The sequence below is a fragment of the Bradyrhizobium sp. USDA 326 genome (genome assembly GCF_049739485.1).
GTDB lineage: Bacteria > Pseudomonadota > Alphaproteobacteria > Rhizobiales > Xanthobacteraceae > Bradyrhizobium.
Map to the genome: position 1 here is coordinate 736,739 of NZ_JBMGQA010000001.1, position 228,410 is coordinate 965,148.

Sequence of the window (228,410 nt, forward strand, 5' to 3'; positions counted from 1 at the left end):
CGCTTCGCGTCGGCCCGGTGATGACGACAATGATGATGTTGCGCTGCCCGCTGCGAACGAAAAGTCCCACGTCAAAAACATCTGCTGCGTCGGCGACGACGACCAGTCGATCTATGGCTGGCGCGGCGCCGAGGTCGACAACATCCTGCGCTTCGAGCACGATTTCCCCGGCGCCAAGGTGATCCGCCTCGAGCGCAACTATCGCTCGACCGGCCACATCCTCGCCGCCGCCTCGCATCTGATCGCGCACAATGAAGGCCGGCTCGGCAAGACGCTTCGCACTGAGGATCAGGACGGCGAAAAGGTCACGGTGACGGGCTCCTGGGATTCGGAAGAGGAAGCCCGCGGCATCGGCGAGGAGATCGAGCAGCTGCAGCGCCAGGGCGAGAAGCTCAACGAGATCGCAATCCTGGTGCGCGCATCCTACCAGATGCGCGAGTTCGAAGACCGCTTCGTCACGCTCGGCCTGCCCTATCGCGTCATCGGCGGCCCGCGCTTCTACGAGCGCGCCGAAATCCGTGACGCGCTGGCGTATTTGCGCGTCATCAACTCGCCGGCCGACGATCTCGCCTTCGAACGCATCGTCAATACGCCCAAGCGCGGTCTGGGCGATGCCACCGTGCAGATGCTGCACGACCATGCCCGCAAGCGCCGCATTCCCCTGTTCGAGGCCGCGCGCGCGGTGGTCGAGACCGACGAGCTGAAGCCGAAGGCGCGCGGGTCTTTGCGCGACCTCGTCGCCCAATTCGACCGCTGGCGCGCGCAGCGCGAGGTCACCGCGCACACGGACCTCGCCCAAATCGTGCTCGACGAGAGCGGCTATACCGAGATGTGGCAGAAGGACCGTTCGGCGGACGCTGCGGGCCGGCTGGAGAACCTGAAAGAGCTCGTGCGCTCGATGGAGGAGTTCGAGAACCTGCAAGGATTCCTCGAGCACATCTCCCTGGTAATGGACCGTGAGGGCGGTGCCGAGGACGACGCGGTGTCGCTGATGACGCTGCATTCGGCCAAGGGCCTCGAATTCGACAATGTATTCCTGCCGGGCTGGGAGGAAGGCCTGTTCCCGAGCCAGCGCACGCTGGACGAACAGGGGCGCGCCGGCCTCGAGGAGGAGCGCAGGCTCGGCCATGTCGGCCTCACCCGCGCGCGCCGCCGCGCAAAGATCTATTTTGCGACCAACCGGCGGATCCACGGCACCTGGTCGACCACGATCCCGTCGCGCTTCCTCGACGAGTTGCCGGCGGCCAATGTCGAGATCACGGAATCCAAGGGCGGCTCGGGCTGGGGCGGCACCGGCGGCTACGGCGCCTCGCGCTTCGACGACATGGAGGCGTTCGGCTCCAGCTATTCGACGCCGGGCTGGCAGCGCGCCCAGGCCAATCGCAACCGCGGCAGCGGCCGCAATGGCGGCGGAAGCGGCTTCGAGGAGGAGGCCACCACGTTCTCCTCCGCGTCGTCCTCACCCGATTTCGGCAGCTTCTCCTCGCGCCGCCGCGGGCCTCTGACGATCGAGGGCGAGCTGGTCGCCAAGTCCACAGGCACGACCTCGGAGTTCTCGCTCGAAGACCGCGTCTTCCACCAGAAATTCGGCTACGGCCGCGTCACCAGGATCGACGGCAACAAGCTCACCATCACCTTCGACAAGGCCGGCGAAAAGAAGGTCGTGGACAGTTTCGTGCAGCGGGCGTGAACAATCCTGCCATGGCTCAGTACGTTGCCATCATCGAGGACGCCGATCCGGACTCTGTCAGCCTGTGGTTTCCCGACCTGCCCGGCTGCATTTCCGGGGGTGACGATCTCGAGGAGGCGCTGGAGAATGCGCCCGAAGCCCTCGCGTTCTTTGCCCAGGAGCTGACCGCGGACGGCCGCCAGCTTCCCCCGCCGCGGACGTTGGACGAGCTCAAGGCCGATCCTGATTTTGCCGACGATCTCGGGAAACACACGGCTGTCCTGATCGAATGGCCGCCCCTCGATGCCTCGGAGTGAGGACTGTTCGCCGCACTGGCCGGACTCTCGACAGTTCTGGCCCGAACAGCCCTTGACCATCGCGAACTTCCCCGTATCAGATAAACCCATGTTCCGGGGCTCCATCACATTGATCGTGCTTGCATTGGGGATGCCGTCGTTTGCGGCGGCGGAGACCATGAGCTTTGGCGATTCGATCGGAAAGCTGGCGGCAAGCTGCGGCGCGGAAATCGTCGCCAATTGCCGCGGCGTCAATCCGGATTCGAACCGGCTGAAGGAGTGCCTGTCGCGCAACCGCGACGTGCTGTCCCCGCAGTGCGCGAGCGACTATCTCGGCGTGTTCGACGCCATCCAGAAGCGCGTCGCCGCGCGCGTGACGGTGGCGAACGCCTGCCAGCGCGAGATCGTCAAGGTCTGCGGCGGCTCGACCAAGGAGACCAGCAAGTCGGTCCCGTGCCTGGTCTCGACGCCCAAGGGCATCAGCAACAACTGCCTCAAGGCCGTCGACGACGCGGGGTATCGCTGATGCGCGCGACGAGACCGTTCATTGCCGGAGCGATCGTTGCGCTGGGGCTCGCTTTGCTCGCGGGCACTGCCGGCGCGCAAACGGCAGCGCCGACCCGCGACGACATCGTCGGCAAGCTGAACCATTTCGAAGAAGCCGCCGAGGTCGATCTGCCCGCGCTGAAGCAGCAGGTGATGGAGCGCGCCAAGACCAGGATCAAGAACGATCCGGGGCCCGTGAACCGGCCGCTGATCGCGCCCGACCTCGCCAAGCTGCCGGCCTTCAATGCGCAGATCCAGTTCGACACCGACACGCCGATCGTCCAACCGGCCTCCTACCAGACCGTCGGCCGGATCGCGGATGCGCTGGTTCATTCCTCGCTGCTGCCCTACACTTTCCTGATCGTCGGCCACGTCGAATCCAATTCGAAGACGCGCGAGGCCAATGCGATCCTGAGCCAGCGGCGGGCAGATGCGATCCGCGACGTGCTGGTGAACACGTTCAAGATCTCGACCAAGCGGCTGCATCCGATCGGCCTCGGCGAGGAGCAGTTTCTCGACCGGGCGAAGCCGACCTCGGCCGTCAACGGGCAGCTGCAGATCCTGACCTATGCCAAGCTGCCGGAGGAGCCGCGTCCGGCTGCAGCCTCTGCGCCTGCGGCTAAAAAGCCCGCCAAAAAACGGTGAGCGAACGCGGTTCCACTGCCAACGGAACCCTTTGAAGTGCTGACGTTTTGCAGCCTGTCCGGGGCGCGCCAACACGGTTTGACGCGACAATAGTGCCGGTTTGTGCACCGTCCGGTCCAGTGCTATAGCCACTGTTCGCCCTTCCCGACCCCATGCTGCATGAGACCAAAATGGGTGGCTTTTTCCAGCGCCAACTTGCCGTTTATGTCGAGTACCATCGCGACCCCCGCAACACGGCGATGCATGTGGTCGGTATTCTCCTGCTGTTCACCGGCGCCGTGCTGCCGCTGACGCTGGTCAGGCTTCCGCTCTTCGGTTTCGACGTCAGCCTGGCGGTGATCCTGGCTTTGCCGGTATTGATCTATTGGCTGCTGCTCGACGCGGCGCTCGGGCTCGGCATTCTGGCCGTCTCCATCGTGCTGTTTTCGGTTGCGACAACCATTGCGGCGCAAGTCAGCACCGCGACGATGTGGGCGATTTTCGCCACGCTGGTGGTGCTCGGCCTCGCCGCGCAGACCATCGGCCACAAGGTTTTTGAGGGCCGCGAGGCCTCGTTGTTCACTTTTCCTTCGCATCTTTTGCTTGGACCGATGTTCGTGATGGCAAAATTGTTCATTGCCTTGGGCTTCCGTCGCGACCTTGCCGCGATTCTGGCGCCTCTTCCGACCAATTCCCTTTCGACCCGATAACTCCAAAAGCGAACAGCAACCTTCTGCATGGCTCTCGTCCTGGTTACCGGTGGCAGTGGCTTCATCGGACATCATCTCGTCGAAGCGCTCCGCGCCCGTGGGCAGCGGGTCCGGGTTCTCGATGTCCGCGTGCCGACCGCAGCGAACACGGACGCTGAACACGTCCACGGCTCGGTGCTGGACGGCGCCGTGGTCGATGCTGCGATGGCCGGTGTCGATCAGGTCTATCATCTCGCCGGCCTGCCCGGCATGTGGGTCGCCAACAAGCAGGACTTTCACGACGTCAATTGCCGCGGCACCGAAATCGTGCTCGCGGCGGCAATGAAGCGCGGCGTCTCGCGCTTCCTGCACTGCTCGACCGAATCGATCCTGTTTCCCTATTCCGACCTCAAGGGCGTTCCCGCCGAAGAGGCGCTGCAACCGGCCGACGCGATGCCCGGCGCCTATACGCGCTCGAAGTCGCTCGCCGAGCATCATGCCGCAGAGGCGGCGGCCACGGGCTTCCCTCTCGTGATCGGCACACCGACCATGCCGATCGGCGCTGCCGACCACAATCTGACGCCGCCGACCGCGATGCTCTGGTACTTCCTCCAGAAGAAGGTGCAGCCGCATCTCGACTTCCTGGTCAACCTGGTCGACGTCCGCGACGTCGCCATGGGCCTCGTGCTGACCATGGAACGCGGCCGCCTCGGCCAGCGCTACATCCTCGGCGGCGACTGCGTCCCACTCGGGCGCATCCTGCGCATGATGTCGGCGATGAGCGGCCGCCGGCAGTTTCCGGTCGTCGTGCCCGGAAAGATCGCCGAGCTCTCCGCGATCATGCTCGAATACATCGCCGATCACGTCACGCGCCGGCCGCCCAACGGCACCGCCGAGGGCGTGCGCATCGCGCTCGCCGCGAGCGACCTGTCGATCGGCAAGGCGCGCACCGAGCTCGGCTATTCGCCGCGTCCGATCGAACCGGTCTTGCGCGAAACCATCACCCATCTGCTCGCCCGCAACGGTCAGCAGCCCTCCGGCGCCATCAAGCATCACGCGCTCTCCTCGCGCGCGAGCTGATCGCTCCGCCCAACGCAAAGAACCTTCATGTCCTTCGATTTCAGCAAGCTTCTCTCTGTCGCCTGGGGTGGCTGGACCACGACCTGGCCGACCGAACTTCTGGCTCTGCTTTGGCTTGCCTTTCTCGCCAGCTGGGTCGGCGCCTCGTTCTGGCAGGGGCGGACCAAGAAGCAGGTCATGACGCTGGAGTCGCAGCGCTATCGGCTGCCGATCCTGGTCGGCGGCATCCTGTACACGCCGTGGGTTGCGGAGATCATGGGCTGGAAGCCGCTCTGGGTACTCGACAACACAGGCATCGCCGTCGCAGCGGTCCTCTCGGCCGCTGGCATTGCCTTCGCCTGGTGGGGCCGGCTGCATCTCGGGAAATTCTGGTCCAACACCATCACCCACAAGGAAGACCACCGCGTCATCGACACTGGTCCCTACGGCATCGTGCGCCACCCCATCTACACGGGGCTGATCTTCGGCATGCTGGTGACCGGAATTGCGATCGGCTTGGTGACGACGATCCTCGGCGCGATCCTGATCTCGCTCGGCATGTGGCAGAAGGGCCGGATGGAAGAGGTGTTCCTGTCCAAGGAGCTCGGCGAAGACGCCTACGGCGCCTATTGCCGCCGCGTTCCGATGATCATTCCGTTCCTGTCGCCGCGGTGAGGGCATAGCAGCTCGCCTCACTCTCATGTCCCGGACGCGCTGCGTCCGGGGCACGAGTGCGCGGCTCGATGCGTCAAGGAACCACCCCTTCATTCGCCCGTTACCCCTCGACCTGCAGCGACCGCAGAGTATCGAGCCATGTCGGACGCCTACGATTATTTCCGCGCGCATGCGATTGCCGCCGTCCGCAAGGCGCGGGCGTTGCCGCCCGGACGGACCAAGCAGAAACAGCGCGCGGTGGCGCGGGTGTATCATCTCCTGTCCAGGGAGGCCGCGCTGGCGCCGAACGTCCATCACCTGGATGATTTTCGCGCGACACGGCGGCTGGAGCGGCAGATCGGTCGCTGATCTCCGGCGCAAACGCCGCGTCCGTCCCATGCAAATTCGATCGGCTGCCATTCCATGGGAATAGGCCCGCGCGGCGCGCCGCACAGGTTGACGTCTGCCCCGTCAGCCAGTTGGATGCGCGCGCACAAAGGGGCTTCTCATGACGTTTTCCAGCATCTTCGCGCAGTTCGTCGCGTTCATCGGCGGCATCGCGCTGCAATGGCGAAAACTGTCGGGCACGGAGCCCGCACCTGCCTGGGGCGAGAAGCCGGCCATTCCCGAGGCGAAGCCGCAAGGCGCGATCCCGACCTTGAAGATGCCGACCGCGCGCGGCTGGCGCGAGGGCCAGAAGCCGACGGTCGCGCCCGGACTCAGGGTCAATACGTTCGCGACCGGCCTCGACCATCCGCGCTGGATCGAGGTGCTGCCCAATGGCGACGTGCTGATCGCGGAGGCAACGCAGATCGCAGGCCCCCCGCGCACCGTGTTTCACTATGCGATGCAGGCGACGATGCGGCGTGCCGCGGCGCTCGGCGTTTCCGCCAACCGCATCACGCTCTTGCGCGACAAGGACGGCGACGGCGTCGCCGAATATCGCGGCGCCTTCATGGAGAATCTCAGCCAGCCCTTCGGCATGGCGCTGGTCGGCGACACCTTCTATGTCGGCAACACCGACGGCGTGATGGCTTTTCCCTACGTCGCGAACGCCGACCGCATCACCGCCCCGGGCAAGCGGCTCACGACGTTCAAGCCGGGCGGACACTGGACGCGCAGTCTCCTGGCAAGCCCCGACGGCAAGAAGCTCTATGCCGGCGTCGGCTCGCTCAGCAACATCGCCGAGATGGGCATGGAGGTCGAGGAAGGCCGCGCCGCGGTCTACGAGCTCGATCTCGTCGCCGGCACGCATCGGATTTTTGGTGCCGGCCTGCGCAACCCGGTTGGATTGGCATGGGAGCCGAACACGAATGTGCTCTGGACCGTCGTCAACGAGCGCGACGGCCTCGGCGACGAAACGCCGCCGGATTATCTCACCTCGGTGCGCGACGGCGGCTTCTATGGCTGGCCCTATTGCTACTGGGGCAGGACGGTGGACGACCGCGTGCCGCAGGATCCGGCAATGGTCGCCAAGGCGATTCAACCGGACTACGCGCTCGGCGGCCACACCGCCTCGCTCGGCCTGTGCTGGATGCCCGCGGGCACCCTGCCCGGCTTCGGAGACGGCATGGTGATCGGCCAGCACGGCTCGTGGAATCGCAGCAAGCTGTCCGGCTACAAGCTGGTGTTCATCCCGTTCGAGAACGGCAGGCCCTCCGGCCCCGGTCGCGACATCCTGTCGGGCTTCCTGTCCCCGGACGAGAAGGAGTCCTATGGCCGCCCGGTCGGCGTCGCGATCGGGCCGGACAAGAAGTCGCTGCTGATGGCGGACGACGTCGGCAACGTGATCTGGCGCGTGACGGGCGCCTGATACTCACGTCCCGACGCAAAGCGTGGCGCGCTGCTTGCGTAAGAGCGCGATCACCGAGAGCGCCGTGATCAGCCCGGTCTTTGGATTTTCGGAAGGGATGTTCTCGATCGACATCGAAAACCGCGCCGAATCCGCCTCGACCTCGATCCGGTGAACGTTGCGCGTCACGGTCGGGTCGGCCCAGATCTGCACCATCGTGTGGTCGGGCCCGACGCCCGCAAGCGACAGCGCAACCGCGACGTTGAGATTGGCCGGAAAGCCCTTCGCGGCCTCTCGCGCCGTGCCTTCGAACAGCTTCAGCGGCTCGCGCAGATCGTCGATGTCGATATTGTTCTGCACGATGAACGGCGCGCCCTTCAGACCGTCGATCGGCTTGCGCGTCACCATTTTCACCGAATGGATGGTGCCTATCGCGGCGGCGTTGACGGCATCGAGCCCGATCAGCGCGCCGGTCGGCACGAGGATGCGGCCGCCATTGGCGCGGGCGAGATCGACGAGATCGAAATTGTCGAGCAATCCGCCGACGCTGACGACGACTGCGGCCCTGCCGCGCTTCACCGCGGGCTCGACGATCGCGCGCAGCTGACTGCTCGGCGCGCACTCGACCACGATATCGGCGGCATCGCCGAGCTGGTCGACCGGCAGGATTTGCGGCGCACGGCGCAGGCCGTTGATGAACGCCTGATGCTTTGCGGGATCGCGCACCGCGACCGCCGACAGCGCCAGGCCCTCGACGCCCTGGTCCAGCGCAGTCGCGATCTTGGTGCCGATCGAGCCCATCCCGGCAATGGCAACCTGCAATGCGCCCGACGCCTTCCGTTCAGTCATCGCATCCTGCTTTCTCGCTGGACTGATGTCATAGCGCATCGTTTTCTGTATAAGCCAGCCCGAATTGGTCAGGTCGGCCAGGTCGTGGAACGCGCCGCGGGCTGGACCTTGTCCTACCGACGCAATTTGCCGATTTCCTCCGACGGAGCCTCCCATGCGCACCCATTCGATCGCAGCCATCCCCGCCGACGGCATCGGCCCTGAGGTGATCTCGGCCGGTGTCCGTGTGCTGGAGGCGCTGGCCAAACGCAGCGGCGACCTTGCCTTCAACGTCAAGACGTTCGACTGGGGCTCCGACTATTACAAGAAGCACGGCGTGATGATGCCGACGGACGGTCTCAGCGAGCTGAAGAAGTTCGACGCGATCTATTTCGGCGCGGTCGGTGCCCCTGACGTGCCCGACCACATCACGCTCTGGGGCCTGCGGCTGCCGATCTGCCAGGGCTTTGACCAATACGCCAATGTGCGGCCGACAAAGATCCTGCCGGGCGTGGCCTCGCCGCTGCGCAATGTCGGCGTCGGTGATCTCGACTGGGTGATCGTGCGCGAGAACTCGGAAGGCGAATATGCCGGCATGGGCGGCCGCGCCCACAGGGGCCTGCCGGAGGAGGTCGGCACGGAAGTGGCGGTTTTCACCCGCGTCGGCGTGACGCGGATCATGCGCTACGCGTTCCAGCTTGCGCAGTCGCGTCCGCGCAAGCTGCTGACGGTCGTGACCAAGTCGAACGCGCAGCGCCATGGCATGGTGATGTGGGACGAGATCGCGGCGGAGGTTGCCGGTGAATTCCCCGACGTCAGCTGGGACAAGATGCTGGTCGACGCCATGACCGTGCGCATGACGCTGCATCCAAGGAGCCTCGACACCATCGTGGCGACCAATCTTCACGCCGACATCCTCTCCGATCTCGCCGGTGCGCTGGCTGGAAGCCTCGGCGTTGCGCCGACCGGCAACATCGATCCGCAACGCCGCTTCCCCTCGATGTTCGAGCCGATCCACGGCTCGGCCTTCGACATCACCGGCAAGGGCATCGCCAACCCGGTCGCGACGTTCTGGACAGGCGTTCAGATGCTCGAGCATCTCGGCGAGAAGGATGCCGCCTCGAGGCTGATGGCCGCCGTCGAGCGCGTCTGCGCGGCCGGCGTGCTGACGCCGGATGTCGGCGGCAAAGCCACCACCAAGGAAGTGACCGATGCCGTGATCGACGCGATCAACGGGTCGAATGTCTGATCACTGCTCTGCGTGTTATGGGCCGGGCTTGTTCCGGCCATCCACGATCTTTCGTGCGGGATGTTTTATTTTCGTCCACCCGCGGCCGGCGGTGGCACTGCCATCGCAGCCGTAGGCTCAGGCGGCGTCAGGTGACGCGGGACGATGATGGTCTGACCCGGCGTGAGCTGCGCGTTCTCCGGCAATGAATTGCTCTGCGCGAGCGTCCACAGCGGCACGCGATTGGCTGCGGCGATGCTCTCCATGGTGTCGCCCCGGCGCACCGGCACCCGCACGCCGCTGTCCCACAATTCGACCAGCGTGTCCGCCGGCACGAGATAGCGCAGCGGCACGGCATCAGCCTGGGTTTGCGGCGGGATGCGCGGGAGCTGCGTCACCATCTCGACGATCTGGCGGTGGATGTCGTCGGACTTCTCGATGTTGATGTGGCTGACGCGCGAGTTTTCCTTCAGGTCGTAGCTCGCATAATGGCCGCGAAAGCCGGGCACGGCCACGACGTCGCCGCCGCCGAGCACGCTGTCGGACAGGAAGATGTTGATGAAGCGCTCGACGTTGAGCGGCACGTCGCCGGTCGCATGCGCCGGGTCGATGGCGATGACGAGGCTGATCGGAATGTTCTCCTTGGCCGCCATCTCGGAGATGACGATCGAGCACAGGCCGCCCATGGAGTGGCCGATCAGCACGATCGGCGCCGGCGATTCCTTGTAGCTGGAGATGGCGCGATCGCCGATCCACCGGCAGATGGTGAATTCGTAGACGTTGGCCGAGAAGCCAGCCTTCGTTAGCTTCTCTTCGAGCCGATCCATGCCGGTCGAGAAAATGGGACCCATGGCGCCGCGGAACAGGTAGATTTTTGGCGGCGGCAATGGCTCGAACGGCGGCGGCGTGGCGGGCGCGGCCGCGTTGGTCTTGGACTTGGCTGGTGTGGCAGCGGCCGTGCCGGTGCCGAAGGCGAGCAGCGCAACCGCTGCCAGCACGAGGAGCCGCCTCAAATCAATCATCAGTCCAGCAGTCCCACCCGTGAGAGGCAAAGGCCTTCCTTACCCCGCTTAGTGACGCCCGATTTGGTGGATTTTGGGGCGCGGGAACTGGAACGCGACGCACCGCCGCTCGTAAGTCCCTGTGACCTGCCGGGTGGGCCGCTTCCGACCCATCACCGCCTGCTTTTGAGCCGGCTGCGATGCGCGGCCTGCTTGGCACGGTTGCCGCAGACCGCCATGACGCACCATCGACGCGCGCGCCTGTGGGTGTGGTCGGCGAACAGCATCGTGCAGTTATGGCCCTCGCACCCCTTCACGTGGGAGAAGTCCTCCTCGCAGAGGAATTTGGCCAGTGCTTCACCGACCGGCAGCAGCAGGGATTCCGGCGATCGCCAGCGCCGCATCGCTTGCAGGGAAAGACCTTCCTCACCGTGGCGAGGCACGATTTGCAGGAAGGCCTCATCGCGCGCCAGGAGGCTATTCAAGGGGCCAAGCTCGCGCAGCGCCTTCGCAGTCAGCGGCCGGCCCGCATGCTCCAGAACAAATCCCCTGAACCACTCGCGCAAGGCGCGCGCCTGATCTGCGACCTTGTCCATTTCGCCCGGCTTCGCGCCCGCCCGCAATGCGTGCAGCTCATCCGCCGGCACCAGCTTCGCCTGCTCCAGCCAGTCGATCAGGCCATCGCCATCGTCGATCCAGTCGACGGGGATATCGACCGGTGTCGCCACCGAGTTGAGGAAATCGAGGCCGAGCGAGTCGGCAATGAACATGGCGGGCGGGCGGTTCATGCGCGGGTCCTTGGCCTTCATAAAAAGCCACGCCTAGGTAACCTGTGAAATGGCAGTTGACAAGTTACGAAAGGGATGTAACCTGAAATTAGGCTTTTAACAGGTTACAAAAGATTGGAGACGGCGATGGCCCCGACCACCTACCGCACCGCAGACGTCGATGGCTTCAAGGTGTTCTATCGCGAGGCCGGCCCCCGAGGGGCGCCGAAGCTCCTGCTGCTGCACGGCTTCCCGAGCGCCGGTCACATGTTCCGCGACCTGATCCCGCTGCTTGCCGACAAATTCCACATCGTCGCGCCCGACCTTCCCGGCTTCGGCCAGTCCGACATGCCCCCGCGCGAAAGCTTCCGCTACACCTTCGACAATGTCGCGCAGGTGATCGAGCGCTTCACCGAGGTCATCGGCTTCGATCGCTTCGCCGTCTACGTCTTCGACTATGGCGCGCCGACCGGCTTCCGACTTGCGCTGCGTCACCCCGAACGGATCACCGCGATCATCTCGCAGAACGGCAACGCCTATGAGGACGGCCTCAGCGACGGCTGGACTCCCATCAAGGCCTATTGGCAGGATCCCTCGCCCGCCAACCGCGAAGCGTTGCGCGCCTTCCTCACGCCGGAAGCGACGCGCTGGCAGTACACGCATGGCGTCTCCGACCCAGCGACCGTGTCGCCGGATGGCCAGAACCTCGACAATTTCTATCTGGCGCGGCCGGGCTCGGACGACGTGCAGCTAGACCTGTTCGGCGACTACAAGAGCAACGTCGCGCTCTATCCCGCCTTTCAGGACTATTTTCGCACGCACAAGCCGCCGTTTCTGGCGGTCTGGGGCAAGAACGACCCGTTCTTCATCCCGCCCGGCGCCGAGGCGTTCAAGCGCGACAATCCCAATGCCGTGGTGCAGTTCTTCGACACCGGCCATTTCGCGCTGGAGACGCATGCGAAGGAGATCGCAGAGAGCATTCGCTCGTTCTTGAGGTAATGATGGGAGTGCGCAACGATGCGCTCCCGATCTCCGCACTCATCGGCCATGGCCGAAAGATGGACCCGCGACCTGTCGGTCGCGGGACGGAGCTCAGTTCCTCGCGGGAGCGGTTGCCGCCGCCGAGCGTGCCTGTCGCGGCGTGCGGGGTTCGGCGACGGGCGCTGCCGGTACGCGCGAGCGCATGATCGCAGCGTCGATCTCGGCAATGACGCGACGCTGGATTGCCTCGTTCTTGTCGATCGAGATGTGGCCGACGCCGGTGCCGCGGACGTCGACATTGTCAAGCTTGCCGCGAAAACCCGCTGCGGCCCGCACCGGCTCGCCGGGACCATCGCCGATATAGATGTTGATGTAACGCTCCGCGCCGGTCGAGAGCTTGGTCTTGAACACGGAATCGAGGCCGATCGCGAGCTTCACGGGCACGCCGAGCTGATTGAGCTTGGCGATCATGTCCGGCAGCGCGGTCGCGCCGGAGGAATGGCCGACCAGGATGATGGTCTTGAGCCGGCCGGCCCTGTAGGCGGCCGCCGCTTCATCGGCGAGCGAGGACCAGGACACGAAGTTGGCGACGGTCACCGGGATGCCCTGTGCCTGGAGCCGGGCGCCGATCGTATCGAGCCCGAGCGAGAAGATGTTGAGCACGCCACGAAGCAGGTAGACATGCGTGGTTGCCACAGCGGCTGTCTGGCTCGGCGCGGCCTTGGCGGTGGTCGGGCTGATGGCAACAGCTGACAGCAGGAGCAGGCCCATCGCCCACACACGCAGGGTGGACAATTGGCGGGCGCCGGCGGTGTGACGGCCGTTCGGTCTCATCGATTTTTTCCCTGGAGACAATACGCTTGGCGATTGGCCGGAATCGTAGCCACGGCCCGCTTGCAGACGCAACAAAGAGCCGCGTGAGCGACAATCTTCGCAGCAAGCCGTGGCCATCGCGCAACACTTGCCCGGAACATGCCATTGAACGGCCTGTTTTGAGACCAATTTTCTCCGGGGAATTGCGGGCCAACAACAGCGTTCCTATTTCAGGGCTCCGCCGACCCGCCTTTCCGAGTGGGTCCGGCGTTCCCCTTCCCTCCCCAGCCCGCCGGCCATCATGTCTTCCATCATTTCCGTCGCCAATCTGTCGAAGACCTATGGGTCCGGCTTCAAGGCGCTCAACAACGTCAATCTCGACATCAAGCGCGGCGAGATTTTTGCGCTGCTCGGCCCCAACGGGGCCGGCAAGACCACGCTGATCTCGATCATCTGCGGCATCGCCAACCCGAGCGAAGGTAAGGTTTTGGTCGGCGGCGAGAACATCCAGACCTCCTACCGCAAGGCGCGTTCGCTGATCGGCCTCGTGCCGCAGGAATTGCACACCGATGCCTTCGAGAGCGTGTGGGCGACCGTGAGCTTCTCCCGCGGCCTGTTCGGCAAGCCGAAGAACCCTGCCCATATCGAGAAGGTGCTGAAGGACCTCTCGCTGTGGGACAAGAAGGACAACAAGATCATCACGCTCTCCGGCGGCATGAAGCGTCGCGTGATGATCGCCAAGGCGCTGTCGCACGAGCCGCAGATCCTGTTCCTGGACGAGCCCACCGCCGGCGTCGATGTCGAGCTGCGCAAGGGCATGTGGGAGGTGGTGCGCGGACTTCAGCAGTCCGGCGTGACCATCATCCTCACCACGCACTACATCGAGGAGGCCGAGGAGATGGCCGACCGCATCGGCGTCATCAACAAGGGCGAGATCGTGCTGGTCGAGGACAAGACGACCTTGATGCAGAAGCTCGGCAAGAAGCGCCTGACGCTGCATCTGCAGGGCAAGGTCGCCTCATTGCCGGAGAGCCTTCGCCATTACGAACTCGAGCTCTGCGACAACGGCGCCACGCTGGTCTACGACTACGACACCCAGGGCGAGCGCACCGGCATCACCAGCCTGCTCGGCGACCTCCGCACCGCCGGCATCCGCTTCAACGACCTCGACACGACGCAATCGTCGCTCGAGGACATCTTCGTCGACCTCGTGAGGACGTCATGAATCATCGCGCCATTCGCGCCATTTATCTGTTCGAGATGGCGCGCACCTGGCGCACGTTGCTGCAAAGCATCGTTTCGCCCGTGGTCTCGACTTCGCTCTATTTCGTGGTGTTCGGCGCCGCGATCGGCTCACGCATCAGCCAGGTCGAGGGCGTCAGCTACGGCACTTTCATCGTGCCGGGCCTGATCATGCTCTCGGTGCTGACCCAGAGCATCGCCAACGCCTCCTTCGGCATCTACTTCCCGAAATTCACCGGCACGATCTACGAGATCCTGTCGGCGCCGATCTCCTATTTCGAGATCGTGCTCGGCTATGTCGGCGCCGCCGCGACCAAGTCGATCATTCTGGGCCTCATCATCCTGGCGACGGCCGGCCTGTTCGTGCCGCTGCACATCCAGCATCCGGTCTGGATGCTGGCCTTCCTGGTGTTGACGGCTGTGACGTTCAGCCTGTTCGGTTTCATCATCGGCATCTGGGCCGACGGCTTCGAAAAGCTGCAGATGATCCCGATGCTGGTGGTGACGCCGCTGACGTTCCTCGGCGGCAGCTTCTATTCCATCGACATGCTGCCGCCCACCTGGCGCACGGTCGCGCTGCTCAACCCGGTGGTCTACCTGATCTCCGGCTTCCGCTGGAGCTTCTACGAGATCGCAGACGTCAGCATGTCCGTCAGCATCGGCATGACGCTGGCGTTCCTGGTGATCTGCCTGGCCTTGATCTGGTGGATTTTCAGGACGGGGTACCGGCTGAAGAATTGAGCTGTCATCCGGGGCGAGCGCAGCGCCCCGGAACGACGGCGTTGCACTTACCGATAGCAATGGAAGCGGTGATAGCGGTCGTAATATCCGCGACAGCGGTGACGGTAATGGCGGTGGGGAATGCCGAGCACGCCTTCGACTGCACCGACGGCCCCACCAACGCCGGCGCCGACGACGCCGCCGACTGCGCCGCCCACGGGCCCGCCGATGCGGTTGCCTTCGTAGGAGCCCTCCTGCGCACCGCGCACGATGCCCTGGGCATGACTGGCCTGCGGCAGCGCCAACAACGCCAGCAGGATGGCGGCGGCGGCGAACAGCAGGCGGACGGGCAGACTGGCCGGCAATGGCGCGGCGGCGAGACGGGCTTTGTTCATTTTCGGACCCCAGGGGAAGGAAAGAGGTAAACGGCGCCGGACGCGCCGAATGTCGAGACAGCCCATCACCAACGCGCCGCGCGGCGGAATGGTTGCGCCTTTGTGACGAATTGTCGGCGTTGTGAACGCGCCTCCGCTCGCGAAAATGTCAGCGCTCCTGCGCGTGGCGCGGCGCAAAGTGGCCTTGCTTACATCAGGCATCGCGTTAACGATGGGCTGGCAGCTCGCTGGAACGAAAGCCGGATTGCAGGCATATTGCACGCCGGGGACGGAGAGCCGCGGCGCCTAGCGTGAACAGGCCGGAGGCCGAGATTGATATGCGTTTCCAGATGCGTTCGTTTTTCATCGCTTTCACCTCATCGCTGCTTTTGAGCGCGGGCGCCGCGCAGGCCAAGGTCGAAATCACCGTCGACAAGGACAATCAGCAGATGACCGTCGCCGTCGACGGCGTCGCGCGCTATCACTGGCCGGTGTCGACCGGCATCCCCTCGCGCGAGACGCCGAACGGCGCGTTCCGCGCCTTCCGCATGGAAGAGGATCACTACTCCAAGGAATTCGACGACGCGCCGATGCCGCACGCGATCTTCTTCACCAAGGTCGGGCACGCCATCCACGGCACGGACTCGGTCGGCCGGCTCGGCTCGCCCGCGTCACACGGCTGCGTGCGGCTGTCGCGCCAGAATGCCTCGACGCTCTATGCGCTGGTTCAGCAGCAGGGCGTGCTCAACACGACGGTGACGCTGACCGGCTCGGCGCAGGTGGCGCTGGCCCGCAATCCGCGTGGCCGCAACCCCAATGCGGTGGCCCGGGCAGCGCAGCCGGCCGAAGAGCAATACGCAACCGCGGGCGATCCCGTGAACCTGGCGCCGCCGGCGCAGCCCGCGCGCCGCTACATGCCGCAGGACGACAACTACATTTACCCGGCCGACGGCAGCGACACCGGCGCGCGCTATCCCGCGCCACGCTCGGCTACTCGCCCGCTCTATGACACGCAGGCCTATCAGCAGCAGCAGCGGCCCTATTACGACCAGGGCTACGGCCAGCAGGGCTACTACTATCAGCCGCAGCCGCGGCAGTATTACCAGCCGCGCGGCTATTACTATCAGAACTGACGCGGTCGCCATCAACCGCCCTCGCCGGCCGAGGCACCATGAAGACACGTGGCACGACCATTCCGATCGTGCTCTGCGTTCTGATGGCGGGACAGGCCATGGGGTCGGATTTGACCTTCGATCTCGAGGCGCATCGCGGCGGGCGGGCGCTGCTGCCGGAAAACACCCTTCCCGCCTTCGCCAATGCGCTGTCGATGGGCGTGGACACGCTGGAGCTCGACGTCGGTCTCACCTCCGACGGCGAAGTCATCCTGTCGCATGAGCGCGGGCTCAACCCCGATCTCGCCTGCGGCCCCGACGGGGCCTACATCAGTCCGCCCGGCACGGCTTTCGTAAGACTGCGGCTCGACGAGGTCAGGACCTATGACGTCGGCCAGATCCGGCCGGACAGTGCCTACGCAAAGCAATTCCCCGACCAGCGTCGACCGTGTACCTGACGCTCCAGCGCGGCTCGGGCCAGACGGTGGCCTGCGACAAAGCGACGAACTGGACGGCCGGTTTCAGCCCGGCCGATCACGGCGGCTCGCTGCCACGGACGATCAAGGCTGCGGGCGGCGCGATCTGGTCGCCTTATTTCGGCGATGTGACCGCGTCACTGGTCACCGAGGCTCATGAGCTCGGATTGCGCGTCGTAGTCTGGACGGTCAACAAGCGAGACGACATGACGCGCATGATCGAGCTCGGCGTCGACGGGATCATCTCGGACAGGCCGGACCTGCTGCGGCAGATCGCCGGCGGGAAGGGGATCGCGCTGCAGGCGGGCACGCCGGTAGCGCCGTAGGACTGGTCTCGTGTCCCGGACGCGGCGCGGCTTGAAATGACGCGACGCAGAGCCGGGACCAGAACGCCGCGCCATGGGCCCCGGCTTTGCAGCGCATCACCATAGCGCGTCGAAGACGCGCGTGAACGCGCTTATGGTGCTGCGCAGCGTCCGCGGCATGAGACCATTCGTGGCGCGAAGCCTACTCCCCGTCCCGCAAACGACGATAGAGCGCGCCAAGAATATTCGAATAGTCGTCGGTCCAGACCCGCAGCCCGTCATCGGCTTCGGTCTGTACCCATTGCTTGGAGGATGCGAGCCTGCCGATGTCGGCCTCCTCGCGCGCGGAGATGACGACGTCGGTCGAGAAGATGTAGTCGGAATCGCGCCCGGAATCCTCGTTGAAGACCCAGCTCGTGAGATCGTTGGCATCCGCAATGCCGACCACGACGGTCTCGAGATCCAGATGCCGGTTGGAGACGTGCATCACCACGGCACCGTGCGGCGCGAGCTTGTCCTTGTAGATCTTCATCGCCTCTTCGGTCGCAAGGTGGATCGGGATCGCATCGGACGAATACGCATCGACGATGATGAGATCGTAGGCGCCATCGGGCTCCTTCGCGAAGGTGAGGCGCGCATCGCCGATGACGGGCTTCATGTCCGGCATGCAGCTCGAGATGTAGCGGAAATTCCTGGGGTCACGCGCCGCGTCGACCATGGACTGGTCGATCTCGAAGAAGGTCCAGTTCTCCTCCGGCTCGGCGGCGCAGGCGAGCGTGCCGGAGCCGACGCCGATCGCGGCGACCTTGAGCGGCGCGCCCTTGCGCTCGCGGATGGCGCTGACGGCCTGGCCGATGCCGCCGTCCTTGTGATAGTAGGTGATCGGCTCGGGCCGGCCGATGACCGGCGTGCCGTCATTGTTGCGGAAGCGCTCGGCGCCATGAATCGTGGTGCCGTGCATCAGCACATGGAAATAGCCGCCCGGCGTCACCACGATCTTGTGCACGCCGAAGAAGCTGCGCACCGTCGTGACGCGGCCTTCGTCCGCAGGGTAAACGCGGATCAACGCCAGCGCGAGCACAACGGTGGCGCAGATCTTCCAGCGGCCGGCATTGAGGGTCAGCGCGAGCAGCGCGGCGAGGACGCCGACGGCGCCGGCGACCCAGACGCGGTGATCCTCGAACCAGGTCGAGAACTCGCCGGTCATATATGACGGCGCAATGAGCGCCACCGCGAGCGCGGCGAGCGCCAGCCAGTACCATTTGACGATGCCGGCGAGGCGTTCATTGGCGGAGGGGCGGCACAGCGCGGCAAGCGCGATCAGGATTGGATATTCGGCGATCCACGAGAAGGTGAATGGCGCAACGAGGCCGGCAAAGAGGCCGCCGACCATGCCGCCGAACGACAGCGCGACGTAGAAGCCGGTGAGATATCTGGCGGGCGGCCGCGTCCGCGCCAATTCGCCGTGGCAGGCCATGGCGATGACGAAGAAGCACAATTGATGACCGCCGAGCGTCAGCAGCAGATTCTGCTCGCCGCCGAAAGCCAGCAGCACGACGACGCCCGCAATGGCGGCCGGCTGGAGCATCAGCATCCATTTGTGCGGCAGCAGCGGCCGCGACTGGAACACCACGACCCAGGTCAGCAGATACAGCGACAGCGGCAGCACCCACAAAAGCGGCGCCGCCGCGACGTCGGTCGAGATGTGTGCGGTAACGGCGATGAGCAGGCCCGACGGCACCGCGGCGAGGAAGATCCAGCGCAGCCGCGTCAGAAGGCCGGGCGCGGGCGCATTCACGTCTTCGGCCCGCGCATCGACCTCCGCCAGCTTCGGCGAACGCAACAACAGCACGCCGCAGGCGCCGATGAGAAGGATCAACAGGCCATAGAGGCCGGTCCAAAACCGGTTCTGCATGTGCAGCGTGAACATCGGCTCGAGCAGGAACGGATAAGACAACAGTGCGAGGAAGCTGCCGATGTTGGAGGAGGCATAGAGGAAATAGGGATCGTGCCCGGCGGGATGGCCGGTGCGGACGAACCAGGCCTGCAGCAGCGGATTGTTGGCGGCGAGCGCAAAGAACGGCAGCCCGATCGACACCACGAACAGGCCGAGCAGCCAGAACGCATAGCCCGAAGCGGGCGGCTCGCCATAGGCGGAGGCGATGCCGAGCGGCAGCGTCGCGAAGGCCGCGATCAGCAGCGCCATATGCACCGCGACGGGAACGATGCGGCGCCGCGCCTGCATCAAGAGATGCGCGTAGGCGTAGCCGGCCAGCAGCAGCGACTGGAAGAACACCATCGCCACCGACCACACCGCCGGCGAGCCGCCGAGCCGCGGCAGCACCATCTTCGTGAACAGCGGCTGCACCGAGAACAGCAGCAGCGCGCTGACGAAGATCGCAGCAGTGTAGACCGTCAGCAGCAGCCGGTTGCGCGACGAGGAAGGCTGCTCCGTGGCGGCGGGTTGCACGATGGAATCCATGAAAACTCCGGCTCAAATCCGGCGGGCGCCGGACCGCGCGCAATGGAGCACACCGCGCCTGAACGGGCAATAAAGGGGGGCGTGATGTTGCATCGGGAATTGCCTGATATAAGGGAGTCGTTCCGGGGCGATGCAAAGCATCGAACCCGGAACCTCGAGATTCCGGGCTCTCGCTTCGCGAGCCCCGGACTGACAGTGGACTGGGCCTTGCATTCTTCATGACCGAAAGCGACGTCGTCATCATCGGCGCTGGCCACAACGGCCTCACTTGTGCGGCCTATCTCGCGATGGCGGGCCTGCGGGTGCGCGTGGTCGAGCGCCGCAAGGTGGTCGGCGGGGCCGCAGTCACGGAGGAGTTTCATCCGGGATACCGCAATTCGGTCGCGGCCTACACCGTGAGCCTGCTCAATCCGCAGGTGATCCGTGACCTCAAGCTCGCCGAGCACGGCCTGCGGATCGTCGAACGGCGCGCGCAGAATTTTCTGCCCGCGCCCGACGGCAGCTATCTCCTCACCGGCGAGGGGCGGACGAAAGCGTCGGTCGCCCGGCTCAGCGCGCATGATGCGGAGGCCCTCGACGGCTTCTCGCGCGAATTGGAGGACATCGCCGACGTGCTCAGGCAGTTCGTGCTGCGCGCGCCGCCGAACCTGCTCGACGGATTTGGCACGAGCGCGATCCGCGAGGCCGTGAATGCGCTCCAGAGCGCCAACATCCTGCGCGGCCTCACGCTGGAACAGAGCCGCAGCCTGCTCGATCTCTTCACCCGTTCGGCCGGCGAAATGCTGGATGAACGTTTCGAGCATGATCTGGTCAAGGCGCTGTTCGGTTTCGACACCATCGTCGGCAACTATGCCAGCCCCTATGCCCCCGGCTCGGCCTATGTGATGCTGCATCACGCCTTCGGCGAGGTGAACGGCAAGAAGGGCGTCTGGGGCCATGCCATCGGCGGCATGGGCGCGATCACGCAGGCGATGGGGCGCGCGGCCGGCGACCGCGGCGTTGTCATCGACACCGATGCCGGCGTCCGAGAGATCATCGTCGAGCGCGACCGCGCCGTCGGCGTGGTGCTGGAGAACGGCGAGACCGTCCGCGCGAAATACGTCGCGGCCAATGTCAATCCAAAGCTGCTCTACACGCGGCTGGTCGCGGCCGACGCTCTCCCTGCGGACTTCCTCGCCCGCATCCGGCACTGGAAGAACGGCTCCGGCACCTTCCGCATGAACGTGGCGCTGGACCACCTGCCCTCCTTCACGGCGCTGCCGGGCGAGGGCGATCATCTCTCTTCCGGCATCATCCTGGCGCCGAGCCTTGGCTACATGGACCGCGCCTTTCTCGATGCGCGGGCGCAGGGCTGGAGCCGCGCCCCCGTCGTCGAGATGCTGATCCCCTCGACGCTCGACGACACGCTGGCACCCGCAGGCAAGCATGTCGCGAGCCTGTTCTGCCAGCATGTCGCGCCGGAGCTTCCCGATGGAAGGTCGTGGGACGACCATCGCGAAGAGGTCGCCGATCTCATGATCGCGACGGTGGACAAATACGCGCCCGGCTTTGCGGCGAGCGTGCTCGGCCGCCAGATCCTGTCCCCGCTCGATCTCGAACGGCAGTTCGGCCTGTTGGGAGGCGATATCTTCCACGGCGCGCTGACACTGAACCAATTGTTCTCGGCACGGCCGATGCTGGGCCATGCCGATTACCGCGGGCCCCTGAAGGGCTTGTACCATTGCGGCTCCGGGGCCCATCCCGGCGGCGGCGTCACCGGCGCGCCCGGGCACAACGCGGCGCAGGCGATCCTGCGGGATCACCGGTCGCTGTTCAGAGGCCGTGGATAGGTCTGTGGATTGCTTGTGGACAGGCTGTCGAAAGGTCTGTGGTCGGGCGGAGGATGCCGGGCAAGTCCGTCGGGCCTGATCCTGGGGATAGCCGGTGGAAAATCGTAGGGACAATCGCGGGAAAAGCGGTGGACGGGGTCCCGGCAAGCCCGCGGACAACCTGTGAATATCCGCGGAAACAGACGCTGCAAAAACGATCTCGCCCGCCAGGGGAATTCCTGGCGGGCGGTGATCAGGAACAGCCTCTTGCCGAAAAAACAGCCCCCTGGAAAATGGAGGCGGAAATTACTTCAAGGAGGTGCTAATCGAAGTGAACTTCTCATTCATGGTGGTGCCCAGGCCGTTCACCACGGTGATGATCGCCAGCGCGATACCCGCGGCAATCAGACCGTACTCGATCGCGGTTGCACCCGACTCGTCCGACCAGAACTTCTGAACCATGTGCTTCAAGACTCGCCTCCGTTTCAACTCCAAGCTGTGCTAGCTGGATTCAGTACTAGAGATGTACAGGGTGGAACCTTAGGTCCAGTTAATCCGGGAACCGCAAATTGTCGGGAACATTGGCACCAAAAGCTTGATAAATTGAACTGAACGGAACCTTGAATGCAGCCTTCCCCCACCCATCGCGCCAGCTTTTCAATCGGCAGCGAGGCCGACGCCAGGCGCGTCGTCGACGTGCTCACCGAGGTATTTTTCGAGGGCGATGCGGCCGTCGCAGCCTTCGAGCAGCCGAACGGACAATGGGACGTCACGCTCCATTTCGCCGAGGCCCCGGATCAAGCCTGGCTGCGCGAACTCGTTGCAGTTTCAGCAGGAAATGAGATTGCCGAGACGCTCGCCTTCGACATCGTCGAGGCCAGGGACTGGGTCAAGGCCAGCCTGGAGGATCTCGTCCCCGTCCCGGCCGGGCGCTTCGTCGTGCACGGCAGCCATGACCGCGACCGTGTGGCGCCGAACAAGCAGGCCATCGAGATCGAGGCGGCGCTCGCCTTCGGCACCGGCCACCACGGCACGACGCGGGGCTGTTTACTTCTGCTTGACCATGTCCTGAAGAGTTCCCTGCCGCGCAACGTGCTCGACCTCGGCACCGGGACCGGCGTGCTGGCGATTGCAGCGGCGAAGGCGCTGCATCGCGCCGTGCTTGCCTCCGACATCGATCCGCCCTCGGTGCGGGTGGCGGCCGAGAACGCCGCGCTGAACGAAGTCGGCAACAATGTGCGGGTGATCCGCGCCATTGGGTTTGCTGCGCCGGACTTTGCGCGCGCGGGCCGGTTCGACCTGGTGCTCGCGAACATCCTTGCCAATCCGCTGCGGCAATTGGCGAGTCCTATGGTGCGGCACCTTGCGCCTGGCGCCCGCGTCATCCTTTCCGGCCTGCTGACGCACCAGGCCCCCGCCGTGATCGCCGCCTATCGCGCGCGGGGCCTCGTGCCGCTGAAGCATCTGCGGATCGAGGGGTGGAGCAGTTTGTTGCTGCGGAAGGTGGGGTGAGCGAGGGGCCGCGGGGTAGTTAGGCGAAGCAGGCCCAATCTAAAATCGCGGAATGATAGGGGATACGGCGCTTCGCGCCCTTCGCCCACCCGACGGAATCGCCGTTGCCGCCCTACTCCGCCGGCTTCTCGTCGCGGCGCATCACGGGCTGGTCCTGCAAGGCGCGCCTCGCGCGGCGCTCGGCGAAACGGTCGATCATCTGGCTGATGAGGCCACGCGGCTTCTTCGGTGGTGTTGCAGCCGGGCCGCGGCGCACCGGCGGCGAAATCTTCTCAAACGTGAACGCTGGCATCGTGTGTCCCCTCGCCGTTGAGATGAACCACTTGCTCGAATTTCCCTGTTATCCGGATGAAGCGCAGCTGCCGCATCCTTTACTCCACTCGATTCGACCGGAACTATTTCAAGCACGGTCCATGCCACATGCGACGCAAATGCGTCGAGATTGCGGACCGATCCCCATGATCCTAAAGTGATCCACCATGTTCGAAGCACACTTCCAGACATTCGAGGAGCCGGAAGCCGGCGTCGCATTGACGGCACGGCTGGCCGCACTTCGCGAAGAACTCGCCCGTCGCAAGCTGACCGGCTTCGTGATTCCACGCGCCGATCAGCAGCAGAACGAATATGTGCCGCCATCGGAAGAGCGGCTGGCCTGGCTGACCGGCTTTACGGGCTCGGCGGGGCTGGCAGTGGTGCTGCCCCAGGAGGCTGCGGTGTTCGTCGACGGCCGCTACACGCTTCAGGCCGCCAAGCAGGTCGACGCAAAGGCCTGGGCCGTGGAATCGCTGATCGACCCGCCGCCGGAGAGCTGGGTGGCGGCGCATCTGAAAGCCGGTGACCGCCTGGGATTCGATCCGTGGCTGCACACTTATGCGGCAGCCGAACGCCTGTCCGCAGCCTGCACCAAGGCCGGCGCCGAGCTGGTGGCCGTCGACAGCAATCCGATCGACGCGATCTGGCACGACCGGCCGCAGCCGCCGCTCGCTCCCGTCGCCGTGCACGGTCTTCAGAATGCCGGCGTCACTGAAGCCGAGAAGCTGAGGCAGATCAGGGACGAGATCGCCAAGCTCGGAACCGATGCGCTGGTGCTGTCTGACAGCCACGCGGTGGCCTGGACCTTCAACATCCGCGGCGCCGACGTCGCGCACACGCCGCTGCCGCTGTCCTACGCGCTGGTGCCGAAGGACGGCCGCCCCACCGTCTTCATCGATCACCGCAAGCTCTCCAATCTCACGCGCGACCATCTCGAGCAGTCCGCCGACGTGCGAGAACCGGACGCCATGGCGCCGACACTGATGGCGCTTGCCAAAAGCGGCGCGGCGATCGCGCTCGACAACGCCACCGCGGCCGACGCGCTGAGCCGGCTGATCGCGGGCGCCGGCGGCAAGCCAGTGCGCGGCAGCGATCCCGTGGCACTGCTCAAGGCGGTCAAGAACGCGACCGAGATCAAGGGCACCAAGACGGCCCATGTGCGCGACGCCGTGGCGCTGGCACGCTTTCTCGCATGGATCGATCGCGAGGCCCCAAGCGGCAAGCTCACCGAGATCGACGCGGTCGAGGCGCTGGAAACATTCCGCCGCGATACCGGTGCGCTCAGGGACGTGTCGTTTCCAACCATCTCCGGCACCGGCCCGAACGGCGCCATCGTGCACTACCGCGTGACGCGCAAGAGCAACCGGCGGATCGAGCCCGGCGACCTGCTGCTGATCGATTCCGGCGCGCAATATGAAGACGGCACCACCGACGTCACGCGGACCATGGCGGTCGGCGAGCCCACGGACGAGATGCGCGACCGCTTCACCCGCGTGCTGCGCGGCCATATCGCGATTGCGCGCGCGGTCTTCCCCGACGGCACCACGGGCGCGCAGCTCGACACGATGGCGCGGCAATATCTCTGGGCTGCCGGCCTTGATTTCGAGCACGGCACCGGCCACGGCGTCGGCAGCTATCTCTCCGTGCACGAAGGGCCGGCGCGGATCTCGAAGCTCGGCACCACGCCGCTGAAGCGCGGCATGATCCTCTCCAACGAGCCCGGCTACTACAAGGCGGACGGTTTCGGCATCCGCATCGAGAACCTCGAGCTGGTCGTCGCCTCCGACATCAAGGGCGCCGAGAAGCCGATGAACGCGTTCGAGACGCTGACCCTGGCGCCGATCGACCGCCGGCTGATCGATGCGGCGATGCTGAGCCGCGATGAACTCGACTGGCTCAATGCGTATCATGCGCGCGTGAGGGACCAGGTGCGGCCGGCGCTGGACGAGGCGACGAGGGCCTGGCTCGATCAGGCGACGGCGGAGCTGAAGGCGTAAGGTCGTCGTTCCGCCGCGCATGGCACTACGCGATTTGCGCAATGCTTTTTCCTCCACCACCGCCGTCATGCCCCGCGAAGGCGGGGAATGACACCTGCCTTTTGTGGCACAAACAACGCGCCCAATCGGTCGCCATCGTGCCGTCATCATAACCGTCCCGGAATCCGTATAGCCGCATTCCGAAACGCCGATATCCGTCTTGCGCGGGCGCGCTACAGTCGATTCGAATTCGAGAGACGGACACGTATGCACGGCATGATCAGCAAGCCGCCGGAAGCGGCCAGCAACATCGCGACATCGCGCGTGGTGTTGCTGCTGCTGGTCGTGATGACCGGGATCGCGCCGATCTCACTCTACATGCTGGTACCGGCGCTGCCGGTACTGGCGACGAATTTCGGCAGCGACATCTCGATCGCGCAGATGACGGTGTCGCTCTACATGGTCGGCATCGCGCTGTCGCAGCTGATCATGGGGCCGCTGTCGGACCGGTTCGGACGGCGCCCGGTGCTGCTCGGAGGACTGGCGCTGATGGTCGCGGCCAGCGTCGCCTGCATCTTCGCGCAAAACCTGCCGCAGCTGATCGCGGCACGCTTCTTCCAGGCGCTGGGCGGCGCCGCCGGCATGGTGGTGAGCCGCGCCATCATCCGCGACATCTACGAGCGGGATCGCGTCGCCTCGATGATCAGCCTCGTGATCGCGGCGCTGATGATCGGGCAGATGGTCTCGCCGCTCACCGGCGGCCTGATCGAGACTGCGTTCGGCTGGCGCGCGATCTTCTACGCCATCACCATCGCCGCGATCGTTGTCGCCGTCGGTATCGCGGTGGCGCTGCCCGAGACCCGCCGCAGCCGCGCCGCCGGCGGCGGCTTCCGCGGCGACGTCGGCATGCTGATCCGCAATCGCGCCTTCGTCGGCTATGTCATGTGCCAGGTGCTGGCCTCGCAGATCATCTTCACCTTCGCCGGTGGCGGCCCCTATATCGTCGTGACGCAGATGGGCCGCAGCAGCGCCGAGTACGGCGCGTGGTTCGCAACGACCGGCTTTGCGTATTTGATCGGCAATCTGCTCTGCGTGCGCTTCGCGCCGCGGCACTCGCTGGAGAAGCTGATCTGGTTCGGGCTCGGCCTGCAGCTCTGCGGCAGCCTGCTGAACCTGCTGTGGAGCTTCGCCGGCTGGAACGAAGCGCCCGCCTGGCTGTTCGGCACGCAGATGATCGTGATGGTCGGCAATGCCTTCGTGATGGCGAATTCCGCCGCCGGCGCGATCAGCATCCGCCCGGAGGCGGCCGGCACCGCCTCAGGTGCGATGGGCTTCCTCCAGCAGGGCATCGGCGCACTGATGTCGCAATTCGGCGCCTATCTCGGCGGCCACTCCGCCACGACGCTGCCGCTCACCGGCGCGGTCCTCGCGATCTCGCTGCTCTGTGCCTGCATGATGATCTTCGTCGTGCCTCGACGCGAGGTGGTGGTGAGCGAGACGCTGATCGAGCAGGCCGAGGAGGAAGAGACGGGGATGATGTGAGGGGGGCCGCCCTCTCCCCGTCATTGCGAGCGCGGCGAAGCAATCCAGACTGTCACCACGGATACAGTCTGGATTGCTTCGTCGCTACGCTTCTCGCAATGACGGAGAGAAACCTCACTCCCCGATCAGCTTCAGCCACTCGTCTTCGGTCAGCACCTTCACCCCGTGCTTGTTGGCTTCCGCGAGTTTCGAGCCCGCGCCGGGGCCGGCGACGACGAGATCGGTCTTCTTCGACACCGAGCCCGACACCTTTGCCCCTAGACGCTCCGCCGTCGCCTTGGCTTCATCCCGCGTCATCTTCTCCAGCGAGCCCGTGAACACCACGGTCTTGCCGGCGACGGCCGAGTTGCTCTTCGGCTTCTCGGCGTCGACGATCTCGACCTCCTCCGTCAGCCGCTCGACGATGCCGCGGTTGTGGCTCTCGCCGAAATAATCGGCGATGCTCTTGATCACGGTGTCGCCGATCTGGTCGAGCGCGTCCATCTCCGCGATCGCCTCCTCGTCGCCCTTGGCGACCTTGAGGCAGGCATCGTGGAAGGCGTCCCACGAGCCGTAGCCGCGCGCCAGGGCCAGCGCCGTGGTCTCGCCGACATGGCGCATGCCGAGCGCATAAATGAAGCGCTCCAGCGCGATTCTGCGCCGGCTCTCGATGGCACCGAACAGATTGCGGACCGAGGTCGTGCCATAGCCCTCGATCTCCTCGAGCTTGAGCCTCGCGTTGCGCTTCTCCAGCGTGAAGATGTCGGCAGGCTCCTTCACCCAGCCCTCGTCGAAGAAGTACTGGAGCTGCTTCTCGCCGAGGCCGTCGATGTCGAAGGCGCGCCGCGAGACGAACAGCTTGAGGTGCTCGATCTTCTGATAGGGACAGGCGAACTCGCCGGTGCAGCGGGCGCGCGAGCCCTCCTCGCCCGTCGCCGTCTCCTCGCGCACGACGTCAGTGTGCAGCGGACACGGGCACTTCTTCGGGAAGTGGAACTCCTTGGCACCGCGGGGACGCTTGTCGATGACGACATCGACTACCTGCGGGATGACGTCGCCGGCGCGCTGGATCACGACGGTGTCGCCGATGCGGATGTCGCGACCCTCGCGCAGCACCTCGCCCTTGTTGCCGATGCCCCTGATGTAGTCCTCATTGTGCAGCGTGACGTTCTGCACGATCACGCCGCCGACGCCGACCGGCTCGAGCTTGCCGACCGGCGTGAACGAACCGGTGCGGCCGACCTGGATCTCGATGTCGCGCAATACCGTCATGGCGCGCTCGGCCGGGAATTTGTGCGCGATGCCCCAGCGCGGCGTGCGCGACACGAAGCCAAGCCGCTCCTGCCAATCGATGCGGTCGACCTTGTAGACGACGCCGTCGATGTCGTAGTCGAGCCGCGCGCGCTGCTCCTCGATCGCATGATGAAAGGCGAGCAGCTCCTCGACGGAGTGACAGAGCTTGGTCAGCGGATTGGTCTTGAAGCCGCAGCGCTCGAACCAGTGGATCATGCCGCTCTGGGTCCCTTCCGGCATCGCGCTCATCTCGCCCCACGCATAGGCGAAGAAGCCGAGCGGGCGCGAGGCGGTGATGGTCGGGTCCTTCTGCCGGAGCGAGCCCGCGGCCGAGTTGCGCGGATTGGCGAAAACGGTACCGCCTTCGGCCTTCTGCCGCTCGTTGAGGGCAAGGAACGCCTTCTTGGTCATATAGACTTCGCCGCGCACCTCGCAGACATCTGGAACGTTGCGGCCCTTCAGCTTCTGCGGCACGTCTTCGAGCGTGCGGATGTTGGCGGTGACGTCCTCTCCGACCGCACCGTCGCCGCGCGTTGCGGCGGTGACGAGCTCGCCCCCCTCGTAGCGCAGCGACATCGAGAGCCCGTCGATCTTCGGCTCGGCGGAGAAATTGACCTTGTCGTCGTCGAGCTTCAGAAAGCGCACGATGCGGCCGACGAAGTCGCGCACGTCCTCCTCCGCAAAGGCGTTGTCGAGCGACAGCATGGGAACGGCATGCCGGACTTTCTTGAAACGGCCCGACGGCGCCGCGCCGACCTTCTGCGAGGGCGAGTCCGCGGTGACGAACTCGGGAAAGCGCTTCTCGATCGCGTTGAAGCGCTGGCGCAGCGCGTCGTACTCCGCGTCGGTGACGGTGGGCGCGTCCTCTTGATAGTAGCGCTCGTTGTGCCCCTCGATCTCGAGCGCGAGCCGCATGTGCTCGACCTTGGCCTGCGCCTTGGTGAGGTCGGCGACGTCGCGAAACGGTTTCGATTTTGCTGCTCTTGCCATGGTGCTTGGATACGACGGAGCGGGCCGAGGGGTAAAGGCTTGTGGAAATCTCGTGCCCCAGACGCAGCGCAGCGCCTCGGTGCGCTGCAGAGCCGGGGCCCATGCGACGGGAGCTCTGGGTCCCTGTGTCTGGGAAGTCTGGCATGATGATGGTGGGCGGGAAGCCGTTGGGTCCTTGGCGCTTGACGCCGTGAGCCGGCTCGGTCTCCCGCCCGTTCCATCTATCAACCTGAACAGTTGCACGAGGCTGCGTCAACAGACCTCGCATCACAGGGACAGGCACCGTGATCATATCCTCTCGTTGCGTCGGGATCGACATCTCCAAACATCACCTTGATATTTTCGATGAGGCCATCGGCGTAGCGGAACGCATCGCCAACGCGCCACAGGCCATCACACAGCTGGTGGCGCGTTGGCGATGTGATGCGCTGATCGTCTTCGAGGCTACGGGGGTCTATGACCTCGAGCTTCGGGAGGCCCTGCATCGGGCCGGCATCCGCTTTGCCCGGATCAATCCGGCCCGTGCCCGCGACTTTGCCCGCGCCAGCGGCCAGCTCGCCAAGACCGATCCGATCGATGCGCGGATGCTGGCGGCCTTTGCCCGCGCCATGAAGCCCGCCACCGAGCAGGCCGCGACGCCTGCTCGCAACACTTTGGCAAGGCTTGCAAAACGGCGGGACCAACTGGTTGCCATGAGGGCCCAGGAAAAGAACCGCCGCAGCGAAGCCGAGGACCGCGCCATGGTGGAACGCATCGCTCGCCTCATCGAGGTCCTCAATGATGAGATCGCCGAAATCGACACTGAGATTCATGCGCTCGTCAAAGCCGAACCGGAGCTTGCCAATGATGCACAGTTGATGCGCTCGGTGCCCGGCGTGGGACCCGTCGCTTGCATGCAACTCCTCACCCAGATGCCCGAACTTGGGCGTCTCGGGCCAAAGGAGGTGGCCGCTCTTGCCGGCCTGGCTCCCTTCAATGTCGATAGCGGGGCTTATCGTGGCAAGCGCAAGATCGGCGGCGGACGAAAGCGCGTCCGCGACGCCCTCTACATGGCTGCTCTCAACGCCGTTCGTCGCGCCGATCACTTCAAAATCTTCTATGACCGGCTCCGTCTGGCCGGCAAACCAGCAAAGCTCGCCCTCATTGCTGTCGCAAGGAAGCTGCTGACCATCCTCAACGCAATGCTGCGCGACCGAAAACCCTATAAAATCGCACCATCAACATAACAGTTGCCGGCTCTGCGGAGCAGCGCTACGCGCTGCACCGCGTCCGGGACACGAGAGTCAAGCCGTCGCCGCCTTGAGCAGCCTCTCTGCGGCCGCCCTCGCCTCGGCCGTGATCTCCGCGCCCGCGAGCATGCGCGCGATCTCCTCTCGGCGGTGGTCGGCGGCGAGCGTATTGACGCGGGTGGCGACGCGCTTGCCCTTGTCCAGGGCATCCTTGGAGATCAAGAGGTGCTGGTCGGCGCGGGCGGCGACCTGCGGGGCGTGCGTCACGGCCATGACCTGGACCTTGCCGGCAAGGCGCGCCAGGCGCCCGCCGATGGCGTCCGCGACCGCACCGCCGACACCGGTGTCGATCTCGTCGAACACCAGAGTCGGCGCCGAGCCGCGGTCGGACAGCACGACCTTGAGCGCAAGGAGGAAGCGCGACAGCTCGCCGCCGGAGGCGACTTTCATCAGCGGACCCGGCTTGGTGCCCGGATTGGTCTGGACCCAGAACTCGACACGGTCGAAGCCTTGCGGTCCCGGCGCGGCCTCGTCGGTCTCGACCTGGGTCATGAATTTGGCGCGTTCGAGCTTGAGCGGCGCGAGCTCGGCATTGACCGCCTTGTTGAGCTTCTCCGCCGATTTCTGCCGCGCCAGTGACAGCTTCTTGGCGGAGGCGGCATAGCGGCCGTCTGCCTCGATCGCGGCCTGCTCCAGCTTCTTGAGCCGCGAGGCGCCGGCATCGATCAGCACGACGTCCGCGGCATATTTGGCGGCAAGCGCGGCGAGGCCGTCGACCGGCGTCGAATATTTGCGCGAGGCGGCGCGAAGCGCGAACAGCCGTTCCTCAATGCGCTCGAGCTCGGCCGGATCGAAATCGGTCGCGGCCAGCGCCGCCTGGAGATGCTGATCGGCTTCCTCCAGCGCATTGATCGCAGCGTCGATCGCCTTCACCGCAGGCTCGACCAGTGCCGGCGAGTTGACGCCGCGGCGCTCCAGCCGGCGCACCGCTGCCGACAGCGAGGCGACCGGCGAATGATTGCCGCCGACCGCCTCCTGCGCCTCGCGCAGGTCGGAGGCGATCTTCTCGCCCTGCATCATGGTGGTGCGGCGCGAGGCCAGCGCGGTCTCCTCGCCATCCTTGGGAGCAAGCTGCTTCAGCTCGTCGGAGGCATGGCGGAGATAATCGGCCTCGCGCGCGGCGCTCTCCATGGCGGCGCGATGCTCCTCCAGCGCGGTGTTGGCGGTGCGGCGCGCGTGCCAGAGCGCTTCGACCGCCGCGACGTCCGTCTCCAGGCCGGCAAAAGCATCGAGCAGGCGGCGGTGGGTGGCGGCATCGACCAGCGCGCGCTCGTCGTGCTGGCCGTGGATCTCGACCAGGGCGGCACCGACCGCCTTCAGCGTCTGCACGCTGATCGACTGGTCATTGATGAAGGCGCGGGTGCGGCCGTCGGCGAGCTGCACCCGACGGAGAATCATCTCGCAAGACTCCTCGACACTTGTGCCGTCGAGGCCGTTCTCGGCGAGGATCTTCGCTGCGGGGTGATTCTTTGGGACATCGAATACGGCGGTGACCTGCCCCTGCTCCGCGCCGTGGCGCACGAGGCCTGCATCGCCCCGGCCGCCGAGCGCCAGTGCAAAGGCATCGAGCAGGATGGATTTGCCCGCACCGGTCTCGCCGGTCAAAACCGCGAGGCCCGAGGCGAATTCGATATCGAGCCGTTCGATCAGGACGATGTCACGGATCGACAGACGCGCCAGCATGGAACCAAATTTCCTAGCCGAGTCCCATCTTCTTGAAGGTCCGGCTGATCCAGGACCCCTGATTCTCGCTCGGCTCGAGACCGCCGGATTTTACAAGATTATAGGCGTCCTTGTACCAGCGGCTGTCAGGAAAATTGTGCCCAAGCACGGCCGCCGCGGTCTGCGCCTCGCCGACGATGCCGATCGCCATATAGGCCTCGGTGAGCCGGAACAGCGCCTCCTCGACATGGCGGGTGGTCTGGTACTGCGTGACGACGGTCTTGTAGCGGTTGATCGCGGCCGTGTAGTCGCGCTTCTGGGCGTAGTAGCGGCCGACGTTCATTTCCTTGCCGGCGAGCTGGTCGCGCGCACCCTCGATCTTGGCCTTGGCCGAAGTCGCATATTCGGACGTCGGATACTTGCGCACCACCTCTTCCAGAGCGGCGATCGCCTTCTCGGTGCGGGCCTGGTCGCGGCTGATGTCCGGAATCTGGTCGTAGTGGGAGGCGGCGATCAGATATTGCGCATAGGCCGCGTCCGGGCTGCCGGGATGCAGAGTGACGTAGCGGGTGGCGGCGCCGATGCAGCCGTCATAGTCGCCGCCCTGATAGGACGCATAGGCCGACATCAGCAGCGACTTGCGGGCCCAGTCGGAATAAGGATGCTGGCGGTCGACCTCTTCGAACTTCTTGGTCGCCGCCTTCATGTCCTTCTTCTCGTTCATGAGGTACAAGCCCTCATTGTAGATCTTGTCGGCGGGCTCCTCGATGAAGGTGTCGTCCTTGGCCGTGAACTTGTCCCAGAGCGAGCCGGTGCCGCAGCCGGCGAGCGGCAGCGCGAGCATGATGAAGGTGACGGCCTGCAGCAGCCCACGGGCTCGCGACGAGACCGAGAAATATCCGCGCGTCATACGCTGTGCCGACATGAGTTTAAGCCCTGACGCCCTGTGATGCGGTGCCCGCCAGCCCACGAACCCCGTCCTGGGCGCAAAATGTAACCGTGGTGCCTGCCATGCGACCACGTCGATGGATCCGAAAAACAATCGTTAACCCATCGGATAGGCAGGCATTTCGCCCGGATTAAGGCGAACGTGCCGCAATGCTAGCCGATCTTGGTTACCAGGAGTTTCCCGGGGGGCAAATCGTCGTCACACGCGCGCGCCGACAGGTCTCGTCAGGACACGTCCGGCCCGTAGGCCGCCGCGATCCGACCGCCGACGATACCGCGACCGGTTTCGCCCACGGGACGCGTGGTGCGGCGGACCGCCTCGCCCTCGACCACCCGCCAGGCGGTACGGTCGGCGAGCAGCGCGGTCAGGACAGCGTGGTTGAGCTTGTGGCCGCCGCGGACCGAGCGGTAGGCGCCAAGCAGCGGCAGGCCGGCCAGCGAGAGGTCGCCGATCACATCCAGCACCTTGTGGCGGGCGCATTCATCGGCGTAGCGCAGGCCCTCTGTATTGAGCAGCCGCTCTTCATCGAACACGACGGTGTTGTCGAAGGAGGCGCCGAGGGCATAGCCCGCGCTCCAGAGCCGCGCGACATCGCACATCAGACCGAAAGTCCGGGCACGGCCGATCTCGCGCCGGAAACCTTCAGGATTGAGGTCGAAGACGTAGCTCTGCTGGCCGATGACGGGATTGGTGAAGTCGATCTCGACCTCGACGCGGAAGCCGCTGGCATGCGGCCTGATCTCGCCGAAGGAGTCGCCGATCTTGACCGAGATCGGCTTCAAAACCTGAATGAGACGGCGCTGCGCCGGCTGGGTGACGATGCCGGCCTGGTCGATCGCCGCAATGAAGGCTGCGGCGCTGCCGTCCATGATCGGCACTTCGGGACCGTCGATCTCGATGGTGGCGTTGTCGACCCCCATACCCCGCAGTGCGGCAAGCACGTGCTCGGCGGTGGATACCAGCGGACCACTGCGATCGCCGAGAACGGTCGCGAAGTCGGTCGCCACCACATGCTCGGCAGTCGCCTGAACTTCACGGTCGCTTCCCTCGAGGCCCGTACGGACAAAAATAAAACCTGCGTCGACAGGCGCAGGCCCGAGGGTGAGAGTGACGGGAAGACCGGAATGAACGCCTACGCCTGCCACGGAGGCTTGCGCACGAAGCGTTGTTTGCCGGTTGAATTTCATCAGAAACCGCCCCACTACGATCATCGCGACTTATACAAACTCGCCTCGCCGGTCAGAGCCGACGCCCCGCGAATCCGTATCCCCAAGTCACGGCAAACCATAGTCACTGCCTCAAACAGCGCCAACTCACGCTTTTTTACCGATTGTTACCCCAAACCCGCCGTATTCGCGCCAAGGCTTAACCAAATTGAGCCCAGGCTTGAGACCGTTATCGGCAGTTTTACTGAACCAACAAATGCGTAATTAATGATTTAAAATCAGTCGCTTGGCAAAATAACCCGGGTCTGCACGGGATAAAAGGAAAGGTCCCGGCAAGCTTGCTGCCGAGACCTTTTTCCGTCTGCCTTATTGTAACATTCCTCAGGTCGCCTGCCGGCGCAGGAAGGCCGGGATATCAAGATGGTCGTCGCCCTGTGGCGCCGGCGCAACAGGGGCCGGGCGGCCATGCATGTCCAAGCCCTGCGGCGCAGGACGACGGGCATACTCCGATACCGGCTCGCTGGATGCGATCTGCTGCGCCACGGTCTTCTGCGGGCGGCGCTCAGGCAGCGGCGGCATGGCGGGACCGGCGGTACGGGCCGCGACCGGCGGCTCGCTCTCCTCGTCGCGACGGCCGAGGCCGACATTGGCGAGGCGCTGAAGCAGCGACAGGCGGGTCTTCTGGGGGGTCTCTTCCTCGACCTCGCCGCGGGCCTGACGGATCTCGGCCTGGGCCGGCATCGGCAGTTCCTCGATGCGCGGCATCCGCGGCGCACGGACCGGCGGACGTTCCGCCTGCGGCGGAATGAAGTTTTCGGGCGTCATCGGCTCCTGCATGGCGACCGGGGTCATGTCAGGCTCCGGAAACAGGGTCGGCTTCTGCGCGATCGGACGCACGGTGACGTCGCCATAGGTCTGCGGCGGCGCCGGCGGCTGCGGGGTTTCGGCAACGGCAGCGGCGATGGCGGCGAGCGCAGCACGCTCGACGTTGGGACGGGGCGCGGCGGCGGCCGGAGCCGCGGCCGGGGGCTGCGCTTCCAGCTTCTGGGCGCGTTCGGCCAGACGCTGGTTGTCGGCACGGAGCCGCGCGGTCAGGTCGGCGAGACGGCTCTCGGCAGCGGCGGCAGGTGCGGCCGCCTGCTGCGCCTGCGGTGCCGGGTTTGCGACGGGCGCGGAGGTCGCCTGGCTGTTGCGGGCGATCGCGGCCTGCTCGATGCCGGTGGCGACCACGGAGACGCGGATCAGGCCGTCGAGCGCTTCGTCGAAGGTCGCGCCGACGATGATGTTGGCGTCCTGGTCGACTTCCTCGCGGATGCGGGTCGCGGCCTCGTCAACCTCGAACAGGGTGAGGTCCTTGCCGCCGGTGATGGAGATGAGGAGGCCCTTGGCGCCCTTCATCGAGCTGTCGTCGATCAGCGGGTTGGCGATCGCGGCTTCAGCGGCCGTCAGCGCGCGCTTGTCGCCGGAGGCTTCGCCGGTGCCCATCATCGCCTTGCCCATCTCGCGCATGACGGCGCGGACGTCGGCGAAGTCGAGGTTGATCAGGCCTTCCTTGACCATCAGGTCGGTGATGCAGGCGACGCCCGAATAGAGCACCTGGTCGGCCATCGCGAACGCGTCGGCGAAGGTGGTCTTCTCGTTGGCGACCCGGAACAGGTTCTGGTTCGGGATGATCAGGAGCGTATCGACGACCTTGTGCAGTTCGTTGATGCCGGCTTCCGCGGTGCGCATGCGGCGGCCGCCCTCGAAGTGGAACGGCTTGGTCACGACGCCGACGGTGAGGATGCCCATGTCGCGCGCGGTCTTGGCGATCACGGGAGCGGCGCCGGTGCCGGTGCCGCCGCCCATGCCGGCGGTGACGAACACCATGTTGGCGCCCGAGAGATGGTCGCGCAGCTCGTCGATCACCTCTTCCGCCGCCGCGGCACCGACGTTCGGCTGCGAGCCGGCGCCAAGCCCTTGCGTGACCGCCGTGCCCATCTGCACAATGCGCTGCGCCTTCGACATCGTCAGCGCCTGCGCGTCGGTGTTGGCGACCACGAAGTCGACGCCCTGGAGGCCCGCCGTGATCATGTTGTTGACGGCGTTGCCACCGGCGCCGCCGACGCCGAACACGGTGATCCGGGGCTTCAGTTCGTGAATATCAGGAACATTGATGCTGATGGTCATGGTTGCCTCTCGATCACGCGCGCGTGGGTTCGCCCCGGCCGGCGGCCGCGGGAGTTGGTGAAAATCGAAGATTGCGGAAAGCGGTCATCAGAAGCCCTCGCGTAGCCATCGTCCGACCTTTCCGAAATATCCGCCGGTCCCTGTCCTGACCTGCTGCCGCGTATGCCGCGGTTCGACATGTTCGAGGTGAACATATTGCGGGTAGACGAGGAGTCCGGCCGGCACCGCGAACGCGGCGTTCTTCGCCTCGTTGGGCAGCCGGCCGAAACCGAGCGGACGGCCGACCCGCACGGGCCGGCCGAGAATCTGGGTGCCGAGCTCGACGAGGCCGGTGAGCTGCGAGGCACCGCCCGACAGCACGACGCGGCCGTTGGGCTCTGAGGCGAAGGGCGAATCCTTCAGCTTGTCCCGAACCATTTCGAAGACTTCCTCGGCACGGTGCTTGACGATGTTCGCGATGGTGGCGCGGGAGACGATCTGCGGCAGATCCTGCTCGTCACCGGCCGTCGGCACAGACATCAGCTCACGCGAGTCCGATCCGCCGGTGATGACGGTGCCGTATAACGTCTTGATTCGCTCGGCATCGGCAATGGTCGCGGAGAGTCCGCGCGCAAGATCCATCGTGATGTGTTGCCCGCCGACCGCAAAGCCGGCCGCATGCACGAAGCGCCCGCCGGAAAAGACCGCGATCGTGGTCGTGCCCGCACCCATCTCGACGACGGCAGCGCCGAGATCGGCCTCGTCGTCGGTCAGCACCGACAGGCCGGCCACATAGGGGCTCGCCGCCATGGCTTCGACATTGATGTGGCAGCGTTCCACCGCCAGCATCAGGTTCCGCGCCACGGTGGCGTCGCAGGTGACGACGTTCATGTCGACGCCGAACTGGTGCGCGACCATGCCGCGGGGATCGCGGATGCCCTTGACGCCGTCAAGCGTGTAGCCGACCGGCAGCGCGTGCAGCACGGTGCGGCCCTCGCCGGTGGCGTGGCGCATGCCGGTGGAGGTGACGCGGCTGACATCGGCGGGCGTCACGGCGCCGCCACGGATGTCTGCGGCGGCTTCGACGAGCTGGCCGGAGAGCCGGCCGCCGGAGACCGAGAGCAGCACCGACTCGACCCGCACTTTGGCCATTTTCTCCGCGAGCCCGACGGCCTGGCGCACCGCCTGCTCGCATTCGGTAAGATCGATCACCGCGCCGGCCTTCATCCCGCGCGACTGGATCTGGCTGTAGCCGATCAGTTCCACCGCATGAGTGCGGCCGCGCAGCGCATCGCTCGGGGGCGACGGCTTTAGCCGTGCGATCATGCAGGCGATCTTGCTGGTGCCGATGTCGAGGCAGGCGACGATGCCGCCGCGCTTGTGCGGCATCGGGCGCGTCTTCGGCGTCTGGGTGCGATCGAGACCGGTCATGCGGAATCCCCGGCCTTCTTTTTCTTCTTGTCCTTGAACTGATCCTCGCGCGCCTTGGCGGCGTCCTCGGACAGCTGCACCACCAGTCGATCGGGCAGGCGCATGTCGACGGCGACGATATCGCGGGAGAACAGCCTGTCGTCCTTGTCGAGCTTCGACAGCATCGCGAGCGCGTTGCCGACGTCCTGCTCGGGCAGGCGGATGTCGAGGCCGTCCTTGAGCCTCAGGTTCCAGCGCCGCTCGCCAACGAAGACCGCGGCTTTCGTCACCGAATTGACCTGCGGATAGCGCGCCAGCAGCGCTAGGAAATCGCGCGCCTGCGTGTCGGCCCCCTTGCCGACCACGAGCGGCAGCGACAGAAAGCGGCGCGAGACGTAGGGTTCGAGCACGGCGCCGTCATCGGCGATGACGGAAAGCCGGCCGGCCTCCTGCCACAGCGCGAACGCCTTGCGCTCGGTGAGCTCGATCATGAGCTGGCCCGGATAGAGCTTCAGCACGGTCGCATCCGCGATCCATGGATTGGCCTTGAGCTTGTCGCGCACCGCTTCGGCGTCGAGGAACAGCAGCGAGGAGCGGCCGCTGACGCCGCCGATGGCGAGGATCTCGTCCTGGGTGAGCTGCTTGCGGCCGTTGATCACGACCGAGGTGATGCGGAATCCGGCGGAATTGGCCAGCGCGTTGCGGGCGTCGCTGACCGCGGTGATGAAGTCCTGGAGATGGCCGCCCTTGACGATGCCGAAGCCGCAGCTTCCGATCAGCAGCAGCACGGTCATGCTGAGTCCGACCCGGTGCGGCAGATAGCGCTCGACCAGCGCAACCATTCGCGGCGGCGGCTCACGCTCGACGACGGCCTTGGCCCTGCTCTTGATCTTGTCCTTGGCGGCGGCGCGCGCGGCCTGGAGTCTTTCCTGTCGCTTGTCCTGCACCCACTCGCGCAGAAGCACGACCGCTCCGACAGCGGCCGCCTTCAGGTCAGCTTGGGGCCTCAGCGACCTGAAAACCGATCGGGTGAGGCTTCCTGCTCCATCCATTGCACGGGCTCGTCAACAGTTTCCCCGCGACATCGCGCGGATCCTGGCGAACATGACGTCTCGGACCTGCCGGGCCGGGTGCTGGTCTTCAGCAGAAGAAAACCTCTCCCCTTCAAAGCGTTCGCTGGAGGTGAGATCACCCGCGACAGCTCACGCGCCGGCAGCCAAAGCGCCATATGCGCCGCCAGCGTTAACCTTCGGACGTCCTGGTAAACAAAAGGTAAAATTCGTTAACGACATGCGCATTTTGCCCCGCGATATCCGGCATTTGTGGCGCGATGTCCGGCATTTTACCGGTTTTGGCCGCCAAACCGGGCGATTTCGCCCATCCGGCCGTTAACCAGTTCCGATTATTTCCGCACGCGCTGCCCGGCGAGCTCGACCAGGCCGCGCAGGAAGTCGACGAACTCGATTCCTGCGGCTTTCAGCGCCTTGGGGTAGAGCGAGGACTTGGTCAGCCCGGGGAGCGTGTTGGTTTCGAGATAGACGAGGCCCTTGTCCGAGACAATGAAGTCCGAGCGGGAATAGCCGGAGCAGGACATCGCACGATGCGCCAGCATCGCCTGTTCCTTGAGCGCTGCGGTGATCTCAGGTGCGAAACGGCCAGGGCAGATCTCCTGGGTCGACTTCAGGAGATATTTCGCCGCGTAGTCGAAACTGCCCTCGCCCGGAATGATCTCGATCGGCGGCAGCGAGACGATCGAGCCATCGGTGCGCTCCAGCACGCCGCAGGTCGCCTCGACGCCGGCGATATAGGGCTCGATCACGTACTCTTCGTGCCTGGCCGCATTGCGGACGGCGACGAGATCCTGCTTGGCGTTGACGAAGATCAGCCCGTAGCTCGAGCCGTCGCGTGCCGGCTTCGCGATCAGCCGTCCGTACTCGGCGAAGGCCTCGTCGATGTTATCAAGCGCAAGATTCGCCGGCGGCGTCACGCCGCCGAGGGCGGCGAACCGCTTGGCCGCGATCTTGTCGAAGGCGAGATGCGAGGAGGCCGAGCCCGAGCCGGTGAAGGGCACGCCGCGCGCCTCGCACATCACCTGCAATTCGCCGTTCTCGGCCCGCCCGCCATGCAGGCCGAGCACCAGCACCCGCCCTTCCGCCTTGGCCTGGTCGAGCGCCTGCTCCAGCGGAATGCCCGATGTGCCCGGCTTGAACTCGTCCTCGAATGGGCGGGCATGTTCGAGCAGCTGCCGCGACTGGACGACATGCACCTTGTCCTCGACGTCCCACCACCAGAGATCGGCCTCGGGCAGTGCCTGATGCAGGGCCTGAGCCGAGGCGACCGAAACCAGACGCTCCCGGTTGGAGCCGCCGAAAAGGATGGTGATGCGCATATTCTCCGTTACCTATCCAGTTGTCATTCCGGGACGATGCGCAGCATCGAACCCGGAATCTCGAGATTCTCAGGTGCGCAATTGCGCACCATAGTTGCGCTGCGCCTCCCCGGAATGACGGTGATCATGACACCCCGATCCGCTTAATTTCCCAGTGTAGCTCGATTCCGGAATTTGCCTTCACCCGTTCGCGCACGGTCTCGCCCAGCGTCTCGATATCGTGTGCGGTGGCATCGCCCGTGTTGATCAGGAAATTGCAGTGCATCTCGGAGACCTGCGCGCCGCCGACGCGCAAGCCGCGGCACCCGGCGGCATCAACCAGCTTCCAGGCGGAATGACCCGGTGGGTTCTTGAAGGTCGAGCCGCCGGTCTTCTCGCGGATCGGCTGCGCGGTCTCGCGGTGCGCTTGCACTTCCGCCATGCGTGCGCGGATTGCCTCCGCATCCCTGATCTCGCCGCGAAAGCGGGCGGAGGTGAAGATGATGGAGGGATCGACGCCGCTGTTGCGGTAGACGAACTTCATGTCCGCGTTGGAGAAGACGTGCTTGGTGCCGTCGCGCCCCACACCCCTCGCCTCGATCAGCACATTCTTGGTCTCGCCGCCATTGGCGCCCGCGTTCATGCGCAGCGCGCCGCCGATCGTGCCAGGAATGCCGAAGTAGAATTCGAGCCCGCCGATATTGGCGGACGCCGCCACCTCCGCCACACGCTTGTCGAGCGCGGCAGCGCCGGCGGTGACGAGGTCTCCGCTTGCGGTGGCCTCGCCGAAGCCGCGCGGCGAAAGGCGGATCACGACGCCCGCAATGCCGCCATCGCGCACGATCAGGTTGGAGCCGACGCCGACGACATAGACCGGAATGTCGCTGGCGAGACGCGCGAGGAAATAGGCGAGATCGTCTTCGTTCGCGGGCGTGAAAAGCACCTGCGCCGGACCGCCGACGCGAAACCAGGTGAGCTCGGCCAGCGACTGGTTCGCCAGCAGCCGGCCGCGAAGGTCGGGCATCGCGGCTTTGAGTGAAGGGGTGATGTCGGGGAAGCTCATGGTGCGCCGACCGACATGCGAGCTGCGTTGAGATTGCGTCGCGTAACGCTATCCGCCAGCGCCCGGGGCTTCCCCCTCTCCCCAACCCTCCCCCGCAAGCGGGGAGGGAGCCTGACCAGCGTGCTCGCCTCACCTGGCATCACAGCTGCAGTCTGAGCCTTTGCGAGAGTGAGGAAGGCACCGGCGGACGGGTTCCCTCCCCCCTTGCGGGGGAGGGTTAGGGAGAGGGGTGGCCACACGGGCGGTGATCGACGATGGCTCGACATCCGCTCGCTCACCCCAGCGCCTTCAACTGGTCCGGCAGTGTATACGCCCATTGCGTGATGTTGCCGGCCCCGAGGCACACGACGAGATCGCCAGGCTTCGCGATCCCTTTGACGATGCCCGCCAGCTCCGATGCCGCCGGCAGCGGGATCACCTCGCGATGACCGTGGGCACGCAGGCCGGCGACGAAGTGATCGCGGTCGACGCCCTCGATCGGCGCCTCGCCGGCGGCGTAGACGTCAGCGACGATCACCGCATCGGCGTCGTTGAAGCAGGTGCAGAACTCCTCGAACAGGGATTGTAGGCGGGTATAGCGGTGCGGCTGCACCACGGCGATCACTTTGCCGGTGTAGGAATCGCGCGCCGCTTTCAGCACGGCCGCGATCTCCACGGGGTGATGGCCGTAATCGTCGATGACGGTGACGCCGTTCCATTTGCCGGTCTTGGTGAAGCGGCGCTTGACGCCTCCGAAGCCTGCGATGGCACTGCGGATCTTGTCGTCGGACACACCGAGCGCGTGAGCGACCGCAATCGCCGCCGTCGCGTTGGAGGCGTTGTGCCGGCCCGGCATCGGGAGCGCGAGGTCGGCGATCTCGTGTGTGGTGCCTGCCTTGCGGTCGCGGATTACGACCTTGAACTTCGAGCCGCCGCCGCCCGCGGTGAGATCGACCAGGCGCGCATCGGCCTGCGGATTTTCCCCGTAGGTGATGATCCGGCGGTCCTCGATCCTGCCGACGAGGCTCTGCACCACGGGATGATCGATGCACATCACGGCAAAGCCGTAGAACGGGAGGTTCTCGACGAAGTGGCGGAAGGCGTCCTGCACGGCGTCGAAGGTCTTGAAGTGGTCGAGATGCTCGGGATCGACGTTGGTGACGATCGCGACATCGGTCGGAAGCTTCAGGAAGGTGCCGTCGCTCTCGTCGGCCTCCACCACCATCCAGTCGCCGGCTCCCAGCCGCGCGTTGGAGCCGTAGGCATTGATGATGCCGCCGTTGATCACGGTGGGATCGAGCCCGCCGGCGTCGAGCAGCGTTGCGACCATCGTGGTCGTCGTGGTCTTGCCGTGGGTGCCGGCGATGGCGACGCAGCTCTTCAAGCGCATCAGCTCGGCCAGCATCTCGGCGCGGCGCACCACGGGAATGCGCCTCTCGCGCGCCGCCATCAATTCCGGATTGTCGCGCTTGATCGCGGAGGACACGACCACGACCTCGGCACCGTCGACATTCTCGGCCTTGTGGCCGACCGAAACCTTCGCGCCCTTCTTGCGCAGGCGGTCGAGGTTGTAATTGTCGGCGGCGTCCGAGCCCTGCACGGCATAGCCGAGATTGACCAGCACCTCGGCGATTCCGCTCATGCCGATCCCGCCGATCCCGACGAAGTGGATGGGTCCGATCTCGCGCGGCAGTCTCATACTGTCTCCTCGACGTCGCAAAGCCTGAGATTCAAATCAGCCTGCGTCGACTATTGGATGCCCCGCTTTCGCGGGGCATGACAAGGGGCATTTTTGGTCACTCCGGGGCGCTCGCATCGCGAGCGAACCCGGAATCTCGAGGTTCCGGATCGGTCCGCGTCGCGGCCCGTCCGGAATGACGGGTGCTACACGCCCGCGACCTTGACCACGAGATCCGCCAGACGCTCGGCCGCATCGAGCCGCCCCACCCCCTTCGCGGCCGCGGCCATGGCGGTAAGGCGCGCCGGCTCAGCGGCCAGGCCGGAGATTTCGGCGGCAAGGCGGTCGGAGGTGAACTCGGTCTGCGGGATACGGATCGCGCCGTCGACCTTGACCAGCACGCCGGCATTGGCGAACTGGTCCTGGTCGATCGAGCCGGGCAGCGGCACCAGGATGGAGGGCCGGCCGATCGCCGCGAGCTCGGCGACGGTGCCCGCGCCGGAGCGCGACACCACGAGATGGTTGGAGGCGAGCCGCGCCGGCAGATCGGTGAAGAACGGCGCGAGCTCCACCTTGATCTTGAGCCTGTCGTAGACTGTGCGCACGCGGCTCATGTCCTCTTCGCGCACCTGCTGGGTGAGGACGAGGCGGCTCCATAACGCGGGCTCGAGCCGCTCGATCGCGCCCGGCACGATATCGGCCATGATGCGCGCGCCCTGGCTGCCGCCGACGACGAGCAGGCGCAGCGGACCATTCACCTCGGGGGGGCTATATTTCACCGCAGCGGCGGCGAGAACCGCCGGCCGCATCGGCGTGCCGACGGTCGTGGTCTTGGCCGACAGCGCCGGATCGCGATCGAGGACGCCGGGCAAGGACGTTGCGATGGCGCGGACGCGGCCCGACAGAAACCGGTTGGCACGGCCGAGCACCGCATTGGCGTCGTGGATGATGCCGGGCACGCCGGCGAATTTCGCAGCGACCAGCGGCGGCAGCGTCGGATAGCCGCCGAAGCCGACGACGGCGACCGGCTTGAGCCGCTTGATCAGGAGGTAGGCGGAGAGCGTGCCCGCGGCGAGCGTGAGGCCGGCATAGGCGAGTTGCAACGGATTGCGGCCGCGCGCCGTCTCGCTTCTGACGATGTCGATCATGTCCTTGCTGAACAGCCCGCTGTAGCGCAGCGCGCGCTCGTCCGTGACGAGGCGGACGCGAAAGCCGCGCCGGATCAATTCGACGCCGAGCGCCTCGGCCGGAAACAGATGGCCGCCGGTGCCGCCCGCGGCGAGAAGAATCAGGGGGGACGTGTCCATGGTGGGAGTTTTACAGGGTCTCAGTCGTCATTGCGAGCGAAGCGAAGCAATCCCTCCGCAGGGACAGCCTGGATTGCTTCGTCGCTTCGCTCCTCGCAATGACGGGTTACGCGTAGCTGCGCATCGCCTCGGCATGGCCGCTCGCTTCGACCTCGGTGCGCGGGCGCAGCCGCGTCAGCGCCAGCATCATGCCGACACCATAGGCCAGCGACACGATCGAGGAGCCGCCATAGGAGATGAACGGCAGCGTCATGCCCTTGGCGGGAATGAGCTGGAGGTTGACCGACATGTTGATCGCGGCCTGCACGCCGAACAGGATCGCGAGGCCCGAGGCCGCGAAGCGCGAGAACATGTCCTCATTGGCGTAGGCCCGCGACAGCGTGCGGATGACGACGAAAGCGAACAGCGCCAGCATCGCAAGGCACAGGATGATGCCGAACTCCTCGGCGGCGACTGCGAACACGAAATCGGTGTGGCTGTCCGGCAGGCTGCGCTTGGCGATGCCCTCGCCCGGTCCGAGCCCGAACCAGCCGCCATTATAGAAGGCCTCCATCGCGGTATCGACCTGGAAGGTGTCGCCCGAGGCCGGATTCATGAAGCGCCTGATGCGGCCGGCAACGTGCGGGACGAACAGATAGGCGCTGAACAGGCCGGCGGCACCGAGACCTGCGAGACCGAACACCCAGATCATCCGCATGCCCGCGATGAAGAACAGCGAGCCCCACACCATCAGGATCAGCATGGTCTGGCCGAAATCCGGCTCCATCACCAGCAGCGCGACCAGCATCAGGAGCAGCACCACAGCCATCGAGGTCGCCGGCATCTCCGGCCGTCTGGTCGACTCCGCGAACAGCCAGGCGGCGATGACGACGAACGACGGCTTTGCGATTTCGGAGGCCTGGATGTTGACGCCGAGCAGCGTGATCCAGCGCCGCGAGCCCTTCACCTCAGGACCGATCGCGAGCGTGAGCACGATCAGGATGATGCTGATCGCGAAGATGGTGAGCGCGCTCCGCCGGATGGCACGCGGCGACAGGAAGGACACGCCGATGAGCACGATGCAGGACGGCACCAGGAACAACACGTGGCGGCTGAAGAAATGGAAGGGATCGAGCCCAATGCGGGTCGCCACCGGCGGGCTCGCCGCCAGCGACAGGATCACCCCGGTCAGCATCAAGGCCAGGATGGCGCCCATCAGCGGCTTGTCGACGGTCCACCACCACTCGGAAAAGGGGGTGCGTTCTTCACGGGAGAGCATGGGCGGCCGCTTTCGGACAGAGGTCCGTCCATTGGTCGCCGAGGTTGGTTACCGGGGGGTTAAGAAGATTGATCAAGTTGTGGAGAGGCCCGTGCCCCGGACGCAGCGCAGCGTGCCCCTGGCGATGCGAAACATCGTCCAGTGCGGCATGGTGCGCTGCAAAGCCGGAGCCCATATCGCGGCAGTGTATCGTGTAGCGGTCTGGGTCCCTGTGTCTGGGAAGTCTGGCATGATGATGGTGGGCGGGAAGCCGTTGGGTCCTTGGCGCTTGACGCCGTGAGCCGGCTCGGTCTCCCGCCCGTTCCATCTATCAACCTGAACAGTTGCACGAGGCTGCGTCAACAGACCTCGCATCACAGGGACAGGCACCGTGATCATATCCTCTCGTTGCGTCGGGATCGACATCTCCAAACATCACCTTGATATTTTCGATGAGGCCATCGGCGTAGCGGAACGCATCGCCAACGCGCCACAGGCCATCACACAGCTGGTGGCGCGTTGGCGATGTGATGCGCTGATCGTCTTCGAGGCTACGGGGGTCTATGACCTCGAGCTTCGGGAGGCCCTGCATCGGGCCGGCATCCGCTTTGCCCGGATCAATCCGGCCCGTGCCCGCGACTTTGCCCGCGCCAGCGGCCAGCTCGCCAAGACCGATCCGATCGATGCGCGGATGCTGGCGGCCTTTGCCCGCGCCATGAAGCCCGCCACCGAGCAGGCCGCGACGCCTGCTCGCAACACTTTGGCAAGGCTTGCAAAACGGCGGGACCAACTGGTTGCCATGAGGGCCCAGGAAAAGAACCGCCGCAGCGAAGCCGAGGACCGCGCCATGGTGGAACGCATCGCTCGCCTCATCGAGGTCCTCAATGATGAGATCGCCGAAATCGACACTGAGATTCATGCGCTCGTCAAAGCCGAACCGGAGCTTGCCAATGATGCACAGTTGATGCGCTCGGTGCCCGGCGTGGGACCCGTCGCTTGCATGCAACTCCTCACCCAGATGCCCGAACTTGGGCGTCTCGGGCCAAAGGAGGTGGCCGCTCTTGCCGGCCTGGCTCCCTTCAATGTCGATAGCGGGGCTTATCGTGGCAAGCGCAAGATCGGCGGCGGACGAAAGCGCGTCCGCGACGCCCTCTACATGGCTGCTCTCAACGCCGTTCGTCGCGCCGATCACTTCAAAATCTTCTATGACCGGCTCCGTCTGGCCGGCAAACCAGCAAAGCTCGCCCTCATTGCTGTCGCAAGGAAGCTGCTGACCATCCTCAACGCAATGCTGCGCGACCGAAAACCCTATAAAATCGCACCATCAACATAACAGTTGCCGGCTCTGCGGAGCGTCACTTCGTGCCGCACCGCGTCCGGGACACGAGCGCCCTATTCGTAGTTGATCGCAACGTCCCCCGCGCGCTGATCGCGCTTGTAGATCTGATCTGGCCCGGGGATGAACCCGATCCTGACCGCGCGCTCACTGCTCCACGCGACGACAACATCAAGGTGCCCGCGCAGGCTGACGAAAGTCGGCGTGCTCTCCGGCGAGAACGTCCGGCCGCGCGCCAGGATGCTGGCTTGCGTGCTGTCGGGCACCGTCGCGCCGCACGACTTCCAGACCACGACAACCAACTGGCTACCGCTTGGCGAGGCGAATGCGCGCTGGCGAACGACGCGGCATGCGCCGAATCCAGTCATGACACTGTCGACGATGACAACGAAGATAAAACCCGCGACGACCGGGACAGCAAGCGCAGCGACGACAAGTCCGATCCAGCGTCGCCGCGACATTCTCACACCACCGGCTTCACGCCCGGCAGCGCCTGCACCAGTTCGCGGAACCTGGTGCCGCGGATTTCGAAATTGCGGTACTGGTCGAAGGAGGCGCAGGCCGGTGACAGCAGTACGACCGCATCGCTAAGACCTGATGCCTCCGCATCGCGCGCGGCATGCTCGACGGCGACGTCGAGGGTCTGGCTGATCTCATGCGCGACCGCGCCCAGCGTTCCCGAAAATTCCTGCGCGGCCTCGCCGATCAGATAGGCTTTTCGGATGCGCGGGAAGAAACCCGTCAAACCCGTGATGCCGCCGGCCTTCGGCTTGCCGCCGGCGATCCAGAAGATGTCGGCAAACGACGACAGCGCATGCGCGGTCGCGTCGGCATTGGTGCCCTTGGAGTCATTGACGAACAGCACGTTGCCGCGGCGGCCGACCTGCTCCATGCGGTGGGCAAGGCCGGGAAAGCTGCGCAGGCCGTTCTGTAACACATCGAGGCTGATGCCCATGGCGAGCGCGGCGGCGGCGGCGCACGCCGCGTTCTGCGCGTTGTGCAGGCCGCGCAGCGAGCCGATGCCGCCGAGCGCGGCGACCTCGCTGCGGGCGCCGCCCGAGGCGCGCACGATGTTGCCATGCTCGACATAGATGCCGGAGGCGAGCGGGTTTTTGACGGAAATGCGCATCACGTTCTTGCCGGCGCGGTCGAGCCGGTCGGCGACATCACGGCTATAGCCGTCGTCGACACCGACGATCGAGGTGCCGCCCGCCTGCACACCAGCGACGAGGCGCTCCTTTACCGCTGCGTAGTGCTCGATCGTACCATGCCGGTCGATATGGTCCTCGCTGACATTGAGCAGGATGCCGACGGAGGGATCGAGCGAGGGCGTGAGGTCGATCTGGTAGGACGACATCTCGATGACGTGGACACGGCCCATGCGCGGCGGCTCCAGCGACAGGATCGCGGTGCCGATATTACCGCCCATCTGGGTGTCGTAGCCGGCGACTTTCGTCAGGTGCGCGATCAGCGCCGTCGTGGTCGACTTGCCGTTGGTGCCGGTGATGGCGACGAACGGCGCGTCGGGTGCGTGGCGGCGCCGCTCGCGGCAGAACAGCTCGATGTCGCCGATCACCTCGACGCCCGCTTCGCGCGCCTTCAGCGCGCTCCAATGCGGCACCGGATGCGTCAGCGGCACGCCGGGCGCGAGCACGAGCGCGGCGAAATTCGCCCAGGAGACGTTGCGCAGATCGGCGGTGATGAAGCCGGCCTGCGCGGCTTTGGCGACGTTCTCGGCATTGTCGTCGGCGGCGATCACCTCGGCGCCGCCCGCCTTCAGCGCGTGGCAGGAGGCGAGCCCCGAGCCGCCGAGGCCGAACACCGCGACGCTCTTGCCGGCGAAGGATGTAATCGGGATCATCGCGAGACCATCACCGCAGCTTCAGCGTCGAGAGGCCGGCCAGCGCCAGCATCACCGAGATGATCCAGAAACGGATCACGATCTGCGGCTCGGTCCAGCCGAGCTGCTCGAAATGATGATGGATCGGCGCCATCCGGAAGATGCGTTTGCCGGTGAGCTTGAACGACACCACCTGGACGATGACCGAGACCGCCTCCAGCACGAACAGGCCGCCGATCACCGCGAGCACGATCTCGTGCTTCACCGCGACCGCGATCGCACCGAGCATGCCGCCGAGGGCGAGCGAGCCGGTGTCGCCCATGAAGATCGAGGCCGGCGGGGCGTTGAACCAGAGGAAGCCGAGGCCGGCGCCCAGCAGCGCGCCGCAGAGCACCGCGAGCTCGCCGGTGCCGGCGACATATTTGATCTGGAGATAGTCGGCGAACACGGCGTTGCCGGCGAGGTAGGCGATCATCGCAAAGCTCGCGGTCGCGATCATCACCGGTACGATTGCCAAGCCATCGAGGCCATCGGTGAGGTTCACGGCATTGCCGGCGCCGACGATGACGAAGGCGCCGAACACCACAAAGAACCAGCCGAAATGCAGCACGGTGTCCTTGAGGAACGGGATCGTCAGCGCGGTCGAGGCGGGATCGCGGTTCAGCCGCACCAGCGCGTAGCAGGCAACCAGCGCGATAACCGCCTCGATCAGAAGGCGAAGCTTGCTGCCGAACCCGGTCGTGGTCTGCTTGGTCACCTTGAGGTAATCGTCATAGAAGCCGACGAAGCCGAAGCCGAGCGTCACCGCCAGCACGATCCAGACATAGGGGTTGAGCGGATTGGCCCACAGCACCGTGCCGACGGTGAGGCCGGACAGGATCATCAGCCCGCCCATGGTGGGCGTGCCCTTCTTGGCGAGATGCGATTGCGGGCCGTCGAGGCGGATCGGCTGGCCCTTGCCCTGACGGATGCGCAGATGGTCGATGATCCAGGGCCCGAACAGGAACACGAACAGCGCGCCGGTCACGACTGCGCCGCCGGTTCGGAAGGTGATGTAGCGGAAGACGTTGAAGAAGGTGCGAACGGCACCGAATCCCGGAAATGTGTTGGAAAGCTCGATCAACCAGTAAAACATTCAGACGGTCCTATGGCGCCTTTGCACACGCAGCCTTAGCCTTGTTCCTGGCCTTTATCTTGGCCTCAACGTGCCTCACGGGCATTCGCTGGTTTTCGTCATGGGTCGCGCGACCTCTGGGAAAACGGACGGCTTCGCGCCACAAAGGGTGAGATTCGGGAACAGCGCCTTCCAAGCAGTTTACGCCTTCGCCTGCAAGGCGGCCACCAGCCCCGGCACAAACTTGTTGACCCAGAACATCTTCTTGCTGCCCTTGACAACCACGACATCCCCTGCCTTCAGCAGGCCCGCAACCTCGCTCGGCTTCAACGTGGCGGGATCATCGTGCCAGCCAAGGCCCTTGCCTGATGGCAGCACGTCATAGAGATGGCGCATCAAGGGACCGACGCAGTAGACGCCGTCGATGCCTTCGAGATATTTGGCAAGGCCGGTGTGATAGTTCGGGGCGTCCTCGCCCAGTTCGAGCATGTCGCCGAGAACCGCGATGCGGCGGCCATCACTCACGTGGCGCGCCTGGAGGCTTTGCAGCGCAGCCGCCACGCTGGCCGGATTGCCGTTGAAGCTGTCGTCGATCACGGTGATATCGCCGACCGCCTGCTCGACGCCGCGGCCGGTCATGATGCCGACGCGGTCGAGCTTGATCGCGAGCGTCGCGACGTCGAGATGCGCAGCATGAACCGCGGCGAGCGCGGCCAGCGCATTGTGCACCCGGTGCGGCGCGCCAGGGGTGAGGCTGAAGGCGATCTCCTTCCTGCCGATTGCGGCCACGATCTGCCAGCTCTCGCCGTGGGGCGCATGCGCAACCTCGTGCACCTCGGCATGCTCGCCGCCGAAGCGCACGACCTTGCCCTTCCATTCGGGCGCCTTGATCCCGGCCGGCAGCACCAGCACACCATTCTCGGGCAGGCCGAGCGCGATCGATACCTTCTCGCGCCGGATGGCTTCCAGCGAGCCGAGCTTTTCCAGATGCACGGGCTGCACGTTGACGACGAGCGCGACCGTCGGCCGCGTCAATTCGCTGAGCCGCGCGATCTCTCCCTGCTGGTTCATGCCCATCTCGACGACCCAGAGGCTGGCATCCCGCCTGGCATTGCACAGCGTCAGCGGCACGCCCCAGAAATTGTTGAAGCTCGACGGGCTCGCATAGGCGTTCGGATAGGCGGCGAGAAATTCCTTGGTGCTGGTCTTGCCCGCGCTTCCGGTGAGTCCGATCACCGGCCCATGGAAGCGCGCGCGTGTGACACGTGCAAGGCCCCAGAGGCCGTCGATCAGCGTGTCCTTGACGACGATCTGCGGGATGCGGATGCCTGCGATCTCGTGCGGCACGATCATCGCCACCGCGCCAGAAGCCTCCGCCTTGTCCGCGAACTCCCAGCCGTCGCGCGCGCTGGCGAAGGCCGAGACGAAGCCGCCGCTCGGCGTGCCGCTGAGCGCGACGAACAGGCTGCCCGGCTTCACCAGCCGGCTGTCCTGCGTGACAAAGTCGATTCCCGTGTCCGGGAATGATCCGGTGACACCCAGCGCACGCGCGACTTCGGCAACCGTCCATATTGGCGCGCTCATGCAACCCTCGACGCTAGTGCGGCGGCAACCGCCTCGTGATCACTGAAGGGCAGAACCTCTCCGCCGACGATCTGCCCGGTCTCATGGCCCTTGCCGGCGATGAGCAGCGCATCGCCCTCTTCGAGTTCCTCGATCGCGGCGCGGATCGCCTCGGCGCGGTCGCCGATCTCGCGGGCGCCCTTAGCCGCGGCGAGGATCGCGGCGCGGATGGACTCCGGCTTCTCGCTGCGCGGATTGTCGTCGGTGATGATGACGGCGTCGGCGTTCTCGGCCGCGATTTCACCCATGATCGGACGCTTGCCGGCATCGCGGTCGCCGCCGGCGCCGAACACGACGACCAGCCTGCGCTTCGCATAAGGCCGCAGCGCCTGGAGCGCCTTCGCCAGCGCATCGGGCTTATGCGCATAATCGACGAAGATCGGCGCGCCGTTGCGCTCGCCGACGCGCTCGAGCCGGCCCTTGGCGCCTTCGAGATGTTCGAGACTTGCGAACACATCTGCCGCGTCGCTGCCGGTGCCGATGGCAAGGCCGGCCGACACCAGCGCGTTCTCGATCTGGAATTCGCCGACCAGCGGAAGCCGGATCGCGTAGCCCTTGCCGCGATGTTCGAGCGTGAGCTTCTGCGAGAAACCTTCGACCACGGCCTCCGTGAGACGGATGCCCTCGCCTGCTCCGTCGCCGTTGCGGCCGACCGCCATGACGCGCAGGCCGCGCGCCCTGGCGGCCTCGATCGCTTGGGCCGAGCAATCATGATCGGCCGAGATCACTGCGGCGCCGCCCGGCGGCACCAGCTCGCGGAACAGGCGGAGCTTGGCGGCGAGATAATGCGCAACGCTCGGATGATAATCCATGTGGTCGCGCGAGAGATTGGTGAAGCCGCCGGCGGAGACGCGCACGCCGTCGAGGCGATACTGGTCGAGCCCATGCGAGGAGGCCTCGAAGGCGAGATGGGTGACCCCGTCGCGCGCGATCTCATCGATCTGCCGGTGCAATGCGATCGGATCCGGCGTCGTCAGCGAGCCGTAGACGGTGCGCTTGGGCGAGACCAGGCCGATAGTGCCGATGCTGGCGGAGGCATGCCCCAGCCGCTCCCAGATCTGACGTGTGAAGGCGGCAACCGAGGTCTTGCCGCTGGTTCCGGTCACGGCGGCGATCGTGGCGGGCTGCGCCGGGAAAAATCTTGCCGCAGCCAGCGCCAGCGCGCGGCGCGGATTGGCGCTCGTGATGAACGGCACCTTGCAGGCGGCCGGTGCGTGGTCACCGGCGACAGCCACAGCGCCGGCAGCGACCGCGGCATCGACGAAGCGGGCGCCGTCGGTCTTGCTGCCTGCCAGCGCGAAGAAGAGATCGCCCGGCTTGACCGCGCGGCTGTCGAGCGCAACGCCGCTCACCTCGAGCGCCGCGGCAGCCGGCTCGATGAGGGCATCATTGCCTAAGAGGTCGCGCAGCTTCATGGTCTTCCAGTCGACATGCCCTGCCGGAAAGCCGAATCCCCAAGGAAAATCCCGACTCAGCAGCGGCGATGGCCCACCCGGTTGATTACTGGGTTGTCCTGGATGCTGCAAGAATAAGGCGGTCCGCAGGCGGCAGGTCGAACCGTGGCTCGACGCCGAGAAGCGGCGCGATCCGCTCGATCACCTTGCCGCCGGTCGGCACCGCGTTCCAGCCCGAGGTGATGAAACCGTGCGTCTCCGGCAGCGCCTGCGGCTCGTCCAGCATGACGAGGACCTGATATTTCGGATCATCGCACGGCATCACCGCCGTGAAGGAATTGAGCACGCGCTTCTTGGCGTAGCGACCGTTGATGACCTTCTCCGACGTGCCGGTCTTGCCGCCGACATAGTAGCCCTTGACGTCCGCCTTTCTCGCCGATCCGACTTCGGCATTGAGCCGCATCAGGAACCGCATCTTGTCGCTGGTCTCCGTCTTGATGACACGCTTGGCCATCGCCATGGCTTCGGATTCGCTGCGCTTCATGAATGTCGGCGGAATCAGATAGCCGCCGTTCACGAGCGCGTTGATGCCCATCACCGCTTGCAGCGGCGCCACCGACAGGCCCTGGCCGAACGCGGCGGTGACCGTGTTCAGCTCGCTCCAGCGCCGCGGCAGCAGCGGCGCCGCGCTCTCCGGCAGTTCGGTGCGCAGCCGTGTCATCTGGCCCATCTTGGCGAGGAACGCCTTGTGCGCCTCCACGCCCTGGCCGAGCGCGATGCGCGCCGCGCCGATGTTGGACGAGTAGGTGAACACTTCCTTGGTGTTGATGAAGCGGCCGAGCGGATGACTGTCGTGGATCGTGAATTTGCCGTAGTGCAGATTTCCGCGCGCGTCCCACATCGAGTTCAGATTGATCTTGCCGGAATCGAGCGCCATCGCCAGCGTGAACGCCTTGAAGGTCGAGCCCATCTCGTAGACGCCGGTGGTGAGACGGTTGATGCGGTCGGGATCGTGCGCTTCCTTCGGATTGTTGGGGTCGAAATCGGGCAGCGAGACCATCGCCACGATCTCGCCGGTCTTGACGTTGGAGACGATGCCGGACGCCGCCTTGGCGTGGTACTTCTCCTTGGCCTTGAGCAGCTCGTCGCGCAGCGCGTGCTCGACGCGCAGATCGACCGAGAGCTCGATCGGCTTCTGCAGCCGGTCGGTGGCAAAGCCGGCGCGATGGAGATCGGCGAGCCCCTGGTTGTCGAGCCACTTCTCGAGGCCGGCGATGCCCTGATTGTCGATGTTGACGAGACCGATGATGTGGGCAACCTCGTTGCCGGTCGGATAGACGCGCTTGTTCTCGCGCAGGAAGCCGATGCCGGGAATGCCGAGCTTGTGGATGGCCTGCTGCTGTGCCGGCGTGACCTCGCGCTTGAGCCAGGCGAAGCCCTTGCGCGACCTCAAGCGCTCGCGCACCTCGGCCTCGTCGAGGTCGGGAATGGTCGCGGTCAGGAGCTCGATCGCCTCGTCCTTGTCGATGATGCGGCGCGGCTCGCCGAACAGGCTCGCCGCCTTGACGTCGGTCGCAAGGATCGCGCCGTTGCGGTCGACGATGTCGGGCCGCGCGGTCGCAACCACCTCCTGCGCCGCGGCGCGGCGCGCCCCGTGGGCGTCGGCGCCGATCGCGAACATCACGAGCCGCCCCCCGATCAAAGCGTAGACCGAAGCGAAGGCGAGTATCGCAAGGCCCACGCGCGCGCGCGCCTTTGCTGCGCGATCGACATTGCGCCCGTAGAGCAGGCTGCGGATCAGCCGCTGCCGCCAAGGCTCGGTCGACTTCTCGGTCGACTTTTCGATTGGTTTTGCAGGCGTTGCCGGGCTCATTGCTTGTCCTCGGGCTGAGGCACGGAGCCCGTCACCGTATCGGCATCGCTCGCGGCTTCGATGACGTTCAGCATGGCCCCGATCGGATCGGGTTCGCCCGGCCTGAACATCCGCGGCGGGCGCTCCGGCAGATTCTTCAGCGAGTCATATTGCGTGCCGTTGACCGGCTTGAGGTGCAGATGCCGGTCGGACAGGCCTTGCAGCCGCAGCGGGGCATCGAGCTTTGCCCACTCGGCCCGCAGCGCCGCGATCGCATCGCGCTGTTCACGGATCTCCGCATGCAGCCGCAGCACCTTCTCGGTGCGCGCCGTCGAGTCCATTTTGATCCGGTAGACATGGGCCGCCGCGAAGATCAGCGCACCGATGACGAGGAGGTGGATGATGCGCATGCGCTAGCCACCCCTCATCACATCGGAGAGTTTCGGCCAGGGCGACGCCTCGTCGGTCTCATGCGCCGGTGCCGAGGTGCGCTCGGCGGCGCGCAGCTTGGCGGAGCGCGCGCGCGGATTACCCGCAACTTCGTCTTCACCGGCGACGACTGGCCGCCGCGTCAGAACCCGGAAGCTCGGCGTCACTTGCGCCACCTCCGGCAGATGCCGCGAACCGCCGCCGGTCCTGGAGCGCTCGGCGAGAAAATTCTTGACGATGCGGTCTTCCAACGAATGGAACGACACGACGACGAGGCGGCCGCCGGGCTTGAGCATGCGCTCGGCCGCAGCGAGCGCCGTCTGGAGTTCCTCGAGCTCCTCGTTGACGAAGATGCGCAGCGCCTGGAACGTCCGCGTCGCCGGATGAATGTCTCCCGGCTTTGAGCGAACCACCCTTCCGACGAGGTCGGCGAGCGCGCGCGTGGTGATGAACGGGGTTTCCTGCCGGTCTGCGACAATGGCGCGGGCGATGCGGCGCGAATGCCGCTCCTCGCCGAGGAGATAGATGATGTCGGCGAGATCGCCTTCCGACGCGCGCGCGACGACGTCAGCCGCGGTCGGGCCCGTTTGCCCCATCCGCATGTCGAGCGGACCGTCGAGGCGGAAGGAGAAGCCGCGGCCGGCCTGGTCGAGCTGCATCGAGGACACGCCGACATCCATCACGACGCCGTCGATCGCCTCGACGCCTTGCGATGCGCAGACCTCGGCAAGGTTGGAGAAGCGGTCCTCGACCAGCGTCAGCCGGCCCGTGGAGCGTTCGACCAGTTCGGCACCGGCCGCAATCGCGGTGCGGTCCCGATCAATGGCGATGAGTCGGGTTCCCGGCACCTCGAGGATCGCGCGGCTATAACCGCCCGCACCAAAAGTGGCGTCGACGTAAACGCCGCCCTCGCGCGGAGCGAGATGCACGATGGCCTCACGGCCAAGAACGGGGATATGCGGAACCGGGCTCATGCGCGCTGCCTGCCGACCGCCCGGCCTGACATGCAAGCGAGATCGGGGACGAACAAGCCCATAACGCCTCGAATCATTGCGCGTCGCGGCGGTTCCACGACAAAGCCCTTGTCCAGTATGGTTACCGAGCCCGGTCGTCCCCGGCCACCAACCCAGTGTTCCCAGTGGAATTTGTCGGGCAGCCATGGGATTCCGAGCCAAAATACGCTTTGGCCGCCTCCGGACGCGGGTCGGCTCTTCATCCCTCAGTAACGGCGCTTAGCGTTAAGAAAGCGTTGCTCGACTCGATACAACTCGTAAAGGTGACGAGCGGGGTGATGCTTCATCCACACACATCGGCAAAATGCATCCGTTAACCGCGCCGCGCGATTGCGCGCGGTGGAGGGTAAAGGAATAGTAAAGAGAAGGGCTTGCCCCACTCTCCGTCAGTTCGAGCTGCTCATGCCCTCCGGTTCGTCCACACCGTCTGGATCCGATTCGAAGCGTCAACGTGTTCTCCCGGTTCCCAAGGCCGTGGCAAGCCTGCGGACCTTCGAGCCCGACTCATCGATCGTCTCGGACATCATCCCCTCGCCCAACCATGGCGAGCGCAACAAGGGACGGCAGCCGGACATGATCGTGCTGCACTACACCGGCATGCCCGATGTCGAGGGCGCGCTGGCACGACTGTGCACGGCCGGCACCGAAGTCTCGGCGCATTATGTCGTGCTGGAGGACGGCCGCATCGTGCAATGCGTGCCCGAGGCCAAGCGCGCCTGGCACGCCGGCGTGTCCTCCTGGGCCGGCGAGGACGACATCAACTCCTGCTCGATCGGCATCGAGATCATCAATCGCGGCCACGACTGGGGCTATCCGGAATATCCGCTGCGCCAGATCGCCGCCGTGATCGCGCTGTGCCGCGGCATCATGCTCCGCCGCAAGGTGCCGGCCCACCGGGTGCTCGGCCATTCCGACGTCGCGCCCGCCCGCAAGAAGGATCCCGGCGAGAAGTTTCCGTGGCATTCGCTGGCCAATTCCGGCGTCGGCCACTGGGTCACGCCCGCCCCGATCGTGCGCGGCGAGACTCTGATGCTCGGCACCATCAGCGACGCCGTGCTGAGCATGCAGCAGGCGCTCGCCAGATACGGCTACGGCGTGCCCCTGAACGGCAAATACGACGCTGCGACGATGGAAGTCGTCACCGCCTTCCAGCGCCATTTCCGTCCGGCGCGGCTCGATGGTGTCGCGGATCATTCGACGCTGTCGACATTGCGGGCACTGCTGGCGAGCTTGCCGGAGGAAGGGACGGCGGTGGCGTCGAAGTGACGGCCTGGCCTCCCCGTCATTGCGGAGTGTATGGCCCCTACCCCATCTCCCTCATCCGCCGTGCATAGAGCCGCCGCAACGGCTCGAGCTGCGTTGCGTCCGTCGCCGCGTGATAGGCATCTCGCGCCTCATCCTTGCGGCCGAGCCGCCGCAACAGATCCGCCCTCACCGCGGGCAACAGCTCATAGCCGCGAAGCCCGCCGCGCGCAGTGATCGCATCGACGAGAGCGAGCGCACGTGCCGGCCCATCAACCATCGAGACCGCCGCGGCATGGTTGAGTTCGACCACCGGCGACGGGTTGATGCGCAGCAGCACCTCGTAGAGCCCGGCGATCTGCGGCCAGTCGGTCTGCTCGAAGCTCGGCGCGCGCGCATGCAGTGCGGCGATCGCGGCCTGCACCGCGTAAGGCTGCGGCCGGGCGGGCACGCGCAATGCGTCCTCCACCAGCCGCAGGCCCTCCTCGATCTGCGCGCAGTCCCACAGCGAGCGGTCCTGCTCTTCGAGCAGCACGATGTCGCCGGCCGGCGTCTCGCGCCCGGCGCGGCGCGCGTCGTGCAGCAGCATCAACGCCAGCAGGCCCTTGATGCCGGCGCGATCGGGCATCAGCTGGTCGAGCAGGCGGCCGAGCCGGATGGCCTCGGCCGCAAGATCGGGCCGCATCAGGTCCGCGCCCTCGGTCGCAACATAACCTTCGGTGAAGACCAGATAGATCACGGCGAGCACGCCATCGAGCCGCGGCGCCAGCGCGTCGCGCTTGGGCACCTCATAGGGGATGCCGGCAAGCCTGATCTTCTGCTTGGCGCGGACGAGCCGCTGTGCCATTGCCTCCTCGCCCACGAGGAACGCGCGCGCGACCTGCGCCGTCGACAGCCCGCAGACCGTGCGCAGCGTCAGCGCGACCTGGACCTCGGGCGCGAACGCGGGATGGCAGCAGGTGAAGATCAGCCGCAGCATGTCATCGTCGAGCGTTGCCGGCGGCTCGTCGGGGCCCAGCGCGTTCAGCTCGAGCTCATGCACCAGCGCCTGCTGCTTGCCGCGGAAGACGGCCTGGCGGCGGATGCGGTCGATCGCTTTGTGCTTGGCGACATTGACCAGCCAGGCGCGCGGATTCTCGGGGACCTCAGACCCCGCCCAGCGGTCCAGCGCGACGGCAAAAGCATCCTGCAGCGCGTCCTCGGCAAGATCGAAATCACCGACGAGACGGATCAGCGTGGCGAGCGCCCGCCCCGCCTCGTCGCGGAAGATTTTGTCGATCTCGCCCGGGATCATGTCACGCGGTCACTTAACTCCACTGTCATTCCGGGGCGCGACGCAGTCGCGAACTCTGGTGCGCAATTGCGCACCTGAGAATCCCGAAGCTGGGAGCGAGATTCCGGGTTCTCGCTTCGCGAGCCCCGGAATGACGGCTTCGCCGTCACTTCTCATACACCCAGATCGGCCGCACCTCGATCGAGCCGATGCGTGCGCTGGGAATCCGCGCCGCGATCTCGATGGCCGCATTCAGATCCTTGGCTTCGATGAGATAGTAACCGCCGAGCTGCTCGCGCGTCTCCGCGAACGGACCATCGATCGTCAGCGTCTTGCCCTCGCGCACGCGCACCGTCGTCGCGGTCGTGGTCGGCTGCAAGCGGTCGCCGGCCTTGAAATTGCCGCTCTGGATGATGCCTTGGGTAAACGTCTGGTATTCGGCCATCAGCTTCTGAGCCGTGGCCGCGTCGTTCTTCGCGTACTCGACTTCGTTCTGGTAGATCATCAGCAGATATTGCATCGCTTCACTCCTGTTGTTCGGCTGGGTCGCCGACATCCAGTCGAACGGACCACGCGCCAAACGACATCTTCAGGATAAATTATTTCGGACCGCCGGTGCGGAGCGATATCGGCTTGACGAAACCGTCACAAATGCCCATGCGTTGTCGGTCAGTCGGCCGGACGGCCGCTCCGGCAGGTGCCGAAAGGCCGCCGGGGAGGAAAGTCCGGGCTCCCTTGACATGCGGTGCCGGATAACGTCCGGCGGGGGTGACCCCAGGGAAAGTGCCACAGAGAACGAACCGCCCGCCTTCGCCCTCAGGGGCTTCGGAGCGGCAAGCCCTCGGGCCTGTCGTGCCGTAGCAGCGCAAGCTGCGTAGGTGGGTAAGGGTGAAAAGGTGCGGTAAGAGCGCACCGCGGTTCCGGCAACGGAGCCGGCATGGCAAACCCCACCGGGAGCAAAACCGAATAGGGACGGCTTAAGCGGGCTGTTCGCGAAAGCGATAACGCCGCGGGGCGATGTCAGGCTCGCCGTCCGGGTAGGTTGCTCGAGGCCATGTGCAAACACGGTCCCAGAGGAATGGCCGTCACGTATCGTTCGCGCAAGCGGACGGTGCCCTACAGAACCCGGCTTACAGGCCGGCTGATATTCTAAAGCGTTTTCGAGCGAAGTGGTTTTCCGGTTCGCGTGAAGAAAACGCGTCTTACTGAGAGAGTGACGAGGGGTTCGGTGCCAACGCATCGGACCCCTCACCATTTTGGCCGGGCGTCCCGCCATTCAACCGCTGTCTTGCCGGGACTCGCTGAGCGAGAACCCGGAATCCATCGGTCGGCAGAGACGGAGGAGAGATGGATTCCGGGTTCGTGCTGCGCACACCCCGGAATGACGGCGAGAACTAGGCAACGATCGCCTTCAGCACCGCCATCAGCGCCTCCGGCGCCGTCACGTTCGGCGCGTGGCTCGCGTCGAGCTCAAAATAGCGCCAACCGTCCTCGTTCTTCGTGCGCCTCGCAAACTGCCCGAACACGTCGCCCGGCGGGATGCGCGTGCAGTAGATGTAGCTGCGCGGCATCGCCGGCTCGCCGTGCTCGAGCCTCAAGCGCGTCTCGAAGCATTTGATCGGCATCGGCACGCGGCGCGCGTTGAGCCAGTCGAGATCGGCCTGCAGCGTGTCGGGCGGCGGCGGGTTTGGCGGGATGCGGTAGCCGTCACCGGAGTTCGCTGCCTTGCGCATCGGCTCGCGGCCGGCCTCATTGAGATCGAACAGCGATTGGCCATCACGTGGCACGAAGGCGTCGAGATAGATCAGCTGGGTCACGCGCTCGCGCGCGCGGTCGGCAACGCCGGTCGCGACCATGCCGCCATAGCTGTGGCCAAGCAGCACGATGTCGCTGAGATCCTCGAAGGCGATGACGTTGAGAATGTCCTGCATGTGCGTTTCCAGATCGATCGCGGGGCTCGCGAGATGCGCGCGCTCGCCGAGCCCGGTGTAGGTCGGCGCCACCATGCGATGGCCGGCCTGCGCCATCAGCGGATGCATCTTCTTCCAGGCCCATCCGCCGGACCACGCGCCATGACAGAGCAGGAAAGTCTTCGCGTCTGCGGCCATCGGCGTTCCCATCGTTCTTCTTGGTACGACGGAGTGTAGCGGCAGCGCGCACGATGTAAACGCCGCTCAGGCCGCGCGCGTGTCCTTCACCAGCACCGGCGCAAGCTCGCCGGCCTCGCGCCGCAGCTTGCTCGCCTCGAAGCCGTGCATGCCCAGCTGCCATTGCAGCCCGACGATGGCGCCCTTGGTCGGTTGTAACAATGCGAGCGACGCGAACAGCGTCACCGGCAGCCACACCGCCAGCTGCAGCCACTCCGGCGGCGCATAGGCGGTCTCGACCGCGAGGATCGCCGGGACCACGAGATGGCCGACCACGACCATCACGAGATAGGCGGGGAAGTCATCGGCGCGCTGGTGAAACAGCTCCTCGCCGCAATGGTCGCAGCTGTGGGCGACCTTCAGGAAGCGGCCGAACAGATGCCCTTCGCCGCAGTTCGGGCACCTGCCGCGAAAGCCACGCCACATCGCCTTTGCAAGAGAGACCGTCGCCATGACCACACCTCTTCCTTTTCGACGATCCATGCAATAATATCTTGCATCCATACATTCAAAGGATATTGGGCTAAATTGCATGGATTGGACCCCTACAATCTCGGAGCTGAGCGGCCCGCGCTATCAGCGCATCGTCGATGCGATGGAGGCCGACATTGCTGCGGGCAGGCTGGTGCGCGGCCAGCAATTGCCGACGCAACGCGCCCTCGCAAGAGCCCTCGGCATCGACCTGACCACGGTGACGCGCGCCTATACCGAAGCCCGGCGCCGCGGCATCATGGAAGCCCGCGTCGGACAGGGCTCGTTCGTGTCGGAGACCAGCGCGCGCCGCGCGGTCGACCTGCCGCATCCCGTCGCGATCGACCTCTCGATGAACGTGCCACCGCATCCGCTGGAGGCGCAGCTCGACGAGCGCATCATTGCCGGGATGGAAGCCATCCGCGCACAGTCGGGCCTGACGGCGTATCTCAACTACCAGCCGCCCGGCGGCAGCGCGCATGAGCGCGAGATCGCGGCGCGCTGGATGCGCGCACGCGTTCCGCATGCGCAGGCCGACAGGCTCGCGATCTTTCCCGGCGCGCAAACCATCCTTTTCAATCTGCTCGCCCATCTCGCGCGGCCCGGCGACATCGTTCTGACGGAAGCCCTCACCTTCCCCGGCATCAAGGCCGCTGCAGTGCGGCTCGGCGTCAAGCTCGTCGGCGTCGCCATGGATGACGGCGGCATTTTGCCCGATGCGCTGGCAAAGGCGTGCCGCGTGCACCGGGCAAAGGCCGTGTATCTCATTCCGACGCTGCACAATCCGACCACCGCGACACTGTCCGCCGAGCGGCGCAGCGCCATCGCAAAGATCATTCGCGATGGCGACACGACCTTGATCGAGGACGACGCCTACGGCCTGCTCGATCGCTCGGCGTCGCCGATCGCGAACCTCATTCCGGAGCGGACTTATCTCGCGACCACGCTGTCAAAATGCATCGCGCCGGCGCTGCGCGTCGCCTATCTGGTGACACCCGATAACGGCGCGCAGCGGAGCATGTGCACGTCCTTGCAGGCAACCGTGCAGATGCCGGCGCCACTGATGGTCGCGCTGGTGACGCATTGGATCGAAAGCGGCATTGCCGATCGCATCATCAGCGCCATCCGCAGCGAGGCGATCGGACGCCAGCAGCTTGCACAGCGCGCGCTGAAAGGCTTTCAGTTCCTGGCCAAGCCTGCCGCCCATCATCTGTGGCTGCGGCTGCCGGAAGATCGGACCGATGTCGCGGCACATCTCCTGCGGAACGGACTTGCGGTCGTCGCCGGCGAGGCCTTCACGGTCGACGGGACACCGCCGCATGCGGCACGTGTCTCGCTGGGGGCGGCACGGAACAGATCGGAATTGACGGAAGCGCTGCGCATCCTGATCGGCGCGCTGCAGAAGCCTGCCGACACCAGGCAGATCGTCTAGATCATCGACGATGACGGCGAGGGCCGGAGCGCACCACCGGTGCCAGGGGTCGCGGATAGGCCTGCGAGGCATATGCATCGCTCGGCGCTCCCTGCTGACCGAGAGCCGCACGCCCCGCAGGCGTGAGCTGGCCGCCGTTCAGCACATCACGATCGGGATGGGCGGCCTGATAGGCCGCCGGCTCGGAAAACTGCGCCTGGGCCATTGTCGGCGTCAACGCCACCGCGAGCAGCGCGGCCGCAGCGGCAATCTTGGTGCGGGTCATGGTCATTCTCCATCATCGCAGTCAGGACTGACCGATCGAGCGCACGATCGCGTCGGGCGGCCCCAAGATTGAAGTACGGCCATCATGTAGGCGTGTCTTCCGCGAAAGCCCGCCACGGCAGATCACGCTTGCGTGCAGCATGGATTGACCTGCATGGCAGCAGGCATGTTTATGCGAGCGCTGGCGATCGACAATCCGGGATCGCCCCTTGCGACAAGGTTAATCTGTTGGAAACGCTCACCTACGTCCTGCTGCTGTTCGGCGCGCTGGCCGGCGGCTTCGTCTCGGGACTGGCCGGGTTCGGCACGGCGCTGATGGCGCTCGGCATCTGGCTCTACGTCCTGCCGCCCTCGCTCGCGGTACCGCTGGTGCTGATCTGCTCGGTGATCGCACAGACCTCGACGCTACCCTCGATGTGGAAAAGCTTCGACCTCTCGCTGGTCTGGCCGTTCCTGATCGGGGGCCTGATCGGAGTCCCGCTGGGAACCATGATGGTCGCCACGGCCGATCCGAAGGTGTTCAAGCTGAGCGTCGGTGTGCTGCTCCTGATCTTTTCGAGCGCGCTCTACCTCAACAAGAGGCCCCTCGCCTTCAAGTTCGGCGGCAGGATCGCCGATGGAGCGATCGGCTTTTCCGGCGGCATCCTTGGCGGCCTCGCCGGACTCTCGGGGCCGCTGCCGATCCTCTGGGCGAACATCCGCGGCTGGAACAAGCATGAGCGACGCGGCATCTTCCAGCTCTTCAATTTCACTGTGCTCGCCACCGCGCTGGTGCTGCAGACAGCGTCAGGCCTGGTCGAACTGAAAGTGGTCTGGCTCGCACTGGTCGCGTTTCCGGGCACGCTGATCGGCGCATGGGCCGGCGCCCGCGTCTATCACGCCCTGAGCGACAAGCATTTTGGCGATGTCGTGCTCGGCCTGTTGTTCCTGTCGGGCCTTGGCCTCGTCTGGAACAGTGTTGGCACGCACTAGAGCGCCGGCGCGCGTGCAGGAGGCACGACCGGCTCGCCCCCCGACTGCTCCACCGCTTGCTCTGGAGGAGGCAATACCAGCCGCCTGGCGAATTCGCGACGCAACAGCCACAAGCTCAGCACAGCCTGGAGCGTCGTCGCCGCGACCGACAAATACCAGACGTGCTCCATGCGAAAGCCCGGCCGGGTCGAGAGCCAGATCGCCGGCAGCGAATAAGTGAACACGCGCATCGCCGAACTCAAGAGCACCGGCCTGGTGTTGCCGAGCCCCTGGAACATGCTCGAGCAGGTGAAGATGAGACCCTGCGCCACCATGTTGAGCGAGATGATACGCAAGAACAGGAAGGCGATCTCCATCGTCTCGCGGTCGTTCGGGAATCCGGCGAGCAGCAGTTCCGGCTTCAACTGCGCAAGGATCATGAAACCGATCATCACGACACTGGCGATCAGGGCCGTCTTGACGAAGGTTTCCCGCACGCGCGCGGCGATTCCGGCGCCGACGTTCTGGCCGGCGATGGGCCCGGCCGCCAGCGCAATCGCAAGCGCGCCGCCCGCGGGCAGGCCAACAGTGAGGATGCGCTTCAAGTGGCGCGGCCGCGGACGCCACTGCGCCGGATTGAAGGCGACGTAGCGCTCGACCTTGCGAAAATACGCCAGCAGCATCAGGACGCCGGCACCCACTGCGATCGTGCTCGCCAGCCCGGCGCCGGCAACGCCGAGCGGATAGCCGGTGCCCCAGCCCGAGATCAGCACCGGCGCCAGCGCGATGTTGATGATGACCGCAAGGACCCGCACCAACATGGCGGGACGCACGATGCCGGTCGCGCTTAGCGCGGAGGCAATCACTTGCATGACGAATTCCAGCGCGAGCGCCGGCATGAACCACTGCAGATAAGTGGTCCCCGCCTCGATCGTGGCCCGGTCCGCGGCAATCGAACGCATATAGAGGCGCGACAACACCGCTCCCGCGGCAAGGGTCACCAGGCCGAACAGCACCGACAGCGCGACTGCCTGATTGAAGATCAGATTGGCGTCAGGCCGGTCCTTTCGTCCTACCGCATGCGCGATCAGCGCCACCGTCCCGACGCCGAGCACCTGTATCAGGCCGTTGACGAGAAAGCCGGCATTCCCGGCCGCGGCCACACCTGCCACGGCGGCATCGCCGAGGCCCGAGACGAAGTAGAGATCGACCAGCTGGCAGATCATGATTGAGATCATGCCGGCCATAATCGGCGGTGCCATGCCCAGGATGTGGCTCACGATGGAGCCGCGCGTCAGGTCTTTCATCTCATTCCGTCCTCGGCGGATGACGGCGGGACCTTCGCCCCGCCGCACCCCGCCTCATTCCGCTGCTGCGATCTTTCCGAGCTCCACGACCTGGCGCTCGAACAGGCCGCGATAGATGCCCCCTCGCTTGGCTGCGAGCATCGCATGCGTGCCTTGCTCGACGATCTCGCCGCGGTCGAACACCAGGATGCGATCGAGGCTCTTCACCGTCGACAGGCGATGCGCGATCACGATCGAGGTGCGGCCCTTCATCAGCCGCTCCATCGCCTCCTGGATCAACGCCTCCGATTCCGAATCCAGGCTCGAGGTCGCCTCGTCCAGGATCAGCACCGGCGCGTCCGCCAGGAACGCGCGCGCCAGCGCCACGCGCTGCCGCTCGCCGCCCGACAGCTTCACGCCGCGCTCGCCGACCAGCGTGCCGTACCCCTTCGGCAGGCGCAGGATGAAGTCGTGCGCATTCGCCAGCCGCGCCGCCTGCTCGATCGCCTCGAGGCTGGCGCCGGGCCGGCCATAGGCGATGTTCTCGGCGAGCGAGCGGTGAAACAGGATCGGCTCCTGCTGCACGATCGCGATCTGGCTGCGCAGCGATTGCTGCGTGGCGTGCGCAATGTCCTGCCCGTCGATCAGCACGCGGCCGCCGGTGACGTCGTAGAGCCGCTGCACCAGCTTGACGAAGGTGGTCTTGCCGGAGCCGGAGCGGCCGACCAGCCCGACGCGTTCGCCGGCGCGGATCTTGACGGACAAGCCGTCGTACAGCGGCGCGCGATGGCCGCCATAATGGAACGTGACGTCGTCGAACACGATCTCACCGCCCTCGATCGCGATCGGCCGCGCATCGGCTGCATCCGCAATCCCGATCGGCTCGTCATGGATCGCCACCAGCTCGTCCATGTCGTTGACCGAGCGCTGGAGGTTGTTGATGTGCATGCCGACGTCGCGCAAGTACGCGTGGATGACGTAGTAGCTCGTCAGCACATAGGTGACGTCGCCGGGCGAGGCGTGACCTGACATCCACAGCAGCACCGATCCGCCGATCACCGACCCCCGCAGGCATAGCAGCAGCGAGAGCTGCGCCATGGCGGTGTAGTTATAGCGGAACCAGGTCCGCCGCACGCGCACGCGCCAGCGATTAATGACACGGGCGAGCCGCGCGTCCTCGCGCAGCTCCGCGCCGAACGATTTCACCACGGCATTGCAGGTCAGCGCGTCCGCCAGCGTGCCGCCGACCTTGGTGTCCCAGGCATTGGAGACGCGCGCCGCCGGTGCGACGTAGCGCGTCGAGAGCAACACCGTGATCGTGACGTAGAAGATCGCCCCGAGCGCGATCACGAGGCCAAGCGAGGTCCAGTGCACGCCGATCAGGATCATCGAGCCGGCCAGCACCAGCAGCGACGGCCCCAGAGCCATCAGGATGGTGTCGTTGAGCAGGTCGACCGCCCACATGCCGCGGCTGATCTTGCGTACCGTGGAGCCGGCAAAAGAGTTCGCGTGCCAGTCGGTCGAGAAACGCTGCACGCGCGTGAACGCATCCTGCGCGATGTCGGACATGATCTTCAGCGTGAACGGCACGATCGCCTGGAGACCGACGAGACGCAGCACCATCGACGCCGCGCCCAGCGCCACGATGGCGCCGAACGCGACCAGCGCCGCGTGGCGCGCATCGGGATCGGACGGACCGCGGGTCAGCGCATCGACCAGATGTCCCGAGAATAACGGCATGAACAGATCGGCGATGGTCGCACTCAGCAGGCCGCCGGCCACGACGAGGCCGCGCCCCGGCTGCTTCAGCCAGTGCCGGAATACGAAAGGCAGCACCACGCGAATGGCGGCGGGCTTCTTGGACAGAGCGGTCATGACATCATCCGGCCGCACGTGCGGGCCGGCTCCATCGATGGACGCAGGCCGGCCGCAAGGACCGGGACGGCGTCACTCAGAACTGATTTTGACTTGGGAGGTGGAGCGATCGGGACGCCTGGTCGAAACCCTGGCCCAATCGAAGCTGGCGGAAGAGGCCTCTAACAGGCCGCGTACATACCGAGCCAGAACGTGATCGAGGTCATCATCGAGCGCGGGCGTACGATCTGCGAATGCGACGAAATCACGCAAATCTCTCCCCGGTTCGAATGAATGAGGTGCGCTTTATAGATGTGTCGTTTGCGATTTGCAACGGGGCCCACGCGAGATCACGGACGAGTGTTGCAATTTGGTGCGCCTCGCCGCCGCACCAATCTCCGCCAGATGCTGGATCGCCCGGTCAAGCCGGGCGACGACGGCGAACGTGGAGCAGGCTAGTGCGCGTCGCCGCCGGCGCCGAACGGCGAGGCCGGCTTGTTCAGCAGCGCGACCAGCAGGCTGAGACCGAGATAGAACAGCGTCAGCATGAGGAAGGTGTCGCCGAAACTCATCACCACGGCCTGGCGATGCACGAGCTGGGAGAGCTGCTTCATCGCCATCAGCGCGGAATCGCCGAGCCCCTGGAACTTCTGCATGAACATGTTCAGGGTTTCGGTCGCGGCCGCATTGCCCCAGGTCACGCGTTCCTGGAGGCGCGTGATGTGCAGGTCGGTGCGATCGTTGAGCACGGTGTTGATGACGGCGAGGCCGACCGCGCCGCCGAGATTGCGCATCAGGTTGAACAGGCCGCTCGCGTTCTTCACCTTCTCGGGCGCGAGGGTGCCGAGCGCGACGTTATTGGTCGGCACCATCGCGAACATCATGCCGATGCCGCGCAATATCTGGGGCACCAGCAGCTCGTAGAAATCGTAATCGCGCGTGATCCACGTCATCTGGTAGGAGCCGATCGCGAACACGATCAGGCCGAAGGCGATCATGTAACGCATGTCGACCTTCGCCATGAGACGGCCGACCAGCGGTGCGACCAGGAACATGGTGATGCCGGAGACGAACATGGTCTCGCCGATCATCAGTGCGCTGTAGCCCCGCACCTCGGCCAGATAACGCGGATAGATGTAGGTTAGGCCGTAGAGGCCGATGCCGATGCAGAACTGCAACGTGCAGCCGACGGCGAAATTGCGATCGGAGAAGGTGCGCAAATTGACGATCGGCTCGTCCGCCGTGAACACGCGCCAGAAGAAGGCGATCGCCGAGATCGCGCAGATCCAGGCGCAGATCGCGACCGAGGTATCCTGCATCCATTCATATTGCGGGCCTTCCTCCAGTACATATTCCAGCGTGCCGAGGAAGCTGGCCATGAACAGCAGGCCCCACCAGTCGAAGCGGTCGAGCAGTTCGAAGTGCGGCTCGTCGAAATCCACCAGCGCCAGCACGCCCAGGGTGATGCCGATGCCGGGCAGCACGTTGATGAAGAACAACCAGTGCCACGACATCAGGTCGGTGATGTAGCCGCCGACCGTCGGCCCGATGGTCGGCGCCAGCGTCGCGACGAGGCCGATGATGGGCCCGACGATGTGGAATTTCGTCCGCGGGAAGACGGTGTAGGCCGAGGCGAACACCGTCGGAATCATGCCGGCGCCGAGAAAGCCCTGCAGCGCGCGCCAGAGGATCATCTCCTCGATCGTGGTGGCGAAGCCGCAGAGCAGGCTCGCGGCGGTGAAGCCGGCCGCCGAGATCGCAAACAGCAGCCGCGTGCCGAAGGCGCGCGACAGAAAGCCGGACAGCGGGATCGCGATCACCTCGGCGATCAGATAGGCGGTCTGGACCCAGGAGACCTCGCTGGAGCTCGCCGACAGCCCGGCCTGGATCTCGCTGAGGGAAGCCGAGACGATCTGGATGTCCAGGATCGACATGAACATCCCGAACACCATGATGATGAACGCGAACAGCCGCTTCGGCGCGATGCGCTCCGAAGCGGGATCCGCCATGATGGCAGGTGAAGCGGTGGTGGCGGTGGCCATGTGTCAGCTCTGACTGGAGCGGCGGGCTCTTACCTCTCCCGCTTGCGGGAGAGGTCGACGCGCTCGAAGAGCGCGGCGGGTGAGGGCTTTCTCCTCTTGGGGAGTCTCCCTAGAGGAGACACCCTCTCCCCAGCCCTCTCCCGCAAGCGGGAGAGGGAGCGCACCTGCATTCGGAGCAGCGGCGCGGCTCATGTCATCGCCCCTACTGCGGATGGCCCGTGGGATCGTCGAGATCGACCTCGCTGTCGGCGTCGGCGGCGCCCTTGTTGGTGTCGACGGTCGCGTAAACCGACATGCCGGCGCGGAGAAGGTTCTGCTTGGCCACCGACTTCGGCACGCGAATGCGGACCGGCACGCGTTGCACGATCTTGGTGAAATTGCCGGTGGCGTTGTCCGGCGGCAGCAGGGTGAACACCGAGCCCGCGCCCGCCGCGATGCTGTCGACGACGCCGGAGAACTTGCGCATGCCGTAGGCGTCGACCTTGATCGTCACCGGCTGGCCGGGGCGGATACGCTTGAGCTGCGTTTCCTTGAAGTTGGCGTCGATATAGACGTCGTCGAGTGGCACGATGTTGCCGAGGCGCTGGCCGACCGCGACGAAGTCGCCGGTGTTGACCAGGCGATTGGAGAACGTGCCGTTGACCGGCGCACGCACCGCGGTGAAGCCGAGGTCGCGCTCGGCCTTGGCGAGCGTGGTCTGGAGCTCGGCGAGCTGGGCCTGTGCTTCGGCCTGCTGCGCCTTGGCGACATCGACATTGCTGACGGCAACGTCGTAGGCGGCCTGCGCGGCCTTGACCGCGGCGGCGCCCTGATCGCGGCCGGCTTCCGAGCTCTCGAAGGTGGCGCGCGAGGCAAAGCCCTTGCTGCTCAGCGCCTGCTGGCGCTCATAATCGAGGTCGGCGCGCTTGAGGCCCGCTTCCGCGGAGACGAGCTGCGCCTTGGCCTGCGCGACCTGGCTGTCGAGCGCGGCGACCTGGCGGCCGATGCGATCGATGGTGGCCTGCTGGGTCGCGATCTTGGTCGCGGCGGCTTCGACCGCGATCTTGTAGTCGCCGTCGTCGATGCGAAAGACGATGTCGCCGGCACGGACCGGCGTGTTGTCACCGGCGAGCATCGAGGAGATATGGCCGGCAACGCGCGCGCCGAGCATGGTGTTGTTGGCGCGCACATAGGCGTCGTCGGTCGAGATATAGAAGCGGCCGACCAGCGTGTAATAGCCGGCATAGCCCGCAACAGCGAGCGCGAGGACGAGGCCGACGCCCATCAGGACGAATTTGCGCTTGCCGGATTTGGGCGCACCGGCGGCGGGCGCGCCTGGCGCGGGTGCGGACGGCTTGTCGGTCACGGGCTGGTCTGGCGCCACCGGGGCCGGACGTTTGGTTTCCTCCGGCACATGAGCGCGCAACTGCTCGGCATGGGGTGCGGCTGTCTCGGACGCAGCATCATCGCCCGACTGCTCCTCCACCGCTCCCTGGCGAAGGACGCGAGCAGTCTGGTCTCTCGATACGGCCATAAAGGCCCTCCCCAAAATAAGTGCGAGCAAGGGGCGGCCGCCGCGCAGCCAGTTCCTTCTCGCTCATTCCAAGTACCATTGACCGAACGGTTCGGTCAATATAGACAATCCTCGCAGACGGGACCGTACGACCTCGAAGGCTTTATTCGAGTTTCATCGACCTGACCGGTCCGAAAACATTCCGAGACCCTAAACCAATGGTTGCATTTGCCAAGGAACATCCGCAGGTTGTCCATGAAGAGGACAGCTCCAAGCGCCGCCAGATCCTCGACGGCGCCCGCAAGGTGTTCATGGACCTCGGTTTCGATGGCGCCAGCATGGGCGAGATCGCACGCGCCGCGCAGGTCTCGAAGGGCACGCTCTACGTCTACTTCGCCGACAAATGCGCGCTGTTCGAAGCCATCCTCGAGCAGGAAGCGCTCCAGCACGGCCAGGTCGTGTTCAATTTCGATCCCACCCGTGATGCCAAGGTCACGCTGAAGGAGTTTGGCCTCGCCTACCTTCACCTGGTCTGCCGGCCCGGTGGCGGATCGGCGATCCGCACCGTGATGGCAATCGCCGAACGTATGCCGGATGTCGGCCGCCGTTACTATGGACGCGTTCTCGACAAGTCCATCAACCGCCTCTCCAGCTATCTCAAGGCCCGTGTCGCCGCGGGCGATCTCGAGATCGGCGATTGCGATCTCGCCGCCTCGCAGTTCATGGAGCTGTGCAAGGCCTCGCTGTTCCTGCCCTTCGTCTTCCAGGCCGCGCCCGCGCCATCAGAACAGCGCATGACCGAGGTAGTCGACAGCGCAACGCGGATGTTCCTGGCCGCGTACAAGACGACGTAGCAGCGCGTTGCGCATACGGGCCGGGCGGCACTATATTGCAGCCATGTCTCGTGATCTTCGCCCCCCGGTCGATATCCTCCACTACGAGATCGTCCAGGAACAGGCCTCCGCACTTGGACGGATGGGCCGCGCGCTCGAACAGAGCCTCACGCGCTTGCGCGAATTCGACGCTGCCCACGCACACCCGGAGGATCCGGCCTCAATGCAACCGGCCAGGCGCAAGCTGGTGATGGAAGCCGGTCACGCGCTTTGGATGTTCGTCGTCCAACGCGAGGCGTCCGGCTTGCGCGACAGCCGCCATATCATGCGCACCTACAACGTCCCGAGCGAGGTGCAGCGGTGCATGGGGCTGGCTCCGTCGAAGCCGGCCTCGTAGTGATTTCCGGCAGATCTGCAAAAGAAGGCTACTCGTCGACGTACTCGTCTTCCTCGCGCTTGCGCGCCATGCTCTTGCGCGCACCCAGCGCGCCGGTGACGGAGGGATCGCGCGCGTTGGCATAGGGGTTGCGCGACTGCGCGCGCGCGGCGACCTCCTCGCCGGACACGGCGGCAGGCTGGCAGATCAGGCGGCGGCTGGCGCGGCGCATCAGGTCGACGTGAATGTGATCGTAGTGAAAGACGTTCGAGCCCGGCGCGAGCACGGTGGTGAAATGCGCACACGCTCCCGATTGCACGTCGCGCAGGAAACCCTGTTCCTCCGGCATGCCGCGCCAGCCGTCCTTCACGGTGACGCGGCGGCCGTCGGCGAGCACGAAGGCGGAAATGTCGAGCGCGTTGCCGAAGGCGTGCTCGGAGATGTGGGCCCGCGAGTTGCCGTTCATGCCGCGGCACGAATAGGCGGAGATCTGCTTGATCTCGGCGACGCGGACGCCGAACCAGCGCATCGCCGAGGGCTGCACCGTGTCGGCGAGCCAGCGGTCGAGCTCGGACACGATCGGACAGGCCAGCGTCGCCGTCGGCTTGATCGCGACGGGCCCGACCGCGGTGACGGGATTGCCCTGCGCCGGACCAAGGCGCGGCAGTGGCTGCTGCGCGGGCGCCTGCGAGTAAGGCGCAGGACGAGCCGGATAGCTCGGCGCATTCATGTAGCGCGCAGCCCCGGCGGCATCGGTGCCTTCGGGCGGCAGATCGATTTCGTCCTCCTGCGGCGCTACGCCGGGCGCGTTCAGCGATATCGGCCCGGTGGAGGCCCCATAGCCGGACGGCTGGCGCGTCGCGCTCTCGGAATAGTTCGACCGCGGCGGATAGGAGGAAGCCGGGTAGTTCTGACCCTGCGGATAGTTCGATCGCGGTTGTGTCACGGGCCAGCGCGGCTGGTTGCCGATGCTCCCCGGCGGACGCAATGGCTCGTCGGCAAAGCCATAGGTGCTGGAGGCTTCGCCGATCGCTGCGACCTTGAGCGGAAACTCGGCGCCGCACTGGCCGGGGCCGGAAATCGGGTCGATGCGGACGATGTCCGCGCTCTCCTTCACCGCGCCCGATTTCAGGCATGCTGCTTCCGCCTCGGCCCGCCACGGTTCGCGTTCGGCCTGGAAGAAGCCGCGTCCGCAACCCGCTAGCGAAACAAGGACGATGGAGCCGACGAGATACAAACGAACTCCGCGCGTCATGCACGCACGTTCGGTGAATTTACTTAAAGACTCTTCAACATGTTGATTTCACGATTCTTTAACCACGTTGGGCGGCGCACGGGCGAACCAGCGGCAGCAGGTCTGACTTTTTCCGGTTGCAACTCTCTGTTAACCAGGCGTCCCGCAAACGAGGAGCATCCTATGACGTTCGTTGGGAGACTGAGCGTTGTGACCGCCTACCTCGCCATGGCCTTCGTCGGTGCCATCGTACTCGGCATGATCTAGAAGCGTTCACTGGCCGCATCACAGCCTGCCATCAGGCCGCCGAGGCTCTAAAGCGGTGTGAATGCCAGCCTGAGCCGAGCGTTAGCCAACCGAGCTCTGCATCAGCGAGTGAAACATCAGGTATCGTGGCATGGCGCCGTGGACGAACAGCGATGCGCCCGGGACCGCTGCGACGTTGGGATCAAGAACGTCGAGGAAGCTCGACGACTTGCCGAGGTCCTGCCACCGCTGCAGAGGAATGTGGATCCCCTTGTTGAGGCGGAATTCCTGCACGACCTGGTTCAGCTTCACCGGCCGCTGGTCGTAGGTTAACACTTTCGGGGCGAAAGAGCGCAATCCCTCGCTCTTGTCCTTGCTCGTCGAGAAGCGGCCGTCATAGTCCCACACCTCTTTCAGGACGGGCTTGAGGTCCTTGGCTTTGTGCAGGAACGTGCTCATGTATTGGACGCCGGCGCTGTAGCTCGCCGTGATCACCTCCTTGAGATCCATATCCTCGCCTTTCCGTCCTGGAAAACGCTGGTCGCGGATATGCCTCAGGATCAACTCGATCAAATCCTTCCACTTGTCCGGAAACACGCCGCACGTTTCCGTCGACGCGAGGCTGAAGATCGGCATGATGAGCACGATCTTCTTGTTCGACGCGGCGAGCTGGGCGCCCTGCTGCTCGCAGTAGCGGTAGATGCTGTGCCAGCCGCCGGTCTGGGCCGCGTACTGTCCGTCGTCGTATCCGGCCCGTTGTGTGGGCAGCGGATGGAAGAAGATGAGCGCGCGGGTGAACTCGGTCGTGCCGTCCGGCACCACGGCGCATACGCGCGCCGGCAACCCTCTCGCGTATGCAAACACAAAATTCCTGAACCCGTTGTGCCCGGTGGTCCCCGACCGCAACACCCTGTCGGCCACGACCGTATCCGGAGCGGCGACCTGGAGCCTGTCGTTCGCCGGAAACGCCTTGGCGCTGGGGTGATCCTTGATTTCACGAATCATCGGGACGCTCTGCGTCTCGAGCGGCCTCTTTGGCTCCCGCTCGACTTCACGCGGCGAGCGGTACTCCAACTCGGGAACGTCTTTCACCATGCGTGACCCCTTGTTCGTCGTGGACGGAGGAGCGCGTTAGTGACGGCTGGCTGCGCAGGAAGGCAGAGCGATCAATTCAGAAGCCGGAGCGATCAAGTTAATCGAAGGGCTACAGGGAGTCCAGAAGTCGAGGCGGTTGCAAAGGGGCGAGAAGCGGACAGCATCGACACATCTGACGCGAATGATGGATGTCAGTTGCCCAATTGAGAAAGCCGGGACGATATTCATTCCCAAGAACGCGTGGCACGATTCACTGCTCCCGATAACGAGTTGCTATTGCTCCGGGTCACAGCGCTTGCCGGTCTGGATGGCTTTCTCCGCAAGACCGAGCAAGCAGCGAGACGCTGTTACGACCGCGAGCCGCCCGACACTTCGCGCTGCGCGGGCCGACGGCCGTGACTTCAGTCACAGAGGGAGCGAGGCTTGCGGCCTAGGGTCGAACCACGCTCGCTGGCTTGCCGACATAGACCATACCCGCTCAAGGCTGCATCTTTGGAGGTCTCATGAAGAAGCTCTATTTCGCCGCCACCGCGCTGTTGCTCGCATCCACCGCCGTGGCGCATGCCGGCAACGTGATCACCTTCCAGATCGAAGGACAGAAGATCCAGATCCAGGCGCCGAAGAATTGCAGCTCGCTGAACTGCGTCACGATCGTCGCGCCTGGCCTGTCCAAGAAGCCGATCACGCTGAACAATCTCGATTTCAATGATTTCGGCTCCGAGGACGATGATGACGACACGACGTCCGGCGCGACGATGACGGCGCAGGGGGCGCGGGCGCCGACCGCTCAGCTGCCGGCACCGCCGACAGCGGTCCAGCCGACCGCGCCCGCGGCGCCCACGGTCACAGCGCCGGCCGCGCCGTCAGTTGGCTTCAACGCTGCGCCGGCAGCGGCACCGGCGCCGGTCGCAGCACCCGCTCCCGTCGCGGCACCCGCACCGGCCGTCACAACGCCGGCGCCTGCGCCGGTTGCCGCTACCCCTGCTCCTGCGCCTGCTCCGGTCACGCCGATCGGGCTGTGGGCGACCGAAGAGAACAAGGGCAATGTCCGCGTCGAGCAGTGCGGCGCCAATCTCTGCGGCTATGCCGAGAAGACCAACGAAAAGATCCTGATCAACATGAAGCCCAACGGCGCCAAGTGGAGCGGCCGTATCCACGATCCCGACTCCGGTCGCAACTACGACTCCACGATCGCCATGAAGGGGCCGAATGCGATGCGCGTGCAGGGCTGCGCCTTCGGCGGCATGTTCTGCGGCGGCCAGACCTGGAAGCGCGTGAGCTGACACCGACGGTGTCATCCCGGGGCGACGCCAAGCATCGAACTATGGTGCGCAATTGCGCACCTGGGGATCTCGCGCGACAGCCTCACTCTGTCTTCTCACCCTGAGGAGCCCGCGCGGCAGGCGTCTCGAAGGGCGAGGCCCAGATTCCGGCCTGCATGGTTCGAGACGGGCGCAAGCGCGCTCCTCACCATGAGGGGATAGAGTGCCCTCTGTTGTTCGCCTCTCCCCTGCGGCACCTATTCATCCGCCATTCAGCTGCGCCCGGCTGAAATCCGCAGCTCTCGCCTCGCGTTCTTTCACCGGGACTGTTTCGTGGATCTGATGGTGGTTCGGCGCCGCTTCGCGTTCGCGCTTGTGCTGCTGGTCTTGTCGTTGGCTGGCAGCAACGCGGCTTGTGCATTCGAGGCCATCGAGCTCGCCCAGGCGCAGCCGCAAGCACAGCCGATACCCGGCCCCTCCCCGACGCCGTCGGCCTCACCGACACCCGCTGCAGACGCACAGCCCGCCGCCGTCGAGCCGATCGGCAACGTCGCGACAGTGACGGGGATCGCGACCGTGATCCGCGACAAGAACTCCTATCCGCTGCGCGTGCGCGACGACATCTATCTCAACGACGTGGTGCAGACCTCGTCGAACTCCTCGCTCGGCATCACCTTCCACGACGCCACCACGTTCAATCTCTCGGCCAGCGCCAGGATCACCATCGACAATTACGTCTACGAGGACGGCGGCAGGCAGAATTCGGCGATCTTCGACGTCGGCAAGGGCACGGTTGCCTTCGTGGCGGCAGCGGTGGCGAAGACCGGCGACATGAAGATCACGACGCCGACGGCAACGCTCGGCATCCGCGGCACCACCGGCGTCATCGAGGTGCCGGAAGGCGCGGCGGCGACCAGGGCCGGCAACGTCAACATCAAGCTCTATCCCGACGCCGATGGCCGGGTCGGCCACATCGACGTCGACGACCGCAGCAGCGGCACGCGGCTCGGCGCGCTGACACGGGCGTCCAGCGGCTTTGCGATCCGGCCCGATGCACGCGGCGCCCGCGGCGTCATGCGCTTTGCCGCGGTACCGATCACAATTCCCGCGCAGCAGATCGCGCGCGACCGCGGCTTCGTCAGCCAGGTGCATCTGGCGCAAACCACAGGCCGGCAGATCGTCGCCGAGCAGCGCGACTTCCGCCGCGCCAATCCGGGCGCGCTCAGCCGCATTCCGCGGCCGGTCCAGCCGCAGCAGCAGCAATTGCGGCCGACGACACCCGGACAACAACCACAGCGCCAGAACGGACAGCCCGGTCAGGATACCCGCCCGGGTCAGCAGAAGGGCACACCAGGCCGCCAAGGCGCCCAGCCGCCGCGGCAGGGACAAGGCGGCGCCGTGCAGCCAGGCACGCCGCGCGCCGGTCAGGGGCAGCAGCGACAAGGCGAGCAGGGACGTGTGCCTCAACGCGAAGGCCGGCAACAAGGCACGGGTCGGCCGCCCGTTGCTCCAGGCATCGGACAAGGCATGCAGCCCGATGGCGGACAGCAGACACAACCGCAAGCACCGCGCAGGGGATTGCAGCCTGGCCAGCCAGCTCGACCACCTGCTTCCCAACAGCCAGGCGGCATGCAGCGGAACGGTGGCTTCCAGCAGCGCCTGCCCGGCGCACAACGCCCCGCAGCGGCGCGCAGGCTGGCGCCGGCCCCGAGGGACAGGAGAGAGCGGCGGTGACAGCGTCGCCTCAGCGTGAGGCGCGGCGTTGAGGGAAATCAGCTCTTTCGCCTCGTCATTGGGAGCGCTCACGCCTCGCCGCGCAGCCACGCTTTCACTTTCTGCAACAAGCCGTGGCGCAGCTCGTCGACTGACGCCGCCTCGGCCGGCGTCAGCGTCTGCAAGGCGGTATCGATGTCGTCGGCGGCTTGCGCCGGCTCGGGCGGCGGCGATGATGTCAGTCCCGCCGCCGCAAGCGCGATCGGGCCAACCTGGTTGAGGAACGCGCGCTCATATTCGCGCGACAGACGTCCGATCGCATCGTCCAGCGTCAACCAGTCGACCGCCTTGATGTCGTTCATGAGCTTGCGGACCGGCCCGCCGTCAGCCTCCATCCGCCAGAAATGCACGACCTTGGAGCGCCCGCCGGACTGATAGACCAGCGTGCCCAGGAATTCGTGCACCGCGACGTTGTGGCCGGTCTCCTCCAGCACCTCGCGGTGCGCGGCCTCCTTCGGCGTCTCGCCGTCGTCGAGCTTGCCCTTGGGCAAGACCCATTCGTTGCGCTTGCGCTGGCGCACGACCGCGATCAGCGGCGCCGAGCCACGCAGCAGCACAATACCCCCCGCGGCCAAGACCGGCGCCCGCGCCATCGCTCACACATCCGAAATCGTCGTCCCCCGAGGACGATATAGGCAGCAGGGACGGCGGATTGAAGGCTACTTTCTTCTGAGCAGCGCCTGCCCTGCGCGAATGCGCGTGCCTTCGGCGATGCCGTTGCAGAAGGTGAAATCGCCGGGCGCCAGGATGATGATGGTCGAGCCGTGCTCGAACCAGCCGAGTTCCTCGCCCTTGGCCACGTTGACGTCACAGGGGAAATTGACCGGCCCCGTCGTCTGCGCGTTCAGCACGATGTCGAGGAAGTGCAATCGGATGCTCGCGACCAGGATCGCGGCAACGGGCACCAGTGTCACCGCTTCGCCGGTCGAAAGGTGGGTGCGGATCACCGCGCGCTCGTTCTTGCAGAAGAGACGTTCGACGCGCTTGAGCGCGATCGGGTTGACGTTCCAGACATCGCCATGGATCAGCGTGACGCGTTCGATATGTGCATCATAGGGCGCGTGGAAACGGTGATACATGCTCGACGTCAGCCGCAGCGTGACGAAGGAGCCGTTGCGGTGCTGATCCACAAGCGCGGAGTCGCCGAGGAGATCGAGCAGCGAATAGGGCGCGCCCTTGACCTGGAACAGTTCGGTGTCGGCGATCCTCCCGTGGGCGCCGACGATGCCATCCGAGGGACTCGCCACCACGGCCGGATCCGCATCGAACGGCCGCAGGCCGGGCTTCAGCTCCCGGGTGAAGCAGTCATGCAGGCTCTTGAACTGCGTCTTGCGCGCCTCCGACAGGTCGAGGTCGGAGAACAGCTTCCACAGCGCGATCGAGAAGTCCCGCACGATGGGATTCTCGATCTTGGAGAACCACCCCATGAAGCGCGTCAGGGCGGCGCGGGGGATGCGGTTGGTCAACAGGAAGTTGAGGTCTTCCTGCTGGGTGAAAGAGGCGATGAGGGCTTTGACTGTCATGAATCTGTCAGCTCGCAGGGTTAGCGCTTGTTGTCATGGAAACGACACTCCCGATTCTCTCGATGTCCGTGGCCGCCGCAGCGTCCGCCGCCGCCGCCTTCCCGAAGCTCAAGGCGCGCATCGAACTCTCCCGCGCCAAGCACCGGTCGCTCGCCGGGCACTCCAAGATGTCGCGCCGGGTAGCGCGGCTGCTGCCGTTCTACGAGTTCGCGGATACCGACTATTTCTCGTGCGACGGCGCGCCGGCGAGCATCGCCACGCAGCGTAAGGACGGCTTCTTCCGTCTCGCCGCCCTCTACGCCGAGCGCTACCCGAAGGGCCGCGCGATGACGAAGGAGGCCGCGGAGAAAATCTCCGATCTGAACTTCACCGAGAGCTATCGCGTGCCCTTCCAGTTCTCGCGCCTCGTCCGCGAGCACCTGGGCACCTCGACCTTCATGGAATCGTCCAGCGGCGTCACCGTCACGGATGTCGACGGCAACACGTCCTACGACCTCACGGGGTCCTACGGCGTCAACATCTTCGGCAACGATTTCTACAAGGAGTGCATCGAAGGTGCCGAGAAGCGCGCGCATGCGCTCGGCCCCGTGCTCGGTCCCTACCATCCCGTCATCCTGGAGAACGTGCAGCGGCTCTGCCGGATCTCCGGCCTCGACGAAGTCTCGTTCCACATGTCCGGCACCGAAGCCGTGATGCAGGCGGTGCGGCTGGCGCGCTATCACACCAGGCGCACCCATCTCGTTCGCTTCGCCGGTGCCTATCACGGCTGGTGGGGCGACGTACAGCCCGGCGTCGGAAATCCGATTCCCGCGCACGAGACCTACACCCTCGCCGAGATGTCGGAGAAGACGCTGCACGTGCTGCGCACGCGCAAGGATATCGCCTGCGTGCTGGTCAATCCGCTGCAGGGCCTGCACCCTAACGCCAACGCGCCCGGCGATTCCTCGCTGGTCGACTCTTCCCGCGGTGGCAATTTCGATCGGGCCACCTACACGGAGTGGCTGAAGAAGCTGCGCGAGGTCTGCGACCGACGCGGCATCGTCTTGATCTTCGACGAGGTCTTCGTCGGCTTCCGCCTCGCCGCCGGCGGCGCCCAGGACTATTTCGGCGTCAAGGCCGACATGGTGACCTACGGCAAGAGCCTCGCCGGCGGCCTGCCGGTCGGCGTGGTCTGCGGCAAGCGCGAGCTGATGCGCCGCTTCCGCGACGATCGTCCCGCCGACATCTGCTTCGCCCGCGGCACCTTCAACTCGCATCCCTACGTCATGACGGCGATGGACGAGTTTTTGAGCCGGCTCGCCAGCCCCAACTTCCGCGCCGTCTATGACGGGCTGGAGGAGACCTGGAACGGCCGCGTCCAAAAGCTCAACCAGATGATGGAAGGCGCCGACCTGCCGGTGCGGTTCGCCAACTTCTCCTCGATCTGGACGGTGAAATACACCACGCCGTCCCGCTACAACTGGATGCTGCAATACTACCTGCGCGCCGAGGGCCTGGCGCTGAGCTGGGTCGGCACCGGCCGGTTGATCTTCAGTCTCAACTACACCGACGCCGACTTCACCGAAGTCGCCGAACGCTTCGTCCGCGCCGCGCAGAAGATGAAGGCGGACGGCTTCTGGTGGCACGATGGCGCGCTCACCAACAAGCAGATCAAGCGGCAGATCCTGAAAGAAATGCTGGCGAAGCGCTTCGGGCGCTGAGGCCGCTCCTACCACCCTCACTGTCATTCCGGGGCGATGCGAAGCATCGAACTCCGGTGCGTAATTGCGCACCTGAGAATCTCGAGATGCCGGGTTCGGTTCTTCGAGCCGCCCCGGAATGACGGCGCTTGTTGCAGCAGCTCTGGAAATCGCATCCCCCAAGCCGTGGATGCCCGGGACAAGCCCGGGCATGACGTAACCATCAGACATCGGAGTGCGTCGTGCGAGCAGCGCGTTCAGGCGTGCTGCTCTTCGAGCACGGGCTCGCCGATCAGGCCCAGCGCATGCTCGGGATTGAGGTGCAGGCCGGGGTCCATGAGCTCTCCGCGCATCAACGCCAACGGCGCCTTGCGATAGAGCATCAGGTCGTGGAACGGATCGGTCAGGATCTTGGTCATCCAGACGAGGCCGGTCTCGACGTCGCGAATGAAGAACAGGTGCACGGTGCGGAACAGAAGGCCGCCGCCGCCGATCACCAGCCAGATCTTGGCAACCTGCCGCATGAAGTCGGTTGCGCTCGCCCACGGCGTGAACAGACCGAACAGCGTTGGATCCACGAACAGCACCAGCGGCGAGAGCGCCCAGATCGCCATCAGCACCACCTTGCGTTGAAGGTTGTAGCCGACTTTGATCTCTTCCTTGTACTCGTGCGTCGCCTGGTTGATGTGATCGTAATCGTGCGGCTCGAAGAAGAAGTGACCGGCCTGGCGCGAGGTCATCGAGACCAGCCAGCCGACCAGCGCCGACACCACGGGATCGATGAACAGCCAGACATAGGCGAAGAGGAAGCTCAGCGCGCTGACGAAGTGCAGGCTCTGATTGATGCGGCTGTGGTGATAGTAGCGATGGTCGTCCCAGCGCTGGATCCGCAGCTGCTCGAGATAATTCTTGATCATGCTCTTCCCCAATTGCTTTCGGGTCCGGGTTACAGGGATTCGATGTAGGCCGTGTGACATCATCATTTTGTCATGTGACGATGTGCAGCGGCGCGATGACGCACGAGACTCGTGAGCTTCTGATCAAGCGGCCTTGGCGACGCCGACCTTGCGGAAGCGCACCAGCGAGAAGTGACCGAGCGGCGGAATCAGACGGCGCTCGGCAAGCTCGATGCCGCTCGCACCGGCGAGCCATTTGGCGTAACGCGACCAGGCGAACTCGGCGGTGCGGAAGCCGAGCGGACGCACCACCGGCTGCAGCTTCTGCTCGATGAAGCGGCGCATGCCGGTGTCGGCGCTGACGCGGGTGAGGATGATCAGCTCGCCGCCCGGGCGCAGCACGCGGGCAAATTCGTCGAGCGCCTTTTCCGGATTCGGCACGGCGGTGACGACATATTGCGCCATCACGACGTCGAAGGAATTGTCCGGGAATTCGAGCTTCTCGGCGTCCATCACCGCGAGGCCCTCGACGTTCTTCAGCTTCTGCTCCTTCACCCGGCGGCGCGCCTTGTCCAGCATCGCTTCCGAGATGTCGGTGCCGAAGATGCGTAGGTTCGGCGCATAGAGCGGCAGCGAGATGCCGGTGCCGACACCGACTTCGAGCACACGGCCGCCGATCTTGTTGGTGGCCGCGATCGCGGCCTGCCGCCCCTTGGCGAACACGCCACCGAACACGAGGTCGTAGACGGGCGCCCAGCGGTCATAGGCCTGCTCGACCGTGCCACGGGTGAGGTCGAGCTGCTGCGTGCCGTCAAGGTTCATGATCTTAGCCATCGATGGGGTTCTCGCTGTGGTTCGAATTGATGATCAGCTGCGCACCGGCCGCCGCGCCATGCGAGGCGAGGCACGCAAGACGCGGCTGGGTTGAAGAGAGGTGAGATTGCCGACGAACTGGCGCGCGCTGTTCTCCCAGGAGCGCTCCAGCGCGAAGTTGCGGCAGGTGTTGCGCGAGATGGTGAGCGCGCGCAGGCAGGCGGTGCGCAGATCGTGGTCGATCGCGCCGATCGGGTGATCGGCAATGACGTCCTTCGGACCCGTCACCGGAAATGCCGCAACCGGCGTTCCGCAGGCGAGCGCCTCGAGTTGCACCACGCCAAAGGTGTCGGTCAGGCTCGGAAACACGAAGACATCGGCAGCGGCGAGATGCGCGGTCAGACCCGCACCCTTCTTCTCGCCGAGGAAGACCGCGTCCGGGTACTTCTTTTCGAGCGCCGCCTTCTGCGGGCCGTCGCCGACCACGACCTTGGTGCCGGGCAGATCGAGCGAGAGGAACGCTTCGAGATTCTTCTCCACCGCGACGCGCCCCATGGTCATGAAGATCGGCCGCGGCAGGTCGAGCCTCGCCGGAGAATCGGGATGGAACAGCTCGGTGTCGACGCCGCGCGTCCAGGAGCCGAGCCGCTTGAAGCCGCGCTCGGACAGCTCCTGCCGCAGCGAAGGCGTCGCCACCATCGTCATCGCGGCGGCATCGTGGAAGTGGCGCAGCACGGCATAACCGATGGCGGCCGGGATGCCGGTCCGCACCGCGACATATTCGGGAAAGCGCGTCGTGTACGAGGTGGTGAAGGCGAGCCGGTTGCGGCGGCAATAGGCCCGCGCCGCCCAGCCGATCGGGCCCTCGGTCGCGATGTGCAGCGCGTCCGGCGCCGCCCTCTCGATCCGCCGCGCGATCTCCTTGGCGCTCGGCAGCGCGACGCGCAGGCCGGGATAGGTCGGCAGCGGCCAGGACGGAAAGCCGTCGGGGGTGAGGAAGTCGATCTCGACGTCGAGGGCCTTGGCCGCATTCGCCAGCGAAGTCAGCGTCCGGACCACACCGTTGACCTGCGGATGCCAGGCGTCGGTCGCGATTATTACCCGCATGGGGAAATCCCGAGAGTTTGATGATTCTCAGGCATCGACCATCAACGAAGGATATTTCAGGCGTGTGACGTCACAGAAGTGTCGGCCGGCTGTTTTGTTCGTTAACGGGCGCGCGGAGCCACGAAACCGTCATGAAACATTCCTTTCCGCGACGAAACCGTTTTCGGTTTTCCGCGCAAATGTCCCGAAACGTTTCGCCGTTAGGACTTGCGGCAACGGAGCACCGAAATGGTGCCGCGGTGAGCAGAAACACCGAGCAAACAGGGGCGACCAATGTTCAATCTGGATACGTTCAAGACGTTTTCGCGCGCCGTTGCGTTCAGTGCAGCCGCGATCTCCGCAATCGCATTCACAGGCGCAGCCAACGCCGCGCCCGCGCAGCTTTTCCCTCTCTTCCAGCCGCTGCCGTCGATGGCCGCACCGCAGCCGATCCAGCCCTATCAACCCTATCAGGCAACGCCTTACCAGGCCGCGCCCTCGGAAGATCAGGACACGGTCGAGATGCCGGCCCGCTTCCGCCGCCAGACTGTCTCCTATGCAACGCGCGAGGCGCCGGGCACCATCATCATCGATACGCCGAACACCTATCTCTACTACGTGCTCGGTAACGGCCAGGCGCTGCGCTACGGCATCGGCGTCGGGCGCGACGGTTTCACCTGGTCCGGCATCCAGACGGTGAGCCGGAAGGCCGAATGGCCGGACTGGACCCCGCCGCCCCAGATGATCGCCCGGCAGCCCTATCTGCCGCGCCACATGGCCGGCGGCCCCGGCAACCCGCTTGGCGCCCGCGCCATGTATCTTGGCAGCACCATCTACCGCATCCACGGCACCAACGCGCCCGAGACCATCGGCAGGCACGTCTCCTCCGGCTGCATCCGCATGACCAACGAGGACGTCACCGACCTCTATTCCCGCGTCAATGTCGGCACCAAGGTGGTCGTGCTGCCGATGACCGAACGCAGGGCCGAGCTCGGCGCTGCGACACGCTGAGCGGCCGGACATTGTGACGCAAGCGGCCCCGGAACCCGCCGGGGCCGCTTTTGTTTGCCCTCGACATCCCGGCGCGCTTGCTGCGGCGCGATCACCGATGGAGGCGCAAATGCAACCACGCCTGCAACACTCGTCAAGAGCATGGGTGCACGCGATGATCGGCGCCGGGGCACTGACGCTTCTCTTGTCCTCACCCCTCACGCTCGCGCAGCAACCCGCGAGTGACGACACAGGCCAGCAGGCCTTCAACAATTCCTGCCGCACCTGCCACTCCGTGAAGGAGGGCGACAATCGCCTCGGTCCCAACCTCAACAAGATCGTCGGACGCAAGGCCGGCGCGCTGCCGAACTACAACTACTCCTCGTCGATGAAGGAAGCGGGCTTCGTCTGGGACCAGGACAAGCTCACCCGCTTCATGGTCAAGCCGGACGAGGTCGTGTCCGGCCACAAGATGCAGCCCTATGGCGGCGTCTCGGCGAAGGAAGCGAGCAAGGTGTTTGCGTATCTGCAATCGACCGGCAGCCAATAAGACGCCCCGCAGCCCTACGCATCCATTGGCTCGTACCGTCGCTCGACCTGGAATGATTTCGCCGTGATCAGCCAGGAGTCATCGATGCGGTGGTACGCGAGGTAGTCGATGTACTGGAGCACATCGATACGAACGCGAACCTTCACCAGCGCTTGCGCCGGCGAGGCCATGTCGATCAGCAATATCTCCCGAAGGCGCGGGGCGTCCTTGGATTTGGGCGACGGGGTCGATGCCAGCAGCGTCCTGTAGTCGCGAACCGGCAATATCCGCAATTCGGCGTCGCGAACGCCGTGGAGCTGCGCCGTCGGCGCAAAGACTCGGTCGAACTGCGAAACGTCGTTGTCGTACATCAGCGTAAAGTAACGCTCGACAGCCTCCAGCAGGGGCGCGAGAGTCGGGCTTTCGGTCATGGTTCACTCCATCAGCGGCAGGATCGGAACACTCCATCCCATGGAAAGCCGAGGCATGTCCTTGCGAACTGGGCTAGTCTCGACGGCTCGGGCGCAACATCGTGCCCTTCTTGATCCAACGGGATGCGGTTCATGCCAAAATGCGAGCTGGATGCGATCGACCGGCGCATCGTCACCGAACTCCAGAGCAATGCACGATTGAGCAACATCGAGCTGGCGGAGAAGGTCGGATTGTCGCCGTCACCCTGCCTGCGGCGGGTGAAGCGGCTGGAGCGGGACGGCTATATCGACGGTTACCGCGCCTCCCTGCGGCGCAGCCGCCTCGGGCTCGGCTTCTCGGCCTTCCTCGGCGTCAAGATCAACGGCCACGCCAACGATCAGGCTCTGAACTTCGAGAGGACCGTGGTGGCCATGCCTGAGGTCGTCGCCTGTCACCTTGTCTCCGGGGAAGCCGACTATCTCCTCGAGATCGTCGTGCCCGAGCTTGAGGACTATCAACGCTTCCTCGTCGACAAGCTGCTCAACCTGCCGATCGTGCGGGAGGTTCGCAGCAGCATCGCGCTCCAGACGCTGAAGGCGGCTGCACCCTTGCCGCTGGCGCACCTCTCATAGCCATGATCAGGCTGCTCATGCCGGCCGATGCGGCCCTCTATCGCACGATCCGGACGAAATCTGAGCGACGCGGCACCCGGATGATGCCGGGACCGTTCTCGCTGCTGCCGCGATCGCTTAACCGCCGCCCCGACGCTCCGCGATCAACCTCAGCCACGCGGCCGAGTGAAACGCGCTCATCAAGAGATACATCGGCACCATTCCGCCGAGCAGAGATCCCTGCCCGCCGGCACACAGCAGGTCTGCCGGCCCACCCCCGGTCATGGCCGTCAGCACGGCCATGATCGCGAAGGTCGGCGTCGCCGCCAAGGCCAGCCACAAGGCCAGCCACCTGGCGAGATGGCGCGCCGCCACAACGCCGTCGCGGCCGGCGCCGACAGTTGCGCTGACGGGACTAGTCACGTCCTTCCGCAGCCTCTTTGCGGAACGCCTTTTCACCGGCATCCGAGATCTCGACCCATCGCTTGTCTGGCTCGGCGCCTTCCGTGTAGCTGTCGTGCCAGTTCCACCATTTGTAGGTCGGCGTCTGCGGATAGCCCTTCGGCGAATCCTCCCACACCTCCTGGCGGCCGAGCGGCGTGATGTCGAGATAGTTCCAGGTACCGCCCATCTGCTCGTCGCCCCGGCTCTTGACGAAATAGGTGCGGAAGATGCGCGCCCCGTCGCGGTAGAACACGTTCGTTCCGTGCCATTCGCCGACGCCGAAATCGGCATCGAAGCTGTCGGTGATGGTGACCCACGGCATGGTCCAGCCCATCCGTTTCTTCAGAATGACGATGTCCGCCTGCGGCGCGCGCGAGGCGAAGACGAGCGTGGTGTCGCGGGCGTTCAGATGCGCGACATGGGCGACCTGGTCGGCCACCATGGAGCAACCGCGGCAGGCATGGTCGGGCCAGCCGAACACGCCGGGTTCGAAGAATGCCCGGTAGACGATCAGCTGCCGCCGTCCCTGGAACAAGTCGCGCAGGCTGAGCTTGCCGCCGGGCCCCTCGAACGCATAGGTTTTGTCCACCGCCATCCACGGCATGCGACGCCGCTCGGCGGCCAGGGCATCGCGGGCACGGGTATGCGCCTTTTCCTTCACGAGCAGTTGCTGACGGGCTGCCTCCCAGTCCTGCGGCGACACCACCGGCGGTGTTTGCATGGCGGCCTGTCCGTTAGTCACTGCGTCTTCACCTGATGTCATGATGGCTCTCCAAACCTCTTGCTCCGGCGGCCGTTCCGCGCCCCGTTCTGACAGCCGCGGAACCGATCGCCCCTCGCCGCACATTGTCGGCCGTCAACGATTTCTGGCACCGGACAGCTGCGCGGTGGGAGTAACAAGTGTGGCGGGATTGACATGGAGTCGCTGATCACCGCCGCGGCGCGCGCGCTCGAGGCCGGCGATCCGCTCGGTGCCTTGAACCGCGTTGCGTTGCGCAACGATGCGCCGTCGCTCGCGCTGCGTGGCATCGCGATGGCGCAGCTCGGCGATCTCGCCAAAGCCAAGACGCTGCTGCGAAGCGCCGCACGCGTCTTCGGTCCACGCGAGGCGGTGGCACGCGCAAGATGCGTGGTGGCCGAAGCCGAGATCGCGCTGGTCTCGCGCGATCTGAGCTGGCCGGTGAACGCCCTCGTGGCGGCACGCGCGACGCTCGAAAACCATGGCGATCTCGCCAATGCCGCCCATGCAGGCCATATCGAGGCGCGGCGTTTGCTTCTGGTCGGGCGCCTCGATGAGGCCGAGCGCACACTGGCGGAGGTCCGTCCCACGCCGCTCCCGCCCGCATCTCAAGTCGTCCGCGAGCTCGTGCTCGCCGGCATCGCGATCAGGCGCCTCAGAACGAAAGAGGCGCGCGCGGCACTCGGCCGCGCGGCTCACGCAGCGCGGCTGGCCAAAATCCCGGCGCTCGTGGCCGAGGTCGACAGCGCGAACCTCATACTCGCCACGCCGGCAGCGCGCCTGATCGCGCGCGGCAGTGAACACCCGTTGTTGCTCGGAGAGGTCGAGAGACTGGCAACCTCGACGGCGCTCGTCGTGGACACCTTCCATCATGTCGTGCGCAGGCAAGGCGTCGTCGTGTCGCTCGGAACGCGGCCCGTCCTGTTCGCGCTCGCTCGCCTGCTGGCGCAGGCATGGCCCGCCGATGTTTCGCGAGAGACTTTGATATCGGGCGCCTTCCAGGCAAGACACGCCGATGAGTCGCACCGCGCGCGATTGCGTGTCGAGATCGGACGGCTCCGCACCAAGCTCAAGCCTCTGGCCGACATCAGCGCGACGAAGCAGGGATTTGTGCTGGCGCCGCGGAAGACGCGCGACGTTCTCGTGCTGGCGCGGCCCCTGGAGGAGAAGCACGCCGCCGTCCTCGCCTTTCTCGCCGACGGCGAGCCATGGTCGAGTTCGGCGCTCGCACTTGCGCTTGGGATCAGTCCGCGTACCGTGCAGCGGGCGCTCGATGAGCTGGCGCGGTCGCATAAGGTGCAGTGCTTCGGACACGGACGGGCGCGCCGCTGGATGACACCCCCTGTTCCCGGTTTCCCGACAGGCTTGTTACTCCCTACGCCGCTCCTGAAGACGTAGGATGCGCGCAAGCATCAGGGATCGAGCACATGAAACGTTCAGCCGCCGAGATCGTCACCGAGTATGGGCCCTTTCCGGGCGTTGAAGCCGTGCATGGCGTCACCTATGACGGCAAGCATGTCTGGTTCGCATCCGGCGACAAGTTGAACGCTTTCGATCCGGCCAGCGGCAAGATCGCGCGATCCATCGACGTCGCCGCGCATGCGGGAACGGCGTTCGACGGCCGGCACCTGTTCCAGATCGCCGAGGATCGCATCCAGAAAATTGATGCCGCCTCGGGCGAGGTGCTCAGCACCATTCCGGCACCCGGCGGCGGCGGCGATTCCGGCCTTGCCTGGGCCGAGGGCTCGCTCTGGGTCGGACAATATCGCGAGCGCAAGATCCATCAGGTCGATCCCGAAACGGGCAAGATCCTCCGCACCATCGAGAGCAGGCGCTTCGTGACCGGGGTGACCTGGGTCGACGGCGAACTCTGGCATGGCACCTGGGAAGGCGAGGAGAGCGATGTGCGGCGAATCGACCCGGAAACGGGCCGGGTGATCGAGCAACTCGACCTGCCCGCCGGGACGGGCGTGTCCGGGCTGGAGTCCGATGGCGGCGACCGCTTCTTCTGCGGCGGCGGAGATCGCGGCAATGTGAGAGCGGTTCGCCGTCCTCGGCGCGGCTAGCCTCGTCGCAATGCTTGAACGCCTGGTAACGGCGCGTTCGCAGCCGTTAACCTGTTCGCCCCAATTCCACCCCACCGGTGCGCTCTAGCGCCCCCCTCGCCCGCCCTGTAAAATCCCCACCGGGGCTGCTTGGGGGATTGATGCGACTGACGTTGAATGTGAAGACCATCCTGATCGGCGTCGCAGTGCTCGCGGCGTCGTTCTTCATCAGCCTGAAGGCGATGGACTTGCTGTCGCCGCGCGCGACGAATTCGGCGCCACCGGTCGCGCAACTGCCGCCGCTGCCGCCGGCCTCGAAGAGCTCGATCGTGGTCGCGCCGGTCGCGATCGCGCTATCTGCGATCCGCGAGCAGGCCGAGAAGGCCGCGCCGCGCAATTTCGCCGGCAAGGCCGATAACCCGATCTCGCAGATCCTGGAGAACGCCGATATCGGCTGGACCGCCGCGCGCGGCCCGATGGCAGCGAGCGGCGACAAGGACGTGCTGACGATCTCGACGCCGCTCACCGGCAGGCTGAACGTGACGGGCTCGCTGTCGTCGAAAGCCACCGGCGCGCTCGGCGACGCACTGGGCAGCGTGCTCGGCGGCGATGCGGCGAAACGGATCGGCGCGGTCAACATCAAGAACCTGAATGCCAGCGCTGAGATCAAGGGCAACGTGGTCGTCACCTCGCGGCCGAAGCTCGCGGCCAATTGGTATCTGGAGCCCAATCTCGGCGCCCAGGTCAATCTCGGCGACACCAACCTCAACGTCGCCGGCGCCAAGGTCAACGTGCCGGCGCAGGTGAAGCCGCTGATCGACAAGAATGTCGGCGAGCAGATCAACGCCGTCTCCGAGCGCATCCGCAACGATCCATCGCTGCGCGAGAATGCGAAAGCGCAATGGATCAAGGCCTGCCGCTCGATCCCGCTGCAAGGTTCGGGTTCCTCGGCCGCTCTGCCGCCGCTCTGGCTCGAGATGAAGCCGGTGCGCGCGATCGCGGCGCAGCCGCGCGTCGATGCGCAGGCCGTGACGCTGCTGCTCGGCCTCGAAGCCGAGACGCGCGTGACCTCGGCGCCGACCAAGCCGGAGTGTCCGTTCCCCGACAAGATTTCGATCGTGCCGCCGACCGGCACCGGTGTGAGCATCGGCGTGCCGATCGACGTTCCTTTCACCGAGATCAACAAGCTGATCGCAGCGCAGATGGTCGGCCGTACCTATCCAGAGGACGGCTCCGGCCCGGTCGACGTCACCGTCAAGAGCGCCAACGTGACGCCGTCAGGTGAGCGGCTGCTGATCTCGCTTCTGGTAAGCGCCAAGGAGAAGAAGAGCTGGTTCGGCCTCGGCGCGGAGGCAACCGTGCACATCTGGGGCCGGCCGGTGCTCGACCAGGCGCGGCAGACGCTGCGGCTGACGGACATCGAGCTCGCGGTGGAATCCGAGGCCGCCTTCGGCCTGCTCGGCGCGGCCGCGCGCGCGGTGGTGCCGCAGATGCAGCAGGCACTGCTCCAGAGGGCGACGCTCGACCTGAAGCCGATCGCCGCCAACGCGCGCGAGAAGATCGCCGCAGCGATCGCCGACTACCAGAAGAGCGAGGACGGCCTCAAGGTCGACGCCAAGATCGACAGCCTGACTCTCGCCGACATCGCCTTCGATTCCAAGACCCTCCGCGTCGTCGCGGAAGCCGGCGGCTCGCTGAATGTGTCAGTGACGAAGCTGCCGGGGATGTAGCGCGCCTCCACAGGGCCATCGCATTCGACTTGTTGCGCGATCTGCGCGCACGCCTCGTCCTTCGAGACGGCGCTTACGCGCCTCCTCTCCATGTGCAGCGTCCGCTTTCGGCGCTGACGGCTCAGGATGAGGCTATTCGGCGTCAGTGCCCTTTGAAACCGCAGCCACGCACTCCGTCCTCATCCTGAGAAGCCCGCCCAAGGCGGTCGTCTCGAAGGATGGCCGCAGGGAAGAGCTCTGAAATGCGATAGTCCTGCCACTCACCGGGCCCGCACGCCTCTTCGTTGCTTGCGCCGCTGGCATTCTCGCTGCACGATGCTAATCTCGCACGGCACGGTAGGGGACAACGCGAGGACGACATGGAAGCCGGCATGGTCACACCTGCGCCGGCACTGGTACGCTTTTCCGGCATTCAGAAGACCTATGATGGCGAGCACCTCGTGGTGAAGAACCTCGATCTCGACATCAGGAAGGGCGAGTTCATCACCCTGCTCGGCCCCTCGGGCTCGGGCAAGACGACGACGCTGATGATGCTGGCCGGCTTCGAGGTGCCGACCCATGGCGAGATCTATCTCGCGGACCGTCCGATCAAGAACGTGCCGCCGCACAAGCGCGACATCGGCATGGTGTTCCAGAACTACGCCCTGTTTCCGCACCTGACGATCGCGGAGAACATCGCCTTCCCGCTGTCCGTTCGCAAGACGAACAAGGCGGAAGCGCAGGAGCGCGTGAGAGCAGCGTTGCGCATGATCAAGATGGAGGCCCTGGCGCATCGGCGGCCGGGTCAACTCTCCGGCGGTCAGCAGCAGCGCGTGGCGCTGGCCCGCGCGCTGGTTTTCAATCCGCAACTCGTGCTGATGGACGAGCCCCTTGGCGCCCTCGACAAGCGCCTGCGTGAACAGATGCAGCTGGAGATCAAGCAACTGCACGAGACCACGGGCATCACGATCGTCTATGTCACCCACGATCAGAGCGAAGCGCTGACCATGTCGGACCGCATCGCCGTGTTCAACGACGGCATCGTGCAGCAGATCGACAGGCCCGATGCGCTGTATGAGCATCCGGTGAACAGCTTCGTCGCGCACTTCATCGGCGAGAACAATGTGCTCCCCGGCACCGTCGAGACGGTCGACAAGGGCTATTGCCGCGTCGTGCTGGCTGGTGGCGGTGCCGTGACCGCACGGGCGATCAATGTATCAGGCGCGGGCGCATCGACCTCCCTGTCGGTGCGGCCGGAGCGCGTTGCCATCGTCCTGGATGGCACCTCCGGCGAAGGACCGAACCGCCTGCCGGCGAAGGTGCAGAACACCATCTATCTCGGCGACCATGCGCTAGCCGTGCTCGACGTCGCCGGCAACGGCGAATTCATGGTCAAGCTTCAGCCGGGCGCTCATGACAGCCTGAGCCATGGCGAAAGCGTCTTCATCACATTCCGCCCCGAGGATTGCCTCGCTCTCGATCCCGTCTGACCCAAGACAATCAACTCACATAACTCACGAAGAAGGAACGAAGACCATGCTGAATCGCAAGATTGCTCTGGGTTTCGCCGCAGCGTTCAGTGCCAGCGCAGCGCTGGCGACGGTCGCAGAGGCGCGTGACCTCACCGTCGTCTCGTGGGGCGGCGCGTATCAGGATGCGCAGAAGAAGGTCTATTTCGAGCCGTTCAAGAAGGCGTCCGGCATTGCGATGAACGACGAGTCCTGGGACGGCGGCGTCGGCGTGCTGCGCGCCAAGGTGCAGGGCGGCGCCGCCACCTGGGACGTCGTCCAGGTCGAGAGCGACGAACTGGCGGTCGGCTGCGAGGAAGGCCTGTTCGAGAAGCTCGACTATTCCAAGATCGGCGGCGAAGCCGCCTATATCCCGCCGTCGGTCAATCCCTGCGGCGTCGGCGCCATCCTCTACGATTTCGTTCTCGGCTACGACAAGGACAGGCTGAAGCAGGCCCCCGGCGGCTGGGCCGACTTCTTCGATATCAAGAAGATTCCCGGCAAGCGCGCCCTGCGTCAGGGCCCGAAGACCACGCTGGAGATCGCCCTCATGGCCGACGGCGTCGCGCCGAAGGACGTCTACAAGGTGCTGGCGACCGACGAAGGCGTCGATCGCGCGTTCAAGAAGCTGGACACCATCAAGGGCGACATCGTGTGGTGGAAGGCCGGCGCCCAGCCGCCGCAATTGCTCGCCTCCGGCGAGGTGGCGATGACCTCGGTCTACAATGGCCGCATCGACACCGCGAACAAGAACGAGAAGAAGAATTTCGGCATGGTGTGGGACGGCGCGCTCTTCACCCTCGACAGCTGGGTCATCCTGAAGGGGAGTCCCAACAAGGACGCGGCCTACAAGTTCCTGGACTTCGTCGGCAAGGCGGAGAACCAGTCAAAACTGTCGGAGAACATTGCTTACGGCACATCGAACAAGGGCGCATCCGCTCTGCTGGCGCCCGCCGTTCTGAAGGATCTGCCGACGGCGCCCGACAACATCAAGAACGCGGTCGAGATCAACGTTGCCTTCTGGCTCGAGAACATCGACCGCCTGACCGAGCGCTTCAACAAATGGGCCGCGAAGTAACAGGACCCGCAAGGCTCGACCGATGACGGATGCGCTCCTGACCGGCGCCAATGCGCAGGCCGAGGTGCCGCTCAAGCGCCGACTGAGGCGTGCAGAGCGGGCACGCCAGGTCAAGGCATTGGCGCTGGTTCTGCCGCTTCTCGTCTTCCTGCTCTTCACCTTTGCGGGGCCGATCGCCGGCATGCTGTGGCGCGCGGTCGATGACAGGGAGGTGCGTCAGGTCCTGCCGCAAACCATCGCCGCTCTCGCCAGCTGGGACGGCAGGGACCTGCCGGATGAAGAGGCCTATGCGGCGCTGGCAAGCGACATCCTCGCGGCGCGCGCCGCCGGCACCATCGCGATTGCAGCCAAGCGGCTGAACTACGCGCTGAACGGCTTCCGCACGATCCTGACCAGCACCGCCCGCAATCTGAAGGCGGTGCCGGAGCGAGGGACGGCCAGGGAGACGCTGGGCAAGGTCAATCCGGCCTGGCGCGAACGCGCGACCTGGACGACGATCAAGGCGGCCAGCGGCCCGGTGACCGGCTTCTACCTGCTGGCGGCGCTCGACCTTGTCAGGAACGCGGACGGCTCGATCGTCGCGGCCCCGCCCGACCAAGCCATCTATCGCGACATTTTCGCCCGCACCTTCCTCATCAGCCTCGGCGTCACCGCACTCTGTCTGATCCTCGGCTTCCCGGTCGCCTACCTCCTGGCGACGCTGCCGCCGGCCCGGTCGAACCTCTTGATGATCTTCGTCCTGCTGCCGTTCTGGACGTCGCTTCTGGTCCGCACCTGCGCCTGGATCGTCCTGTTGCAGAGCAAGGGCGTCGTGAACGACAGCCTTCAGTGGCTTGGCATCATCGACGCGCCGCTGCGCCTGATCTACAACCGCTTCGGCGTCTGCGTCGCCATGACCCACGTTCTGCTGCCGTTCATGATCCTGCCGCTGTACAGCAGCATGAAGGCAATCTCGCCGGCTTACATGCGGGCCGCCGCTTCGCTCGGAGCGCCGCCGGTCACCGCCTTCCTGCGGATCTACCTGCCTCAAACGCTGCCGGGCATCGGCGCCGGAAGCCTGCTCGTCTTCATCCTGGCGCTCGGCTACTACATCACGCCGGCCCTGGTCGGCGGCGCCGCCGACCAGATGATCAGCTATTTCATCGCGCTCTACACCACCGAGACGGCCAATTGGGGCCTTGCTTCGGCGCTGGGCGCGGTGCTGCTGCTGGCCACCGTCCTGCTCGCCCTCGTCTACGGCAAGCTGGTGCAGGGCCAGCAGGTCACGGGAGGCATGAAGGATTGAGCGATCATTCCTCCTTGCGCACGCCCAGCCAGCGCATCGCGTGGACCGCGACCATCATCGTCTCCACGCTGGTGTTCGTCTTCCTGATCGCGCCGATCCTGGCGATCATGCCGCTGTCCTTCAGCTCGGGCTCGTATCTCACCTATCCGCTGCCAGGCCTTTCCTTGCGCTGGTACGCCGACTTCGTCACTTCGCCGCGCTGGATGAATTCGCTGAAGAACAGCATGATCATCGGCGTCGCCTCGACGGCGCTGTCCATGGTCCTCGGCACGACGGCCGCGCTGGGCCTGGCGCAGTGGAAGAGCCGGTTCAAACCGCTCGTGCTGGCGTTCGTGCTCTCGCCGGTCGTCGTGCCCGGGGTCATCACCGCGGTCGGCCTGTATTTCTTCTTCGCACCGATCGGACTGACCGGCACCTATCTCGGCCTGATCCTGGCCCACACCGCGCTGGCGACGCCCTTCGTGGTGATCACGGTCGGCGCGACGCTGCAAAGCTTCGACACCAATCTGGCGCGCGCCGCCGCCTCGCTCGGCGCTTCGCCGCTTCAGGCGTTCCGCCGCGTGATCCTGCCGCTGATCCTGCCCGGCCTCGCGTCAGGCGCACTGTTCGCCTTCGCGACCAGCTTCGATGAGGTGGTGATCGTGCTGTTCATGGCAGGTCCCGAGCAACGCACGCTGCCGCGCGAGATGTTCAGCGGCATCCGCGAGAACATCAGCCCGACCATCACGGCAGCGGCGGTGATCCTGACGACGGTCTCGGTCATCCTCCTCGCCACCCTGGAAGGCCTGCGCCGACGCAACGAGCGACTCAAGGGCGGCCGCGCCTGAGCGGCGGCTTCGCAATTTCTTGCAGTGACGAAAGGACACGACAGCGCGCCCAGTGAAGACCGGGCGCGCTTCGTTTAGGCAGTCAGGCGAGCCGCATTACTCCGAGTACTTGAACTGGGGCATGTTCTTCAGCTCGTCCTTGCTCGCGTTGAACACGGCATGGTCCGGATACCATTTCGACGCGGACGACGTCGTGGTCGCAGCCGGCCTGTTGTCGGTGCCGGTCGCGGCGCCGGTGGTGGTGGTCGTGGTGGTGGTCGCGCCCGGCTTGGCGCCCGTGCCGGTGTAGGCGACGGCCTCGTTGACGAACTTCAGCTTCTCATAGGGCACGGCAACGAGATGCTCGCCCATGCCGAGGAAGCCGCCGACGCCGATCACGGCAATCTTGATGTCACCGTTCTTGTCCATCAAGAGGTCGTTGATCGTGCCGATGTTCTCGTTGGCCTCGTTGTAGACCTTCAGGCCGTCCATCTTGGACGTACGCCACTGGCCCGACGCGGTCGTGGATGTCGTGGTGGCCGTGGCCGCGGTCGGCGCCTTGTCGGTCGTGGTCGTCGGCGATTGTGCGAACGCGACGGTTGCAAGCAGCGCGGTGCCGGCAAGGCCGGCGGCGATTGATTTCGTCAGCATGTCGTCCTCTCCTTCACAGAAAACTCGTGCTGGGAAAACAGCGCTGATCACGCGCAGTTCCGTGCGCGCCGCAATTTCGTCGCGCAATGCGCGAGCGGAACATCACGCAAGGCATGTTCCTGCGTCACTCAGGAACATTTTGCAGCGCACGATTCTCGCCGACGATCATGCATCCTCGTAGGCAGCAACCGCGGCTCACCTCTGGATACGCGCGTCAGGCCGCAAGCGGCGGGTGCTCGACGATCTCATGCGCGTAGATTGCCACCGCCTCGAAGCGATAATTGCAGGCGTGGCAGGTCCAGAGGTAGGAGATGCGCCCCTCGCCCGGCTCGATCCAGTCGGGCTGCGCGATCGGCGTGCCGCACTGGGCGCAAGGGTTATGTCTCGGGATGTCGCCGGTGTGTGCAGTGACGAGCTTGGATTTTGTCATGGCACCTCTCCCGATTTGCAGCGCTTGCATACTCGCTTTCGCGAGCCGGCACGAATAGACAGGCGTGCTGTCTCGCGCGGGGGGGCGTCCGCCCCGAAAGCCGATTACGCCAGCTTTGAGTCATCACGGCGGCACGGCGCCGCAAAAACGTTAACGGCGTCGTTTGGTCACATCATCGCCGTGTTCGGGGGCCTAAAGCATGATCCGGAAAAGTGCATCGCGGTTTTCCGAGCAGATCATGCTCAAACAAGCAGATCATGCTCAAACAATAAGGCAGCCGGACCCAGGCCATTTACGGGATATCTGATGAAAATTTTACGCGTTGTCGCGCTGCTCGCGGCCGGATCGATTTTGCCGCAGGCCGCATTCGCCGGCGAAGCCGAATATGCCGAGATGGTCGCGGCCCATGCCCGCGCCAACGGCGTGCCGGAAGCACTGGTGCATCGCGTCATCATGCGCGAGAGCCGCTACCAGCCGCACCTCGTCGGCCGTGGCGGCACCATCGGGCTGATGCAGATCAAGCTCGCGACCGCTCGCGGTGTCGGCTACACCGGCGATGCCGCCGGCCTGCGCGATCCCAACGCCAACCTCACCTATGCGGTCAAATACCTCGCCGGCGCCTATCGCGCCGCCAACGGCGACCACGCCCGAGCTGTGCGTTATTTCGCAGGCGGCTATTACTACGCTGCAAAGCGCCAGCGCCAGGAGCAGCAGCAGACGATGGTGCAACAGGCCAGCAACGAGAGCTGGCTGGAGCCGAACGGCAACCCGCAGCCGATGTTCGGCGCGCCGACGCACAAGAAGCTGGCACAGCGCGTCCGTAACGCGCGGGCGCAGGCCTCGCAGTAGCCTCTCGTATCCCGGACAAGCAGCGGCGCGAAGCGCTGCTGCGCAGAGCCGGGACCCAGCCCTCCGCAAAGATGGGCCCCGGCTCTGCGACGCATCACGCCGCCAAGCGGCGGGGCGCTGCATCGCGTCCGGGGCACGGACACTGAGGTTCCGGGCCAAACGCGTTGACACCGCCCGTCACTGGCATACATTAGCACCGTTCCGAGGGGTGCTCCGAGGAGGAGCTGAGATACCGCTAAATGGGCAATTCGGCCCAGGACCGCGGTGACCCTTTGAACCTGATCCGGGTCATGCCGGCGAAGGGACAGGGATGTTGCAAACGACCAAGCGACCGGATTCCCCGGTATCCATCATCGGCGCAGGCATTGCTGGCGCCTGGCAAGCCCTGCTGTTCGCACAGGCCGGTCATGCCGTGACCTTGCACGAGCGCGGTGACGAGGCGATGACGGATGCCACCAGCCATTGGGCCGGCGGCATGCTCGCGCCCTATTGCGAGGCCGAGGTCGCAGAACCCATCATCAGCCGCCTGGGGCTGCGCTCCCTCGACATCTGGCGGCGCGAGCTGCCCGATACGCCCTTCAACGGCTCGCTCGTCGTCGCCCATCCGCGCGAGCGCAACGATTTCGAGCGCTTTGCGCGCATGACCGAGGATCACCGCCGGCTCGATGCCGCGGGCCTCGCCGAGCTCGAGCCGTCGCTGGAGGGCCGCTTCCGCGATGCGCTGTTCTTCCCCGCCGAAGGCCATGTCGAGCCGCGCCGCGTGCTGCCGAAGCTGCACGCGCGCATCCGCGCCGCCGGCGGCAACATCAAGTTCTGCAGCGACGTCACCGCAGGTGATCTCGCAAACTCGGATCCCGAGGGCATCGTGATCGACTGCCGCGGCCTCGGCGCCCGCGACGAGCAAAGCGAGCTTCGCGGCGTCAAGGGCGAGATGATCCTGATCGAGAGCCACGAGGTGCAGCTTGCGCGCCCGGTGCGGCTGATCCATCCGCGCTGGCCGCTCTACGTGATCCCGCGCGAGGCCGGCCTGTTCATGCTGGGCGCGACCTCGATCGAGGCCGAGGACACCGGCGTCAGCGTCCGCTCCGCGCTGGAGCTGCTTGGCGCGGCCTATACCGTGCATCCGGCCTTCGGCGAGGCCCGCATCGTCGAGTTCGGCTCAGGGCTTCGGCCCGCCTATCCGGACAATCTGCCGCGCATCGGCATTCGCGGCGGCAGGATCAGCGTCAACGGTCTCTACCGCCACGGCTTCCTGATCGCGCCCGCGCTCGCCGAGCTGACGCTCGCCTATGTCGAGCGCGGCCAGATCGACAACGAGGTGATGCAATGCGGGTGATCGTCCAATGCTTCTGATCGTCAACGGCGAGCAGCGCGAGGTGAGTTCCGCAAGCGTCGACGCGCTGCTCACCGAGCTCGACTACGAGGGCAGCCATTTCGCCATCGCGCTGAACTACGACGTCGTGCCGAAAAGCCGCTGGGCCGAGACGCAGCTGAAGGCCGGCGACGAGATCGAGATCATCACGCCGCGGCAGGGAGGGTGAGCGGGATGGCACACTCTCTTCGCGGCGACGGCTCTTTTTGGCCCGTCATTCCGGGGCACGCGAAGCGTGAACCCGGAATCTCGCGCCACAACTTCGAGATTCCGGATCGGCCCGCGTACCGCGGCCCGTCCGGAATGACGGGGACTTCAACATGGTGACCTTCTACGGCAAGACCTTCGCCTCGCGCCTCCTGATCGGCAGCGCGCTCTACCCTTCGCCCGCGATCATGCAGGAAGCGATTCGCGCCTCCGGCGCCAGCATCGTTACGGTATCGCTGCGGCGCGAATCCGCCGGCGGCAAGACCGGCGATGCGTTCTGGAAGCTGATCCGCGAGCTCGACGTCACCGTGCTGCCGAACACCGCCGGCTGCCGCACCGTGCGCGAGGCCGTGACGACGGCCAAGCTGGCACGCGAGCTGTTCGGCACGAACTGGATCAAGCTCGAAGTCATCGCCGACAACGACACGCTGCAGCCCGATGTCGTCGGCCTGGTCGAAGCCGCAAGCATCCTGATCAAGGACGGTTTCGAGGTGTTCCCCTATTGCACCGAGGATCTCTCGGTGGCGAACCGCCTGGTTGAAACGGGGTGCAAAGTGGTGATGCCGTGGGCCGCGCCGATCGGCAGCGCGAAAGGCATCACCAACCGCGATGCGCTGAAGCTTTTGCGCGAGCGGCTGCCTGATATCACGCTGGTGGTCGACGCGGGTCTCGGCGCTCCCTCCCACGCGGCGCATGCGCTGGAGCTCGGCTACGACGCCGTGCTGCTCAACACCGCCATCGCCAAAGCCGCCGATCCCGTCGCGATGGCCAATGCCTTCCGCCTCGGCTGTGACGCCGGCCGCACCGCTTATGAAGCCGGGCTGATGAACGCCCGCGATTTCGCCTCCCCCTCCACTCCTGTCGTTGGGACCCCGTTCTGGCATGCCGTTTCCTGATCGCTTTTATCCCGTCGTCGACAGCCTCCAATGGGTCGAGCGCCTGACAAAGCTCGGCGTCGGCACCATCCAGCTGCGCGCGAAGGAGCTCGACGACTCGCAGGCGCTTCAAATCGTCTCCGACGCGCTGGCGATCACGAAGGGCACGCAGGCCAAGCTGGTGGTGAACGACTATTGGCGCGCGGCGGTCGTCGCCGGCGCAGAATATCTGCATCTCGGCCAGGAGGATCTGGCTGAGGCCGACCTCAAGGCGATCCGCGAGGCCGGCCTCAAGCTCGGAATCTCCACCCATGACGACGACGAGCTTGCGACCGCGCTCGAAGCCCAGCCCGACTACGTCGCGCTCGGCCCGATCTTCTTCACCACGCTCAAATCGATGCGTTTCGAGCCGCAGGGCATTCCAAAAATCACGGAATGGAAGAAGCGCATCGGCACCATTCCGCTGGTCGCGATCGGCGGCATCAAGTTCGAGCACGCCGCAGAGATCTTTGCCGCCGGCGCGGATTCGATCGCCGTCGTTTCCGACGTCACCCAGAACGCCGACCCCGATGCTCGCGTGCGGCAATGGCTCGACGGTTCGAAGGAGGCGGCATGATGATCGCCCCACTCCCTCCACTCGTCATTGCGAGGAGCCCTTGCGACGAAGCAATCCAGACTGCTTCCGCGGATGCATTTCTGGATTGCTTCGCTGCGCTCGCAATGACGGAGCGAGAATTCACCAGCGTCGTCTCGGCGCCAATGCAAACGAATTAAACCGGAGGATCCCATGAACATCCGCTCCAACCCGCAACAGACCGTCCCCGCCGTCACCACCGGCCCGCTGCCCTCCTCGCGCAAGATCTTCGCTACCCCCGACGCCGCGCCCGATCTGCGCGTGCCGCTGCGCGAGATCATCCTGTCCGAAGGCGCGGGCGAACCGAACCTGCCGGTCTACGACACCTCGGGCCCCTACACCGACCCTGATGTCACCATCGACGTCAACGCCGGCCTGCCGCGCAACCGCAAGCAATGGGTGCTGGAGCGCGGCGGCGTCGAGGAATATGAGGGCCGGCAGATCAAGCCCGAGGACAATGGCAACCTGTCCACCGACAAGGCCGCACGCGCCTTCTCTGCCTATCACAAACCCTTACGCGGCCTCGACGGCCACAAGATCACCCAGCTCGAATTCGCTCGCGCCGGCATCATCACCAAGGAGATGATCTACGTCGCCGCGCGCGAGAACCTTGGCCGAAAGGCACAGCTCGAACGTGCGGAAGCAGCCCTCGCCGACGGCGAGAGCTTCGGCGCCTCGGTGCCCGCCTTCATCACGCCGGAGTTCGTGCGCGACGAGATCGCCCGCGGCCGCGCCATCATCCCCTCCAACATCAACCACTCCGAGCTCGAGCCGATGATCATCGGCCGCAACTTCCTGACCAAGATCAACGCCAATATCGGCAACTCCGCCGTGACCTCGTCGGTCGAGGAGGAGGTCGAGAAGATGGTGTGGGCGATCCGCTGGGGCGCCGACACCGTGATGGACCTCTCGACGGGCCGCAACATCCACACCACACGTGAGTGGATCCTGCGCAATGCGCCGGTGCCGATTGGCACCGTTCCCATTTATCAGGCGCTGGAGAAGTGCAACGGCGATCCCGTCAAGCTGACCTGGGAGCTCTACAAGGACACCCTGATCGAGCAGTGCGAGCAGGGCGTCGACTATTTCACCATCCACGCCGGCGTGCGCCTGCAATACATCCACCTCACCGCCAGCCGCGTGACCGGCATCGTCTCCAGAGGCGGCTCGATCATGGCGAAGTGGTGCCTCGCGCATCACAAGGAGAGTTTCCTCTACACGCATTTCGACGAGATCTGCGACCTCATGCGCAAGTATGACGTCTCGTTCTCGCTCGGCGACGGCCTGCGCCCGGGCTCGATCGCCGACGCCAACGACCGCGCGCAATTCGCCGAGCTGGAGACGCTCGGCGAGCTGACCAAGATCGCGTGGGACAAGGGCTGCCAGGTCATGATCGAAGGCCCCGGCCACGTGCCGATGCACAAGATCAAGATCAACATGGACAAGCAGCTGAAGGAGTGCGGCGAAGCGCCGTTCTACACGCTCGGGCCGCTGACCACCGACATCGCGCCTGGCTATGACCACATCACCTCGGGCATCGGCGCCGCCATGATCGGCTGGTTCGGCTGTGCCATGCTCTGCTACGTCACGCCGAAGGAGCATCTCGGCCTGCCCGACCGCAACGACGTCAAGACCGGCGTCATCACCTACAAGATCGCCGCCCACGCCGCCGACCTCGCCAAGGGCCACCCCGCCGCGCAACTGCGCGACGACGCCCTCTCCCGCGCCCGGTTCGAATTCCGCTGGACCGACCAGTTCAACCTCGGCCTCGATCCTGATACCGCGAAGAGCTTCCACGACGAGACCCTGCCGAAGGAAGCCCACAAGGTCGCGCATTTCTGCTCGATGTGCGGCCCGAAATTCTGCTCGATGAAGATCACGCAGGACGTGCGCGACTACGCGGCGACGCTGAACGATCCGAACAGCGTGGGGATGTCGATGCAGGGCACCGCCGAGGACGGCATGGCCAGGATGAGCGCGAAGTTCAAGGAGATGGGCGAGAGCTTGTATCTGGATGCGGAGAAGGTGAAGGAGAGCAATCGGGTGTTGTGAGCGCCGAGGTGAGGTAGCTCCGTTATCGCAGAACGAAGATCGGGCTAACGCCCGATCTTCAGATAATCGCCGTTCAGCGCCCACATTCTTTTGTGAAATTTCGCCGCCTAGTCCTCGCCACAGAAGTGCGCTCTCTCCGCATTCCCAACAGCTCCGCCTGACGGCACCCTGTCTACAACACGGCGCCGATTCTCAGCATCCAGCTGGGAAATCATTAACACGCGGAGCGGTGTGAATATTCCAAAACCAAATGCGCCTCGACTGTTGATGGCCTGCAGATCATCGATATTCGATTCTGACACATTTCGTAGCCGCTCTTCAAACTGACTCAAGTTATGGATGCCACTCGCTGCAAGCGAGGATATTAGGTAGTCGAATGCAGTGTCGGGCCTGTCTACATCCAGGTCGATGCTAATGCCGCGTTCGATGCATCGATTGACTACAGCGTGTACAGTCTCGGACTGCTGCAAGAACGCTTCCAGTGAATCCCTGTTGACGGATATCTCGAGCTTCCCTCGACTAATTTCACTTTTGTACTCGGCGCGCAAATCTGCGCTCAAGGACTTAACCTCGGAGAATGCTTCGTCAGCGGCTTCAAGCGATAGAGTTAGCAGAATCAATTTCAAAATTTTGAGCTATGGCTGCAGTAAGCACTCTGCAGTCTTCGTTCGTATAAAGCACAACCCTAATGCCACAGAGATCGGTTATATCGCTCAAATTTCGATACTTACCGACTTTATCGGGACGAGCAATTTTTCTTTCTAAGCTTTCCTGCTCTTTTACCCGCTGCTCTATCAAAGCAACATCGATACCACTATCTGCTGCAAGTTTTCTCAGCAACGGCGGCACGCATTCAGAAAGACTTTGATAGAGCGACCTTCTCTGCTTAAAGGCTTCCGCTATCATAAATCAGCACCCCCAAATGCTTGCTGACCACCTGTTCAGATACCGTCAATTGCATTGCGATTGATACTATACGGCGACGATCCAGGCAAATATTGCTATCCTTGGTTGAGTTAGCAGCCGCAACATGGAGCGTTGCTAGCGAGCTGAGTTTGGGTCCATGCCGCTTCTGTCTTAACATTCAATTTTCGACTTGATCCAACTCTGCCGGTATAAGCTTGATTTGCCTCACCGCCTCCCCGATCTCCTCCGCCCCAATCTCCGCCTCGTCTTCGTCGGCACCGCCGCCTCGACGCGCTCGGCTGAGCTTGGGCATTACTACGCCCATCCCGGCAACCGCTTCTGGCGCGCGATCCACGAGGCCGGGATCACGCCGCGACGCTATCAGCCGAGTGAGTTTGCGTCGCTGATCGCGCTCGGGATCGGCTTCACCGATCTCTGCAAGACCAGCGCCGGAATGGATCACCAGATCGCGGCGGAGACGATCGATGTGCCGGGGTTCAGGGCGAAGATCGAAACGTACCGGCCGCGGACGATCGCGTTCACGAGCAAGAAGGCGGCAAGTTTGTTCTATGGCAGGCCGTCAGCCGCGATTGCGCTGGGGCGGCAGGCGCGGGACGCAAGCCTGCCGGAGATGTTCGTGCTGCCCTCGCCGTCAGGTGCGGCGTCCGGGCATTGGACGCTGGAGCCGTGGCGGGAGCTGGCGGCGTGGATCGCCGCGTAGGTTCAGCGAACGATAGCGCGTCACATTCCGCTGTCGTCCCCGCGAACGCGGGGACCCATAACCCCCCGGAGTAGTTTGGCGGAGGCTCGGCGTTTCGGTGCTACGACCAACCGCAACAGGTAGATCACGCGGTATGGGTCCCGGCGTTCGCCGGGACGACACCGTTGGTTTGGCGGCACGCGTATAAAAAGGAACGTTGTCGGAATCCGCGCAGCCCATTCGTCCTCTGGACCAGGCGCGACCACATGGAGCCCCCCAGATGCCTCCCACCATCACCGCCTTCGAATCCTCCCCCGACCGCGGCAAGGGCCACGCGCGCGACATGCGGGTGCGCTGGGCGCTGGAGGAGGTCGGCCAGCCCTACGACGTTCGCCTCGTCTCGTTCGTCGCGATGAAACAGCCCGCGCATCGTGCGCTGCATCCATTCGGGCAGATCCCGACCTATGAGGATGGTGACCTCGCCCTGTTCGAATCCGGCGCGATCGTGCTCCACATCGCCGAGCGCCATGATGGCTTGCTGCCGAAGGACGCCAACGCGCGCGCTCGCGCGATCGCCTGGATGTTCGCCGCGCTGAGTACGGTGGAGCCGCCGATCGTCGAACTCGGCATGGCGATGCTGCTCGAACGCGATAGGAGCTGGTACGCCGAGCGGCTGCCCAGCTTGCAGGATCGCGTCCGTATCAGGCTCGGCGAATTGTCCCGCCGCCTCGGCAAAGCCGACTGGCTGGACGGCGCCTTCAGCGCCGGCGATCTCATGATGGTGACGGTGCTGCGGCGGTTGAACACGTCAGGCCTGCTCGACGAATACCCTGACATCGCCGCCTACGTCGCCCGCGGCGAGGCGCGGCCGGCCTTCAAGCGTGCATTCGAGGCACAGTTGGCGGTGTTCACCACTGCGTCGCGTTCATAGCCCGGATGAGCGCAAGCGATGTCCGGGGCCGGCAGGCGACCGGCATGTCGCTTTCCGCTCATGGGGCTCCGGGCCGCCATTGCATCCATTTCGGACCCCCTGCATTCTGGCTCCCCCACACGGAGGAGCCCGCCGATGCTGACCCTCTACTCCTATCCCGAGCTCTTCGGCGTCGCCGACAACAACGGCTACGGCCTCAAGGTCTATGCCTTCCTGAAGCTCGCGGGTGTGCCGTTCGCGCAGCAGCACATCTTCGATGCCTCCGCCGCGCCGCGCGGGCAGCTGCCTTACATCGTCGACAACGGTGAGACCATCGGCGACAGCGAGACCATCATCGCGTACACGATCGCGAAGTACCGCCTGACCATCGACGCCGCATTGTCCGCGGAGCAGCGCCGCACCAATCACCTCATTACGCGCATGCTGGACGATCTCTACTGGGTGATGTCCTATTCGCGCTGGAAGGACGAGCGCTTCTATCCCGCGTTCCGCGACGGCTTCATCGCGCAGCATCCGCAGATCGACGCCGCCGGCTTCGAGAAGGCGAAGGCCTACAACGCGCAGCGCTATCACTACCAGGGCATCGGCCGCTACACGCCCGAGCAGGCCTATGCGCGGGGGCTTGCCGATCTGCAGGTGCTGGCGGAGATCGTGCCGGCCGCGGGCTTCGTCCACGGCGCGGCGCCGACCAGCGTCGATGCCGGAATCTACGGCTTCGTCGCCAACATCTACTATTTTCCGATCCCGACGCCGCTGAAGGCCTTCGTCGATGCGCACGAAAATCTCGTCGCGCATTGCGAGCGGATTGATGCGATGGTGAGCGCGAAGTCCGCAGTCTCGTAGGACCTCTTCTACCGCATCGTGATCGCGAGCCCGCTGAGATCGGCATTCGCCATCAAGCCGACCTGGTGTCCCGTCAGCTCCAGCACCGCGCCCTTCTGGTTGCTCAGCACGATGGCGCGGGCGCCGCGGCCGACGGCGAGGCCGGCCCCGGCCGCGCCGTAGACGCCGGCGACGTCCGAGGGGCGGTTGATGTTGGAGACGCGGCCACGCAGCACGGTCTTGGAGCCGCCGAACACGAGGCCGTAGTCGAGGCCGCCGGTGGAGAGCGCATAGGAGCGGCCGCGGAAGTTCAGCACGCCGCTCCCGCCCGAGCCGCCGATGATCCACCCCGCCTTGTAGATCGTCAGCGTCACGAAGCCGCTGTCGGCCCGCGCGGCGGTCGAGAGGCCGGCCAGGGCCGCGATGGCGACCAGCGCGGCGCGAAGGGTGGATGCGAGCTTCATGGGTGTCTCCGGGGGGCTATTTTTCAAGGCAGGATTCGAATCAGACGCAGCGAATCTATCCGATGGATCGCGGCGGCAACATGATTGAAGTGCTGCGTATGGCGGACATCGGCGCTCGCCGCGAGCACGGTGTGCTCTTCGCGGTCAGAGCAAGCGCCTCGTCCTTCGAGACGACCGCTTGCAGCGGTCTTCTCAGGATGAGGCTCATTGGCGCCGGTCCCCGCTGAAACTGCTGTCGCGCACTCCGCCCTCATCCTGAGGAGCCCGCCCAAAGCGGGCGTCTCGAAGGATGGCCGCAGGGATCCCGCTTCCGCGATTGCCCCGCACACGGGAAGAGGCGAACCACGAAGCACTCTCGCCATCATGCCATTATGCCCCTGTTTTGCCCGACGGAGCAAGCGGGGGCTTCGCCTTTCGCGAATTCTGGAAAACATCAATGATTTCCGTGCGGCGTCTACTGTGCATGGGGTTGTTTTCCAACTTTTTGTTTGGAGCGCGCCGCGCCTGCCGCTACGCTGATGCCTCAGCGACCCTCGAGGTGACCCCATGCCGATCCAGCATTTCGCGCCCCCGCCGCACGTCAAGGCGCCGCCGCTGTCCTTTGCGACGCGGGTCGGCGATCTCCTGTTCGTCTCGGGCATTCCCGGCTTCGATGCCAATGGCGCGCTGCCCGACGGTTTCGAGGCCCAGTTCGCCAACGTCGTCGTCAACATCAGGCGCGTGCTGGCGGAGGCCGGCGCCGGCATGCGCGACCTCGTCAAGGTCAACGTGCTCCTGACCCGCGCCGCCGACGTCGCCGCCATGAACGCGCTCTATGCCGGCGCCTTCGGCCCGCCGCCCTATCCTGCGCGCACGACCTGCGTGGTGCAGGCGCTACCCGATCCGAAGATGCTGATCGAGATCGAGGCGGTGGCGTCGCTTTCGAAGTGAGCGTGTGGCTTGGCGGGCACGCGGCCAAACCAAATGCGCGGTTGCATCTGACATGTCCGTGAGCGGCTGCTCCCCCGCTTGCAAAGAACCTGCTTTTACCGCACGAATTTTCGAAGTCCCCCACGTCCCCCACAAGGAGATATTTCATGCGTCGCGTTCTCGCCCTCTGTGCCGTTGCCGGCATCGCCAGTTCCGTGTTCGCCGTGCCGGCCTCGGCGGCGGTCGGCTATTACGTGATCCGCTGGGACAACACGGGCATCTGCCAGGTCTGGAACGAGGACCTCAAGTACAAGCCGTTCCAGATCGGCGCGTCGACCTACAAGGTCGTCAGCAAGCCTTTCCCGACCTTCCAGGAAGCGTCCGACGTCCAGATCAAGATGCGGGCCGAGCGCCGCTGCACGCTCTGAGCCCGACGCGACGGATCGCGTAGACGGATGAGTTTTCATGGGGGCGGACCGCGCGAACGGTCCGCCCTTCTCTTTTGCAGAAGCTATTCCGTTCCAGCCTGGACCGCGCATTTCCCGCAGCGGCTCTTTTGAACCTGACCGGCCGGCGGAACTACTCACATCTTGTCCGGGGCGCATCCCCCAAGGCCGTCCCGCGCCACCCCTCCCGTCATTGTCGGGAGGCGCATCACGTCTTTCATTTGAGGAGCTGACCATGCGTCGTATTTCCATGCTGTGCGCTGCCGCCGGTCTTGCCGTCACGGCTTTCGTCGCCGCGAGCCCTGCCGAAGCCAGCTATCACCTGATCCGCTGGCAGGACACCGGCTTCTGCCAGATCTGGGACGAGAGCATCCCGACCACGCCGTGGCCGGCCGGCTATCACCGCGCCAGCGAGAGCGTGCCGACCTTCATCGATGCCCTCGCGCTGAAGGACGCCGCGCTGAAGGCCGGCCACTGCACCTGGTAACAATTCGGTCTGCGGACCTGGAGCCGGGCAAGGACGCCAGGTCCTTGCCCGGCTTTTTCGTGCCGCGTGAACGAGAGCCGATACGCCCTCACGCGTCCTTGTGCGCGCCGGGATGGATCAGGAGATCGCGCGCGGCGGCGAGGTCGATGAAGCCTTGCGCGCTGCCGCCCCGGTCGGGATGCATGCCCTTGGCGGCGCGGCGATAGGCCTGGTTGATGTCCTCGCAGGTGAGCTGCACCGCGAGCGGCAGGCCGAGCACCTTGCGGGCGCGCTCCTCGCGGGACAGCTGTTTCGGCATGGCGTTGCGACGGCCGAAGCGCGGGGCGGTCAGATCGTGCACGACCTTGAGCACCACGCCGAGACGGCGCTGGGCCGCCGGCGTCACGCCGTGATCGTCATTGTCCGCGGCATGGCGCAGCACCGGCAGCGCCTGCTCGGCGGCATGGCGCAGCGTGACGTCGCTGCTCATCCGCACGATCTCGGCCAGGAGCCGGCCCGCCTCGGCCCAATCGGGCGCGTGCGCCGACCGCAGCCGTTCGAGAGCGAGTTTCCAGGAGTCCAGCCGTTCCATCATGCGCGCAACGTTTAGCAATCAGGATCAGTATGCCAAGGCCGCCGTTTCCGCCCCCTTAATTTCGCGTTAGCTTTTCGTGAAACTTCGAAAAGAAATCGGGAGGACTATGTCATGGCATTGCTCGCAAACCACATCGCCGTCGTCACGGGTGCCGGCTCCGGCATCGGCCGGGCGATCGCGGCCGGCTACGCGCGGGAGGGGGCGCAGGTCGTGCTGCTCGACCTCAACGCCGAGACGGTGGCGGAGGCGGCTCAGGAGATCCGGCAGGCGGGCGGCAAGGCCGAGAGCTTTGCGCTCGACGTTGTCAGGCGCGAGGATTGCTTTGCCCTGGCGAGGCAGGTTGCGGACAAGGTCGGACAGGTCTCGATCCTCGTCAACAATGCCGGCATCACCCGCCGCAACGCCTTCACCGCCGAGACCGAGACGGTGGCGAAGGACTGGAACGACATCATCTCGCTCAACCTCAACGGCGTGTTCAACATGACGCAGGCGTTCCTCGCGCCGTTGCGCGCGAGCAAAGGCCGCATCGTCAACATCGGCTCGATCCAGTCCTTCGTGCATCTGCGCACGCCGAGCTCGGCGGCCTACACGACCTCGAAGCACGGTGTGCTCGGCTTCACCAAGGCGCTCGCCGCCGAGCTCGGCAAGGAAGGCGTGCGCGTCAACGCGATCGGTCCCGGCTTCATCGAGACCAACATCAACGCCAATGTGCGCGCGACCAATCCGGCCCTGGTGCAGGCCTTCCTCGATCACACCCCGCTGGCGCGCACCGGCAAGCCCGAGGACATCGTCGGACCCGCGATCTTCCTGGCGTCGGACCTGTCGGCCTATGTCACCGGAACGATCGTGATGGTGGACGGCGGGTATCGGACGGTGTGAGGACGCATAGTCCGGAAGTGTCATCGCCCGCCTCGCGCCGGTGGCGGCGCATGACAGCGGAGGATCCAGACATGATGCGCGCGTCGCGCGAGATAGGCCCGCATCGCGATGCATCCTGCGGCCAATCGCGGCGGCTTCGCGGCATTCCCGGGGTCAATTGGTGGGTTCGCTTCCGATTAACCTTTCATTAACCAAACAGGACCACCGTGAAATTACGGCTTGGGGTCGTTGGTTCTCGATCCGCTTCCAATGATGGAAGCGGGCGTTGGTCGGGGAGTATATTGATGACCACTGTTCATGTCGCTGCGTCCGAACCGGGCGCGCAATTCCTAGCCCCTAATCAGATCGTTCCGATGCTGATCGGCGCCACGGTCGACGAGGTCGAGCGTGAGCTCGTGCTCCAGACGCTTGCACGCTGCGACGGAAACCGCACGCGTGCAGCGCGCGTGCTCGGCCTGTCGGTGCGCACGCTGCGCAACAAGATCAGGCTCTATGCCGCCTCCGGCATCGAGGTGCCTGCCTATCAGGACTGACGGGTGACATCGGTCCGCCCGCGACGACGCGCGCCGCGACAATCGGTGCAGCTCGTGCCGCAGATACATGCCGGCGATGACCGCAAGCGCGATCGTCGCGACCGAGATATTGATCAAGCCCGGCACGATGCGCGGGCGGAATTGCCGCTGTCGTCAAACGCCGCTAAGTAGCTTGCTTCGGGTGAAGGGAGCGGCGGCGTGGCAGACGATCAGGGACGACGGCAGGGGCCTCAGGGTCCGCGCGGGCGGCAAGGCGAGCCGGGACGACCGGGACCGCAGGGTCATCCGGGCCGGCGCGGCCCGGACGGGGCGCGCGGCAAGCCGGGACCGCAGGGCAAGCCGGGGCCGCTCGGAAAGGCCGGCCCGCCCGGCAAGCCCGGTCCGCAAGGCAAGCAGGGCGAAGCCGGCCCACGCGGGGCAGCCGGCGCGCCGGGACCTGCCGGACCTCAGGGACCGGCGGGGCCGCAAGGCCCGCGCGGCGAACCGGGTCCGCCCGGCCAATTGCCGTCGATCGAGCAAGTGCTGCCGTGGCTCGACCAACTTTTCGACGCCTGGGACGAACGCCGCCGTCAGCGCGAGCGCGAAGCCGCTGAGCGCGAAGCGCTCGAAGCCGCCGTCCAGGAGCCTGACGAGGCAATCGTCGAGGACGAGAGCGATGACGGCGACGACAAGAGGAAAAAGAAAAAGAAAAAGCACGGCCACAAGGCCTAGAAGACGAGTCTATTTCGGCCGATCCTCGCGCCGCGGCAACATACCCATGCGTTCGAACTGCCAGCGCATGGCGCGATACCAGAGATAGCCGACCGCCGCGCCGCAGAGGGCGAGGATGACCATGTTCGCGCTCGAGAACGAACCGCTCCACCACATCATCCACGCGGTCCATAGCAGCGTGAAGACGATGGCACCTGCTTTCAGGGGAAGAAGGGGGCGGCTCATGGTCGTGCTCCGGGCAATCAAAACCCCGGTCGACACATCGCAAGCTGAGGCAGCAGATACCGTGAGCCAGATCACGGAGCGCGCAGTTCATGCTCACGAACCGAAGCGCAGTCGCGAGCGCTCTCTCGCCTTTTCCGCCTCGATCTCACGGTCGCGCGCCGGCGCATGGGTATGCAGCGACGTCAGGAGCTTTCGTGCCGCCTCCGCGACCTCCGCCACCGCACGCTCGAACGCCGCCTCGTTAGATAGCGACGGCTTGTTGAAACCAGACAGCTTTCGCACGAACTGCAGCGCACTGGCGTGGATCTCGTCCTCCGTCGCCGGCGGCTCGAAGTTGAACAGCGTCTTGATGTTGCGGCACATGCACTCTCTCCCGACGTTTTCTTGAAGACGAAGGTCTGGGCCGAAATCCTACATCCGCTTTCGCGCTTCTGCGAAGTTCCATCCCGACACGCTGATCAACTCCATGGGTGCGCACCGCCACACACTGTCTCATCTCGCAACGCATCATGTGCGGCGCCCCGGCACAGCATATTATTTGAGCATGCATTGCGCTGACGGCTCGGGCTTAATCGCATCAACGATACGAATCGACGCGCGGGACAATCGCGCGCCAATGGCACGATACGCGATGAGGAGGATCGCATGCACAGGCTCGCACTGTGCGTTTGGCTGACCGCGCTGACGAACGCCGCATTCGCGTTCGACAACGGCCAATACGACCACGTCCCGCCCGACATCCGCGCCTGGTTCAAGAGCGTGATCGCGCCGAACGGTGTGCCCTGCTGCGACATCTCCGATGGCCATCGCACCGAATACGACGTGCGCGGCGGCGTCTATTGGGTGCCGATCGAGGGACAATGGATGGAAGTGCCCGAGCGTGCCATCATCCGCGATCGCGGCAACCCGGTCGGCCAGGCCGTGGTATGGTACGTCCACCATCGTGGCGCCATCATCATCAGTTGCTTCGTGCCGGCGGATGCAGTCTAGCACGCTGGATTTCGTTGGCTGAAGGCGCCTGATCGGCTAGCTTCAGGACAAGCTGATACGGAGGCACGCCGGTTGACCAATCTTTGCGCCGAAGACCTTGCCAGCATCTATGCCGAACCGAGCCCCAGGGTGATCGCGAAAGCGCGTCCGGCGATCGATGCGCATGCGAAGAAGTTCATCGAGATGTCGCCGTTCTGCGTGCTCGGGACCTCGGGCGCGGACGGTAGCGTCGATGCCTCGCCGCGCGGCGGCGGCATCGGCTTCGTCCACGTCGCCGGTCCCAACCAGCTGTTGATGCCTGATCGCTCCGGCAACAACCGCATCGACAGTTTTCGCAACGTCGTCGAGGGCTCGGGATTCGTACAGCTGCTGTTCTTCGTGCCGGGGATCGACGAGACGCTACGCGTCGGCGGACGCGGCACGCTGTCGGCCGATCCGGATCTGCTCGCCGCGATGGTGGAGTTCGGCAAACCGCCGCGTGCGGTGCTGAACGTCGCGGTCAGCGAAGTCTATTTCCATTGCGGCAAGGCGCTGATGCGCGCGAAGCTGTGGTCATCCGAGAAGGTGCAGCGCTCGGTGATGCCGAGCATCGTCGAGGTCATTCACGACCAGACGGGCTTGGGCGAACCCGAAAGCCAGAAGATCGTGGAAGAGCGCTACAAGACGCAGTTGTAGGCGACGCGTTCGCCAATTGGGCTCGCCGCCATGTCCGGACTTGTCCCGGGCATCCAAGTCTTTGTTGTGGAAGCAACACGTGGATGGCCGGGTCAAGCCCGGCCATAACAATACGGAGAGAGGTGGGCGGAGCTTAATGCCCCTCGCCCTCGAGCCCGCCGACGTGCTTCTGGGTGTAGAGTTCAAGGCCGATGCGACCGATCAGGTCGAGCTGGGTTTCGAGGAAGTCGATGTGGTGCTCCTCGTCGCTCATCAGCTTCTCGAACAGGTCGCGCGTGACGTAGTCCTTGGCGCCGTGGCAGTAGGTCGCCGCTTCCTGGTAGAGCGCACGCGCGCTCATCTCGGCGGCGAGATCGCATTCGATGATCTCCTTGACGTTCTGGCCGATGCGCAGGGGGTCGAGCACCTGCATGTTCGGAAAGCCGTCGAGAAACAGGATCCGCGCGGTGAGCTTGTCGGCATGCTCCATCTCCTCGATGGACTCCTTGCGCCAGACCTTGGCCATGTCCAAGAGGCCCCAATTGTCGAGGAAGCGATAGTGCAGCCAGTACTGATTGATCGCAGTCAGTTCGTGACGCAGTGCCTTGTTGAGATAGTCGATGACCTTCGCGTCGCCCTGCATGGTTCACTCCAGCTCTTGCAGTCCAAATCGGCCCTAAACCGAATTTAGAATGCTTCTAAATGAGTTTGCGTGCGTCGGCAACCAGCTAGGCGGACGCAGCCGGGAAAAGCTCAGCCGAGGATGCGGAAGTCTTCAGCAGGCCGCGAGGGCGAACTGGGCGGGTTCGGCCGTCTCGTCATTGGCGGCGACGGCGTGGCCGTGGGGACAGCCGGCGCAGCAAGACTGGGCGCAGGGGCCAAGCGCTTCGTCGATGATGGTTTTGATGGTGCGGGCACAGCGGCCGCATTCGGCGCTACAGCCGAGACATCCATAGACCTGCTTGGCATGGCGCACGGCGTCGTCGGACTCGGCGACGGCGGCGCGGATATCGTCATCGCTCAGCACGTTACAGGAACAAACGATCATGGAAGCGGCAGGCCCTTCGGTGATGCGCCATCATCGATATTTAACAGACCGGCCGGATGCAAAAGGAAAAACCGGTATTTGAAGCTATTCCAAACTGGCCGGCAATCAGCCTAGAACGGCTCTAAAATAGAGTATTGCGCTTGATCAAGGTTGTGGAGCTAGTCGCCGCCACCGCCTCCACCACCATCGCCGCCACCTCCGCAATCCCCGCCACTGCTGCCGCCGTCGCTGCTGGAACAGCTGCCGCCGTCGGTCGAGCTCCCCGAACGATCGCTGGAAAACCAGCTTCCCAACAAGAAGCCGTCGCTTGTCCCCGTATAGGTGTTGCCGCCATGACCATCGCCGCCGGCCGCGGCGCGCGAGCGCCGCTGACCCCTATTCCGGAGGTGAGCGATCCAGCCGTAGCCGATCGCAAGGACAACCCCAGCGGCAATCAATGCATTGACCGTCGCGTTGCCCATCATCGTCTCCTGATGAAACAGGGGTCCATGCCGGTTGGTCGTCTCCGGCAAAGGTGCCGTTCATTGATCATTCAAACGAAATATGGAACCTTGCCCCAAAGAGTTCCCGCGTGTGATAAGGTCAAGCGCATGAAGAAGTCGTTCCTGGCAGTCGCTGCCATCATCACTCTAACCCTGACGGCCGGAACATCTGCCCAAGCCCAGCGGGGCGTCGCAGCAGGCGTGGCGGCCGGGATCATCGGCGGCGCCATCGTCGGCGGTGCGCTGGCCTCTCCGTATTATTACGGACCTGGCCCCGGCTATTACGAACCGGGCTACTACCCGCCTCGCTACTACGCTCCTGGTCCGGGATATGTCGCCGACGACTATTACGGCAACTGCGTCTGGCAGAAGCAGCGCTTCTGGGACGGCTATGCCTGGCGCGTCCGCCGCGTCAGAGTCTGCGGCTAAGGCGCCAGAACCGGTTCGCTACGGATGTGCCGTTCATCTCGGGGCCCGAAAAAGACCGCTTTTTCTCGTCACAGCTCCGTTTGCGTTTACCGTGGGTTGACCAATTGCGCGCTTCCTAGCTGCACGGCCAAATCCATCCGCGTGTGCGTGAACCTTTGAAACCCGAGCGCCCCTAACAAGGGGAGCCCATCTCCCAGGAGAGCCTTGAGCATGAAGAAGACTTTAGTTGCCGTCCTGACGGTTGCGACGGTCGCCGGTTCGCTGGTGACCGCCACTCCGTCCGCGAAGGCCCATGACGGCATCGGCGCCGGCATCGCGGCCGGCCTGATCGGCGGCGCGATCGTTGGCGGCGCTATCGCGTCGAGCCGCCCCGCCTATGGCGGTCCCGTATACGTCGCCGAGCCCGGCCCGCCGCCCCCGCCCTGCTACTGGCAGCGCCAGCGTTATTGGGACGGCTATGGCTGGGTCGTCCGCCCGGTTCGCGTCTGCTACTGATCTGATCGCACGGCGCTCCCAAGCGCCGCGATCGAGGCCCGGCCGAGACCATCGGCCGGGCTTTTTCTTTTGGCCCTGCGCTATCGCCCCGCCTGGATCGAGCGCAGCACCGCTTCGCTCGGCCAGCAATCGACCTTTAGGCCGGCCGACTTCTGATAGGCGCCGAGCGCGGCGCGCGTCTGCATGCCGGCCTTGCCGTCGATCTTGTCCTTGTAGAGCCCGATGCGCGTCAGCTCGCGCTGCATGGTCTCGACGTCTTTCGTGCGCAGCTGCATCGAAGCCGACCACGGCGTTGCGAATGGCAGCGGACTCGTCATCCGGTCGCTGAGATGACCGACGAACAGCACGTAGAGGTCGGAGAAATTGTACTCCTTGATCACGAAGTAATTCTTCGTGGTCAGGAACGACGGACCGTAGATGCCTTCGGGCTGGAGCAGCGAGGCCTGCTGCGCCTGCTCGGCGGCGCTGAGCCTCGCGCCACGCACCGGCACAAAGCCTTCGCGCAGCCATTGACCGATCGGCTTCGTCACCTCCGGTACGCCCGTGGTGCAATCAACCTTCGCCGGGGCCTGCACCTCATAGGACCAGCGCACCCCGCTTTGCCAACCCTTGTTGACGAGCTGCTGCGCGGCGGAGGCCAGCGCATCCGGCACGGAGTGCCAGATATCGATGCGGCCATCGCCGTCGAAGTCGACGCCATGCTTGTAATATTCCGACGGCAGGAACTGCGTCAGCCCGGTGGCGCCGGCCCAGGACGAGCGCATGTCCTTGCGCGTCACCATGCCCTCGCCGAGAATCTTGAGCGAGAGAATGAACTCGTTGCGATACTGGTCCTTGCGGCGTCCGACATAGGCCTGCGTCGCCAGCACGCGCACGAGATCGTAAGGCAGCGTGTAGCGGCCGTAATCAGTCTCTCGGCCCCAGATCGCGAGCATGACGGTGGCGGGCACGCCGGAGCTTCTCTCGATCTCGGTCAGTGCGGTGCGATATTTTTGCAGCAGCCGCTGCCCCTCGCCGGCGAGCCGGGCGATCGACGCTTCCTTGACGTAGTCGGCCGGCACCTGCACGAACTCGGCCTGCGACGGCGCGCCGGTCGCGGGCCGTCCGGGCAGGATCAAATCAGGCAATTTGTAATCAGGCTCGAGCCCGCGCGTCTCTCGCTCGAACGTCGCGCGCGAGACGCCCGCGGCCTGCGCTTCCGGCCAGAGCGAGGCGATGAATTGCGTGAAGGCCGCGTCTGCTGCCCGGGCGGACGACCAGCCGCAGGTGACCACGATCACCGCAGCGATGAGCGCCCGCCGCATCATGCCGCCATCACCGCGTCAGCTTCTTGTACTTCACACGATGTGGAATAATGCTGTCCTGGCCGAGACGGCGCATCTTGTCCTTCTCGTAATCCTGGAAATTGCCCTCGAACCATTCGACATGGCTGTCGCCTTCGAAGGCCAGGATGTGGGTCGCGATGCGGTCGAGGAACCAGCGATCGTGGCTGATGATGACGGCGCAGCCGGCAAAGTCCTCCAGCGCCTCTTCGAGCGCACGCAGCGTGTCGACGTCGAGGTCGTTGGTCGGTTCGTCGAGCAGCAGCACGTTGGCGCCGGACTTCAGCATCTTGGCGAGATGCACGCGGTTGCGTTCACCGCCGGACAGCGCGCCGACCTTCTTCTGCTGGTCCGCGCCCTTGAAGTTGAACGCCGAGCAATAGCCGCGCGAGTTCACTTCCTTCTTGCCGAGCAGGATCAATTCGTTGCCGCCCGAAATCTCCTCCCAAACGGTCTTCTTGCCGTCGAGCGCATCGCGCGACTGGTCGACATAGCCGAGATGCACGGTCTCGCCGACCGTGATCGTGCCTGCGTCCGGCTTCTCCTGGCCGGTGATCATCCTGAACAGCGTGGTCTTGCCGGCGCCGTTGGGACCGATCACGCCGACGATGCCGCCGGGCGGCAGCTTGAACGTGAGATTGTCGATCAAGAGGCGATCTCCAAAGCCTTTGCTGAGGCCATCGAAATCGACGACGTTGGCGCCGAGCCGCTCGGCAACGGGAATGATGATCTGGGCGGTCTGGGTCTGCTTCTCGCTCGCTTTCTTGAGCAGCTCCTCGTAGCGCTGGTAGCGCGCTTTCGACTTGGCCTGGCGCGCCTTCGGCGAGGAGGCGACCCATTCTTGCTCGCGGGCGAGCGTCTTCTGGTGCGCGGCATCCTCGCGCCCCTCCTGCTCCAGGCGCTTCTGCTTCTGCACCAGCCAGGACGAATAATTGCCCTCGTAGGGGATGCCGCGGCCGCGATCGAGCTCGAGGATCCAGCCCGTGACGTTGTCGAGGAAGTAGCGGTCGTGGGTGACGATCAGGATCGCGCCGGGATAGTTGCGCAGGTGCCCCTCCAGCCACGACACGGATTCGGCATCGAGATGGTTGGTCGGCTCGTCCAGCAGCAGCAGCTCTGGCTGGTCCAGCAGTAGCCGGCACAGCGCGACGCGGCGGCGCTCACCGCCCGAGAGCTTGGTCACGTCGGCATCATCGGGCGGACAGCGTAGCGCGTCCATGGCCTGGTCCACCTTGCTGTCGAGATCCCAAAGGCCCTGGGCCTCGATCTCGTCCTGCAGCTTGGTCATCTCGTCGGCCGTTTCGTCCGAGTAATTGACCGCGAGCTCGTTGTAGCGGTCGAGGATCGCCTTCTGCTTGGCGACGCCCTGCATCACGTTCTCGCGCACCGAGAGCTTCGGATCGAGCTGCGGCTCCTGCTCGAGATAGCCGACGCGGGCGCCTTCGGCGACCCAGGCCTCGCCGGTGTATTCCTTGTCCAGGCCGGCCATGATCCTGAGCAGCGTCGACTTGCCCGAGCCGTTGACGCCGAGCACGCCGATCTTGGCGTCGGGGTAGAAGCTCAGGTGGATGTTATCGAGCACCTTCCGGGTCGGGTAGCTCTTGGTCAGGCCCTGCATGAAATAGATGAACTGGCGCGCCATCGGTCCCGTGACACCTTCGATTTGAGGAAATTTGCTTGCCGCCGATGTAACGATCCCGCCCTCAAAGGGCAATGTTTTCCGTCCGTTCACCATGGATGAATACGGACGGACACCATCCGGACGCCAATCCGGACAATTGAAACTTTCTTTTAATAAATCAGGCCAAAGCTCGGTTTCGCGCGGAAACAGCGCCGCCCGGCCAGAATGAACGGGAGCACAGCGAGGCCGACCATGGCTCTGATCGAGACCAACACTCTTCCTGTTCCGGCAGAAGCCGGCCACGTCTCCGGGTTCGTCTCGGAGATCAAGGGCTTCTGGAAGCGCTTCTTCGCCACCGCCTTCAATCCCTACCGGCCCGAACTGCACTACATGCGTGGACCCGGTCCCGCCTGGCGCGCCAAGCACGGCATGGATGCGCCGTTCCGCCTGAAGCCCCGCGATCTCTGAGCCTCCTCTCCTATCGGATTTTTGAAGTCGCAAGCTGCTTGCACGCTGTCCCGATTGCGCGCAACCATGGCCCGGTCCGACGATGGCGCCCGCTTGCGCCGTCACCTCTCGCCATGGATGAACGCTGATGAGCCGGCTGCGCTGTGCAATTCTCGACGACTATTTCAACCTCGCGCTCGACGTCGCCGATTGGCCGAAACTGTCCGACCGGGTCGAGGTCACCGTGTTCAGCCACCCCTTCGCTTCGGAGCAGGCCGCGGCAAGCGCGCTGGCGGATTTCGATGTCATCTGCGCGATGCGCGAGCGCACCGCATTCCCCAAGAGCCTGTTCGAGAGCCTACCGAAGCTGAAGTTGCTGTTGACCTCAGGCATGCGCAACGCCTCCATCGACATGGAGGCCGCGAAGGCGCGCGATGTGGCCATAGGCGGCACACAATATTCCCGCGATCCGACGGCGCCGCTCACCATGGGCCTGATCCTGGAACTGACTCGCGGCATCGGCCGCGAGAATGCGCGCATGCATGCGGGTGAGCCCTGGCAGACCTTTGCCGGCGTCGAGATCGAAGGCATGACGCTCGGCATCGTCGGGCTCGGCAAGCTCGGCAGCAAGATGGCGGGCATTGGGAAGGCGTTCGGCATGAACGTGATCGCCTGGAGCCCGAACCTCACGCCGGAGAAGTGCAAGGAGGCCGGCGTCGGCTACGCCAACAAGGAGGAGCTATTCGCCAAGGCCGATATCGTCACCATCCATGTCGTGCTGAGCGAGCGCTCGCGCGGACTGGTTGGAGCTGCCGATCTTGCGCGGATGAAGCCGACCGCCTTTCTCGTCAACACCGCACGCGGACCGATCGTGGACGAGCAGGCGCTGCTCGAGGCGTTGCAGCAGAGGAGGATCGCGGGCGCCGGCTTGGACGTGTTCTCGGTCGAGCCGCTGCCGGTCGACCATCCCTTCCGCAAACTCGACAATCTCGTGCTGACGCCACATCTCGGCTACGCCACCACCGACGGACTACGCATCCATTACGGCCAGATGGTCGAGGCGATCGACGCCTTCACCAAGGGCGGCGAGCTGCCGCGCAGGCTTGCCTGAAGCGACACTGGCCTCAAACGACGATGGGCGTGCCCAAGGCACGCCCATCGCAATTCGAACTTCTCTCGCAGCGCTCAGCGCACGGTGACCGGCGCGGGCAGCGGCGGCACCACCGTCGGCTGCGTGCCCGGGACCGGACCGGCCTGGGCGGACATCGGAGCGCGGCCCGGCAGCGCTGGGCGTCGGTGCGGCGGAGGCGGTCGCCGTTCCCGGCGGCGGACCGCCCGGCAGCACCACCACGCGGGTGCCGACCTTGACGCGATCGAACAGGTCGGAGACGTCCTCGTTCAGCATGCCGATGCAGCCGGAGGAGACGAACTTACCGATCGTCGAGGGCTGGTTGGTGCCGTGGATGCGGTAGACCGTCGAGCCGAGATACATCGCGCGGGCCCCTAACGGATTGCCAGGGCCGCCGGCCATGAAGCGCGGCAGGTAGGGCTGACGCTCGATCATCTCGGTCGGCGGATGCCAATCCGGCCACTCGGCCTTGCGGGTGATCTTCTGCACCCCGGTCCAGGTGAAGCCGTCGCGGCCGACGCGGACGCCGTAGCGGATGGCACGGCCATTGCCGAGCACGTAATAGAGGTAGGTGTTGGGCGTATCGACCACGAGCGTGCCGGCCGGCTCCTTGGTCTGGAACGCGACTTCCTGGCGGCGCAGGTTTTGCGGTAGCTGCGCCGGCGCAGCATCGGGCTGCTCCTCGGGCGGCAGCGACGCGATTGTCATCGGCCGGCCATCGGCATCGACGGGTGGCTGGGCGGACTGGACCGTCCCGGTCGCGGCGGGACCACCGACGGCCTCAGGCGGACGCAGGCCGTCATTGGCGGGCGCCTGCTGTCCCGGACGATTGGCATAGATCACCGGCGGCGGACCGGCGGGCCGGCCGTAGCGGGGATCGTCCGGCGACATCACGGGCCCTTGGGGCGCCGCCGAATAGACCGGCGGAGCGCCAGCCGGACGACCATAACGGGGATCATCCGGCGACATCACCGGCCCCTGCGGGGCGGCCGAATAGACCGGGGGGGCGCCGAGCGGGCGACCGTAGCGTGGATCGTCGACTGGGCCGGGCGGCGGTAGCGAGGCCTGCGGCGTCGCCTCGTCGTCTTCGTCCAGTGCGTCGAAATTCGGCGTGCGGTCACCGGGCCGATATTCGGCCGGGGCGCCATAGCTCGGCGCCTGCTGGACTGGATAGCTCTGAGCCTGAGCGAGCGAGGTTCCCGCCGCAGCGACTGTTGCGGCAGCGCATATCGTCAGAAAATGTTTGATCATCATCGCTCTTGTATAGTCCCGAAGCCCGATCGGACCGTTAACGGCCAGATGACGGAAGATAGCGGCACATTCAAGACATATCAGGACTATTTGCGCCGGATTTGCCGATTTGTGATCCGCAAGACGACCGTTGCCCCGTTGCATCACGGGGCCGAAATCGTATCGCGCCATCAATCGCCGCGTTATTCGGCCGCGATTTTATCGGAACGACGCGGGAGCGTTGCGATATGGTCGAATCAGCCTGATTCGCCACCTTTTCCGAGCTCCGATCCCGCGTGGCGAACGCGGCAATCAGTACCGACACCGCGTTCAGATGCCTCTTGGGCCCCGGTCACGTCGCCGCTGGGGCGGAAATTCGCAATCGCTCGATGCTTCCCGGCTTTCGTTTCCTGTTTGCCGCGATCCTGTTGTCAACCTCCATCCTGGTGTTCGGCCTGGGAGCCGCCGCGCTGCTGCGGGCGACCCATCAGCAGTATGTCAGCAACCCCGCCTGGCGGAATGGCCCGCAGGAGCAGGTGTTTGCGCAAGTGCCCGAACCGGCCCGGCCTGTGCTCGCGGTATTGCGCATCGAGCCGGAGTTGAGCGCCGAGCCGGCGCCGTCCCTGCGCGACCAGGTGCCGACCATCGGGCTGCCGGCGAGCGAGCCCGATCAGGTGGCCGCGCTGACGGCCGAAGCCGATCCGCAGCCCGAGGCCGTGGCGCCCCCGGCCGAAGTCTCGGCTGTCGAGCCAGCCGAACCCGAAGCAACCGTGGAGGCCGCAGCGCCAGCTTCCACCGACACGCTGACCCCGGCCGATACCACGGCCTCGATCCCCGAGGCCAAGCCTGCCGCAACTGTCAGCGAGCCAGCGCCTGCTGACCCCGGTGCCGCCATCGCCTCCTCGGCGCTCGACGTCGCCGCGGCCAAGCTGGCCGCACTGAACGAGCCAGCGACGACGGCCGTGAAGGAGCCGTCGGCGAAGGCCAAAGCCGACAGCAAGGCCAACAGCAAGACCGACAGCAACGCCTCCGACAGCAAGGCGGCCAAACGCAAGGCGCAGGCGAAGAAGCGGCACCGCGTGGTGCGACGTCCGCCGCCTCAGCAATTGCAGCAACAGCTCGATCCGTTTGGGCAGCAGACCTTCGCGACGACAACCACACGCACGCGGTGAGGACGTGGATGGCCGGGTCAAGCCCGGCCATGACGATGTGGAAGCGGCGAGGCTACGCCGGCCCCGTCGCGATCGGCGGGCCGCCGGCCTGGCCCCATTCCGACCACGAGCCGTCATAGAGCGCGGTGTCGGTGATGCCGAGGCGATAGAGCGCGAGCGTCAGCACGCCGGCCGATACGCCCGAGCCGCAGCTGGTCACGATCGGCGCATCGAGCTTGACGCCAGCGGCCGTGAAGGCGGCGCGGAGCTCATCGAGCGGCTTCATCTCGCCGGTCGCGGCATCGAACAGCAGGTTGTAGGGCACGTTGCGAGCGCCGGGGATGTGGCCGGAGCGGATGCCCGGACGCGGCTCCGGCGCGCGGCCCTCGAAACGGTCGGCGGCGCGCGCATCGATCACCTGCTCCTTGCGGTTTTCGACATTGGCGATCAGCTGCTGCATGCTGCGCACGCGTTTTGAATCGTAGCTGGCCTTGAATGTCGCAGGCTTCGGCTTGACCTCACCGCTCTCGACCGGGCGGCCCTCGGCGCGCCACTTCTTGAGGCCGCCATTGAGGATGCGCACATTGCCGTGGCCATAGGACAGGAACATCCACCACGCGCGGGGCGCGGCGACCCAGCCGCCGGCATCGTAGAGCACGACGGTATCGGCATTGGAGATACCGAGATTGCCGACGTCGCGGCCGAACTGCTCCGCGCTCGGAAACATGTGCGGCAGCGGGTTGGAATGATCCGACACCGCATCGACGTCGAAGAACACCGCGCCCGGCAGATGCGCAGCGAGGTAGTCGTCCTTCGGCAGCGGCAGCACGCCCGGCAGCTTGAAGCTGGCATCGAGGAGCTTGACGTTGGCGTCGCCCATGTGCGCGGCGAGCCATTCGGTGGAGACGAGAGGGTCGGTTGTCATGCGTCTGTACTCTCCAGGCGTCATTGCCGGGCTTGCCCCGGCAATCCATCCTTCTTGAAATGATGGACGCGCGGGTCAAGCCCGCGTGTGACAAGTTACCCCTTCTTCTTCGGCTCCCACTTCTCCGTGGGCCCGCCGGCGTCGCGCCAGGCGGCGTAGCCGCCGGCGATGTGGGCGACGGGTTTGAGGCCCATGTCCTGCGCGGTCTTGGCCGCGAGCGCGGAGCGCAAGCCGCCGGCGCAGTGGAACACGAACTTCTTGTCCTCCTGGAAGATCGGCTTGGCGTAGGGGCTCTGCGGATCGATCCAGAATTCCAGCATGCCGCGAGTGCAGGCGAAGGCGCCAGGAATGCGGCCGTCGCGCTCGATTTCGCGGGGGTCGCGGATGTCGACGATGACGACGTCGCCGTTCTTGGAGATCTCGATCGCGTCCTTGGCTGTGAGCGTTTCGATCTCGGCATTGGCCTCGTCGATCAGCGCCTTGATGCCGCGGGTGATGGTCTGGGGCATATGGTTCTCCCTCTTGTTACGTCGACGTCCCGGGCGAACTGCCGGATGTGGAGGTCACCTCTCCCGCTTGCGGGAGAGGTCGCGGAGCGAAGCTACGCGGGTGAGGGCTCTCTCCTCTCGGGGGACGTCGCTCGTGGAGAGAACACTCTCCCCAACCCTCCCCCGCAGGCGGGGAGGGAGCGCAGTCCCGTCGCCGCTCACTCGTGCATCAATGCGTCAATTCCTTCATCGCACCTTCGAGCCCCTCGATCGTGATCGGATACATCCGGTTGGCGAAGATGCGCTTGATGATGGTGGTGGATTCCGAATAGTCCCAGTGCTTTTGCTGCACCGGGTTCAGCCACACCGTGTGCGGATAGGTGCGGATGATGCGGTCGAGCCAGACCGAGCCGGGCTCCTCGTTGACGTGCTCGACCGAGCCGCCCGGCACCATGATCTCGTAAGGCGACATCGAGGCGTCGCCGACGAACACGACCTTGTAGTCGTGCGGATATTTGTGCAGCACGTCCCAGGTCGGCGTGCGGTCGGTGAAGCGGCGCTTGTTCTGCTTCCACACGCCTTCATAGAGGCAGTTGTGGAAGTAGAAATACTCCATGTGCTTGAACTCGCTCTTCGCCGCCGAGAACAGCTCCTCGACCTGCTCGATATGCGCGTCCATCGAGCCGCCGATGTCGAAGAACACCAGCAGCTTCACTGCGTTGCGCCGCTCGGGGCGCATGTGCACGTCGAGATAGCCGTGATTGGCGGTCTCGCGGATGGTGGTGTCGAGGTCGAGCTCGTCCGGCGCGCCGGTGCGCGCGAACTTGCGCAGGCGGCGCAGCGCCACCTTGATGTTACGGATGCCGAGCTCGACATTGCCGTCGAGATCCTTGAACTCGCGCTTGTCCCACACCTTCACGGCGCGGTTGTTGCGGTTCTTCTCCTGGCCGATGCGCACGCCTTCGGGATTGTAGCCGTGGGCGCCGAACGGCGAGGTGCCGGCGGTGCCGATCCATTTCGAGCCGCCCTGGTGACGGCCTTTCTGCTCCTCGAGGCGCTTCTTCAGGGTCTCCATGAGCTTGTCCCAGCCCATGGCCTCGATCTGCTTCTTCTCTTCTTCCGTCAGGTACTTTTCCGCGAGCTTCTTCAGCCACTCCTCGGGGATCTCCGCCTTGTCCATGGCCTCGAGCAGGCTTTCCAGCTCCTTGAACACCGTGCCGAAGACGCGGTCGAACTTGTCGAGGTTGCGCTCGTCCTTCACCAGGGAGGCGCGCGACAGGTAGTAGAAATTTTCGACCGTGTAATCCGCGAGGTCAGCGTCGAGCGCCTCCATCAGCGTGAGGTATTCGCGCAGCGTCACGGGGACCTGCGCGTCGCGCAGAGAGGTGAAGAATTGCAGGAACATGGAAGACAGATTGCCCGTCGGGTGGCGAACGTCAAGGGGCGTAGACCGCCGCGGGACGCTGGACCGGCAGGCTTTTTGCTCTAGAATTGGCGACATCAAGGGGTTGTTTGGGGGACGTTTCCAATGGGAATTCTCGCAGCACTCATCATCGGTGCCATCGCCGGCTGGCTCGCGGGCAAGATTGTCCACGGGGCGGGATTTGGACTGGTCGGCAACATCGTCGTCGGCATCATCGGCGCACTGGTTGCGAGCTGGGTGCTGCCCCAGCTCCACATCCAGCTCGCCACCGGCACGGTCGGTGCCATCGTGGACGCCACGATCGGCGCGGTGATTGTGCTCGTCATCCTTTCGCTGATAAAACGGGTCTGAAAGCCTGACCGAACCAGGAACGGCCGCGATGCGCGGCCGTTCGCTTGTCGTGACCAAGGCATTGCCTCACGACGACGACCAACAAGGACGCGCGATGAAGTTTACCGGCACCAAGGACTATGTTGCGACCGACGATCTCAAGGTCGCCGTCAATGCCTCGATCGTGCTCGAGCGCCCGCTCCTGGTGAAGGGCGAGCCCGGCACCGGCAAGACGGTGCTGGCGGAGGAAGTGGCGAAGGCGCTGAACGCGCCGCTGCTCACCTGGCACATCAAGTCCACCACCAAGGCGCAGCAGGGCCTCTATGAATACGACGCGGTGTCGCGCCTGCGCGACAGCCAGCTCGGCGATGCCCGCGTGTCCGACATCAAGAACTACATCAAGCGCGGCAAGCTGTGGGAGGCCTTCACGGCCGAGCAGCGCCCGGTGCTCCTGATCGACGAGATCGACAAGGCCGACATCGAATTCCCCAACGACTTGCTGCTCGAACTCGACCGCATGGAATTCCATGTCTACGAGACCGGCGAGACGATCAAGGCGAAGCAGCGCCCGATCATGATGATCACCTCCAACAACGAGAAGGAGCTGCCGGACGCCTTCCTGCGCCGCTGCTTCTTCCATTACATCAAGTTCCCCGACGCCGACACGATGGGTCGCATCGTCGACGTCCACTTCCCCGGCATCAAGAAGCGCCTGGTCGAGGAAGCCTTGCGCATCTTCTTCGAGGTGCGCGAGGTGCCCGGGCTGAAGAAGAAGCCGTCGACCTCCGAGCTCTTGGACTGGCTCAAGCTGCTGCTCAACGAAGATATGAGCGCCGAGCAACTGCGCGAGCGCGACCCGCGCAAACTGATCCCGCCGCTGCACGGCGCGCTGCTCAAGAACGAGCAGGACGTGCATCTGTTCGAGCGCCTAGCGTTTTTGAGCCGACGGGAAGTGTAGGGGCTTCCGTGTCCCGGACGCGCTGCAGCGTGCAACGCTGCTGCGCTGAGCCGAGACAAGGCTTGCTCGGAGACATGGGTCCCGGCTCTGCAGCGCGCCGTCAAAGGGACGCTGCGCTGCGTCCGGGGCACGAGAGCGGAACGCGGCGCGAGCCTGCCTCCACATCGTCATTGCAAGCATCGGCGTCGATCTTCGTAGCAACCATAAATGGCGGCGTTTTTGCGCGTGCGGATCGCCTGGGTGGGTAGAGCGCAGCGAAACCCACCTCTTTCGTTTCTGCATCGGCAGAAGCGGTGGGTTACGCCAGCGGACTGCGCTTCGCGCTGCCCTAGCTAACCCACCCACGCAGATCGGCTTCTCACGCCACCGCCGTATCCGGAATCCGTGCGGCTTCCATCGGCTGCTTGCCGCGGATCAGGTCCGAGGCGCGGTCGGCGATCATCATCGTCGACGCATTCAAATTCGCCGAGATCATGCGGGGCATGACGGAGGCGTCGATGACGCGGAGGCCTTCGAGGCCGTGGACGCGGAGCTGGTCGTCGACCACGGCCCAGGTGGAGTCCGCCGGACCCATGCGGCAGGTGCAGCCGGGATGGAAGGTGGTGGTGCCGCGCTGGGTAGCGGCTGCCAGGAATTCGTCGTCGGTGTTGACGTTGGGGCCGGGGAAATCCTCGTAGGCGTAATAGGGCGAGAGCGGAGCGGACTTCAAAAGCCTCCGCGCGAGCTTCATGCCGCCGACGATGACGCGGCGGTCGAGCTCGGCATCGAGATAGTTGGTCTGGATGATCGGCGGCGCGAATGGATCGCTTGAGCGGATGCGGACGTAACCGCGGCTCTCGGGGCGCTGCTGCCAGGAGGCCACGGTCATGCCGGGCTCGTCCTCGAGCTGGCCCTGCACGCCCTCCTTGTAGCTTGCGGGCGTGAAGGTGAGCTGGAGGTCGGAGCTCTCGGCGCTCTCGCCGGAATGCCAGAAGCAATAGACCATGGTCGGCGACAGCGACAGCAGGCCGCGGCGCGCGGTCGCCCATTTCAGTGCCTCGACCCAGAGCGAGAGGCCGCGGCGGAGCTCGTTGATGGTCTTGATGTCCTTCACCCGCGCCACCGTGCGCGGGGCGTAATGGTCCTGCAGGCCTTCGCCGACGGGGAGCGCGTGACGTACCGCGATGCCGTGCTGCTGCAGCAGATCCGGCGAGCCGACGCCGGAGAGCTGCAAGAGCTGCGGCGAATTATAGCTGCCGCCGGAGAGGATCACCTCCTTGTTGGCGCGCACCTCGACAGGATGACCGTCACGGCCTCCCTTCATATAGCGCACGCCGACGGCGCGCTTGCCCTCGAAGATGATCTCGGTCGCGTGCGCATGGGTGTGCACATGCACGTTCGGCCGCTTCATCGCCGGCTTGAGGAACGCGGTGGCCGCGGAGACGCGCAGGCCGTTGTTGATGGTGCGCTGGCAGTAGGAGACGCCTTCCTGGGTCTTGCCGTTATAATCGGGGTTGCGGGGAATGCCGAGCGAGACCGCGCCCTCCATGAAGGCCTCGCAGAGCGGATCGCGCCAGTCCATGGTGGTGACCGTGAGGCCGCCCTCGCGGCCGCGATAAGTGTCCTCGCCCTCGCCGACGCGCTTCTCCAGCCGCCGGAAGTACGGCAGCACATCGGCATAGCCCCAGCCGCGATTGCCCATCTGCGCCCAGGTATCGAAATCCATGCGCTGGCCGCGATTGTAGATATGGCCATTGATCGAGGACGAGCCGCCGAGCGTCTTGCCGCGCGGCGCGTAGATGCTGCGCCCGCCGGTCCAGGGCCCCGGCTCCTGCTGGTAGGCCCAGTTGATGCTCTTCATGTGGAAGGTCTTGATGAAGCCCGCCGGCAAATGGATGTAGGGGTGCCAATCCCTCGGGCCCGCCTCGAGCACGCAGACGCTGGTGTTCGGGTCCTCGCTGAGGCGGCTGGTGAGCACGCAACCGGCGGAGCCGGCGCCGACGATCACATAATCAAATCTATCCATGGTGCCTCGGCCGCTCCTAGCGCGGCTTGTCGTTGAGTTGAAATTCCAGATGCGCCTGTACCGTCGGCCATTCGGCGGCGGTGATGCTGTAGACCACGGTGTCGCGCAGCGTGCCGTTCGGCGCGATCTGATGGCTGCGCAGAATGCCGTCCTGCTTGGCGCCCAGGCGTTCGATGGCGCGGCGGCTCTGGTGGTTGAAGAAGTGCGTGCGGAACTCGACCGCGATGCAGTTCAGCGTCTCGAAGGCATGGCGCAGCAGCAGCAGCTTGCACTGCGTGTTGAGTGGGCCGCGCTGCGCGCTCTTGCCATACCAGGTCGAGCCGATCTCGACGCGGCGGTTGGCGGCATCGATGTTCATGTAGGTGGTCATGCCGACGATCCGGCCGCCGACATCGAACACGGTGAAGGGCAGCATCGAGCCCGCGGCCTGCAGGCCTAAGCGGCGGTCGATCTCCTTGCCCATGTTCTCCGGCAGCGGGATCGCGGTGTACCAGAGCTTCGACAACTCGCCGTCCTTGACGGCCGCGACCAGCCCCTCGCGATGATCATGCGACAGCGGCTCCAGACGGGCGTGCTGTCCGCGCAGGGTGATGGGGTCGGGCCAGGGCATCGAGGTCTCTCTCCGTTGTCATTGCGAGCGAAGCGAAGCAATCCAGAATCTTACCGCGGAGGCAGTCTGGATGGCTTCGTCGCTTCGCTCCTCGCAATGACGGCTTGGCTCACTTGTTCAAAAAATTCAACGGCAAACCACCGCGCGGCCAGTCCATGGCGACGAGCTCGCCCTTGCCCGACAGCGTGATGTAGGCGGTCTTCAACTCGGGACCGCCGAAGGCGATGTTGGTGGTGACGCGGTCGCCGGTCGGAACCTGCTCGACCAGGGTGCCGTCAGGCGCGATCACCGAGATGCAGCCGGAGACGAGGGTGGCGACGCAGACATTGCCGCCTCCCTCCACCGCGAGCGAATCGAACATCTGGTAGCCGCCGAGGCCGCAGATCGGCTTCCCCCGCTCGCCGCGGTAGATTACGTCGCGCGGCTTGAGCGTGCCCGGCGCGGAGAGTTCATAGGCCCAAAGCCGCCCCGTCGGCGTCTCCGCGATGTAGACGGTGTTCTCGTCCGGCGAGAGACCGATACCGTTGGCCGGCAGGATCCCGTGCACGACCTCCACGATCTCGCTCATGCCGGGCTTGAGGTAATACATGCCGCCGACGTCCATCTCGCGCGCACGGCGCTTGCCGAGATCGGAGAACCAGAGGCCGCCCTGCCTGTCGAAGACGAGGTCGTTCGGCCCGCGCAGATCATGCGCGCCGCATTTGGTTACGACGGTTTCGACCTTGCCCGTCTGCAAATCGACGCGCTGGATCGAGCCGCCGAGATAATCGTCGGGCTGCGGGCCCGGCATGATCATGTTGCGGGTCGGGATCCAGGAGAAGCCGCCATTGTTGCAGATGTACATCTTGCCGTCGGGGCCGAGCGCGGCGCCGTTGGGGCCACCGGGCACCTTGGCGACGATCTCCTTGCGGCCGTCGGGATAGACGCGGGTCAGGCGCTGGCCGCGGATCTCCACCAGCACCACCGAGCCGTCCGGCATCACGACGGGGCCTTCAGGAAATTCGAGGTCGGTGGCGAGAACGCGGATGTTGGCCGTGGCATTCGACATTGGGACCCTCCCGGCTGCTTGTTATGGCTTGCACGGGATGTCCGGCACGGGCCCCATACGCAAGATTTGCCCGCGGTTATGACAAAGTCGCCTCGGCTTGCCAAGCAAGCGGGATGGTATGCCAGCGTTGCGCTGCAAAGCGCGATGAGGATCATCGCGCTTTGCCTTATCGCTCGAGCATGATCCCTTCGGGAAACCGCCGCACACTTCGCGCTGACGCGGCCCTTCGGGTCCGGATCGTGCTATTCCCTCACCGGCAGCCAGATCTCGAAACCGCCATTGCCGGTTGCAGGATCGAACGCCTCATCGTAGCGCTCGAAATTCGGTGCGTCCGCGGCTCCGAGCCCGGATACCGGCAGCCACTGATTCCAGATCGTGTTCACGGTGCGTCGGATCGAAGCGACGTGCTCGGCATGCGTGAACACAGCATAGCGCTGCTCGGGAATGCGGATGCGGCCGAAGCGGCGCGGCAGGTCGGAGAAATCGGCGACCTCGACCCCGGCTATGTAGTCGAAATTGCCGGCATCATCGCCGTTGCAGCAGACGCCGTAGGCGACTTGAATTTTTCCTTGGCCGACCCGCGCGGGGATGTCGGCGACCTCCTGATTGAAGCGGTGCCACAGGCCGGGGATCACGGCGCCGTTGTCGCAGGAGATGCGCTCGGCGGGGCCGGCGACCAGGAAGGCCTTTGCCGTCTCGAAACGCGGTGGGGCAAGATGGTCGAGCATGGTGGAGTTCATGAGGATGGGCTCCTGAAGCTTGAGCTGGCTGACGCACGTTGCCGCTCTCACCGCTTCGGGCGTTGTGCCGAAATGGTCGCGGAACGCGCGGGTGAAGGCTTCGTGCGAGCCGTAGTCGGCCTCCAGGGCCAGTGACAGGATGTCAGGTGCGCCCTTTGCAAGACTGCGCGCGGCCTCCGTCAGCCGGCGCGCGCGCACGTAACGCATCACCGGCAGACCGGTGGCTGCGGCAAACGCACGCACGATGTGGAACCGCGACACGCCGGAGATCGCCGCGATCTCGTCGAGCGTCATCGGCTCGGCCAGATGGCTCTCGATATACCAGAGCGCGCGCTGGGCTGGATTCATGGCGGTTCAGGCTCTCGTTCGAAGCGCGGCGATGATGCGCCGCTCAGCAGCGCTCTGCTTGACCGGCATTGCTGTCCTTCGCATGAGGATAGTCCGGCAATCGCCACTGGCAACGCCCCCGCGTTCGTGGCTACACTCGTTGAAACCGCTCACGAGAAAGAGGAACCGGGTCATGGAGATCACCGATGTGCGGGCGCATCATGTCCGCATCCCCTATGACGCCGGTGTCGCAAACTTCCGCCAGGGTGCTTCCGCGATTTCCGCGCTCGACATGGTGCTCGTCGAGGTCACGACCGATTCCGGGCTGACCGGCTGGGGCGATGCCTTCGCCTATGTCTGCCCCCGCACCACGCGCAGCGCCGTCGAGGAGATGATCGCGCCGCAGGCCCGCGGGATGAAGGTGCCGGATGCTGCCGGCATTCCCGCGATGATGGAACAGATCCAGCGCAATCTGCATCTGTTCGGCCGCTACGGCATCACCATGTTCGCGATCTCCGGGCTCGATATCGCATTGTGGGACCTGGCCGCGAAGGCCGAAGGCGTGCCGCTGCATCGTTTGCTCGGCGAGATCAGGCGCACGGCGATTCCGGCTTACGCGAGCCTCTTGCGGATCGGCTCGCCCGGCAATATCGCCGACGAATGCAGGAAGGCGCTGGCGCTCGGCTATGGCGCGATCAAGCTGCACGAGACCACGGCGCCGGCAGTATTCGCCGCGCGCGAGGCGATCGGGCCAGCCATTCCGCTGATGGTCGACATGAACTGCCCCCTGACGGGCGAGCAGGCGATCGCGTTCGCGAAAACATGCCGGGAGGCACAGCCGATGTTTCTGGAGGAGCCGGTCTGGCCACCGGAAGACTTTGCCACGCTCGCCGACGTCCGCAGCAAGGGGCGGGCTCGGCATCGCCGCCGGCGAGAATGCCTGCACCGAATATCAATTCCGCCAGATGATGGACGCGGGCGCGGTGAGCCACGCCCAGCCCTCGGTCATCAAGGTCGGCGGCATCACGGAATTCCAGAAGGTCGCAGGCCTGGCCGATCGCCTCGGCGTCAAGATCGTCCCGCACTCTCCTTACTTCGGTCCGGGGCTGCTGGCGACGCTGCATCTGCTCGCAACGCGCGACGAGGGACTGGTCGAGATGTTCTACCTGAAACGCGAAGCCTGCCTCTGGGGCGGCCGCGCCGATGTCGATGCAAGCGGCCATGTTGCGGTGCCCTCGGGGCCCGGGCTCGGCTATGAGCCCGATCGTGGCGTGATGGAGCGCTATCGCGTGACGTGATCGGCGCGCCTATTTCGTTGCGTCCTTCGCCGGCGGCGCGTCCGGCTTCTTCTTCAGATCCTCGGTGGTCTTCGCCTGCGCGGCCTGAAGATCGAGAAGCGTCTTCTGCAGGCCGGCGATGGCCGTCTTCAACGCGTCGATCTGGCGACCCGCCGCGTCCAGCTTCTGCTGATGATCGAGGGTGAGCTTGTTGATCGTCTTCTGCAGGAAATCGACGTTGCTCTGGAGACAGCTGGTGCGACGCTCCATGGTCTTCTCGACCGTGCAGATCTCGATGCCGGGCACGTCCTGCGCGCGAAGCGGCAACGGCGCCAGCGCTGCGAGCAGCAATATCGCGAAACAAATGCCGGCGTTTCGAAGCAGCATGAAAGTTCCTCGTCCAATCGATCACGGCAATGTGCGCTGTTTGCGCGGCGCAGCGCGACGCTACCACACTCGTACCGCATTCTCGCGTTGAGCTTGCGTCCGTTCCCTTGGACGGGGAACGATGATCCGCACGCGGAGGAAGTGGGCGCTCTTTCCGCGGCTTTGTTTAGGGGAGATTTTTGGAATGGCAACGCGCGACAGACGTTTGGCGGAATTCGACGGAGCCGGAGAACCACCGCCGGGCCTGCCACTCGAAGTGCTCTGCGAGGATCACAGCGGAACATATCAGCTTCCGTTCGCCTGCCGCTACGTCGAGGGACGCTGGCAGAACCACGAGGCCGGCATTGCTGTCGAAGCAACTGTCATCGGCTGGCGCTTGCCGCGCGTGAAGCAGCGCGGGGCCGCCTGAGAGCGGTCTCTGTTTCAAAATGCGACGGCGCCGCGCTCCACCTTAACCTCCGGAACGCGGCCCGAACGAATCGCGTCCGAATCAGCCGAGAGGCCGTGTACGCACCTGTTCACGGCTAGATATCGACGCGGCTCTGCAGGCGCGTACAATATCTGCGCACTATGCGGGAAAGCCCGGGCCTGTCACCGGCGCGAAAGGTTAATCGCGGCAGGGGTATCGCGGTGAGGCCGCCGCGAGAGGACCCCCGCCCCCGAAACAGGCAGGGCCGCGCAACACCTGCCTAATATTCGACCTCGAGCTCCTCGATCTCGGCTGGCTCCTCCTTCGCCGCCGCGATCCATCCCTGCATCTCTGGCATGGCCATGATGGTATCGGCATAGGCCTTCAGGCGCGGCTCGAGCTTGACGTCATAGGTCACAAAGCGCGTCACCACCGGGGCGTACATCGCATCCGCCATGGTGCGCTGCGCCCCGAACAGGAAGGGGCCGCCCGATGTCTCCAGACAGTCGCGCCAGATGGACCAGACGCGGTCGATGTCGGCCTGCGCCCGCGACCAGATCTTGAAGCCGGGAAAGTGTCCTTTCAGGTTGACCGGCAGCGAGGCGCGCAACGTGGTGAAACCGGAATGAATTTCGCCTGAGATCGAGCGGCAATGGGCGCGCTGGATACGGTCGGCCGGCAGCAGGCCGGCGGCCGGCATCACCTCGTTGAGATATTCGGCGATCGCCAGCGTGTCCCAGACTACGGCACCCTCGTGCCGCAGGCACGGTACCAGGATCGAGGACGACAGCAGCAAAATCTCGGCGCGTGCCGACGGATCGTCCGGCGCGGTGACGATCTCCTCGAAATCGAGCCCGGAGAATTTCGTCAGCAGCCAGCCACGCAGCGACCAGGACGAGTAGTTCTTGCTGCTGATGGTCAGTGTCGCCTTCGCCATGTGGCCTCTTCCTTGGTCCCGACTTCAGCTCGGCCCGCCCTGTGCTTCCCGTGTCATGAGCAGCAAGCGACGTGCCAATTCTGCGGCGACCCAGACTGCCTTCTGGCGTCCTTATTGCATGGCAGCACGGGACGGGATGGGCGTTTCAGCATGATGTCGATGTTTTATCAGGCCTTTCAAAACCACATGGACCTGACGGCGCCATGGCGCGCAGGGGCCTCGTCGGCACTCAAATTCCTCAATCTGGTGCCGCAGGGCAGGTCGGATCAGGTGGTCGGCCGGCTGTCGGCCGCGCTGGAGCTGATCTCGCGCTCCACTCTGACCTATGACCGGCCGGCCTACGGCATCGACAGTGTCATGGTCGGCAACCGCGAGATCGCCGTTACCGAGGAGATCGCCTACGCGACGCCGTTCGGCTCGCTGCTGCGTTTTCGCAAGGACGGCGTCGGCGAGCAGCCGCGCATGCTGCTGGTGGCGCCGATGTCCGGCCATTTCGCCACGCTGCTGCGCGGCACTGTGAAGACACTGCTCCAGGACCACGACGTCTACATCACCGACTGGCACAACCCGCGCGACATTCCGCGCAGCGAGGGCCGCTTCGGGCTCGACGACTACACTGAGCACCTGATCGATTTCCTCGGACAGCTCGGTCCGCGTCCGCACATGGTCGCGATCTGCCAGCCTTCGGTGTCGGCGCTCGCGGCCGCGGCGATCATGTGCGAGGACAACCATCCCTCGCGCCCGGCGACGCTGACGCTGATGGCGGGCCCGATCGACACGCGGATCCAGCCGACCAGGGTCAACGACTTTGCCAAGAGCAAGCCGATTGAATGGTTCGAGCGCAATTTGATCAATTACGTGCCGATGCAGTGCCGCGGCGCGATGCGGAAAGTCTATCCCGGCTTCGTGCAGCTCACCGCCTTCGTCTCGATGAATCTCGAGCGTCACATCAAGCAGCATCTCGACCTCGCCAGCCACATCGCCAAGGGCGAGAAGGAGAAGACCGCGACGATCAAGACGTTCTACGACGAATATTTTGCCGTGATGGACCTGCCGGCCGAGTTCTACATCGAGACGGTGCGCGACGTGTTCCAGGAGCATCTCTTGCCGCAGGGCAAGCTGATGCATCGCGGCCGTCCCGTGAACACCAAAGCCATCAGCCGCATGGGCCTGATGACGGTCGAGGGCGAGAAGGACGACATCTGCTCGATCGGCCAGACCCTCGCCGCCCAGGACCTCTGCACCGGCGTCCGCGCCTATCGCCGCGTCCACCACATGCAGGCCGGCGTCGGCCATTACGGCGTGTTCTCCGGCAAGCGCTGGAACAACGAGATCTATCCGCTGCTGCGGGATTTCGTGCACGTGAATTCGTGACCGACATCCCCTGACGCGCAGGCGTTCCGGCACATCGTCAATGCTCCTGCCTGAGCAGCTCTTTCGCCTCCTCGACTTCGGGAAGACTTCGCTCCGCATCGAATTCGGCGAGCACGGGAGCGAGCACTTCGGATGCCGCGCCCGTTCGACCACGCCTCTTGTGCAGGCGCGCAAGTCCAACGGCGCTGCGCAGCTCGAAAGTCTGCGTCTGCTGGCCTCGTGCGATTTCCAGCGCTCGCGTGAGCGCATTCTCGGCACCGGCATCGTCGGGAGCGTTGCGGCGCAACAAAAGCTCGCCATGGACGCGGTGCAGCTCGGCATCAAGCCAACGCTGACCGGACTGTCCCGTCCAGGCGATCAATTCGCTCAAGATTTCCAGCCCGGCTTCGACCTGGCCCACCTCTGCATCCGCCATAGCGACATGCATTCCCCAAAACGGTTCGCAGAGGTAGCAATCGTTCTCGTGCAGCAAGGTCCAGCCGTGACGCATATCCGCCAGCCCGGCCATTCGGTCGCCGGCACGCCACTTGGCGAGGCCATTCAGGTAGGTGCCGGCGGCCACGTACAGGGGCATCGTATGGTCGCGCGCGAGACCGAGCGCCAGGATCGTCTCTGTCTGTTGCAACATGCCCCCGCACAGTCCGTCGAACACGGCGCGATGAACAAGCGCATTGGCCTGGGAAAGCGCCCGCTTTTCTCCTGAAGCACTCACCGCTTCCGCGGCTAGCCTGCGCGCGCGAGCGATGGTGCCGAGCGGCCAGAGCACCAGGGCGAGAAATCGCATGATCACGAACGGGAGATCCAGCGCCGAAGTCCTGAAGGTCGCGGGATCCGGTTCGGCCCAATAGATCGCCAGCGCCCGCTCGAGATGCGTTCGCGCGTTCAAGTAGTCGCCTCCGAACCAGCAGGTAACGCCGCCAGTCCAATGAGCAACGACGGCGGCCACCGGCGAATCTGGCCGTCGATCGGCGGCGATCCTGATGGCATCCGCAAGCTCCCGCATTGGAGCGAGTTCGCCGTGGGTCAGGCAGGCATTGAAGAGGCCCGAATGGACCGGCGCAAGTTCAATGGGATCATCGATACCGGCTGCGAAACGTCGCGCGCGCGTCCATGCCGCTACCGTTTCGGGAGCGTTATGGCCGAGGCCTCCCCGCAATGCACGGCCATAATCGATTTGAAGATGCAGCCTGCTCATCATCCGGCCGGGATCATCAGACAGCTCATCGGCGGCCGCAATCGCCTTGCCGAGATGCGCGATCGCCTCGTAATAGGCCGAGCGCTTGAGCGCCTGCTGGCCTGCCTTGCGCCACCATTCGAGGGCGATCTCGCTCAGTCCCGCCTCAGTGAAGTGGTGCGCCAGCACTTCCGGCTCGGTCTCGGCCACGGCTGGAAACTTCTCACGCAGGACATCACCGATGCGCTTGTGAAGTACCTGCCGTTTGCTCTTGAGCAGGCCCTCGTAGGCTGCCTCCTGAACGAGAGCGTGCCTGAAGCTATAATTTGCTTCAGGCGGAGTTCCGCGACGCACCAGCAGTTCGGCGTCTTCGAGCTGCACCAGCGCGGCGCCCAGCGTCAGATCGTCACGTCCCGCCACATATCTCAGCAGCGCGTACGAAAATTCGCGGCCGATGGCGGCGCCTATTTGCGCCACCTCTTTGACCGGAGCCAGCCGGTCGAGCCGCGCCATCAGCGAATCCTGCAGCGTTGCGGGAATGGCGAGCGGCGGGAGCGGACTATCGAGGCGATAGCGCCCGGATTCCTCCACGAGCATTCCGGACTCCAGCACCATCTTGGTCAGTTCTTCGACGAATAGCGGGACGCCATCCGTCTTGTCGATGATCTGCTTCATCATCTCGCGTGGGAGCTGGCGCCCAACCGCCACCTGCTCGACCAGCGCGCGCGTGTCCTGCCGGTCCAGCCGGTCCAGCCGCAACAGACTGACGTTGGCAAGGCCCGACCAGGAGGGCTCGAACTCCGGCCGAGCTGTCATCAGCACGAGTATCGGCAGCCCCCTGATCCGGTCGACCCCGAGATCGAACAGTTCCAGTGTCGTGGCATCGGCCCAATGCATATCCTCGCAGATAATCAGCAGGGGCTGCTCTCGCGCCAACCCCTCGAGCTGATCGAGAAGCGCAGCAAATGTCTTTCGCCGTTGTTGCGCCGGGCTCAAACCGAGCGACGGATAACGGTCGCCGGTTGGAATGGAAAGGAGAGCCGCAATGAGCGGCGTCGCTCGGGCGACTTGCTGTGTTCCAAGCGCCAGCATTGCCTCGAGCTTTTCGAGCTTTTGCTCTGACGTGTCGTGAGAGCGGATGCCGGCTGCGCGCTCGAGTTGCGCAACAAAGGGATGGAGCGCGCTGTTGGTGTGGTAGGGCGAACACTGATATCGCACCCGCCTGTGCGCCTCCAACGCGGGGCTCTCAGACAGCGTTGCGACCATGCGTGACTTGCCAATGCCCGCTTCGCCAGAAATCAACACCATCTGGCCATGTCCCTGCCATGCCAGCCGCTGGCGCGAGAGCGTGAACTCGATCTCTTCCCTGCGACCGACAAAACCGATCGAGCGCGCCGCGCGGACCGCTTCGAAGCGGCTCTCCGATGCGATCGCCCCCTCGACCGCCCAGACCGCGATGGGTTCGGCTATTCCCTTGACCTCGCGGCGGCCGAGATTGCGAAAAGTGAAGAGATCTCCCAGCAGCCGGCGCGTGGACGAGGCAACGACGACCACCCCAGGCTCCGCCAGGCTCTGGAGCCGGGCGGCGAGGTTTGGTGTATCGCCGATCGTTCCGTGCTCCTCTGACGCGTCTCCGCTGATGAGGTCGCCAACCACCACAAGCCCGGTTGCGATTGCGATTCGCAGTTCAACCCGTTCGCCATCACCTGTGTTGAGTTGCCCAACCGCAGAGATCGTGTCGAGGCCCGCTCGCACCGCCCGTTCCGCATCATCCTCGTGGGCGCGGGGATAGCCGAAATAGACCAGTATTCCGTCACCGACGAACCGGGCTATCCTGCCATCATAAGCAGCAACAACGCTCGCACAGGCGGCGCGGTAGGCGCGGATCACCTCCCACATGTCCTCGGGATCGAGACGCGCCGAGAGCGCAGTCGAGCCGACCAGATCGCAGAACATGACGGTGAGGTGACGCCGTTCGGCGTCCTGAGGAGGAACGGGCGATGCGATCAACGCGGCTGGATCGAGGTCCGCAATAGCACGCAACATTTTGCGGCGATGGCCGAGCAGGACTCCGAGCTGACTGAAGTCCTCGTCCATCAGTTCGGGAAGGACCCCTATGTCGATCCCATTTTGGGCAAAACGCTCTGCGTATTGCCCAAGCCCCAGCTTCTCGAGCCACTCCGCAATCTGCATTGACTCCACCGATCGCGTGGTTGGCGGTTAGCAGAATTTTGGACCACGGCACGCGGGACAATATACCAACGTCACCATGATGGCACGTCTTGTTTGTTGCGCGATGGCTTAGGTTTCTCAATACCGATACCGCTTTCAAGCAGTGACGCTGCTCGATGCGAACGGATTTGCTACTAAACATCGTTGGCACGCAGCGTTGGACGGCAGGGTTGCAATGAGTCGTCGTTCCAAACCAGAGCCGAACCAACACTGCGGCTTGTGCTCACGTATGGTGCCAAGCGGATGTTTTCCGCGATCGCAGTTCTTTCATTGCTCGCTCGGCGCCTCATAGCTGCGAGCCATGGTGCCCGCCGCAACTTGAAGCGAAGAACCAACCACCCAACAGCCGGCGACAAACCCTATCAGGCCATTGGGGAGGTTCTGATCAAGGACAATGATGCTGACGGACAGAGTTGCTGCAATGGCCGCGACGAACGTTCCGGCCGCACTCATGATCTCCGCCACATCAGACACGTTGTATTCTTCCGAGATGCTTGAAATCGGCTTGCGCGTCACAGTACGAGACAAATCAATCCCGACATAGTAGCTGAGACCCCCATAGAGCATCGTTAGCAGCACGATCCAACCGCTCTCAAAAAGTCCACCTTTCTGACGCAGCAAGGTCGCACCGACATAGAGCCCGCAAGAGCCTCCAACAGCTGCGAGCCCAATCCTCTCAAGAAGATGGGCCGACCTGATGAGGCTGGAACGGGCAATTCCGAGATTGCCCGCGTATCTTGTTCGGGAAATTGCGCTGGAAACTGCACTGCTTATCTTCATGGCGGGCTCCTTGAAAATTAGCAGCCTCCCGGCCGATCCCGAATAGAAGCTGCGCTGGCGCGTTTCGCGATGCCCTAGATTCCAATTTCTAAAGAGATCTGTGCCAAGTGATCGGCTGGCTTGCTCGTCAGCAAGACGAGAGCCAATCCAAAGCTGCGAGCACGCGGCTTCGCAATCCTTGCATTTCACTCGTATCCTCAGTTGGCGTCGGGCGTGGCAATTTCTTGCGGGAGTGATAGCTCGGAATAAAGTAATCGAATATGAGACGGTTCACATGCCGCAGTTCTCGGAGCTCCAATCCAGTAACAACTTCAAGGCGACAAGTATTGCAACGTCGCGCACCTGTGAGCGCGGCAGCGGGCAACGGCGTTCAGCCAGCCAAGCCGTCCAGCGTTCGCCGACATCAGGCTTATGCGTTCGCCGTATCTCGTGTGCGTCAACTTATGAAGCTCGGCCGTATCAACCGAAACGCACCGTGCCTTCCCGCCTCAGGCCGACCATTCCTCGCCCCAGACCTGGACGACGTGGCCGGGCGACACTTCGCGATAGTGCCGGCGAGGCGGCTGGTAATCCGCTGCGCGAACCGGGCTTCTGATCTCGTCGTTCGAGGCCTCGCGCCGGACGGCGCGACGTGACGGATCGGGCACCGGCACGGCGGCCATCAGCTTCTTGGTATAAGGATGCTGCGGATTGCCAAACAATGCGGCGCGCGGGCCGATCTCGACGATCTCGCCGAGATACATCACCGCGACGCGGTGGCTCATGCGCTCGACCACCGCGATATCGTGCGAAATAAAGAGATAGGCGAGGCCCATGCTGGCCTGGAGGTCGAGCATCAGGTTGACGACCTGCGCCTTCACCGAGACGTCGAGCGCTGAGACCGCTTCGTCGGCGACGATCAGCTTCGGCCCGAGCGCGAGCGCGCGCGCGATGCAGATGCGCTGGCGCTGTCCGCCGGAGAACTCATGCGGAAAGCGCGCCGCCGTGTCGGCGGGCAGGCCGACGCGGACGAGCAGGTCGGCGACCTTGTCGCGGGCCTGCGCTGCCGTGGCAACGCCGTTGGCGAGCAGCGGGGCCGCGATCGCCGTTCCCACCGACATGCGCGGATTGAGGCTCGCGAACGGGTCCTGGAACACGATCTGCATCTGCTTGCGAAAATCGCGTAAAGCTCGGCCGTTCATGGCCAGCACGTCCTGGCCGTCGACCAGGACCGTGCCGCTGTCCGGCTCGAGCAGCCTCAGGATGGAACGGCCCGTCGTCGACTTGCCGCAGCCGGATTCGCCGACCAGCGCCAGCGTCTCGCCGGCGCGCAAGGTGAAGGAGATGTTCTCGACCGCGTGGACGCGGCCCGAGACCTTGCCGAACAATCCGGAGCGGATCGGAAAGCGCGTGGTGAGGCCCGCGACTTCGAGCAGCGGCCGCTCGGCCGTCGAAACGGTGTCGGGCGTTTCCACCGGCTCGTCCGAGGTGCCCGTCACCTTGTCGACGATCGGAAAGCGCATCGGCCGCGCGCGTCCGTCCATCGAGCCGAGGCGCGCCACGGCGGCGAGCAGCGCGCGGGTATAGGGATGCGACGGTGCGGCGAAAACGCGCGTGGTCGCGTCCGTCTCCACCGCCTGCCCACCATACATCACCACGGTCCTATCAGCGATCTCGGCGACCACACCCATGTCGTGTGTGATGAAGAGGATCGACATCCCCTCCTCCTGCTGAAGCTCCTTCAACAGCTCGAGGATCTGGGCCTGGATGGTGACGTCGAGCGCCGTGGTCGGCTCGTCGGCGATCAACAGCTTCGGCTTGCAGGCCAGCGCCATCGCGATCATCACGCGCTGGCGCATGCCGCCGGAGAAACGATGCGGATGCTCGTGGAAGCGAGATTTCGCTGCGGGGATGCGGACGCGATCGAGCAGGCGGATGGTCTCCGCCTCGGCGGCTGCACGCGACAGGCCGCGATGCTGAATCAGCGCTTCCGCAATCTGGAAGCCGACGGTGAGCACCGGGTTGAGGCTCGTCATCGGCTCCTGGAAGATCATGGCAATGTCATTGCCGCGAATGTTGGTCATGCTCGCCTCGGGCAGCGCGAGCAAGTCGCGGCCGGCCAACATGACGCGGCCCTCGACGCGACCGATCTCCTGCGGAATCAGCCGCATGATCGAGAGCGCGGAGACGCTCTTGCCCGAGCCGGACTCGCCGACGATCGCCACGGTCTCGCGCGGCGCGATATCGAACGAGACGTTGCGGACGACGGGAATCCATCGCCGCTCGAGCATGAAGGAGGTGGTGAGGCCGGCGACGGACAGCACGGGAGATTGTGCGTTGGCGGTGGCTTGGTTCGACGTGTTTGCCACGATGCTCATGCGAGGCCCCCGCCACCTGCCGCGAACAAGGTGCGCTTCCTCCCCCGCTTGCGGGGGAGGGTTGGGGAGAGGGTGTCTCGACAACGAAGGCTCCCCCAGAGGAGAGAACCCTCACCCGGCGCTACGCGCCGACTCCTCCCGCAAGCGGGAGAGGTAAGAGGAGTTCGTGGCAGCACTGATGTCACCATCACCATTCCGCCCTCAGTACCCCCGCTTACGATCGACGAGCCCCGGCAGCTCCTCGCCGCGGCGGTGACGGGCGATGACGTCGAGCACGAAATCGACGGCGGTGTCGGGCGTCGTCATGCTGGCATTGTGCGGCGTCAGCAGGATGCGCGGATGGCTCCAGAACGGATGTCCTGCAGGCAGCGGCTCGGGATCGGCGACGTCGAGCACCGCGCCTGATAGCGCGCCGCTGTCGAGGGCAGCAAGGAAGTCGGCCTCGACGAGATGCGGGCCACGACCGACATTGACGAGCCCTGCCCCGTGCGGCAACCGCGCGAAAAGGTTGGCATCGAGAATCCCGCGTGTCTGGTCCGTCAGCGGCAGCAGGCAGACGAGAATGTCGGTCTGCGCCAGAAACTCCGGCAAGGTATCCGCGCCCGCGTAACAGGTGACGCCTTCGATCTCGCGCGGCGAACGATTCCAGCCCGATAGCGGAAAGCTGAACACCTTCAGCCGCTCGAGCACGGCCTGGCCGAGCTGGCCGAGGCCCATCACGCCGACACGCCGCCGCTTCGCCGGCGTGATCCGGATCTCACGCCAGATCTGCTGCTTCTGCTGGCTGATGAAGTGAAGGAGATCGCGATGCAGGCCGAGCACGGCCATGGTGACATATTCGACCATGGTCTCGGCGATGCCGGGCTCCAGCATGCGGACCAGCGGAATGTGCGGTGGAACTTTCGTGGTATCGAACTGATCGACGCCCGCGCCGACGGAGAAGACCAGTTCAAGATTGGGAAAGGTCGTCGCGATGTCGTCCGGCGGCACCCACGCCACCAGATGGCGGATTTCGGCGGGATCGCCGATGTCGGGCCAGAGCCGGAACGGCACATCCGGCGCGCGCTCCGCGAAGAAGCGCGCCCACTCGGCACCGCGAACCATGTTGGCCTTGTAGAGAACCGTCATGCCGTCCTCAGAACGGGCTGACCGGTGCGAGCCGGCGGCCGTCGATCATGCGCTTGTGGCTGTAGGCGGCGGGATCGACCAGCGGAGTCGCGCCGGTCACGATGTCGGCGGCGAGCTTGCCGGCCGCGGGGCCGATGCCAAAACCGTGGCCGGAAAATCCGGTGGCGAGGAAGAAGCCCGGCAGCGCATCGATCGCCGAAATGACGGGTATCGTATCCGGCGTGCAGTCGATCGTGCCGCCCCAGGCTTCCGCGATCTCGATGTCCTCCAACTCGGGATTCGCCTTGATCAAGGAGGCCAGCGCGGCATTGACCAGCGACATGTCGGGTGCGGGGTCGCGCACGCGCTCGGCCTCGAACGGCGACGGCTTGTCGAAGCTCCAATTCGTGCCGCGCACGATCTGGTCGAAGAACGACTTGCCAAACGACAGCTTCAGGCCGTTCTTGCGATGCTGATAGGTCGGCCAGAAGGTGCGCGCGTAGCGGAACAGGTCGGGCGACAGCTCGACCGTGCCGCGGTTGCGCAGCGCCAGCGTGAAGCCGCCGTCGAGGCGACGACGGATGCAGTAGAAATCGGTGCCGAGCGCGCCCGACGTGATCTCCGGCCCCGACGTGGTCCGGCAGGCGGTGGCGTTGACGAGGCCGATCGGAAGCTCGATGCCGTGGCGGCGGCAGAACAGCGACGACCACGCGCCGCCCGCCAGAAGAACGGATTGGGTGCGGATGGTGCCCTTCTCGGTGACGACGGCGCTGACGCGGCCGCCAGTCGTCTCCAGCCCGCGCGCCGCGCAGCCCTGATGGATGGTGACACCGTGCTTGCGTGCCGCCGCGGCGAGCGCGGGCACGGCCATCGACGGCTCCGCACGGCCGTCGCTCGGCGTGTGCAGGCCGCCAACCCATTTGTCGGTATTCCCTGGCATGCGCTCGGCGACCTCGGCCGGCGTCAGCACGGTCGAGTGGACCTGCATCTCGCGTGCGACCGCGGCCCAGCGCTCCCAGCTCGCGAGTTCGTCCTTGCTCTTGGTCAGGAACAGAACGCCGGTGCGGCGGAAGCCGGCATCGACGCCGGCGTCGTTCTGCATGTCTTCCCACAGCCGCAGCGCTTCGCGCGCGAGCGGAATCTCTTCGCGGGCGCGGCCCTGCTGCCGGCACCAGCCCCAATTGCGGCTCGACTGCTCGCCGCCGACATGCCCCTTCTCGACCAGGGCGACGGAAAGGCCCTTCCTCGCCAGATGATAGGCCGAGGAGACGCCGATGACGCCGCCGCCGATGACGACGATGTCCACCTGCGCCGGCAGGCGTTCATCGCTGTTGATACGGTTGAGCGGCGGGGACATGGGACACTCCTGGACTTCAGTTCGGACGAGACCTGGCTCGTCATGGGATGTTCATTCGCGGGTCGAGCGCATCGCGCAGGCCGTCGCCCAGGAAGTTGAAGCTGGTGACAGCCAGCGTGATGGCGAGGCCCGGCGCGATCGCAAGCCACGGCGCGCTGGTGAGATAGATCTGCGCGTTATTGAGCATGTTGCCCCAGCTCGCCGCCGGCGGCTGGATGCCGTAGCCGAGATAGCTGACATAGGATTCGAGCAAGATCGCTTTCGCCACGTTCAGCGTCGCCGCCACGACGATCGGTGCGATCGCATTGGGCACGAGCTCGCGAAACATGATCCGCAGGTTCGACGAGCCGAAGGCGAGCGCGGCGACCGCAAACTCACGCTCCCGCAACGACCGCACCTGGGCCTCGACGACGCGAGCGACGGCCATCCAGGCCGTCGCCGCGATCAGCACGGTGGTGGTGACGAGGCCGGGCTCGGTGAGCGCGGCCAGCGCCAGCAGGAGAAAGATCGTCGGGAAGCACAAGACGGCATCGACAAGCCGCATCAGGACCGCACCGACCAGGCCGCCATAGAAGCCGGCGAAGGCGCCGACGGCAATTCCGACCGCCATCGCGATCACCATCGCGACGATGCCGATCGAGAGCGAGACGCGGCCGCCCATCATCAGCCGCGCCAGCACGTCGCGGCCGAGCTCGTCGGTGCCGAGGATATGCGCGCCCGACAGCGGCGGCGCGAACCTCTTCATAATGTCGATGTAGGTGTCGTCGAACGGCAGCAGATAAGGACCGAAGGCCGAGCCGAGCACGAGAACCAGGATGATCACGGCGCCCGCGAGCGCGAGCCGGTGGCGACGAAAACGACGCCACGCGGCCTGGCCGGGCGCGAACTGAACGGTGGAGATGGTCGCAGCCGTCATCGCTAGCCCACCCGAATGCGCGGATCGACGACGGCATAGAGGATGTCGGCGAGCAGCGAGCCGATCAGCACCATCGTCGCCGAGAACATCAGGATGCCCATCACCACGGGATAGTCGCGATAGCCGATGGAATCGAGGAACAGCCGGCCCATGCCGGGCCAGGTGAACACGGTCTCGGCGACCAGCGCGCCGCCGAGCAGCGTCGGAAACTGCAGGCCGGCCACCGTGATCATCGGCAGCAGCGCGTTACGTAGCGCATGGACAGTGAGGATGCGCCATTCGGGCATGCCCTTGGCGCGCGCGGTGCGGATGTAGTCCTGGTTGATAACCTCGAGCATGGAGGAGCGCATGAAGCGGCCCCACATCGCGGTTTCGACCAGCGCCAGCACCATGGCCGGCGCGATCAGATGATGCAGCAGATCGAGGAAGGAGCCGTCGCCGATGGTCTGCCTGTTGCCGGCCGGCAGCCAGCCGAGCTTCACCGAGAAGACGTAGATGGTGACGAGACCGAACCAGAAGGTCGGAATCGACAGCGCGACCATGGCGCCGACGGTGGCCAGCGTGTCGAACAGCGAATAGCGGCGCAGCGCGCCTGATACGCCGATCCAGCAGCCGAGCAGCACCGCGATGATGGTCGCCGTCGCCATCAGTTCCAGCGTGGCGCCGAGATGCGAGGAAATCACCGACAGCACCGCCTCGCCGTCGCGATAGGAGCGCCCCCAGTCGCCCCGTACCATGCGACCGAACCAGTCGAGATACTGGATCGGCAGCGGGCGATCGAGCCCGAGCTGCCTGGTGACGCGGTCGAGATCCTCCTGCGTCATCTGTCCGGAGACGGCGAACTGCGACAGCGGACCGCCGGGCGCCAGATGCAGGATGGCGAAGCCGATCGCCGAGACGATCACCAGCAGCATGATCGCCTGCGCCAGGCGGTTGACGACGTAGCGGGCCATCTCAGGCGATCCAGCGGGCCTGAGACATCATGCCCAGTACCATTCGCGGATATTCCAACAGTTGATGGAGGTGTTAATGTTGGGACGGAAGCCTTGTAGCCCTTCCTTCACGCCTTCGGCGATGAAGCCCTGGAACAGCGGCAGGATCGCAAGGTCGTTGCGGATCAGCTTCTGCAGCTCGCCATAGGTCGTCTTGCGCTGGGCGAGACCGAACTGCCTGGCGCCGTCGGCGAGCAGGCGATCAGCCTCCGGGTTCTTGTACTGATAGGTGTTGTAGCCGCGGCCGCCCTTGGCGGGAATGGCGCCGGAGCCGAAGCGCGGCGTCACGTCGGGGTCGCTGCCCAGCATGAAGTTGACGGAGACCAGCACCGAATTGAACTTCGACTGCTGCCAGAAGTCGCCCCAGATCACGGCCGCCGGCATGTTGTTGACGCGCATCGCAGCCCCGATCGCGCGCCAGTCCTGGATCAGCAGCTGCTGGGTCTGCTCGCGCACCGCATTGCCCGACGTCGTCGAATTCGTGAATTCGAGCTTGACGCCGCCCTTTTCGCGCACGCCGCCGGAGCCGCGAACCCATCCGGCCGCATCGAGCAGCGCGTTGGCCTTGGCGGGATCGTATTTGTGCTGCGGCAGGCCCTGCTGGAATGACCATGCCTGCTGCGGCACGAAGCTCTCGGTCTGCGTCGGCAGGCCGTAATAGAGCGCATCGATGATCGCCTGCTTGTTGATGGCGAGGTAGAGCGCCTCGCGCACGGCGCGGTCGGCGAAGGGACCGAACTCCAGATTGGGCGCGATATGCTCCACCGAGGAGGTCGAGGAGACGAAGACCTTGCGGCCCTTCAGCGTCTTCGCCTCCTGCACGAAGTTCGGCAAGATGCCTTGCAGTCCGGTGTAGTCGACCTGGCCGGTGCGGAACTGGGTGTAGAGCACGGTGAGGTCGGGAATGTACTTGAAGACCACGCGTTCGACGTAAGGTCCCTTGCCGTGATAGCCGGCGTGGGCATTCAGCAATATGTGGTCGCCGGGCACCCGCTCGCCCCAGCGGAATGGCCCGGTGCCGACGGGCGCGTTGTGGAACGGCGAGACGTTCGGATCGGACACCTTCTCCAGGATGTGCTTCGGCACGATGAAGGTCAGCGATCCCAGGATCGACATGTAGGGCGAATAGGGCGCTTCCATGCGCCAATGGATCTCGTCGGGCGCGACGACCTTGATGTCCTTCACAAGGCTGTGGCCGACACGGCTGCGCGCGCGGAAATTGGGATCGTTGATCAGCTCGAGCGAGAACTTGACGTCCTCGGCCGTGAACGGCGTGCCGTCATGCCATTTCACGTCGTTGCGCAGCTTGATCTTCCAGGTCAGGCCGTCCGCCGACAGGCCGCCATTCTCGATGGTCGGGACTTCGCGGGCGAGGTCGGGGACGAACTTGCCGTCGGGATCGATGAACCAGAGCGGTGAGAACACCTGCCACCAGATGCCCTGATCGACCTCGATACCCGGCATCAGCGGATGGAAGACGGTCGGCTCCTGCGACAGCGCCGCGATCACCTGGCCGCGCGGCTTGTCAGGCGGATTGGTGGGACGTTCGGTCTGCGCAAAGGCGCTGCCTGACAGCGTCCACCCTGCCGCGGCCCCCGCGCCGAGCTGGAAGAATTGACGGCGATTCGGAATGCCAAAATGCAGTGCCCCAACGCCGAGCTTGCCGGTGTCGCCTGCCATGACCCACTCTCCGTTTCCGCACACGGCACCGTTCTCCCGCGCCCCCGAGACCCCGGCAGAGGGACAGGAGTGGGCTTTAGTGCTTCTAAATTTTTCAGCCAAAATTTCATCATGACTAAATACAGCTGTCAATCGCATTGCTAGTATGCGCAACCTTTTCAATCGTACTAAAGCCACGAGACCGATGCGGTCCGAGTGAGATGATGCATGGGAGAGCGACATGGATGGTCGCGGCGATACGAACGGCACGAAAGACGCTCCGGCGATCGAAGCTGACGATGCGGTCGACCAGCGCCTCGGTGAAACCGTGCGGCTGCTGCGGCAGCGCGCCGGCCTCTCGATCCAGGACGTCGCCAACAAAACCGGCCTGTCCACCGGCATGATCAGCCAGCTCGAACGCGCGCGGGCCATGCCGTCGATCCGCACGCTACGCCTGCTCAGCATCGCGCTCGACGTTCCCATCTCCTATTTCTTCGAGAGCAGCGATCCCGCCGACGTGCAGCACTATATCGTGCGCAAGACCAACCGGCGGCTGCTGCGGCTCACTGCCAGCGGTGTCGTCAAGGAAGCGCTGACCCCGGCAGGCAAAGGCCAGCTCGAGCTTTACGAGCTCACGCTCAATCCCGGCGCCTCCTCCGGCACCGACTTCCTGCAGCACACCGGCGAAAAAGCGGGCTACATCCTCTCGGGCAGCCTGCGGCTGTGGCTCGACAACCAGGCCCACCTGCTGGAAGCCGGCGACAGCTTTCGTTTTCCGAGCATCGTGCCGCACATGTTCGACAATCCGAACCAGCAGGTGGCGCGCGCGATCTGGGTGACGACGCTGCGCGAAGACCGCGGGGCGAAGTCGCAAGATCGGTAAGTCAGCACATCCTTCGCCGCAGCGTTGCCGATGGCGTCTCGCCGAATTTTTCGCGGTAGGCGCCGGCCATGCGGCCGAGATGGGTGAAGCCGAGATCGAAGGCGAGGTCGGTGATTGAGACGCCGGCGGAAGCTTGCGCGAGGCGGGCGTGGAGGCCAGCGAGCCGCATGTCGAGCAGCATCTGCGAGATGGACACGCCGAAGTGACGGCGGAAGCCCAGCTGGAGCGCGCGGATGCCGATGCCCGACACACAGGCGAGTTGCGCGAGATCGAGCGGGTCGCCGGCATTGTCCGCAAGATGGTCGCGCGCGGCGCGGAGCGCACGCGGCAGGCGCTCGGCCTGCCCTGAGAATGTCCTGATCGCATCCGATAGCCCATGCCGCTGCCCGTTGAGGAGATGATCGATCAGCAGCTCGCGCCAATCGGCCATCGCGACCGGCGAAAGCCTGCCTGATGGCCCGAGACGCTCGGCGAGCGTCATCAGCCCGGCAAGGCTGGCCTGCAAGGCCCGCCCGGCCGGCGCGTCCAGGTCAATCGCGGGATCGAACTCGACCACCCCGGCCGCCCTGCCCGACAGCGCCGCAGCGCGTTGCTCGACCATGCGGCGGTCGAGCAGCAGGATCGCTTGCGCGCAGTCGGCCCAGATCATCCGGGTCGGGATGGTCGGCGACAGCAGCGACGCCGTCCGGTCCGGCGCGACGTCGAGCTCGCTGACGCCGGCACAAATGCGGGCGGAGCCCGCAAGCGGGATCTGCACCAAGAAGAAGCGCTCGAGGCAGCCGGGATCGATGCTGACCGATCCGCCATAGGCGACGTAGTTGATGGAGAAGCCGTCGAAATCAGCGCAATTATGCCGGGCGGAGAAGCCGTCCGCCCGCGTCTGCGCCGGCTTGAGATCGTGCGGGCAGAAAATGCGCCCGATCTGCTCGGCCGCCTCGTCGACATCATCCGTGGTGACGCGGGCGAAGGCCGCAAGCCGCTCGGCTGCGGGTGCTCTTGCGTTCGTCTCCAGCACGGCTGCGGACATCATCGACCACGCTTCGCGTCACGGAATTGTTTTAAGCCTATAATGGTTCGTCGGGCGCGAAAAGGGCCGCGCCATGAAATCGCCGTGCTGCATGGCAACAGCCGTATCCGGATTCGTTTAGCGGATAGACAGGCGGCCCCTGGCCGGTCGAAGCTCCGTCCCCGCCGGTATCCATGAGGAGGTGAGCATGACTGCACTCGAAAAGGGCATTACTGCAAACGGCACGGGCTATGGCGGCAAGAGCTGGAACATCCTGGGCCAGGTCTATTTCCCCAAGGCCGTCACCGACTCCACCTTCGCTTTCGAGACCAACAGCGATCCCGGCCAGTTCGTGCCGGTGCACATCCACCCGACCCAGGACGAGTTCATCCTGGTGCAGGAAGGCACGCTCGACCTCAAGCTCGACGGTCAATGGGTCAAGGCCCATGCCGGCGACCTCGTGCGCATGCCGCGCGGCATTCCGCACGGCTATTTCAACAAGTCCGACAAGCCGTGCCGCGCACTGTTCTGGGTCTCGCCGATGCAGAAGCTGGAGGCGCTGTTCGAACAGCTCCACAATCTGACCGACCCTGCCGAAGTCGTCCGTATCTCGGCGCTGCACGAGGTCGACTTCCTGCCGCCCGAGGCCAACGACTAGCCGTCGCCACTTCCTCCGCTTACATCTGCTTGCAGCCCCGCCGGCCGCGCCTTGCGGCCGAACGCGGCCGCTTGCGCGAAACACACTGATTGCGAGCCATCCCATGGTCAGCCCCAAGCAAGTCTGCGTGATCGGCGCCGGCGTCTCCGGCCTTGCCGCCGCCAAAGCGTTCTCCACCCGAGGCCACCGCGTCACCATAATCGAACGCAGCGCCGATCTCGGCGGCGTCTGGGAGCTGGCGCGCTCCTATCCTGACGTGCAGACGCAGAGCCCGAAGGAGCTCTACCGCTACACCGATCGGGCCATGCCGGACGCCTATCCGGAATGGCCAACCGGACCGCAGGTCCATGCCTACCTCGCCGACTACGCCAGGAGTTTTGGCCTCGACCACATGCTGCGCCTGAACACGGAGATCACCGGCATGGCGCGCCGCGCCGACGGCAAGCCGGGCTGGACGCTTACCCTGAAAGACAAGGCCGGCACGAGCACGAGCGAGACTTTCGATTTCGTCGCGGTCTGCACCGGGCAGTTCAACGAGCCGCGTGAGCTGCATTGTCCCGGCGAGGACGCATTCCTGGCACACGGGGGCCAGATCCTGCATTCGTCGAAATACGGCGATCAGACGCTGGCGAAAGGACGCCGCGTCGTCGTGCTCGGCGGCTCGAAGTCCGCGACCGACATCGCGGTGAACGCGGTGAAGTCGGGCGCGCGCGAAGTGACGATCGTGATGCGCGAGCCGGTGTGGCGCATTCCCTATTTCATCGGCGGCCTCGTGAACTTCAAGCGCATCCTCTATATCCGAGCGCAGGAGGAGATGTTTCCGGGATGGGGCGCGAGCGCGATGGCGCGGCTCGCGCATCGCATCGCCGCCCCCCTGGTCTGGGCGAACTGGCGCGGGCTCGAGAGCCTGTTGAAGGCGCAGCTCAAGCTTGCCCGGTGCAAGATGGTGCCGAAGGAGCGGATCGAGGACGGCATCAACTGCTCGGTACCGATCGCGACGCCGGGCTTCTACCCGATGGTCGCCGACGGCCGCATCAAGGCGGTGTTCGGCACGTTCGACCATTATGAAGGCGACAGCATCGTGATGAGCGGCGGCGAGCGCGTCAGTGCCGACGTCGCGGTGCTCGCGATCGGCTACAAGCTCGGCGTGCCGTTCCTTCCCGAGGCCTACAGGCAGAAGCTGGTCGATGCCGACGGACAGTACCGGCTCTATCGCCTGATCGCCAGTCCCGACCTGCCTGACATGGGCTTTGTCGGCTTCAACTCGTCGTTCTGCACCGTGCTCTGCGCCGACCTCGCCGCCAACTGGCTGGTGCGCTATGCCGACGGCCAGCTCGCCAACCAGCCGACGGCGCAAGCGATGCGCGACAACATCGAGATGATGCTGCACTTCAAGCGCGTCGAGCGGCCGGCCGCGGGCGTCTATGGCGGCCTGTGCGTCGCGCCCTATCACTACCGCCACTTCGACGAGCTGATGGCCGACATCGGCGCGAAGAACCAGAAACGCGGCGGGCTCGCAGGCCGCTTCCTCCCTCCGGATGCGGATGACTACGCGAAGTTCCTGGCTTCCGCGCCGGAGTACCCGGTGACGGCGTGAAGGCTGGCGGATTGGCGCCAACCCGAACTCGCAGCTCGCCAGTCCAGCCCGTATTGCTTACGATTCCCGCTGCCGAATCGGCCGGCCCGGGAGCCCGCGATGGAACCAAGACGTCACGCCGCCGCGATTGTCGCCGTGCTTGCCCTGCTTCTCGCGGCGCCTGCCATGGGACAAAGCGCGCCGACGCCAAGACAAGCCGAGGCGCTCGCCACCTACGAGCGTGCGCTCGGCGATTTCAAATCCATCCTCGCCGAGCGGCGGCGCCAGATCGAGGCGAAGGAGCCGCTGCCGAACCTGCCGGGCCAGGCGCTCTACCTCGCGCGCGTCGCAGTGATCAGCAGCTACAAGGACCTCACCGACGCGATGCCGTCGCGGATCGGCCGTCGCAACAAGTTCGAGATTCCGCCGGCCTATTTCGATGCCGACATCGAGCCGCTGGTCGACGAATACGGAAAGCTGTTCGACGTCATGGAGGCGCCGCCTGCCAGCGCGCAGAACTCGCCAACGCCCTTCAAGGACGTCGTCGATCTCGCCGTTGCGATTGCGCGCGCCAAGGGGCTTGCGTCTGAGCATGCCGAGACCGCGGGCCGCATCAGCCTCGGGCTGTTCTTTGCGGAGACCAATGGCAAGCAGAATGTCCGCAATGCGCGCTCGAACACCTATATGGGCAGCTTCCAGACCGGCCCCTCCGAAGACCGCAACGGCCGGAGAAAATGGGAAGCCATCAAGGGCGAGATCGCAGCGATCGATCCGGCGCTGAGTGCGCGCGACGACAGGGAAGAGGCGCGGGTCCGCGGCACCGATCCCAGATTCAACCATTGGACCAACGTGCGCGACGGCCTGATGAACGCGCACGCCGATCTGTTCCGTGAGATACCTGGAATCGTGAAGACGCTGCCTGACCCGATCGACCAGATGAAGCTGTTCGAGCTGATCCAGATCGTGCCGACCCCGACGCGGTCCGCGCTCAGATCGGGCGATCTCCTGAACTACAGGGTGTCCAGCCCAACGATCATGAAGCACCTGCGCAACAACAGCATCTTTGCATTCGGGCGGGCCGACCGGGCGCGCAGCTCGGCAAGCTACCGCGAGATCCTCGCCGCCATGTGGCTGTTCAACCGGAAGTTCGAGCGCGCGATGGCGAAGTTCGCGGAGATCAGGCCGCGCTGACGGATCGGTTGCAACCGCTACCGGACGTTGTAGTCTCGCGATCTCATCGGCGACACGGACCGTTACATGCGCGTTCTCATCCTCGGCGGCAGCCAGTTCCTCGGACGCGCGATCGCAAGCCATGCTTGCGCGACCGGTCATGACGTGACCTGCGCTGCCCGCGGCCTTGCGGGGCCGATTGCCACGGGCGCGCGGTTCGTTCGGATCGACCGCGACGTCGCCGACGGCCTTGTGCCGCTCGCAGACGAGACATTCGACGCCGTGGTCGATGTCTCGCGTCATCCCGGTCAGGTCAGCCGTGCGGTCGCCGCGCTGAAGCGTCCGGGCGTGCATTGGACCTTCGTGTCGACGATCAGCGTCTATGCTGACAACCGCATTCCGGGGCAACGCGCCGACACCGCGCCGCTGCGCGAGCCCAGTTCAGCGGAGATCGAGCACAGCACCGACGCGATCTACGGCGCCGCCAAGGTCGCCTGCGAACAAGCGGTCGGCAACGACGCCTTCATCTGCCGGGCCGGCCTCATCGCCGGGCCGGAAGACCCGACCGGGCGGTTCGCCTACTGGCCGGCGCGGCTGGCGCGCGGCGGCGAGGTGCTGGCGCCGGGATCTCCGGTGGATGCCATCCAGTTCATCGACGTGCGCGACCTCGCGCAATGGATCGTGCATGCGGCAGAGATTCGCCTCACCGGAATCTATGATGGGATCGGGCCAATTCGCACGCGCGGCGAATTCCTGGCCGAGTGCGCATCGGCGCTGAACGCATCCTGCACCTTCACCTGGGTCGATCGCGCCTTCCTCGAGGCGCATGACGTGCGGCGCTGGGCAGGTCCGCGGTCCCTGCCGATGTGGCTGCCCCTGCCCGACTTCGCCGGATTCCTGACACGCGACACCTCGCCGGCGCGCCAGGCCGGACTGATCTCGCGACCGCCGGCCGACACCGCGCGCGACACGCTTGATTGGCTCAACGCCAGCAACGGTCCGGTCATCGGGCTTGCCGCCGAAGAAGAGCGAGACGTACTTGCGGCCTGGCATGCGCGAGGGGCGGCTGCGACCCGGATCTAGCCCTATCGCGCTGACGTACCATTCCGTCCCGATCCGTGAGTCCTTCAGGCCACTGTCGGAGGTCTTGCGCAGCGTGCCGCCGGTCGTGGTCGCGCCGCCTTTGATGCAATTGTGGTCGATCGTGCACTCAGTGCGAGGCGGCTTGTCATGACAAATCTGTCAAAGGCCACATCGCTCCTTGCAGTGCAAGGCCGGTGACTGCCATGGCTATGGTGTTTCACGGCCGGGCATTTGTTGGTAGCCTGCCGCACCGACAGACAGCAACCGGGGGCCACCTCATGACGCACGCGAATCCCGCATCTCCCGCAGGAGGCAAGAAAGCGTGGAGACAGGTCGGGTGGGCGTTGGCGACGGCAACCGCGGTAATCGTGCTCGCCGGCTGCGAGGACAAGAACACGTTCGTGGCGCCGCCTCCCCCCAAGGTGGACGTCGCGACGCCGGTGCAGCGTTCCGTGACGCGTTACATCGAGGCCACCGGCAACACCGCTCCGATCAAGAGCGTCGATCTGGTCGCGCGCGTGCAGGGCTTTCTGCAAACGATCGACTATCAGGACGGCACTTTCGTGAAGCAAGGTACCCAGCTGTTCACGATCGAGCCTGAGACCTACAAGCTCAAGCTCGAGCAGGCGCAGGCGGCCGAGGCCGGCGCGCAGGCCTCGCTGCGGCAGGCGGAAGCCGATTACAAGCGGCAGGCCGAGCTGGTGCAGCGCCAGGCGGTCTCCCAGGCCACTCTCGACACATCGACCTCGAACCGCGACAACGCCCAAGCCAATCTCCAGCAGGCCCAGGCCAACACCAAGCTCGCGGAGGTCAATTACGACTATACCAAGGTGACTGCGCCGTTCGACGGCATCGTCAGCGCCCATATGGTCTCGATCGGCGAGCTCGTCGGCGTCTCCTCGCCGACCCAGCTCGCCACCATCGTTGCGATGGACCCGATCTATGTGAACTTCACCGTCAACGAACAAGATGTCCTGCGCATTCGCGCCGAAGCGGCACGTCGCGGGATGACCGCCGCCAACCTCAAGCAGTTTCCGATCCAGATCGGGCTCCAGACCGAAACCGGCTATCCGCATGAAGGTCATCTCGACTACGTCGCGCCGACCCTGAACCAGTCGACAGGCACGCTGGCGGTTCGCGGCCTCGTTCCCAACGACAAGCGGGTGCTGCTGCCCGGCTATTTCGTCCGGGTCCGCGTGCCCTTCGACCAGGAGAAGAACGCCCTGCTCGTTCCCGACACCGCGCTCGGCAGCGACCAGGGCGGCCGCTATCTGCTGGTGGTCAACGGCGACAACATTGTCGAGCAGCGCAAGGTGCAGATCGGCCCCGTCGACAACGGCCTGCGCGTGATCGAGAGCGGCCTGAAGCCGGAGGACCGCGTGGTGATCGCTGGGCTCCTGCGCGTCATCCCGGGCCAGAAGATCGACCCGCAGGTGACGAAGATCGAGCAGCCGCAGGCGTCTGCCAAGTGAAGGGGCGCCAGCCATGATCTCAAAATTCTTCATCGAGCGGCCCGTCCTCTCGAACGTCATTGCGCTTCTGATGATCCTGATCGGCGGCGTCGCGCTGTTCAACCTCGCCATCGCGCAATATCCCGACGTGGTGCCGCCGACCGTGCAGGTCACCACGCGCTATCCCGGCGCCAGCGCCAAGACCGTGATCGACACCGTCGCGCTGCCGATCGAGCAGCAGGTCAACGGCGTCGAGGACATGCTGTACATGCAGTCCTACAGCGGCTCCGACGGCACCTACACCCTGACCGTGACCTTCAAGATCGGCACCGACCTCAACTTCGCGCAGGTGCTGGTGCAGAACCGCGTCTCCAGCGCACTGTCACAATTGCCGCAGGCGGTGCAGAACCAGGGCGTCACCGTGCAGAAGCGATCGACCTCGATCCTGCTGTTCGTCACGCTGACCTCGCCGGATTCGCGATACGACAGCCTGTATCTGAGCAATTACGCCACCATCAACATTCGCGACGAGCTCTCCCGCCTGCCCGGCGTCGGCAACGTCACGGTGTTCGGCGCCGGCCAGTACTCGATGCGGATCTGGCTCGATCCCAACAAGCTGCAGGTCCGTGGCCTCGTGCCGCAGGACGTGATCCAGGCGATCCAGCAGCAGAGCCAGCAGGTCTCGGCCGGCCAGATCGGCGCGCCGCCGACACCGCCGGGACAGGCGTTCCAGTACACGCTGAACGTCAACGGACGGCTCGACGACGCCGGCCAGTTCGAGAACATCATCGTCAAGTCAGGCACCAACGGCGATGTCACGCGCGTGCGCGACGTCGGCTGGGTCGAGCTCGGCGCGCAGACCTACAGCCAGATCTTCTCGCTCAACAAGCAGCCGGCGGTCGGCATCGGCGTATTCCAGTCGCCTGGCGCCAATGCGCTCCAGGTCGAGCAGGCCGTCGAGAAGAAGATGGCCGAGCTCGCCAAGCGCTTTCCGGAAGGCATCAGGTACGACACGCCGTTCGACACCACCAAATTCGTGGAAGCCTCGGTGCACGAGGTCTACATGACCCTGATCGAGGCCGGCCTGCTCGTGCTGGTCGTGATCCTCGTGTTCCTGCAGGACTGGCGCGCGATGCTGGTGCCGGCGACCACCGTTCCCGTCACCATCATCGGCGCCTTCGCCGCGATGGCGGCGCTCGGCTTCACCGTCAACATGTCGACGCTGTTCGCGATCGTGCTCGCGATCGGCATCGTCGTCGACGACGCCATTGTCGTGGTCGAAGGCGCCGCGCACAACATCGAGCAGGGCATGAACGGCCACGACGCCGCGATCAAGGCGATGGACCAGCTGTTCGCGCCGATCGTCGGCATCACCCTGGTGCTGATCTCGGTGTTCCTGCCGGCCTCGTTCCTTGCAGGGCTCACCGGGCGCATCTATTCGCAATTCGCGCTGGTGATCGCCGCGACCGCGCTGTTGTCTGCCATCAACGCGGCGACGCTGAAGCCGACGCAATGCGCGCTCTGGCTGCGGCCGCCAGTGCCGCCGGAGCAGCGCAATTTCTTCTATCGCGGTTTCAATGCGGTCTATGCCCGCGTCGAGCGCGGCTATACAAGGCTGATCACGTTCCTCGTCAGGCACGCCACCATCTCGGTCGCGTTCGCGCTGCTGATCATCGGAGCCAGCGCCTACGGCCTGTCGCGGGTGCCGACCGGATTTCTGCCGATCGAGGACCAGGGCTATCTGATCGCCGCCGTGCAGCTGCCCGACGGCGCCGCGCTGGAGCGGACTCAGAAGGTGCTCGACAGAGCGAGCGAGCTGATCAAGGACACCCCTGGAGTCCAGCAGGTCATCACCATCGCGGGCATCTCGGCGCTCGACAACAGCGCGAGCCTCGCCAATGCCGGCGTCGCCTACATCATCCTGAAGGATTGGGACGCCCGCAAAGGGCCCGGCGAGGATCTGCGCTCGCTGGTCTTTGGCCTCAACGACAAACTCGCGACCATCATGGAGGCGCGCACGATCGTGCTGCCGCCGCCGCCGATCCAGGGCATCGGCAACGCCGCCGGCTTCTCGATGCAGGTCGAGCTGCGCGACGGCAACAGCGATTTCGCCAAGCTGCAGGCCATCACCGGCGCGATGGTCAGTAACGCCCAGAGCCAGAGCGCGCTGCAGCGCGTGCAATCCTCGTTCCGCTCGTCCGTTCCGCAATTCGACGTCGAGATCGACCGCGTCAAGACCCAGACGCTGCACGTGACCACCGATCAGGTGTTCTCGGCGCTTTCGACCTATCTCGGCTCGTCCTACGTCAACCAGTTCAACAAGTTCGGCCGCGTGTTCCAGGTCTACACCCAGGCCGATCCGGAGTTCCGCCTGACCGAGCGCGACATCGCGAACATGCAGGTGCGCAACTCGAACGGCGACATGATCCCGATCGGCACCGTCGCCAAGATCACGCCGGCGACGGGTCCGTCGCTGATCAGCCTCTACAACCTCTATCCGTCCTCGACCGTGATCGGACTGCCGGCGCAGGGCTATTCCTCCGGCCAGTCGCTGAAGCTGATGGAGGAGATCGCGGACAAGACGCTGCCGCCGGGCACCGGCTATGAATGGACGGCGATGTCGTATCAGGAGAAGGCGGTCTCGAACCAGATCTACTGGGTGTTCGGCCTCGCCATGCTGCTGGTCTATCTCGTGCTCGCCGGCCAGTACGAAAGCTGGTACGCGCCGATCTCGGTGATCCTCGCCGTGCCGCTGTCGCTGCTCGGGCCGATGCTGATCCTCTCCGGGCTCAAGATCGACAACAATCTCTATTGCCAGATCGGCCTGATCCTCCTGATCGCGCTGTCGGCCAAGAACGCGATCCTGATCGTCGAGGTCGGGCTCGAGCTGCACGGTCGCGAGGGCAAGCCGATCATGGAGTCCGCCATCGAAGCCGCGCGCGCCCGCTTCCGCCCGATCCTGATGACCTCGTTCGCCTTCATCCTCGGCGTGGTGCCGCTGGTGCTCGCGACCGGCGCCGGCGCCAGCGCACGCAAGTCGATCGGCATCACCGTGTTCTCAGGCATGCTGGCCTCGACCTGCCTCGCGGTGCTGTTCGTGCCGGCCTTCTTCGTGGTGGTGCAGCGCTTCGAGAACTGGCGGGCGTCGAAGAAGGCGCCGAAGGTGAAGACGGTGGCGGAGGTGAAGTAGACGGCGGCTATCGGCCACGATCGTCATCACGAGGAGCTCTTGCGACGAAGCAATCTAGAATCTTTCCGCAGAGGGAGTCTGGATTGCTTCGTCGCTTCGCTTCTCGCAATGACGGGGAGAGAGTGCGCGCTGTCGCTCAAGCCTTCTCCGCCGGAGTCCGTCGCGCTTCGCCGCTCGACACCAGCAACACTGACACCTTCGACCGCCGGAGCACGGCGTCGGCGACACCGCCGAAGGAGAGATGGTCGGCCTGGATGCGGTCCACGCCCATGACGACGAGGTCGACGTCGGTGGTGTCGATCTCGCGGAGGATCGCCGCCTCCGGCGCCCGGTTCACCCGCAGCGTGGTGGTGATGTCGACGTCGTAGCGGGCGGCGAGATCGCTGGCGTCCTTGAGGATGCCCGCCTCCTGGCTCAGTCCGCGGGAAGCGCCGCGCTGTGCGCCCTTGTCCCGCGTCGTCGCCACATAGATCACCCGGAGCGAGCCTGATCCCGCTTGTGCCAGCGCCACCGCCGTCTCGGCACCCCGCTTGGAGACGCCGCTGCCGGAAACCGGAACGAGGATGTTGAGCGCGTCGGGTATCGGCTGCTTCAGGTGCTTGCCTTTGGCCGCGACGATCGCGAGCGGTCCTTCGAACTCCGCCGCGATGTCGTCGATCCTCCGGTCGAAGCGGTCCGTGGTCGCGGTCAACTTGTCGATGCCGACGACCATGAGATCGAAGCCCTTGCGCGCTTCGCCGGCGATCGTCGCGCCGAGCTCCGCCTGCCTCGCGCGGGTGACGACATCGACCTCGCCGACGCCTCCACCACCGTCGACGGACACCGTCTCGGCGGCCTTCTTCACCACGGCTTCGTGGCTTTCCTCCTCGTCACGTCCCTTCTCCTGTTCCTTGGCGCGCTGGCCGATATGCAGCACGGTGATCGGCAGGCCGCGCATGCCGGCGATCAGGCCCGCGACGTGGGCGGCGAAGGTGGCGTTGACGCTTTCGTCCACCGCCAGCAGGGGGCGCTCGAGATTGGCGATGAAGCCGCGCTTCTCGAACTCTTCCCGCTCCAGCCGTTCCCTCTCCTCCTCGTTCATCGGCAGCCTGGCCAGCGCCGCGCGCAGCATCGGCGGCATCGCCATCGTTGTCACGATCGCCATGGTCACGATCATCGTGAACAGGTTCTGGCTCAGCACGCCGATGGAGAGGCCGATGGTGGCGATGATCACCTCGGTCGAGCCGCGCGCGTTCATCCCGCTGGCGAGCGCCAGCGACTCCCGATAGCTCAAGCCGCCTGCGGTGCCGCCGACAAAGGCGCCGCCGAACTTGCCGGCGCTGGCGATCACCACCAGCAGGCCGGTGAGCATCAGGAGATTGGGATCGCGCAGCACCGAAAGGTCGGCGCTGAGGCCGGCGAGGCCGAAGAACACCGGCATGAAGAAGCTCGAGATCAGCCCGCGCAGGCGCTCGTCGATCTGCCGCGTCAGGATCGGGGACTCGCCGACCAGGATGCCGGCGACGAAGGCACCGAGCACGGTGTGAACGCCGATCAGATGGGTGATCAACGCCATGACGCTCATCAACAGCAGGATCACGGTGATGACGGCAGCCGCGCTGAGAAGCGTGTCGTTGGCCCAGCGGATCAGCAGGAACACCAGGCGGCGGCCGATGGTGAAGCTGACGGCGAGGAAGGCGAGCGTGCCCAGCACGGCTTTTGCCACCGAGGCGATGTCGAGCGTGCCGTGCGAGGCCAGGCTGAAGATGACGGCGATGATGATCCAACCGATGGTGTCGTCGATGACGGCGGTCGCGACGATGATCTGCCCGACGTTGCGGCGCATGAAGTTCATCTCGCGCACCACCACGGCGACGATCTTCACCGAGGAGATCGACAGCGCCGTGCCCATGAACAGCGAGGCCACGAGGCGCTCCTGCGGATTGGGCAGCAGCGCGTCCGGCAGGAATTCACCCAGGACAAAGCCGCAGACGAAGGGCACGACGATGCCGGCGATCGAGATCGCGATCGCGGCCTTGCCGACCTTCCGGACCAGCTTGAGGTCGGTCTCCATGCCGGTGAGCAACAGCAGCAGCAAGATGCCCACTTGCGCGATGCCGTCGATCATCGCCTTCTGCTCGGGCGTCTTCGGGAAGATCGCGTGCTGCGCCTCGGGCCAGATCCAGCCCAACAGCGACGGCCCGAGAATGATGCCGGCGAGCAACTCGCCGATCACCGAGGGCTGGCCGATCCGCTGCATGATCTCGCCGAGCCCGCGGCCGACCGCGATCAGCAGCACGATCTGCACGATCAGGAGGAATTCTGACGGACCGGCCGATTTGCCCGCTTCGGCACAGGCCGCAATGGTGGTGAGGACAAGCGCCGCGGGGACGAGGCCGACGGGTCGGAGCAGGCGCCAAGGCATGCAGGTGTTCTTCCCCCTTCATCTGCCCCGGCGAGGTGCCGCGGCGACAGAGATAGAACCCGCCGGAGGCGAAGGGAGTTCCAAGCTCTCGCGGCGGGAGTGGGAGGATCGAAACGAAAAGTGCGAAAACAACCCCATGCACAGTAGAGATGGGCTTGAAAGGCCCCACAAATTTCGACCTTGCCGAATCAACTTGCTCCGTCGGGCAAAACACTGGCAGAATGGCATGATCGGCAGGCACCGGGGGGAGTAACACCGCAGGCCCTGCCGCCTGCCACATCCCCCGTCATTGCGAGCGCAGCAAAATAATCCAGACTGTCTCCGCGGAGGGCCTCTGGGTTGCTTCGCTGCGCTCGCAATGACGGGGCGGAGAGAGCGGCCTCCGGGTCCCGGCTCTGCGCCGCAACGCACCGGACGATGCTTCGCATCGCCGGGAGCGTTGCAGCGTGTCCGGGACACGAGACCGCCGCGCTCACACCGTCTGCGGCGTCCTGATCTCGCGCGGCAGGATCAGCGCGGCGGCGATCGCGAACAGGCATAGGGCGGCGAAGGCGTGCAGCATGGTGACGAAGCCGCCCTGCTCGTACAGCCATGCGACGAGCCCGACGGAGGCGCCGGCCGCGGTGAAGCCAACGAAATAGCGCACCGCGTAGGCGCGCGAGCGCCACTCCTCGGTGGTGTACTTGCCGACCATGGCATCGTTCACCGTGACCTGCCCGAACGCGCCCATGACGATGCCGATCGAGACCAGGATCAGCGGCAGATTGCTCAGGCTGGCGGCCAGATAGAGGAACGGCGCCAGCATGAAGGACAGCGGCAACGCCACCGTCTTCAGCGAGTAGCGGTCGAGCAGCCGGCCGATCGTGTACTGGGTCATCGCGCCGAACACGTAGACGCAGGCGGCGATGACGCCGAGCAGCGCCGGGCTCCTCGTGAGGTCCGCGAGCCGCTCCGCAAACAGTTTTGGCAGCGCCACGGTGACCGCGTTGAATGTCGTGGAGATCGCGATCACCACGATCAGCAGGGCCAGGACCACGCGCCACATGTCCTGCCTGGCGACGCGAGCCTGCGCCGCCGCCTGCTTCGAACCCTTGCGGTCCTCGTGCACGACCGTCATTGCGAACGCGATGCCGATCAGGATCGTGAAGACACCGGGAACGATGAAGGCGGATCGCCAGCCGAGATACTGGCCGATCACGCCGGTGACCAACGCCGAGGAGGCGACGCCGAGATTGCCCCAGACGCCGTTCAGCCCCATCTCGCGGCCGAGCTTCTCGGCATAGGACACGATCATCGCCGTGCCGACGGGGTGATAGATCGAGGCGAAGATGCCGATCGCAAGCAGCGCCGCGCCGAGCTGCGCGGGCGTCTGCACGAAGCCGACCGCGATCATGGAGGCGCCGATGCCGACGAAGAAGATCAGCATCATGTGGCGGCGGCTCCAGCGGTCGCCGAGCCAGCCGGTCAGCAGCGAGCCCGCGCCGAAGGCGACGAAGCCCGGCGTCGCGTAAGGCAGGAGTTCCGAATAGGCCATGCCGAGCGCCGGCCCCATGATGATGACGGCGGCGGCGAAGATCAGCATCGAATAATGGTCGATGAAATGGCCTGCGTTGACGAAACCGATCACCCGGCTGGGGCTGTTCATTCCGAATCCTCTCCTGCTCCGAAATGAGTTATATGTCCTCCCCATGACGGGGTGCCGCCAATGACTGTCTTGGAAACGCCAATCCTGCGGGAGGTCCGCAGCAACCATCGCTCGCCCTCGGGCGTGCACCTGGTCGCGCGTGACTATCCCAAGGGCCTGCGGATCGACCCGCATTTGCACCGCGAGGCGCAGCTGATCTATGCGGCACGCGGCACCATGCAGGTGACGACGCCCGAGGGACGCTGGCTGGTGCCGCCGGACCGCGCGGTCTGGGTGCCGGCCGGGCTCGAGCATGCCCTCGACCTGCTTGCCGACATCGAGATGCGCACGCTGTATTTCGACCTCGCCTGGCTGAAGCGCGAGCAGCGCTATGAGGGGTTGACCAGGGAGTTCGTGGTGCGGGTGTCGCCGCTGCTGCACCAGGCGATCCTCGCGCTGTTCGACGCGCGCAACACCGAGGAGCGCACCGAACTATTGGTGCGCCTCGTGATGCTGGAGTTGCACCAGGCCGAGGATTCCGCGACCTTCGTGCCGCTGCCGCGCGAGCCGCGCTGCCGCCGCGCCGCCATGATCGTGCTCGACGACCCCACCGGCCTGCACGACATCGACACCCTGGCGCGCGAGGTCGGCACCTCCGCGCGCACGCTGTCGCGGTTGTTTTCGAGCGAGACGCAGCTGAGCTTCAAGAGCTGGTGCCAGCGCGCCCGCATCGCCTCCGCGATCCAGCGGCTGTCGACGGATGCGAGCGTGTCGGTGAAGCAGCTCGCCACCCAGCTCGGCTATGCCAGCGTGCCGGCGTTCTCGGCCGCGTTCCGTCAGGTGACGGGACGCACGCCGACGGAGTTTGCGGGGAAGGGTTAGCTCGTCACACGCGGGCGTGTCCATCCCTTCGCAAAAAGCTTTGCAATTGGGATGGATGGCGGGGTCAAGCCCTGCCATGACCAAAGAGACTGACGAGACGTGCCACACCATCAAAATGACGCTTGATTGTGATCGGCTTCCGCCTAAATCCCGTGTAAGCTTCGACAACGCACAAACCGGAATTGAAAAGTCCAGATGGCCAATGCCTTCTTCTCCGACCTGCTCGCCACCATCTCCGAGCGCGGCCGCACGCTGCTTCGCCGCGGGGACTCCGCCGACACCAAGCGGGATGCCGATGGGCTGATCGAGCTATGCGATGCGTTGCTGTCGGGCCGGGGCGAAGCCTCCGGCACCGCGATGGCGCGCGAGGTGCTCGACATCTACCGCGAGCTGGATGCGGCGGGACGCCGCGCCTTCTTCGAGGGACTGGTGCGCGATTTCGGCCCCGATCGGGAGCGCCTGTCCAAGGCGATCGAGCAATGGCGCGCCAAGCCGAGCGACGAGGATGCGAGCTCGTTGCACTTCGCTTCCGAGCCGCGGCGGCAGGAGCTGATCCGCCGTCTCAACCGCGCGCCGGGCGGCACCGGCGATCTCGTCAACATGCGCGCCGATTTGCTCGGCATGATGAACGGGCACACCGATCTCGCCGCGCTCGACCGCGACGTCTCGCACCTTCTCTCTTCGTGGTTCAACAGGGGGTTTCTCGTGCTGCGCAGGATCGACTGGTCGACCCCGGCCAACATCCTCGAAAAGATCATCCGCTACGAAGCCGTGCATGAGATCAGCGACTGGGACGACCTGCGGCGCCGCATCGATCCGGTCGACCGCCGCTGCTACGCCTTCTTCCATCCTGCGATGGTCGACGAACCCCTGATCTTCGTCGAGGTGGCGCTGACCGAGACGATGCCGGGCGCGATCGCGCCCTTGCTTGCGGTCGACCGCCAGCATCTGCCGATCGAGCGCGCGCGCACCGCCGTGTTCTATTCGATCTCCAACACCCAGCGCGGCCTTGGCGGCATCTCCTTCGGCAGCTTCCTGATCAAGCAGGTGGTGGAAGAGTTGCGCCGCGAACTGCCGAAGCTCGACACCTTCGTGACGCTGTCTCCGGTGCCCGGCTTCATGGCCTGGGTGAGGCAGGACAAGGAATTGCCGCTGTCGGACGAGGACCGCGAGGTGCTGAAGCGTCTCGACGAGCCCAAATGGTTCGAGAGCCCCGAGACGGCGGCGCTGCTGCGCAGCGTGCTGGAGCCCCTCGCCGCGCACTATTTCCTCAAGGCGCGCACGCCGAAGGGCCGGCTGATCGATTCCGTCGCCCGCTTCCATCTCGGCAACGGCGCAAGGCTCGAGCGCATCAACTGGTTAGGGGACCTCTCGCCGAAGGGCCTGCGCGAGTCGGCGGGCATCATGGTCAACTACCTCTACCGCCTCGACTACATCGAGAAGAACCACGAGGCCTATGCCAATGACGGCGAGGTGGTCGCGTCGAGCGCTGTGAAGAAGCTGCTGAAGAGCGAAGGACGAAGGCTGCTGGATATGCGGTTGTCGTAGGGGTCACAGCTCGCACCCGGCCGCCATTGCGAGGGGCCCTTGCGACGAAGCAATCCAGACTGCCGCCGCGGAAAGACTCTGGATTGCTTCGCTGCGCTCGCAATAACGGAATTTGTTGCCGGGCTACTCCGCCAGCGCCTTCATCTCCTTGTAGAGATCCGACTTGCCTTCGAAGCCGATGCCGGGAAGGTCGGGCATGGTGATGTGGCCGTTCTCGACACGCACACCGTCGGGGAAGCCGCCGTAGGGCTGGAACAGGTCGGGGTAGCTCTCGTTACCGCCGAGACCGAGGCCGGCGGCGATGTTGAGCGACATCTGGTGGCCGCCATGCGGGATGCAGCGGCTCGGTGACCAGCCGTGGGTCTTCAGGACTTCAAGCGTGCGCTGGTATTCGCACAGGCCATAGGACAGTGCGCAATCGAATTGCAACCAGTCGCGGTCGGGTCGCATGCCCCCGTAGCGGATGAGATTGCGGGCGTCCTGGTGGCTGAACAGGTTTTCGCCTGTCGCCATCGGGCCCGGATAGAATTCGGCGAGCGCGGCCTGCAGCGCGTAGTCGAGGGGATCGCCGGCCTCCTCATACCAGAACAGCGGATAGTCCCGCAGCATCTTGGCGTAGGCAATCGCCGTCTCCAAGTCGAAGCGGCCGTTGGCATCGACGGCGAGCTGCGCGTCCTTGCCGATCTCTTCCAGCACAGCCTCGATGCGCTTACGGTCTTCCTCGATCGGAGCGCCGCCGATCTTCATCTTCACGACGTTGTAGCCGCGATCGAGATAGCCGCGCATCTCGCCGCGCAGCATCGACAGGCCCTTGCCGGGATAGTAATAGCCGCCGGCGGCGTAGACGAAAACGCGCGGATCGGCGGTCACGCCGTGACGTTCGGCGAGCAGGCGAAACAGCGGCTTGCCCGCGATCTTCGCCACCGCATCCCACAGCGCCATGTCGATGGTGCCGACCGCGACGGAGCGCTCGCCATGTCCGCCCGGCTTCTCGTTGGCCATCATCGCCGCCCAGACCTTGTAGGGGTCGAGATTGTCGCCGGCGTCATCCAGCAACGACTTCGGATCGGCTTCGAGGATGCGCGCGGCGAAGCGCTCGCGGATCAGGCCGCCCTGCCCGTAGCGGCCGTTGGAGTTGAAGCCGTAGCCGACGACGCGCTTGCCGTCGCGCATGACATCGGTGACGACGGCGACGAGGCTCGTCGTCATCTTCGTGAAGTCGATATAGGCATTGCGGATCGGCGATGAGATCGGCTTGGTGATCTCGCGGACGTCGACGATGCGGACGGACATGGGGTTGGGCTTTCGGCGGTTATTGTCGTCATTGCGAGGAGCGAAGCGACGAAGCAATCCAGACTGCCTCGGCGGAAAGATTCTGGATTGCGTCGCTTCGCTCGCAATGACGAGGAGAGGGAGGCGCGCGCTCAGCTCAAGCTATTTCTTATCCCTGAAATACGGCTCCACGGGTCCGTGCACCTTGATGGTCAGCGGGTTGCCGTGGCGGTCCTTGGCGTTGCCCGCGGTGACGCGGACCCAGCCTTCGCTGATGCAGTACTCCTCGACATTGGTCTTCTCGATGCCCTTGAAGCGGATGCCGACGTCGCGCGCCAGAATGTCGGCGTTGTAGTAGGGGCTGTTCGGGTCGACCGACAGGCGGTCCGGAAATTCGTCGCTCATGATTGTCTCGCTCACAACAGGGTCTCGATTTGTCGCCGCAATCCTTCGGGCCGTGCGGTCGGCGCGTAGCGCGCGACCACCTTGCCGGCACGATCCACCAGGAATTTGGTGAAATTCCATTTGATGGAGGCGCCCAAGAGGCCGGATCGCTGACGTTTCAGGTACTCATAGAGAGGATGCGCATTGGCGCCGTTGACGTCGATCTTCTCGAACAGGGGAAAGGTGACGTCGTAATTGGTCGAGCAGAACTCCTGGATCTCGCTCGCCCGGCCCGGCTCCTGCGCCCCGAACTGGTTGCAGGGAAAGCCGAGCACGGAGAAGCCGCGCGGCGAGAGATCGCGGTAGAGATCCTCGAGGCCGCGATATTGCGGCGTGAAGCCGCATTTGCTCGCGGTGTTGACGATCAGCAGCACCCGCCCCTCGAAACGCCTCATCGGCACCTCCTCGCCGGCAAGCGAGTTGGCCTTGAAGTCGTAAATGGCGGTCATCGCTAGCCCACGGGATCGATCGGCGACGGCGGCACGCCGCCGGCCTCGATCGCTTCGCCCGCGAGCAGGCAGAGGTCTTCGCGGTAGCGGCCGGAGACGATGTGCACGCCGACCGGGGCCTTGCCGACGAGACCGGTGGAGACCACGAGACCCGGCAGGCCCATGAAGGGAATGGCGATCTGCGGCAGCTGCGCCTCCCAGACGCGCTTGAAGGATTCGTCATCCTTGCGGTCGAGATGATCCGGGAACGGCAGCTCGCCGGAGACCGGCGTCAGCAGCACGGCGTACTTCTCGAAGAACAACATCCATTCGCGGGTCAGCGCGGCTCTTCGGGTCAGCGCCTTGGCGTAGTTCGCCTGGTCCATCGGGGTGACCCTGGCGCGGTTGCCGCGCAGGCAGGCCAGCGCACCGGGATCGCCCTCGCGCTCGGCCATTTCGAGCTGCGCCTCATAGCCGTCGCCGAGCCAGAGCTTGATCTGCCACTCCACCGCCTCGCGCATCGGCGGCGTGTCCTCGATCACATCGACGGTCCAACCGGCGCGTTCGAGCCGCTTGCCGGCGTCGCTGACCGCGGCCTTCACCTCCGGCGTGGTGGCAAGGCCGCCCGGGTTGAGGCAGAGCGCGGCGCGCTTGTCCCGTGCGGGGCCTTCCAGCGGCGCCGGCACGAACCAGGGATCGCGGATGTCGCGGGCTGACATCGCCTCGAGCGAGATCCTGATGTCGTTGACCGTGCGCGCCAGCGGTCCCGAGACCGCCATGATCTGCGGCCCGATCGGGCGCTCCGGCAGCGCCGGATTGAAGGCGGGGATACGGCCGAGCGTCGGACGCAGGCCGTGGACGCCGCAGGCATAGGCGGGATAGCGGATCGAGCCGGCGATGTCGGTGCCATGGGCAATGTGGCCGATGCCGGCCGCGACCGCCGAGCCGGCGCCGCCGGACGAGCCGCCCGGGGTCAGCGAGGAGTCGCGGGGATTCTTGGTGTCGCCGTGGATGAGGTTGGTGGTGAACCAGCGATAGGAGAAGGCCGGGCAATTGGTGCGGCCGAGCAGAATGGCGCCCGATTTACGAAAATTGGCGACCACCGGATTGTCCTCGCGCGCGATCACGTCGCGCTGCAGCTTTAGGCCGTTGGTGGTGGCAAAGCCTTCTTGGTCGACATTGGCCTTGATGGTGACGGGCACGCCGGCGAGGACACCGGGATCCTCCCCGCGCGCGATGGCGGCATCCACGGCATCAGCCTGTTTGAGGACGTCGTCCGGCCGGTGGTCGATCACCGCGTTGAGGCGGGGATTGACGGCATCCAGGCGCGCGAGGCCGGCCTGCGCAGCCTCCCTGGCGGAAACCTTCTTGGATTTGACGAGGGTAACGAGGTCGGCGGCCGACAGGCGCCAGAGATCTTGCATGGCTTGCTCCGTGTAATCGGCGTCTTTTAGCGCCGGGAACGCGGCAAAGCCATGCGGTTTTCGCGGAGGTGAAGGGATGTCAGTGCTGCACAGGTCTAACCACGGGCACGCTGCAACCTTTCCCGCTTGCGGGAGAGGGAGCACACCTTGCGCGCCTCTAATGTCTCGTCGCGGACTGATCCGGCATGTCCAGCAGGGCCTCGGTAAAGGGAAACTCCAGCACGATTTCCCCATCATCGTCGGTCACCTCGATGACCGCCTCGAGCAGCGCCGGCTGTGCACCCTCCGACTTCACGACCTCCAGGATCATCTGACGAGCGACCTCCCAGGCGCGGTCGGGGTTGCGCAGGTCCTCGCCGTCGGGATCCACGATCAATTCGTCGCCGATACGGGTGTTGAAGAAATATCTGGGCATGCCTGATCCATGGGGTCGCCTGTAGCCGAATAGAAGCCGTTCCATACTCACAACTCGTTTATCCCGACAGGGATCACGACCTATCGGTTATTTTGCGTACGGCATTCGCTCAACTTTGCGGCCGCAATGCGCTCTCTTTGCAGTGCAGCAATTCTGCCGGCCTACTACCTAGGTCGGGAAAATTTCACTGGCGAAGTTCTCCGCCGGCATTAGTCTAACGAGCGGGCGGATACGTCCCGAATTCACGAATATGGAGAGCCGAAATGGCCTGGAAAGCCCCGAAGATCATCGAAGTGCCCTGCGGCATGGAAATCAACATGTATGTGAGCGCCACCCGCAAGTAAGCGGTTGGTGAGATTGCGCTCTGCGCAGGTGGATCTTTCGGTCCGACGTCTTTCGGTCACAATACGTTTCCGGAAGACAGGATTCGTGTCGGTCTGAGATCCACCTCGCGACGTTACCTCCAGGAGACGAATCATGCTTCGCGTCGTCGTCCTGGGCGCCGGGGCCGGCGGCGGAGTTCCGCAATGGAATTGCGGGTGCGAGGGCTGTCGGGCGGCCCGTAGCGGCGGCCACGAGCTTCAAAGGACGCAGGCCTCGGTGGCCTTCAGCGGCGACGGCGAGCACTGGTTCCTGATCAACGCCTCCCCCGACCTGCGGCAGCAATTGAATGCCACGCCACAGCTGCACCCCAAGGCGGGCGCGCTGCGTCACACGCCGATTGCAGGCGTGATCCTGACCAACGGCGAAGTGGATGCGGTGGCGGGCCTGCTCTCGATGCGCGAGAGCTCGCCGTTCACAATCTATGCGCATGAGAAAGTGCTGGCGATTCTGGACAGCAACAGCATCTTCAACGTGCTGAACGAGAAGCACGTGCGGCGTCAGCCGATCGGAATCGATGAGCCATTCGAGCCCCGTCCGCCGGATGGTGCGCGCTCCGGCCTGGAGGTGCTGCCCTTCGCAGTGCCGGGCAAGTCGGCCTGGTATCTGGAAGGCAAGGCGCATCCGGGCGGCGAGAGCGGCGAAGGCGATACGCTGGGCCTGAGGATCACCGACAAGGCCACCGGCAAGTGCTTCTACTTCATTGCGGCCTGCGCCGAGGTGACCGACGCGCTCAAGGCCGAGATCGACGGCGCGGCGCTGGTGTTCTTCGACGGCACGGTCTGGCGCGACGACGAGATGATCAAAGCCGGGCTCGGCCACAAGACCGGCAGGAGCATGGGACATGTCGCCATGTCCGGCGACGACGGCGCCATCGCGCGGCTGGCCGATCTCAATATCGACAGGAAGCTGTTTCTGCATATCAATAACTCGAATCCGGCGTTGCTGCCCGGCTCGCCCGAGCGCAAAGCCGCTGAGCAGGCGGGCTGGCAGATACCCGCGGATGGAACGGAGATCGTGCTGTGAATGCGGCGTCAATGACGGGAATGACTGCGCTCTCGATCGGCAGGGATATCAGGCTCAATTCGGCGGAGGAGCTCGAGGCGGCGCTGCGCCATATCGGAGCGACGCGCTACCACAGCCTGCATCCGTTCCATAAGCTGCTGCACGGCGGCAAGCTGAACAAGGGCCAGGTGCAGGCCTGGGCGCTCAATCGCTACTATTACCAGAGCACGATCCCGATCAAGGACGCGGTGGTGATCTCGCGCTTTCGCGACCGCGCCACGCGGCTGGAATGGCGCCACCGCATCGAGGACCATGACGGCGACGTCGGCAGCGAAGGCGGCATCGAGCGCTGGATTAAGCTGACCGAAGGGCTCGGGCTCGACACCGCTTACGTAGAATCCACCGAAGGCATCCTGCCGGCGACGCGCTTCGCGGTGGAAGCCTATGTGCACTATTGCCGCGAGAAGAGCCCGCTGGAGGCGATCGCCTCCTCGCTCACCGAGCTGTTCGCGCCGAGCATCCATGAAGAGCGTATCGCCGGCATGTTGCAGCATTACGATTTCGTCAATCCCGACATCATGAGCTACTTCAAGCGCCGCCTGACCCAGGCGCCGCGCGATGCCAATTTCGCGCTCGACTATGTCAAGACGCATGCGAGGACTCCGGAGGAGCGCGCCTCCGTCTGCAATGCGCTGATCTTCAAGACCAACGTGCTGTGGGTGCAGCTGGATGCGCTCCAGCACGCCTATGTCGAGGGCCACATTCCGCCGGGCGCGTTCGTGCCCAAAGAAAACTAGGAAGGCGAGCTGAGGGACAAGAGCAATGGCCGGGCCGCGGAACATCAGCGTCAGCGAGGCAAGCCGCCCCGTGCTGCCCCGGCATGCCAAGCTGAAATATGACGAGACGCGACAGGTCTGGGTGATCCTGGCGCCGGAACGGGTGCTGGCGCCCGACGAGATCGCAGTCGAGGTCCTGCAGCTCTGCGACGGCCAGCGCAATGTCGGCGAAGTCGCCGATCAGCTGGCCGCGAAATACGCCGCGCCGCGCGAGGCGATCCTGGCCGACATCATCGTCATGCTGCAGGACCTCGCCGACAAGGGCTTTCTCACCGAGATCAGGGAGAAGACGTCATGAGCGACGTGACCATCCCACCCAGCGACAGCCTCGCGGTGCTGGAGAAACAGCGCTCGACGGCGGAGACGTTCGGCATTCCCCTCGCCGTGCTGCTCGAGATCACCCATCGCTGCCCGCTGCAATGCCCCTATTGCTCCAATCCCGTCGAGCTCGACCGCTCGGCCAAGGAGCTGACCACGGACGAGTGGAAGAAGGTGCTGAGCGAGCTCGCCGAGATCGGCGTGCTCCAGGTGCATTTCTCCGGCGGCGAGCCGACCGCGCGCAAGGACCTGGTCGAGCTGGTGAAGCACGCCAGCGACGCCGGGCTCTATACCAATCTCATCACCTCGGCCGTGCTGCTGACGCGCGAGAAGCTCAGCGATCTCGCCGATGCCGGGCTCTGCCATGTGCAGATCTCCTTCCAGGGCATCGAGGAAGGCCTCGCCGATCGCGTCGGCGGCTACAAAGGCGGCCACCGCAAGAAGCTCGAGGTCGCAAAATGGACGCGCGAGCTCGATCTGCCGCTCACCGTGAACGCGGTGATGCATCGGCAGAACCTGCACCAGCTCCCCGAAATGATCCAGATGGCGCTCGACCTCGACGCCGACCGGCTCGAGGTCGCCAATGTGCAATATTACGGCTGGGCGCTGAAGAACCGCGCCGCCTTGATGCCGACGGTGGCGCAGCTCGATGAGTGCACGCGTATCGTCGAGGAAGCGCGCGAGCGGCTGAAGGGGCGGCTGACGATCGACTACGTCGTGCCGGACTATTACGCGCTGCGGCCGAAGAAATGCATGGGCGGCTGGGGCCGGCAGTTCTTCAACATCTCGCCGGCCGGCAAGGTGCTGCCGTGCCATGCCGCCGAGAGCATCACCGGGCTCGACTTCGAATCGGTGCGCTCCAATCATTCGATCGCCTGGATCTGGCAGAACTCGGAGGCCTTCAACCGCTATCGCGGCACCGGCTGGATGAAGGAGCCGTGCAAGTCTTGCGAATTCCGCGAGATCGACTTCGGCGGCTGCCGCTGCCAGGCCTTCGCGCTGACGGGCGATGCGGCCAATACCGATCCGGCCTGCGCGCTGTCGCCGCTGCACGAGACCATCTTCAAGCAGGCGGAAGCCGAGGCCGAAGGCGAGACCAGCCGTTTCCTGTATCGCAATTTCGCCGGCGGCACCCTGGAATCCGAGAACGATGCCTGACGCGGACGCGGCCAGCTCGGTCAGGCGCGCCGATCCGTTTGCGCCGCTGACCTCGGACATGCTCGATGTCGGCGACGGCCATGAGCTCTATGTCGAGAGTGTCGGCCGCGCCGACGGAATTCCTGCGGTCTATCTGCATGGCGGGCCCGGCAGCGGCTGCCAGCCCGATCATCGCCGGCTGTTCGACCCCGATCGTTTCTGCGCCGTATTGTTCGACCAGCGCGGCTGCGGCCGCAGCCGGCCAAAGGGATCGCGCGAGCACAACACCATTGCGCATCTGATCGCGGACATGGAGAAGATCCGCGAAAAGTTCGGCATCACACGCTGGATGGTGGTCGGCGGGTCCTGGGGCGCGACGCTGGCGCTCGCCTACGCCGAGGCGCATCCGGAGCGCGTCTCGGGCATTGCGCTGCGCGCGACGTTTCTCGGCACGCGGGCCGAGGTCGAGACGGCCTTCACGGTGCGCCTGTCCCAGTTTCATCCCGCGCTCTACGAGGATTTCCTGAGCGTGCTGACGCCCGAGGAGCGCGACCAACCGGTGGGTGCCTATTGGCGCCGTATCCTCGATGCCGACCCTGCCGTGCATGGCCCGGCGGCGAAGGCCTGGCACGACACCGAGCGCACCTTGTCCGAGCACAAGCCCGCACGGACGCGGCTCGACCTCGCCGCGCTGAACGTCTGGCGCACATTGCCGGGGACCCCGTTCATGGAAGCGCATTATTTCATTAGCGACAGCTTCATGACCGCCGACCAGCTGCTGCAGAATGCGGGGAGACTTGCCGGCATTCCCGGCATCATCGTGCAGGGTCGATATGACCTGCTGTGTCCTCCCGCGACATCCCAGGCCCTTGCGAAAGTCTGGCCCGGTTCCGAGCTTCGCATCGTGGAAGAAGCCGGCCATTCGCTCTATGATGGCGGCGTGAGGGACGCGGTCATGAAGTCGATCGCAGACCTCGCGTCGAAGATCGGGCGATGAGAGGACAAGAAGAATGCCGCTCGCCGGAAAGGGCATGCTGCTAACGTCGATGAATGTCGATGCAGCCGACGAGGCCGATTTCAACCGCTGGTACGATCGCGAGCATCTGGAAGAGCGCATCGCGATCGAGGGTTTCCTCGAAGCGCGGCGCTATGTCGCGCATGCCGCCAATCCCAAATATCTCTCGTTGTATTCGACCGCGGCGCTCGACGTGCTCGACAGCCCTGCCTACCGGGCGCGGCTTGCGAATCCGACCGACTGGTCGCGGCAGACCATGGCGCGTTTCAAGGACATGCTGCGCGTCGTCGCCCGCATCACCATCAGCAAGGGCACCGGACGCGGCGCTGCGCTCGGCCTGGTGCGGCTGCGGCCGACGCCCGGCAACGCCGGCGCGTGGCGTGATGCACTGCAAGAGAAGCTGGCGCCGGATCAGTACGACGGCATCATCTCCATGCATCTGCTCGAAAGCGAGCCGGAATTGTCGGGCGCAACGGCGGGAATTCCGGCGACGCGCAACGAGGGCGCACGCGACTGGTTCGTGCTGATCGACGGCACGCATGTCGGCGCGGTCTCCGCCGTCATCGCCGAGCGCTTCACAGGTCCCGCGGCGGCGCCCTTCCCGCTTCCGATCTCGGTCGGCACCTACTGCCTCATGTGGGACCTCGCGAAAAGCGATATCGCGCGCGGCTGAACCAGCATCCGCATCGCAACATGTTGCACCGCACGCGCATCGCGTGCGGTCATGAATGCCATGCGCACGTGGCTCCCATGAAAGCGAGGACCTGCGCAAATTTGTCGTTGTACTTCGGAACGGTTCTAATAAGCTAACCCAATGACGTCATTCAGAAACCAGATCGAGACGCGTTAAGCGTCCGCCAAGCTCAAACAAAAAAGGCCGCGGGGTCTTTGAGCCTGCGCGGACAGGGTAGGAATGAAACCGACCGATATTGCGGCCCCCGACTACTTTCACAAAGTGGTCGATTGCCAATGGGCCTGTCCTGCGCACACCCCGGTTCCCGAATACATCCGACTGATCGCCCAAGGCCGCTACAGCGACGCCTATATGATCAATTGGAAGTCGAACGTGTTTCCCGGAATTCTGGGACGCACCTGCGACCGTCCCTGCGAGCCGGCATGCCGGCGCGGACGCGTCGAGGAGACTCCGGTGGCGATCTGCCGCCTCAAGCGCGTCGCCGCGGACTTCAAGGACGACATCAAACAAAGACTGCCAAGGCCTGCGCCGAAAAACGGCAAGCGTATTGCGCTGGTCGGCGGTGGCCCCGCGTCGTTGACGGTGGCGCGCGACCTCGCGCCGCTCGGCTATCACTGCACCGTGTTCGACGCCGACCCGGAAGCCGGCGGCATGATGCGCACGCAGATCCCGAAATTCCGCCTGCCCAATTCGGTGATCGACGAGGAGACCGGCTACATCCTGGGCCTCGGCGTCGACTTCAAGGGCGGCCATCGCATCGAGAGCATGAAGTCGCTGCTGGCGGAGAAATACGACGCGATCTTCGTCGGCTCCGGCGCGCCGCGCGGCCGCGAGCTCGATATTCCCGGCCGGAAAGAGGCCGCCGCCAACATCCATATCGGCATCGAGTGGCTGGCCAACGTGTCGTTCGGACATGTCGACAAGATCGGCAAGCGCGTGATCGTGCTCGGCGGCGGCAACACCGCGATGGATTGCTGCCGCACCGCCCGCCGGCTCGGCGGCGAGAAAGTCACAGTGATCGTGCGCTCCGGCTTCGACGAGATGAAGGCCTCGCCCTGGGAGAAGGAGGACGCGATCCACGAGGATATCCCGATCCTCAACTACATGGTCCCGGTGGCATTCAAGCATGTCGCCGGCAAGCTGATCGGCGTCACCTTCCAGCACGTCAAAGCCGAATACGACGCCAAAGGCCGCCGCAATCTGGTGCCTTCGGGCGATCCCGATCAGACCATTCCCTGCGACGACGTGCTGGTCGCGGTCGGCCAGGAGAATGCCTTCCCCTGGATCGAGCAGGATTGCGGCATCGAGTTCGACAAATGGCACATGCCGAAGGTCGATCCGAAGACCTTCGCCTCGACCAATCCAAAGGTGTTTTTCGGAGGCGACGCCGCGTTCGGCCCCAAAAACATCATCTGGGCGGTCGCGCATGGTCATGACGCCGCGCTGTCGATCCACAAGATGCTGTCGGGTGAGGATATCAGCGAGCGCCCGCTGCCGGAGGTGCAAATCTCCTCGCAGAAGATGGGCATCCACGAATGGAGCTATGACAACGACATCTCGCCTGACAAGCGCTACAAGGTGCCGCATCGCGACAAGGTCGTCGCGCTCAAGGACATCCGCGCCGAGGTCGAGCTCGGCTACGACGTCAAGCTCGCGCTGGGCGAAGCGCATCGCTGCCTGAACTGCGACGTGCAGACCGTGTTCTCGACCTCGCTCTGCATCGAGTGCGATGCCTGCGTCGACATCTGCCCGATGGATTGCATCACCTTTACGGGCAACGGCGAGGAAGGCGACCTGCGCCAGCGCCTGAAGGCGCCTTCACTGCATCCGGACCAGGACCTCTACGTGTCCAGCGATCTCAAGACCGGGCGGGTGATGGTCAAGGACGAGGACGTCTGCCTGCATTGCGGGCTGTGCGCCGAGCGTTGTCCCACCGGCGCCTGGGACATGCAGAAATATTTGATCGAGATGACCCACGCAGGTTCGACATGTCCGACAAAAAGCCGATCAGCAGCGTAAACGACTTCGTCGTCCGCTTCGCCAACGTCAACGGCTCGGGCTCGGCCAGCGCCAACGAGATGTTCGCGCGCGCGATCCTACGCCACGGCGTGCCGGTGTCCCCGCGCAACATCTTCCCCTCGAACATCCAGGGCCTGCCGACCTGGTACGAGGTGCGGGTGACGGAAGACGGCCACCTCGGCGCCCGCGGCGGCGTCGACATGATGGTGGCGATGAATCCGCAGACCTGGGACAAGGACGTCGCCGGCATCGAGCCCGGCGGCTATCTGTTCTACGATTCCACCAAGCCGATGCCGTCGACCAGATTCCGCGACGACATCACCGTGATCGGCGTGCCGCTGACCGCGATCACCAACTCGACCTACACCGATCCGCGCCAGCGCCAGCTGTTCAAGAACATCATCTATCTCGGCAGCCTCAGTGCGCTGCTCGACATGGACCCGAAGCTGATCGAGCAGCTGATCGGGGAGCAGTACAAGGGCAAGGAGAAATTACTCTCCTCCAACGTCCACGCGCTGCATCTCGGCCGCGACTGGGCGCTGCAGAACCTGAAATGCCCGATCGGGCTCAGGGTGAAGAAGTCCGACAAGGTCGGTGACCGCATCTTCATCGAAGGCAACAGCGCCGCCGCGCTCGGCGCGGTCTATGGCGGCGCCACCGTGTGCGCGTGGTATCCGATCACGCCGTCATCGTCGGTGGCGGAGGCTTTCACCGCCCATTGCAAGAAGTACCGGCACGATCCGGAGACCGGCAAGGCGAAATACGCGATCGTGCAGGGCGAGGACGAGCTCGCCTCGATCGGCATCGTGATCGGCGCGTCCTGGAACGGCGCCCGCGCCTTCACCGCGACCTCCGGCCCCGGCATCTCCCTGATGACGGAGTTCATCGGCCTCTCATATTTCGCCGAGATCCCGGCCGTGATCATGAACATCCAGCGTGCCGGCCCCTCTACGGGCATGCCGACCCGCACCCAGCAATGCGACATCATCGCCTGCGCCTATGCCTCGCATGGCGACACCAAGCATGTGCTGCTGTTTCCGGAAGATCCCGCCGAAGCGTTCGAGTTCGCGGCCGCCGCCTTCGATCTCGCCGAGCGGCTCCAGACCACCATCTTCCTGATGCTCGATCTCGACATCGGCATGAACCACCGGCTCTCCCGTCCGCTGAAATGGGACGACGCCCGGCAGTACGACCGCGGCAAGATCATGACCGCGGAGATGCTTGAAGAGGGTCGCGACTTCGGCCGCTATCTCGACGTCGACGGCGACGGCATTCCCTACCGCACCTATCCCGGCACGCATCCGACCAAGGGCTCCTATTTCACCCGCGGCACCTCGCGTGATCGCTATGCGCGATACTCCGAGGAAGGCACGGTCTACGCCGACAACATGCAGCGCCTCGTTCGCAAGTTCGAGACGGCGCAGGACCTCGTACCGCGGCCGCTGCAGGCCAATGCGGAGCGTCCGACCAAGTATGGCGTGATCTATTTCGGCTCGACCTCGCCGGCGATGGACGAGGCGATCGGGTTGCTCGAGGCGCGCGGGCATCAGCTGGACCGCCTGCGCATCCGCGCCTTTCCGTTCCACTCGAGCGTGGCGAGCTTCCTCGCCGAGCACGACTTCGTCTACGTCGTCGAGCAGAACCGCGACAGCCAGCTGCGCCAGCTCATCGTCAACGAGAACGGCATAGATCCCGTCCGCCTCGTGCCCATCGTGCATTACGACGGCACGCCGATCACCGCCCGCTTCATCGCAAAAGCCATTGGCGACCACCAGGATCACCTCAAGGTGACCCCGCTCCGCAAGGCCGTGTCATGACCTATATCGCAAAGCCGAAATTCCACCATCCGGGCCTGAAGAAGAACGAGCTCGGCTACACCCACCGCGACTACGAGGGCAAGATCTCGACGCTGTGCGCGGGCTGCGGCCACGATTCGATCACGGCCTCGATCATCGAGGCCTGCTACGAGCTCTCGATCGAGCCGCACCGGGTGGCAAAGATCTCCGGCATCGGCTGCTCGTCGAAGACGCCGGACTATTTCCTCGGCAATTCGCACGGCTTCAATTCCGTGCACGGCCGCATGCCATCCGTGCTGACAGGCGCCAACCTCGCCAACCGCGACCTGATCTATCTCGGCGTCTCCGGCGACGGCGATTCCGCCTCGATCGGCTTCGGCCAGTTCGCGCATTCGATCCGGCGCGGCGTCAACATGACCTATATCGTCGAGAACAACGGCGTTTACGGCCTGACCAAGGGCCAGTTCTCGGCCACCGCCGACCGCGGCTCGAAGAGCAAGAAGGGTGTCACCAATACCGACAACGCGATCGACCTCGTCGCCATCGCGCTGCAGCTCGGGGCCACCTTCGTGGCGCGCTCGTTCTCCGGCGACAAGGGCCAGCTGGTGCCGCTGATCGCCGCCGCGATCGGCCACAAGGGCGCGTCCTTCATCGACGTCATCAGCCCCTGCATCGCCTTCAACAACCACGCCGGCTCGACCAAGAGCTTCGACTATGTCCGCGAGCACAACGACGCGGTGAACCGGCTCGACGTGCTGGTCGGCCGCGATCCGATCGCGGTCGATTACGCGCCGGGCACGGTGCAGGTGGTCGAGCAGCACGACGGCAGCAAGATCGCGCTGCGCAAGATCGACGCCGACTACGATCCGCATGACCGTCTGGGGGCGATGACCTTCCTGCAGAAGCATGCCGCCAAGGGCCAGATCGTCACCGGCCTGCTCTATGTCGATCCCGACGCCGAAGACCTGCACGAGCATCTCAACACGGTCGAGACGCCGCTCAACACCCTGGAGGCGGACACGCTGTGCCCGGGCTCGGCAGTGCTGGACAAGATCAACGCCAGCCTGAGGTGATCATCGGCGCCGGACCGTACCTGGCTGCCTGACTCGGACGGTGATCTTGTCGGACACGACGGGCGGTTCGAACGGATAGTGCTTCGCATCGCCGAGCACCAGCTGCAGCGTGTGCGTGCCGGGCGGAAGCTCGAGAAAAGTCTCGGTTTGTCCTGCTCCGAAATGCAGATGGGACTTGTCCTGCGGGATCGGCTCCTTGGGATCGATGGTGTCCTTGACGTCGACCAGCAAATGATGATGACCAGCGTTCTGGTAGTCATCGCCGGCATGCGTCACGCCCATGTTGCGCAGGCCGAACCGGACCCAGAACCCACCACGAATCTTCTGCCCGTCCTGCGGGGTGATGAAATAGAGTTTTGCGTCTTTGGGCGCGGCCTTGCCCTGAGAGTAGGCAGCGCCCGGCAGAAATGCGAGCGCCGCCGCCAGCGCGGCGCAGCAAATGACTTTCATCAAACCTACTCCAGCTCCAAGCGCGATGCGATCAGGATGATCGTCATCGCGCCTTCCGTTGTTGTTTGAGCATGATCCTTTCGGAAAACCGCTGCGCGCTTTTCCGGATCATGCTTTAGGGACTGAGCGCGACACGGAATCCGTGCGTGGGGTAACGGACATTGGTATCATAGCCATCGCGGTTGGACGGCCGCACGTATCTCGAATCGTTCTTCCAGGAGCCCGAGCGCAGGACGTGCGATGAGCAGTCGCCGCTCGTCCATGCCGAACCGTCGACCGGCGCTCCCTGAAAGTTCTTGTGCCAGCAGTCCTCGACCCACTGGTCGATGCCGCCGCCCATGTCGTGGAGACCGAACGGATTGGGCTTGAAGCTGCCCACCTTCGCCGGCTGCTCGGCCGCGAGGTCGCCGCAATCCTTGCATCCGGCCATGCCCGGCTGAAGCTTGTCGCCCCACCAATACTTGGTTTGCGTTCCGCCGCGGGCCGCGTATTCCCATTCGGCCTCGCTTGGAAGCCGGTACTGCTTTTTCGTCGCCTGCGACAGAAAGGCGGCATATTGCTGCGCGTCAGTCCAGCTCACGTTGCTGACCGGCGCATCGTCCTTGCCCGTTGCGGTGAAACCACACGCGCCCGCAGCCGCGCATTCGTTCCACTCCCGCACCGTCACCGGATATTTTCCGATCGAGAACGGCTTGACCGTGACTTGGTGGACGGGACGCTCGGTCGGATCATCATTGCTTCCCATCGCGAAACTGCCGCCGCGAATCGCGATCATTTCCGGCTCGCGTACCGGCGTCGAGGACGCGCTTGGCGCCGGTGCGGGCGCTGAAGGCGCCGAAGCCAATGAGGGAGACGGTTGCGGCGCCTGCGTCGCCGCATCGCGCGGCGGCACTGGCGGGACCGGAGATGGAGCAGGAGAAGCGGCCGGCGTTGCGATCTGCTCGCCCACCCTGCCCTGAGGCTGTGCCAGCATATACCAGAGCGCGCCGGCGGCCATGACGAGCAGCGTGAGGCCCAGGAGAAAGATCAGCGTGTTCTCGCGCCGGCTTCTTGTCTTGCCGACGGCATCGGCATCCGGGAGCACGCGATAGACGCGCACGGGATCGGTGATGTTCTTGACCTTGCGGTCTCCGAGCGACTCATAGCCGCACACGACCTTGTGCTTGATCTGTTCGTAGATCGCACCGGAGATGTAGACCTGCCCCGGTTCCGCGATGCCCTCGATGCGCGTGGCGATGTTGACGCCGTCGCCATAGATGTCGTCCGGCTCGACGATGACATCGCCGAGATTGACGCCGATCCGATATTCGAGCCGGGAATGCTTGGGAAGCGACGCATTCCGACCGATGAGATTCTGCTGGATGACGATGCTGCATCGGACAGCCTCCACGGGACTGTCGAAGATGGCGATGAAGCCGTCGCCGGTCGTCTTCACCAGGCTTCCATGGTGCTCGATGATGCTGGGCTGGATCAGATCCCGCTCGATCCGCTTGACGCGAACATGCGTGCCTTCCTCGTCGGCCTGCATCAACCGACTGTAGGAGGCGATGTCACCGACGATGATCGCGGCGAGTCGACGAGGCACTCCGCTGTGGGGCGGCGGCTCATCCTGATTTCCGGATCTGAAGTTGCGAATTTCGCCCATGCGGGGGACTCCAGAAACTTGCAAAGCAGCCCCAGCTTACGACTGCCAAACGCGGCCGTCTGTGAAAGCTATCACATTGACGAACCGAGACAATGTCGCAGCGATCGCCGGCGTCGGGTTCCGAAGAGCCAGGCAGCTGCGCCCATTGAACCTTCTTGATCGCAGCAGTGACTAAGGCCCGGCCAGTGGCCACCGGCCTTGATCCCTGCGCGATGCTCACGCGAATGACGTGCGAATGCTGAACGGCGTGCTTCTCGCCGGCGTCTAACGGACAGCCGTTCTGTTGTGCTGCTGTCACCCGCCCGAGGCCCTCATGAAGCTCCCCCTCATTGCTGCCCTAGCTTTCGCGGCCCTGACCGGCGTCGTCCACGCCGATGAGGCCGACAAGGTCCGGGAGACCACAAAGGCCGAAGCCGACGCCTTTAATGCGCGGCTCTATGCGGGGACGGCCAGCAACAAGTCCTATGCCTGTTTCGTCCGTCGCTACGATGCCGAGCATCTGGCGCGGCATCCCAAGCAGAAGGTGGCTTCCATGAAGCTGCTGATCTCGGCGGAAATCGACAACGAGGACAAGCAGCTGCACAACTCGTTCCGTCTGGGTTTTCGCTATCGCCATCGCTCCGGCGATTTCGACTCCAGCGGCTCGTGCGGCAGCCACGCGATGCTTCTCAGTCAGGGCGACGAGGTCCGCCTGGGCTGCGGCGTGGACTGCGAAGGCGGCGGGATCGAGATGGCGCTGTCCAGGGACAGCAAGTCCGCGATCGTCCGCCTCGAGCGGATCAGGGTCTGGCAGAACAACAAGCCGGACGACGACGCCGAGCAATCGCTGGTCGCCGGCGCCGACGACAGGATTTTCCGTCTCGACCGTACCGACAACAGCGAGTGCGCCTCGCTCGTGACCGACCGCAAGGAACTCGCCGCATTGCGCCACAAGTGATATCTGTCGCGCGAACTCAGTCCAGCCGAAGGAGATCGCCATGAACCGGCGGAACATCTTGTGGAGCGCCGTCTCGGCCCTGGGTGCGGCGCTGGGCGCCTCCAGCGCGAAAGCTGCGACGGAAGCCGGCTCGGGCAACAAGCTGAAGGTCGTCTATCATCTCAGCGATGCCGAGAAGGTCAATTTCGTCCTCGGTAACATCCAGAACCACATCGATGGCGTCGGTGGTCCCGAGCACGTGACCCTGGCGCTGGTGATCCACGGCCCGGCGCTGAAGGCGTTTCACTCGGCACAGGCCAGTCCCGATGTCAGCAAGCGCGTCGGCGAGTTCTCCAGGGACGGCGTCGAGCTCGCCGCCTGCGGCAACACGATGAAAGCCCAGAACGTCACGCTGAAGGAGCTCCTGCCCGGCTTCGTCAGCGCGGAGAACGGCGGCGTGGTTCGGCTGGCCGAACTGCAGTCGCAGGGATATTTGTATCTGCGGCCGTAGGGTTTGCGGAAAACGGCGCCACATTCTCCGTCATTGCGAGCGCAGCGAAGCAATCCAGACTTTCTCCGCGGAGACAGACTGGATTGCTTCGTCGCAAGGGCTCCTCGCAATGACGCGGAGAGGGCTGCGCCAGCCATCGCCGTAGCCTCCTGTCGCACTTGACTCACCGATAACTCACCAGTTATGCATTTATCCATAACTTCCCAGTTATGGATTGCCCATGTCCGCCGCCCACGACCTCCTGTTCCGGACGCTCGCCGATCCGACCCGGCGGGCGATCTTCGAGCGGCTGTGCCGCGAGGGGGAGCAGACGGTCGGGGCGCTGACGGCGCGATCCGGCGTGTCCCAGCCGGCGGTGTCGAAACATCTCGGCGCCCTGAAGCAGGCCGGCCTGGTGCGCGACCGCCACGAAGGACGCCAGACCCATTACAGCGCGCGGCCCGGTGCGCTCAATCCGCTGATCGACTGGACCGGCCAGATGGCTGCCTTCTGGCAGAACCGGCTCGACGCGCTCGACGATCTCCTGAAGAGGATGGACCAATGACCGAAACCGCGACGGAAAAGCGTTCAGTCGTCATCGAGCGCGAATTTGCCCATCCGGCTGAACGGATCTGGCGCGCGCTGACGCAGCCGCATCTGATCGAGGAATGGCTGATGAAGAACGACTTCAAGCCGACCGTCGGTCATCGCTTCAACCTGCGCGGCGAATGGGGCGGCGTGCTGGACTGCGAGGTGCTCACCATCGAGCCGCAGAAGACGCTCGCCTACACCTGGAATTTCTCGCACGAGGACGCCGCGTTCGACCTGAGGAGCGTCGTGACCTTCACGCTGACGCCGACGAACACTGGCACGCATTTGCGCGTCGAGCAGGCGGGCTTCAGCCCGACGCAGAAGCAGGCTTTCGGCGGCGCGCATGCCGGCTGGAAGCAGTTCTTGGCCCGGCTGGACGACGTGCTGGCGCGGGCAGGCTAGCTCCGCCGGCGCCAGCTTTCATAAGTTTCGAGGGAGGACCCAATGAGCACGCATATGTGGATTCGGCAGATTCATCGCTGGCTGTCGATGGCCTTCACGCTCGCGGTCATCGCCAACATCGTGGCGATGATCATGCAGGTCCAGGCCGTGTGGATCGGCTTCCTGGCGCTGGTGCCGCTGATCCCGCTGCTTGCGACCGGGCTCTATCTGTTCGCGCTGCCGTATGTCCGCCGCGGCACCCGCGTGAACGAGGCGTGATGATGAAGACGGCGAAGAAGACTGGCGCGAAGGACGCGAATGCGGCTTCGCCTTCCAAGATGATCGACGGCCGGATCAAGGAGCTCGGCGACTGGCGCGGCCAGATGCTGGCGCAAATCCGCGGCCTGATCAGGGAAGCCGATCCTGATGTGGTCGAGGAGTGGAAATGGCGCGGCGTTCCCGTGTGGGAGCACGACGGCATCATCTGCACCGGCGAAACCTACAAGGACGTGGTGAAGCTGACCTTTGCCAAGGGCGCGGCGCTGGAGGATCCGGCCCGGCTGTTCAATTCCAGCCTCGACGGCAACGTGCGGCGCGCGATCGATATTCGCGAAGGCGTAGAGATCAACGAGAAGGCGTTCAAGGCGCTGATCCGCGCGGCGGTGGAGCTGAATGCGAGCAAAGCGAAGAAAAAGCCCTAAGTGGTACCCTCTCTCCGTTCCCTCCCCCCTTGTGGGGGAGGGTCAGGGAGGGGGGTGCCACACGGGGACTCTATCCGCCCGCACACCGCAATCGATGCATCGTCAACAATCGACACCTATTGCTGGGCTACCCCTCTCCCTAGAGCGTTTCACTTTTTGATGGAAGCGTATCTAGCATTAGCGAAGTAGTTGCTGCATTCGCCGGGCAGAACGTTTCTGACCAGGTGGCCGATGTAGTCGCAGGCCTCGTCGATCGAGCGCTTCTGTGCGATGCGCATCCAGTGCTTGATCTTGGCGAAGACTTGCTCGATCGGGTTGAGGTCAGGTGAGTACGGCGGCAGGTACCATAGCCTTGCGCCGGCTTTCCGGATCATCTGCCGGACGGTTGGCGACTTGTGGCTACCAAGATTGTCCATGACGACGATGTCGCCCGGTTTGAGCACTTTGACGAGTTGCTGTTCGACGTAGGCGCGGAAGCTTTCGCCGTTGATCGGTCCGTCGAACACGCAAGGCGCGGTGAGCTGGTCGGCGCGTAGGGCACCGAGGAAGGTCAGGGTTCGCCAGTGACCGTGCGGTGCAAAGCCGCGCAACCGCTCGCCCTTGGATCCCCAGCCGCGCAGCGGGGCCATGCTGGTCTTGATCCAGGTCTCGTCAATGAACACCAGGCGGTTTGGATCGAGGCGATCCTGCAAGTTGCGCCAGCGTTGCCGTCGCCGCGCGACGTCGGCGCGGCCCTGCTCAAGGGCGAACAGTGTTTTTTTTGAAGCTGAGACCTTCGCGTCGCAGGAAGGTCCACACCGCCTGGTGCGAGACTTTCACGCCTCGCGCGGCAAGCTCGTCCTTCAGCCCGTGCAACGTGAGATGTGGCGTCTGCCTGATCCGCTCCACGATGAACGCTCGATGCGGCTCCAGAACCGGCTTGCGGTGACCGCCCACCTTGCCCGGCGCCACCGAACCCGTCGCGCGATAGCGCTGCCGCCACTTCACGACCGACGACACTGCAAGATCGAACCGGGCTGCCACAGCATGGCAACTCTCGCCCGATTCCACCGCCTTCACGGCTCGTTCCCGAAGATCATTCGAAAGAGGTCGGACCATCCGATGCTGGCCTCCGATCCAGCCAGCATCTTGAATCACAAACCGCCGCCCGACGGAATCCCTCCCGATTCAATTAATCGATGAACCGCACTAGCCCTCCCCCACAAGGGGGGAGGGAACGCACCTTCGTCGGGGCGCCAGCAGGGCCTCATCGTAGACCGCTAGACGCAGCCAGCCGCGTCACGCCACCGCCGCGGGAATCGGGCGCGGGCTGACGACGTATTCGCGCAGGACCTTGTCGTTGGCATCGACCTCGATCAGCGCGACGTCGTAGGTCCAGAGATCGGCGAGGTGCTGGAGCACGCGCTTGGCGTCGGTCTCGTTGAGCTGGGAGCCCTTGATGACGTGGTGATGCAGGATCAGCCGGCGGTCGCCGGCGAGGTCGACGTCGACCACCTCGATGTTGGCGTCGATGAAGCCAACATCGTGCTGCCGCGCCAGCTCGCGGCGGACGCGGCGGAAACCACGCTCGTCATGGATGGCATCGACGCGGATGCCGGCGCGCTCCTCGGGATCGTCGTGCAGATGGAACATGCGGAAGTGCCGCATCAATTTGGGACTCAGGAACTGGCCGATGAAGCTCTCGTCGCGGTAATTGGCCCAGACGTCGCGCAGCACGCCCATGACGTCGTTCTTGCCGGCGATGTCCGGGAACCATTCGCGGTCCTCGTCTTCCGGCCTGGTGACGATGCGCTCGATGTCCTGCATCACGGCAAAACCGAGCGCATAGGGGTTGAAGCCCGAGAAGCGCGGGTCGTCGAACTCGGGTTGGAACACCACATTGGTGTGCGATCCCAGGAATTCGAGGAAGTTGCCGTCGGTGATGCGGCCCTGCTCATGCAGCTTGGTCATGATGCGATAGTGGACGTAGGTCGCCGTCCCCTCGTTCATCACCTTGGTCTGGCTCTGCGGATAGAAATATTGCGCGATGTGGCGGACGATGCGCAAGAGCTCACGCTGCCAGGGCGCCAGCCGCGGCGCGCTTTTCTCCAGGAAATAGAGCAGGTTCTCCTGCGGCAGGCCGAGCAGCTTGCGGCGGCGCTCGATGCTGAGCGCGGACCGGCTCTTGGCGACGCCCTTGGGCACGGTGCGCCAGAGATCGTTGAAGACCTCCTCCTCATGCTGACGACGGCGCCCTGCCCGCTTCTCCTCGGCGCGCAGATCGAGCTTCTTCTTGCCGGGATAGCGGTCGATGCCGTGCGACATCAGCGCATGCGCGGCATCGAGCGTGCGCTCGACCTCGATACGGCCGTAGCGGTCCTCGCACTGCATGACGTAGTTCTTGGCGAAGTCGAGATAATCCAGGATGCCGTCGGCATCGGTCCACTGCTTGAACAGATAGTTGTTCTTGAAGAAATGGTTGTGGCCGAAGGCCGCGTGCGCGATCACCAGCGTCTGCATCGTCGCCGTGTTCTCCTCCATCAGATAGGAGATGCATGGCGAGGAGTTGATCACGATCTCATAGGCGAGCCCCATCAGGCCCTTGCGATAGGACGCCTCATGGAAAGCAAAGTGCTTGCCGAACGACCAATGCTTGTAGAACAAGGGCATGCCGACCGAGGAATAGGCGTCCAGCATCTGCTCGGCCGTGATGACCTCGATCTGGTTCGGATAGACGTCGAGCCCGAGATCCTTCAACGCCACCTCCTCGCAGGCATCGGTGATGCGCTGCAAGGTGCGGAAATCCCAATCGGCGCCTTCGAACAATCGTTCCGTCATGGAGCGGTCTTCTCCTGGGCAGTTTCGCGGCGCTGGAACAGGTCGTGGAACACCGGAAAGATCTCGCTGCGCTCCGAGACCTTGCGCATCGAGAGCGGTGCGCCGCTGTTGCGCAGGCGCTCGTAGAGCGTCCACAGCGAAGAGTCGGAAAGATCGAAGGCGCTGCCGCCTGCTTCCCCGACCTCGAGGTAGGCGAAGAACTGGCAGACCGGCAGGATCTTCTCCGTCAGCAGGAGCCCCGTGAGCTCGCCGTCGGAATAGGAATTGTCGCCGTCGGAGGCTTGCGCGGCGTAGATGTTCCAGTCCGACGGGTTGAAGCGCTCGCGCACGATCTCGTGCATCGCCTGGAGCGCGCTGGACACCAGCGTGCCGCCCGAGGCCGGGCCGTAGAAGAAGGTCTGCTCGTCCACCTCCTCGGCGCGATCGGTGTGGCGGATGAAGACGATCTCGACATGCTTGTAGCGGCGCTTCAGGAACACGTAGAGCAGCATGTAGAAGCGCTTGGCCAGATCCTTCATGTGTTCGGACATCGAGCCGGAGACGTCCATCAGGCAGAACATCACAGCCTGCGCGACGGGCTTCGGCACCGTCTCGAAGCGCCGGTAGCGGATATCGAGCGGATCGATGAAGGGAATGCGCTTGGACTTCGCCTTCAGCCTCTTGAGCTCAGCGACCAGCTCCGTGCGCTCGGCCTCGTCCGTGCATGCGGCGATGGCGGCTTCCAGCTCTTCGATCTCGTCCTTGCGGGGACGCTTGAGCGCAATGCGGCGCGCGAGCGCGAGCTTCACCGTTCGGCTCACCGAGATGTTGGCGGGCGAGCCCGACATGGTGTAGCCGGCGCGCTGGATGCCTTCGCTCTCGGTCTGCGCGATCTTGCGCTTGGCGAGATCCGGAAGCTCGAGGTCGTCGAGGAACAGATCGACGAACTCGTCGCGGCTGAGCACGAAGCGGAAGGCGTCCTCGCTGTCGCCTTCGCCGGGGCCGGAATCCTTGGCGCTACCCTGGCCGGAGCGCTGCAGATAGTCGCCTTCGACGAACTTCTTGTTGCCGGGCAGGACCATGTCCCGCGTTCCGCCTTCACGGCGGAAGCGCGGCTCGTGCATGCCGTCGAGCGGAATCGTGACCTCACCACCCTCCAGGACGTCCTTGATGTCGCGTTCCTGCGAGGTCTTCTTGACGGCGCCCTGCACCAGGGACTTGGCCCGACGCAAGAACCGCTGGCGGTTCTCAAGACTCTTGCCGCCTGGATTCAGGCGCCTGTCAATAATGTGGATGGGCACTTTTCCATTCGCCTCCCAGGCGCCTCAACCGGCCTGCTTCACGCGCATGTACCATTCGACGAGCCGGCGAACCTGACGCTCGGTGTAGCCGCGCTCCACCATGCGTGCGACGAACTCGCCGTGCTTCTTCTCCGTCTCGCCGTCCTTCTTCGACCCGAAGGAGATGACCGGAAGCAGGTCCTCGACCTGGGAGAATATCCGCTTTTCGATCACATCGCGAATCTTCTCATAGGAGGTCCAGGTCGGATTCTTGCCGCCGTTCTGGGCCCGCGACCGTAACGAGAATTTGACCACCTCGTTGCGGAAGTCCTTCGGGTTGGCGATACCCGCCGGCTTCTCGATTTTCGTCAGCTCCTGGTTCAAAAGCTCGCGATCGAGCAGCTGGCCGGTGTCGGGATCCTTGAAGTCCTGGTCCTCGATCCAGGCGTCGGCATAGTCGACGTAGCGATCGAACAGGTTCTGGCCATAATCCGAGTAGGATTCGAGATAGGCCTTCTGGATCTCGTTACCGATGAACTCGGCATAGCGCGGCGCCAGCTCCGCCTTGATGAATTCGAGATAGCGCTTCTCGGTCTCCTCCGGCAGCTGTTCGCGGCGGATCGCCTGCTCCAGCGCGTACATCAGATGCACGGCGTCGGCGGCGACCTCCTGCGGATCGTGGTTGAAGGTCGCGGCCAGGATCTTGAAGGCGAAGCGGGTCGAGACGCCGTCCATGCCCTCGTCGACGCCGGCGGCGTCGCGGTATTCCTGGACGCTGCGCGCCTTCGGATCGGATTCCTTCAGGCTCTCGCCGTCATAGACCCGCATCTTGGCGAACAGGGTGGAGTTCTCGTGCTTGCGCAGGCGCGACATCACCGAGAACCGCGCCAGCGTCTCCAGCGTCGACGGCGCGCAAGGAGCCGACGCGAGCTCGGAGCCCTGGATCAGCTTCTCGTAGATCTTCTGCTCCTCGGTGACCCTGAGGCAATAGGGCACCTTGATCACGCAGATGCGGTCGATGAAGGCTTCGTTGTTCTTGTTGGCCTTGAAGCTCGCCCACTCCGCTTCGTTGGAGTGCGCGAGGATCACGCCCGTGAACGGAATCGCCCCGATGTTCTCGGTGCCGATGTAGTTGCCTTCCTGCGTCGCCGTCAGCAGGGGGTGCAGCATCTTGATCGGCGCCTTGAACATCTCGACGAACTCGAGCACGCCCTGGTTGGCGCGGTTGAGGCCGCCGGAATAGCTGTAGGCGTCGGGATCGTTCTGGGCGTAGGTCTCGAGCTTGCGGATGTCGACCTTGCCGACCAGCGAGGAGATGTCTTGGTTGTTCTCGTCACCGGGTTCGGTCTTGGCGATCGCGATCTGGCGCAGCCGCGATGGCTGAATCTTGGCGACGCGGAACTGCGAGATGTCGCCGCCGAAGGCCTCGAGCCGCTTGTAGCACCACGGGCTCATCAGGCCGGTGAGACGACGGCGCGGAATGCCGTACTTCTCCTCCAGCATCGGACCGAGCTGATCGGGATCGAACAGGCTGAGCGGGCTCTCGAACACGGGCGAGAGCTCGTCGCCGGCCTTGAGCACGTAGATCGGCTGCACTTCCATCAGCGACTTCAGCCGCTCGGCGAGCGAGGACTTGCCGCCGCCGACCGGGCCGAGCAAATAGAGGATCTGCTTGCGCTCTTCGAGACCTTGCGCCGCGTGGCGAAAGAAACCGACGATGCGCTCGATGGTTTCTTCCATGCCGTAGAAGCCGGCGAAGGCCGGATAGGTGCGGATGGTGCGGTTCAAAAAAATACGGCCAAGGCGTGGGTCCTTGGCCGTGTCAATCGTCTGGGGCTCACCGATCGCCGCTAGCAGTCGTTCGGCCGCGTTCGCGTATTTCATGGGATCGCTTCGACACGATTCCAGATATTCCGCCATCGACATGTCGTGCTGGCTTCTCGCCTCGAACGACCGAGCGAAAGCGTTGAATAGAGAATCGTTGTACATGATCCCTCTCCGCGTGAGTTCCGCTACAAGCTGAAACGAAAGCAGTTACCGGACCGTTCCTCAGGCCGTTTCGAATCAGCGTGAGCACATGACGATCATTGGACACCCGGGTGCCAACTCGACGCAACGCACAACGTAGGCACTCCATGAGTTACGAACAGGCACATGCCTGTAATTTGTGCGAATCTTTGTCTATATTGGCTCATTTCCAGAAAATGTCACTCGGTCGCAACATCCGGGCATTCCCGGGGGTCGGCTCATCCGGCAATGCAGCATAGCGATCCGGGAGCGGCGATCTTATGACACTTGTACGGCGAAGCCTTGTACGGCGACGCCTGCACCTCGAAGCCTTGGGGACCGCGTTCATCTTCCTGCTGCAATGCAGTGCGCGGGCTTCTGGCCGCGTGACAGTCGCGGCAAGCGCGCAGCAGTGTATCAAAATCGGTCGCCAGGCGCTCCGACCGGATGACGATGCGATCATCCTGCGGCTGCTGCATTCTTCAACCGAAATGTTGGCGCGATGCCGACATAGTCATCGTCGTCTCGCCGTCGCCGAGACCATCCCGGCAGTCGATGGCGAGGCTTGCGCTGAGCAAGATCATGGCAAGGCCCGCCGCGACCAGCAGCCGCAGTCGCATCGACTGGAATTTGGAGATCGTGCGATGCGTCGACGCTGACCGCACACGCAAACCGTTGCTGGCTGTCGGCGACGGCCAGCGCCAAATCTTCACGACGTATGTGCGTGTGTTTCCCAGCATGGCCATTTGCGGCCACACAACATCACAACCGCCCGCCTGGATCGCCATGATCGCGACGGAGTTACACCGGAGAGTATGACGCTCATACCCTTGATTGGTTCCCTCCCGGGAGCATGTAAGCTACAGGATAGCGCGTCAGGACCGGCGCGGAAACCCCTCGTCCGCAGGCTTGGAGATAAATAGGCATCATGAATCCCGTCAAAGAACTGGAAAAGCACGGACAAGCGGTCTGGCTGGACTTCCTGGCCCGTGGCTTCATCGCCAAGGGCGACCTGAAGCGGCTGATCGACACCGACGGCGTCAAGGGTGTCACCTCCAATCCGTCGATTTTCGAGAAGGCGATCGGCAGCTCCGACGAATACGATGCTCCGATCGGCAAGGCGCTGAAGCGCGGCGACCGGAACGTGGCCGACCTGTTCGAGGCCGTCGCGGTCGAGGACATCCAGAACGCCGCCGATGTGCTCCGCCCGGTCTATGACCGCCTCAATGGCGGCGACGGCTATGTCAGCCTGGAAGTCTCGCCCTATCTCGCGATGGACACATCAGGCACGGTCACTGAAGCGCGGCGGCTCTGGAAGGACGTTGGTCGCAAGAACCTGATGGTGAAGGTGCCGGCAACGCCGGAGGGCCTCCCGGCGATCGAGCAGCTGATCGGCGAAGGCATCAGCATCAACATCACGCTGCTGTTCTCCAAGACGGTATACCTCGAGGTGGCCGAAGCCTACATCGCCGGTCTCGAAAAATACGTCGCGGGCGGCGGTGACCCCTCGCATGTCGCGAGCGTGGCAAGCTTCTTCGTCAGCCGCATCGACTCGGTTGTCGACAAGCAGCTCGACGAGAAGATCGCGCGCGCCAACGATCCATCCGAGAAGGAACGGCTCGCCGCGCTCAAGGGCAAGGTCGCGATCGCCAATGCCAAGCTCGCCTATCAGGACTACAAGCGCCTGTTCTCGGGGCCGCGCTGGGAGAAGCTCGCCGCCAAGGGCGCCAAGCCGCAGCGCATGCTGTGGGCCTCGACCGGCACCAAGAACAAGGACTACAGCGACGTCCTCTATGTCGAGGAGCTGATCGGCCCCAACACCATCAACACGGTGCCGCCGGCGACGCTTGATGCGTTCCGCGACCATGGCAAGCCGCGCGACAGCCTGGAAGAGAACATCGACGACGCAACGCGCGTGCTGGAGGAGCTGGAGCGCTCCGGCATCTCGCTCGAGGCGATCACCGAGGAGTTGGTCAAGGACGGCGTCAAGCTGTTCGCGGATGCCGCCGACAAGCTTTACGGCGCCGTCGCCCACAAGCGCGCGGTCGTGCTCGGGCCCGCGCTCGACCGCCAGGAGATCTCGCTCGGCGACGGGCTCGGCAAGGCCCTGGCTGAGAGCACCGAGAACTGGCGCGCCTCGGCCAAGATCCGCAGACTATGGCAGCGTGACAAGTCGGTCTGGACCGGCGCAGACGAGGACAAATGGCTGGGCTGGCTCGACAGCGCGGCCAAGGCCGACATTGCCGATTACGTGGACTATGCAGGCCGCGTGAAGGGTCAGAAATTCTCCGATGCCGTGGTGCTCGGCATGGGCGGATCGAGTCTCGGGCCCGAGGTGCTGGCCGAGACCTTCGGCAAGAAGCCCGGCTTTCCGAAACTGCATGTGCTTGACTCCACCGACCCCGCGCAGGTGCGGGCGATGGAGGCGAGGATCGACATCGCCAACACCGTGTTCATCGTCTCCAGCAAGTCCGGCGGCACCACCGAGCCGAATGCGATGAAGGACTATTTCCACGCGCGCGTTGCGCAGGCGGTCGGGCCGAAGGTGAAGACCGGCCATCGCTTCATCGCCGTGACCGATCCCGGCTCGTCGCTGGAGAAGGCGGCGAAGAAGCTGAGCTATGCGCGCATCTTCCACGGCGAGCCCTCGATCGGCGGCCGCTATTCGGTGCTCTCGCCCTTCGGCCTGGTGCCGGCGGCGACCGCGGGCGTCGACGTCAAGACCTTCATCAAGCATGCGCTTGCGATGGCCCGCTCCTGCGGCCCGGACGTGCCGCCAGCCGAGAACCCGGGGGTGCAGCTCGGCCTCGCCATGGGCCTCGCAGGCCTCGAGGGCCGCGACAAGGTGACGATCCTGGCCTCGAAGAAGATCGCCGATTTCGGCGCCTGGGCCGAGCAGCTCATCGCGGAGTCCACCGGCAAGGAGGGCAAGGGCCTGATCCCGATCGAGGGTGAGCCGCTCGGCGATCCCGGCGTCTATGGCAACGACCGGTTCTTCATCGACATCCGTGTCGACGGCGAAGCGGACGCCGCCCATGATTCCAAGCTTGCCGCGATCGAGGCGGCTGGTCATCCCGTGGTGCGCATCGTCATGAAGTCGATCGAGCATCTCGGCCAGGAGTTCTTCCGCTTCGAGATGGCGACGGCGGTTGCAGGCGCGATCCTCGGCATCAACCCGTTCGACCAGCCGGACGTGGAAGCGGCCAAGATCAAGACCCGCGAGCTCACTGCCGCATTCGAGAAGACCGGTGCACTGCCGGAAGAGCAGCCGGTGGTCAGCACGGACGAGGCAGACCTCTACACCGACGAGGCCAACGCCACGGCGCTGCGCGCGGCCGGCGCCAATGGCGATCTCACCTCCTGGCTGAAGGCGCATCTCTCCCGCTCGAACCACGGCGACTATGTCGCCCTGCTCGGCTACATCGCGCGCGACAAGGCGACGATCGACGCGCTCCAGGCCATGCGGTTGGAGGTGCGCGAGAAGCGGCAGGTCGCGACCTGCGCCGAGTTCGGGCCGCGCTTCCTGCACTCCACCGGGCAGGCCTACAAGGGTGGCCCCGACAGCGGCGTGTTCCTCCAGATCACGGCGGACGATGCCAAGGATCTGCCGGTGCCGGGTCAGAAGGCCAGCTTTGGTGTCATCAAGACGGCGCAGGCGCGCGGCGATTTCGACGTGCTCACCGAGCGCGGCCGGCGTGCGCTGCGCGTGCACCTGAAGGGCGGGCTCAAGAAAGGCCTCGCGGCGCTCAATGCGGCGCTCAACGACGCGCTGAACTAAGGGAATAATGCACATGCAACTCGGCATGATCGGTCTCGGCCGGATGGGCGGCAACATCGTTCGCCGCCTGATGCGCCAGGGGCATTCGACCGTGGTCTACGACAAGGACGCCAAGGCCGTCGCGGGCCTAGCGGCCGACGGAGCGGTGGGCTCGGCGACGCTGGAAGAATTCGTCGCGAAACTCGAGCGGCCGCGCGCGGCCTGGGTGATGCTGCCCGCAGGACGCATCACCGAGACGACGATCGAGACGATCGCGGGCGTGATGCAGGCAGGCGATGTCATCATCGACGGCGGCAACACCTTCTGGCAGGACGACGTCCGCCGCGGCAAGGCTCTGAAGGAGCGCGGCATCCACTATGTCGACGTCGGCACCTCGGGCGGCGTCTGGGGCCTCGACCGCGGCTATTGCATGATGATCGGCGGCGAGAAGCAGGTGGTCGACCGGCTCGATCCAATTTTCGCCGCGCTCGCGCCCGGCGCCGGCGACATTCCGCGCACGGAAGGACGCGATGGCCGCGATCCCCGCATCGAGCAGGGCTACATCCATGCCGGCCCGGTGGGCGCCGGGCACTTCGTCAAGATGATCCACAACGGCATCGAATACGGCCTGATGCAGGCCTATGCCGAAGGTTTCGACATTCTCAAGAATGCCAACATCGAGGCTTTGCCGGTGGATCACCGCTACGATTTCGATCTCGCCGACATCGCCGAAGTGTGGCGGCGCGGCAGCGTGATTCCGTCCTGGTTGCTCGACCTCACCTCGACGGCACTCGCCGACAGCCCCCAGCTGTCGGAGTACTCGGGCTTCGTCGAAGATTCCGGTGAAGGTCGCTGGACCGTGAATGCCGCGATCGACGAGGCAGTGCCTGCCGAAGTCTTGACTGCGGCGCTCTACACACGTTTCCGTTCCCGCAAGGAACACACCTTCGCCGAAAAAATTCTCTCTGCGATGCGTGCAGGGTTCGGCGGTCACAAGGAGCCGAAACAGTCGGGCGCAGCGAAGCCCAAATGAGATCGAGCGAGACGTAACAAGCGAAGGCCGACAATTCGTGACAAAAGACCCGCAAGCGAAGCGCAAGCCGGAAAATTGCGCCTTCGTCATCTTTGGCGTGACCGGCGACCTCACCCATCGGCTGGTGATGCCATCGCTGTACAATCTGGCGGCCGAGCACCTGTTGCCGGAAAAATTCTGTGTCGTCGGCGTCGCCCGCAGGAGCCAGTCGGATGATGAGCTGCGCGACAGCCTGCTGAAGGGACTGCGTCAGTTCGCGACGCGGCCCGTGGACGACGACATCGCCAAGAAGCTGCTGGAATGCGTGACCTTCGTCGAGGCCGACGCAAAGGATCCGCCCTCCTTCGACCGCCTGCGCGAGCATCTGGATTCGCTGGAATGCGCGCAGGAGACCGGCGGCAACCGGCTGTTCTATCTCGCCACCCCGCCCGCCGCCTTCGCGCCGACCGCGCGCGAGCTCGGCCGCGCCGGCATGACGAAGGAGAACGGCACCTGGCGGCGCCTGGTCATCGAAAAACCGTTCGGCACCGATCTCGCCTCGGCCCGCGCGCTCAACGCCGAGCTCCTGAAGATCATGGACGAACACCAGATCTACCGGATCGATCACTATCTCGGCAAGGAGACGGTGCAGAACATCCTGGTTCTTCGCTTCGCCAACGGCATGTTCGAGCCGATCTGGAATCGCAACCACATCGACCACATCCAGATCACCGTGGAGGAGAAGCTCGGCGTCGGCCATCGCGGCGGCTTCTATGATGCCACCGGCGCGTTGCGCGACATGGTGCCGAACCATCTGTTCCAGCTGATGTCCCTCGTCGCGATGGAGCCCCCGACGCGCTTCGATGCCCATTCGGTCCGTTCAGAGAAGGCCGAGGTGCTCACGGCGATCCAGCGGCCGAGCCGGGAGGAAGCGCTGAGGAGCTCGGTGCGCGCGCAGTATCTCGCCGGCCGCATCGGCGACGAGGAGATTCCGGACTATCGCAAGACCGCGGACGTCAAGCCCGGCAGCACCACCGAGACCTATGTCGCGCTCAAGCTGATGATCGACAATTGGCGCTGGGCCGGCGTGCCGTTCTATCTGCGCACCGGCAAGGCGCTGGCGCACAAGCGCACGGAAGTCGCGATCAAGTTCAAGCAGGCGCCGCTGTCGATGTTCTCGGGCACGGCGGTCGACCGCCTGTCGCAGAATTTCCTCACCATCGGCATCGCGCCCACCGAGACTATCGAACTTCAGTTCAACGCCAAGATCCCCGGGCCGAGCGTCACCATCGACGGCGTCGAGATGAAATTCCGCTACGGCGACTATTTCCAGGCCGATCCCTCGACCGGCTACGAGACGCTGATCTACGACTGCATGATCGGCGACAACATCCTGTTCCAGCGCGCCGACGGCGTCGAAGCCGGCTGGCAGGCGGTGCAGCCGTTCCTGGACGCCTGGACAAGCGCCGGCAGCAACGGCATCGAAACCTACGAAGCCGGCAGCGACGGCCCCGCCTGCGCCGACGAGCTGCTGCGGCGCGACGGGCGAAGCTGGCGGAAGTACTCGTGATGGCGGCGGCCGACCAGCCGAAGCTGATCGTCGAAGCTGATGCCGAAGCTCTTGCCCGCGCCGCGGCCGAACGGGTGATGGCGCGGCTCGCGGCGAATCCCGGGCGGATCGCGATCTGCCTCACCGGCGGCTCCAGCCCGAAGAAGCTCTACCAATTGATCGGCAGCGACGCGTGGCGCGGCAGGATTCCGTGGGACCGCGTGCACTGGTTCATCGGCGACGAAAGGTTCGTGCCCGAGAGCGATCCCCTCAACAACATGGCCGTCGCGCGCGCGATCTTTCTCGATCGCAATGCGCCAGCCGGCCATATCCACCCGATTCCGACCACGGCCGGGAATCCGGATGCCGGCGCTGACGCTTACGCACGCGAGCTGCAGGCCTTCTATGGCGCAGACCAGCTCGATCCGGAGCGCCCACTGTTCGATCTCGTGCTGATGGGCGCCGGGCCCGACGGCCATACCGCCTCGCTATTTCCGGGGTATCCCGAAATTGAAGAGACCCGACGCTGGGTCGTCGGTGTCGCCAAGGCCAATGTCGCGCCCTTCGTGCCGCGGGTCTCGCTCACCCTGCCCGTTCTGGCCTCCTGCCGCGAGATGCTGTTCGAGATTGCCGGGCACGACAAGCAACCGATCTTGACGCGCCTCCTCAACGGCGAGAATCTGCCGGCGTTGCGCGCGCGCTCGAATGGCGAGACCGTCTGGCTGGTCGACAGGGCCGCGCTTCCGGAGGAAATTCGTGGGCCGCGCTGAAGCACCTTGTGCATTGATCGTGATGGGCGTGTCGGGTTCGGGCAAGAGCACGGTTGCGAAGGCGCTCGGCGAACGGCTCGGCTGGCGTTTCGAGGACGGCGACAGCTTTCATCCCGCCAGCAATGTCGAGAAGATGCGGGCCGGCCACCCGCTCACCGACGAAGACCGCTGGCCCTGGCTCAATGCCATCGCCGACGAGATCGCGCTGGTGTGCGAACGCGGCGAGCACGTCATCATCGCCTGCTCGGCGCTGAAGCATACCTATCGCGACGTGCTGCTGCGTGGTCGCGACGACGTGCGCTTCGTCTTCCTGAAGGGCACGAAGGAGCTGATCGCCGAGCGGCTGGCGCACCGCAAGGGCCACTTCATGCCGCCCGAGCTGCTGACGAGCCAATTCAACACGCTGGAACCGCCGGAGGCGAGCGAGCACGTCGTCACCGTCTCGATCGACGAATCCGTCGAAGCGATCGTGGACGGCGTGGTGCGGCAATTGAAGCTGGGCGGCGCGATACCGAAAGTCCTGCCATGACGCAAATCTCACTCGTGGTCTCCGATGTCGACGGCACGCTGCTGACCAAGGACAAGACGCTGACCGAACGCGCGAGGAGCGCGGTGCAGCGGCTGCATCGGGCCGGCATCGGCTTCACCATCACCTCCAGCCGCCCCGCCATCGGCATGCGCTTCCTGATCGAGCCGCTGGCGCTGTGGCTCCCGGTCGGCCCGTTCAACGGCTCCTCGATCATCGATCCCGAGATGAGGCCGGTCGAGCAGCACCTGATTCCCGCAAGCGCGGCCGAGCGGTCCTTGCGGATCCTCCGCGAATTCGGCGCCGACATCTGGCTGTTCACCACCGACAAATGGCTGATCGACAATCCCAGCGGCAGCTATGTCGCTCACGAGCAGCACACGATCCGTGCCGACCCCACCATCGTGTCCGATTTCTCGCCCTATCTTGCGAGCGCCTGCAAGATCGTCGGCGCCAGTGGCGATGCCGCGGGGCTCGCGGCTTGCGAGAAAGCGATGCAGGAGGCGCTCGGCCGCGAAGCCACCGCGGTGCGCTCGCAGACCTACTATCTCGACATCACCCCGCCCGGCTTCGACAAGGGTACTTTCGTCCAGGCCATGGCAAAGCGCCTCGGCATTGCCACCGACGCGGTCGCCACCATCGGCGACATGCAGAACGATCTCGCCATGTTCCGCGTCAGCGGCACCTCGATCGCCATGGGCAACGCCGCCGACAACGTCAAGGACGAGGCGACGCATGTCACTGCAAGCAACGAGCAGGACGGTTTTGCCGAGGCGATGGAGATGATCCTGACGCGGAATGGGGTGAGCTGAGCGCGCCGCGGGTTCTCTTCACCTCTCCCGCTTGCGGGAGAGGTCGGCGCGTCCCGGGCGATGCGCAGCATCGTCCCGCGCGCCGGGTGAGGGCTTTCTCCACTTGGGGACTGTCCCATTGCGGAAGCACCCTCTCCCCAACCCTCTCCCGCGAGCGGGAGAGGGGGCGCACCTCCTTCGTTGCAGCCATCAAGCCTCGTTTAATCCCACTGTTGCGCGCTCGCCTTACTTCGACCGCTGCATCGCCGGCTTCTCGCTCTTCTGCCGTGCTGCCGACAGATTGTGTGCCGTGTTGATCAGCGCGATGTGGGTCAGTGCCTGCGGGAAGTTGCCGGTTTGGCGGCGGGCCACGGAGTCGTATTCCTCGGCGAGCAGCCCGACATCGTTCGCGACACCGACCACGCGATCGAACAATCCCTGCGCCTTGTCGATATCGCCCGACAGCACATAGGCATCGGCGAGCCAGAGGCTGCAGGCCAGAAACGCGCCTTCGAGCGGCGGCTGGTCCACCGCCAGCTCGCGCGGATCGTGCCGCAGCACGAATCCGTCGCGCATCAGGCATTTCTCGACGGCCGCGATGGTGCCGCGGATGCGCGGATCGGACGCCGGCAGGAAGCCGACGGCCGGCAACAACAGCACGCTGGCATCGAGCAGCTTCGAGCCGTAGGATTCGACGAAGGCACCCGCCTCCGCGTCGAAGCCCCTGCTGCAGACGTCGCGATGAATGGCATCGCGCAACGTGCGCCAGTGCAGGAGCGGGGCCTTGAAGCCGAAGATTTCGGCGCTCTTGATGCCGCGGTCGAAGGCGACCCAGGTCATCACTTTCGAGAAGACGTAGTGCTTGGGCTGTCCGCGCCGCTCCCAGATGCCGTGATCGGGCCGGTCCCAGACCTCGGCCAGATGATTGAGCACGGCGCATTCCAGCGCCCAGGTCTCGTCGTCGAGCTGGAGCTTGGCCATGCGTGACTGGTGGAATGCGTCGATCAACTCGCCATAGACGTCGAGCTGGAGCTGCGCATGAGCCGCGTTGCCGACGCGCACCGGCTGCGCGCCCTCGTAACCAGCGAGCCAGCCCGCCTCCCATTCCAGCAGCCGCCGCTGGCCCCAGATGCCATACATGATCTGCATGTTCGCCGGCGAACCCGCGGCCGCACGCAGCAGCCAATTGTGCCAGGCCAGGGCTTCCTCGGTGTAGCCCGAGTTCATCAGTGCCAGCAGCGTGAAGGTGGCGTCGCGCAGCCAGCAAAAGCGGTAATCCCAGTTCCTGCTGCCCCCGAGCTTTTCCGGCAAGGAGGTGGTGGGTGCCGCGACGATGCCGCCGGTCGGCGCGAAGGTCAGCGCCTTCAGCGTGATCAGCGAGCGCAAGACGAGATCCTGATAGTCGCCGTCGCGGGTGCAACGGCCGCACCAATCCCGCCAGAATTTTTCGGTCTCCTGGAGAGCGAGCTCCGGATCGATCGACGCGGGCGGCTCAAGATGCGAGGGGCCGTAGGTCAGCACGAAGGGCACTGTCTCGCCTTCCCTCACCTCGAAATCCGAGACGGTGGTCAGGTCCTCGCCGCGGGTCTCGGCCGGCGTGCGCAGCACCGTCATGTCCTGGCCGGCGATGGCCATCAAGGAATGGTCGATCCGCCGCACCCAGGGAATGTCGGCGCCGAAGCCGAAGCGGATGACGAGCTCCACCCGCATCTTCACTGTGCCACGGATGCCGCGGACCAGCCGCACGATGTCGGACGCCTTGCCGCGCGGCGGCATGAAGTCGATCAGTGCGACGGTGCCGTCTTTCGTCTCAAAACGCGTTTCAAGGATGAGGGTGTTGCCGCGATAGCGCCGCGAGATGGAGACCACTTCCTCGCTCGGCGCGATCAGCCAGCGGCCGTTCTTGTGCGTGCCGAGGATCGCGGCAAAGCAGGCGTCGGAATCGAAGGCCGGCCAGCACAGCCAGTCGATCGAGCCGTTGCGCCCGACCAGCGCCGCGGTCTCGCAATCGCCGATCAGCGCATAGTCCTCGATCCTCTGAGACAATGTCGTGCGAGCCTAGAAATCCCCGGCCGTTCAACTCCCGCCGGGCAATGAACGTTCCCGCGTCGCGGCCTTCAAAGCCGCCAGATCGATCCTGGACGCGATCTTGTCGAGCGCAACAGGAAGGCGCTGGCGCCAGTTCGGGTGCTCGTCGATCGTGCCGGGAATGTTGGGCTGGTCGATCACGCCCAGCAGATCTTCCATCGACACCGCGAGCAGCCGGGACGGCGTGCGCGACAGGAAGGCGAGCACCGAATAGAGATCATTCGCTCGAATGCCGTTCTGGCGCAGGATCTCGTCGAGCCTGCCGAGCGCATCCCAGCGCGCCTGGTCGTTCTCGCCGGGATCGAGCCCGAGCGAGCGCTTCATCTTGAGGTCGCTGAAGGAGCGCCAGCCGGCATAGGTCGACAGGTCATGCGTGTTCAGCGTGACCAGCGCGTTGGGCCGGTAATGGTCGACATTGCGGAAATGGCCGGCATCGTCGCGCTCGAACATCATGACGAGATAGGACCAGATGCCGAAATCCTGCATCATCTCGCGAAAACCTTCCGGCACGGTGCCTAGGTCCTCGCCGATCACAATGCATTTGTGGGCCGCGCTCTCGCGCGCCACGGCTGCCAGCAGCGCCTCGAACGGCATCTGCACATAGGCGCCGTTGTCGGGTTTGAAGCCGCGCGGCACCAGATAAAGCCGTTTCAGGCCGAGCACGTGATCGAGCCTGATGGCGCCGGCATGACGCATCGAGGCCGCGAGCATGTCCGCGAACGGGACGAAGGACTGCGCCTCGAGCCCACCGGCGTTGAAGCCGGCGAGACCCCAGTCCTGGCCGATGGTGTTGAGCACGTCGGGCGGCGCGCCGACGGCGAGATGGCGGGAAATCGCCGTCTGCTCGTTCCAGGCATCGAAGCCGTTGGACTGCACGCCGACGGCAACATCGAGATAAAGGCCGACCCGCATGCCGAGCTGGCTGGCGAGCTCCTTGGCGGCATGCAGCTGGCTATCGGCGGTCCATTGCACGAACTCGACGAACTCGACCTCGCGCTTGGCCGGGCCATTGCGCAGCTCGGCGCATTTCACCTGATCCGGCTGCTGCCATTCCGACGGCCACTCCCACCAGGGGGCGGCGAAGCGATGGCGCAGCACCTCAAAGCAGGCAAAGCGGGACAATAGCGGCGCGCGGGCGGCCCGGAAGGCGTCAAACGCCTTGCGGCGCGCCTCGCTCGCGCTTGTCACGAAGCTGTCAAAGGCGGCGCGAAGACCCAGCCATTTCAACGCCGCCATGTCGGCATAGGGGACGCGATCACCTTCGCGCAGACGGGCGGCCGTTGCGGCCGCGTCGGGCACGAGGTCTGCCGAGAATTCGGGAATTGCCTCAACGTCGATATAGAGCGGATTGAGGAAAAGCCGGCTGTTCGGCGAATAGGGGCTGCAATCGGCCGGATGGTCGTCGAACAGGACATGCAGCGGATTGAGCCCCACACCGTCGGCCCCGAGCTGCTTGGCAAGCCGGACCAGGCCTGCGAGGTCGGTGAAGTCGCCGATGCCCCAATTGCGGTCCGAACGGACGCTGTAGAGCTGGACGGCAAGCAGCCAGCCACGGTCGAAATCGCCGCCGAAGGCGCGCTCGGGCGCCACGATCATCGGCACCTCTTCCGTCACGCCTTCGGCATCGGTCAGTGTCAATCTGTGATACCCGAGCGCCAGGCCGGCGGGCCAGGCGATGACGGGCTCGCGCGTCTCGCCTGTCGCGATCACATTGCCGTTGCCGTGGATTTTCCATTGCAGCGGCGGCGCACCGATGGCCGCCAATTCCGTGCGCGGATGCCCCAATGCGCGGACCACGACCGGACCGCTGACGAAGCGGTAGACGCGCCTCTCCGGCAGGGCGTCGAGGATGGATTTGAGCGCCTCGGGCGCGGTGACCCGCAGCTTGCCGAGGGCGTCAACGAATTCGGACTGAACGCCCTTGATCCGGGCTTGAGCTAAAAGATCCATTCGGCACGCAGCTTGCAGGCCATTGTTTGGCCAAGGGCATCGATTTTAACGAGGTCGCGGAAGAGGTTAGTCAGGGGTAACTCGCAAACTGCGCTTGCCGTTCCCCAGGGAACCAATGACACACAAGCGGCTTTCTATAATGGTACCAAGCGTCGGCTCCCGGCAAGGGAAACGGGCTCCTGCTTTCTTGTCAATGGCATCACCGTGAACAAGACAATTCAAACTGTCGAAAGTGCCGCAGCCGGCAGCGCTTTCCTGATCGAGGACGTCTATCCCTCGATCGACGGCGGCCGCTTCGCTGTGAAGCGGATCCTGGGCGAACCGGTCGAGGTCTGGGCCGACATCTATCGCGACGGCGACGCCGTGACATCAGCCGCGCTGATCTGGCGCCGCGAGCAGGAGCGCGAATGGCGGAGTGAGCCGATGACCCATCACGGCAATGACCGCTGGTCCGGTGCGTTCACGCCCGTTGAGCCCGGCCAATATGTCTACGCGATCGAAGCCTGGACCGATGAGTTCGCCACATGGTCTCACGCAGTCGCGCGCAAGCGGCGCACCGGGGCCGATGTCAGCCTCGATGCGATCGAGGGCGCCGGACTCCTGACCAAGGCGCATGGCGCGCGACAGAACGCGGCAGCGGTCATCATCAGGCAGTGCGAGGATTATCTCAGGAACGGCGACGTCACTTCGCTGCTCGCAACTGAGCTCGGCAAAGCCATGGCCGAAAGCCAGTCGCGGCCCGACCTGACGCGCTCGCCACTCTTCCCGCTGACCATAGACCGCGACAAGGCGCGCTTTGGCGCCTGGTACCAGATGATGCCGCGCAGCCAGAGCGCATTGCCGGGCCGGCATGGCACGCTGCGCGACTGCATCGCGCGCGTGCCTGACATCGCCGCCATGGGCTTTGACGTGCTCTACTTCACGCCGATCCACCCCATCGGCCACACAAGCCGCAAGGGCCGCAACAATGCGCCGGTGGCGCGTGAGGGCGATCCCGGCTCGCCTTATGCGATCGGCTCGGCCGAGGGCGGCCACGATGCGCTGCATCCCGAGCTCGGCACGATCGAGGATTTCCGCGCGCTGGTTGCGACCTGCCTGGAATACGGTCTCGAGCTTGCACTCGACTTCGCCGTGCAGTGCTCGCCGGACCATCCCTGGCTGACGCAGCATCCGGAATGGTTCAAATGGCGGCCGGACCGCTCGATCCGGACGGCGGACGGCCCTTATTCCGACATCGTCATCCCCGATTTCGCCTCGGTGGATCGCGTCGGCCTGTGGAACGCGTTTCGCGATGCCATGCTGTTCTGGATCGACCATGGCGTCACCATATTCGCCATCGACAATCACGACACTGCGCCGCTTCCGTTCTGGGAGTGGCTGATCCGCGACATCCGCCACCGTCATCCCGAGGTAATCCTGTTCTCCAAGACCTACGCACGGCCGAAGCTGATGAAGGGCCTCGCCAAGCTCGGCTTTGCGCAGTCCTTTACCTATTTCCCCTGGCGCACCTCGCGGTGGGAGCTGGAGCAATATCTCGGCGAGCTGACGCGCTATCCCGAACGTGATTTCTATCGTCCGCACATGTTCGCCAACACGCCCGACCTGCTGCCCTATCACCTCCAGAGCGGAGAGCCCTGGGCATTCAAGTCGCGCGTCGCACTGGCGGCGACGCTCTCAGGCAATTACGGCATCCATAGCGGCTTCGAGCTGCTGGAGCATGAAGCGATTCCCGGCCGAGAAGAATATCTCGATTCCGAGAAGTACCAGATCAGGCAGCGCGACTGGGACAGGCCCGGCAACGTCAAATCCTACATTGCCGGGCTCAATCGCGCCCGCAACGAGAACGCGGCGCTGCAGCAGACGACGAATTTGCGCTTCCTCGGCATCGAGGACGACGAGACGATCGCCTTCGCCAAGGAGGCGGCCGATCCGGCCAATACTGTCGTCATCGTGATCGCGCTCTCGCGCCCCGCGCGTGAGTGCTGGCTGCCGCTCGGCGATGTCACCGTTGACGCCGATGGACAGCGCCACCAAGTGAGGGCACTCGAAAACCTTGTCACCGGCGAACGGTCCCGCATCGAATGGGGCGGGATCAGGTTGCGTATCGATCCCGACCGCGATCCGGCGCTCCTGTTCCGCTGCCTGGCGTAAGGGTTCACGCCATGAATGTCCTGTCTTCCGTCGACACCAAGAAGGCTGAGGCTGCCGAGGTCGTGGATGAGCTCTGGTACAAGGATGCCGTCATCTACCAGCTCCACGTCAAGGCCTTCGCCGACAGCAACAATGACGGCATCGGCGACTTCGCCGGATTGACCGAGAAGCTGCCCTATCTCCAGGAGCTCGGCGTTACCGCGCTGTGGCTGCTGCCGTTCTATCCCTCGCCCGGCCGCGACGACGGCTACGACATCGCCGATTACGGCGCGGTCAATCCCGATTTCGGGACGATGAAGGACTTCAAGCGCTTCATCCAGGAGGCGCAGAAGCGCGGCTTGCGCGTCATCACCGAGCTCGTCGTCAACCACACCTCGGACCAGCACAAATGGTTCAAGCGCGCCCGGCGCAGCCACCCGGGCTCCAGTGCGCGCAACTGGTATGTCTGGAGCGACACCGACCAGAAGTACCAGGGCACGCGCATCATCTTCACCGACACGGAGAAATCGAACTGGACCTGGGACCCGGAGGCCGGCGCGTTCTACTGGCACCGCTTCTTCTCGCACCAGCCGGACCTCAATTTCGACAATCCGCGCGTGGTCAGCGCCATCATCCAGGTGATGAAGCGCTGGCTCGACGCCGGCGTCGACGGCTTTCGGCTCGATGCCATTCCCTATCTGTGCGAGCGCGAGGGCACCTCGAACGAGAACCTGCCCGAGACGCATGCGATCATCAAGCGGCTGCGCCAGGAGCTCGACGCCTACTCCAAGGGCAAGCTGCTGCTGGCCGAGGCCAATCAATGGCCGGAGGACGTGCAGGAATATTTCGGCCGTGGCGACGAATGCCACATGGCCTACCATTTCCCGCTGATGCCGCGCATCTACATGGCGATCGCGCAGGAGGACCGCTTCCCGATCACCGACATCCTGCGCCAGACGCCCGACATTCCCGCAAGCTGCCAATGGGCGCTGTTCCTGCGCAACCACGACGAGCTGACGCTGGAGATGGTCACCGACGTCGAGCGCGACTATCTCTGGACCACCTACGCCAACGATCCGCGTGCGCGCATCAATGTCGGCATCCGCCGGCGCCTCGCGCCGCTGATGGACAACGACCGCCGCAAGATCGAGCTGATGAACTCGCTGCTGTTGTCGTTCCCGGGAACGCCGATCATCTATTACGGCGACGAGATCGGGATGGGCGACAACATCTATCTCGGCGACCGCAACGGCGTGCGCACGCCGATGCAGTGGAGCCCGGACCGCAACGGCGGCTTCTCGCGCTGCGACCCGGCCCGCCTCTACGCGCCCCCGATCATGGATCCCGTCTACGGGTACCAATCCGTGAACGTGGAGGCGCAGTCGCGCAGCCTGTCGTCCCTGCTCAGCGCCACCAAACGGCTGATCTCCGTGCGGAAGTCGACGCTCGCCTTCGGCCGCGGCACCATGACGTTCATCCGACCGGCCAACCGCGCCGTGCTCGCCTATGTCCGGCAGTACCGCGACGAGGTGATCCTGTGCGTCGCCAATCTCTCGCGTGCCGCGCAGGCGACGGAGCTCGACCTGTCGCCATGGAAGGACCGTATCCCCCAGGAGATGCTCGGCCGCACGCGCTTCCCCGCGATCGGCGAGCTGCCCTACATGATCACGCTGGGGCCGTACGGCTTCTACTGGTTCCAGCTTCAGGAGCGCGACAAGTCCGAGCCGGTGACGCCGCGCGCGGTGCCGGAGTTCGAGACGCTGGTGGTGCCGGTGAACTCGAACTGGGTGTCGCTCGCCCGCGAGCGCGGCGTGTTCGAGCGCGACGTGCTGCCGGGATTCCTGGCGCGGACGCGCTGGTATCCCGAGAACGATCCCAAGCACATCCGGACCACGTTGACCTCCGCGGTACCGTTCAGCGACATCGGCGACAACAGACCCTGGATCGCGTTTTTCGAGACGACCCGGGACGAGGTGACGACGCGGTATGTGATGCCCATGCAGATCGAATGGGTGCGCTTCGACCGCGAGCGCTTCAACCCCAGGGCGCTCGCCGCCGTGCGCCAGGGTGCGCGCGAAGGCACGCTGCTCGACGTCGCGACCGACCAGATCTTCATCGGTCTGTTCTTGCGAGGTCTGTCGCAAAACCTGGTCGTGGACGAGAACAATCTGCGGCTGGAATTCAAGGCGACCAGTCGTTTCGCCGACTACACCATCAAGGAGCCCGAACGCATCCGCGCGATCGAGCAGTCGAACAGCACCGCGCTGGTCGACAACAAATACGTCGCCAAGATCTATCGGCGGCTCGAAAGCGGCATCAGCCCCGAGATCGAGATCGGTCACTATCTCACGGAAGTCGCCCGCTTTGCCAACACGCCGGCACTGCTCGGCAGCGTCGAGCTGGTCGACGGGAGCCAGCGCAGCGCGCTTGGCGTGCTGCATGCCTATGTCGAGAACCAGGGCGACGGCTGGACCGTGACCACGGGATATCTCGACCGCTATATCGACGAGCAGCGCGTGGCACCGGCCGATGAGATGCCGCGCGAAACCCAGGAGCAGGCGCCCTATCTGCATTTCATCGCGCAGATCGGCCGGCGGCTCGCCGAGCTGCATGTCGCTCTCGCCGCGGCAGAGCCCGCCGATCTCGCACCGGCGCCAATCGATTCCGCCCAGATCAGGGGCGCGCTGACCGATCTCAAGGCGCGTGCCGAGCGGGTTCTCGAGCTGCTGGCCGACAGCCGCGACGGGCTGCGGGAGACGGACCGGCCGCTGATCGACCGGCTCATCGCCGCACGCGCGGAACTGTTCGACCGCCTGAATGCGCTCTTGCCATCCGACATCGGCGGGTTGAACATCCGTCATCACGGCGATTTCCGGCTCGGGCAAACTCTGATCGTGAAGGACGATATCTTCATCATCGACTTCGACGGCGACCCACGCAGGCCGCTGGCCAATAAGCGGCGCAAGGCGCCGGCCGCCCGCGACGTCGCCGGCCTGATCCACTCGATTGACCTTTCAGTCCACGCGGCGCTGAGCCGCGCGCGCACGGGCGCTTCGGACGAGCAAGACCGCATCGTGGCCGCGCTCGACGAATGGCGTGAGCGCGCCACCGCGACCTTCCTGTCCGCCTACCGCGAAGCCATGACCGACCGCAGGCTATGGCCGAAGGATCGGTCGTCTGCCGACGGCCTGTTGAGATTTTACCTGCTTGATCAAGTGTTCGATGAACTAGAGTACGAACTGTCCCACCGGCCTGAGGGGCTCCATGCGCCGCTGACCGGACTGCTTCGCATTCTGTCCAGTGCCGAGAGCGAAGCCCATGCCTAAATTGCCTGCCGAGGCCTATGCGATCATCGAGGGCCGCCACTCCGATCCCTTCCACTATCTCGGGCTGCATCCCGAGGGTGGTCGAAGCGTGGTGCGCGCGTTTTTGCCCGAGGCCGTGAATGTCGAGGCAGTCGGCGAACATGGCGAGGTCGCCCCGCTCGACCGCGTCCACGACGCCGGTCTGTTCATCGGCGCCCTGCCCAATGGCTCGAAGCACTACCAGCTCCGCGCAAAGTTCGGCAACGACGTCGTCGAGTTCGAGGATGCCTACCGTTTTCCACCGATCCTGACCGATTTTGATCTCTATCTGCTCGGCGAAGGCACCCATCAGCGCATCTACGACAAGCTCGGCGCGCATCCGATGCAGCTCGAGGGCGTCGACGGCATCGGCTTCGTGGTGCTGGCGCCGAATGCGCGCCGCGTCTCCGTGGTCGGCGACTTCAACTTCTGGGACGGTCGGCGCCATCCGATGCGGGTGCGTGGCAGCGGCTATTGGGAACTGTTCATCCCGCATGCGAAGTCCGGCGATCACTACAAGTTCGAGATCATCGGCCCGCATGGTCATCTGCTTCCGTTGAAATCCGATCCGCTGGCATTCGCGAGCGAGGTGCGGCCGAAGACGGCGTCGATCGTATTCGACGAAGCGCACCTGCCGCGGCCGCGACCGGCGCCCGACGGCATCAATTCACTGTCGGCGCCGATGTCGATCTACGAGGTCCATCTCGGCTCGTGGCGGCGCAAGAACGACAATGAGTGGCTGACCTATCGCGAGCTGGCCGAGCAGTTGCCGGCCTATGCCCGCGACATGGGCTTCACCCATCTCGAATTTCTTCCCGTGAGCGAGCATCCCTTCGACGGCTCGTGGGGCTACCAGCCGACCGGCCTCTATGCGCCAACCAGCCGCTTCGGCACACCCGACGAGTTTGCGATACTGGTCGATGCCTGCCACCGCGAAGGAATCGGCGTGCTGCTCGACTGGGTGCCCGGTCATTTCCCTGATGATCCGCACGGGCTTGGCCATTTCGACGGCACCTCGCTTTACGAGCATGCCAATCCGCTGCAGGGGCGCCACCTCGACTGGGGCACGCTGATCTACAATTACGGCCGCACCGAAGTGACGAACTTCCTGGTGTCGAATGCGCTGTTCTGGCTGGAGCGTTATGCGATCGACGGCCTGCGCGTCGATGCGGTCGCGTCCATGCTCTATCTCGACTACAGCCGGCCGCCCGGCGCGTGGATTCCGAACCAGTACGGCGGGCGGGAGAACATCGAGGCGATCAACTTCCTGCGCCGCTTCAACACGGAAGTGTTTGCCCGCTTCCCACAGGCGACCACGGCCGCCGAAGAGTCCACCGCCTGGCCGCAGGTCTCGCGCCCGGTCGAATTCGGCGGGCTCGGCTTCGGATACAAGTGGAACATGGGATGGATGCACGACACGCTGAGCTACATCAGCAAGGATCCGATTTACCGCAAGCACCACCACGGCGAGATCCTGTTCGGCCTGCACTACGCGTTCTCGGAAAACTTCATCCTGCCGCTGTCGCATGACGAGGTCGTGCACGGCAAACGCTCGATCCTTGGCCGCATGCCCGGCGACGAGTGGCAGCGCTTCGCCAATTTGCGCGCCTATTACAGCTTCATGTTCGGCCATCCCGGCAAGAAGCTGCTGTTCATGGGTGCGGAAATCGCGCAGAGCCGGGAATGGAATCACGACCAGTCGCTCGACTGGCATCTGCTCGAATACAAGTACCATTCCGGCGTCCAGGCGCTGATCCGGGACCTCAACCGGCTCTATCGCGCGGTACCGGCGCTGCACCAGATGGATTGCGACCAGGGCGGTTTCGAATGGCTGATCACCGATGACGCCAACCGCAACGTGTTCGCCTGGCTTCGAAAGGGATTTGACGAGCACGCGCGATGCCTCGTCATCGTCAACTTCTCACCCAACGTCTATCGCAACTATCCCATCCGCGTACCCTTTGGCGGCAAGTGGAAGGAAGTGCTCAACTCGGATTCCGCTCATTATGGCGGCAGCAATGTCGGGAATATCGGCGAAGTTCATGCCGATGAGGGCGGCGAGCTCCGTCTCACTATTCCACCGCTCGCCGCAACCTTCCTCGTTCCGGAAAGCTGACTGATGCGCCTGACTGCTGGATCGCCCGCACGCCTCGGCGCAAGCTGGGACGGACGCGGCACCAATTTCGCGCTGTTCTCCGCCAACGCGCAGAAGGTCGAGCTCTGCCTGTTCGACGCACAAGGCCGCCGCGAGCTCGAGCGCGTCGAATTGCCAGAGAAGACCGAGGATGTCTGGCACGGTTATCTCAACGACGTCTCTCCCGGCCAGCTCTATGGCTACCGCGTGCACGGCCCGTACGAGCCCGAGCACGGCCATCGCTTCAACGCCAACAAGCTGGTGCTCGACCCCTATGCCAAGCGGCTTGCCGGACGCCTGGTCTGGAGCGATGCGCATTTTGCCTACCGCACCGGAAGCCCGCGCGAGGACCTGTCTTTCGACCGGCGCGACAATGCGCGGGGCATGCCGAAGGCCGTCGTGGTCGACGAGACCTTCAACTGGGGCCGCCGCGAGATCCGCCCCAACATCCCCTGGGAAGACACCATCATCTACGAAGCCCACGTCAAGGGCCTGACGCAGAAGCGCGACGACGTACCGCCGAATCTGCGCGGCACCTATGGCGGCCTGTCCTCGCCGGCGATGATCGAGCACCTGAAGAAGCTCGGCGTCACCACGGTCGAGCTGTTGCCGATCCACAGCTTCGTCGACGACCGCATCCTCGTGGAAAAGAAGCTCGCCAACTACTGGGGCTACAACACGCTGTCCTTCTTCGCGCCCGAGCCGCGCTACGCCCAGGACAACTCACTCGATTCCTTCCGCACCACGGTGGCGCGGCTGCACGACGCCGGCATCGAGGTGATGCTCGACGTCGTCTACAACCACACCGCCGAAGGCAATCACCTCGGCCCGACGCTGTGCTACCGCGGCATCGACAATGCCTCCTATTACTGGCTGAACCGCGAGAACCCGCGCTACTACGACGACTTCACCGGCTGCGGCTCATCCGTGAACCTCACCCATCCGCGCGTGCTGCAGATGGTGATGGATTCACTTCGCTACTGGGTCGAGGTCTGCCACGTCGACGGCTTCCGTTTCGATCTCGCCACCACGCTGGCGCGCGGGCCGAACGGATTCGATCGCGGCAGCTCGTTCCTCACCGCGGTCCGGCAGGATCCCGTGCTGGCGACCGTCAAGCTCGTCGCCGAGCCGTGGGACCTCGGCCTCGGCGGCTACCAGGTGGGAGCCTTTCCCTCGCAATGGTCGGAATGGAACGACCGCTATCGCAGCGCCATGCGCCGCTACTGGAGCGGGGAAGGCAGCCTGATCGGCGACATCTCCAGCCGCATGACCGCGTCGTCCGACCTGTTCAACCACGACGGACGGCGGCCGCGCGCCAGCATCAACCACATCACCGTCCACGACGGCTTCACGCTCGCCGACCTCTTCAGCTACAACGAGAAGCACAACGAGGCCAACGGCGAGGACAATCGCGACGGCTCCAACGACAATCACAGCAACAATTGCGGCGTCGAGGGTCCGACCGACGATCCGAACATCATCAGCCTGCGCCGGCAGCTGCGCAAGAACGTGCTCGCCTGCCTGATGCTGGCGCAGGGCGTTCCGCTGATCCTCGCCGGCGACGAGGTCGGCAACTCGCAATCCGGCAACAACAACGCCTATTGCCAGGACAACGAAGTCGGCTGGGTCGGCTGGGACAATCTCGGCAAGGAGGGCGACGACATGGTCGACTTCGTCGCCCATCTCGCCGATATCCGCCGCCGGTTCTCACAGCTGCGCAGCCATCGCTGGCTCGATGGCCGCCCCAAGGACGGCATCTCCTACGGCGCACTGTGGCTGACGCCCGCCGGCCACGAGATGACGGAAAATGACTGGAAATTCCCGGAAGGCAGGTTCCTCTCCTATGTGATGGGGCCGATGGAACCGGGTGGGGCTGCGATCTTTATCGTACTGAACGCCGCTCCCGAAGAGATCGCATTCAAATTGCCCCAAATGACCGAATACAAAAGCTGGCAGCAGATCCTGAACACGACCGATGCCATGCTGAATACGATCGACTTCCTGCCCGGGAGCGACAGCAAGGCGCCGCCGCGCTCCGTGCTCGCCTTCGCGGGGGCGCCATGAGGCCGTCCTTCGGGGCGAGGCCGACGAAGGACGGCGTGTCATTCCGCCTATGGGCGCCCGCCGCGCGCCGCGTCGACCTCCTGCTCGACCGCAGGCACGCGATGCAGCGCCGACAGGATGGCTGGTACGTCGCCGATATTGCCGGCCTCGCCGCCGGCAGTCCCTACAAATTCAGGATCGACGACGAGATCGACGTGCCGGATCCTGCTTCGGCTTTCCAGCCCGAGGACGTGTTCGGCCCGAGCGAGGTGATCGATCACGACGCCTTCGTCTGGCGCGCGCGCGAATGGCGCGGCCGTCCCTGGGAAGAGACCGTGCTGATCGAGACCCATGTCGGCACCTTCACGCCCGAGGGCACCTACCGCGCCATGATCGACAAGCTCGATCATCTCGCAGCGACCGGCATCACCGCGCTGGAATTGATGCCGCTCGCCGATTTCGCAGGACGCCGCGGCTGGGGCTATGACGGCGTGCTGTGGTATGCGCCCGACAGCGCCTATGGCCGGCCCGAGGACCTGAAGACGCTGATCGACGAGGCACATCTGCGCGGGCTGATGGTGTTTCTCGACGTGGTCTACAATCATTTCGGCCCCGAAGGAAACTACCTCGGCCGCTATGCGCCGACCTTCTTCACCGATGCGCACACGCCGTGGGGCAGTGCGATCGATTATCGCGTGCCGCAGGCGCGAGCCTTTGCCGTCGAGAACGCGCTGTCCTGGCTCAGCGACTACCGCTTCGACGGCCTGAGGCTGGATGCCGCCAACCACATCATGGCGATCCCCGGCGAGCAATCGATGCTGCAGGACCTGAGCGTTGCCGCCGGCGAGCTCGCCAAGGCCACCGGACGCCGCATCCATCTCGTGCTGGAGAACGGCGACAACCGCGCCAGCCTGCTCGACGCCGCGCAGGAGCCGCCGAACGGCAAGTATCGCGCACAGTGGAACGACGATTATCATCACGTCTGGCACGTGATGCTGACCGGCGAGCATGCCGGCTATTATGGCGACTACCAGACGCCGCGCATGGACCTCGCGCGCGCGCTCGCCTCGGGCTTCGTCTATCAGGGCGAGATCTCGGAGTTCTGGGGCAAGAGGCCGCGCGGCGAGCCGAGCGGTGAGCTGTCGCCGGCGACCTTCGTCAATTTCCTGCAGAACCACGACCAGATCGGCAATCGTGCGCTGGGCGAGCGGCTGGAAAGCCTCGCATCGCCAAAGCAGATCGAGGCTGCGCTCGCAGTGACCCTGCTCGCGCCGATGGTGCCGATGCTGTTTCAAGGCGAGGAATGGGGCTCGACAGTCCCCTTCCCGTTCTTCTGCGATTTCCAAGGTGGACTCGCCGAGGCCGTGCGCAAGGGTCGCAAGCAGGAATATGCCTGGGCTTACGAAAAATACGGCGACGAGGTGCCCGACCCGCTCGATCCGGCAACGCTGCAATCCGCCGTGCTCGACTGGACCGGCCGCACCCCGCAACAGGATGCGCGGCTCGCCCTGGTGAAAGACCTGCTCGCGCTGCGTCACAAGGAGATCATCCCCCGGCTCAAGGGCGCAAGCTTCGGCGACGCCGAGGCCGCCGATGACGGCCTGCTCACCGCGCATTGGCGGATGGGCGACGGCACGACGTTGCGCCTTGTCGCCAATCTGTCGGATCACGAGATCACCTCCTCCCTCAGCGCGGGCACGCCGATCTGGGGCGGCGCCGGCGAGCGGCTCCCGCCCTGGTCGGTGGTCTGGCGTCTCGGAGGTTGAGATGCCTCCTGCCATTCCGCTCGCAACCTACCGGCTTCAGCTCACCGCGGATTTCGACTTCGACAAGGCCGCTGCGGTCGTCCCCTATCTCAAGGCGCTGGGGATCACGCATCTCTACGCCTCGCCGGTGATGAAGGCGCGCAAGGGCTCGACCCATGGCTATGACACCGTCGATCACAGCCAGTTCAATCCCGAGCTCGGTGGCGAGGCCGGCTTCGCACGCCTGAGCGAGGCGCTGATCAAGCACGACCTCGGGCTCATCATCGATTTCGTGCCCAACCATGTCGGCGTGCATTTCGCCGACAATCCCTGGTGGCTCGACGTGCTGGAATGGGGCCAGGCCTCGCCACACGCTGCTTCCTTCGACATCGACTGGGATCAACTGGCCTTTCGTGCCCGCGGCGGCGTGCTGCTGCCGATCCTCGGCTCGTCCTACGGCGAGGCGCTGGAGCGCGGCGACATCGAGCTGCGCTACGATCCCGATGAGGGAAGCCTTTCGGCCTGGTATTTCGAGCATCGCCTGCCAATCGCACCGGAGCGTTATGGCGAAGTTCTGCGCGTGATCGTCAAGGAGGCGGACGCGGCGGAAACGCCGGCCGGCAAGCGCCTGCTGTCACTCGCGACCCGCTACACGGGGCTGCGCCGTCCCAATCGCAAGGAAGCTCCCGGCTTCAAGGCCGAGCTCAAGGAGATCGCCGGCGCCGCCGACATCATCGGTCGCGGTCTCGCCGCCTATCGTGCCGGCAAGGACCGCCCGGCGCAGACGCTGACGCTGCATCATCTCCTGGAGCGCCAGCACTACAAGCTCGGGCACTGGCGGCTTGCCTCCAGCGACATCAACTATCGCCGCTTCTTCGATGTCAACGGGCTCGCGGGACTGCGCGTCGAGGACGCGAGCACATTTGCCGCCACGCACAGGCTGGTGAAGCAGCTCATCGCCGACGGTAAGTTACAGGGAATCCGGCTCGATCACATCGACGGCCTGCGTGACCCCGCACAATATTGCCAGCGACTGCGCCGGCTGGTGCGCGACGCCCAAAGCAATATCGTCCAAGGCAACACAAAGCCATTCTATACGGTCATCGAAAAGATCCTGTGCGAGCACGAGCGCCTACCGAAGTTCGCCGGCGTCCAGGGCACCACGGGCTACGAATGGATGAACGTCATCACCCATGTGCTGGTCGATCCCAAGGGCCTCGAAGCGCTGGACGAGACCTGGCGGCAGATCAGCAACCGGCCGCCCCGGCTTGCGCCTTACGTCAAGGACGCCAAGCGGCGGGTGCTGGAGACGTTGCTCGCCAGCGAATTCACCGTGCTGTCGCGTCTGCTCGCGCGTATCGCCAACGGGCATTATTCGACACGGGACTTCTCGGCCGACAGCCTGCGGCAGGCGCTCGAGCTCTATGTGCTGCATTTCCCGGTCTATCGCACCTACCTGACGCACAGCGGCCCGACGGCACCGGACCGCAAGCTGATCGAGGACACCATCGAGCGCGCCCGCGGCGAGTGGTTTGCCGCCGACGAAGGCATCTTCGACTTCCTGCGCGATGCCCTCACCATGGACCTGCTCAAGCCCGGCCGTCCCCCGCACAGCGCCCCGCGCGTGCGCCGCTTCGCGCTGAAGGTGCAGCAATTCACCGGGCCGATGATGGCGAAGTCGCTCGAGGACACCGCATTCTATCAATTCCACCGGCTGCTTGCGCTGAACGAGGTCGGCGGCGATCCCGCGAGCACCGGCCTCGGCATTCCCGCCTTCCACCAGACCATGCAAGCCCGCGCCAGGGAATGGCCGCAAGGCATGACGGCAACCGCCACCCACGACACCAAGCGTGGTGAGGATGCGCGCACACGCATCGCGGCGCTCAGCGAAATCCCCGGTGAATGGGCCAGCGCGGTGGCGCGATGGAAGGTGCTGAACGCGCCGCATCTCACGCTGCACGGCAATTTCCGCGCGCCGTCGGCGACGTTCGAATACATGCTCTACCAGACCCTGCTCGGCGCCTGGCCGCTTCAAGCGCCGGCCGATGCCGCTTTCGCCGAGCGCATCCAGGCCTATGCCCTCAAGGCCGCGCGCGAGGGCAAGGAGGAGACGAGCTGGCTCAACCCGCATGAAGCCTATGAGAGCGGCATACGAGACTTCATCGAGAAGATCCTCGACGCCGCCCGGTCCGCGGAATTCCTGGAGGCATTGCAAACGCTGGCTCGCCGCGTCGCGCTGCTCGGCACGTTGAATTCGCTGAGCCAGCTCACGCTCAAGGCGACGCTGCCGGGCGTGCCGGACTTCTATCAAGGCACCGAGTTCTGGGACCTGTCGCTGGTCGACCCCGACAACCGCCGTCCGGTCGACTTTGCCGCACGCCACGCGGCGCTGACCTCACTGGAAGCTCCGGACTGGAGTGGCCTGATCAAGTCCTGGCCGGACGGCCAGCTCAAGCTGGCCTGGACGCGGCATCTCCTCAAGCTGCGCAATGAGCTTGCCGACGTCTTCACGCAGGGCGACTACCAGCCGCTGGGCGTCCGGGGCGCACATGCCGACCATGTCATCGCCTTTGCGCGCCATCATGGCCGCGCGGTCGCGATCGTCGTGGTCGGGCGTCATTTCGCGCCATTCACCCAGGCCGGCCGGGAATGGCCCGCGCCAGAGAGCCTGGACGCGACTATCGACGTCACGGGCTACTCCGTGCCCGGCCTTGCCGGAAACGACTTGCCGCTCGCGCAGGCGTTCCGCGATTGTCCCGCCTCGGTCATCGAGGCCCAAACCGCAAACGCCATCAGACCATCGCGACAGCGCGTACGCGCCTAAGCTTACTTTCCCTCGTCTTTGGTCAGCAGCAACTGGCCGCGCTTCCTGATCGCCGCCTGCGCCATCTCGGCAAAGCGCTGCAACAGCCAGGGCAGCACCACCTCGACCTTCACATGGTCGTCGGCGACGTCGACCTGGCCCGTCGCGATCTGCCCGAGCGCGCGGATGCGGAAATTCATGCTGTCGCCGCTCCAGCGTTCCTCCTCGACCTGCATCACCGGAATGCTTGCAGCGGCGCGGCCAAGCCCCGTCTTGAGCCGGCGTACCGCCTCCTCGCGGCCGAGACGGTGTGGGATGGAAACGACAAGCGGTGCTGACATGATCTCTGTCCAGTGATGGCTCATCAACATAGTCATGGCCGCCGGCCTACAAAGGTTCCATGCATGTTGGACCGTCGGCCTTGTTTCAACGTGGGAACTTTACAACCTGCGGCAAGTTGCACCCGCAGGACGGGATAGATGCAAACAACCCTTTCGACAAAGGGCTGAGGAGATTCGCATGTCAATCGGCACAATCATTCTGATCATCCTGATCATCGCCCTGCTCGGCGGCTTCAGCGGCATCGGCGGCGGACCGTTCTACGGCACCGGCTATTACGGCGGCGGCGGCCTTGGGCTTGTCATCGTCATTCTGCTGATCCTGCTGCTGATGGGACGGATATAGTGAGGCGGTCATTCCGGGGCGCGCGCAAGCGCGAACCCGGAATCTCGCGCCGCAAACCTCTGGATTCCGGGTCTGCGCATCGCGCAGCCCGGAATGACGTTTTGGAAAGCGGCCTCTACTTCACTTTCGACGCCAGCTTCTTCATCGCCGCCTTGATCGAAGCGGCGGCATCGTCATATCCCTCCCATGCTTTCGATCGCGGCAACAGCGCCGGCACGGTGCGCAGCGTGTAGCGCTTGGGATCGAGATCGCTCTTCACCTGCGCCCAGGTCAGCGGCATCGATACCGTGGCCCCGGCGCGCGCCCGCGGCGACAACGGCGCCACTGCCGTCGACATGCGGTCGTTGCGCAGATAATCCAGGAAGATCTTTCCCTTGCGCAGCTTCTTCGACATGTTGAGCAGGTAGCGTTCGGGATCGTCGTCGGCCATCCACTGGCAGACGCCTTGTGCAAACGCCTTGGCATCCTTCCAGCTCACCTTGTCGCGCGAACCGTGGAGCAGCGGCACCACGACGTGCAGGCCCTTGCCGCCCGTGGTCTTGCAGAAGCTGTCCATGCCGATGTCGGCGAGCCGCTGCCGCATCTCCTTGGCCGCCTCGACGACGTCGGCGAACTCGACGTCGGGCGCGGGATCGAGATCGAACACCAGCCGGCCCGGCGTGTCATAGGCATAAGGCGCGCAATTCCAGGGATGCAGCTCGACGCCGCCGATCTGCGCCACGGCGGCGAGCCCCTCGATCCGGTCGATCTGAAGGTAGGGCTTGCGATCGCCGGAAACTCTTGCGAGCTCCAGAAGGTTCGACGTCCCCTGCATCGCATGGCGCTGGAAGAAGCATTCGCCCTTGATGCCATCAGGCGCGCGGATCAGCGAACACGGCCGGCCCTTGAGATGCACGATCATCCATTCGCCGACGGCTTCGAGATAGCGGGCAAGGTCCAGCTTCGTGACGACGCCGCCATCGCCGTCGTCGGGCCAGAGCTCCTTGTCCGGCTTGGAGATGACGACGCCCATGACCTCGGCATTTTGAGCGGTCTGCTTCGGTTGCCGGCCCGCCTTCGTGCGCGTCGCCTTCCTGGCGGAGGGCTTGGCGAGCTCGGTATCGACAGGCGTCTCCGCCTCGACCTCCTCGGCCGGCTTGTCCTGCCGCAATCCCTTGAACGCCGCCTGGCGAATATTGCCGTCGGCGGTGAAGCCGGCGAACTCGATCTCCGCGACGAGCTCCGGCTTCAGCCAATGCACGTCCCGGGTCTTCTTCGGCGCATTCTTGCCGCCGAAGGGGCTTTCACTGGCCGTCATGGCTTTCAACGCAGGCATGATGCGCTTGACCTTGTCCGCGCCAAAGCCGGTGCCGACCATGCCGACAAAGGCGAGATGATCGCCGCGCTGCACGCCCGCCATCAGCGAGCGAAACTTGCCGCTCGTGGTCTTGTAGCCGCCGATCACCACCTCGTGGCCGGCGCGGCATTTCGACTTGACCCAGCTCTCGGCGCGCCCCGAACGATAGGGCGCGTTCAGCTTCTTCGAGACCACGCCCTCGAGCTCGAGCTTGCAGGCCGATTGCAGCACGGCATCGCCGCCGCTCTCGAAATGCTCGACATAGCGGAGCTGGCTCGCTTTCCGCTTGCGCGATTCCAGCAGCTTCTTCAGCTGCGCCTTGCGCTCCTCGAGCGGCAGCCGGCGGTAGTCCTGGCCTTCCGCGAACAGAAGGTCGAAGGCAAAGAAGATCAGCTCGTCGGTCTTGCCGTCGGACAACGCAGCCTGCAGCGAGGAGAAGTTCGGCGCGCCATTGTGGTCGAGCGCGACGATCTCTCCGTCGATCATCACGTCCGGCAGCGCGGCTGCTTCCTTGGCAATGGAGCCGAACTTCTCGGTCCAGTCGAGACCTTTGCGCGTCTTCAGCGTCGCCTCGCCGTCCTCGACCCGCAGCTGCACGCGATAACCGTCGAACTTGATCTCGTGGCACCAGCCCTCGTCGGCCGGCGGCCGCTCGACCAGCGTGCAGAGCTGCGGCGCCACGAAATCCGGCATCGCCGAGACCTTCCTGGCGTTGGTCGCGGTCGTGGCACTTTTTTTCGCCGCTTTGCCGCGCTTCAACGCGGTGCGCGGCGCCGGCTTCACCGTGCGCCCTTTCGTCTCCTCGGCACGGTTGGACTGCCAGACCGCGTCGGCCTTGCCCTTGGTGCCCTTGGCCAGCATGAACGGCTTCGGCGCGCGGCCCTTGCCTTCGGCGATCTGCTCCATCGCGCGGCCGGAGGCGACGGACTTGTCCTGATCGAGAACGTCGTTGTCCGCGCCTTCGCGGACATATTCGTCGCGATGCTTGATCAGGAGCCAGTTGGTGCGCTTCTCGCCGCCCCGGTTGCGCATGCGCACCAGCACCCAGCTTCCATGCAGCTTCTCGCCGTGCAACGTGAACTTCAGGTCGCCCTTCTTGAAGCCGGCTTCCGGATCGTCCGACTCCCACGTGCCGCGGTCCCACAGCATCACCGTGCCGCCGCCATATTGCCCTTCCGGAATCGTGCCCTCGAAGTCGCCATAGTCGAGCGGATGGTCTTCCACCTCGACCGCCAGCCGCTTGTCGTGCGGATCGAGCGATGGCCCCTTCGTCACCGCCCAGGACTTGAACACGCCATCGAATTCGAGCCTGAGGTCGTAATGCAGCCGGCTCGCGTCGTGCTTCTGGATCACGAAGCGCCGCTGCTTCGATGGCGCGACTGCTGTTTTGCCCGATGGCTCGGGCGTCTTCTCGAAATCCCGCTTCTGTCGGTAAGTGGAGAGTTTTTGCAGCACGACCGGTCCCGCTTCTCTTTCGGCATTAAGCCTATCACGGCGAAAGTCCCGCCCGGAACCAAAACCCTATGGGACGGTTGGGGTTCCAAAACGCCTTGAAAACGCTGGAGAATGGAATGGCACCGCGCGCCTATTGGAAGGGAACGTTGAAGCTGTCGCTGGTCAGCTGCCCGGTCGTGCTCTATCCGGCGACGACGGCGGCCGAGAAGACGCGGTTTCACCTGATCAACCGCGAGACCGGGAACCGGCTCAAGCAGCAGATGATCGATTCCGAGACCGGTGACGTCGTCGAGAGCGACCAGAAGGGGCGCGGCTACGAGCTGCGCAAGGGCAAATATGTGGAGATCGAGCCGGAGGAGCTCGAGGCGGTCCAGATCGAGAGCAATCACACCATCGACATCGAGAGCTTCGTGCCGCGCGATGAGATCGACCAGCGCTACCTCAACCATCCCTATTACATTGCGCCCGACGGCAAGGCCGCGGTCGACGCCTTCGCGGTGATCCGCGACGCCATGAAGGACGAGGAACGCGTCGCGCTCGCCAAGATCGTGCTGACCAACCGCGAGCACGTGATGGCGATCGAGCCGCTCGGCAAGGGCCTGCTCGGCACCACGCTGCGTTTCCCCTACGAGCTGCGCGAGGAGGACCAGTTCTTCGACGACATCAAGAGCCCGAAGATCACCAAGGACATGGTCGAGCTCGCCGGCCATATCCTGCGCACCAAGGCGGCGCATTTCGACCCCGGCAAGTTCAAGGACGAATACGAGGACGCGCTGAAGGCCCTGGTGAAGCGCAAGGCGAGCGGCAAGAAGATCGAGCTGCCGGAGCCCGAGGAACGACCCAGCAACGTCGTCAGCCTGATGGATGCGCTCAAGCAGAGCCTGAAGGGACGCGGCGGCAAGAAGACAGCGACGAAGTCACATCCGCGGCGTGCGACCGGACGGCATCGCGCCGCCAAGAAGACGCACCGGACAGCGGCGAGGCACCGGAAGGCGGGTTAATCCGTCATTGCGGAAGCAGGCGTGCGCCACAACCTCGGTCGTCATGCCCGGGCTTGACCCGGGCATCCATCCTCGCATGCCGATAGACGTGGATGGCCGGGTCAAGCCCGGCCATGACGAGTTTGCCTCAAGCCAGCACCCGATGCCGCCGAGCTACGCTCAATCCCCCGCCTTCAGCCGGTATCCGATCCCTGTCTCCGTCAGCACATATTGCGGCCGTTCCGGGTCGGATTCGATCTTCTGCCGAAGTTGGCGGACATAGACGCGCAGATACTGCGCATCGGTCAGCTCGTCCCATAGCTCATTGAGCAGGAAGCGGTGGGTGAGCACCTTGCCGGCATGCTGCACCAGCACGCGCAACAGGTCATACTCCTTCGGCGAGAGCTTCACCTCGCGCTCGCCGACCTTGACGATGCGGCGGACGAGATCGACCGAGAGATCGCCGGTGCGGAACACAGGGCGCTCGCCCTTGACCTGAAGCTGGTGGCGCAACGCGGCGCGCAGCCGCGCCAAAAGCTCCTCCATGCCGAACGGCTTGGTCAGATAGTCGTCGGCGCCGAGATCGAGCGCCTGCACCTTGCCGGCCTCGTCGCCGCGGCTCGACAGCACCACGATCGGCACGGCTTCGTTGCGGGCGCGAATGGTGCGGAGCAGTTCGTGCCCCTGAACGTCGGGCAGGCCGAGATCGAGGATGATCAACGCCGGCCCTTCCTCGAGCTTCTCCAGCGCAGTCCTGCCGTTCGACGCCTCCAGGATCTCATAGCCCTGCGTGCTCAATCCCACCCGCAGCAATTTGCGGATCGGCGGCTCGTCGTCGATGACCAGGACCTTGATCGGAGCAGCGCTCATGCGGCGGTATCCAATGCGTGGCTCGCTGCCGGGATGGACAGGCGAATGGTGAGGATCGCGCCACTCCGCTCGCTGCGATTGGCAGCGGAGATCGTACCGCGCATCGCCTCGACGAAGCCACGGGAGATGGCGAGCCCGAGCCCGGTGCCGGGACGGACGTGATCGCCTTTCTGCACGCGATAGAACTTGTCGAACACGCTCTCGAGCTCGTCGGGCGGAATGCCGGCTCCCTCGTCGGCGATCTCGAGCACGACATGCCCGCTCTCGCACCGGCCGCGGATCGAGATCGTGGTGTCGGGTGGCGCGTATTTGGCGGCATTGTCGAGCAGATTGAACAGCACCTGCTCGAACAGCACGGCATCGAGCTGGAGCATCGGCAGATCGGGAGCCAGCATCAGCTCGACCTTGTGGCGGTTGAGTATCTTGCTGGCGCGCCGCAGCGCGCTGCCGACGATCTCGCCGAGATCGTGCAGCGCCGTGTTGGGCACGATGGCGCCGGATTCGAGCTTGGTCATGTCGAGCAGATTGGCAATGAAGCGGTTGAGCCGCTCGGATTCGTCGATCACGGTGGCGAGCAGGTCGCGTTTCTCGGTGTCGGAAAGGGCGCCGGCGAGATCGCGCATGGTGGAGGCCGCCCCCAAGACAGATGCGAGCGGCGTCTTCAGATCATGCGAGATCGAGGTCAACAGCGCCGAGCGCAGCCGTTCGGATTCGACGGTGCGCTTAATGCGGTCCATGTCCTCGACCAGCAGCACGCGCTCGATCGCGAGCGCGCCCTGGTCGACCAGTGCATCGAGCAGCCGGCGCTGGTCCGGCGTCAGCAGCGGGCCGGTACGGTCGTTGTCGATGCCGATGACGCCGATCGGGCCACGTCCCGTGCGCATCGGCAGGAACAGCCGCTTGGCGCCTGGCAACGTGTCCGAGCCGCGGCCGGCGGGGCGATCGTTGCTCCAGGCCCAGTTGGCCGCAGCGAGGTCGGCCTGATCGAGCTCATCCTCCGGCGGATAGCCGGACTTCACGGTGAGCAGGCCCTCTTCCGGCAACAGCAGCACCACGCGCACCTTCAGCATCAACGCGATCTGGTAGGCGGTCGCCCACAGCACGTCGTCGAGCGTGGCGGTGCCGGCGAGCTTGCGGCTGAAGGCATGGAGCTGCTCGGTCATTCTGATCCGGCCGATGGCGGTATCGGCCTGGATGCGCACGCGCGCGGCGACATTGGAGACGATCATCGCGACCACCAGGAACAGCAGGAAGGCGGCGACATTGGTCGGGTCTGTGATCGTGAAGGTGTAGAGTGGTGGCAGGAAGAAGAAATTATAGCACAGGGAAGCCGCGACGGTCGCCAGCAGCGACGGCCATAAGCCATAGCGCACGGCAACCGTGACCACCGCCGTCAGCAGCACGAGATCGACGTTCTCGATGCCGAAATGGGGCTGGATCAGCTCCGCGGCGCCGAGGCCGATCAGCACGATCCCGAGCGCCTTCAGATAGGGCAGCGGGTTGAACGGCTCCGAGCGCGCAGCGGTCTGCACCGCGGTCTTGGGCGCGGCCTCGCCCGGCAGCTCGTCACCGGCGATGACGTGGACCGTGATGTTACCGGCGCGGCGCACCAGGTCGTGCACGACGGAGCCACGCGTCATCTCGAACCAGCGCGAACGCGTCGACTTGCCGATCACGATCTGGGTGACGTTGTTGCCTTGCGCGAAATTGACGACGTCATCGGCAATACGCCGGCCGACGGCGGGAATGGTCAGCGCTTCGCCCCCAAGAGCTTCCGCCAGCCGCAACGTGTCGGCCAGCCGATCGCGCTGCTCGTCGGACAATTGCAGGGATCGCCGCGTCTCGATCGAGATCGCGGTGAACGGCGCATGCAGCCGGTCGGCCAGCCGCTTGGTGTAGCGCACGAGGCCGGCGGCGCGTGCATCCTCGCTGATGCAGACGAGGATGCGCTCGCCCGCGGCCCAAGGCCCGGAAATCGCATTCGCCTGCATGTGATTGAGAAGCTGCTCGTCGACCCGCTCGGCGGTGCGCCGCAGTGCGAGCTCACGCAGCGCGGTGAGGTTGCCCGGCGAGAAATAATGCTCCAGCGCTCGCTGGGCCTGCTTGGGCACATAGACCTTGCCCTCCTTCAGCCGCTGGATCAGATCGTCGGGCGTGAGATCGATCAGCTCGATCGCATCGGCGCGGTCGAACACCGAATCCGGCACGGTCTCGCGCACCCTAACATGGGTGATCTGGGCGACGACGTCGTTCAGGCTCTCGATGTGCTGAATGTTGACGGCGGTGTAGACGTCGATGCCGTGGGAGAGCAGCTCCTCCACGTCCAGGTACCGCTTGGGATGGCGGCTGCCTGCCGCATTGGTGTGGGCGAGCTCGTCGACCAGCGCAATCTGCGGCCGCCGCGCGATCACCGCGTCGAGATCCATCTCCTCGACGATCTGGCCGCGGTAGTCCAGCCTCTTGCGCGGGACCACTTCGAGGCCGCGCACCAGCGCCTCGGTCTCGGCGCGGCCATGAGTCTCGACGAACCCGACCACGACATCGATGCCGGCCTTGCGCTTGGCATGGGCGCTTTGCAGCATCTCGTAGGTCTTGCCGACGCCGGGAGCGGCGCCGACAAAAATCTTCAGCTTGCCGCTCGCGCTTTCCTCCCGGCGCGCCGCTTGCAGCAGTGCCTCCGGGGATGGACGTTGTTCGGGGTCGCGGCGCTCTCGGGCCATCGGGACGGCTTGTCTATCCGTTATTTTCTCCGCCTGTCATTTCGCCTCTCCCCGCAAGCGGGGAGAGCGAGAGGAAGGCTTCGCCATCGAATATAATCATCCGCGCGCCGCGAGCCTAGACTGCTACTTCGCGGCGATGCGATCGAGCGCGAGATTCAGCGCCAGAACGTTAACCCTGGGTTCGCCGAGCAGGCCGAGCAGGCGGCCTTCGGTGTTGGCGGTCACAAGCTGTTTGAGCTGATCCTCGGGCAGATTCCGCGCCTTCGCCACGCGCGGCACCTGGAATTGCGCCGCCTCCGGCGAAATGTTCGGGTCGAGGCCGCTCGCCGAAGTCGTCACCAGGTCGACCGGCACGGAAGCGTTCGGATTTTCGATCCTGAGCCCGTCCACATCTTCCTTCAGCCGGTCGGCCAGCGCCTTGCTGGTCGGGCCGAGGTTGGAGCCGCCCGAATTGGCGGCGTTGTAGGGGGCCGACACCGTCTTGGTCGAATCATTCGGGTCTGGCGCAACGGTCGCCGAGAGGCGGCCATGGAAGTATTTGTCGTCCTTGAACTCCTGCCCGATCAGGGCGGAGCCGATCACCTTGCCGTCCTTTTCGATGAGGCTGCCCTGCGCCTGCACGGGAAACAACGTCCCGGCAATGGCGGTCATCGCGAGCGGATAGGCAAGACCGGTGAGGGCGGTGAGCGCCAGCAAGAGGACGATGGCGGGGCGGATTTCTCTGAGCATGTGCTTTCTCCGATTTTTCCCGTCATTGCGAGGAGCGAAGCGACGAAGCAATCCAGACTATCAACCACGGAGGCATTTCTGGATTGCTTCGCTTCGCTCGCAATGACGAATTCAAGCCAGGTGCAAGGCGGTCACGACGAGATCGATCGCCTTGATGCCGATGAAGGGAATGACGATGCCGCCAAGCCCGTAGATCAAGAGGTTGCGCCGGAGCAGCGCGCCGGCACCGACCGCGCGATAGGCGACGCCCTTCAGCGCGAGCGGGATCAGCGCAATAATGACAAGCGCGTTGAAGATGATCGCCGACAGGATGGCGCTCTGCGGGCTCGACAGCTTCATGACGTTGAGCACGTTGAGCTGGGGGTAGAACGCCAGGAACATCGCCGGGATGATCGCGAAATATTTGGCGACGTCGTTGGCGATCGAGAACGTCGTCAGCGCACCGCGCGTCATCAAGAGCTGCTTGCCGATCTCGACCACCTCGATCAGCTTGGTCGGGTTGGAATCGAGGTCGACCATGTTGCCGGCCTCGCGGGCGGCCTGGGTGCCGGTGTTCATGGCAACACCGACATCGGCCTGGGCGAGCGCCGGCGCGTCGTTGGTGCCGTCGCCGCACATGGCGACCAGCTTGCCCTTGGCCTGCTCGTCGCGGATCAGCTTGAGCTTGTCCTCGGGGGTTGCCTGCGCCAGGAAGTCGTCGACGCCCGCCTCGGCCGCAATGGCCGCGGCCGTCATCGGGTTGTCGCCGGTGATCATGATGGTGCGGATACCCATGCGGCGCAGCTCGGCGAAGCGCTCGCGAATGCCGCCCTTGACGATGTCCTTGAGCTGGACGATCCCGAGCAGCCTGCCGTCCTTGGCGACAGCCAGCGGCGTGCCGCCGGACTTCGACACGTCGTCGGCGATCGCCTGGATCTCGCGGCCGAGCTCGGAAAGCGCGGCAGACTGCATTGACCGCGCAATGTTGCCGGAAGCGACCGCGGTCGGAGCGCCGCCGCCGACATAGTTCAGCATGGCATCGACCGCGCCCTTGCGCACCGAAGAGCCGCCGGCATCGACGCCGCTCATGCGGGTCTGCGCCGTGAACGGGATGAAGGTGGCCCCGAGCTCCGCCATGTCGCGGCGGCGGATGCCGTACTTCTCCTTCGCCAGCACGACGATGGAGCGGCCTTCCGGGGTCTCGTCGGCGAGCGAGGCGAGCTGGGCTGCGTCCGCCAGCTCCTGCTCGGTCACTCCGCGGACGGGGAGGAACGCGGTCGCCTGCCGGTTGCCGAGCGTGATGGTGCCGGTCTTGTCGAGCAGCAGCGTGTCGACGTCTCCGGCGGCCTCGACCGCGCGGCCCGACATCGCCAGCACGTTGAAGCGGACCAGGCGGTCCATGCCGGCGATGCCGATCGCCGACAGCAGCGCGCCGATGGTGGTCGGGATCAGCGCCACGAACAGCGCCACCAGCACGATCACCGAGATCGAGCCGCCGGCATAGGCCGCATAGCTCGGGATCGTCACGGTGGCGAACACGAAGATGATGGTGAGGCCGGCGAGCAGAATGTTGAGCGCGATCTCGTTCGGCGTCTTCTGCCGCTCCGCGCCCTCGACCAGCTTGATCATGCGGTCGATGAAGGTCGAGCCCTGGGCTGCCGTGATGCGGACGCGGATCCAGTCCGACAGCACCTGCGTGCCGCCGGTCACCGCCGAACGGTCGCCGCCGGATTCGCGGATCACGGGCGCCGATTCTCCGGTGATGGCGGCTTCGTTGACGGAGGCGACGCCCTCCACCACTTCACCGTCCGAGGGAATCGTGTCGCCCGCCTCGACCAGCACGAGATCGCCGACCTTGAGGCTCGTGCCCGGCACGAGCCTGTAGTCGCGGCCTGCGCCGCTCAGCAGCTTGGCCTGGCTCTCGGTTCGTGTCTTGCGCAGCGTCTCGGCCTGCGCCTTGCCGCGCCCCTCGGCCACTGCTTCAGCAAGGTTGGCGAACAGCACGGTGAACCACAGCCAGAGAATGATCTGGAAGGTGAAACCGAGATTTTCCCCGCCGGTCAGGAGATCGCGCAGGAAGATCACCGTGGTGAGCGCGGCGACGATCTCGACCACGAACATGACCGGGTTCTTGATCGTGGCGCGCGGGTCGAGCTTGGCGAAGGCCGCGCCGATCGCGGGCATCACGATCCTGGGATCCAGCATCG

At 65.0% G+C, this 228,410-nt stretch carries 204 protein-coding genes, 1 other RNA gene, 3 pseudogenes and 1 riboswitch (2 of these 209 running past the window's edge); of the genes and pseudogenes, 106 read left to right on the forward strand and 102 right to left on the reverse strand.

What is annotated here, in order from left to right; genetic code table 11:
- The 9 genes from ABIG06_RS03530 to ABIG06_RS03570 all read left to right on the forward strand — a co-directional run.
- Positions 1-1,690 carry the 3' portion of an ATP-dependent helicase gene (locus ABIG06_RS03530; RefSeq protein ID WP_370134265.1) on the forward strand. Its footprint begins 890 nt before the window's first position, so only the last 1,690 of its 2,580 coding nucleotides appear in the window; its start codon lies off the left edge, out of view; it ends in the stop codon at positions 1,688-1,690.
- Positions 1,691-1,701: 11 nt separating this feature from the next.
- The gene (locus ABIG06_RS03535) at positions 1,702-1,986 is read left to right on the forward strand and encodes a type II toxin-antitoxin system HicB family antitoxin (RefSeq protein ID WP_370134268.1); all 285 of its coding nucleotides are present in this window, start codon (positions 1,702-1,704) and stop codon (positions 1,984-1,986) included.
- 88 nt (positions 1,987-2,074) lie between these two features.
- Positions 2,075-2,491, forward strand: a complete 417-nt coding sequence (locus tag ABIG06_RS03540; RefSeq protein ID WP_370134270.1) for a hypothetical protein — start codon at positions 2,075-2,077, stop codon at positions 2,489-2,491.
- Positions 2,491-3,156 carry an OmpA family protein gene (locus ABIG06_RS03545; protein WP_370134271.1) on the forward strand — a complete coding sequence of 222 codons (666 nt, stop codon included), beginning with the start codon at positions 2,491-2,493 and terminating at the stop codon, positions 3,154-3,156. Before ABIG06_RS03540 ends, ABIG06_RS03545 begins: the two co-directional genes overlap by 1 nt.
- Positions 3,157-3,308: 152 nt before the next feature.
- Positions 3,309-3,845: a DUF962 domain-containing protein gene (locus ABIG06_RS03550; RefSeq protein WP_124159982.1), complete on the forward strand. Its 537-nt coding sequence runs from the start codon at positions 3,309-3,311 to the stop codon at positions 3,843-3,845.
- 27 nt (positions 3,846-3,872) lie between these two features.
- The gene (locus ABIG06_RS03555; RefSeq protein ID WP_370134273.1) at positions 3,873-4,904 is read left to right on the forward strand and encodes an NAD-dependent epimerase/dehydratase family protein; all 1,032 of its coding nucleotides are present in this window, start codon (positions 3,873-3,875) and stop codon (positions 4,902-4,904) included.
- 27 nt (positions 4,905-4,931) lie between these two features.
- On the forward strand, positions 4,932-5,558 hold the full coding sequence (locus ABIG06_RS03560; protein WP_124159984.1) for a methyltransferase family protein: 627 nt from the start codon (positions 4,932-4,934) through the stop codon (positions 5,556-5,558).
- 138 nt (positions 5,559-5,696) lie between these two features.
- Positions 5,697-5,906, forward strand: coding sequence for a hypothetical protein (locus ABIG06_RS03565; RefSeq protein ID WP_124159985.1), 210 nt, complete (start codon positions 5,697-5,699; stop codon positions 5,904-5,906).
- A 139-nt stretch (positions 5,907-6,045) separates the two neighbouring features.
- Positions 6,046-7,350 (forward strand): PQQ-dependent sugar dehydrogenase, encoded by a 1,305-nt coding sequence (locus ABIG06_RS03570; protein ID WP_370134275.1) that lies wholly within the window; start codon positions 6,046-6,048, stop codon positions 7,348-7,350.
- Between the two features lie 3 nt (positions 7,351-7,353).
- Here the strand turns inward: ABIG06_RS03570 and ABIG06_RS03575 are convergent, their stop codons facing one another.
- On the reverse strand, positions 7,354-8,178 hold the full coding sequence (locus ABIG06_RS03575) for an aspartate dehydrogenase (protein WP_124159987.1): 825 nt from the start codon (positions 8,176-8,178) through the stop codon (positions 7,354-7,356).
- 154 nt (positions 8,179-8,332) lie between these two features.
- On the opposite strand from ABIG06_RS03575, the gene ABIG06_RS03580 reads away from it, so the two are divergent.
- Positions 8,333-9,406, forward strand: a complete 1,074-nt coding sequence (locus tag ABIG06_RS03580; protein ID WP_124159988.1) for a tartrate dehydrogenase — start codon at positions 8,333-8,335, stop codon at positions 9,404-9,406.
- 65 nt (positions 9,407-9,471) lie between these two features.
- Here the strand turns inward: ABIG06_RS03580 and ABIG06_RS03585 are convergent, their stop codons facing one another.
- Together ABIG06_RS03585 and ABIG06_RS03590 are read right to left on the reverse strand one after the other, a co-directional pair.
- Positions 9,472-10,407, reverse strand: coding sequence for a LysM peptidoglycan-binding domain-containing protein (locus ABIG06_RS03585; protein WP_124159989.1), 936 nt, complete (start codon positions 10,405-10,407; stop codon positions 9,472-9,474).
- 152 nt (positions 10,408-10,559) lie between these two features.
- Positions 10,560-11,174: a CGNR zinc finger domain-containing protein gene (locus ABIG06_RS03590; protein ID WP_370140779.1), complete on the reverse strand. Its 615-nt coding sequence runs from the start codon at positions 11,172-11,174 to the stop codon at positions 10,560-10,562.
- Between the two features lie 126 nt (positions 11,175-11,300).
- Between ABIG06_RS03590 and ABIG06_RS03595 the strand changes: the two genes are divergently transcribed.
- On the forward strand, positions 11,301-12,152 hold the full coding sequence (locus ABIG06_RS03595) for an alpha/beta fold hydrolase (protein ID WP_370134278.1): 852 nt from the start codon (positions 11,301-11,303) through the stop codon (positions 12,150-12,152).
- Positions 12,153-12,245: 93 nt separating this feature from the next.
- Here the strand turns inward: ABIG06_RS03595 and ABIG06_RS03600 are convergent, their stop codons facing one another.
- Positions 12,246-12,968, reverse strand: coding sequence for a hypothetical protein (locus ABIG06_RS03600; RefSeq protein ID WP_124159992.1), 723 nt, complete (start codon positions 12,966-12,968; stop codon positions 12,246-12,248).
- Between the two features lie 280 nt (positions 12,969-13,248).
- Here ABIG06_RS03600 and ABIG06_RS03605 point away from each other — a divergent pair, with 280 nt between their 5' ends.
- Both ABIG06_RS03605 and ABIG06_RS03610 read left to right on the forward strand, forming a co-directional pair.
- Positions 13,249-14,172, forward strand: a complete 924-nt coding sequence (locus tag ABIG06_RS03605; RefSeq protein ID WP_370134281.1) for an ABC transporter ATP-binding protein — start codon at positions 13,249-13,251, stop codon at positions 14,170-14,172.
- Entirely contained in the window at positions 14,169-14,930 is a 762-nt protein-coding gene (locus ABIG06_RS03610) for an ABC transporter permease (RefSeq protein WP_370134284.1), read from the forward strand. Before ABIG06_RS03605 ends, ABIG06_RS03610 begins: the two co-directional genes overlap by 4 nt.
- Before the next feature lie 47 nt (positions 14,931-14,977).
- On the opposite strand, the gene ABIG06_RS03615 is transcribed toward ABIG06_RS03610, so the two are convergent.
- Positions 14,978-15,304 carry a hypothetical protein gene (locus tag ABIG06_RS03615; RefSeq protein WP_124160097.1) on the reverse strand — a complete coding sequence of 109 codons (327 nt, stop codon included), beginning with the start codon at positions 15,302-15,304 and terminating at the stop codon, positions 14,978-14,980.
- Between the two features lie 317 nt (positions 15,305-15,621).
- Between ABIG06_RS03615 and ABIG06_RS03620 the strand changes: the two genes are divergently transcribed.
- Together ABIG06_RS03620 and ABIG06_RS03625 are read left to right on the forward strand one after the other, a co-directional pair.
- Positions 15,622-16,416, forward strand: coding sequence for a L,D-transpeptidase (locus tag ABIG06_RS03620; protein ID WP_370134287.1), 795 nt, complete (start codon positions 15,622-15,624; stop codon positions 16,414-16,416).
- 38 nt (positions 16,417-16,454) lie between these two features.
- Positions 16,455-17,197, forward strand: a pseudogene (locus ABIG06_RS03625) (glycerophosphodiester phosphodiesterase family protein).
- Between the two features lie 181 nt (positions 17,198-17,378).
- On the opposite strand, the gene ABIG06_RS03630 reads toward ABIG06_RS03625, so the two are convergent.
- A complete protein-coding gene (locus ABIG06_RS03630; RefSeq protein ID WP_370134290.1) occupies positions 17,379-19,658 on the reverse strand; it encodes a fused MFS/spermidine synthase in 2,280 nt (759 codons plus the stop codon).
- 218 nt (positions 19,659-19,876) lie between these two features.
- Here ABIG06_RS03630 and ABIG06_RS03635 point away from each other — a divergent pair, with 218 nt between their 5' ends.
- Positions 19,877-21,487, forward strand: coding sequence for a phytoene desaturase family protein (locus tag ABIG06_RS03635; protein WP_424578074.1), 1,611 nt, complete (start codon positions 19,877-19,879; stop codon positions 21,485-21,487).
- 285 nt (positions 21,488-21,772) lie between these two features.
- Here ABIG06_RS03635 and ABIG06_RS03640 read toward each other — a convergent pair whose 3' ends face one another.
- A complete protein-coding gene (locus tag ABIG06_RS03640; RefSeq protein WP_124160098.1) occupies positions 21,773-21,928 on the reverse strand; it encodes a Flp family type IVb pilin in 156 nt (51 codons plus the stop codon).
- Positions 21,929-22,090: 162 nt separating this feature from the next.
- Between ABIG06_RS03640 and ABIG06_RS03645 the strand changes: the two genes are divergently transcribed.
- A complete protein-coding gene (locus ABIG06_RS03645; RefSeq protein WP_370134294.1) occupies positions 22,091-22,978 on the forward strand; it encodes a 50S ribosomal protein L11 methyltransferase in 888 nt (295 codons plus the stop codon).
- Between the two features lie 112 nt (positions 22,979-23,090).
- Here ABIG06_RS03645 and ABIG06_RS03650 read toward each other — a convergent pair whose 3' ends face one another.
- Positions 23,091-23,270: a hypothetical protein gene (locus ABIG06_RS03650; RefSeq protein WP_370134296.1), complete on the reverse strand. Its 180-nt coding sequence runs from the start codon at positions 23,268-23,270 to the stop codon at positions 23,091-23,093.
- A 187-nt stretch (positions 23,271-23,457) separates the two neighbouring features.
- On the opposite strand from ABIG06_RS03650, the gene ABIG06_RS03655 reads away from it, so the two are divergent.
- Together ABIG06_RS03655 and ABIG06_RS03660 are read left to right on the forward strand one after the other, a co-directional pair.
- Positions 23,458-25,287, forward strand: a complete 1,830-nt coding sequence (locus ABIG06_RS03655) for an aminopeptidase P family protein (RefSeq protein ID WP_370134299.1) — start codon at positions 23,458-23,460, stop codon at positions 25,285-25,287.
- 246 nt (positions 25,288-25,533) lie between these two features.
- Entirely contained in the window at positions 25,534-26,808 is a 1,275-nt protein-coding gene (locus ABIG06_RS03660; protein ID WP_370134302.1) for a multidrug effflux MFS transporter, read from the forward strand.
- A 114-nt stretch (positions 26,809-26,922) separates the two neighbouring features.
- Here ABIG06_RS03660 and ligA read toward each other — a convergent pair whose 3' ends face one another.
- Positions 26,923-29,070, reverse strand: a complete 2,148-nt coding sequence (gene ligA, locus ABIG06_RS03665; RefSeq protein WP_124160003.1) for an NAD-dependent DNA ligase LigA — start codon at positions 29,068-29,070, stop codon at positions 26,923-26,925.
- A gap of 284 nt (positions 29,071-29,354) precedes the next feature.
- On the opposite strand from ligA, the gene ABIG06_RS03670 reads away from it, so the two are divergent.
- Positions 29,355-30,296: an IS110 family transposase gene (locus tag ABIG06_RS03670; RefSeq protein ID WP_370134307.1), complete on the forward strand. Its 942-nt coding sequence runs from the start codon at positions 29,355-29,357 to the stop codon at positions 30,294-30,296.
- A gap of 57 nt (positions 30,297-30,353) precedes the next feature.
- Here ABIG06_RS03670 and recN read toward each other — a convergent pair whose 3' ends face one another.
- The 11 genes from recN to ftsW all read right to left on the reverse strand — a co-directional run bounded on the left by recN (position 30,354) and on the right by ftsW (position 45,347).
- Positions 30,354-32,042, reverse strand: coding sequence for a DNA repair protein RecN (gene recN / locus ABIG06_RS03675; protein ID WP_370134310.1), 1,689 nt, complete (start codon positions 32,040-32,042; stop codon positions 30,354-30,356).
- Positions 32,043-32,055: 13 nt separating this feature from the next.
- Positions 32,056-32,946 carry an outer membrane protein assembly factor BamD gene (locus ABIG06_RS03680; protein ID WP_124160005.1) on the reverse strand — a complete coding sequence of 297 codons (891 nt, stop codon included), beginning with the start codon at positions 32,944-32,946 and terminating at the stop codon, positions 32,056-32,058.
- Positions 32,947-33,194: 248 nt separating this feature from the next.
- Positions 33,195-34,157, reverse strand: a complete 963-nt coding sequence (gene lpxC / locus ABIG06_RS03685; RefSeq protein ID WP_124160006.1) for a UDP-3-O-acyl-N-acetylglucosamine deacetylase — start codon at positions 34,155-34,157, stop codon at positions 33,195-33,197.
- A gap of 360 nt (positions 34,158-34,517) precedes the next feature.
- Positions 34,518-36,305 carry a cell division protein FtsZ gene (gene ftsZ / locus ABIG06_RS03690; RefSeq protein ID WP_124160007.1) on the reverse strand — a complete coding sequence of 596 codons (1,788 nt, stop codon included), beginning with the start codon at positions 36,303-36,305 and terminating at the stop codon, positions 34,518-34,520.
- Positions 36,306-36,392: 87 nt separating this feature from the next.
- A complete protein-coding gene (ftsA, locus tag ABIG06_RS03695; RefSeq protein ID WP_124160008.1) occupies positions 36,393-37,715 on the reverse strand; it encodes a cell division protein FtsA in 1,323 nt (440 codons plus the stop codon).
- A complete protein-coding gene (locus ABIG06_RS03700; protein WP_124160009.1) occupies positions 37,712-38,746 on the reverse strand; it encodes a cell division protein FtsQ/DivIB in 1,035 nt (344 codons plus the stop codon). The genes ftsA and ABIG06_RS03700 overlap by 4 nt, the downstream gene beginning before the upstream one ends.
- A 350-nt stretch (positions 38,747-39,096) precedes the next feature.
- Complete coding sequence (locus ABIG06_RS03705; RefSeq protein ID WP_370134314.1) at positions 39,097-40,083, reverse strand: D-alanine--D-alanine ligase family protein; 987 nt, start codon at positions 40,081-40,083, stop codon at positions 39,097-39,099.
- A gap of 124 nt (positions 40,084-40,207) precedes the next feature.
- On the reverse strand, positions 40,208-41,125 hold the full coding sequence (gene murB / locus ABIG06_RS03710) for a UDP-N-acetylmuramate dehydrogenase (RefSeq protein ID WP_370134317.1): 918 nt from the start codon (positions 41,123-41,125) through the stop codon (positions 40,208-40,210).
- 274 nt (positions 41,126-41,399) lie between these two features.
- Positions 41,400-42,803 (reverse strand): UDP-N-acetylmuramate--L-alanine ligase, encoded by a 1,404-nt coding sequence (murC, locus tag ABIG06_RS03715; RefSeq protein ID WP_424578075.1) that lies wholly within the window; start codon positions 42,801-42,803, stop codon positions 41,400-41,402.
- 185 nt (positions 42,804-42,988) lie between these two features.
- Complete coding sequence (gene murG, locus ABIG06_RS03720) at positions 42,989-44,089, reverse strand: undecaprenyldiphospho-muramoylpentapeptide beta-N-acetylglucosaminyltransferase (RefSeq protein WP_370134322.1); 1,101 nt, start codon at positions 44,087-44,089, stop codon at positions 42,989-42,991.
- A gap of 106 nt (positions 44,090-44,195) precedes the next feature.
- A complete protein-coding gene (gene ftsW, locus ABIG06_RS03725; RefSeq protein WP_124160014.1) occupies positions 44,196-45,347 on the reverse strand; it encodes a putative lipid II flippase FtsW in 1,152 nt (383 codons plus the stop codon).
- 370 nt (positions 45,348-45,717) lie between these two features.
- Here ftsW and ABIG06_RS03730 point away from each other — a divergent pair, with 370 nt between their 5' ends.
- A complete protein-coding gene (locus tag ABIG06_RS03730; RefSeq protein WP_370134307.1) occupies positions 45,718-46,659 on the forward strand; it encodes an IS110 family transposase in 942 nt (313 codons plus the stop codon).
- Between the two features lie 59 nt (positions 46,660-46,718).
- On the opposite strand, the gene ABIG06_RS03735 is transcribed toward ABIG06_RS03730, so the two are convergent.
- The 8 genes from ABIG06_RS03735 to rsmH form a co-directional block, all read right to left on the reverse strand.
- Positions 46,719-47,123, reverse strand: coding sequence for a hypothetical protein (locus ABIG06_RS03735; RefSeq protein WP_370134325.1), 405 nt, complete (start codon positions 47,121-47,123; stop codon positions 46,719-46,721).
- 2 nt (positions 47,124-47,125) lie between these two features.
- Positions 47,126-48,523, reverse strand: a complete 1,398-nt coding sequence (murD, locus tag ABIG06_RS03740) for a UDP-N-acetylmuramoyl-L-alanine--D-glutamate ligase (RefSeq protein WP_370134327.1) — start codon at positions 48,521-48,523, stop codon at positions 47,126-47,128.
- A gap of 10 nt (positions 48,524-48,533) precedes the next feature.
- Positions 48,534-49,637, reverse strand: a complete 1,104-nt coding sequence (gene mraY / locus ABIG06_RS03745) for a phospho-N-acetylmuramoyl-pentapeptide-transferase (RefSeq protein ID WP_124160017.1) — start codon at positions 49,635-49,637, stop codon at positions 48,534-48,536.
- Between the two features lie 180 nt (positions 49,638-49,817).
- Positions 49,818-51,200: a UDP-N-acetylmuramoyl-tripeptide--D-alanyl-D-alanine ligase gene (locus ABIG06_RS03750; protein ID WP_370134329.1), complete on the reverse strand. Its 1,383-nt coding sequence runs from the start codon at positions 51,198-51,200 to the stop codon at positions 49,818-49,820.
- On the reverse strand, positions 51,197-52,654 hold the full coding sequence (locus ABIG06_RS03755) for a UDP-N-acetylmuramoyl-L-alanyl-D-glutamate--2,6-diaminopimelate ligase (RefSeq protein ID WP_124160019.1): 1,458 nt from the start codon (positions 52,652-52,654) through the stop codon (positions 51,197-51,199). The genes ABIG06_RS03750 and ABIG06_RS03755 overlap by 4 nt, the downstream gene beginning before the upstream one ends.
- 85 nt (positions 52,655-52,739) lie before the next feature.
- Positions 52,740-54,506, reverse strand: coding sequence for a peptidoglycan D,D-transpeptidase FtsI family protein (locus tag ABIG06_RS03760; protein ID WP_370134330.1), 1,767 nt, complete (start codon positions 54,504-54,506; stop codon positions 52,740-52,742).
- Complete coding sequence (gene ftsL, locus ABIG06_RS03765; RefSeq protein WP_124160021.1) at positions 54,503-54,895, reverse strand: cell division protein FtsL; 393 nt, start codon at positions 54,893-54,895, stop codon at positions 54,503-54,505. Before ftsL ends, ABIG06_RS03760 begins: the two co-directional genes overlap by 4 nt.
- 3 nt (positions 54,896-54,898) lie before the next feature.
- Positions 54,899-55,888: a 16S rRNA (cytosine(1402)-N(4))-methyltransferase RsmH gene (rsmH, locus tag ABIG06_RS03770; RefSeq protein ID WP_370134332.1), complete on the reverse strand. Its 990-nt coding sequence runs from the start codon at positions 55,886-55,888 to the stop codon at positions 54,899-54,901.
- 441 nt (positions 55,889-56,329) lie between these two features.
- Between rsmH and ABIG06_RS03775 the strand changes: the two genes are divergently transcribed.
- Positions 56,330-57,193 (forward strand): N-acetylmuramoyl-L-alanine amidase, encoded by an 864-nt coding sequence (locus ABIG06_RS03775; protein WP_199751449.1) that lies wholly within the window; start codon positions 56,330-56,332, stop codon positions 57,191-57,193.
- Between the two features lie 37 nt (positions 57,194-57,230).
- On the opposite strand, the gene ABIG06_RS03780 is transcribed toward ABIG06_RS03775, so the two are convergent.
- Complete coding sequence (locus ABIG06_RS03780) at positions 57,231-58,463, reverse strand: RNA polymerase sigma factor (RefSeq protein WP_370134334.1); 1,233 nt, start codon at positions 58,461-58,463, stop codon at positions 57,231-57,233.
- A gap of 145 nt (positions 58,464-58,608) precedes the next feature.
- Positions 58,609-58,962: a YciI family protein gene (locus ABIG06_RS03785; protein WP_370134337.1), complete on the reverse strand. Its 354-nt coding sequence runs from the start codon at positions 58,960-58,962 to the stop codon at positions 58,609-58,611.
- A gap of 149 nt (positions 58,963-59,111) precedes the next feature.
- Between ABIG06_RS03785 and rnpB the strand changes: the two genes are divergently transcribed.
- Positions 59,112-59,591: RNase P RNA component class A (gene rnpB / locus ABIG06_RS03790), an RNA gene on the forward strand.
- Between the two features lie 245 nt (positions 59,592-59,836).
- Here rnpB and ABIG06_RS03795 read toward each other — a convergent pair.
- Together ABIG06_RS03795 and ABIG06_RS03800 are read right to left on the reverse strand one after the other, a co-directional pair.
- Positions 59,837-60,550: an alpha/beta fold hydrolase gene (locus ABIG06_RS03795; RefSeq protein WP_370134338.1), complete on the reverse strand. Its 714-nt coding sequence runs from the start codon at positions 60,548-60,550 to the stop codon at positions 59,837-59,839.
- A gap of 66 nt (positions 60,551-60,616) precedes the next feature.
- The gene (locus tag ABIG06_RS03800; protein WP_370134341.1) at positions 60,617-61,042 is read right to left on the reverse strand and encodes a DUF983 domain-containing protein; all 426 of its coding nucleotides are present in this window, start codon (positions 61,040-61,042) and stop codon (positions 60,617-60,619) included.
- 79 nt (positions 61,043-61,121) lie between these two features.
- Here ABIG06_RS03800 and ABIG06_RS03805 point away from each other — a divergent pair, with 79 nt between their 5' ends.
- Positions 61,122-62,492: a PLP-dependent aminotransferase family protein gene (locus ABIG06_RS03805; protein WP_370134343.1), complete on the forward strand. Its 1,371-nt coding sequence runs from the start codon at positions 61,122-61,124 to the stop codon at positions 62,490-62,492.
- A 1-nt stretch (position 62,493) separates the two neighbouring features.
- On the opposite strand, the gene ABIG06_RS03810 is transcribed toward ABIG06_RS03805, so the two are convergent.
- Entirely contained in the window at positions 62,494-62,757 is a 264-nt protein-coding gene (locus tag ABIG06_RS03810; RefSeq protein WP_199751453.1) for a hypothetical protein, read from the reverse strand.
- 227 nt (positions 62,758-62,984) lie between these two features.
- Between ABIG06_RS03810 and ABIG06_RS03815 the strand changes: the two genes are divergently transcribed.
- The gene (locus ABIG06_RS03815) at positions 62,985-63,728 is read left to right on the forward strand and encodes a sulfite exporter TauE/SafE family protein (RefSeq protein ID WP_370134346.1); all 744 of its coding nucleotides are present in this window, start codon (positions 62,985-62,987) and stop codon (positions 63,726-63,728) included.
- Here the strand turns inward: ABIG06_RS03815 and ABIG06_RS03820 are convergent.
- The 4 genes from ABIG06_RS03820 to ABIG06_RS03835 all read right to left on the reverse strand — a co-directional run bounded on the left by ABIG06_RS03820 (position 63,725) and on the right by ABIG06_RS03835 (position 70,402).
- Positions 63,725-65,014, reverse strand: a complete 1,290-nt coding sequence (locus tag ABIG06_RS03820; RefSeq protein WP_370134349.1) for an MATE family efflux transporter — start codon at positions 65,012-65,014, stop codon at positions 63,725-63,727. The two genes, ABIG06_RS03815 and ABIG06_RS03820, sit on opposite strands and share 4 nt — an antisense overlap.
- A 54-nt stretch (positions 65,015-65,068) precedes the next feature.
- On the reverse strand, positions 65,069-66,868 hold the full coding sequence (locus tag ABIG06_RS03825) for an ABC transporter ATP-binding protein (protein ID WP_370134350.1): 1,800 nt from the start codon (positions 66,866-66,868) through the stop codon (positions 65,069-65,071).
- Positions 66,869-67,302: 434 nt separating this feature from the next.
- A complete protein-coding gene (locus ABIG06_RS03830; protein ID WP_124160030.1) occupies positions 67,303-68,889 on the reverse strand; it encodes a DHA2 family efflux MFS transporter permease subunit in 1,587 nt (528 codons plus the stop codon).
- A gap of 202 nt (positions 68,890-69,091) precedes the next feature.
- A complete protein-coding gene (locus ABIG06_RS03835) occupies positions 69,092-70,402 on the reverse strand; it encodes an HlyD family efflux transporter periplasmic adaptor subunit (RefSeq protein WP_370134353.1) in 1,311 nt (436 codons plus the stop codon).
- Between the two features lie 197 nt (positions 70,403-70,599).
- On the opposite strand from ABIG06_RS03835, the gene ABIG06_RS03840 reads away from it, so the two are divergent.
- Complete coding sequence (locus tag ABIG06_RS03840) at positions 70,600-71,235, forward strand: TetR/AcrR family transcriptional regulator (protein ID WP_370134356.1); 636 nt, start codon at positions 70,600-70,602, stop codon at positions 71,233-71,235.
- 43 nt (positions 71,236-71,278) lie between these two features.
- Complete coding sequence (locus ABIG06_RS03845; RefSeq protein WP_370134358.1) at positions 71,279-71,611, forward strand: DUF6665 family protein; 333 nt, start codon at positions 71,279-71,281, stop codon at positions 71,609-71,611.
- A gap of 28 nt (positions 71,612-71,639) precedes the next feature.
- On the opposite strand, the gene ABIG06_RS03850 is transcribed toward ABIG06_RS03845, so the two are convergent.
- Both ABIG06_RS03850 and ABIG06_RS03855 read right to left on the reverse strand, forming a co-directional pair.
- Positions 71,640-72,845, reverse strand: a complete 1,206-nt coding sequence (locus ABIG06_RS03850) for an extensin family protein (RefSeq protein WP_370134361.1) — start codon at positions 72,843-72,845, stop codon at positions 71,640-71,642.
- A gap of 327 nt (positions 72,846-73,172) precedes the next feature.
- Entirely contained in the window at positions 73,173-74,165 is a 993-nt protein-coding gene (locus tag ABIG06_RS03855; protein WP_124160036.1) for a hypothetical protein, read from the reverse strand.
- Positions 74,166-74,668: 503 nt separating this feature from the next.
- Here ABIG06_RS03855 and ABIG06_RS03860 point away from each other — a divergent pair.
- Together ABIG06_RS03860 and ABIG06_RS03865 are read left to right on the forward strand one after the other, a co-directional pair.
- Positions 74,669-75,448 carry a DUF2147 domain-containing protein gene (locus ABIG06_RS03860; RefSeq protein WP_370134364.1) on the forward strand — a complete coding sequence of 260 codons (780 nt, stop codon included), beginning with the start codon at positions 74,669-74,671 and terminating at the stop codon, positions 75,446-75,448.
- Positions 75,449-75,769: 321 nt separating this feature from the next.
- Entirely contained in the window at positions 75,770-77,161 is a 1,392-nt protein-coding gene (locus ABIG06_RS03865) for a FecR domain-containing protein (RefSeq protein WP_199751465.1), read from the forward strand.
- A 68-nt stretch (positions 77,162-77,229) separates the two neighbouring features.
- Here the strand turns inward: ABIG06_RS03865 and ABIG06_RS03870 are convergent, their stop codons facing one another.
- Both ABIG06_RS03870 and asd read right to left on the reverse strand, forming a co-directional pair.
- A complete protein-coding gene (locus ABIG06_RS03870; protein ID WP_370134367.1) occupies positions 77,230-77,793 on the reverse strand; it encodes an NUDIX hydrolase in 564 nt (187 codons plus the stop codon).
- A gap of 66 nt (positions 77,794-77,859) precedes the next feature.
- Positions 77,860-78,723 (reverse strand): archaetidylserine decarboxylase, encoded by an 864-nt coding sequence (asd, locus tag ABIG06_RS03875; RefSeq protein WP_370134369.1) that lies wholly within the window; start codon positions 78,721-78,723, stop codon positions 77,860-77,862.
- A 35-nt stretch (positions 78,724-78,758) separates the two neighbouring features.
- On the opposite strand from asd, the gene ABIG06_RS03880 reads away from it, so the two are divergent.
- Positions 78,759-80,423 carry an aminotransferase class III-fold pyridoxal phosphate-dependent enzyme gene (locus ABIG06_RS03880; protein WP_370134372.1) on the forward strand — a complete coding sequence of 555 codons (1,665 nt, stop codon included), beginning with the start codon at positions 78,759-78,761 and terminating at the stop codon, positions 80,421-80,423.
- Between the two features lie 236 nt (positions 80,424-80,659).
- On the opposite strand, the gene ABIG06_RS03885 is transcribed toward ABIG06_RS03880, so the two are convergent.
- From ABIG06_RS03885 to ABIG06_RS03895, 3 genes are all read right to left on the reverse strand, one after another.
- Positions 80,660-81,319 carry a hypothetical protein gene (locus ABIG06_RS03885; RefSeq protein WP_370134375.1) on the reverse strand — a complete coding sequence of 220 codons (660 nt, stop codon included), beginning with the start codon at positions 81,317-81,319 and terminating at the stop codon, positions 80,660-80,662.
- A 123-nt stretch (positions 81,320-81,442) separates the two neighbouring features.
- Positions 81,443-82,132 (reverse strand): class I SAM-dependent methyltransferase, encoded by a 690-nt coding sequence (locus tag ABIG06_RS03890; protein ID WP_370134377.1) that lies wholly within the window; start codon positions 82,130-82,132, stop codon positions 81,443-81,445.
- 33 nt (positions 82,133-82,165) lie between these two features.
- Entirely contained in the window at positions 82,166-83,218 is a 1,053-nt protein-coding gene (locus ABIG06_RS03895) for a glycosyltransferase family 4 protein (RefSeq protein ID WP_370134380.1), read from the reverse strand.
- Between the two features lie 273 nt (positions 83,219-83,491).
- On the opposite strand from ABIG06_RS03895, the gene ABIG06_RS03900 reads away from it, so the two are divergent.
- The gene (locus tag ABIG06_RS03900; protein WP_370134383.1) at positions 83,492-84,208 is read left to right on the forward strand and encodes a L,D-transpeptidase; all 717 of its coding nucleotides are present in this window, start codon (positions 83,492-83,494) and stop codon (positions 84,206-84,208) included.
- 97 nt (positions 84,209-84,305) lie between these two features.
- Positions 84,306-84,737, forward strand: a complete 432-nt coding sequence (locus tag ABIG06_RS03905; protein WP_370134385.1) for a c-type cytochrome — start codon at positions 84,306-84,308, stop codon at positions 84,735-84,737.
- Positions 84,738-84,751: 14 nt separating this feature from the next.
- Here the strand turns inward: ABIG06_RS03905 and ABIG06_RS03910 are convergent, their stop codons facing one another.
- A complete protein-coding gene (locus ABIG06_RS03910; protein WP_370134388.1) occupies positions 84,752-85,147 on the reverse strand; it encodes a nuclear transport factor 2 family protein in 396 nt (131 codons plus the stop codon).
- 132 nt (positions 85,148-85,279) lie between these two features.
- On the opposite strand from ABIG06_RS03910, the gene ABIG06_RS03915 reads away from it, so the two are divergent.
- Positions 85,280-85,759 (forward strand): Lrp/AsnC family transcriptional regulator, encoded by a 480-nt coding sequence (locus ABIG06_RS03915; protein ID WP_370134391.1) that lies wholly within the window; start codon positions 85,280-85,282, stop codon positions 85,757-85,759.
- A 117-nt stretch (positions 85,760-85,876) separates the two neighbouring features.
- Here ABIG06_RS03915 and ABIG06_RS03920 read toward each other — a convergent pair whose 3' ends face one another.
- A complete protein-coding gene (locus ABIG06_RS03920; RefSeq protein WP_370134394.1) occupies positions 85,877-86,161 on the reverse strand; it encodes a hypothetical protein in 285 nt (94 codons plus the stop codon).
- Positions 86,154-86,948 (reverse strand): DUF899 domain-containing protein, encoded by a 795-nt coding sequence (locus ABIG06_RS03925; RefSeq protein ID WP_370140780.1) that lies wholly within the window; start codon positions 86,946-86,948, stop codon positions 86,154-86,156. Before ABIG06_RS03925 ends, ABIG06_RS03920 begins: the two co-directional genes overlap by 8 nt.
- A gap of 150 nt (positions 86,949-87,098) precedes the next feature.
- Here ABIG06_RS03925 and ABIG06_RS03930 point away from each other — a divergent pair, with 150 nt between their 5' ends.
- The 7 genes from ABIG06_RS03930 to ABIG06_RS03960 all read left to right on the forward strand — a co-directional run bounded on the left by ABIG06_RS03930 (position 87,099) and on the right by ABIG06_RS03960 (position 95,373).
- On the forward strand, positions 87,099-88,319 hold the full coding sequence (locus ABIG06_RS03930) for a helix-turn-helix domain-containing protein (RefSeq protein ID WP_370134396.1): 1,221 nt from the start codon (positions 87,099-87,101) through the stop codon (positions 88,317-88,319).
- Between the two features lie 29 nt (positions 88,320-88,348).
- Positions 88,349-88,987 (forward strand): PQQ-binding-like beta-propeller repeat protein, encoded by a 639-nt coding sequence (locus ABIG06_RS03935; protein WP_370134399.1) that lies wholly within the window; start codon positions 88,349-88,351, stop codon positions 88,985-88,987.
- A gap of 140 nt (positions 88,988-89,127) precedes the next feature.
- Positions 89,128-90,696, forward strand: coding sequence for a DUF4403 family protein (locus tag ABIG06_RS03940; protein WP_370134402.1), 1,569 nt, complete (start codon positions 89,128-89,130; stop codon positions 90,694-90,696).
- A gap of 359 nt (positions 90,697-91,055) precedes the next feature.
- Positions 91,056-92,165: an ABC transporter ATP-binding protein gene (locus ABIG06_RS03945; RefSeq protein ID WP_124160053.1), complete on the forward strand. Its 1,110-nt coding sequence runs from the start codon at positions 91,056-91,058 to the stop codon at positions 92,163-92,165.
- Positions 92,166-92,211: 46 nt separating this feature from the next.
- Positions 92,212-93,261, forward strand: coding sequence for an ABC transporter substrate-binding protein (locus tag ABIG06_RS03950; protein ID WP_370134405.1), 1,050 nt, complete (start codon positions 92,212-92,214; stop codon positions 93,259-93,261).
- Between the two features lie 22 nt (positions 93,262-93,283).
- Complete coding sequence (locus ABIG06_RS03955) at positions 93,284-94,546, forward strand: ABC transporter permease (protein WP_124160055.1); 1,263 nt, start codon at positions 93,284-93,286, stop codon at positions 94,544-94,546.
- Positions 94,543-95,373, forward strand: a complete 831-nt coding sequence (locus ABIG06_RS03960; RefSeq protein WP_199751457.1) for an ABC transporter permease — start codon at positions 94,543-94,545, stop codon at positions 95,371-95,373. Before ABIG06_RS03955 ends, ABIG06_RS03960 begins: the two co-directional genes overlap by 4 nt.
- Before the next feature lie 96 nt (positions 95,374-95,469).
- Here the strand turns inward: ABIG06_RS03960 and ABIG06_RS03965 are convergent, their stop codons facing one another.
- The gene (locus ABIG06_RS03965; protein WP_370134408.1) at positions 95,470-96,003 is read right to left on the reverse strand and encodes a PRC-barrel domain-containing protein; all 534 of its coding nucleotides are present in this window, start codon (positions 96,001-96,003) and stop codon (positions 95,470-95,472) included.
- A 214-nt stretch (positions 96,004-96,217) separates the two neighbouring features.
- Positions 96,218-96,433, reverse strand: a complete 216-nt coding sequence (locus tag ABIG06_RS03970; RefSeq protein ID WP_199751458.1) for a hypothetical protein — start codon at positions 96,431-96,433, stop codon at positions 96,218-96,220.
- A 306-nt stretch (positions 96,434-96,739) separates the two neighbouring features.
- On the opposite strand from ABIG06_RS03970, the gene ABIG06_RS03975 reads away from it, so the two are divergent.
- The 6 genes from ABIG06_RS03975 (at position 96,740) to thiC (ending at position 102,422) form a co-directional block, all read left to right on the forward strand.
- Entirely contained in the window at positions 96,740-97,282 is a 543-nt protein-coding gene (locus tag ABIG06_RS03975) for a lytic transglycosylase domain-containing protein (protein ID WP_124160058.1), read from the forward strand.
- A 194-nt stretch (positions 97,283-97,476) separates the two neighbouring features.
- Positions 97,477-97,605, forward strand: a riboswitch (TPP riboswitch).
- Entirely contained in the window at positions 97,593-98,618 is a 1,026-nt protein-coding gene (locus ABIG06_RS03980; RefSeq protein ID WP_124160059.1) for an FAD-dependent oxidoreductase, read from the forward strand. (Overlaps the previous riboswitch by 13 nt.)
- A gap of 7 nt (positions 98,619-98,625) precedes the next feature.
- Positions 98,626-98,823: a sulfur carrier protein ThiS gene (gene thiS / locus ABIG06_RS03985; RefSeq protein ID WP_124160060.1), complete on the forward strand. Its 198-nt coding sequence runs from the start codon at positions 98,626-98,628 to the stop codon at positions 98,821-98,823.
- Between the two features lie 151 nt (positions 98,824-98,974).
- Complete coding sequence (locus ABIG06_RS03990; protein ID WP_124160061.1) at positions 98,975-99,757, forward strand: thiazole synthase; 783 nt, start codon at positions 98,975-98,977, stop codon at positions 99,755-99,757.
- Entirely contained in the window at positions 99,744-100,352 is a 609-nt protein-coding gene (locus ABIG06_RS03995; protein ID WP_124160062.1) for a thiamine phosphate synthase, read from the forward strand. Before ABIG06_RS03990 ends, ABIG06_RS03995 begins: the two co-directional genes overlap by 14 nt.
- Positions 100,353-100,523: 171 nt before the next feature.
- Positions 100,524-102,422 (forward strand): phosphomethylpyrimidine synthase ThiC, encoded by a 1,899-nt coding sequence (thiC, locus tag ABIG06_RS04000; RefSeq protein ID WP_124160063.1) that lies wholly within the window; start codon positions 100,524-100,526, stop codon positions 102,420-102,422.
- A gap of 107 nt (positions 102,423-102,529) precedes the next feature.
- Here thiC and ABIG06_RS04005 read toward each other — a convergent pair whose 3' ends face one another.
- A complete protein-coding gene (locus ABIG06_RS04005; protein WP_370134414.1) occupies positions 102,530-102,982 on the reverse strand; it encodes a hypothetical protein in 453 nt (150 codons plus the stop codon).
- A 34-nt stretch (positions 102,983-103,016) separates the two neighbouring features.
- Entirely contained in the window at positions 103,017-103,328 is a 312-nt protein-coding gene (locus ABIG06_RS04010; protein ID WP_370134416.1) for a RelA/SpoT domain-containing protein, read from the reverse strand.
- A gap of 220 nt (positions 103,329-103,548) precedes the next feature.
- Between ABIG06_RS04010 and ABIG06_RS04015 the strand changes: the two genes are divergently transcribed.
- The 3 genes from ABIG06_RS04015 (at position 103,549) to ABIG06_RS04025 (ending at position 105,802) form a co-directional block, all read left to right on the forward strand.
- The gene (locus ABIG06_RS04015; RefSeq protein WP_245454490.1) at positions 103,549-104,049 is read left to right on the forward strand and encodes a mismatch-specific DNA-glycosylase; all 501 of its coding nucleotides are present in this window, start codon (positions 103,549-103,551) and stop codon (positions 104,047-104,049) included.
- A 259-nt stretch (positions 104,050-104,308) separates the two neighbouring features.
- Entirely contained in the window at positions 104,309-104,959 is a 651-nt protein-coding gene (locus tag ABIG06_RS04020) for a glutathione S-transferase family protein (protein ID WP_124160066.1), read from the forward strand.
- Between the two features lie 135 nt (positions 104,960-105,094).
- Positions 105,095-105,802: a glutathione S-transferase family protein gene (locus tag ABIG06_RS04025; RefSeq protein WP_124160067.1), complete on the forward strand. Its 708-nt coding sequence runs from the start codon at positions 105,095-105,097 to the stop codon at positions 105,800-105,802.
- 8 nt (positions 105,803-105,810) lie between these two features.
- Here the strand turns inward: ABIG06_RS04025 and ABIG06_RS04030 are convergent, their stop codons facing one another.
- Positions 105,811-106,245, reverse strand: a complete 435-nt coding sequence (locus ABIG06_RS04030) for a hypothetical protein (RefSeq protein ID WP_124160068.1) — start codon at positions 106,243-106,245, stop codon at positions 105,811-105,813.
- A 546-nt stretch (positions 106,246-106,791) separates the two neighbouring features.
- Between ABIG06_RS04030 and ABIG06_RS04035 the strand changes: the two genes are divergently transcribed.
- The 3 genes from ABIG06_RS04035 (at position 106,792) to ABIG06_RS04045 (ending at position 108,087) form a co-directional block, all read left to right on the forward strand.
- Positions 106,792-107,175, forward strand: a complete 384-nt coding sequence (locus tag ABIG06_RS04035; RefSeq protein WP_124160069.1) for a RidA family protein — start codon at positions 106,792-106,794, stop codon at positions 107,173-107,175.
- 146 nt (positions 107,176-107,321) lie between these two features.
- Positions 107,322-107,582, forward strand: coding sequence for a hypothetical protein (locus ABIG06_RS04040; RefSeq protein WP_370134420.1), 261 nt, complete (start codon positions 107,322-107,324; stop codon positions 107,580-107,582).
- A 253-nt stretch (positions 107,583-107,835) separates the two neighbouring features.
- Positions 107,836-108,087 carry a hypothetical protein gene (locus ABIG06_RS04045; RefSeq protein WP_370134421.1) on the forward strand — a complete coding sequence of 84 codons (252 nt, stop codon included), beginning with the start codon at positions 107,836-107,838 and terminating at the stop codon, positions 108,085-108,087.
- A gap of 88 nt (positions 108,088-108,175) precedes the next feature.
- On the opposite strand, the gene ABIG06_RS04050 is transcribed toward ABIG06_RS04045, so the two are convergent.
- Positions 108,176-108,661 (reverse strand): J domain-containing protein, encoded by a 486-nt coding sequence (locus ABIG06_RS04050; protein WP_370134423.1) that lies wholly within the window; start codon positions 108,659-108,661, stop codon positions 108,176-108,178.
- A 111-nt stretch (positions 108,662-108,772) separates the two neighbouring features.
- On the opposite strand from ABIG06_RS04050, the gene ABIG06_RS04055 reads away from it, so the two are divergent.
- The 3 genes from ABIG06_RS04055 to ABIG06_RS04065 all read left to right on the forward strand — a co-directional run bounded on the left by ABIG06_RS04055 (position 108,773) and on the right by ABIG06_RS04065 (position 110,784).
- The gene (locus ABIG06_RS04055; RefSeq protein WP_370134425.1) at positions 108,773-109,540 is read left to right on the forward strand and encodes an SDR family NAD(P)-dependent oxidoreductase; all 768 of its coding nucleotides are present in this window, start codon (positions 108,773-108,775) and stop codon (positions 109,538-109,540) included.
- A 284-nt stretch (positions 109,541-109,824) separates the two neighbouring features.
- A complete protein-coding gene (locus ABIG06_RS04060; RefSeq protein ID WP_061879477.1) occupies positions 109,825-110,073 on the forward strand; it encodes a helix-turn-helix domain-containing protein in 249 nt (82 codons plus the stop codon).
- A gap of 198 nt (positions 110,074-110,271) precedes the next feature.
- A complete protein-coding gene (locus ABIG06_RS04065; protein WP_124160073.1) occupies positions 110,272-110,784 on the forward strand; it encodes a collagen-like protein in 513 nt (170 codons plus the stop codon).
- A gap of 9 nt (positions 110,785-110,793) precedes the next feature.
- Here the strand turns inward: ABIG06_RS04065 and ABIG06_RS04070 are convergent, their stop codons facing one another.
- Positions 110,794-111,009: a hypothetical protein gene (locus ABIG06_RS04070; RefSeq protein WP_124160074.1), complete on the reverse strand. Its 216-nt coding sequence runs from the start codon at positions 111,007-111,009 to the stop codon at positions 110,794-110,796.
- 93 nt (positions 111,010-111,102) lie between these two features.
- Entirely contained in the window at positions 111,103-111,372 is a 270-nt protein-coding gene (locus ABIG06_RS04075; protein ID WP_124160075.1) for a DUF2277 domain-containing protein, read from the reverse strand.
- A gap of 282 nt (positions 111,373-111,654) precedes the next feature.
- On the opposite strand from ABIG06_RS04075, the gene ABIG06_RS04080 reads away from it, so the two are divergent.
- Both ABIG06_RS04080 and ABIG06_RS04085 read left to right on the forward strand, forming a co-directional pair.
- Entirely contained in the window at positions 111,655-111,999 is a 345-nt protein-coding gene (locus tag ABIG06_RS04080) for a hypothetical protein (RefSeq protein ID WP_319328129.1), read from the forward strand.
- Positions 112,000-112,071: 72 nt separating this feature from the next.
- Complete coding sequence (locus tag ABIG06_RS04085) at positions 112,072-112,674, forward strand: MSMEG_1061 family FMN-dependent PPOX-type flavoprotein (RefSeq protein ID WP_370134430.1); 603 nt, start codon at positions 112,072-112,074, stop codon at positions 112,672-112,674.
- A gap of 133 nt (positions 112,675-112,807) precedes the next feature.
- Here the strand turns inward: ABIG06_RS04085 and bfr are convergent, their stop codons facing one another.
- The 3 genes from bfr to ABIG06_RS04100 form a co-directional block, all read right to left on the reverse strand.
- Positions 112,808-113,296 carry a bacterioferritin gene (gene bfr, locus ABIG06_RS04090; RefSeq protein ID WP_024339472.1) on the reverse strand — a complete coding sequence of 163 codons (489 nt, stop codon included), beginning with the start codon at positions 113,294-113,296 and terminating at the stop codon, positions 112,808-112,810.
- A 132-nt stretch (positions 113,297-113,428) separates the two neighbouring features.
- Positions 113,429-113,701: a (2Fe-2S)-binding protein gene (locus ABIG06_RS04095; protein ID WP_370134433.1), complete on the reverse strand. Its 273-nt coding sequence runs from the start codon at positions 113,699-113,701 to the stop codon at positions 113,429-113,431.
- 158 nt (positions 113,702-113,859) lie between these two features.
- Positions 113,860-114,165 (reverse strand): hypothetical protein, encoded by a 306-nt coding sequence (locus tag ABIG06_RS04100; protein ID WP_370140781.1) that lies wholly within the window; start codon positions 114,163-114,165, stop codon positions 113,860-113,862.
- 126 nt (positions 114,166-114,291) lie between these two features.
- On the opposite strand from ABIG06_RS04100, the gene ABIG06_RS04105 reads away from it, so the two are divergent.
- A complete protein-coding gene (locus tag ABIG06_RS04105) occupies positions 114,292-114,612 on the forward strand; it encodes a hypothetical protein (protein WP_124162595.1) in 321 nt (106 codons plus the stop codon).
- Between the two features lie 210 nt (positions 114,613-114,822).
- Positions 114,823-115,107: a hypothetical protein gene (locus ABIG06_RS04110; protein WP_024339469.1), complete on the forward strand. Its 285-nt coding sequence runs from the start codon at positions 114,823-114,825 to the stop codon at positions 115,105-115,107.
- A gap of 80 nt (positions 115,108-115,187) precedes the next feature.
- On the opposite strand, the gene ABIG06_RS04115 is transcribed toward ABIG06_RS04110, so the two are convergent.
- Both ABIG06_RS04115 and ettA read right to left on the reverse strand, forming a co-directional pair.
- A complete protein-coding gene (locus tag ABIG06_RS04115; RefSeq protein WP_370134436.1) occupies positions 115,188-116,414 on the reverse strand; it encodes a lytic murein transglycosylase in 1,227 nt (408 codons plus the stop codon).
- Positions 116,415-116,421: 7 nt separating this feature from the next.
- A complete protein-coding gene (gene ettA / locus ABIG06_RS04120) occupies positions 116,422-118,071 on the reverse strand; it encodes an energy-dependent translational throttle protein EttA (RefSeq protein WP_124162593.1) in 1,650 nt (549 codons plus the stop codon).
- A gap of 231 nt (positions 118,072-118,302) precedes the next feature.
- Between ettA and ABIG06_RS04125 the strand changes: the two genes are divergently transcribed.
- Together ABIG06_RS04125 and ABIG06_RS04130 are read left to right on the forward strand one after the other, a co-directional pair.
- Positions 118,303-118,518 carry a hypothetical protein gene (locus tag ABIG06_RS04125; RefSeq protein ID WP_124162592.1) on the forward strand — a complete coding sequence of 72 codons (216 nt, stop codon included), beginning with the start codon at positions 118,303-118,305 and terminating at the stop codon, positions 118,516-118,518.
- Between the two features lie 127 nt (positions 118,519-118,645).
- On the forward strand, positions 118,646-119,608 hold the full coding sequence (locus ABIG06_RS04130) for a D-2-hydroxyacid dehydrogenase family protein (RefSeq protein ID WP_370134439.1): 963 nt from the start codon (positions 118,646-118,648) through the stop codon (positions 119,606-119,608).
- 74 nt (positions 119,609-119,682) lie between these two features.
- Here ABIG06_RS04130 and ABIG06_RS04135 read toward each other — a convergent pair.
- A pseudogene (locus ABIG06_RS04135) lies at positions 119,683-120,877 on the reverse strand (L,D-transpeptidase family protein).
- Between the two features lie 368 nt (positions 120,878-121,245).
- Here ABIG06_RS04135 and ABIG06_RS04140 point away from each other — a divergent pair.
- Positions 121,246-122,028, forward strand: a complete 783-nt coding sequence (locus ABIG06_RS04140; RefSeq protein WP_370140782.1) for a hypothetical protein — start codon at positions 121,246-121,248, stop codon at positions 122,026-122,028.
- 52 nt (positions 122,029-122,080) lie between these two features.
- Here ABIG06_RS04140 and sseA read toward each other — a convergent pair whose 3' ends face one another.
- From sseA to ABIG06_RS04155, 3 genes are all read right to left on the reverse strand, one after another.
- Positions 122,081-122,932 (reverse strand): 3-mercaptopyruvate sulfurtransferase, encoded by an 852-nt coding sequence (gene sseA, locus ABIG06_RS04145; RefSeq protein ID WP_124162588.1) that lies wholly within the window; start codon positions 122,930-122,932, stop codon positions 122,081-122,083.
- A 95-nt stretch (positions 122,933-123,027) separates the two neighbouring features.
- Positions 123,028-123,441, reverse strand: a complete 414-nt coding sequence (locus ABIG06_RS04150; protein WP_028179894.1) for a rhodanese-like domain-containing protein — start codon at positions 123,439-123,441, stop codon at positions 123,028-123,030.
- 208 nt (positions 123,442-123,649) lie between these two features.
- Positions 123,650-124,825: a vWA domain-containing protein gene (locus tag ABIG06_RS04155; protein ID WP_370134444.1), complete on the reverse strand. Its 1,176-nt coding sequence runs from the start codon at positions 124,823-124,825 to the stop codon at positions 123,650-123,652.
- Between the two features lie 123 nt (positions 124,826-124,948).
- Here ABIG06_RS04155 and ABIG06_RS04160 point away from each other — a divergent pair, with 123 nt between their 5' ends.
- Positions 124,949-125,194, forward strand: a complete 246-nt coding sequence (locus ABIG06_RS04160; protein ID WP_370134447.1) for a GlsB/YeaQ/YmgE family stress response membrane protein — start codon at positions 124,949-124,951, stop codon at positions 125,192-125,194.
- A gap of 94 nt (positions 125,195-125,288) precedes the next feature.
- Complete coding sequence (locus tag ABIG06_RS04165; protein WP_024339458.1) at positions 125,289-126,131, forward strand: AAA family ATPase; 843 nt, start codon at positions 125,289-125,291, stop codon at positions 126,129-126,131.
- A 358-nt stretch (positions 126,132-126,489) separates the two neighbouring features.
- Here ABIG06_RS04165 and ABIG06_RS04170 read toward each other — a convergent pair whose 3' ends face one another.
- The 4 genes from ABIG06_RS04170 to ABIG06_RS04185 form a co-directional block, all read right to left on the reverse strand.
- The gene (locus ABIG06_RS04170; RefSeq protein ID WP_370134449.1) at positions 126,490-128,136 is read right to left on the reverse strand and encodes a GMC family oxidoreductase; all 1,647 of its coding nucleotides are present in this window, start codon (positions 128,134-128,136) and stop codon (positions 126,490-126,492) included.
- Positions 128,137-128,152: 16 nt separating this feature from the next.
- Positions 128,153-128,746 carry a GNAT family N-acetyltransferase gene (locus ABIG06_RS04175; protein ID WP_370134452.1) on the reverse strand — a complete coding sequence of 198 codons (594 nt, stop codon included), beginning with the start codon at positions 128,744-128,746 and terminating at the stop codon, positions 128,153-128,155.
- 109 nt (positions 128,747-128,855) lie between these two features.
- Complete coding sequence (locus ABIG06_RS04180) at positions 128,856-129,794, reverse strand: SMP-30/gluconolactonase/LRE family protein (protein WP_124162577.1); 939 nt, start codon at positions 129,792-129,794, stop codon at positions 128,856-128,858.
- Between the two features lie 242 nt (positions 129,795-130,036).
- Positions 130,037-130,882 (reverse strand): AraC family transcriptional regulator, encoded by an 846-nt coding sequence (locus ABIG06_RS04185; protein WP_370134454.1) that lies wholly within the window; start codon positions 130,880-130,882, stop codon positions 130,037-130,039.
- A gap of 172 nt (positions 130,883-131,054) precedes the next feature.
- Here ABIG06_RS04185 and ABIG06_RS04190 point away from each other — a divergent pair.
- Positions 131,055-132,159: pseudogene (locus ABIG06_RS04190) on the forward strand (mandelate racemase/muconate lactonizing enzyme family protein).
- A gap of 9 nt (positions 132,160-132,168) precedes the next feature.
- Here the strand turns inward: ABIG06_RS04190 and ABIG06_RS04195 are convergent.
- On the reverse strand, positions 132,169-132,525 hold the full coding sequence (locus ABIG06_RS04195; protein WP_370134458.1) for a hypothetical protein: 357 nt from the start codon (positions 132,523-132,525) through the stop codon (positions 132,169-132,171).
- 184 nt (positions 132,526-132,709) lie between these two features.
- On the opposite strand from ABIG06_RS04195, the gene ABIG06_RS04200 reads away from it, so the two are divergent.
- Positions 132,710-132,934: a hypothetical protein gene (locus ABIG06_RS04200; protein WP_024339451.1), complete on the forward strand. Its 225-nt coding sequence runs from the start codon at positions 132,710-132,712 to the stop codon at positions 132,932-132,934.
- 280 nt (positions 132,935-133,214) lie between these two features.
- Here ABIG06_RS04200 and ABIG06_RS04205 read toward each other — a convergent pair whose 3' ends face one another.
- Positions 133,215-133,871: a glutathione S-transferase family protein gene (locus ABIG06_RS04205; RefSeq protein WP_370134461.1), complete on the reverse strand. Its 657-nt coding sequence runs from the start codon at positions 133,869-133,871 to the stop codon at positions 133,215-133,217.
- Between the two features lie 150 nt (positions 133,872-134,021).
- Between ABIG06_RS04205 and ABIG06_RS04210 the strand changes: the two genes are divergently transcribed.
- Positions 134,022-135,245 (forward strand): polyhydroxyalkanoate depolymerase, encoded by a 1,224-nt coding sequence (locus ABIG06_RS04210; protein ID WP_370134462.1) that lies wholly within the window; start codon positions 134,022-134,024, stop codon positions 135,243-135,245.
- 37 nt (positions 135,246-135,282) lie between these two features.
- On the opposite strand, the gene ABIG06_RS04215 is transcribed toward ABIG06_RS04210, so the two are convergent.
- The 8 genes from ABIG06_RS04215 to ABIG06_RS04250 all read right to left on the reverse strand — a co-directional run bounded on the left by ABIG06_RS04215 (position 135,283) and on the right by ABIG06_RS04250 (position 147,840).
- Positions 135,283-138,612 carry an adenylate/guanylate cyclase domain-containing protein gene (locus tag ABIG06_RS04215; protein WP_424578076.1) on the reverse strand — a complete coding sequence of 1,110 codons (3,330 nt, stop codon included), beginning with the start codon at positions 138,610-138,612 and terminating at the stop codon, positions 135,283-135,285.
- A 306-nt stretch (positions 138,613-138,918) separates the two neighbouring features.
- Positions 138,919-139,431 (reverse strand): hypothetical protein, encoded by a 513-nt coding sequence (locus ABIG06_RS04220; protein ID WP_370134465.1) that lies wholly within the window; start codon positions 139,429-139,431, stop codon positions 138,919-138,921.
- A 488-nt stretch (positions 139,432-139,919) separates the two neighbouring features.
- Positions 139,920-141,788, reverse strand: a complete 1,869-nt coding sequence (locus ABIG06_RS04225) for an ABC transporter ATP-binding protein (RefSeq protein ID WP_370134467.1) — start codon at positions 141,786-141,788, stop codon at positions 139,920-139,922.
- A 201-nt stretch (positions 141,789-141,989) separates the two neighbouring features.
- Positions 141,990-142,916 (reverse strand): 2-hydroxyacid dehydrogenase, encoded by a 927-nt coding sequence (locus tag ABIG06_RS04230; RefSeq protein WP_370134470.1) that lies wholly within the window; start codon positions 142,914-142,916, stop codon positions 141,990-141,992.
- Between the two features lie 7 nt (positions 142,917-142,923).
- Positions 142,924-144,252 (reverse strand): NAD(P)/FAD-dependent oxidoreductase, encoded by a 1,329-nt coding sequence (locus ABIG06_RS04235; protein WP_370134471.1) that lies wholly within the window; start codon positions 144,250-144,252, stop codon positions 142,924-142,926.
- 40 nt (positions 144,253-144,292) lie between these two features.
- Positions 144,293-145,168 (reverse strand): ABC transporter permease, encoded by an 876-nt coding sequence (locus ABIG06_RS04240; RefSeq protein ID WP_370134474.1) that lies wholly within the window; start codon positions 145,166-145,168, stop codon positions 144,293-144,295.
- Positions 145,169-145,170: 2 nt separating this feature from the next.
- Positions 145,171-146,121: an ABC transporter permease gene (locus ABIG06_RS04245; protein ID WP_370134477.1), complete on the reverse strand. Its 951-nt coding sequence runs from the start codon at positions 146,119-146,121 to the stop codon at positions 145,171-145,173.
- A gap of 27 nt (positions 146,122-146,148) precedes the next feature.
- Positions 146,149-147,840, reverse strand: a complete 1,692-nt coding sequence (locus ABIG06_RS04250) for a peptide ABC transporter substrate-binding protein (protein ID WP_370134480.1) — start codon at positions 147,838-147,840, stop codon at positions 146,149-146,151.
- Positions 147,841-148,060: 220 nt separating this feature from the next.
- On the opposite strand from ABIG06_RS04250, the gene ABIG06_RS04255 reads away from it, so the two are divergent.
- The gene (locus ABIG06_RS04255; protein WP_370134482.1) at positions 148,061-148,702 is read left to right on the forward strand and encodes a cupin domain-containing protein; all 642 of its coding nucleotides are present in this window, start codon (positions 148,061-148,063) and stop codon (positions 148,700-148,702) included.
- A gap of 1 nt (position 148,703) precedes the next feature.
- On the opposite strand, the gene ABIG06_RS04260 is transcribed toward ABIG06_RS04255, so the two are convergent.
- The gene (locus tag ABIG06_RS04260) at positions 148,704-149,729 is read right to left on the reverse strand and encodes an AraC family transcriptional regulator (protein WP_370140783.1); all 1,026 of its coding nucleotides are present in this window, start codon (positions 149,727-149,729) and stop codon (positions 148,704-148,706) included.
- 187 nt (positions 149,730-149,916) lie between these two features.
- Here ABIG06_RS04260 and ABIG06_RS04265 point away from each other — a divergent pair, with 187 nt between their 5' ends.
- The 6 genes from ABIG06_RS04265 to ABIG06_RS04290 all read left to right on the forward strand — a co-directional run bounded on the left by ABIG06_RS04265 (position 149,917) and on the right by ABIG06_RS04290 (position 158,836).
- A complete protein-coding gene (locus ABIG06_RS04265) occupies positions 149,917-150,366 on the forward strand; it encodes a cupin domain-containing protein (RefSeq protein WP_061027189.1) in 450 nt (149 codons plus the stop codon).
- Positions 150,367-150,469: 103 nt separating this feature from the next.
- Positions 150,470-151,963, forward strand: a complete 1,494-nt coding sequence (locus ABIG06_RS04270) for a flavin-containing monooxygenase (protein ID WP_370134484.1) — start codon at positions 150,470-150,472, stop codon at positions 151,961-151,963.
- A gap of 99 nt (positions 151,964-152,062) precedes the next feature.
- On the forward strand, positions 152,063-153,133 hold the full coding sequence (locus ABIG06_RS04275; RefSeq protein WP_370134487.1) for a hypothetical protein: 1,071 nt from the start codon (positions 152,063-152,065) through the stop codon (positions 153,131-153,133).
- A gap of 66 nt (positions 153,134-153,199) precedes the next feature.
- Positions 153,200-154,195 carry an NAD-dependent epimerase/dehydratase family protein gene (locus ABIG06_RS04280; protein WP_370134490.1) on the forward strand — a complete coding sequence of 332 codons (996 nt, stop codon included), beginning with the start codon at positions 153,200-153,202 and terminating at the stop codon, positions 154,193-154,195.
- 278 nt (positions 154,196-154,473) lie between these two features.
- Complete coding sequence (locus ABIG06_RS04285) at positions 154,474-155,667, forward strand: efflux RND transporter periplasmic adaptor subunit (RefSeq protein WP_370134492.1); 1,194 nt, start codon at positions 154,474-154,476, stop codon at positions 155,665-155,667.
- Between the two features lie 13 nt (positions 155,668-155,680).
- A complete protein-coding gene (locus ABIG06_RS04290) occupies positions 155,681-158,836 on the forward strand; it encodes an efflux RND transporter permease subunit (protein WP_370134495.1) in 3,156 nt (1,051 codons plus the stop codon).
- Between the two features lie 136 nt (positions 158,837-158,972).
- On the opposite strand, the gene ABIG06_RS04295 is transcribed toward ABIG06_RS04290, so the two are convergent.
- Both ABIG06_RS04295 and ABIG06_RS04300 read right to left on the reverse strand, forming a co-directional pair.
- Positions 158,973-161,240: a cation:proton antiporter gene (locus tag ABIG06_RS04295; protein WP_124162558.1), complete on the reverse strand. Its 2,268-nt coding sequence runs from the start codon at positions 161,238-161,240 to the stop codon at positions 158,973-158,975.
- 472 nt (positions 161,241-161,712) lie between these two features.
- Positions 161,713-162,885, reverse strand: a complete 1,173-nt coding sequence (locus ABIG06_RS04300) for an MFS transporter (RefSeq protein ID WP_370134498.1) — start codon at positions 162,883-162,885, stop codon at positions 161,713-161,715.
- 60 nt (positions 162,886-162,945) lie between these two features.
- On the opposite strand from ABIG06_RS04300, the gene ABIG06_RS04305 reads away from it, so the two are divergent.
- Both ABIG06_RS04305 and ABIG06_RS04310 read left to right on the forward strand, forming a co-directional pair.
- Positions 162,946-163,746, forward strand: coding sequence for an AraC family transcriptional regulator (locus tag ABIG06_RS04305; RefSeq protein ID WP_199752078.1), 801 nt, complete (start codon positions 162,946-162,948; stop codon positions 163,744-163,746).
- Positions 163,747-163,941: 195 nt separating this feature from the next.
- Positions 163,942-165,294 carry a malonyl-CoA decarboxylase gene (locus ABIG06_RS04310; RefSeq protein ID WP_424578077.1) on the forward strand — a complete coding sequence of 451 codons (1,353 nt, stop codon included), beginning with the start codon at positions 163,942-163,944 and terminating at the stop codon, positions 165,292-165,294.
- Positions 165,295-165,417: 123 nt separating this feature from the next.
- Here the strand turns inward: ABIG06_RS04310 and tarD are convergent, their stop codons facing one another.
- The 5 genes from tarD to ABIG06_RS04335 form a co-directional block, all read right to left on the reverse strand.
- Positions 165,418-166,587 (reverse strand): D(-)-tartrate dehydratase, encoded by a 1,170-nt coding sequence (tarD, locus tag ABIG06_RS04315; RefSeq protein ID WP_370134503.1) that lies wholly within the window; start codon positions 166,585-166,587, stop codon positions 165,418-165,420.
- Positions 166,588-166,728: 141 nt separating this feature from the next.
- Complete coding sequence (locus ABIG06_RS04320) at positions 166,729-166,971, reverse strand: DUF3297 family protein (RefSeq protein WP_029674077.1); 243 nt, start codon at positions 166,969-166,971, stop codon at positions 166,729-166,731.
- Between the two features lie 11 nt (positions 166,972-166,982).
- Entirely contained in the window at positions 166,983-167,459 is a 477-nt protein-coding gene (locus tag ABIG06_RS04325) for a glutathione peroxidase (RefSeq protein ID WP_370134505.1), read from the reverse strand.
- A gap of 2 nt (positions 167,460-167,461) precedes the next feature.
- Positions 167,462-168,862 carry an amidase family protein gene (locus ABIG06_RS04330; RefSeq protein WP_124162552.1) on the reverse strand — a complete coding sequence of 467 codons (1,401 nt, stop codon included), beginning with the start codon at positions 168,860-168,862 and terminating at the stop codon, positions 167,462-167,464.
- A gap of 157 nt (positions 168,863-169,019) precedes the next feature.
- Positions 169,020-169,277: a DUF6894 family protein gene (locus ABIG06_RS04335; RefSeq protein WP_124162551.1), complete on the reverse strand. Its 258-nt coding sequence runs from the start codon at positions 169,275-169,277 to the stop codon at positions 169,020-169,022.
- Between the two features lie 263 nt (positions 169,278-169,540).
- Here ABIG06_RS04335 and pqqA point away from each other — a divergent pair, with 263 nt between their 5' ends.
- From pqqA to ABIG06_RS04385, 10 genes are all read left to right on the forward strand, one after another.
- On the forward strand, positions 169,541-169,621 hold the full coding sequence (gene pqqA, locus ABIG06_RS04340; protein WP_124162599.1) for a pyrroloquinoline quinone precursor peptide PqqA: 81 nt from the start codon (positions 169,541-169,543) through the stop codon (positions 169,619-169,621).
- Positions 169,622-169,754: 133 nt separating this feature from the next.
- Positions 169,755-170,684: a pyrroloquinoline quinone biosynthesis protein PqqB gene (pqqB, locus tag ABIG06_RS04345; protein WP_370134507.1), complete on the forward strand. Its 930-nt coding sequence runs from the start codon at positions 169,755-169,757 to the stop codon at positions 170,682-170,684.
- Between the two features lie 20 nt (positions 170,685-170,704).
- Complete coding sequence (pqqC, locus tag ABIG06_RS04350; RefSeq protein WP_370140784.1) at positions 170,705-171,460, forward strand: pyrroloquinoline-quinone synthase PqqC; 756 nt, start codon at positions 170,705-170,707, stop codon at positions 171,458-171,460.
- A 25-nt stretch (positions 171,461-171,485) separates the two neighbouring features.
- Entirely contained in the window at positions 171,486-171,797 is a 312-nt protein-coding gene (pqqD, locus tag ABIG06_RS04355) for a pyrroloquinoline quinone biosynthesis peptide chaperone PqqD (RefSeq protein ID WP_370134509.1), read from the forward strand.
- On the forward strand, positions 171,794-172,975 hold the full coding sequence (pqqE, locus tag ABIG06_RS04360; RefSeq protein WP_370134511.1) for a pyrroloquinoline quinone biosynthesis protein PqqE: 1,182 nt from the start codon (positions 171,794-171,796) through the stop codon (positions 172,973-172,975). The genes pqqD and pqqE overlap by 4 nt, the downstream gene beginning before the upstream one ends.
- On the forward strand, positions 172,968-173,951 hold the full coding sequence (gene pip, locus ABIG06_RS04365) for a prolyl aminopeptidase (RefSeq protein ID WP_370134513.1): 984 nt from the start codon (positions 172,968-172,970) through the stop codon (positions 173,949-173,951). The genes pqqE and pip overlap by 8 nt, the downstream gene beginning before the upstream one ends.
- A 13-nt stretch (positions 173,952-173,964) precedes the next feature.
- Positions 173,965-174,642, forward strand: coding sequence for a hypothetical protein (locus ABIG06_RS04370; protein ID WP_370134515.1), 678 nt, complete (start codon positions 173,965-173,967; stop codon positions 174,640-174,642).
- 240 nt (positions 174,643-174,882) lie between these two features.
- Positions 174,883-176,682, forward strand: coding sequence for an FAD-dependent oxidoreductase (locus tag ABIG06_RS04375; protein ID WP_370134518.1), 1,800 nt, complete (start codon positions 174,883-174,885; stop codon positions 176,680-176,682).
- Positions 176,652-178,499 (forward strand): 2-oxoacid:acceptor oxidoreductase subunit alpha, encoded by a 1,848-nt coding sequence (locus tag ABIG06_RS04380; RefSeq protein ID WP_370134521.1) that lies wholly within the window; start codon positions 176,652-176,654, stop codon positions 178,497-178,499. The genes ABIG06_RS04375 and ABIG06_RS04380 overlap by 31 nt, the downstream gene beginning before the upstream one ends.
- The gene (locus ABIG06_RS04385; RefSeq protein ID WP_370134523.1) at positions 178,496-179,551 is read left to right on the forward strand and encodes a 2-oxoacid:ferredoxin oxidoreductase subunit beta; all 1,056 of its coding nucleotides are present in this window, start codon (positions 178,496-178,498) and stop codon (positions 179,549-179,551) included. Before ABIG06_RS04380 ends, ABIG06_RS04385 begins: the two co-directional genes overlap by 4 nt.
- Here ABIG06_RS04385 and ABIG06_RS04390 read toward each other — a convergent pair whose 3' ends face one another.
- On the reverse strand, positions 179,552-180,001 hold the full coding sequence (locus ABIG06_RS04390; RefSeq protein ID WP_124162598.1) for a DUF4399 domain-containing protein: 450 nt from the start codon (positions 179,999-180,001) through the stop codon (positions 179,552-179,554).
- Between the two features lie 115 nt (positions 180,002-180,116).
- Positions 180,117-181,646: an SUMF1/EgtB/PvdO family nonheme iron enzyme gene (locus ABIG06_RS04395; protein ID WP_370134525.1), complete on the reverse strand. Its 1,530-nt coding sequence runs from the start codon at positions 181,644-181,646 to the stop codon at positions 180,117-180,119.
- A gap of 313 nt (positions 181,647-181,959) precedes the next feature.
- Between ABIG06_RS04395 and ABIG06_RS04400 the strand changes: the two genes are divergently transcribed.
- The 6 genes from ABIG06_RS04400 (at position 181,960) to ABIG06_RS04425 (ending at position 184,725) form a co-directional block, all read left to right on the forward strand.
- Positions 181,960-182,583, forward strand: coding sequence for a hypothetical protein (locus ABIG06_RS04400; RefSeq protein WP_370134527.1), 624 nt, complete (start codon positions 181,960-181,962; stop codon positions 182,581-182,583).
- Between the two features lie 40 nt (positions 182,584-182,623).
- On the forward strand, positions 182,624-183,073 hold the full coding sequence (locus ABIG06_RS04405; RefSeq protein ID WP_124162539.1) for a DsrE family protein: 450 nt from the start codon (positions 182,624-182,626) through the stop codon (positions 183,071-183,073).
- Between the two features lie 220 nt (positions 183,074-183,293).
- Positions 183,294-183,617: an ArsR/SmtB family transcription factor gene (locus ABIG06_RS04410; protein WP_370134530.1), complete on the forward strand. Its 324-nt coding sequence runs from the start codon at positions 183,294-183,296 to the stop codon at positions 183,615-183,617.
- Positions 183,614-184,045 (forward strand): SRPBCC family protein, encoded by a 432-nt coding sequence (locus ABIG06_RS04415; protein ID WP_370134532.1) that lies wholly within the window; start codon positions 183,614-183,616, stop codon positions 184,043-184,045. The genes ABIG06_RS04410 and ABIG06_RS04415 overlap by 4 nt, the downstream gene beginning before the upstream one ends.
- Positions 184,046-184,087: 42 nt before the next feature.
- Positions 184,088-184,303: a hypothetical protein gene (locus ABIG06_RS04420; protein ID WP_165935947.1), complete on the forward strand. Its 216-nt coding sequence runs from the start codon at positions 184,088-184,090 to the stop codon at positions 184,301-184,303.
- A gap of 2 nt (positions 184,304-184,305) precedes the next feature.
- Positions 184,306-184,725 carry a DUF1801 domain-containing protein gene (locus ABIG06_RS04425; protein WP_370140785.1) on the forward strand — a complete coding sequence of 140 codons (420 nt, stop codon included), beginning with the start codon at positions 184,306-184,308 and terminating at the stop codon, positions 184,723-184,725.
- Between the two features lie 149 nt (positions 184,726-184,874).
- Here the strand turns inward: ABIG06_RS04425 and ABIG06_RS04430 are convergent.
- The 6 genes from ABIG06_RS04430 to ABIG06_RS04455 form a co-directional block, all read right to left on the reverse strand.
- Positions 184,875-185,823, reverse strand: a protein-coding gene (locus ABIG06_RS04430) for an IS630 family transposase (protein ID WP_370134535.1) whose coding sequence is annotated in 2 segments (ribosomal slippage) — positions 184,875-185,486 and positions 185,488-185,823 — 948 coding nt in all. Because the reading frame shifts where the segments join, the coding sequence is not laid out codon by codon here.
- A gap of 180 nt (positions 185,824-186,003) precedes the next feature.
- Positions 186,004-187,542, reverse strand: a complete 1,539-nt coding sequence (locus ABIG06_RS04435) for a SpoVR family protein (protein WP_370134536.1) — start codon at positions 187,540-187,542, stop codon at positions 186,004-186,006.
- Positions 187,539-188,816, reverse strand: a complete 1,278-nt coding sequence (locus ABIG06_RS04440) for a YeaH/YhbH family protein (protein ID WP_370140786.1) — start codon at positions 188,814-188,816, stop codon at positions 187,539-187,541. The genes ABIG06_RS04435 and ABIG06_RS04440 overlap by 4 nt, the downstream gene beginning before the upstream one ends.
- Positions 188,817-188,846: 30 nt before the next feature.
- A complete protein-coding gene (locus ABIG06_RS04445; protein ID WP_124162533.1) occupies positions 188,847-190,790 on the reverse strand; it encodes a PrkA family serine protein kinase in 1,944 nt (647 codons plus the stop codon).
- A gap of 257 nt (positions 190,791-191,047) precedes the next feature.
- Positions 191,048-191,287, reverse strand: a complete 240-nt coding sequence (locus tag ABIG06_RS04450; protein ID WP_370134540.1) for a hypothetical protein — start codon at positions 191,285-191,287, stop codon at positions 191,048-191,050.
- Between the two features lie 3 nt (positions 191,288-191,290).
- Positions 191,291-191,596 carry a hypothetical protein gene (locus ABIG06_RS04455; RefSeq protein ID WP_370134543.1) on the reverse strand — a complete coding sequence of 102 codons (306 nt, stop codon included), beginning with the start codon at positions 191,594-191,596 and terminating at the stop codon, positions 191,291-191,293.
- Positions 191,597-191,736: 140 nt separating this feature from the next.
- On the opposite strand from ABIG06_RS04455, the gene ABIG06_RS04460 reads away from it, so the two are divergent.
- Genes ABIG06_RS04460 through ABIG06_RS04485 form a run of 6 tightly spaced genes read left to right on the forward strand, consistent with a single transcriptional unit; the run spans position 191,737 to position 199,234 of the window.
- Positions 191,737-194,586, forward strand: a complete 2,850-nt coding sequence (locus ABIG06_RS04460) for a bifunctional transaldolase/phosoglucose isomerase (protein WP_370134544.1) — start codon at positions 191,737-191,739, stop codon at positions 194,584-194,586.
- 13 nt (positions 194,587-194,599) lie between these two features.
- Positions 194,600-195,598 carry a phosphogluconate dehydrogenase (NAD(+)-dependent, decarboxylating) gene (gnd, locus tag ABIG06_RS04465; protein WP_370134547.1) on the forward strand — a complete coding sequence of 333 codons (999 nt, stop codon included), beginning with the start codon at positions 194,600-194,602 and terminating at the stop codon, positions 195,596-195,598.
- Positions 195,599-195,635: 37 nt separating this feature from the next.
- Positions 195,636-197,147, forward strand: coding sequence for a glucose-6-phosphate dehydrogenase (gene zwf / locus ABIG06_RS04470; RefSeq protein WP_124162530.1), 1,512 nt, complete (start codon positions 195,636-195,638; stop codon positions 197,145-197,147).
- Positions 197,147-197,896 (forward strand): 6-phosphogluconolactonase, encoded by a 750-nt coding sequence (pgl, locus tag ABIG06_RS04475; protein WP_370134549.1) that lies wholly within the window; start codon positions 197,147-197,149, stop codon positions 197,894-197,896. The genes zwf and pgl overlap by 1 nt, the downstream gene beginning before the upstream one ends.
- Entirely contained in the window at positions 197,883-198,425 is a 543-nt protein-coding gene (locus ABIG06_RS04480; protein WP_124162528.1) for a gluconokinase, read from the forward strand. Before pgl ends, ABIG06_RS04480 begins: the two co-directional genes overlap by 14 nt.
- Positions 198,422-199,234, forward strand: coding sequence for an HAD family hydrolase (locus tag ABIG06_RS04485; RefSeq protein WP_370134552.1), 813 nt, complete (start codon positions 198,422-198,424; stop codon positions 199,232-199,234). The genes ABIG06_RS04480 and ABIG06_RS04485 overlap by 4 nt, the downstream gene beginning before the upstream one ends.
- 225 nt (positions 199,235-199,459) lie before the next feature.
- On the opposite strand, the gene ABIG06_RS04490 is transcribed toward ABIG06_RS04485, so the two are convergent.
- Positions 199,460-201,259 (reverse strand): glycoside hydrolase family 15 protein, encoded by a 1,800-nt coding sequence (locus tag ABIG06_RS04490; protein WP_424578078.1) that lies wholly within the window; start codon positions 201,257-201,259, stop codon positions 199,460-199,462.
- Between the two features lie 30 nt (positions 201,260-201,289).
- On the reverse strand, positions 201,290-203,251 hold the full coding sequence (malQ, locus tag ABIG06_RS04495; RefSeq protein ID WP_370134557.1) for a 4-alpha-glucanotransferase: 1,962 nt from the start codon (positions 203,249-203,251) through the stop codon (positions 201,290-201,292).
- Between the two features lie 204 nt (positions 203,252-203,455).
- Between malQ and ABIG06_RS04500 the strand changes: the two genes are divergently transcribed.
- The 6 genes from ABIG06_RS04500 to treY are packed head-to-tail and all read left to right on the forward strand — an operon-like array spanning position 203,456 to position 217,471.
- Complete coding sequence (locus ABIG06_RS04500; protein ID WP_370134559.1) at positions 203,456-205,402, forward strand: maltotransferase domain-containing protein; 1,947 nt, start codon at positions 203,456-203,458, stop codon at positions 205,400-205,402.
- A gap of 11 nt (positions 205,403-205,413) precedes the next feature.
- Positions 205,414-208,707: a maltose alpha-D-glucosyltransferase gene (gene treS, locus ABIG06_RS04505; RefSeq protein WP_370134561.1), complete on the forward strand. Its 3,294-nt coding sequence runs from the start codon at positions 205,414-205,416 to the stop codon at positions 208,705-208,707.
- Positions 208,700-210,841 (forward strand): 1,4-alpha-glucan branching protein GlgB, encoded by a 2,142-nt coding sequence (gene glgB, locus ABIG06_RS04510; RefSeq protein ID WP_199752074.1) that lies wholly within the window; start codon positions 208,700-208,702, stop codon positions 210,839-210,841. The genes treS and glgB overlap by 8 nt, the downstream gene beginning before the upstream one ends.
- 3 nt (positions 210,842-210,844) lie before the next feature.
- Positions 210,845-212,923: a glycogen debranching protein GlgX gene (glgX, locus tag ABIG06_RS04515; protein WP_370134564.1), complete on the forward strand. Its 2,079-nt coding sequence runs from the start codon at positions 210,845-210,847 to the stop codon at positions 212,921-212,923.
- Positions 212,920-214,668: a malto-oligosyltrehalose trehalohydrolase gene (gene treZ, locus ABIG06_RS04520; RefSeq protein ID WP_370134567.1), complete on the forward strand. Its 1,749-nt coding sequence runs from the start codon at positions 212,920-212,922 to the stop codon at positions 214,666-214,668. The genes glgX and treZ overlap by 4 nt, the downstream gene beginning before the upstream one ends.
- Position 214,669: 1 nt before the next feature.
- Positions 214,670-217,471 carry a malto-oligosyltrehalose synthase gene (gene treY / locus ABIG06_RS04525; protein ID WP_370134569.1) on the forward strand — a complete coding sequence of 934 codons (2,802 nt, stop codon included), beginning with the start codon at positions 214,670-214,672 and terminating at the stop codon, positions 217,469-217,471.
- 2 nt (positions 217,472-217,473) lie between these two features.
- On the opposite strand, the gene ABIG06_RS04530 is transcribed toward treY, so the two are convergent.
- Entirely contained in the window at positions 217,474-217,791 is a 318-nt protein-coding gene (locus ABIG06_RS04530; protein WP_124162518.1) for a polyhydroxyalkanoic acid system family protein, read from the reverse strand.
- Between the two features lie 178 nt (positions 217,792-217,969).
- Here ABIG06_RS04530 and ABIG06_RS04535 point away from each other — a divergent pair, with 178 nt between their 5' ends.
- Entirely contained in the window at positions 217,970-218,134 is a 165-nt protein-coding gene (locus tag ABIG06_RS04535) for a DUF3309 family protein (protein WP_008560028.1), read from the forward strand.
- A gap of 115 nt (positions 218,135-218,249) precedes the next feature.
- Here the strand turns inward: ABIG06_RS04535 and ligD are convergent, their stop codons facing one another.
- Complete coding sequence (gene ligD, locus ABIG06_RS04540; protein WP_370134572.1) at positions 218,250-220,925, reverse strand: DNA ligase D; 2,676 nt, start codon at positions 220,923-220,925, stop codon at positions 218,250-218,252.
- A gap of 116 nt (positions 220,926-221,041) precedes the next feature.
- Here ligD and ABIG06_RS04545 point away from each other — a divergent pair, with 116 nt between their 5' ends.
- Positions 221,042-221,926 (forward strand): Ku protein, encoded by an 885-nt coding sequence (locus ABIG06_RS04545; RefSeq protein ID WP_124162516.1) that lies wholly within the window; start codon positions 221,042-221,044, stop codon positions 221,924-221,926.
- A gap of 159 nt (positions 221,927-222,085) precedes the next feature.
- Here the strand turns inward: ABIG06_RS04545 and ABIG06_RS04550 are convergent, their stop codons facing one another.
- The 4 genes from ABIG06_RS04550 to kdpB all read right to left on the reverse strand — a co-directional run.
- Entirely contained in the window at positions 222,086-222,775 is a 690-nt protein-coding gene (locus ABIG06_RS04550) for a response regulator (protein WP_370134575.1), read from the reverse strand.
- Positions 222,772-225,495 (reverse strand): DUF4118 domain-containing protein, encoded by a 2,724-nt coding sequence (locus ABIG06_RS04555; RefSeq protein WP_424578079.1) that lies wholly within the window; start codon positions 225,493-225,495, stop codon positions 222,772-222,774. The genes ABIG06_RS04550 and ABIG06_RS04555 overlap by 4 nt, the downstream gene beginning before the upstream one ends.
- 123 nt (positions 225,496-225,618) lie before the next feature.
- Positions 225,619-226,224 carry a K(+)-transporting ATPase subunit C gene (locus ABIG06_RS04560; RefSeq protein WP_370134578.1) on the reverse strand — a complete coding sequence of 202 codons (606 nt, stop codon included), beginning with the start codon at positions 226,222-226,224 and terminating at the stop codon, positions 225,619-225,621.
- A gap of 111 nt (positions 226,225-226,335) precedes the next feature.
- Positions 226,336-228,410: the 3' portion of a potassium-transporting ATPase subunit KdpB gene (gene kdpB, locus ABIG06_RS04565; RefSeq protein ID WP_424578080.1), read on the reverse strand. Its footprint extends 43 nt past the window's final position; the window shows 2,075 of its 2,118 coding nt (coding positions 44-2,118); its start codon lies off the right edge, out of view — the gene reads right to left on this strand; the stop codon is at positions 226,336-226,338.

Bases quoted from the DNA above. Each gene is read 5' to 3' on its own strand.
- ABIG06_RS04230 (WP_370134470.1), bottom strand. From the start codon at position 142,916: ATGACGGTTCTCTACAAGGCCAACATGGTTCGCGGTGCCGAGTGGGCG.
- treZ (WP_370134567.1), top strand. From the start codon at position 212,920: ATGAGGCCGTCCTTCGGGGCGAGGCCGACGAAGGACGGCGTGTCATTC.
- ABIG06_RS04415 (WP_370134532.1), top strand. From the start codon at position 183,614: ATGACCGAAACCGCGACGGAAAAGCGTTCAGTCGTCATCGAGCGCGAA.
- ABIG06_RS03825 (WP_370134350.1), bottom strand. From the start codon at position 66,868: ATGACCGCTCTGTCCAAGAAGCCCGCCGCCATTCGCGTGGTGCTGCCT.
- ABIG06_RS03545 (WP_370134271.1), top strand. From the start codon at position 2,491: ATGCGCGCGACGAGACCGTTCATTGCCGGAGCGATCGTTGCGCTGGGG.
- ABIG06_RS04395 (WP_370134525.1), bottom strand. From the start codon at position 181,646: ATGGGCGAAATTCGCAACTTCAGATCCGGAAATCAGGATGAGCCGCCG.
- ABIG06_RS04195 (WP_370134458.1), bottom strand. From the start codon at position 132,525: ATGCTGCTTCGAAACGCCGGCATTTGTTTCGCGATATTGCTGCTCGCA.
- ABIG06_RS03975 (WP_124160058.1), top strand. From the start codon at position 96,740: ATGAAAATTTTACGCGTTGTCGCGCTGCTCGCGGCCGGATCGATTTTG.
- ABIG06_RS03780 (WP_370134334.1), bottom strand. From the start codon at position 58,463: ATGATCCCGGGCGAGATCGACAAAATCTTCCGCGACGAGGCGGGGCGG.
- glgX (WP_370134564.1), top strand. From the start codon at position 210,845: ATGCGCCTGACTGCTGGATCGCCCGCACGCCTCGGCGCAAGCTGGGAC.
- ABIG06_RS04250 (WP_370134480.1), bottom strand. From the start codon at position 147,840: ATGGCAGGCGACACCGGCAAGCTCGGCGTTGGGGCACTGCATTTTGGC.
- ABIG06_RS03830 (WP_124160030.1), bottom strand. From the start codon at position 68,889: ATGGCCACCGCCACCACCGCTTCACCTGCCATCATGGCGGATCCCGCT.
- ABIG06_RS04265 (WP_061027189.1), top strand. From the start codon at position 149,917: ATGACTGCACTCGAAAAGGGCATTACTGCAAACGGCACGGGCTATGGC.
- ABIG06_RS04550 (WP_370134575.1), bottom strand. From the start codon at position 222,775: ATGAGCGCTGCTCCGATCAAGGTCCTGGTCATCGACGACGAGCCGCCG.
- ABIG06_RS03540 (WP_370134270.1), top strand. From the start codon at position 2,075: ATGTTCCGGGGCTCCATCACATTGATCGTGCTTGCATTGGGGATGCCG.
- bfr (WP_024339472.1), bottom strand. From the start codon at position 113,296: ATGCAGGGCGACGCGAAGGTCATCGACTATCTCAACAAGGCACTGCGT.
- ABIG06_RS04100 (WP_370140781.1), bottom strand. From the start codon at position 114,165: ATGATGGGCAACGCGACGGTCAATGCATTGATTGCCGCTGGGGTTGTC.
- ABIG06_RS03615 (WP_124160097.1), bottom strand. From the start codon at position 15,304: ATGAACAAAGCCCGTCTCGCCGCCGCGCCATTGCCGGCCAGTCTGCCC.
- ABIG06_RS03940 (WP_370134402.1), top strand. From the start codon at position 89,128: ATGCGACTGACGTTGAATGTGAAGACCATCCTGATCGGCGTCGCAGTG.
- ABIG06_RS04530 (WP_124162518.1), bottom strand. From the start codon at position 217,791: ATGTCAGCACCGCTTGTCGTTTCCATCCCACACCGTCTCGGCCGCGAG.
- ABIG06_RS03865 (WP_199751465.1), top strand. From the start codon at position 75,770: ATGGTGGTTCGGCGCCGCTTCGCGTTCGCGCTTGTGCTGCTGGTCTTG.
- ABIG06_RS03640 (WP_124160098.1), bottom strand. From the start codon at position 21,928: ATGGTTCAGAAGTTCTGGTCGGACGAGTCGGGTGCAACCGCGATCGAG.
- mraY (WP_124160017.1), bottom strand. From the start codon at position 49,637: ATGTTTTACTGGTTGATCGAGCTTTCCAACACATTTCCGGGATTCGGT.
- glgB (WP_199752074.1), top strand. From the start codon at position 208,700: ATGCCTAAATTGCCTGCCGAGGCCTATGCGATCATCGAGGGCCGCCAC.
- ABIG06_RS04025 (WP_124160067.1), top strand. From the start codon at position 105,095: ATGCTGACCCTCTACTCCTATCCCGAGCTCTTCGGCGTCGCCGACAAC.
- ABIG06_RS03655 (WP_370134299.1), top strand. From the start codon at position 23,458: ATGTTCGAAGCACACTTCCAGACATTCGAGGAGCCGGAAGCCGGCGTC.
- pqqA (WP_124162599.1), top strand. From the start codon at position 169,541: ATGGCCTGGAAAGCCCCGAAGATCATCGAAGTGCCCTGCGGCATGGAA.
- ABIG06_RS03735 (WP_370134325.1), bottom strand. From the start codon at position 47,123: ATGTCGCGGCGACGCTGGATCGGACTTGTCGTCGCTGCGCTTGCTGTC.
- ABIG06_RS04400 (WP_370134527.1), top strand. From the start codon at position 181,960: ATGAAGCTCCCCCTCATTGCTGCCCTAGCTTTCGCGGCCCTGACCGGC.
- ABIG06_RS04235 (WP_370134471.1), bottom strand. From the start codon at position 144,252: ATGTCCCCGCCGCTCAACCGTATCAACAGCGATGAACGCCTGCCGGCG.
- asd (WP_370134369.1), bottom strand. From the start codon at position 78,723: ATGACAGTCAAAGCCCTCATCGCCTCTTTCACCCAGCAGGAAGACCTC.
- tarD (WP_370134503.1), bottom strand. From the start codon at position 166,587: ATGTCCGTCCGCATCGTCGACGTCCGCGAGATCACCAAGCCGATCTCA.
- ABIG06_RS04460 (WP_370134544.1), top strand. From the start codon at position 191,737: ATGAATCCCGTCAAAGAACTGGAAAAGCACGGACAAGCGGTCTGGCTG.
- ABIG06_RS03600 (WP_124159992.1), bottom strand. From the start codon at position 12,968: ATGAGACCGAACGGCCGTCACACCGCCGGCGCCCGCCAATTGTCCACC.
- ABIG06_RS04220 (WP_370134465.1), bottom strand. From the start codon at position 139,431: ATGAAGATAAGCAGTGCAGTTTCCAGCGCAATTTCCCGAACAAGATAC.
- ABIG06_RS03970 (WP_199751458.1), bottom strand. From the start codon at position 96,433: ATGACAAAATCCAAGCTCGTCACTGCACACACCGGCGACATCCCGAGA.
- ABIG06_RS03995 (WP_124160062.1), top strand. From the start codon at position 99,744: ATGCCGTTTCCTGATCGCTTTTATCCCGTCGTCGACAGCCTCCAATGG.
- ABIG06_RS03585 (WP_124159989.1), bottom strand. From the start codon at position 10,407: ATGATTGATTTGAGGCGGCTCCTCGTGCTGGCAGCGGTTGCGCTGCTC.
- ftsA (WP_124160008.1), bottom strand. From the start codon at position 37,715: ATGACCGGTCTCGATCGCACCCAGACGCCGAAGACGCGCCCGATGCCG.
- ABIG06_RS03580 (WP_124159988.1), top strand. From the start codon at position 8,333: ATGCGCACCCATTCGATCGCAGCCATCCCCGCCGACGGCATCGGCCCT.
- ABIG06_RS04275 (WP_370134487.1), top strand. From the start codon at position 152,063: ATGGAACCAAGACGTCACGCCGCCGCGATTGTCGCCGTGCTTGCCCTG.
- ABIG06_RS03645 (WP_370134294.1), top strand. From the start codon at position 22,091: ATGCAGCCTTCCCCCACCCATCGCGCCAGCTTTTCAATCGGCAGCGAG.
- ABIG06_RS04175 (WP_370134452.1), bottom strand. From the start codon at position 128,746: ATGCCCTGGCCCGACCCCATCACCCTGCGCGGACAGCACGCCCGTCTG.
- ABIG06_RS04390 (WP_124162598.1), bottom strand. From the start codon at position 180,001: ATGAAAGTCATTTGCTGCGCCGCGCTGGCGGCGGCGCTCGCATTTCTG.
- pqqC (WP_370140784.1), top strand. From the start codon at position 170,705: ATGACTGCGCTCTCGATCGGCAGGGATATCAGGCTCAATTCGGCGGAG.
- ABIG06_RS04455 (WP_370134543.1), bottom strand. From the start codon at position 191,596: ATGGCGATCCAGGCGGGCGGTTGTGATGTTGTGTGGCCGCAAATGGCC.
- ABIG06_RS04125 (WP_124162592.1), top strand. From the start codon at position 118,303: ATGGCTCTGATCGAGACCAACACTCTTCCTGTTCCGGCAGAAGCCGGC.
- ABIG06_RS04010 (WP_370134416.1), bottom strand. From the start codon at position 103,328: ATGATAGCGGAAGCCTTTAAGCAGAGAAGGTCGCTCTATCAAAGTCTT.
- rsmH (WP_370134332.1), bottom strand. From the start codon at position 55,888: ATGAGCCCGGTTCCGCATATCCCCGTTCTTGGCCGTGAGGCCATCGTG.
- ABIG06_RS03870 (WP_370134367.1), bottom strand. From the start codon at position 77,793: ATGGCGCGGGCGCCGGTCTTGGCCGCGGGGGGTATTGTGCTGCTGCGT.
- ABIG06_RS03620 (WP_370134287.1), top strand. From the start codon at position 15,622: ATGCGTTTCCAGATGCGTTCGTTTTTCATCGCTTTCACCTCATCGCTG.
- murB (WP_370134317.1), bottom strand. From the start codon at position 41,125: ATGAGCTTCCCCGACATCACCCCTTCACTCAAAGCCGCGATGCCCGAC.
- pqqB (WP_370134507.1), top strand. From the start codon at position 169,755: ATGCTTCGCGTCGTCGTCCTGGGCGCCGGGGCCGGCGGCGGAGTTCCG.
- treS (WP_370134561.1), top strand. From the start codon at position 205,414: ATGAATGTCCTGTCTTCCGTCGACACCAAGAAGGCTGAGGCTGCCGAG.
- ABIG06_RS04260 (WP_370140783.1), bottom strand. From the start codon at position 149,729: ATGTCCGCAGCCGTGCTGGAGACGAACGCAAGAGCACCCGCAGCCGAG.
- ABIG06_RS04420 (WP_165935947.1), top strand. From the start codon at position 184,088: ATGAGCACGCATATGTGGATTCGGCAGATTCATCGCTGGCTGTCGATG.
- ABIG06_RS04205 (WP_370134461.1), bottom strand. From the start codon at position 133,871: ATGGCGAAGGCGACACTGACCATCAGCAGCAAGAACTACTCGTCCTGG.
- ligA (WP_124160003.1), bottom strand. From the start codon at position 29,070: ATGGCAAGAGCAGCAAAATCGAAACCGTTTCGCGACGTCGCCGACCTC.
- ABIG06_RS04225 (WP_370134467.1), bottom strand. From the start codon at position 141,788: ATGAGCATCGTGGCAAACACGTCGAACCAAGCCACCGCCAACGCACAA.
- ABIG06_RS04095 (WP_370134433.1), bottom strand. From the start codon at position 113,701: ATGATCGTTTGTTCCTGTAACGTGCTGAGCGATGACGATATCCGCGCC.
- ABIG06_RS03805 (WP_370134343.1), top strand. From the start codon at position 61,122: ATGGATTGGACCCCTACAATCTCGGAGCTGAGCGGCCCGCGCTATCAG.
- ABIG06_RS03810 (WP_199751453.1), bottom strand. From the start codon at position 62,757: ATGACCCGCACCAAGATTGCCGCTGCGGCCGCGCTGCTCGCGGTGGCG.
- ABIG06_RS04130 (WP_370134439.1), top strand. From the start codon at position 118,646: ATGAGCCGGCTGCGCTGTGCAATTCTCGACGACTATTTCAACCTCGCG.
- ABIG06_RS03575 (WP_124159987.1), bottom strand. From the start codon at position 8,178: ATGACTGAACGGAAGGCGTCGGGCGCATTGCAGGTTGCCATTGCCGGG.
- ABIG06_RS04310 (WP_424578077.1), top strand. From the start codon at position 163,942: ATGGCCAATGCCTTCTTCTCCGACCTGCTCGCCACCATCTCCGAGCGC.
- ABIG06_RS04105 (WP_124162595.1), top strand. From the start codon at position 114,292: ATGAAGAAGTCGTTCCTGGCAGTCGCTGCCATCATCACTCTAACCCTG.
- ABIG06_RS04070 (WP_124160074.1), bottom strand. From the start codon at position 111,009: ATGAGCCGCCCCCTTCTTCCCCTGAAAGCAGGTGCCATCGTCTTCACG.
- ABIG06_RS03595 (WP_370134278.1), top strand. From the start codon at position 11,301: ATGGCCCCGACCACCTACCGCACCGCAGACGTCGATGGCTTCAAGGTG.
- ABIG06_RS04035 (WP_124160069.1), top strand. From the start codon at position 106,792: ATGCCGATCCAGCATTTCGCGCCCCCGCCGCACGTCAAGGCGCCGCCG.
- ABIG06_RS03910 (WP_370134388.1), bottom strand. From the start codon at position 85,147: ATGACCGAAAGCCCGACTCTCGCGCCCCTGCTGGAGGCTGTCGAGCGT.
- ABIG06_RS03860 (WP_370134364.1), top strand. From the start codon at position 74,669: ATGAAGAAGCTCTATTTCGCCGCCACCGCGCTGTTGCTCGCATCCACC.
- pip (WP_370134513.1), top strand. From the start codon at position 172,968: ATGCCTGACGCGGACGCGGCCAGCTCGGTCAGGCGCGCCGATCCGTTT.
- ftsW (WP_124160014.1), bottom strand. From the start codon at position 45,347: ATGCTCTCCCGTGAAGAACGCACCCCCTTTTCCGAGTGGTGGTGGACC.
- ettA (WP_124162593.1), bottom strand. From the start codon at position 118,071: ATGGCGCGCCAGTTCATCTATTTCATGCAGGGCCTGACCAAGAGCTAC.
- treY (WP_370134569.1), top strand. From the start codon at position 214,670: ATGCCTCCTGCCATTCCGCTCGCAACCTACCGGCTTCAGCTCACCGCG.
- ABIG06_RS03980 (WP_124160059.1), top strand. From the start codon at position 97,593: ATGTTGCAAACGACCAAGCGACCGGATTCCCCGGTATCCATCATCGGC.
- ABIG06_RS03660 (WP_370134302.1), top strand. From the start codon at position 25,534: ATGCACGGCATGATCAGCAAGCCGCCGGAAGCGGCCAGCAACATCGCG.
- ABIG06_RS03880 (WP_370134372.1), top strand. From the start codon at position 78,759: ATGGAAACGACACTCCCGATTCTCTCGATGTCCGTGGCCGCCGCAGCG.
- ABIG06_RS03935 (WP_370134399.1), top strand. From the start codon at position 88,349: ATGAAACGTTCAGCCGCCGAGATCGTCACCGAGTATGGGCCCTTTCCG.
- ABIG06_RS04165 (WP_024339458.1), top strand. From the start codon at position 125,289: ATGAAGTTTACCGGCACCAAGGACTATGTTGCGACCGACGATCTCAAG.
- pgl (WP_370134549.1), top strand. From the start codon at position 197,147: ATGGCGGCGGCCGACCAGCCGAAGCTGATCGTCGAAGCTGATGCCGAA.
- ABIG06_RS03680 (WP_124160005.1), bottom strand. From the start codon at position 32,946: ATGTCGGCACAGCGTATGACGCGCGGATATTTCTCGGTCTCGTCGCGA.
- ABIG06_RS04290 (WP_370134495.1), top strand. From the start codon at position 155,681: ATGATCTCAAAATTCTTCATCGAGCGGCCCGTCCTCTCGAACGTCATT.
- ABIG06_RS03855 (WP_124160036.1), bottom strand. From the start codon at position 74,165: ATGGTGAAAGACGTTCCCGAGTTGGAGTACCGCTCGCCGCGTGAAGTC.
- ABIG06_RS03565 (WP_124159985.1), top strand. From the start codon at position 5,697: ATGTCGGACGCCTACGATTATTTCCGCGCGCATGCGATTGCCGCCGTC.
- ABIG06_RS03945 (WP_124160053.1), top strand. From the start codon at position 91,056: ATGGAAGCCGGCATGGTCACACCTGCGCCGGCACTGGTACGCTTTTCC.
- ABIG06_RS04040 (WP_370134420.1), top strand. From the start codon at position 107,322: ATGCGTCGCGTTCTCGCCCTCTGTGCCGTTGCCGGCATCGCCAGTTCC.
- ABIG06_RS03840 (WP_370134356.1), top strand. From the start codon at position 70,600: ATGGTTGCATTTGCCAAGGAACATCCGCAGGTTGTCCATGAAGAGGAC.
- ABIG06_RS03950 (WP_370134405.1), top strand. From the start codon at position 92,212: ATGCTGAATCGCAAGATTGCTCTGGGTTTCGCCGCAGCGTTCAGTGCC.
- ABIG06_RS04370 (WP_370134515.1), top strand. From the start codon at position 173,965: ATGCCGCTCGCCGGAAAGGGCATGCTGCTAACGTCGATGAATGTCGAT.
- ABIG06_RS03990 (WP_124160061.1), top strand. From the start codon at position 98,975: ATGGTGACCTTCTACGGCAAGACCTTCGCCTCGCGCCTCCTGATCGGC.
- sseA (WP_124162588.1), bottom strand. From the start codon at position 122,932: ATGACAACCGACCCTCTCGTCTCCACCGAATGGCTCGCCGCGCACATG.
- ABIG06_RS04405 (WP_124162539.1), top strand. From the start codon at position 182,624: ATGAACCGGCGGAACATCTTGTGGAGCGCCGTCTCGGCCCTGGGTGCG.
- lpxC (WP_124160006.1), bottom strand. From the start codon at position 34,157: ATGAAATTCAACCGGCAAACAACGCTTCGTGCGCAAGCCTCCGTGGCA.
- ABIG06_RS04320 (WP_029674077.1), bottom strand. From the start codon at position 166,971: ATGAGCGACGAATTTCCGGACCGCCTGTCGGTCGACCCGAACAGCCCC.
- ABIG06_RS03965 (WP_370134408.1), bottom strand. From the start codon at position 96,003: ATGCTGACGAAATCAATCGCCGCCGGCCTTGCCGGCACCGCGCTGCTT.
- ABIG06_RS03570 (WP_370134275.1), top strand. From the start codon at position 6,046: ATGACGTTTTCCAGCATCTTCGCGCAGTTCGTCGCGTTCATCGGCGGC.
- ABIG06_RS04300 (WP_370134498.1), bottom strand. From the start codon at position 162,885: ATGAACAGCCCCAGCCGGGTGATCGGTTTCGTCAACGCAGGCCATTTC.
- ABIG06_RS04555 (WP_424578079.1), bottom strand. From the start codon at position 225,495: ATGGCCCGAGAGCGCCGCGACCCCGAACAACGTCCATCCCCGGAGGCA.
- ABIG06_RS04075 (WP_124160075.1), bottom strand. From the start codon at position 111,372: ATGTGCCGCAACATCAAGACGCTGTTCAACTTCGAGCCGCCGGCGACG.
- ABIG06_RS03820 (WP_370134349.1), bottom strand. From the start codon at position 65,014: ATGAAAGACCTGACGCGCGGCTCCATCGTGAGCCACATCCTGGGCATG.
- ABIG06_RS04210 (WP_370134462.1), top strand. From the start codon at position 134,022: ATGATGTCGATGTTTTATCAGGCCTTTCAAAACCACATGGACCTGACG.
- ABIG06_RS03835 (WP_370134353.1), bottom strand. From the start codon at position 70,402: ATGGCCGTATCGAGAGACCAGACTGCTCGCGTCCTTCGCCAGGGAGCG.
- ABIG06_RS04060 (WP_061879477.1), top strand. From the start codon at position 109,825: ATGACCACTGTTCATGTCGCTGCGTCCGAACCGGGCGCGCAATTCCTA.
- ABIG06_RS03700 (WP_124160009.1), bottom strand. From the start codon at position 38,746: ATGGATGGAGCAGGAAGCCTCACCCGATCGGTTTTCAGGTCGCTGAGG.
- ftsL (WP_124160021.1), bottom strand. From the start codon at position 54,895: ATGCGCATCATCCACCTCCTCGTCATCGGTGCGCTGATCTTCGCGGCG.
- thiC (WP_124160063.1), top strand. From the start codon at position 100,524: ATGAACATCCGCTCCAACCCGCAACAGACCGTCCCCGCCGTCACCACC.
- malQ (WP_370134557.1), bottom strand. From the start codon at position 203,251: ATGGATCTTTTAGCTCAAGCCCGGATCAAGGGCGTTCAGTCCGAATTC.
- recN (WP_370134310.1), bottom strand. From the start codon at position 32,042: ATGCTGGCGCGTCTGTCGATCCGTGACATCGTCCTGATCGAACGGCTC.
- ABIG06_RS03535 (WP_370134268.1), top strand. From the start codon at position 1,702: ATGGCTCAGTACGTTGCCATCATCGAGGACGCCGATCCGGACTCTGTC.
- ABIG06_RS03650 (WP_370134296.1), bottom strand. From the start codon at position 23,270: ATGCCAGCGTTCACGTTTGAGAAGATTTCGCCGCCGGTGCGCCGCGGC.
- ABIG06_RS04150 (WP_028179894.1), bottom strand. From the start codon at position 123,441: ATGCCCCAGACCATCACCCGCGGCATCAAGGCGCTGATCGACGAGGCC.
- ABIG06_RS04115 (WP_370134436.1), bottom strand. From the start codon at position 116,414: ATGATGCGGCGGGCGCTCATCGCTGCGGTGATCGTGGTCACCTGCGGC.
- ABIG06_RS03750 (WP_370134329.1), bottom strand. From the start codon at position 51,200: ATGAGCGCGCCAATATGGACGGTTGCCGAAGTCGCGCGTGCGCTGGGT.
- ABIG06_RS03635 (WP_424578074.1), top strand. From the start codon at position 19,877: ATGACCGAAAGCGACGTCGTCATCATCGGCGCTGGCCACAACGGCCTC.
- ABIG06_RS03895 (WP_370134380.1), bottom strand. From the start codon at position 83,218: ATGCGGGTAATAATCGCGACCGACGCCTGGCATCCGCAGGTCAACGGT.
- ABIG06_RS03785 (WP_370134337.1), bottom strand. From the start codon at position 58,962: ATGCAATATCTGCTGATGATCTACCAGAACGAAGTCGAGTACGCGAAG.
- ABIG06_RS04285 (WP_370134492.1), top strand. From the start codon at position 154,474: ATGACGCACGCGAATCCCGCATCTCCCGCAGGAGGCAAGAAAGCGTGG.
- ABIG06_RS03930 (WP_370134396.1), top strand. From the start codon at position 87,099: ATGGAGTCGCTGATCACCGCCGCGGCGCGCGCGCTCGAGGCCGGCGAT.
- ABIG06_RS03555 (WP_370134273.1), top strand. From the start codon at position 3,873: ATGGCTCTCGTCCTGGTTACCGGTGGCAGTGGCTTCATCGGACATCAT.
- ABIG06_RS04485 (WP_370134552.1), top strand. From the start codon at position 198,422: ATGACGCAAATCTCACTCGTGGTCTCCGATGTCGACGGCACGCTGCTG.
- ABIG06_RS03590 (WP_370140779.1), bottom strand. From the start codon at position 11,174: ATGAACCGCCCGCCCGCCATGTTCATTGCCGACTCGCTCGGCCTCGAT.
- ABIG06_RS03800 (WP_370134341.1), bottom strand. From the start codon at position 61,042: ATGGCGACGGTCTCTCTTGCAAAGGCGATGTGGCGTGGCTTTCGCGGC.
- murC (WP_424578075.1), bottom strand. From the start codon at position 42,803: ATGAGACTGCCGCGCGAGATCGGACCCATCCACTTCGTCGGGATCGGC.
- ABIG06_RS03760 (WP_370134330.1), bottom strand. From the start codon at position 54,506: ATGAGCCCGGCAACGCCTGCAAAACCAATCGAAAAGTCGACCGAGAAG.
- ABIG06_RS04255 (WP_370134482.1), top strand. From the start codon at position 148,061: ATGGATGGTCGCGGCGATACGAACGGCACGAAAGACGCTCCGGCGATC.
- ABIG06_RS04535 (WP_008560028.1), top strand. From the start codon at position 217,970: ATGTCAATCGGCACAATCATTCTGATCATCCTGATCATCGCCCTGCTC.
- ABIG06_RS04425 (WP_370140785.1), top strand. From the start codon at position 184,306: ATGAAGACGGCGAAGAAGACTGGCGCGAAGGACGCGAATGCGGCTTCG.
- ABIG06_RS03955 (WP_124160055.1), top strand. From the start codon at position 93,284: ATGACGGATGCGCTCCTGACCGGCGCCAATGCGCAGGCCGAGGTGCCG.
- ABIG06_RS03560 (WP_124159984.1), top strand. From the start codon at position 4,932: ATGTCCTTCGATTTCAGCAAGCTTCTCTCTGTCGCCTGGGGTGGCTGG.
- ABIG06_RS03845 (WP_370134358.1), top strand. From the start codon at position 71,279: ATGTCTCGTGATCTTCGCCCCCCGGTCGATATCCTCCACTACGAGATC.
- ABIG06_RS04305 (WP_199752078.1), top strand. From the start codon at position 162,946: ATGACTGTCTTGGAAACGCCAATCCTGCGGGAGGTCCGCAGCAACCAT.
- pqqE (WP_370134511.1), top strand. From the start codon at position 171,794: ATGAGCGACGTGACCATCCCACCCAGCGACAGCCTCGCGGTGCTGGAG.
- ABIG06_RS04270 (WP_370134484.1), top strand. From the start codon at position 150,470: ATGGTCAGCCCCAAGCAAGTCTGCGTGATCGGCGCCGGCGTCTCCGGC.
- ABIG06_RS04110 (WP_024339469.1), top strand. From the start codon at position 114,823: ATGAAGAAGACTTTAGTTGCCGTCCTGACGGTTGCGACGGTCGCCGGT.
- ABIG06_RS04295 (WP_124162558.1), bottom strand. From the start codon at position 161,240: ATGCCTTGGCGCCTGCTCCGACCCGTCGGCCTCGTCCCCGCGGCGCTT.
- ABIG06_RS03850 (WP_370134361.1), bottom strand. From the start codon at position 72,845: ATGACGCGCGGAGTTCGTTTGTATCTCGTCGGCTCCATCGTCCTTGTT.
- ABIG06_RS04240 (WP_370134474.1), bottom strand. From the start codon at position 145,168: ATGACGGCTGCGACCATCTCCACCGTTCAGTTCGCGCCCGGCCAGGCC.
- pqqD (WP_370134509.1), top strand. From the start codon at position 171,486: ATGGCCGGGCCGCGGAACATCAGCGTCAGCGAGGCAAGCCGCCCCGTG.
- ABIG06_RS04380 (WP_370134521.1), top strand. From the start codon at position 176,652: ATGTCCGACAAAAAGCCGATCAGCAGCGTAAACGACTTCGTCGTCCGC.
- ABIG06_RS04200 (WP_024339451.1), top strand. From the start codon at position 132,710: ATGGCAACGCGCGACAGACGTTTGGCGGAATTCGACGGAGCCGGAGAA.
- ABIG06_RS04030 (WP_124160068.1), bottom strand. From the start codon at position 106,245: ATGAAGCTCGCATCCACCCTTCGCGCCGCGCTGGTCGCCATCGCGGCC.
- ABIG06_RS04170 (WP_370134449.1), bottom strand. From the start codon at position 128,136: ATGGATAGATTTGATTATGTGATCGTCGGCGCCGGCTCCGCCGGTTGC.
- ABIG06_RS03915 (WP_370134391.1), top strand. From the start codon at position 85,280: ATGCCAAAATGCGAGCTGGATGCGATCGACCGGCGCATCGTCACCGAA.
- thiS (WP_124160060.1), top strand. From the start codon at position 98,626: ATGCTTCTGATCGTCAACGGCGAGCAGCGCGAGGTGAGTTCCGCAAGC.
- ABIG06_RS04045 (WP_370134421.1), top strand. From the start codon at position 107,836: ATGCGTCGTATTTCCATGCTGTGCGCTGCCGCCGGTCTTGCCGTCACG.
- ABIG06_RS03705 (WP_370134314.1), bottom strand. From the start codon at position 40,083: ATGCGCATCACCATCCTTTTCGGCGGCTCCAACCGGGAGCGTCTGGTT.
- ABIG06_RS03630 (WP_370134290.1), bottom strand. From the start codon at position 19,658: ATGGATTCCATCGTGCAACCCGCCGCCACGGAGCAGCCTTCCTCGTCG.
- ABIG06_RS04325 (WP_370134505.1), bottom strand. From the start codon at position 167,459: ATGACCGCCATTTACGACTTCAAGGCCAACTCGCTTGCCGGCGAGGAG.
- ABIG06_RS04160 (WP_370134447.1), top strand. From the start codon at position 124,949: ATGGGAATTCTCGCAGCACTCATCATCGGTGCCATCGCCGGCTGGCTC.
- ABIG06_RS03890 (WP_370134377.1), bottom strand. From the start codon at position 82,132: ATGGCTAAGATCATGAACCTTGACGGCACGCAGCAGCTCGACCTCACC.
- ABIG06_RS03550 (WP_124159982.1), top strand. From the start codon at position 3,309: ATGCTGCATGAGACCAAAATGGGTGGCTTTTTCCAGCGCCAACTTGCC.
- ABIG06_RS04140 (WP_370140782.1), top strand. From the start codon at position 121,246: ATGCTTCCCGGCTTTCGTTTCCTGTTTGCCGCGATCCTGTTGTCAACC.
- ABIG06_RS04020 (WP_124160066.1), top strand. From the start codon at position 104,309: ATGCCTCCCACCATCACCGCCTTCGAATCCTCCCCCGACCGCGGCAAG.
- ABIG06_RS03905 (WP_370134385.1), top strand. From the start codon at position 84,306: ATGGAGGCGCAAATGCAACCACGCCTGCAACACTCGTCAAGAGCATGG.
- ABIG06_RS04080 (WP_319328129.1), top strand. From the start codon at position 111,655: ATGCACAGGCTCGCACTGTGCGTTTGGCTGACCGCGCTGACGAACGCC.
- ABIG06_RS04335 (WP_124162551.1), bottom strand. From the start codon at position 169,277: ATGCCCAGATATTTCTTCAACACCCGTATCGGCGACGAATTGATCGTG.
- murG (WP_370134322.1), bottom strand. From the start codon at position 44,089: ATGGACACGTCCCCCCTGATTCTTCTCGCCGCGGGCGGCACCGGCGGC.
- ABIG06_RS03885 (WP_370134375.1), bottom strand. From the start codon at position 81,319: ATGATCAAGAATTATCTCGAGCAGCTGCGGATCCAGCGCTGGGACGAC.
- ABIG06_RS04330 (WP_124162552.1), bottom strand. From the start codon at position 168,862: ATGCAAGATCTCTGGCGCCTGTCGGCCGCCGACCTCGTTACCCTCGTC.
- ABIG06_RS04180 (WP_124162577.1), bottom strand. From the start codon at position 129,794: ATGTCGAATGCCACGGCCAACATCCGCGTTCTCGCCACCGACCTCGAA.
- ABIG06_RS04410 (WP_370134530.1), top strand. From the start codon at position 183,294: ATGTCCGCCGCCCACGACCTCCTGTTCCGGACGCTCGCCGATCCGACC.
- ABIG06_RS03795 (WP_370134338.1), bottom strand. From the start codon at position 60,550: ATGGCCGCAGACGCGAAGACTTTCCTGCTCTGTCATGGCGCGTGGTCC.
- ABIG06_RS04280 (WP_370134490.1), top strand. From the start codon at position 153,200: ATGCGCGTTCTCATCCTCGGCGGCAGCCAGTTCCTCGGACGCGCGATC.
- ABIG06_RS04545 (WP_124162516.1), top strand. From the start codon at position 221,042: ATGGCACCGCGCGCCTATTGGAAGGGAACGTTGAAGCTGTCGCTGGTC.
- gnd (WP_370134547.1), top strand. From the start codon at position 194,600: ATGCAACTCGGCATGATCGGTCTCGGCCGGATGGGCGGCAACATCGTT.
- ABIG06_RS03605 (WP_370134281.1), top strand. From the start codon at position 13,249: ATGTCTTCCATCATTTCCGTCGCCAATCTGTCGAAGACCTATGGGTCC.
- ftsZ (WP_124160007.1), bottom strand. From the start codon at position 36,305: ATGACCATCAGCATCAATGTTCCTGATATTCACGAACTGAAGCCCCGG.
- ABIG06_RS04185 (WP_370134454.1), bottom strand. From the start codon at position 130,882: ATGAATCCAGCCCAGCGCGCGCTCTGGTATATCGAGAGCCATCTGGCC.
- ABIG06_RS04450 (WP_370134540.1), bottom strand. From the start codon at position 191,287: ATGCAGCAGCCGCAGGATGATCGCATCGTCATCCGGTCGGAGCGCCTG.
- ABIG06_RS04560 (WP_370134578.1), bottom strand. From the start codon at position 226,224: ATGCTCAGAGAAATCCGCCCCGCCATCGTCCTCTTGCTGGCGCTCACC.
- ABIG06_RS04375 (WP_370134518.1), top strand. From the start codon at position 174,883: ATGAAACCGACCGATATTGCGGCCCCCGACTACTTTCACAAAGTGGTC.
- ABIG06_RS04435 (WP_370134536.1), bottom strand. From the start codon at position 187,542: ATGACGGAACGATTGTTCGAAGGCGCCGATTGGGATTTCCGCACCTTG.
- ABIG06_RS04050 (WP_370134423.1), bottom strand. From the start codon at position 108,661: ATGATGGAACGGCTGGACTCCTGGAAACTCGCTCTCGAACGGCTGCGG.
- ABIG06_RS04155 (WP_370134444.1), bottom strand. From the start codon at position 124,825: ATGTTCCTGCAATTCTTCACCTCTCTGCGCGACGCGCAGGTCCCCGTG.
- ABIG06_RS03755 (WP_124160019.1), bottom strand. From the start codon at position 52,654: ATGAAGCTGCGCGACCTCTTAGGCAATGATGCCCTCATCGAGCCGGCT.
- ABIG06_RS04445 (WP_124162533.1), bottom strand. From the start codon at position 190,790: ATGTACAACGATTCTCTATTCAACGCTTTCGCTCGGTCGTTCGAGGCG.
- ABIG06_RS04245 (WP_370134477.1), bottom strand. From the start codon at position 146,121: ATGGCCCGCTACGTCGTCAACCGCCTGGCGCAGGCGATCATGCTGCTG.
- ABIG06_RS03775 (WP_199751449.1), top strand. From the start codon at position 56,330: ATGCCCTCCGGTTCGTCCACACCGTCTGGATCCGATTCGAAGCGTCAA.
- ABIG06_RS03610 (WP_370134284.1), top strand. From the start codon at position 14,169: ATGAATCATCGCGCCATTCGCGCCATTTATCTGTTCGAGATGGCGCGC.
- ABIG06_RS04215 (WP_424578076.1), bottom strand. From the start codon at position 138,612: ATGCAGATTGCGGAGTGGCTCGAGAAGCTGGGGCTTGGGCAATACGCA.
- ABIG06_RS04385 (WP_370134523.1), top strand. From the start codon at position 178,496: ATGACCTATATCGCAAAGCCGAAATTCCACCATCCGGGCCTGAAGAAG.
- murD (WP_370134327.1), bottom strand. From the start codon at position 48,523: ATGATCCCGATTACATCCTTCGCCGGCAAGAGCGTCGCGGTGTTCGGC.
- ABIG06_RS04055 (WP_370134425.1), top strand. From the start codon at position 108,773: ATGGCATTGCTCGCAAACCACATCGCCGTCGTCACGGGTGCCGGCTCC.
- ABIG06_RS03900 (WP_370134383.1), top strand. From the start codon at position 83,492: ATGTTCAATCTGGATACGTTCAAGACGTTTTCGCGCGCCGTTGCGTTC.